The sequence below is a fragment of the Pseudomonas sp. XWY-1 genome, assembly GCF_002953115.1.
Taxonomy (GTDB): Bacteria; Pseudomonadota; Gammaproteobacteria; order Pseudomonadales; family Pseudomonadaceae; genus Aquipseudomonas; species Aquipseudomonas alloputida.
This window is the reverse complement of record NZ_CP026332.1, coordinates 5,350,935-5,581,620: the sequence shown is the minus strand read 5'-3', so window position 1 is coordinate 5,581,620 and position 230,686 is coordinate 5,350,935. Positions and strand designations below refer to the sequence as shown.

Genomic DNA, 230,686 nt, shown 5'->3' with positions numbered 1-230,686 from the left:
GACCGCGCCAGCGGACAGCTGACCACTGCGCGCAAGCAGATCAGCGCCGGGCACTACGATGCCAAGGCTAACGAGGGCCTGGAGTTGACCCCTTACCTGTGGACCCCGGCCACCTGGATGGCGGGCAAGCAGGCGGCGATCCTTACCTACATCGATGAGTGGAAGAAACCGGTGCTGGTGGGCGGCGACACGCCGACCAGCGATGGCTACATGCAGTTCCACGGGGTGGATGTGGGCAAAGGCGGTATCCACCTGTGGATAAACCGCAAGGCCAAGTACATGGACCAGCTCAACGGGATGATTGCCAAGAATGCGGCGGCGCAGGCCAAGGAAGGGTTGCCGGTGACGGCTGACAAGAACTGGGTGATCGTCACGCCGGAGCAGATCCAGTAACGGGAATATCAACCATCGCGGCCCACAATGAGGGTCTGGGCCGCTTTCTGGTCAATGGTCTGCGCCAGCAGGGTCACTTGTTCAATGGCACGTTCACGGATCCTGGCGCCCTCAGGGCCGAGGGTCTGTTCGACCACTAAACTGTGCGCCTGGTTAATCCCAACGAAGCGAAACCATGTGTCGATGAAGGTTTTCTCCAGGCCAAACACCTGGTCGGGTGTCTGTGAGCCGGGCCCGTAGCCCAAACCACGGGTGTAGATGGCAATCGCTCGACGCCCGCCAAGCATGCCGTTCAATCCTTGCTCATCGAAGGTGAACAGCACGTCTTTGTGCGAAATCGCGTCGATCAGGTGCTTGAGCTTGTACGGAATACCGAAATTCCACAGCGGTACGCTGAACACCAAGGTATCCGCCCGGTGGAATCGTTGAGCGAGGGCCGTGATCCGGTCCCATGCAGCTGCCTGTGCGGTTGACAGCGGGGCATCGGCAAGCCCCGCGTACTTCGCCGCGAGCAAGGCGCCATCTACCTCAGGCAGCTCACATTCCCAAGGATTCAAGTGATCGATTTCCACCGCTTTGCGCTCGGCCAATGCCGCCAGGAACACGTCGGTAATCTGAGCGGAAACGGACCGCTCTCCTCTGGGTGAGGCGCAGACATACAAGATACGTTCAACCACGGGGCTTCTCCCAAGTAGTGTTGATAAGCCTTGCCCGGCGCTTGAGCGCCCAGGCGTTCGGTGGTCAGTCTGATTCAGGGCGATTCATTATAGAAATGACGTATGCTCGCGAGATTGAGTGAGATAGGTGATGAATCTGTGTTCGATACTGTGCTTTTGCGGAGCTTGCTTGCCGTTGCCGACACCGGTGGTTTCACCCGCGCTGCGCAGAGGCTGCATCTAACGCAGTCGGCGATCAGCGCTCATATTCGGCGGCTTGAACGCGAAGCCGGACAAAAATTGCTGGAGCGTACGACCCGCTCGGTCAGCCTGACACCCGCAGGCGCTCGGTTGGCAGGCTATGCCCGCACCATCCTGGCGTTGCACGATGATGCCCGCGCAAGCCTTGGGGCAGGTCGGCGGGTGTCAGGCACGGTGTACGTGGGGTTGAGCGAGGAAATGGTGAAAGCCCCGATCATCGACTGCATGCGTCGTTTTTCGGTGGCACATCCCGATGCAGAGGTGTCCCTGACCGTCGGCCTGACTGGGGAGTTGCTCTCGCTCGTCCACTCGGGTGGGCTGGATATCGTATTGGGCAGCCGCTGCAGCGATGAAGAACGTGGCGAGGTGCTTTGGTCCGAACCATTGGTGTGGGCGAGAGGGCCGATTGCGCTGGGCAGCGATGAGGTCACCACGCCTGTGCCCTTGGCGGTATTTTCTGATCAATGCCCTTATCGGGCCGCAGCTATCGAGGCCTTGGTACGCGCCGGGCGGCAATGGCGCATCGTTTGCCAGAGCCCAAGTGTCGGCGGGCTGATGACCGCCGTAAGTGGCGGGCTTGGGGTAACGCCTGTCACGCGATCGTCTGCTCTGGCTGCCGGCCTGGTGGAGGTGTCGACGTTGCCAGCCTTGCCTCAAGCGCAGTTCGTGCTGACGTCGGCGGCGACACCGAAGCGCTCGGCTGCCCTGCTGCTGGCGCAATTACGCCAATGTGTCGCGAAGGGAGAGCTTTGATCCGGCCTTTATCCACAGGCAAAAAAAACCGGCGTACGAGACGCCGGTTGTGCCAATGCCAGAAAAGCCCTTACAGCCCTTCGAGCATTGCCTTGTTACGCACCGCACCCTTGTCGGCACTGGTGGCCAGCAGGGCATAGGCCTTGAGCGCCGTGGTCACCTTGCGTGGACGGACCTCGGCTGGCTTCCAGCCCTTCTTGTCCTGCTCGACACGGCGTTCCGCCAGCTCTTCATCGCTGACCAGCAGGTTGATCGAACGGTTAGGGATGTCGATCAGTACCTTGTCGCCGTCGCGCACCAGGCCGATGGCGCCGCCCGCCGCGGCCTCTGGCGAGGCGTGGCCGATCGACAGGCCCGAGGTACCGCCCGAGAAGCGACCGTCGGTGAGCAGGGCGCAGGCCTTGCCCAGGCCTTTGGACTTGAGGTACGAGGTCGGGTAGAGCATTTCTTGCATGCCCGGGCCGCCTTTCGGGCCTTCGTAGCGGATGATCACGATGTCGCCGGCTTTCACCTCGTCGGCGAGGATGCCGCGCACGGCGCTGTCCTGGCTTTCGAAGATCTTCGCGGTGCCCTCGAACACGTGGATCGATTCGTCGACACCGGCGGTTTTGACCACGCAGCCATCCAGTGCGATGTTGCCGTACAGCACGGCCAGGCCGCCCTCTTGCGAGTAGGCGTGTTCAAAGCTGCGGATACAGCCGTTTTCACGGTCGTCGTCGAGGGTTTCCCAACGGGTCGACTGGCTGAATGCGGTCTGGGTCGGGATACCGGCAGGGCCAGCCTTGAAGAAGGTGTGCACGGCTTCGTCATCGGTCTGGGTGATGTCCCATTTGGCGATGGCTTCTTCCATGCTGCGGCTGTGCACGGTCGGCAGGTCGGTGTGCAGCAGGCCGCCACGGGCCAGCGAACCGAGGATGCTGAAGATGCCGCCGGCGCGGTGGACGTCTTCCATGTGGTACTTCTGGATGTTCGGCGCCACTTTGCACAGCTGCGGCACTTTGCGTGACAGGCGGTCGATGTCGCGCAGGTCGAACGCCACTTCGCCTTCCTGTGCTGCTGCCAGCAGGTGCAGGATGGTGTTGGTCGAACCGCCCATGGCGATGTCCAGCATCATGGCGTTTTCGAACGCTTTGAAGTTGGCGATGCTGCGTGGCAGGACCGACTCGTCATTCTCGCCGTAGTAGCGCTTGCACAGCTCGACGATGGTGCGGCCGGCCGTGAGGAACAGCTGCTCGCGGTCGGAGTGGGTGGCCAGGGTCGAACCGTTGCCCGGCAGGGCCAGGCCCAGGGCTTCGGTCAGGCAGTTCATCGAGTTGGCGGTGAACATGCCGGAGCACGAACCGCAGGTCGGGCAGGCGCTGCGCTCGTATTCGGCGACTTTCTCGTCGGAGGCCGTGGAGTCGGCCGCGATGACCATGGCATCGACCAGGTCCAGGCCGTGGCTGGCCAGCTTGGTCTTGCCGGCTTCCATTGGGCCGCCGGAAACGAAGATCACCGGGATGTTCAGGCGCAGGGCGGCCATCAGCATGCCGGGGGTGATCTTGTCGCAGTTGGAGATACAGACGATGGCGTCGGCGCAGTGCGCATTGACCATGTATTCCACGGCGTCGGCAATGATTTCGCGGCTTGGCAGCGAGTACAGCATGCCGTCGTGGCCCATGGCGATGCCGTCATCGACCGCGATGGTGTTGAATTCCTTGGCCACGCCACCGGCGCGTTCGATTTCGCGAGCCACCAGCTGGCCCAGGTCCTTCAGGTGCACATGGCCCGGGACGAACTGGGTGAACGAGTTGGCGATGGCGATGATCGGTTTCTTGAAGTCTTCGTCCTTCATCCCGGTGGCGCGCCACAGTGCACGAGCGCCGGCCATGTTGCGGCCTTGGGTGGAAGTCTTGGAACGATAATCAGGCATGAAACACTCCTGGCGGCTTAATCAGGTCACAAATAGGGGAGTGAGCTTCTCTTGTCCTTTGCGCCGCAGGCCGGTTGCCACTGGCACGGATGGGGCCAAGACCGCGCGGGATCGCCGCGTGCTTGACCAGAGCTCATAAACCCGCCGGGGATGACTGGCGATGAATAGGCCGATTCTACACCGCTGGCGCGGTGAGGGAATGCAGATGTGGATGGTTGGCGGGGGGATTGCGGCAGGAAAGGGCCGCTGGGCGGCCCTTTTTGGCAGATATCAGCTGTTTGGCAGTAACCGGCAGGTGATGCTTTTGATGTAGCGGGTTTCGGCGATGGCCGGGTGTACCGGGTGATCCGGGCCCTGACCGCCTCGCTCAAGCAGCTGCATGTTGCGGTCCAGGTGGCGGGCACTGGTCAGCAGGATGTTGTTCAGGTCGTCCTCGGGCAGGTGCATCGAGCACGAGGCGCTGACGAGGATGCCGTCTTTGTTCAACATGCGCATGGCCTGTTCGTTCAGGCGGCGGTAGGCCGCTTCGCCGTTTTTCAGGTCCTTCTTGCGCTTGATGAAGGCAGGTGGGTCGGCAATGATCACGTCGAAGCGTTCTTCGGCCGCCTTGAGCTCGCGCAGGGCTTCGAACACGTCGCCTTCGATACAGGTCAGCTTCTCGCTGATGCCGTTCAGTGCAGCGTTACGCTCCACGCCGTCCAGGGCAAAACCCGAGGCATCGACACAGAACACTTCGCTGGCGCCAAAGGCACCGGCCTGTACGCCCCAGCCACCGATATAGCTGAACAGGTCGAGTACACGCTTGCCCTTCACGTACGGTGCCAGGCGGGCGCGGTTCATGCGATGGTCGTAGAACCAGCCCGTCTTCTGGCCTTCGCGCACCGGGGCTTCGAACTTGACGCCGTTCTCTTCCAGCGGCACCCAGTCCGGCACTTCGCCGTAGACGGTCTCGACATAGCGCTGCAGGCCTTCGGCGTCGCGCGCGGCCGAATCGTTCTTGAACAGGATGCCGCTGGGCTTGAGCACCTGCACCAGTGCGGCGATCACGTCATCCTTGTGCGCTTCCATGGTGGCCGAGGCCAACTGCACCACAAGGATATCGAAGAAACGGTCGACCACCAGGCCTGGGAGCAGGTCGGAGTCACCGTAGACCAGGCGGTAGCACGGCTGGTCGAACAGGCGCTCGCGCAGCGACAGGGCGACGTTCAGGCGGTGTACCAGCAGCGACTTGTCCAGCGGCAGCTTGATGTCGCGTGACAGCAGGCGGGCGCAGATCAGGTTGTTCGGACTCAGCGCGACGATGCCCAGCGGCTTGCCGTTGGCTGCCTCGAGAATGGCCTGCTGACCCGCCTGGAAGCCTTGCAAAGGGGTCGCGCTGACATCGACTTCGTTGCTGTAGACCCACAGGTGGCCGGCGCGCAGGCGGCGGTCGGCATTGGCTTTGAGGCGAAGGCTGGGCAGGGACATGACGTCGCTCCGGGAAAAAGAGCGGGATTATAGCGTGTCTGCGGTGCTTTCGCCTTTAGAGGAGTGGTAACCGGGGGCGCTTAGAGGGTTAAAATGCCGCGTCCTAAACGAGTGTGCACGTATGTCCCAAGAACTCAGCGCCGAACAGATCCAGCAAGCCTTGCAAGGCATCACCATCCCGCCTCAACCGCAGATCATGGTCGATCTGCAGTTCGAGCAGTACATGCCTGACCCAGACCTGGAAACCATCGCCAAGCTGATTTCCCAGGACCCGGGCCTCTCTGGCGCCTTGCTGAAACTGGTCAACTCTCCGCACTTCGGCTTGTCGAACAAGATCGGTTCGATCCAGCGTGCGGTGAACCTGCTGGGTAGCCGTTCGATCATCAACCTGATCAACGCCCAGTCGATCAAGGGCGAGATGAGTGACGAGACCATCGTTACCCTCAACCGCTTCTGGGATACCGCCCAGGACGTGGCGATGACCTGCCTGACGCTGGCCAAGCGAACCGGCATTCAGGCGGCGGACGAGGCCTATACCCTTGGCCTCTTCCATGACTGTGGCGTGCCGTTGATGCTCAAGCGCTTCCCCACTTACATGGATGTGCTGGAAGAGGCATACGCCAAGGCCGACGAAGAAACACGCGTGGTCGATACCGAGAACCGCACGTTCAACACCAACCATTCAGTGGTCGGCTACTTCACAGCCAAATCCTGGCGCTTGCCCGAGCACCTCAGTGCGGCCATCGCCAACCACCACAATGCCTTGGCCGTGTTCCGCGACGATACCTCGCGCAATACCCAGAGCCAGCTGAAAAACCTGCTGGCGGTGCTGAAGATGGCCGAGCATATCTGCGCGTCCTACCGTGTGCTGGGCAACCAGGCGGTGGACCACGAATGGAATGTGGTCGGCCCTTTGGTGCTCGATTACATTGGTTTGTCGGAATACGATTTCGAAAACCTCAAGCAGAACATTCGCGAGTTGGGCGGACACTGACACATGCCGGAATTGCCAGAAGTAGAAACCACCCGACGCGGTATTGCGCCACACCTGGAAGGCCAGCGGGTCAGCCGTGTGGTGGTTCGCGACCGGCGGCTGCGCTGGCCGATCCCGGAAGACCTCGATGTGCGCCTGTCGGGGCAGCGCATCGTCAGCGTGGAGCGACGCGCCAAGTACCTGTTGATCAATGCCGAAGTGGGGACGCTGATCAGCCACTTGGGCATGTCGGGCAACCTGCGGCTGGTCGAGCTGGGTTTGCCGGCGGCCAAGCATGAGCATGTCGACATCGAGCTGGAGTCCGGGCTGATGCTGCGCTACACCGACCCACGCCGCTTTGGTGCCATGCTGTGGAGCCTGGACCCTCTGAACCATGAGTTACTGCTGCGCCTGGGGCCTGAGCCGCTGACGGACCTGTTCGATGGTGAACGGCTGTTCCAGCTGTCCCGCGGGCGGTCGATGGCGGTCAAGCCGTTCATCATGGACAACGCGGTAGTGGTGGGGGTGGGCAACATCTACGCCACCGAGGCGCTGTTTGCCGCCGGTATCGACCCACGCCGGGAGGCAGGCGGGATTTCCCGGGCGCGCTACCTGAAACTGGCGATCGAGATCAAACGGGTGCTGGCGGCGGCGATCGAGCAGGGCGGTACCACCCTGCGTGACTTCATCGGTGGCGATGGGCAGCCGGGCTACTTCCAGCAGGAACTGTTTGTGTACGGGCGTGGCGGGCAGCCGTGCAAGGTATGCGGCACTGAGTTGCGCGAAGTGAAGCTGGGGCAGAGGGCGAGCGTGTACTGCCCGCGCTGCCAACGATGAAACGTTCGCTGCGAACCTGTTGAAGCGAAACCTGAATGTTGGCGCGGTAACTGTGGGATCGGGCAAGCCCGCGAAACAGGCGACGCGATGAATGGCACCGGCTACGCCGGTGTTCGCGGGCACGCCCGCTCCCACAGGGACCGTGCAGGGAAGGGCAGTGATCAGCCCTTGCCAGGCATAGGTAAGGGGGCGATCACGCAGATCTCTTCGCCTGAAGCGAAACCTGAATGTTGGCGCGGTAACTGTGGGAGCGGGCAAGCCCGCGAAGCAGGCGACGCGATGAATGGCACCGGCTGCGCCGGTGTTCGCGGGCATGCCCGCTCCCACAGGGACCGTGCAGGGAGGGGCAGTGATCAGCCCTTGCCAGTGATCCGGCGATACTTGGCCATCAGCTGTTCTTCGGTTTCCGGGTGCGCTTCATCCAGCGGGATGCGGTCGACCGGGCAGGCCTGCTGGCACTGCGGCTCATCGTAATGGCCTACGCACTGGCTGCACAGGTAAGGGGCGATCACGCAGATCTCTTCGCCTGAAGCGAAACCTGAATGTTGGCGCGGTAACTGTGGGAGCGGGCAAGCCCGCGAAGCAGGCGACGCGATGAATGGCACCGGCTGCGCCGGTGTTCGCGGGCATGCCCGCTCCCACAGGGACCGTGCAGGGAAGGGCAGTGATCAGCCCTTGCCAGTGATCCGGCGATACTTGGCCATCAGCTGTTCTTCGGTTTCCGGGTGCGCTTCATCCAGCGGGATGCAGTCGACCGGGCAGACCTGCTGGCACTGCGGCTCATCGTAATGGCCTACGCACTGAGTGCACAGGTTAGGGTCGATCACGTAGATCTCTTCGCCTTGGGAGATAGCCTCGTTCGGGCACTCGGGTTCGCAGACGTCGCAATTGATGCAATCGTCGGTGATGATCAGGGACATGGGGACTCCGGCCGGGGCTCACAGCCCGGGCATGTTCAACGCAATGGGCACAATTGTGCCGCATTCGCGCCCGCAGTGCACGCGGGCGCGACAATCAGGCGTCAGGCTTGCTTCTTGAAGCGTTCAGTCAGTGCGTCGGCCACCACTGGGTGGACGAACTTGCTGATATCACCGCCCAGCGCTGCAATCTCCCGGACCAGGGTCGAGGAAATGAACGAATAACGCTCCGACGGCGTCAGGAACAGGCTCTCGACATCAGGGGCCAGTTGCCGGTTCATGTTCGCCAGCTGGAACTCGTACTCGAAGTCGGACACCGCACGCAGGCCACGCAGGAAGACGTTGGCGCCCTGTTCCTTGGCGAAATGCGCCAACAGGGAAGAGAAGCCGATGACTTCGACATTGGGCAGGTGCTTGGTGACCTCACGGGCGAGCTCAACCCGTTGTTCCAGTGGGAACAAGGGGTTTTTCTTGGGGCTGGCCGCCACCGCGATGATCACGTGGTCGAATAGCCGCGAAGCGCGCTCGACCAGATCGCCATGGCCTTTGGTAATGGGGTCGAAAGTACCCGGGTACAACACTCGGTTCATCGCGTCATCCTGGCTGGAGTGCGTTGGGGAGTCGGATGGTAGCGCAGCGACGGCGCCCCGGCCAAGTCATGCGGCCGACTGATGGCACTATAGACAGGGGCCATGTTCGTTGTCATGCGCTGTGTGCCAGGCGGCTGACCAGTGCTTCGCTGAGCCTGGCGCTGATGGCATACACCGACAATTGCGGGTTGGCGCCGATGCTGGTGGGGAACAGTGAACCGTCGTGAATCGACAGGTTTTCCAGCTGGTGATGGCGGCCCAGGCTGTCGCACACCGCGTGGCGCGGGTCTTCGCCGAGGGCGCAGCCGCCCATCACATGGGCGCTGCCCAAGCGCGTGCGGAAGGGCTCCAGGCGCAGTTTGTCGATCATGGTCAGGGCCTGTTCCAGGCTAGAGGCGGCGCTGGCGTCGCTATGCACCGGGGTTACCTGGGTGGCGCCAGCGGCAAACTGAACGTGTGCCATGCTGCGGTAGGCGCGCCGCAAGCCGTCACGCAGGTAGTCGGTGACCGGGTAATCGAGCACAGGTGAACCATCGCTGCGTAGTTCCACGGCCCCGCCCTGGCTTTCGGGGTGAAAACCATCGCGTAGCAGCGCCAGCATCACATGGGTATGGGGCAGTTCGGCCATGCGCTGGGCATTCTCGTGGCCGTGCCCGCCCAGCAGGGTGCTGGCCAGGGCCGGGTGCAGTGGCGGCACTTCCAGCTTGTAGCCAACCGGACCGTCTGCGCCGCCTTGCCACTGGAAATGGTCGCTGTAGATCGACTGCGGGGCGCCATAGTAGGGGTCGATACGCTCGCTGAAGCGTGCCGCACTGAAGTTGACCAGGTGCAGGAAGGTTCGCTTGCCCAGGCGACCATGCGGGTCGGGCGCGGCAGAGCGCAGCAGCAGGGCCGGGCTGTTGATACCGCCACCGGCCAGGAGGTAATGGCGTGCCTGCACGCTGACCTGCCTGCCGGTAGGGTGTATGCCCTGGGCGTCCAGGGCCTGGCATGTCAGGCTCTGAATGCGTTCGCCGTTGTGAGCGAAGCGCTCGGCCCGCGCCAGATACAGCAGTTCGCCGCCTTGCTCGAGGGTGGCAGGTATACGGGTCACCAGCATCGACTGTTTGGCATTCACCGGGCAGCCCATGCCGCAGTAGCCCAGGTTCCAGCAGCCGCGCACATTGCGCGGGATCACCCCCCAGCGGTAACCCAGCTGTTCGCAGCCCCGGCGCAGCACATCGTTGTTGGCATTCGGCGGCAAGGCCCAAGGGCTGATGCCCAGTTCCTGCTCCATGCGCTCGAACCAGGGGCGCAGTTCATCCTCGCCCAAACCGTTCACGCCATGGACCGAGGCCCAGTGCGCCAGGGTTTGCGGCGGGGTACGAAAGCTCGAGGTCCAGTTCACCAGGGTGGTGCCGCCCACGGCGCGGCCCTGCAGGATGGTAATGGCGCCGTCCTTGCTCATGCGCCCCAGCCCTTCCTGGTACAGGCTGGCATAGGCTTCGCTCTCCAGCAGGTGGAAATCGCTGCTGGTCTTCAGGGGGCCTTCTTCGATCAGCAGTACCTTGAAACCGGCAGCGCTGAGCATCTGCGCACTGGTGGCGCCGCCGGCACCACTGCCGATCACGGCAATGTCGGCCTCCAGAAACAGGTCGTGCTCCAGACGCGAGGCGTCGTGGGTGATCCAGCCGCGTTCGAGGCCTTGGCGAAACGGGTCGGGGACAGGCATTGGCGATGCTCTTGTTGTGTTCAGATTTTCGGTGGGCCCGGGTAACCGCAGCCTGCCCAGGATTCGGGGCGTTCGTACCAGGCCATTTGCAGCAGTTGCAGCAACGACGCGTGCCCCATGCGTAGCAGGTTCAGCGAGCTGTCCTGCCAGCGTTGCAGGAACGCCGTGACCTGCGTGGCGCCAGCTTGGCCCCAGCTGCCCCAGACGCCGGTCAGCGGGCCGCGAGTCAGCGGCAGGCTGAGCACGTCGAACAATTGCCGGGTGAGCTTGAGCATTTCCGGCGACAACGCCGCCAGCTTGTTGTCGAGGCTGCGCAACACCGGCGCATCGGTAGCCTGTGTACCGGCCAGGACCACCGGGATCAGCGCACGCAGCAGGGGCAGGTCGTCGTCACGAAGTACCTGATAGCCGGTCGCGGCGGTTTGCACGCTGCACCCCACCAGGCTGGCACCCGCCAGAAAAGCACTGGCGCCGAGGCTGAAACGCAGCAGGTCGCGGCGGTGCATGGTGCGATCCTCAGCGGATGAACAGTTTGTAGACCAGGCGCTGCAAGGCTTTGCCATAAGGTGGGTAAATCAGCCGTGCGGCGTTGAAGCGTTGCTTGGCAAGTACCGCCTTGGCCTTACTGAAGGTGAGGAAGCCGTCATGACCATGGTAGTGGCCCATGCCTGAAGGGCCGATGCCGCCGAAGGGCAGATCGTCCTGGGCAACATGCAGCAAGGTGTCGTTCAGGCACACACCGCCGGAGTGGGTGTGACGCAGCACATGTTCCTGGGTGCGGCGGTCATAGCCAAAGAAGTACAGCGCCAGTGGGCGTGGGCGCTGGTTGATGTAGGCCAAGGCCTGGTCGAGGCCGTCATAAGGCACTAACGGCAATAGCGGGCCGAAGATTTCGTCCTGCATCACCTGCATGCTGTCGTTCACGTCCAGCAGCAAGTGTGGTGGCAGGCGCCGGCCCTGAGGGGCTTCGCCTGGGTACAAGTCGAGTACTTGCGCGCCTTTGGCGCGGGCATCGTCCAGCAGGTGCTGCAAGCGCTGCAACTGGCGCGGGTTGATGATGGCGGTGTAGTCGGGGTTGTCGGCGATGCGCGGGTACAGTCGGTGCACGGCGCGCTGGTAGGCGTCGCTGAAGGCGGGCAGCCGTTCGCGCGGCACCAGTACGTAGTCGGGGGCGACGCAGGTCTGGCCGGCGTTTAGGGTCTTGCCGAAGGCTATGCGCTCGGCGGCGCTGTCCAGCGGCACATCCTCAGAAACAATAGCGGGGGATTTGCCACCCAGCTCCAGGGTGACCGGGGTCAGGTTGTGCGCGGCAGCCTGCATCACCTGGCGGCCCACGCTGGTGGCACCGGTGAACAGCAGGTGGTCGAAGGGCAGGCGGGCGAAGGCCTGGCCCACCTCGACCTCACCGAGCACAACGCTGACCAGGTCTGTGGGGAACACACGCTCGAGCAGTTGCTGCAGGGCCAGGCCCGTCGCGGGCGTGGCCTCGCTAAGCTTGAGCATGACCCGGTTGCCGGCGGCCAGGGCGCAGGTCAACGGGCCGATGGCGAGGAACAACGGGTAGTTCCACGGCACGATGACGCCGACCACGCCCAAGGGTTGATAGCGCACCTGTGCGCTGGCCGGCTGGAACGCCAGGCCGACGCGGCGTCGGCGGGTGCGCATCCAGCCTTGCAAGTGCTTTTCGGCGTGGCGCAGGCCCTGCACTGACGGTAGCAGTTCGGCCAGCAAGGTCTCGTCGGCGCTGCGCCCGGCAAAATCCTGGCTGATGGCTTCGATCAGTTCTGCCTGGCTGCTCAGCAAGGCTTCACGCAGGCTCTTCAGCCACTGGCGCCGCTGCGCCGCTGGTGGCAGCGGGTTACCGGCAAAGGCCAAACGCTGGGCCGCGAACGTCGTCGCGAGGTCGAGGTCGAATTGCACAGGGGGCAAGGCACTGGGCGAGTTCATGGTGATGTCGAGTCCGGGCCGGGGTTGCCTAGAGCCTATACTCTAATTTGTACCATGGTGCGAATTTTTACATGTCGTTCAACGGTGCATTCCATCTGTAATACGCCGTAAGATAAACCTTTGATGAAGGCCCGCAGACTGGGAGCGAGCATGGCCCCGCGCATGAAGACCCGAGAGCGCATCGTGCAGAGCAGCCTGGAGCTGTTCAACCAGCAGGGCGAACGCAGCGTCAGTACCAACCACATTGCCGCGCACATGGAAATCTCGCCCGGCAACCTGTATTACCACTTCCCCAACAAGCAGGCGATCATTGCCCTGTTGTTCAGCCAGTACGAAGCGCTGGTGGACAGTTTTCTGCGCCCGCCGCAGGGCCGCGCGGCAACCGTGGAAGACAAGCGCTTCTACCTCAAGGCCTTGCTGGCGGCGATGTGGAACTACCGCTTCCTGCACCGTGACCTGGAGCATCTGCTGGACAGCGATGCCGAACTGGCCGCCCGTTACCGGCGTTTTTCCGAGCGCTGCCTGCGCCAGGGCCAGGCGATCTACCGCGGCTTCGTCGAGGCTGGCATCCTGGCCATGGTGCCGGCGCAGATCGAGTCACTGACCATCAACGCCTGGATCGTGCTGACATCATGGGTACGTTTTCTCAGCACCACGCGTGAACATTCTGCGCATTTGGGTGAAGAAGCCTTCAAGCGCGGCGTCTATCAGGTGCTGGTGCTGGAGCTCGGTTTCGTCACCGACAATGCCCGTCCTGCCGTGGACGCGCTGTGTCAGGAATTCCATGTACCGTTCAACCAGGCCCTGGAGCATTAGCCCAGGGCTCTCGTGCCATCGATCAGGAGATTGTCATGCCCCTTGCGCAATTGATCACCCCGCAGCAGTTGGCCGAGCGTCTGGGCTCGCCCAAGTTGGTGATCCTCGACTGCCGCTTTGCCCTCGAGGATGTGGACTATGGCCAGCGCAGCTATGCCCTGGGGCATATTGAGGGGGCGCATTTTGCCGACCTGGACCGGGATCTCAGCGGTCCGGTGAGCAAGGGGCGCACCGGGCGCCACCCATTGCCCGATCCGCAGCGGCTGGTCGAGCGCCTGCGAGAGTGGGGCCTGAACAACGACAGCGAGGTGGTGCTGTACGACGACGGCCCCGGTGCCTTTGCCGCCCGCGCCTGGTGGCTGCTGGTCTGGCTGGGCAAGCGCAGCGGTGTGGCGATTCTCGACGGTGGCCTGAAGGCCTGGCACGCAGCGAACCTGCCGTTGAGTCTGGACCCGCCGCCCAAACGTGAGGGCACTTTCAGTGGTGAACCTGACGCGAAGCTGCTGATCGATGCCGACCATCTGGGCAAGCGCCTTGGTAGCACAGACCTGACCTTGATCGATGCGCGTGCCTTGCCGCGTTTTCGCGGTGAAGTGGAGCCGATCGACCCGGTGGCGGGGCATATTCCCGGTGCCCAGTGTGCGGCGTTTACCGACAACCTGGGGGCTGACGGGCGTTTTCTGCCGGCGGATGAGCTAAAGCAGCGTTTTGCCGAAAAGCTGGCTGGACGGGCGCCGGAGCAGTTGGTGTCTTATTGTGGGTCTGGGGTAACCGCTTGCCATAACCTGTTTGCGCTGGCGCTGGCGGGGTACCCGCTGGGCAAGCTGTATGCGGGGTCGTGGAGTGAGTGGATCAACAACCCGCAGCATGCTGTGGCCACCGGCGAGTAAGCAGACCGGGTTGAACCCCCGCGGTGGGTGGCACCGGCAATGCCGGTGTTCGCGGGCATGCCCGCTCCCACAGGGGGCGCGCAGCCTTTACCAATTCGCGGGCTAGCTACCGTCCACCAGCCACTGCGGAATCCGTCGTTCCAGGTAGTACCCCGGATTTCGCAGGCTGCCATCGACAAAGCCCACATGCCCACCGCGGTCATGCAGTTCGAAGCGGGTTTGTGGTGACAGTTCACGGGCCGTCGGCAGGCTGTGGCTGGACACGAACGGGTCATCGCTGGAATGGATGATCAGCGTAGGTGTGCGGTTCTGGCCAAGGAAGAAGTGGCTGGATGAGCGGCGATAGTAGTCGTGCGCATCGCGAAAGCCATTGAGCGGTGCAGTGACTTTACCGTCGAAGTCCCAGAATGTGCGCAAATTGGTGAGTTGGCCCAAGCGTTCCAGTGTCGCCAGCTGTTCATGCTGGCCCTGGGCGTGGAAGTGCCGCTGCTTGAGCTGAACATACGCCAGCATCTCGCGCATGAAATGCGCCTGATACACCTTGGAGAACCCTTGGCCGATACGGTCGGCACAGTGGTCCAAGCGAAAGGGCACCGAAACTGCAGCCGCTGCTTCCAGTTGGCTGGCGACGCCGCTCTCTCCCAGGTATTTCAACAGTACATTGCCTCCCAGCGAATAACCCACTGCATACAGCGGCGCCAGCGGGCGCAGGGCGCGAAGATGACTGACGATTTCCGCCAGGTCTTCGCTGGCGCCGGAATGGTAGCTGCGCGGCAACAGGTTGGGCTCGCCTGAACAACCCCGCCAGTTCACGGCCACACTGGCCCAGCCGCGATCTTGCAGCGCTTGCTGCAAGCCTTTCACGTAGGGCGAGTGAGACGAGCCGGTCAGCCCATGCAGCACAATGACCAGTGGCGCATGGGGTTGGTGCGGGCCATGCCAGTCCAGGTCGATGAAGTCGCCGTCGGCCAGCCACAGCCGCTCCCGGTCACGCTGCAGCTCAGGCAGCTTGCGCCAGAGCGGCCCCCACAGGGTCTGCAGGTGGGGATTGGACAGGCCGATGGCCGGACGGAATGTGGCGTTGTGGCTGGGCATGCTGGGTGGCTCATGATGTGCCCTGCTAGCTTGCCATGAAACAGCGCCACAGTACCTGCGCTATTGGTCGGGGGCTGGCAGCGGCTGTTGCTCAACGCCTGGTCCGACACTGACAAGCACCTTGCGGCTCAGGGCCAGCCGGCGCTGCATGACGGCTCGGACATCTGCCGGGGTAAGTTCGGCAATACGGGCGCTGTACGTGTCGAGATGATCGGCAGGTTGCCGCTGATGGGTTACTTCCGTCAGCAGTGTTGCCAGTTGCCTGTTCTGCGCGATCCCTCGCAGCAACTGCCCTTCCAGCTGTTTGCGTGCCAGTTGCAGCTCCAGCTGGGTGGGCCCTTCGTCGATGAACGCCTGCAGCAGGGTTTCTACCAGTGCCTGCGTGCCCTGCACATGCTGGGGCGCAACCTCCCATTCCACGGTGAACAGGCCGCCTGCACTCAATGGCAATACATGCGTGTGCACGCCGTAGGTCAGGCCGCGTCGTTGGCGCAACTCCACCATCAAGCGCGACTCGAGGCCCTCTCCCAGAACAGCGCTTGCCAAGGCCAGGGCCAGAAACTCCGGATCGTTGGCGGGTACGTTCATTGGCAGTGCCAGCAGGACCGCACTGCTGGCACCAGCCTGTTCGACGGCTATCGTCGCGCTGGGAGCTGATGGGGCCGCCGGTAGTTCAGTGGCCGACCAGCCTTGCGGCAGGGCCTGGCTGATCTGTTGTGAGATGGCTTGGGCTTGTCCAGGCGAAAGGTCGCCTACCACGACCATCTCAAGGTTGCTGGCGCTGTAGGCGCGTTGGTGGAATGCCCGCAAGTCCTCAGGGGTAATGGCCTCGATACCTTGAGCGGTGCTGCCCTGAGGGTTGCCGTAAGGATGCCCGTTGAACAGGTGGCGGAAGACTTCGCTACGTGCTCTGAGGATGGGTAGCCGCTCGCGCGATGCATGGTTTTGCAGCAACTGGCGCTTGATCCTGGTCAGGGCCATTGGATGGAAGACAGGGTGGGCCACGAGGTCGGTGAGCACCGCCAAGGCCGGGTCGAGCAGAGAAGGGGGGCTAAGGCTGCGAAGGCGCAGCGTCGCATGTTCCAGGCGTACTTGTTTTTCCATGACCGCGCCCAGGCGCTCCAGGTGCTCAGCCTGCTGGGCAGCCGTGTAGGCTTGGCTACCCTCATCGAGCATGGAGAGCGTCAAGGCTGCCAGGCCAGGGTACAGAGTGTCCTGCGTGGTGCCTGCCTTGAACCGTAGTATCACGTCAACAATTGGCAGTTCCCGTGCTTCAACGAATTTGACGTCCGTGCCCGCAGTCGTCTTCCACGCTTGAACCTGTGTATGGATGGTTTCGAACTGGTCCAGGTCAAGTCCCTGGGCAGAGAGCAGCCCGCCGTAGAGGTTGTTGGCTCCGGCAGGCTGTTGCAGGGTCGTTGAGTCAGTCATGAGCGCTTTCCTTGTGGTGCGTGAACGTGAAGGCTGCACGGGAATGGGTGAGGAATTCATAGGCAGCCAGGCCTATCTGCTCGGCTGTCACGGTCTCGATGGCCTGTTGTTCTTCCTCGAGCGAAATAACCGGCAAGCCACAGGCGGCCTGTTTACCCATGGTTTGGGCCTGCTCGGCAATGTCGTCCCGTTCGAACAGCAGCCTGGCCAGCAGACGAGCCTTGGCACGTTGCAGGTGTTCCTTGGCTGGCGCCGACTGGCGAAACGCTTCGATCTCCTGCATCAGTCGTTCGGCGGCGGTCTGTGGGGTTACGTGTGGGCTGCAGAACGCGTAAAGGGTCAGCAAGCTGTCACCGCGCTGCCAGGGTTCATAGGTCGCTTTGATGTATTGCAGGATTGGTTCTTCCAGCAGCAGCCTGCGCTGGAGGATGCTGCTGTAGCCGTTGGCAAGCAGATCGGGAAGCAGACGCAGCGCGTAGGCCTGCCTGGCAGACTGCGCGGTACGCTGGCTGGGTAGTTTGAAGCTTATGATCACGCCGTTGTGCAAGCCTGGCAGGCGCAGCGTCTGAAAACGCCGGCCCTGGGAGGAGGGCCCTGTGGGTAAGGGCCGCATCGGCAAGCGATGGGCGGGGATCGCCGCAAAGTGGCGCGTCACCAAGGTTTGTAGTTGTAGCAGGCTGATGTCGCCGGCCACGGCGAGGGTGGCATTGTTGGGGTGGTACCAGGTCTTGTACCAGGTACGCGCTGCGGCTGGAGTGAGGCTCTCCAGATCTGACATGTGGCCAATGACAGGCGTGCCATGGCCACTATTGCCGTAAGCCAGTAAGTCGTGATGCTCCAGCGCCAATGCCCAAGGGTTGTTGTCCACTGCCTCGCGTCGCTCAGCCATGACCACTGCCAGTTCCCGAGCAAAGGGCGTATCGCCGAGGGTGGCACTGGCCATGACATCAGCCATGGCCTCCAGGGCAATTTCCAGGTGGCGGGTTGGCAAGGTGAGCGGAAATACCGTGGCATCCGCATAGGTGAATGCATTCGGGTCGCCGCCCAAGCGGGTCATGAGGGTTGAGTACTGGCCAGGCGCCAGTTTGCTGCTGCCCTCGAACAGTAGATGCTCCAAGGCATGGGACAGGCCGGTGTGGCCTTCAGGTTCGTAGCTGGAGCCTACGTGGTACCACAGCTGCACGCTGACCAGTGGCGCACGGTGGTCTTCACGCAGGCAGACGTGCAGGCCGTTGGCGAGGGTAAAAGAACCTTTCGAGGCTGCCATTAGCGGCGGGGAGGGGTGTTCGGCCATGGTTGAACTGCTCCTTCAGGAAATGAAGGTGCAGCTTCAACCATGGCGCAGGTGGGGTGCGGTAACTAAGTACACCCAACCCGCGGGTAATCAGCCCCGCTGCCAGAGTGCGTAGTGTACCTGGCCGGTCTTCTTCTCGCGGTGCAGGCGCCAGTTGCCCGGCAGCTGCAAGGTCGAGGGTGCCGCTTCGCTTTCGGTGTAGACCCATGCCTGCTCGCCCAGCCACTGATTCTGCTCCAGCATGTTGCAGGTGTTGGCCAGCAGGTCCTGATGGAACGGCGGGTCGAGGAACACGACATCGAACTGCTGCTTGGCCGGGCCTTGCAGGTAGCGCAGGGCGTCGGTTTGCAGGATTTGCCCGCGAGGGCAGCGCAGGATTTCGAGGTTGTTCTTCAGGTTGGCGATGGCCGCAGGGTTGCTGTCCAGCGCCACGGCGTCCTCGGCCCCACGGGACAGGGCTTCGAGCACCAGGGCACCGCTGCCGGTGAAGGCGTCCAGCACGCGGGCGCCCTCGATGTAGGGGGCCAGCCAGTTGAATACGGTTTCCCGCACGCGGTCAGGCGTTGGCCGCAGGCCTTCGCCTTCCGGCACCGCCAGGCGGCGGCTGCGCCATTCGCCGGCGATGATGCGCAGGTGGCCCTGGCCCTTGCTTTGGCCCGCTTGCGGGCGGGCGGGAGGGGTGGATCTTGGCATTAGTGCTCCGGTACCCCGAGCGGTTGCTCGGAGGGCTTGTCAGTGGGTGCTGGCAGCGGTTTTTGTGGCACTTTCGGGCCAACGGTGACGATCACCAGTTTATCGGCTGACAGGTGTTTGTTCATGGCTGCCTTGACCTGTTCGACGGTAAGGGCCTGGGACTGTTGCATGAAGTCCTCAAGCCAGGTCAGCGGCAAGTTGTAGAAGCCGATCGCGCCCAGTTGGCCGACGATACTGGCATTACTGGCGTTGGACAGCGGGAAGCTGCCGGCCAGCTCGCGCTTGGCATCGTCCAGTTCCTGTTGGGTAGGGCCCGTCTTCAGGTAGTCGGCGAGAATGCCTTGCACCAGCTTGAGCGTACCTTCGCTGAGCTCGGCACGGGTTTGCAGGTTGATCATGAACGGGCCGCGTACCTGCATCGGGCTGAATACCGAGTAAACGCCGTAGGTCAGGCCGCGCTTCTCTCTCACCTCGCTCATCAGCCGGGTACCGAAGGCGCCACCGCCAAGGATCTGGTTGCCCATGGACAGGGCTGGCCAGTCCGGGTCCTGGCGGTCGATCCCCAGTTCGGCCAGCATCAGGTGGGTCTGCTTGGACGGGAAGTCGATGTGGGTCAGGCCGGCCTTGGCGTCTGCGGGTTGGGCCGGTGCGGCCAGCGCAGGGCCCTTGGGCAGGCCGGCAGACACCTGTGCGGCGATGGCTTCGGCCTCTGCACGGCTGAGGTCGCCGACCAGGGCAATTACCGCATTGCCGCCGGTATAGGCCTTCGCGTGGAACGCGCGCAGTTGGGCAAGGCTTATGCCCGTGATGCTCTCGGCAGTGCCGTCGCTTGGGTGGGCATAGGGGTGGTCGCCATAGAGCTTGCCGAAAAGGGCCTTGCCGGCGATCTTGCCGGGGTTCTGTTTGTCATATTCGAAGCCAGCCAGCATCTGGTTCTTGATGCGCTTGAGGGCATCCTCGGGGAATGTCGGCTTGCCCGCCACCTCTGTAAACAGTTTGAGGGCCGGTTCGCGCTTGTCCTTGGCACTGAGGCTGCGCAGCGATGCGACGGCCATGTCGCGGTAGGAGCCGTTGCCAAAGTCTGCGCCCAGGCCTTCGAAGCCCTCGGCGATGGCGGTGACGTCCTTGCCGGCCACGCCCTCGTTGAGCATGGCGTTGGTCAGGGCGGCCAGGCCTGGCGTGCCACCATCCTGGCTGCTGCCGGCAGCGAAGGTGACGCGCAGGTCGAACATGGGCAGTTCGCGGGCTTCGACGAACAGCACCCGGGCACCTTCGGCGGTGTTCCAGTGCTGGATGTTCAACTGACGCCGGCTGGGTGCCTTGCCATTCAGTTCGGCCAGCGACTGCAAGGTGTTGGCCGGGCGGGCCGCGCTGCTGTCGGCCTTGGCAGCGTTATCGGCCATGGCCGGAGCGGCCAGCACTACCGCCAGCGCCAGGGCACGAATGCCCGTGGCCAGCAGGGTTGGGCGTGGTGCGCGGCGATCACTCATGGGCGGACTCCTCGGGCAGTACATGGGCAACGCTCAGGCGTTCGCGAGTGAAGTAGGTGCGCGCGGCGTTCTGGATGTCCTGTGGGGCGACGCGCTTGAGCTCGTCCAGTTCGCTGTCGATCAGCTTCCAGGACAGGCCGACGGTTTCCAGCTGGCCGATGGTGGTGGCCTGGCTGCTGATGGAGTCGCGGTCGTAGACCAGGCCGGCGATGACCTGGGCGCGTACGCGTTCCAGCTCTTCTGCGCTGGGCGGCGTGCTCTTGAGTTCGTCAAGCAGCTGCCAGATGCCTTTCTCGACGTCGGCGAGGGTTTTCTGCTTCTGCACATTCGGCGTCGCCGAGATCAGGAACAGGCTGTCGCCGCGGGTGAAGGCGTTGTAGCTGGACGACGCGCCGGCCACCAGTTCCTGGCCACGCTCCAGGCGGGCCGGCATGCGGGCGCTATAGCCACCGTCGAGCAGTGCCGAGATCAGGCGCAGGGCATGCACCGTCCGTGGGTCCTTGGCGGTGGGCAGGCCGGGCACGTTGAAGCCGTAGATCAGGCTTGGCAGCTGGGTGCGTACGTGCAGGGTCAACTGGCGCCAACCTGGTTCAGCCAGCTCCAGAGGCAGCTTGGCTGGCGGCACGGCGCGTTTGGGAATATTGCCGAAATACTTCTGCGCCAGGCCCTTGACCTCGTCGGCGGTGACATCACCGACCACCACCAGGGTGGCGTTGTTGGGGGTGTACCAGGACTCGTACCAGTGGCGCAGTTCCTCGACCTTCATGCGCTCCAGGTCGGCCATCCAGCCAATGGTCGGCGTGTGATAGCCGCTGGCCGGGTAGGCCATGGCGCGGAACAGCTCGAATGCCTTGGCATTGGGCTTGTCGTCGGTGCGCAGGCGGCGTTCTTCCTTGATGACCTCGATTTCGCGGCTGAACTCGTCGGCAGGCAAGCGCAGGCTGGCAAGGCGGTCGGCCTCCAGCTCCAGGGCTACCGGCAGGCGGTCGCGGGCCAGCACTTGGTAATAGGCGGTGTAATCGTCGCTGGTGAAGGCGTTTTCATCGGCGCCGAGGTCACGCAGAATGCGCGAGGCCTCGCCGGGGCCGACCTTGGCGCTGCCCTTGAACATCATGTGTTCCAGCGCATGGGACAAGCCGGTCTGGCCCGGGGTCTCGTAGCTGGAGCCGACCTTGTACCAGATCTGCGAGACCACCACCGGGGCACGATGGTCTTCGCGGACCACGACCTTCAGGCCATTGTCGAGGATGAATTCGTGGGTGGGTTGCACATCGGCGGCGAAGGCCGCGAGCGGCAGGCAGAGCGTGCCGAGCAACAGGCCAGCGGCGCGGCGGGCTAGAGCATTCATACGGTGTTTAACCTGTTCGGCGGCCCGCTGGGTTTAGCGTCGGCGGGCCAGGAGGTGCTAGGATACTGATCCGGTTGCCTGGCGACCATGCCTGTCGCCGTTCTGGCCCACAGGACACTAAGTCAAAACGTTGCGCATGAACCAGCCGGCTTCAAGATAGTCTGTTCTGCGTAGAGAGAATTTCCGATTGGCCATAGCTGGCCTATCGCTACCCTGAGATAGCCGTCTTCCATGTTTGGTTCCAACGACGACAAAAAAGCGCCGGCCGAGGCTGGTGAGAAGAAAGGCCTGTTCAGCTGGTTTCGCAAGAAGCCGCAGCCACCTGCGGGAGCGGGCGTGCCCGCGCATGAGCCCCCCGTTGTCGAGCAGTCTGCAGCCGCTCCGGTCGAGGGATCTGCCGCCGAAGCGCCACAGGCCCCCGAACCCGTTCAGGCCCCTGCTGCCCCACAGCTGGCTGAGCCGCAGCCGGTCGCCGCACCCCCCCGGCCCCCGGTAGTCGAGGCCCCCGTCCCTGAACCGGTTGCGTCGCAGCCGTTGCAGGCGCCTGAGCCAGAGCCGGTCGCATCCCAGCCGCTGGTGGCACCTGCACCGCAGCCGGTTGCGTCCATGCCCTTGCAGGCGGCCCCTGTGGAGTCTGCCCCTGTCGAGGCCGCAGCGCCGGTCAGCAACCTGGTGCTGCCGGTTGCCGAAGAGCCCGTGGCCCTGGTGCCGGACCTGGAGCCGAAGGCGCCGCCCGCAATCCCGGAACGCGCGGCACCAGCCCCTGTTGCTGCACCCGTCGAACAGGCCAAGCCCGGCTTCTTCGCGCGCCTCAAGCAAGGCCTGTCCAAGACCAGTGCCAGCATCGGCGAGGGCATGGCCAGCCTGTTCCTCGGCAAGAAGGTCATCGACGACGACCTGCTCGACGAAATCGAGACGCGCCTGCTGACTGCCGACGTGGGTGTGGAGGCTACCTCGGCCATTGTCCAGAACCTGACCCAGAAGGTCGCGCGCAAGCAGTTGGCCGATGCCGATGCCCTGTACAAATCGTTGCAGGAAGAACTGGCTGCGCTGCTGCGCCCGGTCGAGCAGCCGCTGAACGTACAGGCCCAGAACAAACCCTATGTGATCCTTGTGGTTGGCGTGAACGGCGCCGGCAAGACCACCACCATTGGCAAACTGGCGAAAAAGCTGCAACTGGAAGGCAAGAAGGTCATGCTGGCTGCCGGTGATACCTTCCGCGCAGCCGCGGTCGAGCAGTTGCAGGTGTGGGGCGAGCGTAACCAGATTCCGGTGATCGCCCAGCACACGGGTGCCGACTCTGCTTCGGTAATCTTCGATGCCGTGCAGGCCGCCAAGGCGCGTGGCGTCGACGTGCTGATCGCCGACACTGCCGGCCGCCTGCACACCAAAGACAACCTGATGGAAGAGCTGAAGAAGGTTCGCCGGGTCATCGGCAAGCTCGACGTTGAGGCGCCGCACGAGGTGCTGCTGGTGCTTGACGCCGGTACCGGCCAGAACGCCATCAGTCAGGCCAAGTACTTCAACCAGAGCGTCGAGCTGACCGGCCTGGCCCTGACCAAGCTGGACGGCACTGCCAAGGGCGGGGTGATCTTCGCCCTGGCCAAGCAGTTCAACATCCCGATCCGTTTCATCGGCGTCGGTGAAGGCATCGACGACCTGCGTACCTTCGAAGCCGAGCCGTTCGTCAAGGCTCTGTTCGCCGAGCGAGATTGACCATGATCCGATTCGAGCAGGTTGCCAAGCGCTATCCCAACGGTCATGTGGGTTTGCATGAGCTGAGTTTCCGGGCGCGCCGGGGCGAATTCCTGTTCGTCACCGGCCACTCGGGCGCTGGCAAGAGCACCTTGCTGCGCCTGTTGCTGGCCATGGAGCGCCCGACCAGCGGCAAGCTGATGCTGGCAGGGCAGGACCTGGGCCAGATCAGCAATGCGCAAATCCCGTTCCTGCGCCGGCAAATCGGCGTGGTGTTCCAGAACCACCAGTTGTTGTTCGACCGCACCGTATTCAACAACATTGCCTTGCCGCTGCAGATTCTCGGCCTCTCCAAGGTCGAGATCGCCAAGCGCGTGGACTCGGCGCTGGAGCGCGTGTCGCTGTCCGACAAGGGCGAGCTGTTCCCGGCCGACCTGTCCACCGGGCAGCAGCAGCGGGTGGGTATCGCCCGCGCCATTGTTCACCAGCCAGCTCTGCTGCTGGCCGACGAGCCCACCGGTAACCTCGACCCGCGCCTGGCTGCAGAGATCATGGGCGTGTTCGAGGACATCAACCGCCTGGGCACGACGGTATTGATCGCCAGCCACGACCTGGCGCTGATCGCGCGCATGCGTCACCGCATGCTGACCTTGCAACGCGGCCGCTTGATCGGCGATGGGGAGGCCGGGCAATGAACACAACACGTACGCCGAAGGTTTCCGAGCGGGTCGCACCGAAGCCGGCCGATCCGCAACCTGCGAAGAAAAAGCGCGGTGAAGACGATGATGGCCCGGACTTCCGCACCCTGCTGCATGCCTGGCTGGAAAGCCACCGTGCCAGCTTGGCCGACAGCCTGCGCCGCCTGGGCAAGCAGCCGATCGGCAGCTTCTTCACTTGCCTGGTCATGGCCGTGGCGCTGAGCATGCCGATGGGCCTGTCCTTGTTGCTGAAGAACGTCGAGCAGCTTGGCGGTTCGTGGCAGCGCGCTGCGCAGATTTCGCTGTACCTCAAGCTCGATGCCGGCAGCCGCGATGGCGAAGCGCTGCGCGACGAGATCAAGGGCATGCCTGGCGTGGCGGACGCCCAGTATGTCAGCCGCGAGCAGGCCCTGGAGGAGTTCCAGCAGCAGTCCGGCCTGGGCGAGGCCTTGCGCGAACTGCCAGACAACCCACTGCCGGGTGTGGTGGTGGTAACCCCGACCGAGGTCGACAAGCCGGCCCTGGACGCTTTGCGTCAGCGCCTGGCGGAGCTGCCGCGGGTGGACGTGGCGCAACTGGACCTGGTCTGGGTCGAGCGCCTGGCAGCCATCCTCAAGCTGGGTGACCGCTTCGTCTTCGGCCTGGCCGTGATGCTGATTTCTGCCCTGCTGTTAGTAATCGGTAACACAATTCGTCTACACATTGAAAACCGTCGTATCGAGATCGAAGTGATCAAGCTGGTCGGCGGCACCGACGCATACGTGCGCCGGCCTTTCCTGTACATGGGCGCCCTGTATGGCCTGGGCGCAGGCCTGCTGGCGTGGGGCATCCTGGCGTTTGGCCTGAACTGGCTGAACGAGGCGGTGGTAGGGCTTTCCGGGCTGTATGGCAGTGACTTCGCCCTGGGCGGCGTTCCGGCTTCCGATGGTCTGTCGCTCTTGATCGGAGCAGTGTTGTTGGGGTATATCGGTGCATGGATTGCAGTCGCCCGCCACTTGAACGAGCTGGCGCCGCGATAGTTTTTACGTGCCAGCATTGACATTTCCTTCACTGCGGAACTTGTACCGTCGTTCCAGGTCAATGTTGGCAGCGCCCACAAGGTGCGAGTTTTGTAAGTCGGAGGTTCTTGAATGACCACATCGTTGCAACCTGCCTATGCCCTGGTACCCGGTGCAAACCTGGAAGCCTATGTGCACACGGTCAACAGCATCCCGCTGCTGACGGTCGAGCAGGAGCGTGATCTGGGCGAGCGTCTCTATTATGAGCAGGATGTCGAGGCCGCTCGTCAGATGGTGATGGCCCACCTGCGTTTCGTCGTACATATCGCCCGTAGTTATGCCGGCTACGGGTTGGCCCAGGCTGACCTGATCCAGGAAGGCAACGTCGGCCTGATGAAAGCCGTCAAGCGCTTCAACCCGGAAATGGGCGTGCGCCTGGTGTCGTTCGCCGTGCACTGGATCAAGGCAGAGATCCACGAGTTCATTCTGCGCAACTGGCGCATCGTCAAGGTGGCTACCACCAAGGCTCAGCGCAAGCTGTTCTTCAACCTGCGTAGCCAGAAGAAGCGTCTGGCGTGGCTGAACAACGACGAAGTGCATCGCGTGGCGGAAAGCCTTGGCGTCGAGCCGCGCGAAGTGCGCGAGATGGAAAGCCGCCTCAGTGGCCAGGACATGGCCTTTGACCCGGCAGCGGAAGCTGACGACGACAGCGCCTTCCAGTCGCCTGCGCATTACCTGGAAGACCACCGTTACGATCCGGCGGTGCAGCTTGAGGATGCCGACTGGAGTGACAACTCCACCAGCAACCTGCACGAAGCGCTGCAGGGCCTGGACGAGCGTAGCCGCGACATTCTCTACCAGCGTTGGCTGGCGGAAGAGAAGGCCACGCTGCATGAACTGGCAGACAAGTACAGCGTATCGGCTGAGCGTATTCGCCAGTTGGAGAAGAATGCGATGAACAAGGTCAAGGCCCTGATCGCTGCCTGATCGAGTCTGGGTTGTAAAGAAAAGCCGCTGGCCCTGATGGGGTGAGCGGCTTTTTTGTTTGTGCTGGCTTTGCCGGCCTCTTCGCGGGTAAACCCGCTCCTACAGGGGATGCGGTTGCCCGTAGGCGCGGGTCTGCCCGCGAGGAGGCCGGGGATGCGGTTGCCCGTAGGCGCGGGTCTGCCCGCGAGGAGGCCGGGGATGCGGTTGCCCGTAGGCGCGGGTTTGCCCGCGAGGAGGCCGGGTATGCGGTTGCCCGTAGGAGCGGGTTTACCCGCGAAAGGGTCGGGCCTGCATTCAAAGCTTTCTGGAGGAGTCCAGCTGCATCAGGTAGCTGGGCCCGCCCAGCTGGCTCATCTGCCGGCGAATCCAGCCGGCCCGGCTGGCCACGTAGGCACTCGGTCGGCTGGCACTCCACTTGATTGGGCTTGGCAGCACCGCTGCCAGCTGCGCTGCCTGCTGGCGGCTGAGCCGGCTGGCGTCGACGCCAAAGTGATAACGCGCCGCTGCCTGGGCACCAAACACGCCCTTGCCCCACTCGGCGCTGTTCAAATAGACCTCGAGAATCCGTTCCTTCGACCAGAACAGCTCGATCAGTGCGGTGAACCAGGCCTCCAGCCCCTTGCGAAACCAGCTGCGGCCTGACCACAGAAACAGGTTCTTGGCCACTTGTTGGGTCAGGGTGCTGGCGCCGCGAATGTTGCCGCCACGCTCGTTGTGGGCCAGCGCCGCCTGAATGGCCGGGAGGTCGAAGCCCCAGTGGCTGGCGAACTTCTGGTCCTCGCCAGCAATGACCGCAACCTTGAGCTCATCGGAGATGTTCTCCCATGGCTCCCAGTCGCGCTGCAGGTCGATCGGTTCACCATTCACCCATGACTGTACCTTGCGCTCGACCATCAGCGCCGTGCCGGGCGGTGGTACCCAGCGGAACACCAGCACCAGCACGATGCTGCCGGCAACGAACCAGAGCAGGGCGCGGGAGAGGCGACGGATAAGCGTTGACAGCATGTCGATGGCTTGGCCCTAAGGGTGGAAGGGGCCATTATACAGACCCGATACAAGGAGTCGTCCCATGCTTCGCAGCTTCCTGATGCTTGCCGCCTTTTTTGGCTTTACCGGTGTCGCCCTGGGCGCCTTCGCCGCTCATGGCCTGAAAAACCGGCTGACGGCTGACTACCTGGCAATCTTCCATACCGGCGTGACTTACCAACTGGTCCATGCCTTGGCGATCTTCGGCGTTGCGGTGCTCTCGGCGCACCTGCCCGGGCGCCTGGTCGGGTGGGCTGGCGGCCTGTTTGCGTTGGGCATCGTGCTGTTCTCCGGCAGCCTGTACCTGCTGACCCTCACCGGCCTTGGCAAGCTTGGCATCATCACCCCGATTGGCGGCTTGTGCTTCCTCCTCGGCTGGCTGTGCCTGGGGCTGGCAGCCTGGCGGCTGGGCTGACCGAGTGGTCCACAATCACGACTAATGGCGTGCACCGCCCTTGGGTTGCAGGACGGTTCGGCGCTAGAATGCTGGCCCCAAAGAACAATGGTGGCCGTGCGCATGCGCATTAAATTGAACGGTGAACCTTACGAACTGCCTGCCGGCGAAAGCGTTGCAGCCCTGCTGGCGCGCCTGGAACTGACCGGGCGCCGTGTTGCAGTGGAACTGAACCTGGATATCGTGCCGCGCAGCCAGCACGACAGCACGCTGCTGAATGACGGCGACCAGGTCGAAGTGGTCCACGCCATCGGTGGCGGCTGACAGCAGCCCGGCGGTTCACAAGCAAGCCCTGCAACCTTTTCCCGAGGAACAACGATGAGCAACGTTCGTAGCGACAAGCCCTTCACCCTGGCCGGGCGTACTTTCCAGTCGCGCCTGCTGGTCGGTACCGGCAAGTACCGTGACATGGAAGAAACCCGCCTGGCCACCGAGGCCTCGGGTGCCGAAATCGTCACTGTCGCTGTACGCCGCACCAACCTTGGCCAGAACGCGGGCGAGCCGAACCTGCTCGATGTACTGTCGCCCGACAAGTACACCATCCTGCCGAACACTGCAGGCTGCTTTGACGCGGTGGAAGCGGTACGCACTTGCCGTCTGGCCCGCGAACTGCTCGATGGGCGCAAATCGCACGAGTCCCGGACGCTGGTGAAGCTGGAAGTGCTGGCCGACCAGAAAACCCTGTTCCCCAACGTGATCGAAACCCTCAAGGCAGCCGAAGTGCTGGTCAAGGAAGGTTTCGACGTCATGGTCTACACCAGCGACGACCCGATCATCGCCCGTCAGCTGGCCGAAGTCGGCTGCATCGCGGTCATGCCGCTGGCTGGCCTGATTGGCACCGGTCTGGGTATCTGCAACCCCTACAACCTGCAGATCATCCTGGAAGAATCCAAGGTACCGGTGCTGGTCGATGCCGGTGTGGGTACCGCCTCCGACGCCACCATCGCCATGGAAATGGGCTGTGAGGCGGTGCTGATGAACTCGGCCATCGCCCACGCCCAGCAGCCGGTGCTGATGGCCGAGGCCATGAAACACGCCATTGTCGCGGGTCGCATGGCCTACCTGGCCGGTCGTATGCCGAAGAAACTCTATGCCAGCGCCTCTTCGCCGCTGGATGGTCTGATCAAGTAAGAGCAACTGATGACTGAATCGCACGATACGCCGATCACCCCCGACGGCGAAGCCCGCCCACACCGCCGCATCAAGAGCTTCGTGATGCGTGCCGGGCGCATGACCGAAGGCCAGCAACGCGGCCTGGATCAAGGCGGCCCGCTGTACATCCTGCCACTGGCTGATAGCCCGGTGGACTACGACCAGGTGTTCGGCCGTTCGGCCCCGCGCACCTTGGAGATCGGCTTCGGCATGGGCCATTCCCTGTTGGAAATGGCCGCCGCCGCCCCTGAGCAGGACTTCATCGGTGTGGAAGTGCACCGCCCGGGTGTTGGCGCGCTGCTCAATGGCGTGCTGACCCAGGGGCTGAAAAACCTGCGGGTGTATGACTGCGATGCCATCGAAGTGCTGAACCGCTGCGTGGCGGATAACAGCCTCGATCGGTTGATGCTGTTCTTCCCAGACCCTTGGCACAAGGCGCGTCACCACAAGCGCCGCATTGTCCAGCTGGAGTTCGCCGAGCTGGTACGTCGCAAGCTCAAGCCCGGTGGTGTGTTCCACATGGCCACCGATTGGGAGCCGTATGCCGAGTACATGCTGGAAGTGATGAGCGCAGCTCCTGGCTATCGCAACCGTGCGGCAGACGGCACCTATGTGCCGCGCCCCGAAGAGCGCCCGATCACCAAGTTCGAACGCCGCGGTGAGCGGCTGGGGCATGGGGTGTGGGACTTGAAGTTCGAGAAGGTGGATTGAGCGGCTGATACGGCTTTTCGATGTGCTGATGCCGGCAGGGATGCAGGCGAAAATAACCGCCTTGAGAAGGGCGGTTTTTTTTCGGTAATACACAACACCTCAGGGCATGCCCGCGAAGAAACCAACGCGGTGGATGGCACCGGCTTTGCCGGTGTTCGCGGGCGGCTGCGACGGTGAGCGGCGGGTGGAGATTGGCCAGCAGGGCCGGCCCATTCGCGGGTGAACCCGCTCCTACGGGCGGCCTGTGTACAACCACCGAGGTGTGTCCACCACCAATCAGTGTAGGAGCGGGTTTACCCGCGAATACGGTGGCGGCGGCAACGGTGAACGGCGGGTGGAAATTGGCCAGCAGGGCCGGCCCTTTCGCGGGTAAACCCGCTCCTACGGGCGGCCTGTGTACAACCACCGATGTGTGTCCACCACCAATCTGTGTAGGAGCGGGTTTACCCGCGAATACGGTAGCGGCGGCAACAGTGAACGGCGGGTGGAAATTGGCCAGCAGGGCCGGCCCATTCGCGGGTGAACCCGCTCCTACGGGCGGCCTGTGTACAACCACCGAGGTGTGTCCACCACCGATCTGTGTAGGAGCGGGTTTACCCGCGAATACGGTGGTGGCGGCAACGGTGAACGGCGGGTGGAAATTGGCCAGCAGGGCCGGCCCTTTCGCGGGTAAACCCGCTCCTACAGGCGGCCGCGCAGGTCTTTCAAATGTTGAGCAAGACAGTTGACCCAGGGGCCATTGGCTCAGCCGCGACGATCCGCCACCACGCCAATCAACACCAGCACCACCAGCAACACAGGCGCCAGCGCATAGTTGTTGAACTGGCTCAGGCCTTTCACCACCCATGGCGTGGCATAGATCAGCGCAGCACCGCTGCCGATCATCACCATCAGCGCCATGAACGGCACACGCAGGGCGCCGGCGAGGCCGCCCAGGCGTTGCTCGGCCCAGGCTTTGACATCGGTGCCGAACAGCACCAGCAGGCAGCCTACCAAGGCCAGTGAAATCTCCGACAGGTTGCTGCGGCTCCAGCGGGAAACCGTCGCGAGCAGATCAAGTACCAGATCCATGGGTCATCCTCAGGTCAAGAAATACTGCAGCAGGTCATTGAGGAACAGCTGGCCCCTTGGGGTGGCCACCAGTCGATCCGGTTCGACCTGCAAAAGGCCCTTTTGTTCGGCGGCGCGGCGTGCTTCCTGCAGCTGTGCCAGTGGCAAGCCGGTGCGCTGGGTGAACAGTTCGGCTTCCACGCCATCGGTCAGGCGCAGGGCGTTCATCAGGAACTCGAACGGCAGTTCATCGACTGGCAGCAGCTTCTCGCCGGCCCTGAACGGCTTGGCCAGGTTCAGGTAGTCCTTGGGCAGGCGGGTCTTCCAGGTACGCAGGATGCGCCCGTCGGCAAAGGTGAGCTTGCCGTGAGCGCCAGCGCCAATGCCGATGAAGTCACCGAAGCGCCAGTAGTTGAGGTTGTGCCGGGCGGCGCGGCCTGCCTGGGCGTAGGCCGATACCTCGTACTGGCGGTAGCCGTGCTCGGCCATCAGCGCTTGGCCGGCTTCCTGAATATCCCAGAGGATGTCGTCTTCGGGCAGCTCTGGCGGCTGGTTCCAGAACACCGTGTTCGGCTCCACGGTCAGCTGATACCACGACAGGTGGGTCGGCCCCAGATCGATGGCCTGGCGCAGGTCACCCAGCGCATCGTCCAGCGACTGGTCGGGCAGGCCGTGCATCAGGTCCATGTTGAAATTGTCGAAACCGGCCGCGCGCGCCATGTCGGCGGCCCGCACCGCTTCGTCGCCATTGTGGATGCGCCCCAGTGCCTCCAGCTTGGCAGGCTGGAAGCTCTGCACACCGATCGAAAGACGGTTGATACCGGTCTGCCGGTAGGCCTTGAACTTGTCCTGCTCGAAGGTGCCCGGGTTGGCTTCGAGGGTGATCTCGATGTCTGGCGCGAACGGAATACGTTGCTCTATGCCACGCAGTAGCCGGCCAAGGGCGTTGGCACTGAACAGGCTTGGCGTACCGCCACCGAAGAAGATCGAGCTGATCGGGCGACCTTGTACGGCAGCCAGTTCCTGGTCGAGGTCGTCGAGCAGGGCTGTGACGTAGGCATCTTCCGGTAGTTCAGGCCCGGCTGCGTGGGAGTTGAAGTCGCAATAAGGGCATTTGCGTACGCACCACGGAATGTGGATGTACAGCGCCAGCGGCGGCAGGCTGCTAAAGCCTGCCGCGCCGGGGGGCGACAGCATTTCGATCATGCCAGGCCCAGACGTTTGCGCAGCAGGGCCATGGCACGGGCGCGGTGGCTGAGCTGGTTCTTGTCTGCTGGGGCTAGATCGGCGCTGGAGCAGTTGCGCTCCGGTACCCAGAACAGCGGGTCGTAGCCAAAGCCCTGCTCGCCGCTGGCCTCGAACAGGATGCGCCCGTGCCACAGGCCTTCGCACAGGATCGGCAATGGGTCGTCGGCGTGACGCACCAGCGCCAGAACGCAGACGAACTGTGCACTGCGCTCAGCTTCAGGCACGTCTTTCAAGGCTTCGAGCAGCTTGGCATTGTTTGCCGCGTCACCTTTGCCGTCGGCATAACGCGCCGAGTAGATGCCCGGCGCGCCGCCGAGGAAGTCCACTGCCAGGCCAGAGTCATCGGCCAGGGCCGGCAGGCCGGAAATGCGGGCGGCGTTGCGCGCCTTGAGGATGGCGTTCTCGACGAACGACAGGCCGGTTTCTTCCGGCTCCACCTGGCTGAACTCACCAATCGAGTGCAGTTGCACGGAATGGCCGAGCATGGCCTGGAGTTCCTTCAGTTTGCCGGCATTGTGGCTGGCCAATACGAGTTGCTGGAAATTCATCATTCGCCTGGGAACACTTCCTGGTTGAAGCGGAGAGAGTTGCTGATGCCGCCGGTTTCGATGGTCAGGTCGAAGGTGACGGTTTCTGGTTGTTCGATCTTGAACTGGGCGATGTAGTACACCGCGCCCGGTTCGGTAATCTGCTTGAACGACAGCGGGCTGATGCGCCCGGTCAGGTCTCTGACCTTACCGCTGACCAGTGCTGGGGTGGGCTTGCCGGCCTTGAGCACGGCAATGTTGAGCACGCCCTGGTTCTTGCTGCGCACCAGGCCGGTGGCCGCGGCCACCTCGGGTGTGAGCATGCTCGAGGTGAATGCGCTGTAGTGCACCGTCACGTCGCCAAATACCTCCTTGCGCTCGGGGCGTGCGGCATCGGCAGCCAGTACTGGCAGGGCCAGGCACAGGCTGATCAGGAACAGGGCTAGGCGACGCATGGGGCGATTCCTCCGGTGGGCGTCAGACCGCGAGCTGGTGCTCTTGCAGGCCCGGACTGCTGACGCGGTAGATGCCGATCTCACCTAGAAGATTAGGCCATAGCCGGCCACCCCACCCGTTGCGGTGCAAGTGGTCGACCGCCAGGCGGTCCAGTACCTTGGCTCGGCGTTCGTGCACAAGTTCTTCGAAGTCGGCGAAGGTGCAGAAGTGGATGTTCGGCGTGTTGTACCAGGTATACGGCATGAAGTCCGATACCGGCATGCGGCCTTTGGTCGCCAGGTACCAGCGGCAGCGCCAGTGGCCGAAGTTTGGGAAGGTGATGATGCACTGACGGCCCACCCGCAGCATTTCGTCGAGGATGCGGTCGGGGTATTCCACGGCCTGCAGGGCTTGGGTCATGATCACCACGTCGAAGCTGTTGCTGGCGAAGTTGCCCAGGCCTTTGTCCAGGTCTTGTTCGATGACGTTGACGCCCTTGGCCACGCAGGCGGCGATATTGTCGGCGTCGATTTCCAGGCCATAGCCGGTGACCTGTTTGCGGTCACGCAGCGAGGCCAGCAGTTCGCCGCTACCGCAGCCCAGGTCGAGTACCCGGCTGCCGGCGGGGATCCAGTCGTGGATGATTTCCAGATCGGCTCTCATGCTGTCCTCAGATGGCAATGCGGTTCATGTAGTTCGAGAAACCCTGCATGTAGCGAGGTGTGGGAATCAGGAATGCATCGTGCCCGTAGGGCGAATCGATCTCCAGGTAGCAGACGTTCTTGCGCGCGGCCATCAGCGCGTCGACGATCTCGCGCGAACGGGCCGGAGAGAAGCGCCAGTCGGTGGTGAACGACATGATGCAGTAGTCCGCCGTGACGTGGGCCAGGGTGGCGGCCAGATCACCACCGTGCGTGGCGGCCGGGTCGAAATAGTCCAGTGCCTTGGTCATCAGCAGGTAGGTGTTGGCGTCGAAACGGCCGGAAAACTCCTCGCCCTGATAGCGCAGGTAGCTTTCGACCTGGAACTCGACGCTGTGGAAGTCGTAGTTGAGCTTGTCGCTTTTCAGCTCACGGCCGAATTTTTCACCCATCGAATCATCGGACAGATAGGTAATGTGGCCGACCATGCGCGCCAGCATCAGGCCGCGCTTGGGGATCACGCCCTGGTCCTGGAACGAACCGCCATGGAACTCAGGGTCGGTGAGAATGGCCTGGCGCGCCACCTCATTGAAGGCGATGTTCTGCGCCGACAGCTTGGGCGCCGAGGCAATGTCGACGCAATGACGCACACGCTCGGGGTAGCTGATGGTCCATTGCAGTGCCTGCATGCCGCCAAGGCTTCCGCCGACGACAGCGGCCCATTGCTGGATGCCCAGGCGCTCGCCCAGGCGCACCTGGCTGTGTACCCAGTCCTCTACGGTCAGTACAGGGAAGTCGGCGCCATACGGTTTGCCGGTGGCAGGGTTGACGCTGCTGGGGCCGGTGCTGCCGTTGCAGCCGCCGAGGTTGTTCAGGCTGACCACGAAGAAGCGGTTGGTATCGATCGGCTTGCCGGGGCCGATGCAGCTGTCCCACCAGCCTGGCTTGCGGTCGGTGGCGGCATGGTAGCCAGCGGCATGGTGGTGGCCGGACAGGGCATGGCAGATCAGCACGGCGTTGCTCGCGCTGGCGTTCAGGGTGCCATAGGTCTCGTAGACCAGTTCGTAACTGGCCAGTGAACGGCCACAGGCCAGTGCCAGCGGTTCATCGAACCGGGCGGTTTGCGGTACTACCAGACCGACGGAATCTTCGGGAAAGACAGTTGACATCGACCCTGCTCACGCTTGACGGAGGCGTAAGTCTAAAGAGCGCTACCCCCAGCGGCAAGCAAAGGCTTGCGACTGGGGGCAAGCTGGCGCTGGCGAGCCTCAGATCATTCGCCACAGCTCTTGAGGCATGCCGGCGTAGGCGGCCAGCGGGGGCATGACAAACGACTGGACCACCTGGATCGCCAGGAAGGCGAAGATCGGCGAGATGTCCATGCCGCCCAGGTTTGGCACCAGGCGGCGGAACGGCGCCAGCACCGGCTCGCTGATCTGATAGGCCAGTTCGGCCGCCGGGTTGTGGCTGTTGGGTGCAACCCAGGAAACGATCACCATGACGATCATCGCCACCCAGAAAATCTTCAGGAACAGCGAGGTGATGCCGATGATCGCCCACATCAGCAGGTGCAGGACGTCGCCGAAGGTACCGTAGGTGACCATCAGCACGAAGCCCATCAGCAAGGCCTGGATGACCACCGCCAGCAGTAGCGACGAGGTATCCAGCCCGCCAACGCTAGGGATGATCCGGCGGATCGGCTTGAGCAGCGGTTGGGTGGCACGAACGGCGAACTGGCACAGCGGGTTGTAGAAGTTGGCCTTGACCAGTTGCAGCACGAAGCGCAGCAGGACAATAACCAGGTAAAGGCTGACCAGGGTTTGCACCACGAAAATCGCGGCGCCTGACAGTGCATTCATCTAAGGCTCCTTATTTGCCCAGTTGTTCGGCCAGCTCGGCAGAGCGCGTGGCTGCAGCCTGCAGCGCCTGCTCGACGATGGCTTCGAAGCCGCTGGCCTGGAACGACTTGATCGCCGCTTCCGTGGTGCCGGCGGGCGAAGTGACGCGGCGGCGCAGTTCAGCGGCATCGACGTCGCTTGCAACTGCCATGCGCGCGGCGCCCAGGGCCGTCTGCAAGGTCAGTTGGGAGGCCGTTTCGCGTGGCAGGCCGAGTTTTTCGCCTGCCGCGGTCATGGCCTCGATCAGCAGGAAGAAGTACGCCGGGCCACTGCCGGACACAGCTGTCACGGCGTCCAGTTGCTGTTCCTGCTCCAGCCACAGGGCGGTGCCTACAGCCGACAGCAGTTGTTCGGCCTGCTGACGCTGTTCGCCGGACACTTCAGCGGTGGCGTACAGGCCGCTCACGCCTTGGCGCAGCAATGCCGGGGTGTTGGGCATGCAGCGCACCACCGGGCGAGCGCCCACCCAGCTTTGCAGGCTGGCGCACGTGATGCCGGCGGCGATGGAAACGATCAGCTGGCCATCCTGCAGGTTGGGTTGCAGTGCCTGACATACGGTTTTCATGACTTGTGGCTTGACCGCCAGCACGATGACGTCAGCGCCATCGATGGCCTGGGCGTTGTCCTCGAAGGCTTCAATGCCGTGCTCGGCCTGGATGCGACTGCGGGTCTCGGCGCCCGGGTCGCTGGCGCGGATCTGCGAGGCGTCCAGGCCCTGGGCACGCAGACCACCGATCAGGCTGGCGGCCATGTTGCCGGCGCCGATAAAGGCAATACGTGTCTTGCTCATGTCAGGTCCTTGTGGAAAAGAGTGAGTGAAGCATGGAATCAGGTGTTGCCGTAGTCGCGGGCTCCGAACAGGGCCGTGCCAATCCGTACCCACGTCGCGCCCTGGGCGATGGCCGCTTCCAGGTCGTGGCTCATGCCCATCGACAGGCTGTCCAGGCCAAGCCCCAGGCCTTCCTGCAACTTGCGCAGGCTGGCGAAGGCGGCCTCCTGGGTGGCGCGGTCTTCAGTGGGTTCCGGGATTGCCATCAGCCCGCGCAGGCGCAGGTTGGGCAGTGCGGCTACGGCTTTGGCCAACGCGGGTAGGTCGGCCGGGGTGCAGCCGGATTTACTGTCCTCGCCGCTGACGTTCACCTGCAGGCAGATGTTCAGCGGCGCCAACCCGGCAGGGCGCTGTTCCGACAGGCGTTGGGCAATTTTCAGGCGGTCCACGGAATGCACCCAGTCGAAATGCTCGGCGATGGCTTTGGTCTTGTTCGACTGAATGGGGCCGATGAAGTGCCAGATCAAGGGCAAGTCGCTGAGGGCCTGCTGCTTTGTCAGTGCTTCCTGTAGGTAATTCTCCCCGAAGTCGTGCACACCGGCGGCATGGATCTCGCGGATAGCGCTGGCGGGCTTGGTCTTGCTCACGGCCAGCAACTGGACGCTGGCCGGATCACGCCCGACTGCCTGGGCAGCACTGGCGATACGGGCGGAAATCGCGGAAAGGTTGTCTGCTAGGGTGGACATGGATCGATGCCGGCAGCTGTGGGGTCTGCGGCATTCTACCTGCTTGAAGGCCTTTGGGGAGTCTTATGGATGTGACCGACCTGTTGGCCCGAGCTGTGGATGCGGGGGCTTCAGACCTGCACCTGGCGACGGGCCAGATTCCGATGCTGCGCCTGGATGGCGAGTTGCAGCGTATGGGCTTGCCGCCGTTGAACCAGGGTGCCTTGATCGAGGGCATGGCCAGCGTGCTGGATGACGATCAGCGCCGGCAGTGGGCCCAAGGCGATGAAATGGACCTTGCGCTGGAGTTGCCGGCGCTTGGGCGCTTTCGGCTGAACCTGTTTCGCCAGTTGAATGGCCCGGCGGTTACCTTTCGGCTGATTCCGGGGCGCATTGCGACGGTGAGTGAGCTGGACCTTGCGGATGTGTTTCAAGCTGTTGCGCATTGCCGGGATGGCTTGATCCTCGTGGGCGGGCCGACCGGCAGTGGCAAGTCCAGCACCCTGGCAACGCTGCTCGACCAGCTGAACCGCGAGCGGGCGCTGCACATCATTACCCTGGAAGACCCTGTCGAGATCATCCATGGCAGCCAGCGCAGCCTGGTCAACCAGCGTGAGATGGGGCGCCATAGTCGCGGCTTTGCTCAGGGGCTGCGCAGTGCGCTGCGCCAGGACCCGGACGTGATCATGATCGGCGAGTTGCGCGACCTGGAAACCATTCGCCTGGCCCTGCGCGCGGCGGAAACCGGGCACCTGGTGCTGGCAACCGTGCATGCGCGTTCGGCGACCAGCAGCATCGACAGGTTGGTGGAGGTGTTTGCTGCCGAGGAAAAGCCGTTGGTGCGGGCGATGCTGGCCGAGTCGCTGCGCCTGGTGGTCGCGCAGGTGCTGGTCAGGCGCGTAGGGGGTGGGCGGGTGGCGGCGCGGGAAGTGCTGGTGGCGACGCCGGCGGTGCGTAACCTGGTTCGGGAGGGGCGGTTGGCGCAGTTGTCTTCAGTGATGCAGGGCGGGGCGGCGGAGGGGATGCTGACGATGGAGGGGGCGTTGCGGAGGCTGAGGGAGCGAGGGTTGATCAAAGGCTTGTAGTACCTGCAAAGGCCCTTTCGCGGGCGCGCCCGCTCCCACAGGTATGGCGCTGCCCGCGAGAGCGACGCGCTACCTGTGGGAGCGGGCGTGCCCGCGAAGGGGCCGGTACCGGATAGCGCCGATCAGATTAACGCTTGGCCAGACTCAGCTGCTGCTCTTTCGGCAGCACCCGCTTGGCCACCACGTAGTGCTTCTGCCAGTAAGGCTTGCTCAAGGTGTCGATACTCACCCGCTTGCCACGGCGTGGAGCGTGGATGAAGCGGTCGTTACCCAGGTAGATGGCTACGTGATTGACCCGACGGCTCTTGATGTTGAAGAAGATCAGGTCGCCAGGCTTCAGATCACCCTTGGCCACCTTCACCCCGTGGCCCTGGGCCATGGCATTGGAGGTGCGCGGCAGGTCGACGTCGGCGACGTCGTTGAAGGCGTATTTGACCAGCCCGCTGCAGTCAAAGCCTTTTTTCGGGCTGCTGCCGCCCCAAACATAAGGAGTACCGAGCACATTTACCGCACGGCTCAGCACATCGCTGCTTTGCTTAGGCGACATGGCGGCGACATTCGCACCGCGGCTGCTGGCAGCATTGCTTGGGCGGGCGCGTAGCGCGGTCTGTTTGACTGGTGCGCGTTTTACCGAGGCGTTGGTCGTGTAGCCGGTGAAACCATTGGGAAGACGTTGCTCACGATTGGTGGCGTGGGCGGCCAGGGGCAATAATAGGCAGAGGGTCAGCCATGTCTTGATCAAAGGCGGCATAGATGAAGCTCTTATGAATAGTTATGTGTTGGGCGCGCAACTTTATAACAGCTTTTTGATCAGTTATTGATCCGTTGGTCGATTGCCCAGGTGCCGTATGTCGGCTTGCGACGAGAAAGTCACATTTTTTCTTAGAAAATTTTCGGATAACCCACGGGGGCTATGAATGAACAGTTATCAACAGGGGGTGCCCTTTCACGACACCCACAGCAAAACCATTGGCTACCTGCTGTGGATTTTCGGCTTCACCGGCTCCCATCGTTTCTATTACGGCAAGCCGATTACCGGGACCATCTGGTTCTTCACCTTGGGCTTGCTGGGCATTGGCTGGTTGATCGACCTGTTCCTGATCCCGTCCATGGACCGTGAAGCCGACCTGAGGTTTCAGTCCGGGCGTATCGACTACAACATCGCCTGGATCCTGCTGACCTTCCTGGGGGTGTTTGGCCTGCACCGGCTGTATCAGGGCAAGTGGATCACCGCGATCATCTACTTCTTTACCGGCGGGTTGTTCCTGGTGGGGGTGCTGTATGACTTCTGGACGTTGAACAGCCAGGTGTCCGAAAGGAATGCGGGGCGGGGCTGACGGTAGCGGGGCTGCTTTACAGCCCCTTCACGGGCAATGCTGTCCATATAAAGAAGGCCTTGTCGCACCGCTGCGGCAAGGCCTTCTTCGTTACTGACGGGTCTGCCGCTGTTGCAGCAACAGGTTGCTGAACCCGGCCCCAGCCAGCTGCTTCTGTGCCCCGGTCAACTGCTCGCGGTTGCTGAACGGCCCGACCAGCACGCGGTACCAGGTTTCATCCTTGACCGTGCCCGACTCCACTTTCACGGACTGGCCCAGCAGGATGATCTGTGCCCGTACCTTGTCGGCATCGGCCTGCTTGCGGAACGAGCCGGCCTGAAGGAAGTACTGCGTGGTCGCCGCCGGTTTGATCACGGGTGGTGGCGGTGGCGGGGTCTGGCCGAGCAACGCTGCCTGGGCCCTCGCCGTGTCGATTTTCGCCGCTTCTGCTGGTGTCACCGGGGTTACCGGCTGGGCCGGCACCGGTGGGGTTTTCTCCGGTACGGCTTCCGGCGGCACGATCACCTCAGACTCCGGCAGCAGGGTGTAGAAGTCGTACTTCGGCTTCACCGGCTGTTGCGGGGTGGCTTGCGCGGGCTTGCCGGCTTCGGCCGCTTTCGCCGGTTTCTCCTGCTCGGGCTTGGTGCGCTTGATGTCATCGCCACCGGGTTCGAGCTTCATCAGGAACACGATGAACGCGCCTACGGTCAGGCCGACCGCCAGCCATACCCAGCCGGGGATCGGCTGTTTGGCCGGTGCCGTCTGGCGGCTGGCGCCGCGTTTCGGGGCAGGTTTTTTCTTGGCAGCCAACTTACATGCGCTCCAGGGTTTCCAGGCCGAGCAGTTCCAGACCTTGTTTGAGGGTGCGGCCAGTCAGGGCGGCCAGGCGCAGCCGGCTCTGCTGCTGCGAAGGGGTTTCGGCTGCGAGGATCGGGCAGTTCTCGTAGAAGCTGGAGAACAGGCCGGCCAAGTCGTACAGGTAGCTGCACAGCACGTGCGGCGTGCCTTTTTCGGCGACGTTGTTGAGGATTTCGCCAAACTGCGCCAGGCGCGCGGCCAAGTCCTGCTCGTGGGCAGCTTGCAGCAGGATTTTGCCGTCGACTTCGTCAAAGCCTTTGCCCAGCTTGCGGAACACGCCGGCTACGCGGGTGTAAGCGTACAGCAGGTAAGGCGCGGTGTTGCCTTCGAAGTTGAGCATCAGCTCGAAGTTGAAGCTGTAGTCGCTGGTGCGGTGCTTGGACAGGTCGGCGTATTTCACCGCGCCAATGCCCACCACCTCGCCGATGTGGCGCAGTTCGTCGTCGGCCAGGCTCGGGTTTTTTTCCTTGACCAGCGCGTAGGCGCGCTCCTTGGCCTCGGTGAGCAGGTCGATCAGCTTCACGGTGCCGCCGTCACGGGTCTTGAACGGGCGGCCGTCGGCGCCGTTCATGGTGCCGAAGCCCATGTGCTCCATTTGCATCGGGTGGCCGACGAAGCCAGCGCGGCGGGCCACTTCGAACACCTGATTGAAGTGCAGGGCCTGGCGCTGGTCGACGAAGTACAGTGCGCGGTCAGCCTTCAACACGTTGCTGCGGTAACGCACGGCAGCCAGGTCGGTGGTGGCGTACAGATAGCCGCCGTCAGCCTTCTGCACGATCACCGGCAGGGGGTCGCCGTCGCTGTTCTTGAACTCTTCGAGGAACACGCATTGGGCGCCCTGGTCTTCGACCAGCAGGCCCTTGGCCTTGAGGTCGGCCACCACGTTGGCCAAGTCGTCGTTGTAGGCACTTTCGCCCATCACGTCGGCCATGGTCAGCTTGACGTTGAGCAGCTCGTAGGTCTTCTGGCAGTGCGACAGCGAGATGTCCTTGAAGCGTGTCCAAAGGGCCAGACACTCGGGGTCACCGGCTTGCAGCTTGACCACCAGGCCGCGAGCGCGAGTGGCGAACTCTTCCGATTCATCGAAGCGTTTCTTCGCCGCGCGGTAGAAGTTTTCCAGGTCCGACAGCTCGTCGCTGGTGATCGGGTTTTCCTGCAGGTAGGCCATCAGCATGCCGAACTGGGTACCCCAGTCGCCGACGTGGTTCTGGCGGATGACGTTGTCGCCCAGGAACTCCAGCACGCGCGCAACGCTGTCACCGATGATGGTCGAGCGCAGGTGGCCGACGTGCATTTCCTTGGCCAGGTTGGGTGCCGACATGTCGATCACCACCTTTTGCGCCGGGCCGGCTTTGCGCGCACCCAGGTGGGCGTCGGCCAGGGCGGCATCCAGGCGGTTGGCCAGGGCGTCGGTGTTCTGGAAGAAGTTGAGGAAGCCGGGGCCTGCAATCTCCACCTTGCTGATGTCGGCGCTGGCCGGCAGGGCGTTGATCAGTTTTTCGGCGAGGTCGCGCGGCTTCATGCCGGCCGGCTTGGCCAGCATCATGGCGATGTTGCTGGCGAAGTCGCCGTGGGTCTTGTCCCGGGCGTTTTCCACCTGGATCGCCGGCGACAGCCCTTCAGGCAGCACACCGTCGGTGACGAGTTGGGTGAGGGCTTGCTGGATCAGCTGGCGAATGGTGTCTTTCATGGGGATCTCTTTTCGACCGCAAGCGCGGTGAGCGCCTGGATGCGCAGGTGGAAAAACTGGGCATTATCCGTTGCCGGGAGCAGGTTGCCAACCTTTGGGCGGCAAGCTGGGGGCCACAAGCGGCAAGAAAAAGCGGCATCGCACCCGCCCGGCGCTTGCTTGCGGCTGGCAACTCGCAGCTTGCAGCTCAATACAGGTCTACCGGGTCGACATCCAGCGACCAGCGCACCTGGCGCCCGCTCGGCAACTGCTCCAACACTAGCAACCAGGCGCTGATCAGTCGATGCAACGGCGCCCGGGTATTGGCCTGTATCAACAATTGTGCGCGGAATCGTCCGGCGCGGCGCTCCATGGGCGCCGGTACCGGGCCCAGCAGTTCGATGCCAGGCAGGCGCTGTTCGGCCACCAGGCGCTCGGCGGCGGCACAGGCTTCGTCGAGGAAACCTTCGGCCTGCCCCGGCTTGTGTGCTTCGGCGCGCAGCAAGGCCAGATGCGAGTAGGGCGGCAGCCCGGCGGCTCGGCGTTCGTCCAGGGCCTGTTCGGCGAAGGCGAAGTAGCCTTGCTCGGTTAGCTGGACCAGCAGTGGGTGGTCGGCCAGGTGGGTCTGGATGATGACCTTGCCGGGCTCTTCGGCCCGCCCGGCCCGCCCGGCCACCTGTACGATAAGTTGTGCCATGCGCTCGCTGGCGCGGAAGTCACCGGAAAACAGCCCACCATCGGCATCAAGGATGGCCACCAGGGTCACCCGCGGGAAGTGGTGGCCCTTGGCGAGCATCTGGGTGCCGACGAGGATGCTCGGCTGGCCGCGCTGGATGGTGCTGAACAGGTTGTGCATGGCGTCCTTGCGCGCCGTGCTGTCGCGGTCCACGCGCAGGATCGGGTAATCCGGGAACAGCACCTTCAGGCGCTCTTCGGCGCGCTCGGTACCGGCACCGACCGGGCGCAGGTCGACGTGGTTGCATTGCGGGCACTGTTGCGGCAGGCGTTCGTCATAGCCACAGTGGTGGCAGCGCAGCACGCCGGAGCGCTGGTGCACGGTCATGCGCGCATCGCAGCGTGGGCATTCGGACAGCCAGCCGCAATCGTGGCACAGCAAGGTTGGGGCAAAGCCGCGGCGGTTGAGGAACACCAGCACTTGTTGGCCAGCCTCCAGGGTCTGTCGGATAGCCTGCTGCAGCGGGCCACTGATGCCGCTGTCCAGTGGCAGGCTCTTCACATCAAGGCGCAGCATGCGCGGGGGGCGTGCCCCCCCGGCGCGTTGGTTCATGCGCAGCAGGCGGTAGCGGCCGGTCAGGGCGTTATGCAGGGTTTCCAGCGAGGGTGTGGCGGAGCCGAGCAGGATCGGGATGTTCTCCTGGTGAGCGCGGACCAGCGCCAGGTCGCGGGCGTGGTACCGCAGGCCTTCCTGCTGTTTATAGGAGCCGTCGTGCTCTTCGTCGATGATGATCAGGCCGGGGTTTTTCATCGGCGTGAACAATGCCGAGCGGGTGCCGATGATGATATCGGCCTCGCCGTCCCGTGCCGCCAGCCAGGCATCCAGGCGTTCGCGGTCGTTCACCGCAGAGTGCAGCAGGGCAATGCGCGCGTTGAAGCGTTGCTCGAAGCGGGCCAGGGTTTGCGGGCCGAGGTTGATCTCCGGGATCAGCACCAGCGCCTGCTTGCCGGCTTCCAGGGTTTCGCGGATCAGTTGCAGGTAGACCTCGGTCTTGCCACTGCCGGTGACGCCGGCCAGCAAGAATGCGCCGAAACCGCCAAAACCCTCGCACACGGCGTCGAAGGCTTCGCGTTGCTCTTCGTTGAGCGGAAGTTCCGGCTGTGCCAGCCAGTGCTCATGGCGTAGTGCCGGCAAGTGGCGGCGCGTCTCGATCTGCACCAGATCCTTGGCCAGCAGCAGGTCGAGGCTGTCCTTGTTCAGGTTGAGTTTGGCCAGCAGGCTGTGGGCCACGCCGTGCGGGTGCTGGGCCAGGGTCTTGAGGGCGTCGCGCTGGCGCGGCGCGCGGGCGATGCGCGGGTCTTCCAGGCGGGCGCCAGGGGCTATGTGCCAGAAGCGTTCCTGGCGCATCTCGGCGGCTTCGCCCTGGCGCAGTAGCGTGGGCAGCGCCCAGCTCAGGGTATCGCCCAGGCTGTGCTGGTAGTACTGGGCGGTCCACAGGCACAGCTTGAACAGCGACGCGGGAATGGGGGACACCGGGTCGAGCAGGGCGCTGGCAGGCTTCAGTTTGTCGGCGGGCACTTCGCTCTGCGTGCACACCTCTATCAGCACGCCGATCATTTCGCGGCGGCCAAAGGGCACGCGGATGCGCATGCCAGGGGTCAAGGTCAGGCGCGCCATGCTCGCCGGCGCCTTGTAGTCGAACAGGCGCCGCAGCGGAGAGGGCAGGGCAAGGCGCAGGATGACGTCGGACACGCGGAAAGTCTCGGAGGGCGTTACAAGGACTGGCGAGCCTAGCAGACGACGGTCGGTGCAAGCGACATCTTGCGCTGACGGTGTGCTCTGGTATTATTCGCCGCCTAATTACGTGCGGTATTCAACAATTGGTGTTGGGTGGCGGCACGCAGCTCGAGGAAGTGACCATGAAAGAAGGTATCCACCCGAACTACGAAGTAGTTGCAGTCACCTGCAGCTGCGGTAACAAGTTCGAAACTCGTTCGACCCTGGGCAACGTCCTGTCGATCGACGTTTGCAACCTGTGCCACCCGTTCTACACCGGTAAGCAGAAAGTTCTGGACACCGGTGGTCGCGTACAGAAGTTCGCCGATCGCTTCGGCATGTTCGGTGCCAAGAAGTAATCATGCGCATGGCGAATCCTTCGGGTTTCGCATTGTTGCTGAAGAAGGCGTCCCTTGTGGGCGCCTTTTTTGTGGGCGTTATCTGGCATTTCCCGGTCCTGGCGTTCTGCCCACAGCCGGACAAGCCCCAATGGGTAGCGGTACGACAGGTGGTTGATGGCGACACCTTGCGTCTGGTCGATGGCCGCAGCGTGCGGCTGATCGGTATCAATGCCCCGGAAATGGGTCGCAAGGGGCGTACCAGTGAGCCCTATGCCGAAGCTGCCAGGCGGCGATTGCAGGCCTTGGTCAAGGCCAATGACGATCGCGTCGGGCTGGTGCCTGGTGTTGAAGGTAAAGACAAGTACGGTCGCACACTGGCGCACATCTACAGCCGCAATGGCGACAATCTGGAAGCGCAATTGCTTAGCGAGGGCTTGGGCTACCGCGTGGCTATTGCCCCCAATGTACGTCTCAGCGGTTGTCAGCAGCTTGCCGAACAAGCTGCGCGCCAGGCTGGCGTTGGCCTGTGGCGGCATTCGCCCGTAGTGGCTGCAGGCAATGTCAGGCAGTCAGGTTTCGCTGTTGTGCGTGGTCGTATCGAAGGTATCGAGCGAAATCGTGGTGGGGTCTGGCTGACCCTGGGCAGTACCCTGGTGCTGCAGGTTCCCGCTCGTCTGCAGCGCAACTTCCCCGCCAGCTTCTTCGATAACCTCAAGGGACGCCAGGTCGAAGCGCGCGGGTGGGTGCTGGATCGTTCCCGCAGGGGTGGCCTCAAGCCCGGGCAGCGACGCTGGGTGTTGCCATTGACCGATCCGAGCATGTTGGAGCGCATTTCAGGCTAAAAGATGTAGACATTTCGCTACTGGATTGTACACACTGTTGGTCGTATGCCCCGTGGGTTGTAGCGTAAAGTCGTAGGCTAAAGGCCTTGACACAAGTGACCGGCCAGTCTTGTGGCTCCCCGGCTCTTTGCGTATCCTCGGCGGTCCGTCAGAACAGTAAATAGCGGAATGCCCACCATGTCAGACCTGAAAACCGCCGCTCTCGAATATCACGCTCAACCTCGTCCGGGGAAACTGAGCGTTGAACTCTCCAAGCCCACTGCCACCGCCCGTGACCTCGCCCTGGCCTACAGCCCAGGTGTTGCAGAGCCGGTGCGCGAAATTGGCCGTGATCCAGAGCTGGCTTACAAATACACCGGCAAAGGCAACCTGGTTGCGGTGATTTCCGATGGCACTGCCATCCTCGGTCTGGGTGACCTCGGCCCACTGGCTTCCAAGCCGGTCATGGAAGGCAAGGGTGTTCTGTTCAAGCGTTTCGCCGGTATCGATGTGTTCGACATCGAAGTCGAATCGGAAAGCCCGCAAGCGTTCATCGACACCGTTCGCCGCATTTCGATCACCTTCGGTGGCATCAACCTTGAAGACATCAAGGCACCTGAGTGCTTTGAAATCGAACGTACCCTGATCGAACAGTGCGACATCCCGGTGTTCCACGATGACCAGCACGGTACTGCCATCGTTACTGCCGCTGGCATGATCAACGCCCTGGAAATCGCCGGCAAGAAACTGGAAGAAGCCAAGATCGTCTGCCTGGGCGCCGGCGCTGCTGCCATTTCCTGCATGAAGCTGCTGGTAAGCATGGGTGCGAAGGTCGAGAACATCTTCATGATCGACCGTAGTGGCGTGATCCATGCTGGCCGTGACGACCTGAACCAGTACAAGGCGCAGTTCGCCCACGCGACCGACAAGCGCACCCTGGCCGACGCCCTTGACGGTGCCGACGTGTTCGTAGGTCTGTCTGGCCCGAACCTGCTGAGCCCGGAAGGCCTGAAGTCGATGGCTGCCAACCCGATCGTGTTCGCCTGCTCGAACCCGGACCCGGAAATCTCGCCAGAGCTGGCGCATGCCACTCGCAACGACGTTATCATGGCTACCGGTCGTTCCGACTACCCGAACCAGGTCAACAACGTACTGGGCTTCCCGTTCATCTTCCGTGGTGCTCTGGACGTTCGCGCCAAGCGTATCAACGAAGAAATGAAGATCGCTGCCGCTATCGCCCTGAAAGACCTGGCCAAGCTGCCAGTGCCGAAGGAAGTTTGCGAAGCCTATGGCGTTGAAGGCCTGGAGTTCGGTCGTGAGTACATCATTCCGAAGCCGCTGGATGCACGTTTGATCACCGTCGTTTCCGATGCTGTGGCCAAGGCTGCCATCGAATCCGGCGTGGCTACCCTGCCTTATCCGAAGCACTACCCGCTGACCAGCGTGGATGAAGTGTTCAACGGCTGATTGCAGCAAGCGACATAAAAAAGCCCCGGCTCGCATGAGTCGGGGCTTTTTGTTGGGGCTTGGGAATGTGTCAGGGCTGCAAGGTGTTGGTCAGGGCGCTTGTGGCGCCTATCAGATCGAGCGCCGCGCGGGCGGCGCTAGATTTACGCGCCCACGCAAAACCTGAGTCAGGCGCCCTGCCTTAGAACAGATCCATCGGCGTCGCTTCATCGGCTGGCAGCGGGCTGCCCGGTGCCGCGCCATTGCCCAGCTCGTCCACCGACGGCGGAGAATCTTCGGCTTTGAACAGCTCGAAGTAGGCATTCGGTGTGCTCGGCGATGCCGCGCGTCCGCTGACCGGGTCGACGCGCAAGCTGAGAATGCCCTCCGGCTCTGCCGGGGCATGCGCAGGCTTGTCCTTGAGTGCCGCGCCCATGAAGTTCATCCAGATCGGCAGTGCCGCAGTCCCACCATATTCGCGGCGGCCGAGGGTTTCCGGTTGGTCGAAGCCGACCCAAACGGTAGTCACGTAATCGGCGTTGTAACCGGAGAACCAGGCGTCCTTGGATTCGTTGGTCGTACCCGTCTTGCCCGCCAGGTCGGTGCGGCCCAAGGCCAGCGCCCGGCGGCCGGTGCCGCGCTTGATCACGTCCTGCAGCATGCTGGTGAGGATGTAGGTGGTACGCCCGTCGATGATCTGTTCAGCCACTGCCGGCGCTTGCGATGCCGCGGCCACCTGGCTGAAGGCAGAAGGTGCCTCGCCTGGCATGGCCGCCGTGCTGATTGGCTGCTCGGGTGCGGCCAGGCCCGCCTGGTCTTCGGCACCTTGCGGTACGCGGGCCGGGTTGGCGGTGAACAGTGTCTCGCCGCTGCGGCTCTCGATGCGCTCGATCAGGTACGGGGTGATCTTGTACCCACCGTTGGCAAAGGTGCTCCAGCCGGTGGCGATTTCCATCGGGGTCAGGGTGGCGGTGCCCAGGGCCAGCGACAGGTTGCGCGGCAGGTCCTGCTTGTTGAAGCCGAACTTGGCGATGTAGTCGATGGTGCGGTCCACGCCCATGGCTTGCAGCAGGCGGATCGACACCAGGTTACGTGACTTGTACAGCGCCTCACGCATGCGGATAGGGCCGAGGAAGGTGTTGGTATCGTTCTTCGGTCGCCACACTTTATCCACTGACTCGTCAACGAACACGATCGGCGCATCGTTGACCAGGCTGGAAGCGGTGTAGCCGCTGTCCAGCGCGGCGCTGTAGATGAATGGTTTGAAGCTTGAGCCCGGTTGGCGCTTGGCCTGCACGGCGCGGTTGTAGTTGCTCTGCTCGAACGAGAAACCGCCGACCAGGGCGCGGATGGCGCCGCTGTTCGGGTCGAGGGTGACCAGGGCGCTCTGCGCAACGGGCACCTGGCTGAACTTCAATGTGCCATCGTCAAGGCGTTGCAGGCGCACCAGGTCACCGACCTGGGCCACGTCGGCCGGCGACTGCGGCGAACGGCCCTGGGCGTTGTTGTTGATGAACGGGCGCGCCCATTTCATGGTGTCCCAGGCAACCTGCGCCTCTTGGCCGTCACGGGTCAGCACCTTGAGGCCGGTGTGTTCCACCTGGGTGACAATGGCTGGTTCCAGGCCGCCAAGGGTGCGTTGCTTGCCCAGCTCCTGCAGCCACGCTGCCTGGGTGCGGCCCGGGAAGCGTGCTTCAGGGCCACGGTAGCCGTGGCGCTCATCGTAATCGGAGAGGCCCTTGAGGACGGCCTTGTTGGCCATTTCCTGCATGTCGCTAGGCACGGTGGTCGTGACGCGGAAGCCTTCGGTGTAGGCGTCGCTGCCGTAACGGCCGACCATTTCCGCGCGGGCCATTTCGGCGATGTACGGGGCATTCACCTCAGGCGTCGGCACGTGATAGCTGGCGTTGAGCGGCTCGGCCAGGGCGGCCTCGTAGCTGGCCTGGTCGATCTTGCCCAGCTTGTACATGCGCCCGAGGATCCAGTCGCGGCGCTCTTTGGCGCGCACCGGGTTGGCCAGCGGGTTGAAGCGCGACGGTGCCTTGGGCAGGCCGGCGATCATCGCCATCTGCGCCAGGCTCACGTCACGAATGGACTTGCCGTAGTACACCTGCGCAGCTGCATCGATACCGTAGGCGCGGTTGCCCAGGTAGATCTTGTTCACGTACAGCTCGAGGATTTCGTCCTTGGTCAGCTCACGCTCGATCTGCAGGGCCAGCAGGATTTCGTTGGTCTTGCGTGAGAAGCTGCGCTCGCTGGTAAGGAAGAAGTTCTTCGCCACCTGCATGGTGATGGTGCTGCCGCCGGTCTGGATATGACCGGTTTTCACCAGCTGGGTTGCTGCGCGCATCAGGCTGCTGGGGTCGACGCCGTAGTGGTTGAGGAAATTGTCGTCCTCGGCTGACAGCAGCGCCTGAATGAATTGTGGGGGAATTTCCGCGAAGCGGATCGGCGAGCGGCGCATTTCGCCGAATTCGGCAATCAGCTTGCCATCGCTGCTGTACACCCTGAGGGGGATCTGCAACTGGATGCTTCTGAGGGACTCGACCGAGGGCAGGCTGGGACTAAGATACAGAAACGCACCGCTCACACCGAGTACGAGCGCGCAGATGACTGCGACGGAAGACCACCAGAAGAACTTTAGCAGACGTATCAAGGCTTTTCGGTGTCCAGGTTGGGAGTGGATTGCACGCAGGTCCGGTGGACCAAAAAACGCTGGGCATTATAAGCATTTTTCGCCTTTCCGGGTGACCGGCCAGGCTACTCGTCGACTCGATGGGTAGCCCTGGCCCAGTGTTGCCGCGGGGTTGCGACAGGTGGCTGCGCTTGGCAGCTGTAACAGACAGCAAAGGAGTCGCGATGTTTGGACGCTTCGGCAAGGATGCCGGTTCACTCGTGGGGGTGGAAATTACGCCCGACGCCGTTCGGATCATGCAACTGCAGCAGCGGAATCGAAGCTGCCGTGTGATGGGGTCGGCACAAGAGCTGTTTCAGGCGCCGCTGGCCGATGACTGGGCTCATGCGCCTGGGGTGGTGGTGGCTGCGCTGCAGCGAGCTTACCGGCGCAGCGGCCTCAGGCAACGCCGGGTAGCGCTGGCGCTGCCGGCCAGTCAGGTTATCTGCAAGTTGTGCCATCTGCCGGTGGAGCAGAGCGGGGCGCAGTTGGAGGCACAGCTGCTTGCCGATGCAGAGCGGCTGTTTCCGTTTCCGCTGGAAGACCTGGCCTTGGATTTTCAGGTCATGGGGGCTTCCCATGACCAGCCAGGTTGCTCCGAGGTAATGGTTGCAGCCTGTCGGCAGAGTGCGCTGGCGTCACTCGAAGCCGTCGTCGAGGAGGCGGGCTTGCAGTTGGAAGCCGTCGAGGTCGACAACATTGCCTTGTGCCGCATGTTGCCACAGGGTGGCCTTGAAGGAGCAGCGCTGCTGCGTGTCGAAAACCGCAGCGTAACCCTTCATGACTGGCAGCCGGGCAGGGCGTACCAGCGCTGTGAGCTGCAAACGACTGGCCCGGACATGAACGGGCAATGGCCAGAGCGTCTCCAGGCTTTACTGGTCGGGCAGAGCCGGCCTGCGGGGTTGTGGGTTGCCAGCAGCTCATCGATCAATCCGGGCTGGCTACAAGCCTTGGGCAGCCGGCTGAATGTGCCGTGCACCTACCTGCCTGGGCTGGCAGGGCTGGAACATGTTGATGGGGCGATGCTGCTGGCCTGCGCCTTGGCCTTGGGAGGGCTGCGCCCATGATGCGGCTGAACCTTCTGCCCTGGCGCGAACGGCAGCGTCAGGCGGCGCTGCGGCGCTTTCGAGGCCAGTTGATTGCTGGCGCACTCCTGGCTTTGTGCGCCGTGATGCTGGTCGATCAGCTGGCCCGCCAACGCGGGCAGCAGCAGGTGCTGGCCAATACCCAGCGCCAAGCGACCCTTGATATACAGGATGAGCAGTTGCAGCCACTGGCCGAAGTGCGTGCACAGCATGAAGCGCTACTTGCCCGTGCGGTGGCCCTGGAGGGCCTGCGCGCCCATCAGGGTGTATTGGCCGGTGTCTTCGCCGACCTTGAAGGGGCGTTGCCTGAAGGTGTGCAGCTAGTCGGCCTGAGCCTTGATAGTGGTCGCCTGCAGGTGACAGGGTTGGCTGCGTCCGGTGCTGTGGTGGCGCAGTTCATGCGCGACTTGAACCGCTCGAACGTTTTGCTCGATCTGGAGCTCAAGCGCATCAAGAGCCTGCCGGACGGCGATGAGTTTCTGCTCACCGCTCGCGTTGCGGCGTTCTGGTCGTGAGTCCAGCGCAGATGCTCGCTTGGCTGGCGGTGGTCGAGGGCTCAGGCCGCTTCCGACGGTTGGCGCCAGCGCTGGTGGCTGTGGTGGTGTTCAGCCTGGGCTGCGCGATGCGCCTGCCTGCCCTGTTACAGCAGCAGGCGCGGGAGGATGCCAGGCATGTCGAGTTGAACCAGCTGCAGGCAGCCAATGCAGCGCAGTTGGCCGAACTGGAGCGGCTGAAGGCTTTAGTGGTGATTGCCGAACAGCGGTTGCAAGAGGCGCACTGGTATCTGGCCGCCGGGGAGAGCATGAGCGACCTGCTTGAACGGCTGGCAGTGTCGGGGCATGCACATGGCTTGCTTGTCGAACGCCTCGATGTAGAGGCAGGTGAGCAACAGGCCGGATTCAGCAAGGTACCGCTGGTGGTGCAAGTGGTGGGGCGTTATCCGGCCTTGCGGCTGTGGCTGGACGACTGGTTAGGGCAGGCACGGATTCTGCGCAGCGGTGACATGAGCCTGGCAACCGTTGATCGCCAGCCTGGACTGTTGCGCCTGCAGTTGCGGGTTGATGCCTATCACGCGGCTTCGCCCATGAAGGCACCTGCAATGCTGGCGCACCTGCCGGCAAGGGCCGCAATGGCTGCGCCTGAAGTGGACCCGTTTGCGCCCGCTGCGGCGCGAGTGGCCAGCGCCGGGCTGGTCGGCGTGCCGTTGGCGCAGCTGGAAATGGTCGGCAGCCTGGCGCGCGGGGCGGCACGCGAGGCTCTGCTGATGGCGGCTGGCAAGCTCTATCGCGTACGCCCGGGCGACCGGGTAGGGCGTGATCAGGGGGTAGTGATGCATATAGACCAACGTCAGGTCGAAGTGCGTGAGCGGCTGTTCATGGCGGGGGTATGGCACGAGCGCACGGCGTTCATCACCCTCACCAAGCGCCTGGGCAAGGAGGCCTCGGACCCGAATGAAAACGTGGATGAAATACCTGTTGGCGACCCTGCTGTCGATCCCGCTGGCTTCGGCGACGCCTTACCAGGGTGAACCCCTGTCGCTGAACTTCCAGGATGTTGAGGTGCGTGCGGTGCTGCAGGTGCTGGCTGACTACGCTGGCGTCAACCTGGTCGCCAGTGACGCAGTACAAGGCAGTGTCACTTTGCGTTTGCAGGACGTGCCGTGGGATCAGGCGCTTGACCTGGTGCTGCGCAGCAAGGGCCTGTCCCGGCGCCAGGAGGGCAATGTGCTGTTGGTGGCACCTGCAGCCGAGTTTGCCGCGCAATCAGCAGGCGCCCGGGTGAGTCAGGCGCTGGATGCGCACCTGCAGCCATTACGTCGGGAGCTGCTGCCCATTCACCACGCCAAGGCCGCCGATCTGGCGCAGTTGCTGCTGGCAGGCCTGGAGGGTGACGGCATCCCTCCGGCTAGCTTGAGTGTCGATGAGCGCACCAACACGTTGGTGGTGCATCTGCCCGCTGACCGCCTGGCCGAGATGCGCCAGCTGGTGGCGCAGTTGGATGTGCCGGTGCGCCAGGTAGCGATCGAGGCGCGTATCGTCGAGGCCAACGTCGATTATGAGAAAAGCCTGGGGGTACGCTGGGGTGGGCCGCTGTACGGCGAGAAACTGCGGCCCGGCAAGGAGCTGTTCGTCGACCTCGGTCTGGAGCGTGCCGGCAGCAGTATCGGCCTGGGTTTGTTGCGCGGTGACGTGCTGCTGGACCTGGAGCTCAGTGCCATGGAAAAAAGCGGCAACGGCGAAATCATTTCGCAGCCCAAGGTGGTCACGGCTGACAAGGAAACGGCGAGGATCCTCAAGGGTACCGAGGTGCCTTACCAGGAAACGAGCCAAAGCGGCGCTACCTCGGTATCGTTTCGCGAAGCCTCGCTGTCGCTGGAAGTAACGCCACAGATCACCCCGGACAACAAGGTGATCATGACCGTCAGGGTGACCAAGGACGAGCCGGATTACGTCAATGCCTTGAACAACGTACCGCCGATTCGCAAGAACGAGGTCAATGCCAAGGTTCGTGTGGCTGACGGCGAAACGATCGTGATCGGTGGCGTCTACTCGACTTCGCAAAACAATGTGGTCGACAAGGTGCCATTTTTCGGCGATCTGCCGTATGTTGGGCGGCTGTTTCGACGCGATGCATTACAAGAGAAAAAATCCGAGCTGCTGGTCTTCCTGACTCCGCGTATCATGAGTGACCAGGCGATTGCTGTGAGTCGTTGATTCTGTGCGAAATTTGATACTTGTGGGGCCCATGGGCGCTGGTAAAAGCACCATCGGACGCCTGTTGGCCAAAGAGCTGCGCCTGCTGTTCAAGGATTCCGACAAGGAAATCGAACTGCGATGCGGCGCGAACATCCCGTGGATATTCGACAAGGAAGGCGAGCCGGGTTTCCGTGATCGCGAGCAAGCGATGATTGCCGAGTTGTGCGCGCTCGACGGTGTGGTGCTGGCCACCGGCGGTGGCGCGGTGATGCGCGAAGCCAACCGGCAGGCGCTGCATCAGGGTGGCCGGGTGATCTACCTGCATGCTTCGGTCGAGCAGCAAGTCGGCCGCACCGCGCGCGACCGCAATCGCCCGCTGCTGCGCACGGCCAATCCTGAGGCGACCTTGCGCACCTTGCTGGAAACCCGCGACCCGCTCTACCGCGAGATCGCCGACCTGGTGGTTGAAACCGACGAGCGGCCACCACGCATGGTGGTGATCGATATTCTCGAGCGCTTGCAGCAGTTGCCGCCCCGTTAACCCGGGACTATTCTCGGCCTCCAGCGCCGAGGCGAGGCTCAACGTTACCGCGCAGGTCGCCGGATGGCGCCGCGCCCAAGTACATTGTGGGGATACATGCAGACACTAAAGGTCGACCTGGGCGAGCGTAGCTACCCGATCTACATTGGCGAAGGCCTGCTGGACCAGCCTGAGCTGCTGGCGCCGCACATTGCGGGTCGGCAGGTTGCCATCGTTTCCAACGAGACCGTCGCGCCGCTGTATCTCGAACGCCTGAGCAAGGCCCTTGGTGCCTACTCGGTACTGCCCGTTGTGTTGCCCGATGGTGAAGCCCACAAGAACTGGGAAACATTGCAGCTGATCTTCGATGGCCTGCTGACAGCTCGGCATGATCGTCGTACTACTGTGGTCGCTCTGGGTGGTGGCGTGATTGGTGACATGGCTGGTTTCGCAGCCGCCTGCTACCAGCGCGGTGTCGATTTCATCCAGGTGCCGACTACCCTGCTGTCGCAGGTCGACTCTTCCGTAGGGGGCAAGACCGGCATCAATCATCCCCTGGGCAAGAACATGGTCGGTGCGTTCTATCAGCCCAAGGCGGTGCTGATCGATACCACCAGCCTCAAGACCCTGCCAGCGCGCGAGCTGTCTGCAGGTCTGGCCGAAGTGATCAAGTACGGCCTGATTTGCGACAAGCCGTTCCTCGCCTGGCTCGAAGACAATATGCAGGCACTGCGTGCCCTCGATTCGGCAGCCCTGACCGAGGCCATCCGCCGCTCCTGCGCGGCCAAGGCCGCAGTGGTGGGTGCCGACGAGCGCGAGTCCGGCCTACGGGCCACGCTGAACCTGGGGCATACCTTCGGGCATGCTATCGAAACCCATATGGGCTATGGCGTGTGGCTGCACGGCGAAGCCGTCGCGGCGGGCACAGTGATGGCCCTGGAAATGTCCATGCGCCTTGGCTGGATCGACCAGGCTGAGCGCGATCGTGGAATCCGCCTGTTGCAGGACGCAGGTTTGCCGGTGGTGCCACCACAGGAAATGACCCCGGCGCATTTCATGGAGCACATGGCGGTCGACAAGAAGGTGCTCGACGGTCGTTTGCGTCTGGTGCTGCTGCGCCAGATGGGCGAGGCCGTGGTGACCGACGACTATTCGAAAGAGATTCTCCAGGCCACGCTGTCGGCGGACTACCGCGCGATCGTGGCCCAGCTTTGAGGTTGTGACAGCGCAATGACAAGTTTGCATGCCGATGAGGCCTTTCTCGACCATTACCAGTTGAGCCATGATCCGTTCGCGCCCCGCGTACCTGGCTTCAAGTTCTTCCCGGCCCAGCGCAAGCCCGTGCTTGGCCAACTGCACCACCTGGCGCGCTATAGCCAGCTGATGCTGGTGGTCAGTGGCCCATTGGGCAGCGGCAAGTCGCTGCTGCGCCAGGCCCTGGTGGCCAGCACCAACAAGCAGGCTGTGCAAAGTGTGGTGGTGTCGGCCCGCAGCGCCAGCGATGCCTCCAGTATGCTCGCGCAGGTCGCGCAGGAGCTGGGTGTCGCCCAGCCCGAGGTGCAGGCGATCCTGTCGAAGGTGGTGCAGCTGGCACTGACCGGGCAGGAAGTGTATTTGCTGGTGGACGATGCGGAACAACTCGACGAGTCGGCACTCCAAGCGTTGCTGGAGTTGGCGGCGGGGGTTCCTGAAGGGCGTCCGCACGTGTTTCTGTTCGGTGAGCCATCGCTGATTGCCGGGCTGGATGAGCTCAATGTCGAGGAAGAACGTTTCCACATCATCGAGCTTGCGCCCTACAGTGAAGAAGAAACCCGCGAGTACCTGGAACAGCGCCTGGAAGGTGCTGGTCGGGGCATCGAGGTGTTCAGCCGTGAACAGATCGCCGATATCCATGAAAACTCCGACGGCTGGCCTGGCAACATCAATCAGGTCGCCCGTGACACTTTGATCGAAGCCATGATCGCCAGCCGCTCGACGGCCAAGCGACCAACCATGGGGTTCAAGATGCCTAAAAAACATGTGCTCGCGCTGTCCGCTGTGGTCGTGGTTGCCGTTGCGGCCGCGGTATTGATGCCCAAGAAAGGCGACAAGGCCCCTGCCGAAGCGCCGGCTGCCCAGGCCCAGTTGCCACTGGGCGACGGCAAGCAGGGTGCTGCCATCGAGTTCTCTGGCTCGTCCCAGCCAATGCCGCTGCCACTGGTTGGCCAGTCGCAGCCGGTGATGCGCGAGCCGCTGGCCCAAGCCGCAGGCATGGGCGAGGGTGAAGAGGGAGGCCCGGCTGTCGACACCGCGCTGCAGCCTGGCAACCCGCCACCCACCGTGACCACCATCGCTCCGCCACAAGGTGTGCCGGCTGGCCCGGCGCCTGCGCCTGCCCAGCCCGTGCAGTCGGTTGCGCCTGCGCCCAAGCCTGTTGCAACCCAGCCCGCCAAGCCGGTTGCGCCGGCCAAGCCAGCACCGGCGCCGACCCAGGTCGCCGTGGCCAAGCCGGCTGCCAAAGCTGCCGAAAAACCAGCCGCCGCTGGCGCTGGCAACAGTGGCTGGTATGCCGGACAGAAGCCGGGCAATTATGTGGTGCAGATCCTTGGTACCAGCTCCGAAGCGTCGGCCCAGGCTTACGTCAAGGCCCAGGGTGGCGACTATCGCTACTTCAAGAAAAACCTGCAGGGCAAGCCTCTGTACGTCGTGACTTACGGCAGTTTCGCCAACCGCGACGCAGCGGTTGCGGCAATCAAGAACTTGCCAGCGAAGGTTCAGGCTGGTAAACCTTGGCCACGTACCGTCGGCAGCGTCCAACAAGAGCTGGCCACGGCCCGCTGATACCTTCCGGGCGGCATCACCCCGCCGCCCAGTAGCTAAGCGAATTCTAGCTTTCGACTAGCCTGCTGCGCCCGAGCGCGGCAGGCTTTTCTGTCCCGGACTGCCGGCCACAAGCCCCTAGTTGCAGTCATGGCTGAAACGCTTCAGACTCGAGCCAAGCCGCTATCACGGCGCATGGCGCAAAAACATTCAAAATTGCGACATAAATTTTCAATGGCGAGACATGAAAATTTGTGGGCGTCGCTGTCGCTGTGCAACAATGGTTTTCCATGACCACCGCAAAAAAGCTGGCGTTTGATCGGCGTGGATGGTAAGTGGTTGTTAAAAAAGAGATTTACCTCCGTTGAGAGGTGAACCTGGTGAGAATGTGTCTATGAAAACAGGTCTGTACCATCCCGAAGAATTCAAGGACAACTGTGGTTTTGGCCTGATCGCCCATATGACGGGTGAGCCGAGCCACCACCTTCTGCAAACTGCCATGCAGGCGCTGACATGCATGACCCACCGCGGCGGCATCAATGCCGACGGCAAGACCGGTGACGGTTGCGGTCTGCTCATGCAGAAGCCCGATCAATTCCTGCGTGCCATGGCCCAGGAGCACTTCGCTGTCGAGCTGCCCAAGCAGTACGCCGTCGGCATGGTGTTCTTCAACCAGGACCCGGTCAAAGCCGAAGCTGCCCGCGCCAACATGGACCGCGAGATCCTCGCCGCTGGCCTGAAACTGGTCGGCTGGCGCAAGGTGCCGATCGACACCAGCGTCCTCGGCCGCCTGGCCCTGGAGCGCCTGCCGCAGATCGAGCAGGTGTTCATTGGCGGTGAAGGCCTGAGCGACCAGGAATTCGCCATCAAGCTGTTCAGTGCCCGTCGTCGTTCGTCGGTGGCCAACGCCCACGACGCCGACCACTACATCTGCAGCTTCTCGCACAAGACCATCATCTACAAAGGCCTGATGATGCCGCGCGATCTCGCGGCGTTTTATCCAGACCTGGGTGACGAGCGCCTGCAAACCGCGATCTGCGTGTTCCACCAGCGCTTCTCCACCAACACCCTGCCGAAATGGCCGCTGGCGCAGCCGTTCCGCTTCCTCGCCCACAACGGCGAGATCAACACCATCACCGGCAACCGCAACTGGGCCGTGGCTCGTCGCACCAAGTTCGCCAATGACCAGATCCCGGACCTCGAAGAGCTCGGCCCGCTGGTCAACCGCGTCGGTTCCGACTCGTCCAGCATGGACAACATGCTGGAACTGATGGTCACCGGTGGCATCGACCTGTTCCGCGGCGTGCGCATGCTGGTACCGCCAGCGTGGCAGAACGTCGAGACCATGGACGCCGACCTGCGCGCCTTCTACGAATACAACTCCATGCACATGGAGCCGTGGGATGGCCCGGCCGGTATCGTCATGACCGAAGGCCGCCACGCGGTGTGCCTGCTCGACCGTAACGGTCTGCGCCCGGCGCGCTGGGTGACCACCACCAATGGCTACATCACCATCGCCTCGGAAATCGGCGTATGGGGCTATCAGCCTGAGGAAGTGCTGGCCAAGGGCCGTGTCGGCCCGGGCCAGATCCTTGCCGTGGACACCGAAACCGGCCAGATCCTCGACACCGACGCCATCGACAACCGCCTGAAGTCGCGCCACCCGTACAAGCGCTGGCTGCGTCAGCACGCCACCCGCATCCAGGCGACGCTGACCGACGACCAGGGTGTGGCCAGCTACGACGCTGACCAGCTCAAGCAATACATGAAGATGTTCCAGGTCACCTTCGAAGAGCGTGACCAGGTACTGCGCCCGTTGGGTGAGCAGGGCCAGGAAGCCGTTGGCTCGATGGGTGACGACACGCCGATGGCCGTGCTGTCGCAGCGCGTGCGCTCGCCGTATGACTTCTTCCGCCAGCAGTTCGCTCAGGTAACCAACCCGCCGATCGACCCGCTGCGCGAAGCGATTGTGATGTCGCTGGAAATCTGCCTGGGTGCCGAGCGCAACATCTTCCAGGAGTCCCCGGAGCACGCTTCGCGGGTCATCCTCAGCTCGCCGGTCATCTCGCCCGCCAAGTGGCGTTCGCTGATGAACCTGGAGCGCGAAGGCTTCGACCGCCAGCTGATCGACCTCAACTATGAGCAGGGCGTCGGCCTGGAAGCGGCCATCCGCAACATTGCCGACCAGGCCGAAGAAGCTGTGCGTGGGGGCAAGACCCAGCTGGTGCTGAGCGACCGTTATATCGCCCCGGGCAAGCTGCCGGTGCACGCTTCGCTGGCCGTTGGTGCAGTGCACCACCGCCTGACCGAACAGGGCCTGCGTTGCGACAGCAACATCCTGGTGGAAACCGCTACCGCCCGTGATCCGCATCACTTCGCCGTGCTGCTGGGCTTCGGTGCCTCGGCCGTTTATCCGTACCTGGCGTATGAGGTACTGGCTGATCTGATCCGTACCGGCGAAGTGCTGGGTGACCTGGACGAAGTGTTCAAGTACTACCGCAAAGGTATCTCCAAGGGCCTGCTGAAGATCCTGTCCAAGATGGGTATCTCCACCATCGCCTCGTACCGCGGTGCACAGCTGTTCGAAGCCATCGGCCTGGCCGAGGAAGTGGTCGGCCTGAGCTTCAAGGGCGTGTCCAGCCGCATCAAGGGTGCGCGCTTCGAAGACCTGGAAAACGACCAGAAGCTGCTGGCGGCCGAAGCCTGGAGCGCGCGCAAGCCGATCCAGCAAGGTGGCCTGCTGAAGTTCGTCCACGGTGGCGAATACCACGCCTACAACCCGGACGTGGTCAACACCCTGCAAGCGGCTGTGCAGCAGGGCGACTACGCCAAGTTCAAGGAATACACCACGCTGGTGGACCAGCGCCCGGTGTCGATGATTCGTGACTTGCTCAAGGTGAAAGTGGCCGACCAGCCGCTGGCGCTGGAGCAGATCGAGCCGCTGGAGGCGATTCTCAAGCGTTTCGACTCGGCGGGTATCTCGCTGGGTGCACTGTCGCCGGAAGCCCACGAAGCGCTGGCCGAGGCCATGAACCGCCTGGGCGCACGCTCAAACTCTGGTGAAGGCGGCGAAGACCCGTCGCGCTATGGCACCATCAAGAGCTCGAAGATCAAGCAGGTGGCCACCGGTCGTTTTGGTGTGACCCCGGAGTATCTGGTCAACGCCGAAGTGCTGCAGATCAAGGTTGCCCAGGGCGCCAAGCCGGGTGAGGGCGGCCAGCTGCCAGGCGGAAAGGTCAACGGCCTGATCGCCAAGCTGCGTTATGCGGTACCGGGCGTGACCCTGATCTCGCCACCGCCACACCATGACATTTACTCGATCGAAGATCTGGCCCAGCTGATCTACGACCTCAAGCAGGTCAACCCGCAGGCGCTGGTATCGGTCAAGCTGGTAGCCGAAGCGGGCGTGGGCACCATCGCCGCAGGTGTGGCCAAGGCCTATGCCGACCTGATCACCATCTCCGGTTACGACGGTGGTACCGGTGCTTCGCCGCTGACCTCGATCAAATACGCCGGCGCCCCTTGGGAGCTTGGCCTTGCGGAAACCCACCAGACCCTGCGCGGCAATGACCTGCGTGGCAAGGTACGGGTGCAGACCGACGGCGGCCTGAAAACCGGCCTGGACGTGATCAAGGCGGCCATCCTCGGCGCCGAAAGCTTCGGCTTTGGTACCGCGCCAATGATTGCCCTGGGCTGCAAGTACCTGCGCATCTGCCACCTGAACAACTGCGCCACCGGCGTGGCCACCCAGAACGACAAGCTGCGCAAGGACCACTACATCGGCACCGTCGACATGGTGATCAACTTCTTCACCTTTGTCGCCGAAGAAACTCGCGAGTGGTTGGCCAAGCTGGGCGTGCGCAGCCTTGGCGAGCTGATCGGCCGTACCGACCTGCTCGAAGTGCTGCCAGGTGACACCGAACGCCAGCAATACCTGGACCTGTCGCCGCTGCTGGGCAGCTCGCACATTCCTGCGGACAAACCGCAGTTCTGCGAAGTCGACAAGAACCCGCCGTTCGACCTGGGCGAGTTGGCCGAGAAGATGGTTGATATGGCCATGCCGGCCATCCGCGACCAGGCGGGTGGCGAGTTCAGCCTCGACATCTGCAACTGCGACCGCTCCATTGGTGCGCGTGTGTCGGGCGAAATCGCCCGTCTGCACGGCAACCAGGGCATGGCCGCGGCGCCGATCACCTTCCGCTTCAAGGGCACTGCGGGCCAGAGCTTTGGCGTGTGGAACGCTGGTGGCCTGAACCTGCACCTGGAAGGCGACGCCAACGATTACGTCGGCAAAGGCATGACCGGTGGCAAGGTCACCATCGTGCCGCCAGCCGGCAGCCCGTTCGAAACCCAGCACAGCGCCATCGTCGGCAACACCTGCCTGTACGGTGCCACTGGCGGCAAGTTGTTTGCCGCAGGTACTGCGGGCGAGCGCTTCGCTGTACGTAACTCCGGCGCCCATGCTGTTGTCGAGGGCACTGGCGATCACTGCTGTGAATACATGACCGGCGGCTTTGTCTGCGTTCTGGGCAAGACCGGTTACAACTTCGGTTCTGGCATGACTGGCGGCTTTGCCTACGTGCTCGACATGGACAATAGCTTCGTCGACAAGCTCAACCACGAGCTGGTGGAAATCCAGCGTATCAGTGGCGAAGCGATGGAGGCCTACCGTAGCCACCTGGCGCGTGTCCTTGCCGAGTATGTGGATGAGACCGGCAGCGAGTGGGGGCGTGAGCTCTCGGAGAACCTGGACGACTACGTGCGGCGCTTCTGGCTGGTCAAGCCGAAGGCAGCCAACCTGAAGCAGCTGTTGTCCAGCACCCGTGCCAACCCGCAGTAAAAACAGCTGCAAGTGGCAAGCCTCAAGCTGCACGTAATGGCAGTGAGAGGTTTGCCCGGCTTAAGTGATCGTCTTGCGGCTTGCAGCGTGTAGCTTGCAGCTGCTGTAAAGAGGTTTTGAAAAATGGCTGAACGTCTGAACAACGACTTCCAGTTCATCGAAGTGGGCCGAAAGGACCCGAAAAAAAAGCTGCTGCGCCAGCGCAAGAAGGAGTTCGTGGAAATCTACGAACCGTTCAAGCCGCAGCAGTCCGTGGAGCAGGCGCACCGCTGCCTAGGCTGCGGTAACCCGTATTGCGAGTGGAAGTGCCCGGTACACAACTTCATCCCCAACTGGTTGAAGCTGGTCTCCGAAGGCAACATCCTGGCCGCGGCGGAACTGTCGCACCAGACCAACACCCTGCCGGAAGTATGCGGCCGTGTTTGCCCGCAAGACCGCCTGTGCGAGGGTGCCTGCACCCTGAACGACGGTTTCGGCGCGGTGACCATCGGCTCGGTGGAGAAGTACATCACCGATACCGCCTTCGCCATGGGCTGGCGCCCGGACATGTCCAAGGTCAAGCCCACCGGCAAGCGCGTCGCCATCATCGGCGCCGGCCCGGCTGGCCTGGGCTGCGCCGACGTGCTGGTGCGCGCCGGGGTAACCCCGGTGGTGTTCGACAAAAACCCTGAGATCGGTGGCCTGCTGACCTTCGGTATCCCCGAGTTCAAGCTGGAAAAGACCGTGCTCAGCAACCGCCGCGAAGTGTTCACCGGCATGGGCATCGAGTTCCGCCTGAACACCGAGGTGGGCAAGGACGTGACCATGGAACAGCTGCTCGCCGAGTACGACGCGGTGTTCATGGGCATGGGTACCTACACCTACATGAAGGGCGGCTTCCCCGGCGAGGACCTGCCGGGCGTGCATGACGCACTGGACTTCCTGATCGCCAACGTCAACCGCAACCTGGGCTTCGAGAAGTCGCCGGAAGACTTCGTCGACATGCAGGGCAAGAAAGTGGTGGTGCTGGGCGGTGGTGACACCGCGATGGACTGCAACCGTACCTCGATCCGTCAGGGTGCCAAGGCGGTGACCTGTGCTTATCGTCGTGACGAAGCCAACATGCCGGGTTCGCGCAAAGAGGTTAAGAACGCCAAGGAAGAGGGCGTGAAGTTCCTCTACAACCGTCAGCCCATTGCCATCGTGGGTGAGGACAAGGTCGAAGGCGTCAAAGTGGTCGAGACCCGCCTGGGCGAGCCTGATGCCCGTGGCCGCCGCAGCCCTGAGCCAATCCCGGGCTCCGAAGAGATCCTGCCGGCAGACGCCGTGGTAATCGCCTTCGGCTTCCGCCCGAGCCCGGCACCGTGGTTTGAACAGCATGGCATTCAGCTGGACAGCCAGGGCCGTGTGGTTGCCCCGGAGAAGGGCAAGTTCAAGCACCAGACCAGCAACCCGAAAGTGTTTGCCGGTGGCGACATGGTGCGCGGTTCGGACCTGGTGGTGACTGCGATCTTCGAAGGGCGTACGGCTGCCGAGGGTATCCTGGACTACCTCGAAGTCTGAGGTTCGACCTGTTCGCGGGCATGCCCGCTCCCGCAGGGTTAAGCGCAGAACCCGTGGGGGCAGGCATGCCCGCGAAGCTTTTGTATACAAAAACGCTTGATCTGTGGCATCCAATAGACAAAACACATGGCCATGGCCGTGCCTTTTGCGCTGGTGTCTGAGAAAATGCCCGCACTATTTTTCCGGATGCCGACATGACTGCCCTGAAGAACGATCGTTTCCTGCGTGCACTGCACAAGCAACCCGTAGACGTCACCCCGGTGTGGATGATGCGCCAGGCCGGCCGCTACCTGCCGGAGTACCGCGCCAGCCGCGCCAAGGCCGGTGACTTCATGAGCCTGTGCATGAACCCGCAGTTCGCCTGCGAGGTCACCCTGCAGCCGCTGGACCGCTACCCGCTGGACGCAGCGATCCTGTTCTCGGACATCCTTACCATTCCCGATGCCATGGGCCTGGGCCTGTACTTCGAAACCGGCGAAGGCCCGCGTTTCAAGAAGGTCATCAGCACCCCCGCTGACATCGAAGCGCTGCCAGTCCCGGACCCACAGAAAGACCTCGGCTACGTGATGGATGCGGTCAGCACCATTCGCCGTGAGCTCAATGGCCGTGTGCCGTTGATCGGCTTCTCCGGCAGCCCGTGGACCCTGGCCACCTACATGGTCGAAGGCGGCTCGTCGAAGGACTTCCGCAAGACCAAGGCCATGGCCTACGACAATCCGCAAGCCCTGCACCTGCTGCTGGACAAGCTGGCCCAGTCGGTCACCAGCTACCTTAACGGCCAGATCCTGGCCGGCGCCCAGGCCGTGCAGATCTTCGACACCTGGGGCGGCAACCTGTCGGCGGCGGCCTACCAGGAGTTCTCACTGGCCTACATGCGCAAGATCGTCAGCGGCCTGATCCGCGAGCACGAGGGGCGCAAGGTGCCGGTGATCCTGTTCACCAAGAATGGCGGCTTGTGGCTGGAAAGCATTGCTGAAGCTGGTGCCGACGCGCTGGGCCTGGACTGGACCTGCGAGATCGGCGACGCCCGTCGCCGCGTGGGTGACAAGGTGGCGCTGCAAGGCAACATGGACCCGACCGTGCTGTACGCCAAGCCCGAGGCCATTCGCAAGGAAGTGGCGCGCATCCTGGCCAGCTATGGCCACGGCACTGGCCATGTGTTCAACCTTGGCCACGGCATCACGCCGGAAGTTGACCCGGAACATGCGGGTGCATTCATCAACGCCGTGCACGAACTGTCGGCGCAGTACCACCAGTGACTTGATGCACTGCACAGTAAACCCGGCTTCGATGCCGGGTTTTTTGTACGTTAAGTTTGAATTCAGCGATCGTCGCTAATCTGGTCCCATCGAAACCGAAACAGGACCCGATCCTCATGAAAATCCGTTATCTCGCCCTCATCCTCGCCCCCTTGTTCAGCACTGGCGCATTTGCCGCTGGCTACACCGGCCCTGGCGCCCAGTCGGTAACCACGGTTGCCGCCGCCAACGACGCCGCCGATGACACCCCGGTTGTGCTGCAGGGCTTCGTGACCAAGAAGATCAACAACGACGACAAGTACGAGTTCAAGGACAACACCGGCACCATCACTGTCGAGATCGACGACGAGGACCTGCCGCCGACGCCGTTCAACGACAAGACCAAGGTGAAGCTGACCGGTGAGGTTGAAAAGCACCTGATGAGCCGGGAAGTGGATGTGGATATTGTCGAGATCATCAACTGATCTGATGGCCTCCTCGTGGTCACGCCCGCTCCCACAGGTTGTGGGTGCGGGCGTGACCACGAATGCATCACACCGTTTTGGGTGGCAACTTGCTCAGGTGCAACGCCACCAGCAATGCCACCGCCAACAAGCTGCCAATGAACAGCCCGATCCCGTTCCAGCCCCACTGGTGCCAGAACACCCCGCCCGCCGTACCGGCCACGCTGGAGCCAGCGTAGTAGCAGAACAGGTACAGTGACGACGCCTGCCCCTTGGCCTTCAGCGCCCGGCGGCCGATCCAGCTGCTGGCCACCGAGTGCGCACCAAAGAAGCCGAAGGTGAACACCAGCATGCCCACGATCACCATCACCAGTGGACTGGCCAGCGTCATCAGCAAGCCAACCGCCATTACCACGATACTGGCCCAGAACACCTTGCGCCGGCCCAGTTTGTCCGCCAGGGCGCCGACCTGTGCCGAACTGTAGATACCTGACAGGTAAACCACCGACAGCAAGCCGACCAGCGCCTGGTTCATGTGGTAGGGCTCGGCCAGCAGGCGGTAGCCGATGTAGTTGAACAATGTGACGAAGGCGCCCATCAGCAGGAAGGCTTCAAGGAACAGCCAAGGCAGGCCGGCGTCCTTGAAGTGCATGACAAAGCCGTCCAGCAGGCTGCGTGGGTTCATCGTCTGTGCGCGGAAATTGCGTGACTCCGGCAGCACCTTCCAGAACACCAGCGCGGCCACCAGGGCCAGGCCGCCAATGGTCAGCATCGCCGTGTGCCAGCTGACGAAGTCGATCAATACGCCAGTGATGAGCCGCCCGCTCATGCCGCCAATCGCGTTGCCGCCGATGTACAGGCCCATGGCCAGGCCAATGTGTTGCGGGTGGATCTCTTCGCTCAGGTAGGTCATGGCCACTGCCGCCAGGCCGCTCAGCGACAGGCCGACCAATGCGCGGGTGGCCAGTACCAGCTCCCAGCTGGGCATCACTGCGCTGGCCAAGGTGGACAGGGCGGCGCAGACCAGCGCGAATACCATCACGGGCTTGCGCCCGATGCGGTCAGAAATGGGGCCGGTGATCAGCAGGCCGAACGCCAGCATGGCGGTGGACACCGACAGCACCAGGCTGCTCTGTGCCGCGTTGATGGCAAACTCCCTGGACAGCAGAGGCATCATCGGCTGTACGCAGTACAGCAAGGCGAAGGTGGCGAAACCGCCGCTGAACAAGGCCAGCACGGTTTTCATGAAGGCGGGTGTGCCTTTTTCGATCCACATTTCGGTCAGGATGGCAGGTTTTGGCTCAAGGAGGAGGGGGGCTACTGCAGTTTTCACGGGCGGGTACCTCTGGCGCAATGAAAAAAGCATATAGCTGGCTAACGATTAGATCCAATATATTGTTCGACCTATTTGAGATGTTTGGCGACTTGTTTGGAGCGGATCATGGAACTGCGTCATCTGCGTTACTTCATTGCTGTGGCCGAAGAGCTGCACTTTGGCCGCGCCGCCCAGCAGCTGGGTATTTCCCAGCCGCCCTTGAGTCAGCAGATCCAGGCCCTGGAGCAGGAGTTGGGGGCCCGGTTGTTCGACCGGACCAACCGTCGTGTCGAACTGAGCGAGGCCGGTCGATTGTTCCTCGAGGAAGCGCGCCAGGTATTGGCGCAGGTGGAGAAGGCCGCGGATGTCGCCCGGCGTGCGCAGTTGGGCGAGCTGGGCGAGATGAAAATCGGTTTCACTTCCTCGGCCCCGTTCACCTCGAAAATCCCCAAGGCCATTCACGCCTTCCGTCAGCGCTTTCCGGCGGTGCACCTGAACCTCAAGGAAATGAGCAGCCGTGACGTTGCCGAAGGGGTATTCGACGAGTCCATCGAGGTGGGGTTGATGCGGCCGATGCCGCTGCCGGAGGGGTTGGTGGCCACCGAGTTGTTCCGAGAACCGTTGGTGGCGGTGATCAATGCCTCGCATCCGCTGGCCGAGGGCACTGAGCAAGGCGTCTACATGGCGGCGTTGGCCCCTGAGCCCTTCGTGTTCTTCCCGCGCAGCTATGGCAGCGGTTTGTATGCACAATTGCTGAGCATGGCCCGGCATGCGGGTTTCAGCCCCCATTTTGCGCAAGAGGCAGGGGAAGCGATGACCATCATCGGCCTGGTCTCGGCGGGGCTGGGGGTGTCGGTGCTGCCGGCGTCGTTCCAGCGCATGCGTATAGAAGGTGTGGTGTACCGCACCTTGCTCGATGAAGAGGCGATGTCGGCGGTGTGGCTGGTGCAGCGTGAGCGCGGCCATTCGGTCATGGCCAAGGCATTTGCCGAGTTGTTGACAGGGCAGGTGGTCGGTCAGGCGTGATGCCGGTCAAATGGCACTGGTCATTGCCCCACTGCCGCCACATACTCGGGCATTCGTTGATACACGGAGGTCAATCATGCGGCGCGTGGTGTTCAATCAGAAAGGTGGCGTGGGCAAGTCGAGCATTGCCTGCAACCTGGCGGCGGTCAGTGCCAATGAAGGCTACCGGACCTTGTTGATCGACCTGGATGCCCAGGCGAACTCGACCCAATACCTCACCGGCCTGACCGGCGAGGACATCCCCATGGGCATCGCCGACTTCTTCAAGCAAAGCCTTTCCAGCGGGCCGTTCAGCAAGAAGAACAAGGTCGATATCTACGAAACCCCATTCGACAACCTGCATGTGGTCACCGCCACTGCCGAGCTGGCCGACCTGCAGCCAAAGCTGGAGGCAAAACACAAGATCAACAAGCTGCGCAAGTTGCTCGACGAGCTGGACGAGGATTACGAGCGTATCTACATCGATACCCCGCCGGCGCTTAATTTCTATGCGGTTTCTGCGCTGATCGCTGCCGATCGCGTGCTGATCCCCTTCGACTGCGACAGCTTTTCGCGCCAGGCCCTGTATGGCCTGCTGGCCGAGATCGAAGACCTCAAGGAAGACCACAACGAAGACCTGATGGTCGAAGGCATCGTGGTCAACCAGTTCCAGTCACGTGCCAGCCTGCCGCAGCAGATGCTCGACGAACTGCTGGCCGAAGGGTTGCCGGTGCTGCCGGTGTACTTGGGCAGCTCGGTGAAAATGCGCGAATCGCACCACGCCAGCCTGCCGCTGATTCACCTGGAGCCGCGGCACAAGCTGACTCAGCAGTTTGTCGAGTTGCATTCGCTGCTTGAAGAAAACGCTTAAACCCCTTGGCTACGCAGCCACTCCAGCAGCGACTGGAGTGGAAACGCCCCGGCCTGGCGGCTGATTTCGCGGCCGTTCTTGAACAGCAGCAGGCTGGGGATCGAGCGTATGCCCAGTTGCCCTGCGAGGTTACGGTTGGCTTCGCTGTCGAGCTTGGCCAGGCGGCAGCGGCCAGCAAGCTTCCGGGCGGCCTCTTCGAAGGTGGGGGCGAATGACTTGCACGGGCCGCACCAGTCGGCCCAGATGTCGACCAGCAGCGGCAGGTCGCCTTTGATCTGGCTGGCGTAGCTGGCTTCGGTAAGTTCGAAGGGGGTGCTCAACAGCACATCCTTTTTGCAGCGACCGCATTTCGGCGCATCGCCCAGGCGCTCGGCGGGCAGGCGGTTGAGGCCGTTGCAGTGGGGGCAGGGGATTACCAGTGGGTCGGTCATTTCATCTCCGGTGTTGGGTTCACGGTTTCCTTGTGGGGGCGGGCGTGCCCGCGAACACCGGCGAAGCCGGTGCAATCCATCACGTTGCCTGCTTCGCGGGCACGCCTGCTCCCACAGGATTCGGCGCTAATCAGGAAGAGCAGCTGATTTCCAGGTGCTTGCCCCACTCCGGCGGTCGCTCGGCGTAGGCTTGCATCCCGGGCTGTTCCTCGAAAGGCCTGGCCAGGACTTGGTGCAGCCGTCGAACTTCACTGTAGTCCCCCGCCTCGGCCGCTTCGATGGCTTTCTGCGCCAGGTAGTTGCGCAGCACGTACAGCGGGTTCACCGCATGCATCCGCTCACGGCGGCCTTCGGCATTGCCGGGCTCACGCCCACAGCGGGCCAGGTAGTCTGCGCCCCACGCATCGAAACCGGCGAGGTCGATAAAGTCATCGCGCGCCACCTTCAGCGCCTCGGCCACCGGCTGCTCACCCAGCTTGCGGAAGAACAGGCTGTAGTCCACGCCACCGCGTTGCATGCACTGCAGCAGGCGCTCGACCAGCGCCATATCATCATCTTCGGCGGTGGTCAGCCCCAGGCGCCGGCGCATCAGGTCAAGGTAATGGGCCTGGTACAGCGGCAGGAACAGGCCCAACGCTTCCTTCAGTGGCTCAACTTCGATCACGGTGGTCAGTGCCTGGGCCAGCGCGCTGAGGTTCCAGTGGGCGATGGGCACCTGGTTGGCGTAGCTGTAGCGGCCACGGTCGTCGGAGTGGTTGCAGATGAAGTTGGCGTCGAAGTCATCCAGGAACGCGTAGGGGCCGAAATCGAAGGTGATGCCGAGGATCGACATGTTGTCGGTGTTCATCACGCCGTGGCAGAAGCCATACGCCTGCCAGCGGGCGATCAGTTCGGCATTGCGCTCGACGATGGTGCGGAACATGGCCAGGTAAGGCTGCTCGGCGTCACGGCATTCGGGATAGTGCTGTTCCAGCACATGGTCGATCAACACGCGCTGCTGCTCGGGCTGCTTGGTGTAGTAGAAGTACTCGAAATGGCCGAAACGCACATGGCTCTGCGCCAGACGCGTCAGCATGGCCGCGCTTTCACGGGTTTCGCGCCACACCGGGGTGCTGGAACCGATTACGCACAGTGCCCGGCTGGTAGCGATACCCAGGGCGTGCAGGGCCTCGGAGGCGAGAAACTCGCGAATCGACGAGCGCAGCACGGCGCGGCCGTCACCCATGCGGGAGTAGGGTGTCTGGCCGGCGCCCTTGAGGTGCAGGTCCCAGTGTTCGCCTGCGTCGTTGAGCACTTCGGCCAGTAGCAGGCCACGGCCGTCGCCCAGACGTGGGTTGTACGAGCCGAACTGGTGGCCGGAATAAACCATCGCCCGAGGGTCGGCCTCTTCCCACAGTTTGTGGCCGCTGAACAGCTCGGCGAACACCGGCAGCTCGGCCTGGGCGGGGTCGAGGTCGAGCAAGGCCATGGCCGACTCGCTCGCTACCACCAGGCGCGGGTCTGCGATGGGTTCAGGCAGCACCTGGGTGGAGAACGCATCGCCCAGGCGGGCGAAGCGGTTGTCGAAGGTGAGTTGGTCGAGGGCTTTCACGGGACTGCTCCTTGGAATCGGTGCCAATGGGGCCGCTTGGCGGCCTTTCGCGGGTGAACCCGCTCCCACAGCGGCCAGCGCCCGATGTAGGAGCGGGTTTACCCGCGAACGAGGGCGAAGCCCTCGCAGCCATTTTGCACACAATAAAGTATTCGAGCCTATTCAGGCCGAAGCAGTGCCATCCGGTTTCGGCTGCTCCATCGGAATCAATTGCTGCTTGCTGCCCTTCGCATCCATCAGGAATACCTCTACCTGGCGTACCGAGATCTTGATGTTGTGGGCCTTGAACTCGCGGTTGATGTAGCGGTTGATCTCGTCCAGCGTCGGGTTGCGGTCGCCCAGGTCACGGACGTGCATGCGCAGTTCGTGGTCCAGCGAGCTTTCGCCGAAGTTGAGGAAGTACACGATCGGTTCCGGATCCTTGAGCACACGTGGGTTCTCATGCGCGCCCTTGAGCAGCAGGTCGCGCACCAGGTCGAGGTCTGAGCCATAGTCGATGCCCAGCTTCAGCGTCACCCGGGTGACCGTATCGGTCAGCGACCAGTTGATCAGTTGGCCAGTGATGAAGGTCTTGTTGGGGACGATGATGTCCTTGCGGTCGAAGTCGGTGATGGTGGTGGCACGGATGCGGATCTTGCTTACCGTGCCCGACAGGTTGCCGATGGTGATGGTGTCGCCAATCCGTACCGGGCGCTCGAACAGGATCATGATGCCGGAGATGAAGTTGGCGAAGATTTCCTGCATGCCGAAGCCCAGCCCTACTGACAGCGCAGCCACCAGCCATTGCAGCTTGTCCCAGCTCACCCCCAGGGTCGACAGGGTGCTGACGATGCCGATGCCGACGATGGTGTACGACAACAGCGTGGTGGTGGCGTAGGCACTGCCCTGGGCCAGGTTCAGGCGAGACAGCACCAGTACTTCCAGCAAACCTGGCAAGTTGCCGGCCAGGGCGAAAGTGATGCCGACGATCACCAGCGCGCCGAGCAGGTCGCCGAGGCTGATCGGTACCATGCTGGCGGCGGCGCCGGTGCCGCTGGTGTATTCGTAGAGGACGAAATTGTTGAGGTAGGCGAACACCGAGATCAGGTCGGCCCATACCCAGTACAGGCCGGCGATGAAGCCGCCGAGCAGGGCCAGGCGGATCAGGCGCAGCGACTGCTGGTTGACCTGTTCGATATCCAGCGTTGGCTCTTCGGTGATGACTTCGCCATCCAGCCCTTCCTTGGCTGCCGCACGTTTGGTCAACGCACGCTGGTAGGCCAGGCGTCGTGCAGCCACCGACAGGCCGCGCACGAAGGCAGCCTCGATCACCAGCCAGAACAGCAGCAGGTACAGGGTGTAGATGAGTCGGTCGGTAAGCTTCAGTGCGGTGTAGTAGTAGCCGAAGCACACGGCGACGAACAGGGCGATGGGCAGGGCGGTGAATGCTACTCCCACCGCCCTGCGGAACAGCGAGGTGTCACGGTGCGCCGGGCTGCTGAGCAGCAGGCGGCTGAGCAGCCAGGCCATCAACGCATAGCAGGTCAGCACCACGCCGATGCCCAATACGTCGTCTGCCAATGCCGAAGGCTGGTGCTCGGCCACCGCCACCACGCCGACCAGTGCCAGCACCACGGTGCCCAGGCGGCGAACCCAGCCGCGCAGGAACTCGACCTGTGGTTTGTGCCAGCGGAAGTGGACTTCCGCCACGCCACCGGGTGCGAGGATACGGTAGGCGGTGTAGAACACCAGCCAGGCCTGGGCCAGCTGCCAGAGTGCGGCGCCCAGGTTGGCATTCTGCCCGCGGGCGTCGATCTGCAGGGCGTAGCTGCACAGCGCCAGACCAAGGCTGACCGGCATCGCCAGCAGAATGTTGATTAGGATTGCCTGGGGCGTGTGCCATTGGCTGTCACGGCGGAAGTGGCCGATATCCTGGTGCACTTTGCCTAACCGTTGGTAAAGGTATTTGCGCCGCCACAACAGCGCGCCGATCACCAACAGCAGCGGCAGGAACAGCAACGGGCGCTGGCTCAGGCCATCGGCCAGCTCTTTCAGGCTGGAGCCCCACGGCAGGTTGGCGACCTGGTCGGCCAGGCGCTCCGGCACGTATTGCAGCCAGTCCCAGTCCAGCGGCTTGTTGCTGGGGATCCAGAACATTTGCTCGTCGAGGGTGGTGCGCAGGCTCTGCGCGGTGCCCAGCAGCTGCTTCTGATTGAGCTGCAGGGTGATCGATTCGTTGAGCAGCGCCGACAGCTCGCGGTTCAGCCGCTCCAACAGGTCGCTGCGGGTGATGGCCACTTCCAGCAGGGCCTTGCGCAGCTGCGGGGTCACATCTTCCTGCGGTTGCGCAGCCAGCAGTTTGTCGACGTAGGTGACCGGGCTGCTCATCTGCTCGCGTTGCTGGTTGACTTCGAACTGGTACAGGCGGGTGTCGGCGATCTGGTCGGCCAGGTCGCGGTCGACCTTCAGGTGCGGCAGGGTCTGTTTCTGTTTATAGAGAATCTTCGACAGCAGCAGGCTTCCCTTGAGCACGTTGATCTGCTCGTCAAGCGCCTGGTCGGCCTGGGTCAGGCTGTCGAGCTGCTGCTTGGTGCGCAGGTTCTGCTGGGTCAGTTCGTTAAGGCGATCGGTGCTCTTGAGCAGGTAGTCGGAAAGCTTGAGGTTGATCGCACTTTCAGTGGCCAGCAGGCTGCTGCCGCCGGCCTTCTGAGCCTCGATCGACTGCTGGGTGACGGCTTCCTGGGACTGGGCCAGGCGTTTGGCGTTGATCAGCGTCTGCAGGTCCTGGATTTCCTGCTCCAGGCGGGCAGCGCGCTCGACCAGCAGGTCGTGACGCGCATTGCCGAGGTCTTGCAGCAGGCTGTTGCCGGCCAGTTCCTGGCGGCGCAGCAGGGTCAGCGCGTTGAGCGAGGCCAGCTCGGCGTTGAGCTGGTTGCGCTGGTCGGCATTGATGGCTTTGCCACCGTCCTTGCCGGTTTTGAGGATGTTGTTGATCTGCTGGGTGCGGGTCTGGCTGCTGCTGATCTCGGCCTGGGCGCGCTCGGGGCGGGTTTGCGAGTTGATGATCAGGCTGTTGGCTTCAGACAACGCCTTTTGCAGCTCGCCCTGCTGCGTGTTGCGTTCGCTGAGCATCTGTTCAAGCTGTGGCACGGTGAGGTTGGCGTAGCGCTGTGCCACCGGTTGTGCCCTGGTTTCCTTGAGCTTGGCCAACTCCTTCTGGCTGTCGCTGGTCTCCTTGGGGGCACTGCTCAGCTGCTGCTTGAGTGCAGCCAGTTTCTTTTCGTTGTCTTCCTTGGCAGCAAGCAGGCTCAACGTTTGCTCGAGCACCTGCTGCAGCGCCTTCTGGTCTGCCTCGGGCAGTTTGCGCTCGGCGATCTTGTCGAGGCTGTTCTGGATACTGGCGGTGGTCGGGGCTTCTGCCGCGCTAGCCGCAAAAGAAAGGGACAGGCACAACCCGAGCAGGGCTGTGCGAAGGTACACGCGCAGGGACATAGGCAGACTACTTGTGGATCCGGCTGAAACGAAGTTTAGAGGAACAATCCTGGTCCGGGTCGCGTTCCTTCGGGGAATCTGACGCCTACTTTCTGGATCTTGTTCCCGTCCATGGTTGCCACGGTCCAGATCGTGCCATGCCATTCGACCTGGTCCCCTACTACTGGAGCGCCTCCGACCTTCTGTCGGATGAACTGCGCCAACGGCATTTTCGCGTCGAGGCCATCGAGCTTCAGGCCATACAAGGCTGCCACCGCACCCAGTTCGGCATCGCCTTCGAGCACGAAGTCGCCGAAGAAACGCAGATCCAGGCCACGCTGTGGCGCCTGGCTGAACAACTTGCCGAGGGCCGGCAGGTTGTGTTCGTGGCCGATCACGCAGAGCATGTCGCCAACCTCCAGCACGGTGCTGCCCGACGGGTGCAGCAGTTGCTCACCACGGAACAGCGCGGCAATCCGTGTGCCTTCGGGCATTTTCAGCTCGCGCAGGGCGGCACCGATGCACCACTTTTCGGCGCCCAGGCGGTAGACGAACATTTCCCACTCGCTGGTGATGTGCACCTCAAGGGCGGAGCGGGAGATTGGCGCCGGGTCTGGCGGAACCGTCACTTTCAGCAGCTTGGCCACCCACGGCAGGCTGGTGCCTTGCACCAGCAACGATACCAGCACGATGAAGAAGGCCAGGTTGAAGAACAGCTGGGCGTCTGGCAGGCCCGCCATCAGGGGGAACACCGCCAGAATGATCGGTACCGCGCCGCGCAGGCCGACCCACGAAATGAAGCCCTTTTCGCGGCCATGGAAAGCCTTGAACGGCAGCAGGGCCGCGACCACCGACAGTGGCCGCGCCACCAGGATCATCCACAGCGCCAGGCCCAGTGCCGGCAGGGCGATAGGCAGCAGGTCGTGCGGCGTGACCAGCAACCCCAGCACCAGGAACATACCGATCTGGGCCAGCCAGGCCATGCCGTCGAGCATGTGCAGGATGCCATGGCGGCTACGGATCGGCTTGTTGCCCAGCACCAGGCCGCACAGGTAAACAGCGAGGAAGCCGCTACCATGCAGGGCGTTGGTCAGCGAGAACATTACCAGGCCGCCGGCGACTACCAGAATGGGGTACAGGCCGCCGGCCAGATTGATACGGTTTACCAGTTGCAGCATCAGCCAGCCGCCGCCCAGGCCCAGCAGCGTGCCGATACCGAACTCACGCAGCAAATGGCCCAGCAGGCTCCAGTGCAGGCCGGTCTCGCCGCTGGCGATCATGTCGATCAAGGTGACAGTGAGGAATACCGCCATCGGGTCGTTGCTGCCCGACTCGATCTCGAGGGTAGCGGAAACCCGCTCGTTCAGGCCTTTGCCGCCAAGCAGCGAGAACACTGCAGCGGCGTCGGTGGAGCCGACGATGGCGCCGATCAGCAGGCCCTGGATCAAGCTCAGGTTGAACAGCCAGGCGGCGATCAGGCCGGTGAGGGCGGTGGTGATCATCACCCCGACCGTGGCCAGCGACAGCGCCGGCCACAGCGCCACGCGGAAGCTTGCCACCCGCGTACGCAGGCCACCGTCAAGCAGGATGACGGCCAGTGCCAGGTTGCCCACCAGGTAGGCGGTTGGGTAATTGTTGAAGATGATGCCGCCACCATCGACACCGGCGAGCATGCCGACGGCGAGGATGATGACCAGAATAGGGATACCCAGGCGCGACGACAGCGAGCTGACCAGGATACTTGCACCCACCAGCAATGCGCCGATCAGGAACAGGCTGTTGATGGTGCTTGCATCCAAAGGCAGGTACTCCGAGACAGCGGGGAAGGGGCGTGGTAGCGCATTCAGCAACAGCTAGCAGGTCGCGTGCCAATCGATTCTAACCTGATGCCGGCGCAGGCTGTAAAGCGATACCGCATCGTCGCTGCGGCGTGCAGCTGTAATGGTTCGCCCACTGTAAGGCAGCCAAGGACATGAATGTCAAAGAAACCATTTCTCTCGCCCAGGTGGCCCAGCGCCTGCTCGGGCAATTTCCTGATTTGCACAATCTGGCGCGCCAGGCGGCGGGCCACGTGCTTCGCCGCCAACTGGGGTACTGGCTGGACCCGGACGGGCTCTATTGGCACGAGTTCCAGTCGGCGGCCAGCAGTTCGTCGAGCTTCACCGGCTGGCGCCACAGTGGGCCGCCACTGCGGTCTTTGAGCCTTACCGAACTGGTCATCCAGCGATTCAGCCCGCAGCAGCAGGCCAGTGCTGACGAGTTGAGTGTTTATGGTGGCTTCTACCGGGTGGATGCCAGCCACGCAGTTTACGACGAGCGCAACGAAGTGCGGCTCGACCCTCGGCAAGTACTGACGGCGTTCTGGCAGTTGGATTTTGCAGGGCGCTACACCGAGGCGCTGAGCAAGTTCCGGTCACGGCATGGCGAAGACTATTGTGTCCTGGCCCGTGCCCGCTTCATTGCTGCTGTGGGCCAATCTGCGCTGAGCCAACCTGAGCGCCAGGAACTGATGGCGGTGACGGTCGCTGATGCCGCTCTGCCAAGCACCGTGCAAGGCCTGCGACAGGCCAGGCAGGCGAATGCCCAACCTCAATGGAACGCTCTTGTCATCGGCGGTATCAGCGCCAAGCTGATGTTCTTTCACAAGCTGAAGACTGGCAGGTTGTGCCTCTATATTGCCGATGCGCAGGCTGTGGTGAAGGTATTCGACGATCGCCATGCGTTCCAGATGTGGATGGCTGACCAGGCCACCACGACTGCGGGGCGAGAGCGGCTGGTCAGGCTGTTCGTCGGGGACGGGGTACTGGCGCAGTCACTACGCCCGCGTCTACGCAATTACTTCAAGTTGCTCGCACAGTCGCGAGGCGACACCACGTTTTCAGGACAGGCCATTGAAGGGGACCTGTTCGTTCGTCTGCGCGATTCGGTCATGGATGACCTGACCAGCGACGCCCACGAACGGCTGACCACCAACGCACAGTTGCGCAAGGCCGATTGGCTGTCGGGCTTGCAAGCAGCGAGTTTTATAATTGCGCCGATGGCGCCGCTTGGCTGGCCGGTGATATTGGCATCGCTCGGTCTGGGCACCGCAAGCCTGGCGCTGCACCTGGACAGGGCAATCAATGGCAAGCAGGCCTGGCGCACGGCAGCATGGTGGTCAGTACTGACGGATATCCTGTTCATCCTGCTCGATATAGCCATGATGCGTGCCAGCGAGCTGTTCACTGATGGCCATGTCCCCGCGCGTGTGACTGGTCAGGCGCAAGCCTCCGCTGCCAAGGTCGATTGGGAGCTTTACATGGCGCCGGCGGCAGACGACCTGCTGGCTGTGTCGGATCAGGCGCTGGCCCGCCAGGAAGCCCTGTTGGGCGCGGTTCCGTGGGCTGATCTCGATGCCGTGGGGCCCAATGGCGAGTATCTGGATGCATTCGGTGAACCCTATCCCGTCTACCGCGATGAGCTCGTGTTTGGTTCGCCCGCCATTGCCGAGTACACCAGCTCGCCGGAGCGCTACAACAACCTGTGGCGGGGTATGCCGCTGGAGGGCACTCGCGCCGGGAATATCCAGCGCAGCCATGACCTTGCCCGCGCACTTGGGCAGATTGGCGTCAGTAATCAGGTAAGGCTGTATCGGGCTGCCTCCAGCCTGCGGGGCACGGGTTTTCAGGCAGTTGGTGAGGGTGCCATTGAAGTGGGTGACGTGCTGGTGACAACCGACTTCACGTCATTCACGGAAAACCCCTATGCCCTCTGGGAGGTTTTCAACGACCCGCAGACCCAGGTCAGCGGCAGGGGGGCTTTTGATGAAAATGCGTTGGTGTATGTATTGGAGCCGGGCGAAGACATGCAGGCGACGCCCATCGGGCCCTTTTCAAGGCGACCTGATGAAGCGGAGTCTTTGATGATGCCCGGGCGCTACCTGCAAGTGGAGAAGGTGACGGCCGTTCAAGGGCACAATTATCGCTTTACCGAGGTGTGCCTGAAGGCACTGGCGCAGGCGCCAGGCGGGACGGCCGTGCGTGACATGCGCACAGGCAAGCTGTTCGATCGCCAGGCACTGGCGATGCGGCTGGGCACGGAGGATGATTCGTTGATGCGCACATTCTTTGCGCTACCCGCCTGAGCAAACGTGAAAGGGGCCGCTGCGCGGCCCCTGATCAAGGCCTCAGCCCTGTTTCACTTCACGCATCGGCTTGCCTTTCACTGGTGCATCCCCCGCCACGTAGTACTTGGCGGTGCTGCGCGGCAGTGGCTTGCGACCACGGATCTTGTCCGAAATCTTCTCGGCGATCATGATCGTGGTGGCGTTGAGGTTGCCGGTGATGATCAGCGGCATGATCGAGGCATCGACCACGCGCAGGCCCTTCATGCCGTGCACGCGGCCTTCACCATCGACCACTGCCATGTCATCGGTGCCCATCTTGCACGAGCAGGACGGGTGGAAGGCGGTTTCGGCGTGCTCGCGGATGAACTTGTCCAGCTGCTCGTCGGTTTGCACGTCGGCGCCCGGGCTGATTTCGCGGCCACGGTACGGGTCCAGCGCCGGCTGGGCCATGATTTCACGGGTCAGACGAATGCCGTCACGGAATTCCTGCCAGTCCTGCTCGGTGGACATGTAGTTGAACAGGATGCTCGGGTGCTGGCGTGGGTCTTTCGACTTGACCTGGATGCGGCCACGGGCAGGCGAGCGCATGGAGCCCATGTGCGCCTGGAAGCCATGTTCCTTCACGCCATTGGAGCCGTTGTAGTTAATCGCAACCGGCAGGAAGTGGTACTGGATGTTCGGCCACTTGAACTCCGGACGAGTCCGGATGAAACCCCCGGCCTCGAACTGGTTGCTGGCGCCGATACCGGTGCCATTGAACATCCACTCGGCACCGATCGCCGGCTGGTTCCACCACAGCAGCGACGGGTATAGCGAAACCGGCTGGGTGCAGGCGTACTGCAGGTACAGTTCCAGGTGGTCCTGCAGGTTTTCGCCAACGCCCGGCAGGTCGTGCACAACCGGGATGTCGAGGCTTTCCAGCAGGGCGCGCGGGCCGACGCCGGAGCGCTGCAGCAGTTGCGGCGAGGCGATGGCCCCGGAGCTGACGATCACTTCCTTGCGGGCGCGGGCTTCGACGCGCTCTTCGCTGTCGCCGACCAGGTAGGTCACGCCGATGGCGCGCTTGCCGTCGAACAGAACGCGATCCGTGAGGGCGTGGGTGACGATGGTCAGGTTCGGGCGCTTCTTGGCCTGGTCCAGGTAACCACGGGCAGTGCTGGAGCGGCGGCCGTTCTTGGTCACGGTGCGGTCCATCGGACCGAAGCCTTCCTGCTGGTAACCGTTGAGGTCTTCTGTGCGTGGGTAACCGGCCTGTACGCCGGCTTCGACCATGGCGTGGAACAGCGGGTTGTTGCCGGCTTTCGGCGTGGTCACGCTGACCGGGCCTTCGCCGCCATGGTAGTCGTTCGGGCCGATGTCACGGGTTTCGGCCTTGCGGAAGTACGGCAGGCAGTCCAGGTAGGTCCAGTCTTCCAGGCCTGGCATTTCTGCCCAGCCGTCGAAGTCCATGGCGTTGCCGCGGATGTAGCACATGCCGTTGATCAGCGACGAGCCACCCAGGCCCTTGCCACGGCCACATTCCATGCGGCGGCCGTCCATGTAAGGTTCCGGGTCGGTCTCGTAGGCCCAGTTGTAGCGGCGGCCTTGCAGCGGGAAGGCCAGGGCGGCTGGCATCTGGGTGCGGAAGTCGAAGCGGTAGTCGGGGCCACCGGCTTCCAGCAGCAAGACGGTGACGCCGGCGTCTTCGGTCAGGCGGGTCGCCAGGGTGTTACCGGCCGAGCCGGCACCGACGATGATGTAATCGAATTCTTGGGACATGAAAGTACCCTCGTGTTGGCGGTGATCGGGGAGCGGGAACGCCCGTGCGCGGTGGCACGGGCGGGGCTAGACAGGGTTCAGAAAACCGAGTTGTAGCCGCCCAGCTCGACCTGGACCGACTTGATGCGAGTGTATTGAGCCAGCGAGCTGACGCCGTTTTCACGGCCGACGCCCGACTGCTTGTAGCCACCTACCGGCATTTCGGCCGGCGATTCACCCCAGGCGTTGATCCAGCAGATACCGGCTTCGAGCTTGTGGATGATGCGGTGGGCGCGGGTGATGTCGTTGGTGCAGACGCCGGCGGCCAGGCCGTAGTCGGTGTCGTTGGCACGGCGGATCACTTCTTCTTCGGTTTCGTAGGTGAGGATGCTCATCACCGGGCCGAAGATCTCTTCCTTGACGATGGTCATGTCGTCGGTGCAGTCGGTGAACACGGTCGGGGCAACGAAGGCACCTTTGGCGAAGTCACCGGCAGTCAGACGCTCGCCGCCGCACAGCACGCGGGCACCTTCTTCCTTGCCTTTGGCGATGTAGCCCAGCACGCTTTCCATGTGCTGGAAGCTGACCAGCGGGCCGAAGTTGGTGTTTTCGTCTTCCGGGTTGCCAACGCGGATGCGGGCAACGCGCTCGGCGATCTTGGCTTCGAAGGCCGCCTTCATTTCAGCCGGGATGAACACGCGGGTGCCGTTGGTGCACACCTGGCCCGAGCTGTAGAAGTTGGCCATCATGGCGATGTCAGCGGCCTTGTCCAGGTCGGCGTCGGCACAGATGATCAGTGGCGACTTGCCGCCCAGCTCCATGGTTACTTCCTTCAGCGAAGAGCTGGAGGCGCTGGCCATGACTTTCTTGCCGGTGGTGGTGCCGCCGGTGAAGGACACTTTTTCGATGCGCGGGTGCTCGGTCAGCCAGGTGCCGACTTCGCGGCCGCTGCCGGTCAGAACGTTGAATACGCCGTTTGGCAGGCCGGCTTCGGTGTAGATCTCGGCCAGTTTCAGGGTGGTCAGCGAGGTGACTTCCGACGGTTTGAAGATCATCGCGTTGCCAGCGGCCAGGGCCGGGGCAGATTTCCACAGGGCGATCTGGATCGGGTAGTTCCAGGCACCGATACCCACGGTCACGCCCAGCGGCTCGCGGCGGGTGTAGACGAAGGACGATTCGCGCAGCGGGATCTGCTCGCCTTCGATGGCCGGTACCAGGCCTGCGTAGTATTCCAGCACGTCGGCGCCGGTGACGATGTCGACGTAGCGGGTTTCGGAGTACGACTTGCCGGTGTCCAGGGTTTCCAGCATGGCCAGCTCATCGTTGCGCTCGCGCAGGATGTCGACGGCGCGGCGCAGGATGCGCGAACGCTGCATGGCAGTCATCGCAGCCCAGACTTTCTGGCCACGCTCGGCGCTTTCCACGGCCTTCTCGACGTCAGCCTCGGTAGCACGCTGCACGTGGGCGAGGACTTCGCCGGTGGCCGGGTTGATGGCTTCGAAAGTGGCATCGCTGCCAGCGTCGACGTAAGCGCCATCAATGTAGAGTTTTTGCGTTCCGAAACGGGCCATAGTGTCCTCGCAAGTGCAGTGTGTGGTTTGGCTTGCGCGTCATGCTCCTGCCGGGTTGGCAAGGGCCCTGCGCGCATTGTCAGCAGCCTGGTCGTTTGTGCCCAGGGTGTGCTGCTTGGCCAGTTGTAGTTCCATGTATTCGTAAGCAATCCGTATCGCCTGGTCGGTGTCGAATGCATCACCCGACAGGGCGCCACGCAGCCACAAACCGTCGATCAGGGCTGCCAGGCCGCGGGCTGCCTTGCGCGCATGGTAGAGCGGCAGGGCGCGGCGGAACTGGCAGCACAGGTTGGAATACAAGCGGTGGTCGTTGATCCGCTGCAACCTGTGCAAATCGGGCTGGTGCATGCTGGAAGCCCAGAAGGCCAACCAGGTTTTCATTGCCGGGCCGTTTACCTGGCTGGCATCGAAGTTGCCCTCGATGATCACTTTCAGGTGAGCGCGCGGGCTGTCGTCTTTCAGGGCCTGGCGACGTGCTCTGACGCCTTCGTTGAGCATGCTCATGATGTAACCCATCGTCGCTGCGATCAGGCCGTTCTTGTCCCGAAAGTAGTGACTGATGATGCCGTTCGACACACCGGCCAAACGGGCAATCAGCGCAATGCTGGCGTCCCCCAGTCCGACCTGATCGACCGCCTGCAATGTGGCTTCGATCAACTGCTGGCGCCGGATGGGTTGCATACCGACCTTGGGCATCTTGCTATCTCCTCAGGCCTGCGAGCAGACGACAGGCGGCTGACTCGGCGAAGGCCAGTCTATTTTGTTTTGATTGAACGTTCAATCAATAAAGAATAAGCTCTGCGACAATTTGTGCCATTGACAGTTTTTCAGGCGGTCGAGAAGGCACGGATTGACACCCCAGGAAATCGCGTAACCCCCGGAATACAAGGTGTTGACGGGCATGAGCGATGCGAAATGCAGATTCTGCCGTACGGCCATTGGCCCTGCGACAGGCCCTTGGAGCGGGCGGGGTGACCTGTGACGAATGCGCGCACCTCCGTTGAGGCGTGGCATTTTCAGCAGGCCACCTGTCTGTTTTTGGCAACGTATCGATTCGGGATCACGGTTTCCAGGGTTCTTTTATAACACCTGATGCAGTGGGGATATTCCACCAATTGCTCGGGAAAGACTGATTAGCCTCCACAGCCGCACTGCCCGGAGCATTCGTGCAATGAGTTCTGCCTCACTTACCAAGCCCCCCGCCGAGAGGGTACGGGTCAACCGCGTGGTGTTTTTCACCTCCGCGCTGATGATCCTTGTTCTGACTGCCTTGCTGATCGCTGTACCCGAAACCGCCGGCCAGGTGCTGGGCGTGGCCCAGAAGTGGCTGACGCGCACCTTTGGCTGGTACTACATGCTGGTCATCTGCGGATACCTGCTGTTCGTCGTCTACCTGGCTTTCTCCGACTACGGCAGCCTCAAGCTGGGTGGCAAGGACGACCAGCCTGACTTCAGCTATGGCGCCTGGGCCGGCATGCTGTTCTCGTCCGGTATCGGTATTTCGCTGCTGTACTTCGGCGCCTCCGAGCCCCTGGACCACTACTTCAACCCACCGGAGGGCACCCCGGCCAGCCTCGAGGCCGCGCGCCAGGGCCTGCAGCTGACCTTCCTGCACTGGGGCCTGCACGGCTGGGCGATCTATGCCCTGGTCGGCCTGGCCGTGGGTTACTTTGCCTACCGCCACAACCAGCCGTTGGCACTGCGCTCGGCGCTGTACCCGCTGGTGGGCGAGCGTTGGGTCAAGGGCGCTGCCGGCAACGCCGTCGATATCTTCGGCATGTTCGTCACCCTGCTGGGCCTGGTGACCAACCTGGGCATCGGCGCGATGCAGGTGTCGTCCGGCCTGGAATACCTGTTCGGCATGGACCACAGCAAGACCAACCTGCTGGTGGTGATCCTGGTCATGGCTGGCGTGGCCACCGTGGCAGCGGTATCGGGCGTGGAAAACGGCATCCGCCGCCTGTCCAACCTGAACATCATGCTGTTCAGCGGCCTGTTGATCTTCGTGCTGCTGGGCGGCGAAACCCTGCACCTGCTCAACGGCTTCGTGCAGAACGTCGGCGACTACCTGAACGGCATCGTGCTGAAAACCTTCGACCTTTATGTGTATGAAGGCGAAGCCGGCAAGTCGGAGCGCTGGCTGGGCCTGTGGACCGTGTTCTACTGGGCCTGGTGGATCTCCTGGGGCCCGTTCGTCGGCATGTTCATTGCCCGTATTTCCAAGGGCCGCACCGTGCGCCAACTGGTGATGGGGGTGCTGCTGATCCCGCTGGGCTTCACCCTGGCCTGGCTGTCGATCTTCGGCAACACCGCACTGGACCTGGTGATCAACCAGGGCGCCGTGGAGCTGGGCAAGACTGCGCTGGAACAGCCATCGATGTCGATCTACCAGCTGCTGGAATACTTCCCGGCAGCCAAGATCGTCATTGGTGTGGCAGTGTTCGTCGGGTTCGTGCTGTTCCTCACGCCGGCCGACTCCGGCGCGGTGATGATGGCCAACCTGTCGTGCACAGGCGGCAAGGTCGACGAAGATGCCCCGCACTGGATGGTGGTGTTCTGGTCCGTGGTGATCACCCTGGTGACCATCGGCCTGCTGTTTGCCGGTAACTTCGAAGCCATGCAGACCATGGTCGTGCTGGCGGGCCTGCCGTTCTCGGTGGTGCTGGTGCTGTTCATGTTCGGCCTGTACAAGGCCATGAAGCAGGACGTGGTGATCGAGCAGGAGCGCGCCGAACTGGCCGCCCGCGGCCGTCGCGGCTTTAGCGAGCGCCTGACCCAGCTGGAACTGCAGCCGACCCAGGCCGTGGTGCAGCGCTTCATGGACAAGCAGGTCAGCCCGGCGTTGAAAGAAGCCGCTGCACAGCTGCAGACGCAGGGCTTCGAGGTGGAAACCCGCGTTGGCCAGTCGCGCAACCTGATGGGCTTGCGGGTGATGATGGAAGAAGGCAACCCGTTCGTCTACGAAGTGAGCCTTGACGGCTATATGGCCGCGCCGAGCGAGGCGCCGGTCGAGGGTGAGCCTGAACTGCGCCAGCGCTTCTACCGCGCCGAGGTCTACCTGCATGACGGCAGTCAGGAGTACGACCTGATGGGCTTTGCCCCAGACCAGATCGTGCGTGATGTGCTCGATCAGTTCGAGAGCCATCGCCAGGTGCTTGGCCGCGTCTATAGCTGACAGCCCGGCAGGTCGCCGCATCGCCAGGTGCCGCGGCCTGCCAGCAGCAATATGTAGCACCTGTTTCGATACCATTTCCAGGACGCTTTGTGGTTCATTCCACAACGAGTCCTGGTCATGCCCGCCACTCACGCGCACAACCTCAAACACGCAGTCGCCGCCCAGTTCGCCAGCCGTCCCACGCTCCGCCAGGTCGTAGGCGAACAGGTCATGAAGGTGATCCTGGAGCACTATCCTCTGGTTGGCGTGCATCGCCCTGAAATGACCTCGGCTGCACCGCTGTACCTGATGTCCCTGCAGCCGGATGGTGTCTGGCGCCCTCAGCCGCTGGTGGATGTTGTGCTGCAGGCCCTGCTTGCGGCTAAACCACTGGACCTCGCCCCGGCGGGTGACTACCGCCTTAGCCTGAACCCGCCCCGGCGCTTTTTCGCCATCGAGTCGAGCTTCGAAACGGCTGAGGGCGATTTGATCGAGCCCGCGCGCCTGACCGATGGCCTCAACGCGTTGCTGCCAATGCTGCTTTGGCACTTCCAGCAAGCGCAGATCGACTATTGGAACGGCGACGGCACGATCGACCGGGACCTGTGGTTGCAACAGTTGTTGCGCGCCAACCTGCTCGATGGCCTGAAAGACGAAGCGCTGGACGACGAACAGCGCAAGCTTCTGCGTGACCTGATGATGGGCAACCGCACCGGGCTCGATGTGCAGCTGGTGCGGGTAGCCTTACGTGAGGGCGAAGACACGTTCCGTGAGCTGTTGCCCGGCTTGCTGATTACCGCCTCCAGTGAGGTTCGCGAACTGACACTCTGGTGTTCTCCCGAAGGCCTGGTCCGCAGTTTCGACGCCCAGGCTGCATTCGGCGCGGCGTTGCAAATACAGATGGCTGGACGTTACCGGTTTGATGAGTTGAACTGGCAGGGCCTGACTGTGGAGGGCGACGCTTTCGCCCTGTACAGCGCCTTGCTGCTGGAAATCTTGCTCGAGCGCGTGGCCCGCCTGCGCTGGAGTGCGATCGACAGCGTCGACCAACTGGAGCACTACTGCCACTTGGCCTGCGACCCCGCATCATTTTTCGCCGAGTTCAGTGACCATGGCACCGGTGGGCTGGGCCTGGCGCTTCCCAAGGGCCTGTCGCGAGCCGATACGGATAGCCAGACCGCTTACCTCCAAGCCATGCTCGACTTGTCGCTACTGCAACAGCACAGCCCAGCGCAGGGCATTCAGGACGGTCTGCCGGACTTGCACACCTATGCGGCGACGCGCCTGCGCGAAGCGATGCTGCATGACCACCCGGTAGACGCCAATTATTTTCCTGATGACCTTCTCCTCACGGTCGAGACCTTTGTCAGTGACGGTCACGGGCTGGGCTTCGGCCAGAAGACCGGTGAAAAGACGTTGACCCTGACGCAGCTGGCGATCGGCCGCCTGGATGCCACCGCAGGCGGGGTGGTGACACACATCGCCCACCGGGAAAACCAGCTGATCATGAAGTGGATGACCATTGATTACGTCCGTGAGCTGGTGCAGCGAGTCGATATCGGCGGCAGTTATCCACGGCATGTTCAGTCGATGCTCGATCGCTCGGCGAGCCGCGCCGAACACATCTCGGCATTTGCCATACGCTGGCGTATCACCCTGATGTTCGATGCTGCGCGGGCGCGTGCCGTCAAACGGCTCGACAAATTCGCCTACGGCGCCCTGGCAGAATTCTGCCGTAGCGGCGCGGAAGGGGCAGCCGCTGTGCGGATTGCACCGCTTGCGTTCAAACGCTCACCGACATCAGAGAGGGTCGACGTGGCGCATGGTTTCTACGTGATCGAACTCATCGAGTTGGGTGTTCATCTGTTGTACTGCCCGCTGTACACCGAAAAGGCGCTGATTCAGTACGACAGCGCTCAGGCACTGTTGGATGCGATCAGCCGCCCGGGGGCTTTGCAGGACAACGTGCTGCTGTGGATCGAGCAAGCTCAGCGCGCGGTCTACGACAATGGAGGCTTCCGGGAGCCGCACCTGCCCCAATGGCTGCTCGACCCTTACACCCTCCCGGAGAAACCGCAGCCTGTTCAGTTGGCGCTGCAATTCTGGGCGCGGGACGTGGATCGGCAGATGTTCGAAGCCAAGGGCCGGATGTTGCTGGAGCTGGCGGATCGCAGCGCCATGAGCAACAGCGAGGTGCGTTGGCGACTGGTCACGGCATTTTCCTGGGAGCTGCTGAATGTTGTGTTTCCGGTGTTACCAGGGCCGCTCACCTCGGTTGCCTGGCTCTACATCGGCATGCGCAGCTTGATCAACGATGTGCATGGCCTGGCCAGCTCGCATTTCGACGAGCAAATCCAGGCGATGGTCGATGTGCTGAACAACACCTTGCTGGCGCTGATACACCTGCAGACGCCGAAACTGGCAGCGCCGCCCGTTTCTGGCGACCTGCCGCCAGCGCTGCTACAGGGGCCACCTGCCGGCACTGGGGTCGAGTTGGCGAACCTTTGCGCAGCAACGCGGGAGCCCAGCCCCTCGGTCGACAGCCTGCAGGCCATGGCCAACACCCACCTCGATTTTTCCTGGCGTGGGGCTGGGGGGCTCAATGGTCTGTCAAGTGCCCAGCGCGGCCAGATGCGGGCGTTGGCGGCCAGTGTTTCGCTGGAAGGGCGCGAACCGCAGACGCAGGGCGTGGCCGCGGGGCTGGTACGGATCGGGGATGATTTCTATGTGTCTCTGGACGGTGATGTCTACCGAGTCAGCCTTGATAACGCAGCGTTTCGCATCATTGGTCCGGACGGCACGGTTGGGCCATACCTGATGCGCGACGGCAATGTCTGGCACCTCAATAATTCGCGCTTGCACGGTGGCAATGATCGCTCCGGCGAGTTGGCCCGAGAGCGATTGCGCAAGAAGCTTGGCGGGCCGATTGCCAAGGCTCAGGCCGAGATAGAGCGGCTTATCCTGGCCGCAGAGGCTGCCACGAAGGATTTCAACGCGTTGAGCGAGCAGATTGTCGGTTTGCGTGATCCGGTAAAAAAAGTCGAGGAACGGTTGCAAAAGGCGCCACCCACCGAGCCGGGCGAACGTGCGCAATTCGAGCAGGCTACCGAGTTGTTCAAGCTCAAGTTCCAGCAGTTGCAAGAGCAGACGAGTAAGTTGCGCAACCAGCGCCTGCCCTTGAACGAGAGATTGTTCCTTGATTATCTCGAGGCCGAACGCAACATTACCTACGTGCTTGACAAGTCGAGTGCCTCGACGCACGTCGGCAGCGTGAGAGATCAACGGATACTCTTGGGCCAGGTCCGCAAGAACCTGATCAGCTTTGGCATGTTCTTCATTGATGAGCTGCTGGCCTTGGGTGGGTTCAGGGAATATGACCAACTCACCAATGCGCTCAATGTCGCACCGCCAGAGAAACAGGCCGAGTTGTATGCCAGGTTCCGGACGATGTTGGAGAAGTTGCTTGAAGAGCAGCCCAGGATCATCAATGTCTCCAGCCAGCTGGATCGCCTGTTGGCCATCACCGACATCGACATGCAAGTGCCTTACGTCAATACCACGCTGACCGTTTCGAGCATTATCGAGAGCCGTAAGACGACCACGATCAACATCCGGTTTTTCCAGGCCATGGGCCTGGTCGAGCTGGCCCTGCAGTGGCACAAAGGCACGCCTACCCAGCACTACATGATCTTCCGCCATGCGCTCGCCAGTCAGCGTTTGCGGGTGGCTGCACAAACCCATCATCTGCTGATGTTCTGTGACTTGCCTGTCGCCGAACGAATCGAGGTGCTGCAAAGTGCGTGGGACGAATACCTCGCGGCGATTCTCAACGCCGAACGGATCAAGACACTCGGCAGCAAGCTCATCGATGTCCAGCGCCTTGAGGCGTACAAGCAACAGATGGTGGAACTGAAAACCATAGCCGGTGAGGCGTTGGTCGAGGCCATGCGCGAGCAGGCGGACGGGCAGGTCCGTGGCACACGTCGTGCGGTCTATTCACGAAAGAGCCTGCAGGTGGCCCATACGCGGGCTGGTCAGATAGTCATTGGCAGCGAATCGGTGGTCGACGGGCAGGCTGTGCTGCAAGTTGTAGCGGCTTTCAACAAGAGCGCGCTGCATCGCTTCCAGAAGCAGGGAAACACCTGGGTTGAAGAGGTAGCCGCGGGCGAACCGGAACAGCAGTCGCGGACTTCTACGCCGGAGTCCGAAAGGAACAATCGGGAGCTGGCCGAGGCCATGCTGGCACAGAACGAAAATGTCATCGCTCAAGCCAGAGCCCTGGTTGCCAAGGATGCTGACGATATGGGCCTGATGTCGATGCTGGACGGCCAGATCAACGAAGTGTCCGAGTTGCGTGAACAGCTCAGCGATGCCAACGCAGAGCACGCGCTGCTGGCGGGCATGGACGATGCGCTGATTCAGTTGCGTCAGGCCCGCCGCGACTGTTTGGTAGCGCTTTACAGCAAGACGCGCTATCCAGGTGCCAGAGGGCTGAATTTTCTCCATCAGCAGGGTTTGCTCGCCGTGGAATATGTCGGGCCTCGGCAGGTGGTTTCCGATGGCTATCTGGACGAGTACCGGATCAGCCTGTTGCGTGCTCCCGGTGAGGGTCGAGGTAAACCCTTGTGGGCCGCGCATTTCCATTTTGCCGACTCGCAGGCGGCGCCGACGGCGTTTGGCAAAGGCCATCTCAAGCTGTGGAGCCAGCGCAAAATGGGGTATCGCGAGCAAATGAAGGCGGCGAGCGAGGGGCAGGTACTGAGCATTTATCGGGGTAACCTGACCTACGCACAGGCCAGGGATGTCATTCCGTTCAACCTCTGAACTTTGCCCGGGTGGCCCAGCGGCTGCCCGCGATCAGCAAATGCTAGCGATTGCTGTAACGGCCATGCTTACCGTGTGCAGGCATGGCCTGGTTGCCACGTGTGGCGATCATCTGTTGCAGCGTGACCAGTTCGATACCCAACTGCTTGAGCCGTGGAATCTGACTTTCCAGCACCGCTAGCGTCTGCGGGTAGGGGTGGCCGATCAACACGGCCGAGCCTTGCTTGCGGGCCAGCGTAATACCCTGTTGCAGCTGAGCGTCGATGGCTTCCGGCGTGCGCACGTCATCCAGAAATACATCCCGTGATACATGCGCGACATCGTGTGCTTGAGCCTCGGCCGCGGCGACCGTGGCGGCACTGGTGCGGCTGTCGACAAAGAACAGATGGCGCCGCTGCAGCTCGCCCATCAACCACGCCATGGGTTCACGTTGTGCGGTCATGCGGCTGCCCATGTGGTTGTTGATGCCGGCGGCGTAGGGCACCTTGACCAATGCTGCGTCCAGGCGCCGTGCCAGCTCTTCGATGGCGATGCCCGGGTGCCAGGCATAGGGCCCGGTGGCCGGGTCCATGGGCATGTGCAGGATCACCGTTTTGCCGGCCTTGTGCGCCTGGCGTGCAAAGTCGGTGGCATGCGGGGTGTCGGGCATGATCGCCATGGTCACCGGCCCAGGCAGGGCCAGGGTACGGCTGTCGCGCTCTGGGCTCTGGCCCAGGTCGTCGATGATGATGCTCATGTAGGCCTTGTTGGCCGGTGCCGCTTGCGCGATTCCGGCCATCAGGCAAAACAACAGACACAGCAGAAAACGCATAGGGTGGCTCAGTCGCCCTTGGTGATGTTCAGGCCCTTGAGCAGGCTCAGTGCCTGGCTCAGCTGGAAGTCGTCATCCTGCGGGCGTTCCTTGCGCTTGCTGCTGCCGGTCGGGCGGTCGGCGCCGCCGTTGCCGTTGCCCAGGTGGCCCTGCAGGTCGGCTTCCTTGAAGTTTTCGGTGTCGGCTTCGGCGGTGAGCTTGGCCGGGCGCACCTCGATGTCCGGGACGATGCCCTGGGCCTGGATCGAGCGGCCGTTGGGGGTGTAGTACAGCGCAGTGGTGAGCTTCAGGGCGCGGTCGTTGGCCAGTGGCAGCACGGTCTGCACCGAGCCTTTGCCGAAGCTGTCGGTGCCCATCAGCACGGCGCGCTTCTGGTCCTGCAGGGCGCCGGCGACAATTTCCGATGCCGATGCACTGCCACCGTTGATCAGTACCACCAGCGGCACGCCTGCGCTGGCATCGGCCGGGTCGGCCGAGAAACGCAGCTCGGAGTTGGCGATGCGGCCTTTGGTGTAGACGATCAGACCTTTGGTCAGGAAGTGGTCGGCCACTTCCACTGCCGATTGCAGCACGCCGCCTGGGTTGTTGCGCAGGTCCAGCACCACCCCGCGCAGCTTCTTGCCGTTGTCCTTGCGCAGCTTGGCCAGGGCCTTGCCCACTTCGTCACCGGTCTTGACCTGGAACTGGGTGATACGGATGTAGCCGTAGTCGTTCTCCAGTAGCTGGCTCTTCACGCTCTTGACCTGAATGACTGCACGAGTCAGGTTCACGTCGAACGGGTTGCCGCCGTCGCGCACCAAGGTCAGGGTGATTTTCTCGCCGACCTTGCCGCGCATCTTGTCGACGGCTTCGGTCATGGTCTGGCCGCGGGTCGGGGCGCCGTTGATCTTGACGATCAGGTCACCAGCCTGCACGCCGGCCCGCGAGGCTGGGGTGTCGTCGATTGGCGAGACCACCTTGATGAAGCCGTCTTCCTGGCCTACTTCAATGCCCAGCCCGCCGAACTCGCCGCTGGTGCTTTCCTGCAGCTCCTGGAAGTCCTCAGGGCCGAGGTAGGCCGAATGCGGGTCAAGGTTGCTAAGCATGCCCTTGATGGCGTTTTCCAGCAGGGTCTTGTCGTCTACCGGTTCGACGTAGGCAGCTTTGATGCGGTCCAGGACCTCGGCGAAGGTGCGCAGTTCTTCCAGCGGCAGTGGCGCCTTGGCGGTCACCTCGGTGGCTGGCACTGCAGCGGCCTTGGCCGGCTCTGCGGCGGTGGCCAGGGGCGCGCCGACCGCCAGGGCGATGGACAGGGCCAGTTGGGTGAGACGAGGCGAGTGCAGCATGTCGAACGAACTCCTGATCCTGTAAGCGCTCCCTGGGGAGCATCGGCGCAGCACTCAGGCTGCGCCGTAGAAATTTGACTAGCCCCGGCACCACTGCGAAGGGTCGGTAGGCCGGCCCTGCTGGCGGATAGCGAAATACAAGCCTGCCGCGTCCTGACCACCGCTGTCGCCAACGGTGGAAATGGCTTCACCGGCCTTGACGATATCACCGGCATTCTTGAGCAGGCTCTGGTTGTGGCCGTACAGGCTCAGGTAACCGTTGCCATGGTCGAGAATGACCAGAAGCCCGGCACCGCGCAACCAGTCCGCGAATACCACACGCCCGCCGTGCACGGCACGTACCTGGGTGCCTGGGTTGGCGCTGATCATAACCCCGTCCCACTTGGCACGGGCGTCGCTACCGCGGGCATCACCGAAACGTGCCAGCAATCGACCATTGACTGGCCATGGAAGTTTGCCCCGCGCAGCAGAAAATGCGCCGCCGTAGTTGGCGCCATCGCTGGAAACCATCGGCCCGAGGGTGGTACGGGCCTTTTTCGGCGGTTCCACTGGCTCTGCAGGCTCACGGGCCCGGTCGCGGGCAGCGGCGGCGGCCAGCGCTTCCTGCTGGCGGCGTTTTTCCGCTTCCTGCTGCGCCAGCAGGGCCTTCTTGCGTGCCTCTTCAGCTTCACGCGCCTGGCGGGCGAGGGTTTCCTCGATGGTCTTCAGGACCTTGGCCAGGTCGGCCTGGTCCTGTTCGCGCGCTTGCAGCTTCTGATCGCGGTCCTTCACATCGCTGTTGAGCTTTGCCAGTACCTGCTGGCGCTTGGCGCGCTCGGTTTCCAGGGCCTGGCGACGGCTGTCGAGGTCGGTGCGCTGGGCCAGCAGTTGTTGTTGCTGGCTGGAAATTTCCTGTTCGACGTTGGCCAGTTGGCGCAAGGTCTCGTTGAAGGTGCGCAATTGCTCCAGGCGCGCCTTGCTCAGGTAGTCGTAATAGGTAAGGGTGCGGGCGAATTTCTCGGGGTTCTGCTGGTTGAGCAGCAGCTTGAGGTATTCCTCGCGACCGTTGTTCTGGTAGGCCGAACGGGCCTGAATGGCGATCAGTCGTTGTTGTTCAACGCGGGCGCTCTGGAGTTTTTTTTTCTCGGTATCAAGGCGCTCCAGCTCGCCTTCAGTCTTTTTTAGTTCTTGCTGCAGGGCCTCCACCTGCTTTTCGAGGTTGCCGATGTCGGTTTCGGTGGCTTTGAGGTCTTTTTGCACACCGGCCTTTTCTTCCTGGAGCTTGCTCAGCGTTTTCTTGAGCTCGGCAATGTCCTGGCGGGTGGCATCCAGTTGCTGCTGGGTCTGCGCACGCTCATCGGCGAAGGCCGGGCTGAGCAGGCAAGACAGGGCTAGGAGGATCAGGGCGCGAAGCATGGGGTTTGGCGTACCAAGGATGGAGACTGGCCTAGTATGCCCGCCTGGGCAGGCAAAAAAAACGCCTCGCTGCGGATGCAGGGGGGCGTTTGTCTGGAATTCATGTGCAATTGGGGCTGCAACGCAGCCCCTTTCGACATTCAGGCGTCGACCAGAATCGAGGTACCGGTCATTTCCACCGGCTTTTCCAGCCCCAGCAGCTTCAGCATGGTTGGCGCCACGTCGGCCAGCACGCCGCCCTCGCGCACTTTCACGTTGCGCTTGCCCACGTAGATGAACGGTACCGGCTCGGTCGTGTGCGCGGTGTGCGCCTGGCCGGTGCACTCGTCTTCCATTTGCTCGACGTTGCCGTGGTCAGCGGTGATCAGCGCTTCGCCGCCGACCTTGTCCAGTGCGTCGACAATGCGTCCTACACAGGTATCCAGTGCTTCGACGGCCTTGACCGCTGCCTCGAACACGCCGGTGTGGCCGACCATGTCGCCGTTGGCGTAGTTGACCACGATGACGTCGAAGCGCTGCTGTTCGATGGCTTCGACGATGCGATCGGTCACTTCCGGCGCGCTCATTTCCGGTTGCAGGTCATAGGTGGCGACCTTCGGCGACGGGATCAGGATGCGTTCTTCGCCTTCGAACGGCTCTTCGCGGCCACCCGAGAAGAAGAAGGTGACGTGGGCGTATTTCTCGGTTTCGGCGATGCGCAGCTGGGTCTTGCCGTTTTTCGCCAGGTATTCGCCCAGCACGTTGTTCAGGCTGGACGGGGCAAAGGCTGCTGGTGCCGGGATCTTTGCCGAATACTGGGTCAGGCCGATGTACGCCGCCATCTTCGGCAGGCGCGCACGGGCGAATTCCGTGAAGTCTGGCTCTACGAATGCACGCGACAGCTCGCGAGCACGGTCGGCGCGGAAGTTCATGAAAATCACGGCATCGCCATCTTCGACCTTGACGGCTTCGCCAATGCGCGTGGCCTTGACGAATTCGTCGCTTTCGTCGCGGGCGTAAGCTGCTTCAAGGCCTGCCAGGGCTGTGTCAGCGGTGTACTCGGCAGCGCTGTCGACGATGAGGTTGTAGGCAGCGCTGACGCGGTCCCAGCGGTTGTCGCGGTCCATGGCGTAGTAGCGGCCGATCAGGCTGGCGATACGACCCTTGCCCAGTTTGGCGAAGGTGGCGTCGAGCAGTTCGATGGACGACTGCGCGCTGCGTGGCGGGGTGTCGCGGCCATCGAGGAAGGCGTGCAGGTAGATCTTTTCGGCGCCACGCTGGGCGGCCAGTTCGGCCATGGCCACCAAGTGGTCCTGGTGGCTGTGTACACCACCATCGGACAGCAGGCCCAGGATGTGCACGGCCTTGCCAGCACCGACTGCCTTGTCCACAGCACCGGTCAGTACCGGGTTTTCGAAGAACTCGCCGTCGCGGATGGCCTTGGTCACCCGCGTGAAGTCCTGATACACGACGCGACCTGCGCCGAGGTTCATATGACCGACTTCGGAGTTGCCCATCTGCCCGTCCGGCAGGCCGACATCCATGCCCGAGCCGGAAATGAGGCCATGCGGCTGGGTGGCGCACAGGCGGTCATAGACCGGTTTATTGGCGGCAAAGATGGCGTTGTGTTCGGGGATATCGCTATGGCCGAAGCCATCCAGGATAATCAGGACCAGAGGTTTGGGCGTGCTCGTCATCAATCAAACTCACGGTTGTTCAAAGATGATAAAGACACGCATTTTAGGGCAAATACGCCACCTGCGGCGAATATTCGTCCCACTCCACCGACCGGCGCACCTGTGGTGGCAACATGAAGGTGGTTTTGTGGCCGGCCCGTCGGGCTTTGGTGGCACCAAGGGGCTGTGTATACTGGCCGGCATTTTCAATCGCCTGGAACACCGCTGATGGTTGCTCACCTGATTCAATTCGCGACAGATCACTACATCCTGGTTGCGATCTTCCTCATTCTGCTGGTCCTGCTGCTCATCAATGAAATCCGTCGTGGTGGCCAAAGCCTGACTAACGGCCAACTGACAGCCCTGGTCAATGCCGAGAAGGCCCTGGTGATCGACATTCGCCCGGCCAAGGAATACTCCGCCGGTCATATCGTCGGTGCGGTGAACATCCCGCAGGACAAGCTGGCCAACCGCATGACCGAGCTGGGCAAGCATAAAGAAAAGACCTTGATCGTCGTCGACGCGATGGGCCAGCAGTCCGGCACCATTTGCCGCGAGCTGCTCAAAGCTGGTTACAACGCCGCCAAACTGAGCGGTGGCGTTTCCAGCTGGAAAGCCGATAACCTGCCCCTGGTGAAGTGATATGAAGCCTGTCATCGTCTACTCCAGCGACTACTGCCCCTACTGCATGCGCGCCAAGTACCTGCTCGAGAGCAAGGGCGTGGCCTTCGAGGAAATCAAGGTCGACGGCAAGCCGCAGGTTCGCGCCGAGATGAGTCAGAAAGCCGGCCGCACGTCGGTGCCGCAGATCTGGATCGGCAGCACCCATGTCGGTGGATGCGATGACCTCTATGCCCTGGAGCGCGCGGGCAAGCTCGACGCGTTGCTGGCGGCCTGATTTGCACTGCATTCAAAAACATTAGGATAAGGATCTGACATGACTGACCAACAGACCAACGGCGCTGCTGCAGAAGACAACAGCCCTCAGTTCTCCCTGCAACGCATCTATGTGCGCGACCTGTCGTTCGAGGCCCCGAAAAGCCCGCAGATCTTCCGTCAGACCTGGGAACCGAGCGTTGCCCTGGACCTGAACACCAAGCAGAAATCCCTGGAAGGCGACTTCCACGAGGTCGTGCTGACCCTGTCGGTTACCGTCAAGAACGGTGACGAAGTGGCCTTCATTGCTGAAGTGCAGCAGGCCGGTATCTTCCTGATCGCCAACCTCGATGCGCCTTCGATGAGCCACACCCTGGGTGCGTTCTGCCCGAACATCCTGTTCCCTTATGCCCGTGAGGCCCTGGACAGCCTGGTGACCCGCGGTTCGTTCCCGGCGCTGATGCTGTCGCCGGTCAACTTCGACGCCCTGTACGCGCAAGAAATGCAGCGTATGCAGGAAGCGGGTGAAGCGCCTACTGTGCAGTAATTACTGCTGGTATCAAGAAAGCGCCTCTCGGGGCGCTTTTTTGTTGCCTGTGCGGCCCTCTTCGCGGGTAAACCCGCACCTACAGGGGATCGCGCCGTTCCCTCCACCTGCGTAGGAGCGGGTTTACCCGCGAAGAGGCCCGCACAGGCAACACATCAGCTCCCGGCAAACCCGTTCTGCCGCCACGCCTCATACACCGTCACCGCCACCGTATTGGACAGGTTCAGGCTACGGCACCCCGGCCGCATCGGCAGGCGCAGGCGATGCTCGGCCGGCAGGCTGTCCAGCACCTCGGCCGGCAACCCGCGGCTCTCTGGCCCGAACAGGAAGGCGTCGCCCGGCTGGAAGGCCACTTCGTGGAACGGGTGCGAGCCCTTGGTGGTAAAGGCGAACAACCGTGGGTTGCCAAGGCTTTCCAGGCATCCGGCCAAGCTCTCGTGGCGCTTGAGCGTGGCATACTCGTGGTAGTCCAGCCCTGCGCGGCGCAGGCGCTTGTCATCCAGTTCGAAGCTGATGGGTTCGATCAGGTGCAGGGCGCAGCCGCTGTTGGCGCATAGACGAATGATGTTGCCGGTATTCGGCGGAATTTCTGGTTGAAAAAGGATGACGTGAAACATGCACGGCTCCAAACGTGAAGATGACGGGCATTCTACCCCTGAACCGGACGTGCGTTCGAAGGCCTTCCCACGGGTGATGCTGTCGTTGGCGATCGTCGGCTTGATGGTAGGGCTGATGATCGGTCGCCTGACTACGCCGGACGAGCGTGAACTGCAGCAGGTGCAAGTGATGCAGGATGGCCTGGAGCTGTGGTTCAACGAAGAGCCCAAGCTGCATGGCGAGAACGTGGAAGGGACGGTGGCGTTGCTGTTCCAGGCCCGGGGTAAGGCTCAGCAAGGGCAGCTCAGCCTGCAGGGCAAGCCGGTGAGCTGGCGGGTACAGCACAGCAAGGAAGGTTTGTTGCTGACGGTGGTGGCCGCGCGCCCCCTGCACGGCGAATGGGCCGGTGCAGAGGACGCTGGGCGCTGGCGGGTGCAAGTGAAACTGCACGAATAAAAGAGGGGATATCCCGGCCTGCCTGTACCAGGGTCCCCAAAAGGGGTACTGCGTATAAAGGGGGGATGCCCGGCCTGCCTGTACCGAGGTCCCCAAAAGCGGCGGTGCTGCAAATAAAAGAGGGGTTCACCCGGCCTGCCTGTACCAGGGCCCCCGAAACTGGAGATGTATTGCTTATTGCAGGGGGCGTGCCAGTTTTGCAAAAGCCGTGAATACTGGGCTTTGCGGGTGATTTGGCCGGATTTTGAGGGGATTTGTGCCTTCGAGAGGTGCAGCGGGCACAGGAACGGTGCATTCAGAGGGCTGAAATGGCTGGGGCCGCTTTGCGCCCCATCGCGACACAAGGCCGCTCCCACAGGATCGTGGTAGGAGCGGGTTTACCCGCGAATACGGTGGCGGCGGCAACGGTGAATGGCAGGTGGAGATTGGCCAGCAGGCCCGGCCTCTTCGCGGGTGAACCCGCTCCTACGACGACCGCGATGTGTGTCCATCGCATCAGCCTTGGGGGCAGAGGTGATCCTGTGGGAGCGGCCTTGTGTCGCGATGGGCTGCAAAGCAGCCCCAGCAATCTAGAAGGCTAATTCAGCGCTCAGTGGTCATCACCTTCCTCATCATCCCCACCAGCCACATTCATCCCCAGCTCCTTGATCTTGCGTGTCAGGGTGTTGCGCCCCCAACCCAGCAACAGCGCGGCATCGCGACGGCGGCCGGCGGTGTGCTTGAGTGCCGTCTCGATCATGATCCGCTCAAAGCTCGGCACTGCGCTGTCCAGCAGGCTGGTCTGCCCGCGCGCCAAGGCCTGGTCGGCCCACTGGCGCAGGGCCTGCTCCCAGTTGGTCACCGGCGCGGTATCGTGTGGCAGGTTCAGCAGTTCGGGTGGCAGGTCGCCGATCAGCACTTCGCGGCTGGAGGCCATCACGGTGATCCAGCGGCAGGTGTTCTCCATCTGCCGCACATTGCCAGGCCATGGCAGGTTGCGGATGAACTCTTCGGTTTCCGGCTTGAGGATCTTCGGCTCGACTGCCAGCTCCTGGGCCGCCCGGGCAAGGAAGTGGCGGGCGAGGGCGGGGATATCCTCGCGGCGGTCGGCCAGGCGCGGAATATGGATACGGATCACGTTCAGGCGGTGGAACAAGTCCTCACGGAACTTGCCGGCCTGCACCAGTGACTCCAGGTTCTGGTGGGTGGCGGCGATGATGCGCACGTCGACCTTGACCGGCACATGGCCGCCCACGCGGTAGAACTCGCCATCGGCCAGCACACGCAGCAGGCGGGTCTGGGTGTCGGCAGGCATGTCCCCGATTTCGTCGAGGAACAGCGTGCCACCATCGGCCTGCTCGAAACGGCCGCGACGCAAGTTGGCAGCACCTGTGAAGGCGCCTTTCTCATGGCCGAACAGCTCCGACTCCATCAAGTCCTTGGGGATGGCAGCCATGTTCAGGGCAATGAACGGCGATGCTGCGCGCGGGCTGTGCCGGTGCAGGGCGTGGGCCACCAGTTCTTTGCCGGTGCCGGACTCGCCGTTGATCAGCACGGTGATGTTGGAGTGGCTGAGGCGGCCGATGGCGCGGAATACCTCCTGCATCGCCGGGGCTTCACCAATGATTTCCGGGGTGCGCGCCAGGTTCTGTGGCACATCCAGGCCTTGCTGCTCCTGGGCGTGCTGGTTGGCGCGCTTGACCAGCGATACCGCTTCGTCGACGTCGAATGGCTTGGGCAGGTACTCGAAGGCACCGCCTTGGTACGAGGCCACGGCGCTGTCCAGGTCGGAGTGGGCGGTCATTATGATGACCGGCAGGCGCGGGTGCTGCTCGCGGATCTGCGCCAGCAGGTCGAGGCCGCTGGTGCCAGGCATGCGAATGTCGGAAATGATCACGTCGGGTTGCTGGCGTGCCAGGCGCCCCATGACACCGTCTGCGCTGTCGAAGCTCTGGGTGGTCATGCCTTCCTGTTGCAGGGCTTTTTCCAGGACCCAGCGGATGGAGCGATCATCGTCGACGATCCATACGGTTTCACTTCGGCTCATGAGGCGGTGGCTCCTTGTTCCAGAGGCAGGTAAATCGAGAAGGCGGTATGGCCAGCGTGGCTTTCACACTCGATCAGGCCCTGGTGCTGGCTGATGATGTTCTGGGTAATGGCCAGGCCCAGCCCGGTACCGTCCGGGCGGCCACTGACCATGGGATAGAAGAGGGTTTCCTGCAGTTCCGGCGGGATGCCCGGGCCGTTGTCGATGATCTCTACCCGCGCTACCAGGCGGTGACGCACGTGGCCGATGGTGAACTGGCGCAGGGCGCGGCTGCGCAAGGTGATGCGACCCAGGCGCAGTTCATTCTGCGAGCTGATCGCCTGCATGGCGTTGCGCACGATGTTGAGTACGGCCTGAATCATCTGTTCTCGGTCGATCAGCACGTCCGGCAGGCTTGGGTCGTAATCGCGCACCAAAGTGATGCACCCCTGGCTTTCGGCATCGACCAGGCTGCACACCCGCTCCAGCACTTCGTGAATATTGGTCATGGCCAGCGACGGCAGTTTGTTCGAGCCGAGCATGCGGTCGACCAGGTTACGCAAGCGGTCGGCCTCTTCGATGATCACATTGGTGTAGTCGCGCAGCCCTTCCTCAGGCAGTTCGCGGGCCAGTAGCTGGGCCGCTCCGCGGATGCCGCCAAGGGGGTTCTTGATTTCGTGGGCCAGGCCGCGCACCAGCATCTTGGTGGTTTCCTGCTTGCTCAGTTGGGCCTCTTCCTTGGTGATGCGCAGCAACCGGTCACGCGGGTGCACCTCGAGCAACAGCAGGGTCTGGCCTTGATGCAGTATCGGCGTTACCGCGTAGTCGACGGTGATGGTCTGCCCGGTCAGCGATGTAAGCTGCGCTTCACGCTTGGTGAACGGGTGCGCCTGCTCGACCGCCTGGCGCAGCGAACTGAGCGCCTCGGTCGATTCGGTGAACAGCTCGCTGATGAACTGCCCATGGCTGCGCTGGCCACTGACGGCCAGCAGCATTTCTGCGGCCGGGTTCATGTACTCCAGGCGCAGATCGGCGTTGAGCAGCAACGTGGCGGTGGTCAGGTTGTCCAGAAGCAGACGGTGCTGTGCATCGCTGATGGTCATAAGGCGTCGTTGACCTCGTTTGGCGCTTGCCTGGCACTTGGGGCCAGATCCGGGCGTGCTGTGGATCCGCTGATGCGAGACTCTCTTCCTGCAAAAAATGCAAGAAACAAACCAAGGCTCCGAAAAGAAGCGGAAATAGCTGAGAAAGGCCTGGATTTGCGCTCAATCGGATCAAAATTTGCTGAGCGGGCGCTCCGCGCGACCTGTTTTGGGGTGCATGGCGGAGCGTTCGGCGTTGTTATGCACCAATATAGAGCATTGACGCGTCTAGTGTTTCGGACACAGCTGTGCGGTTGCGCGGACCAGGGCAAGGTGGCGTATCGGGTCATTGGTGCGGGCGTGCAGGGCGTTGGCGAGTTTACGCGCGCAGTCCTCTGGAGGGTGCCGGTCGAAGCGCCCCAACTCGAATAGAAGCGTTGCCTGAAGCTTGTCCAGACGAGGTCGCAGTTGGTCGACCAAATCAAGGACGGCTGCTGATGGCCTCTGCTCTAGCGTGACCCAGCGATCGAGCAAGGTGTACTGCATCAGCTTGTTGGCCTCGATCTGGTCGCTGAAGAAAGCTGCGGCGCGTTCAGGGCTGAGGTCATGGTCGGCGGCCTGCTGGCGCACCAGGGCAAGGACTTCGCGCTCGCGCTCGGGCGCTGCTACGGCAAGGTTGTGTTCCCACTTGTGCAGTGCAACCGAGCTGGCCAGGTCCAGTCGGTACTCGATGTTGGATAGGAGTGGGTTGAATTCAGGCTGGGAGGCTTCAGGAGCGATGCAGCCGATCAAGGCAAACGGCAAGCAAAGTGACGTGATGGCCAGGCGCATGGTGTTCTCCATACAGAGGGAGAATGGATTGTGCGCAGTTGACCAACTGCTGCTTGTAGGGGCGTTCTGATTCGCATGTATGAAAACAAAAACGGCCTCCCGAGGGAGGCCGTTTTGATCATGTCATCGGCGCGAGGCGCCAATCAGATCAGCAGCTGTAGTACAGCTCGTATTCCAGCGGGTGTACGAAGGTACGGACCTTGATTTCTTCTTCGCTCTTCAGCTCGATGAAGGCATCGATGAAGTCGTCGGAGAACACGCCGCCCTTGGTCAGGAACGCACGGCCTTTATCCAGCTCTTCCAGAGCTTCTTTCAGGCTGCCGCACACTTGCGGGATGTTCTTGGCTTCTTCTGGTGGCAGGTCGTACAGGTTCTTGTCGGCCGCGTCGCCTGGGTGGATCTTGTTCTGGATGCCGTCCAGGCCAGCCATCAGCAGGGCCGCGAACGCCAGGTACGGGTTGGCCGATGGGTCCGGGAAGCGTGCTTCGATACGGCGGGCTTTCGGGCTGCCAACGTAAGGAATACGGATCGAGGCGGAACGGTTGCGAGCCGAGTAGGCCAGCATTACCGGGGCTTCGAAGCCTGGGACCAGACGCTTGTACGAGTTGGTCGACGGGTTGGTGAAGCCGTTCAGGGCCTTACCGTGCTTGATGATACCGCCGATGAAGTACAGGGCGGTGTCGGACAGGCCGGCATAGCCTTCACCCGAGAAGGTGTTCTTGCCGTCTTTCCAGATCGACATGTGCACGTGCATGCCCGAGCCGTTGTCGCCATACAGTGGCTTCGGCATGAAGGTGGCGGTACGGCCGTAAGCGTCGGCAACGTTGTGCACGACGTATTTCAGCGCCTGTACTTCGTCAGCCTTCTTCACCAGGGTGTTGAACTTGACGCCGATTTCGTTCTGGCCGGCAGTCGCCACTTCGTGGTGGTGAACTTCAACGGTCTGGCCCATTTCTTCCAGGGCGTTGCACATGGCAGTACGGATTTCGTGGTCGTGGTCGAACGGCGGAACCGGGAAGTAGCCGCCTTTCACGCCTGGACGGTGGCCTTTGTTGCCGCCTTCCACGTCAGCGCCGGTCATCCACGAGCCCTGCTCGGAGAAGATCTTGAACATCGAACCGGAGATGTCCGAGTGGAACTTCACTTCGTCGAAGATGAAGAACTCAGGCTCTGGGCCAGCGAATACGGTATCACCGATGCCGGTGCTCTTCAGGTACTCTTCAGCGCGCTTGGCGATGGCGCGTGGGTCGCGGTCGTAGCCCTGCATGCTCGACGGGTCGACGATGTCGCAGGTGATGATCAGGGTTGGTTCTTCGGTGAACGGGTCCAGAACGGCGGTTTCGTCGACCGGCATCAGGATCATGTCGGAAGCTTCGATACCTTTCCAGCCAGCGATGGAGGAACCGTCGAACATCTTGCCGACTTCGAAGAAGTCTTCGTCCAGCGCATCACGCGACGGCATGGTCACGTGGTGCTGAATGCCTTTGGTGTCCGTGAAACGCAGATCAATCCACTTGACGTCATGATCTTTGATGAGTTGAACCGACTTCGACATGTTGTCCTCCGGATGGTCTAGAGCGCGGTGGGCCGCTGCCCTGGAAAAAGGGTGTTGCCGGGCGCGGATAGTCGGCCAAGCTTACCTGCCTCACAAGGGAGCAAATTGCATGCCAGTGCCCGAAAATGGCGAGGGTGGGATAAAAGGGGGCGTTTGCGGGCATTTGGCGTTGGGTTAGCGGGTGAAAGTGCACTCTTACGATGCGTTTTTTGATCGTGTCGCACCAATAGGGTGCGTGGCGTGTGGTGTGCCAGCTTCTAGGGCCTCTTCGCGGGTAAACCCGCTCCTACGGGCGGGTTTGCCCGCGAAAGGGCCGGAACAGGCGCTGCAAAACCTGGCCTCTGCATTTATCTCAAAGCTTCTGATCAAAAGTTGGTCAAATCCTGAGCAATTTCCGATATAATTCGCGCCCCTCATTTTCGGCAGGCCCTGCGCGCGCTGTTAACCAATGAAACTTATCGTCAAAGTCTTCCCAGAAATCACCATCAAAAGCCGGCCGGTGCGCAAGCGCTTCATCCGCCAGCTTGGCAAGAACATCCGCAACGTGCTCAAGGATCTCGACCCTGAGCTCGCGGTCGATGGTGTCTGGGACAATCTCGAGGTGGTCACCCGCGTCGAAGACGAAAAAGTCCAGCGCGAGATGATCGAACGCCTCACCTGCACCCCGGGTATCACCCACTTCCTGCAGGTAGAGGAATACCCGCTGGGTGACTTCGACGACATCGTCGCCAAGTGCAAGCACCACTTCGGCCACCTGCTGGCCGGCAAGCACTTCGCCGTGCGCTGCAAGCGCGGTGGCCACCATGACTTCACCTCGATGGACGTCGACCGTTACGTCGGCAGCCAGCTGCGCCAGCAGTGTGGCGCCGCCGGGATCGAGCTGAAAAAGCCTGAAGTGCTGGTGCGCATCGAAATCCGCGACCAGCGCCTGTACGTGATCCACAACCAGCACAATGGCATCGGCGGTTATCCGCTGGGTGCCCTGGAGCAGACCCTGGTGCTGATGTCCGGTGGTTTCGACTCCACCGTTGCGGCCTACCAGATGATGCGCCGCGGCCTGATGACCCACTTCTGCTTCTTCAACCTCGGCGGCCGTGCCCACGAGCTGGGCGTGATGGAAGTGGCCCATTACCTGTGGAAAAAGTACGGCAGCAGCCAGCGCGTACTGTTCATCAGCGTGCCGTTCGAAGAAGTGGTTGGCGAGATCCTCAACAAGGTCGACAACAGCTACATGGGCGTGACCCTCAAGCGCATGATGCTGCGCGGCGCCGCCCATATGGCCGACCGTCTGCAGATCGACGCGCTGGTGACCGGCGAAGCGATTTCCCAGGTGTCCAGCCAGACCCTGCCGAACCTGTCGATCATCGACTCGGCCACCGACAAGCTGGTGCTGCGCCCGCTGCTGGCCAGCCACAAGCAGGACATCATCGACCAGGCCACCGAAATCGGCACCGCGGACTTTGCCAAGCACATGCCGGAATACTGCGGCGTGATCTCGGTAAACCCGACCACCCATGCCAAGCGTCACCGCATGGAGCACGAAGAAAAGCAGTTCGACATGGCCGTGCTGGAGCGCGCTCTTGAGCGCGCCAAGTTCATTTCCATCGATCATGTGATCGATGAGCTGGGCAAGGACATCGAAATCGAGGAAGTGGCCGAGGCGCTGCCAGGCCAGATCGTCATCGACATTCGCCACCCCGATGCCCAGGAAGACGAACCTCTGGTACTGGAAGGTATCGAAGTCCAGGCCATGCCGTTCTACGCCATCAACAGCAAGTTCAAGCACCTGGACCCCACGCGCCAGTACTTGCTGTATTGCGACAAGGGTGTGATGAGCCGTTTGCACGCACACCATCTGCTCAGTGAGGGACATGCCAATGTGCGTGTTTATCGTCCGACATAAGACGCCGGGGCTGTATGGCGGCAGTATTCGCCATCGCCCTCCCGACCGCCGGGCCCGCTGAGCCTTAAACGGTACATATTGGCCGCCTACACTGGGCGGCAACCGAATCCTCTGATCGAGATACACTTGTGATCGAAAATCTGCGTAACATCGCCATCATCGCCCACGTTGACCATGGTAAAACCACTCTGGTCGACAAACTCCTGCGTCAGTCCGGCACTCTGGAGCGTAACGAGCTCAATGACGAGCGCGTCATGGACTCCAACGACCAGGAAAAAGAGCGCGGTATTACCATTCTGGCGAAAAACACCGCCATCAACTGGAACGGCTACCACATCAACATCGTCGACACCCCCGGCCACGCCGACTTCGGTGGCGAGGTTGAGCGTGTAATGTCGATGGTCGACTCCGTGCTGCTGCTGGTCGACGCCCAGGACGGCCCGATGCCGCAAACCCGCTTCGTGACCAAGAAGGCTTTCGAAGCCGGCCTGAAGCCAATCGTCGTGATCAACAAGGTTGACCGTCCGGGCGCGCGTCCTGACTGGGTTCTGGACCAGATCTTCGACCTGTTCGACAACCTCGGTGCCACCGACGAACAGCTGGACTTCAAAGTGGTCTACGCCTCGGCCCTGAACGGCATTGCCGGCCTGGACCACACTGCCATGGCCGAAGACATGACCCCGCTGTACCAGTCGATCATCGACAACGTACCAGCACCGTCTGTTGACCGCGACGGCCCGTTCCAGATGCAGATCTCCGCACTGGACTACAACAGCTTCCTCGGCGTGATCGGTGTTGGCCGCATCGCCCGTGGCCGCGTCAAGCCGAACACCCCGGTTGTCGCCATCGACACCAACGGCAAGAAGCGCAACGGCCGTATCCTGAAGCTGATGGGTCACCACGGTCTGCACCGCGTTGACGTCGAAGAAGCCCAGGCTGGCGATATCGTCTGCATCAGCGGTTTCGATGAGCTGTTCATCTCCGACACCCTGTGCGCCCCGGATGCGGTAGAAGCGATGAAGCCGCTGACCGTTGACGAGCCGACCGTTTCGATGACCTTCCAGGTCAACGACTCGCCGTTCTGCGGTAAAGAAGGCAAGTTCGTCACCAGCCGTAACATCAAGGACCGTCTGGACAAGGAGCTGCTGTACAACGTTGCCCTGCGCGTTCAGGAGACCGACTCCCCAGACAAGTTCAAGGTTTCGGGCCGTGGTGAGCTGCACCTGTCGGTGCTGATCGAAACCATGCGTCGTGAAGGCTTCGAAATGGCCGTGGGCCGTCCTGAAGTGATCATCCGCGAAGTCGACGGCGTGAAGCAGGAGCCGTTCGAGAACGTCACCATCGACATCCCTGAAGAATCCCAGGGCAAGGTCATGGAAGAGATGGGTCTGCGTAAAGGCGACCTGACCAACATGGTTCCGGATGGCAAGGGCCGTGTTCGTCTGGAGTACAACATTCCAGCCCGTGGTCTGATCGGTTTCCGTAACCAGTTCCTGACCCTGACCAACGGTGCAGGCATCCTGACCTCGATCTTCGATCGCTACGACACCATGAAGTCGGGCCAGATGTCCGGCCGCCTCAACGGCGTACTGGTTTCGGTCGAGACCGGCAAGGCACTGACCTACTCGCTGGAAACCCTGCAGGCTCGCGGCAAGCTGTTCGTTGAACACGGCCAGGAGATCTACAACGGTCAGATCATTGGCCTGAACAGCCGTGACAACGACCTGGGCGTGAACCCGACCAAAGGCAAGAAGCTCGACAACATGCGTGCTTCGGGCAAAGACGAAGTCATCGCCCTGGTACCGCCAGTTCGCCACACCCTCGAGCAGGCCCTGGAATTCATCCAGGATGACGAGCTGTGCGAAGTGACTCCTAAGTCGATCCGTCTGCGCAAGAAGATCCTGGACGAAGGCGAGCGTACCCGCGCAGCCAAGAAAGCCAAGAACTGAGTTAGCTCAGGCTGAATGAAAACGCCCCCGGTCGAAAGGCCGGGGGCGTTTTAGTTTGTCTGGGTTTTTTGTGCTGGTGGTACCGGCCTCTTCGCGGGTAAACCCGCTCCTACAGGATCCACAAAGGTCAAGACCTGTAGGAGCGGGTTTACCCGCGAAGAGGCCGGTGCAGGCAATAGATCAACGCCCAACCACCTTGGGCTTGTAGGCGCAATACCCCGGCCGCGGCCCGACCTTGGGGTGGTTGCGGCAGGTATCCGGGCGCTTGTCATAAATGGTGCACAGGCGGCTTTTACGATCCAGGTACATGCAGTCGTCGTTGCTCATCCGGGTCAGGGTGAATATCCCCGACTTCTGGTTGAAGCGCTCGATGATGCCTTCTTTTTGCAGGCGTTTGGCCACGTTCTTGGGTGGTTCGTCTTTTTCGAACTCGTCGACCACGCCGATACGGATCAGATCCTTGATCTTCACCTCTACCGGCAGGGTGCAGCAGGTCGAATGGCAGCCGTGGCACATGTGGCTGGCGTAGCGCTGCCAAGTCTCCAGGCGGTCGACTTCGGCGGCGGCGATCAGGGTCGTTTTCATCTTTATAGGGTGGATCACGGTCTTGGGGCGCGCGATGATACCGGAATTGTTCAATTTATGAACAACCTTTTGCCGGAATCGCAGAGTGGGCATGAAAACTGCGAACCGTAACTGTCGCTCCCTGTCGAAGGGTCTAGTCTCATCACTCTCCCTCCGCTTTCGTCAACTTGCCCGAGGATGCCGCATGTCCCAGGAACCCAAAGCACGTGACGCCGAAGTCGCGGATTTTCGTGCCGCTGTACTGAACAAGCTGACCTACGCGGTCGGCAAGGACCCCGAGCATGCCTTCGACCATGACTGGTTCGAAGCCATTGCCCTGGCCGCGCGCGATCATATGGTCGACCACTGGATGGATCACACCCGGCAGGCCTATCGGCGCAGCCAGAAGCGGGTCTACTACCTTTCCCTGGAGTTTCTCATCGGCCGCTTGCTGTATGACAGCCTGAGCAACCTGGGCCTGCTGGACATCGCGCGCGATGCGCTGGAGGGGCTGGATGTGGACCTCGAGCGCATTCGCCTGCTCGAGCCGGACGCCGCGCTGGGCAATGGCGGCCTTGGCCGTCTGGCGGCGTGCTTCATGGAGAGCATGTCTACCTTGGGTATCGCTGCCCATGGTTACGGCATCCGCTACGAGCACGGGCTGTTCCGTCAGGCCGTGGTCGATGGCTGGCAGCAGGAGCAGACCGAAAACTGGCTGGATTTCGGCAACCCCTGGGAGTTCGAGCGCGCCGAGGTGATCTACCCGATCAGCTTTGGCGGCAGTGTCGAAACGGTCCACGATGCAAGCGGTGCCCAGCGCCAGGTATGGTGGCCTGGCGAGACGGTGCGGGCGGTGGCCTACGACACGCCGGTAGTCGGCTGGCGCGGATCCAGCGTCAACACCCTGCGCCTTTGGCGGGCGCGGGCACTGGAAGAGCTCCACCTGGAGCGCTTCAACGCCGGTGATCACTTGGGGGCTGTGGCTGAAGTGGCGCGTGCCGAGAGCATTTCGCGTGTGCTTTACCCGGCCGACAGTACCGAGGCTGGCCAGGAACTGCGCCTTCGCCAAGAGTACTTTTTCGTCTCGGCTTCGCTGCAGGACTTGCTGCGGCGCCACCTGAACATGCACAAGGACCTGCTCAACCTGCCTGATGCAGCGGCCATCCAGCTAAACGACACCCACCCTTCGATTGCGGTGGCGGAGCTGATGCGGTTGCTAGTGGACCAGCACGAAGTGCCTTGGGAAAAGGCCTGGGAGCTGACCGTCGGCACGCTCGCCTACACCAACCACACCCTGTTGCCAGAAGCCCTGGAAACCTGGCCGGTAGCGCTGATGGAGCGCATGTTGCCGCGGCACATGCAGATCATCTACCTGATCAATGCCTACCATATCGATGCGTTGCGGGCCAAAGGCCTGCACGATTTCGACGTGCTGCGCGCGGTTTCGCTGATCGAGGAAGACAACGGCCGACGGGTGCGCATGGGCAACCTGGCGTTTCTTGGCTCGCACAGCGTCAACGGCGTGTCGGCGCTGCACAGCAAGTTGATGAAGAGCACGGTGTTCTCCGAGCTGCACAAGCTCTACCCGAAACGGATCAACAACAAGACCAACGGCATTACCTTCCGCCGCTGGTTGTACCAGTCCAACCCCCAGTTGACCGAGATGCTGGTCGAGGCACTTGGGCCGGAACTCAAGGACGACCCGCAGACGCGGCTGGCGGGCCTGGTGCCGTTCGCCGACAAAGCCGCTTTTCGCAAGCAGTTCGCTGCCCAGCGGCTGCACAGCAAGCGTGCCCTGGCCAGCATCATTCAGGATCGCATCGGCGTCACGGTCAACCCCGAGGCGCTATTCGATGTTCAGGTCAAACGCATTCACGAATACAAGCGCCAGCTGCTCAACCTGCTGCACACCGTTGCACTGTACCAGGCCATACGCAATGACCCTGGCACCAACTGGGTGCCACGGGTGAAGATCTTCGCTGGCAAGGCTGCGGCCAGTTACCACCAGGCCAAATTGATCATCAAACTGGCAAACGACATCGCCCGGGTGGTGAACAACGACCCGACGGTGCGCGGCCTGCTGAAGGTGGTATTCCTGCCCAACTACAACGTCAGCCTGGCCGAGAGCATCATCCCGGCGGCCGACCTTTCCGAGCAGATATCCACCGCAGGTTACGAAGCGTCCGGTACCAGCAACATGAAGTTCGGCCTCAATGGTGCGCTGACCATCGGCACTCTGGATGGCGCCAATGTGGAGATGTGCGAGCAGGTGGGGGCCGACAACATGTTCATCTTCGGCCTGACCGCGCAGCAGGTTGAAACGCGTAAGCGTGCCGGTGACTTTGGTGCCGGCACCGCCATAGCCGCTTCCAGCCGCTTGAGCGATGTGTTGCAGGCTATTCGCAGTGGTGTGTTCTCGCCAGATGACCCCTCTCGTTACACCGGGTTGATCGACGGCCTGATCGCCTACGACCGCTTCCTGCTGTGCGCCGATTTCGATGCCTACTGGGATGCTCAGCGCCGGGTCGAGGATCTGTGGCACACACCGCAGGAGTGGTGGCGCAAGGCGGTGCTCAATACCGCGCGGATGGGCTGGTTCTCGTCGGATCGGACCATTCGCGAGTATGCGACCGAGATCTGGAAGGCGCTGGATTGAGGCAGGCCTGTGCTGGCTTGATCGCGGGTAAACCCGCTCCTGCAGGGCCCTCATAAGCCTGTAGAAGCGGGCGCGCCCGCGAATCGCCCCACAACCAGACCACCGGCCTGGCGAAGGCTGAACTACCGACCTATTGTGCCGTCTGAGAGCCGTGGCGAGTCTCATCACTCGCTAGCCCGTCACTCTCCCTGTAAACTGCGTGGGTTTTTCATCCCCCCAATCCGTTCGGAGCCATACATGTCCCGCGTTACCCTGAGTCGCTATCTGATTGAGCAGACCCGCAGCAACAACACCCCTGCCGATCTGCGCTTCCTGATCGAAGTGGTAGCGCGTGCGTGCAAGGAAATCAGCCACCACGTGTCCAAAGGCGCCCTCGGTGGTGTGCTGGGCAGCATGGGCACTGAAAACGTGCAGGGCGAGGTCCAGAAGAAACTGGACGTGATTTCCAACGATATCCTGCTGGAAGCCAACGAGTGGGGCGGTCACCTGGCTGGCATGGCTTCCGAAGAAATGGACAACGCGTACCAGATCCCGGGCAGGTACCCGAAAGGCGCCTACCTGCTGGTCTTCGACCCGCTGGACGGTTCGTCGAACATCGACGTCAACGTGTCGGTCGGTACCATCTTCTCGGTTCTGCGTTGCCCTAACCAGTACCTGAGCCAGAACGAAAGCCTCAACGAAGAAGCGTTCCTGCAGCCAGGTACCGAGCAGGTTGCTGCCGGTTATGCCATCTACGGCCCGCAGACCATGCTGATCCTGACCCTGGGCAACGGCGTCAAGGGCTTCACCCTGGATCGCGAACTGGGCAGCTTCGTGCTGACCCACGAAAACATCCGCGTACCGGAGACCACCGCCGAGTTCGCCATCAACATGTCCAACCAGCGTCACTGGGAAGCCCCGGTACAGCGCTATGTGGGCGAACTGCTGGCAGGCGAGACCGGCCCGCTGAAGAAGAACTACAACATGCGCTGGATCGCCTCGATGGTGGCCGACGTGCACCGCATCCTGACCCGTGGCGGCCTGTTCATGTACCCACGTGACGCCCGCGAACCAAGCAAGCCGGGCAAGCTGCGCCTGATGTACGAAGCCAACCCGATGTCGTTCATCATCGAACAGGCCGGTGGCGCTTCCACCAACGGTTACGATCGCATCCTCGACATCAAGCCAGAAAGCCTGCACCAGCGCGTGTCGGTGATTCTCGGCTCGAAGGAAGAGGTCGAGCGCGTCACCGCTTACCACAAGGAGTAAGTCATGCTCGCACCTTGGCAGCCGTTGCTGGAATGGTGGTTCGGTTGGGGCACCAGTGCCCAGGCCGTGGCTGACGAGAAGAGCACGCTGTGGTTCGGCAAGCATTACGATGCCGACGCCCATGCGCTGTTTGGCGACCTGGTCGAGCACGCCCTGGCGGGTGGGCTCGAAGAGTGGCAGCAAAGCCCGCAGGGCTGGCTGGGCCTGCTGATTTTGCTCGACCAGCTGCCACGCATGATCTACCGCGACACGCCGCGTGCCTTCGACGGCGACCGGCGTGCCCAGGTAGTCGCCATGCAGGGCCTGCAGAAGGGCTGGGACTACCAGCTGCTGCCGATCCAGCGCGTGTTCGTGCTGCTGGTACTGGAGCATGCCGAAGTGCTGGACTGGCAGAACCTGTGCGTGGAGCGTTATCGAATGCTGCTGGACGAACAGCCCGAGGCCAACCGCCGGCTGTTCGAAGGCTTCCTCGACTATGCCGAGCAGCACCAGCGGGTAATTGCCCGCTTCGGGCGCTTCCCGCACCGCAACCTGGTGCTGGAGCGGCCGAGCACCAGCGAAGAGATGGACTTTTTGCTGGAGCCTGGCTCCCGGTTCTGAGGCCCAGGGGGCCTGCTGCGCAGGCATCGCGACGCAAGGCCGCTCCAACGGGGGCGGCCTTTTTTATTGGGCACATGATTAATGCTTTGTGATTAATCGCACAGTAGTGGCCATCCGACCAATGGTGTAGGGGCATAGGGGGTGGAGTAGGGAACCTGGGAGGGATTTTCACGTCGAAGGTCACTGCAGGCCACTCGCCTGTATCATCTTTCAGGAGTGTCCCCTTCATGTCGTTGCGTTCCCTCGCCCTGTTGTCGCTGTGCGTCGTGCTGACTGCCTGCAGCAAGATCAATCAGGAAAACTATTCCAAGATCAAGGCCGGTATGAACAAGGCCGAGGTCGAGCAGTTGCTCGGCACGCCGACCGAATGTTCTGGCGCGTTGGGCATGAGCAGCTGCACCTGGGGGGACGAGAAGAGCTTCATCAGCGTGCAGTATGCAGCTGACAAAGTGCTGATGTATTCCGGGCAGGGCCTCAAATGAGGCGTGCGTACCTGCTGATGGGCGTATGCCTGGCGTTGCTGCTGGGCGGTTGTGCAGGTTCCGTGCACGACCCGCTGGCGCCGAAAACCGCCGGAAATGTCGACCTCAAGCGCTACCAGGGCAAATGGTACGAGCTGGCGCGCCTGCCCATGCGCTACCAGGAAGGTTGCGAGCAGTCCGAGGCCCATTACAACCTCAAGCCTGATGGCAGTTATGGCGTGCTCAACCGCTGCCGCACCATGGGTGATGAATGGCTTCGCGCTGAAGGGCATGCGAATATCCAGGAGCCGGGGCACACCGACAAGCTGTGGGTCGAGTTCGATAACTGGTTCACCAGGCTGGTGCCAGGCGTGGCGCGGGGTGAGTACTGGATTCTTTATGTGGACGACCACTACCGCACGGCCATCGTCGGCAGCCCGGACCGCAAATACCTTTGGATTCTGTCGCGCACGCCGACACTGCCGGCCTGGGAGCGCGAGAACCTGCTGTCCAGGGCGCGGCAGCAGGGCTATGACACCAGCCGCTTGATCTGGCGGGCGTCCGATCAGCAAATAGTAAAGATGCACTGAGTTTTTTGGGGTTGCGTTGCAACCCTTCGCGGGCAAGCCCGCTCCCACAGGTTCTGCGCTGAACCCTGGGCTGCCCCCAAGACGTTTTGTGGGGCAGTCCACCAACCTGTGGGAGCGGGCTTGCCCGCGAAGGGCTGCAACGCAGCCCCGGTACGCTCAGCCCAAAAGCTGGCGCAACACCTTGGCAAACGCCCGCCCGCTTTCTTCTTCTTGGGCATGCCGCCCCTGGCGCACCACCCATTGCCCGTTCACCATGACATCGCGCACCTGGCGATCGCCACCGGCAAAAAGCCAACGGTTGAGAATGGCATCACCCTCCGCCATGGCGATGTAGGGGTCCTGCCCATCGAGCACCAGCCAGTCGGCACGCTTGCCCACCGCCAACTCGCCGACCGCCTGCCCCAGTGCCTGCGCACCACCGCTCAGCGCCGCGTCATACAGCGTACGCCCGACCATCGGCTGGTCGCCGCGATACAGGCGGTTGCGTCGCTGGTCCCGCAGGCGCTGGCCATATTCCAGCCAGCGCAGCTCCTCCACCACGCTTAACGACACATGGCTGTCCGAACCAATGCCCATGCGCCCGCCCTGTGCCAGGAAATCCACTGCCGGGAAGATCCCATCGCCCAGGTTGGCTTCGGTGGTCAGGCACAACCCGGCCACCGCGCCGCTGCGGGCCATGGCAGTCACTTCGTCCGGTTCGGCATGGGTAGCGTGTACCAGGCACCAGCGGCGGTCCACGTCCACGTGCTCGTACAGCCACTGCAGCGGGCGCAGGCCGCTCCAGGCCAGGCAGTCGTCGACTTCCTTCTGCTGTTCGGCGATGTGGATATGCACTGGGCACTGCCTGTCGCTGGCCGCCAGCACTTCGGCGATCTGCCCAGGCCTCACCGCCCGCAGCGAGTGGAAGCACAGGCCCAGTTGCTGCGCCGGTTGCGCGGCCAGCAGCGGGGCGAGCTGGGCTTGCAGCTGCAGGTACTGTTCAGTGGAGTTGATGAAGCGCCGCTGCCCGTCGTTCGGCGCCTGGCCGCCAAAGCCTGCATGGCTGTACAGCACCGGTAGCAAGGTCAGGCCGATGCCGCTATCGGCCGCAGCCGCGCTGATGCGGAGCGACAGTTCGGCCGGGTCGGCGTAGGGCTTGCCAGCCTGGTCGTGGTGCACGTAATGGAATTCGGCCACCGAGGTGTAGCCGGCCTTGAGCATTTCGATGTACAGCTGGCGGGCGATGACCTGAAGCTGCTCTGGGCTGATCTGCCCTACCAGGCGGTACATCAGGTCTCGCCAGGTCCAGAAACTGTCGTTGGGGTTGCCGGCAACTTCAGCCAGGCCTGCCATGGCGCGCTGGAAGGCATGCGAGTGCAGGTTGGGCATGCCGGGCAGCAGCGGGCCGGCCAGGCGCTCGGCGTCTTCGGCCGAAGCGCCAGGCTCGATGCTGGCCACACGGCCATCACTGGCGACCTCGATACGCACATGGCTGGCCCAACCCGTAGGTAGCAGGGCGCGTTCGGCGAAGTAGGCTGACATCGGTGGAATCCTGTTATTGTTAACTTGTATATACATATACAGGCGTTTGCCTGCCGGGTAAACTGCGGCAAGCTACCGCTCATTTCATTTGCACAAGGATCCATCGCCGTGCCGACACCTCCTGTCTCCGTGCTGGTTGCCCAGATGGGCGAGGGCCCGGCGCCGCTCTACGCCCGGGTCAAACAGATGATCATCCAGCAGATCGACAACGGCAGCTGGCCACCGCATCACCGGGTACCCTCCGAGAGCGAGCTGGTCAACGAGCTGGGCTTCAGCCGCATGACCATCAACCGCGCCCTGCGTGAACTCACCGCCGAAGGCCTGCTGGTGCGCATGCAAGGGGTCGGCACCTTCGTGGCCGAGCCCAAGGGCCGTTCGGCGCTGTTCGAGGTCAACAACATTGCCGACGAAATTGCCGCGCGCGGACACCAGCATAGCTGCCAGGTGATCACGCTTGCCGAAGAAGCGGCCGGCTCCGAACGGGCGCTGGCGCTGGACATGCGTGAAGGTCAGCGCGTGTTCCATTCGCTGATCGTGCATTTCGAGAACGGCGTGCCGGTGCAGATCGAGGACCGTTACGTCAACGCGGCCATTGCGCCCGATTACCTCAAGCAGGATTTCACCCGGCAGACGCCTTACGCCTACCTGTCCCAGGTGGCGCCGCTGACGGAGGGCGAGCACGTGGTCGAGGCAATCCTGGCCGAGCCGGAAGAATGCACCCTGTTGCAGATCGACCGGGGCGAGCCTTGCCTGCTGATTCGTCGTCGCACCTGGTCCGGCCGCCAGCCGGTGACCGCTGCACGGCTGATCCACCCCGGTTCCCGTCATCGCCTGGAAGGACGTTTCAGCAAATGAGTCAGCTGCAGTTGTTGCGTGCGCATGATTACCCGCGCATGCCTTGGAAGAACGGTGGTGGTTTCACCGAAGAGATCACCCGCGACAGTGGCGAGGGCCTGGACGGTTTTGGCTGGCGTCTGTCGATTGCCGATATCGAAGAGTCGGGAGGGTTTTCCACCTTTGCCGGCTACCAGCGGATCATCACCGTGCTGCAGGGCGACGGCATGCGCCTGCTGGTCGACGGCCAGGCCAGCCGGCCATTGCTGGCGTTCGATGCGTTTGCGTTCAGCGGCGAGAGCCAGGTCAGCTGCAAGTTGCTGGGTGGGGCGATCCGCGATTTCAACCTGATCTATGCACCGCAGCGATATCGGGCGCGGTTGCAGTGGCTGGATGGCACCAGCCGGGTGTACAGCTCGGCGTCGACGGTGTTGTTGTTTGCTGCCAGCAGCCTGGTCGAAGTCACTATTGCCGGGCGCGAGACGCAGCGGTTGGGGTTGTTCGACTGCTTGCGGCTGGAAGGCAATGATGAATTGCTGGGGTTGGTTGTGCAGGGGCGGTGCTGCCTGATCGAACTTGATGGGCGCTGAAGGTTCGGCTGTAGATTTTTGGCGCCTGTGAGATCGAGCGCCGCCAGGTGTCCGCCTCGACACATTCTGCGCCTGTGAGATCGAGCGCCGCAGGTGTCCGGCTCGACACATTCTGCGCCTGTGAGATCGAGCGCCGCCCGCGCGGCGCTTCGCGGGTAAACCCGCTCCTACGTTTGTTTCGGGCCAGTGCATCCTGTGCCTGGCGCGCGCGACCGCCTTGTTGGTACGACGCGATATCGAGATGGGCACCAAGGCGTTCGCGCGCAAATCCCACAGGCATAATTGGCCTGAAACAAACGTAGGAGCGGGTTTACCCGCGAAGCGCCGCGCGGGCGGCGCTCGATCTTCGCACCGCCGCAGAACTCAAGCCGGACCGGCGCTCGCTTCACCCCCCAAAAAGTCAAGGTAAGAACGACAAGGTCCGATTATTTTGGTTGTCCATGCTTGTACATACAAGTAAAGGTGTGTTTGTATATTGACCACGACATACCCGCCCGCGGACGACCGCAGAGGACCTTTCCCGTGACCGACAACAACAAATACCGTGACGTTGAAATCCGTGCCCCACGTGGCAACAAGCTGACCGCCAAAAGCTGGCTGACCGAAGCGCCACTGCGCATGCTGATGAACAACCTCGATCCACAGGTCGCGGAAAACCCCAAAGAGCTGGTGGTATACGGCGGTATCGGCCGCGCCGCGCGCAACTGGGCCTGCTACGACAAGATCGTCGAAACCCTGACCCGCCTGGAAGACGACGAAACCCTGCTGGTCCAGTCGGGCAAGCCGGTCGGTGTATTCAAGACCCACAGCAACGCACCGCGCGTGCTGATTGCCAACTCCAACCTGGTGCCACACTGGGCCAACTGGGAACACTTCAACGAACTGGACGCCAAGGGCCTGGCCATGTACGGCCAGATGACCGCCGGCAGCTGGATCTACATCGGCAGCCAGGGCATCGTCCAGGGCACCTATGAAACCTTCGTCGAAGCCGGTCGCCAGCACTACGGCGGCAGCCTGAAAGGCAAGTGGGTACTCACCGCTGGCCTGGGCGGCATGGGCGGCGCCCAGCCACTGGCCGCGACCCTGGCCGGTGCTTGCTCGCTGAACATCGAATGCCAGCAGAGCCGTATCGACTTCCGCCTGGAAACCCGCTACGTCGACGAGCAGGCCACTGACCTCGACGACGCCCTGGCACGCATCGCCAAGTACACCGCCGAAGGCAAGGCCATCTCCATCGCCCTGCACGGCAACGCCGCCGAAATCCTCCCAGAGCTGGTCAAACGTGGCGTGCGCCCGGACATGGTCACCGACCAGACCAGCGCCCACGACCCACTGAACGGCTACCTGCCAGCCGGCTGGACTTGGGAGCAGTACCGCGACCGTGCGCAGACCGAACGGGCTGCAGTGGTCAAGGCCGCCAAGCAGTCGATGGCCGTGCACGTGCAGGCCATGCTGGACTTCCAGAAGCAGGGTATCCCAACCTTCGACTACGGCAACAACATCCGCCAGATGGCCAAGGAAGAGGGCGTGGCCAATGCCTTCGACTTCCCAGGCTTCGTCCCGGCCTACATCCGCCCACTGTTCTGCCGCGGGGTCGGCCCGTTCCGCTGGGCGGCGCTGTCCGGTGAAGCTGAGGACATCTACAAGACCGACGCCAAGGTCAAGGAACTGATCCCCGACGACGCCCACCTGCACCGCTGGCTGGACATGGCCCGCGAGCGCATCAGCTTCCAGGGCCTGCCGGCACGTATCTGCTGGGTGGGGCTGGGCCTTCGCGCCAAGCTGGGCCTGGCTTTCAACGAAATGGTCCGCAGCGGCGAGCTGTCGGCTCCGGTGGTGATCGGCCGTGACCACCTCGACTCCGGCTCGGTATCCAGCCCGAACCGCGAAACCGAGGCCATGCGTGATGGTTCGGACGCTGTTTCCGACTGGCCGCTGCTCAACGCCCTGCTGAACACCGCAGGCGGCGCCACCTGGGTCTCGCTGCACCATGGCGGTGGCGTGGGCATGGGCTTCTCGCAGCACTCGGGCATGGTCATCGTCTGCGACGGTACCGATGAGGCCGCCGAGCGCATCGCCCGGGTACTGACCAACGACCCAGGGACTGGCGTCATGCGTCACGCCGATGCCGGTTATGACATCGCCATCGACTGCGCCAAGGAGCAGGGCCTGGACCTGCCGATGATCACCGGCTGATCACCACGCTTTGGATCGCACCCTGCAAGGGGTGATACTGAACAACAAGAAGGAGCGCGCAGGCACCCACAAGCGGGCCTGCGGCTCCACGCGATTTGGAGTAGTAACGTGACCGAACTCACCCTCAAGCCTGGCACCCTGACCCTGGCCCAGCTGCGCGCGATCCATGCCGCGCCCGTGCGCCTGCAACTGGATGCCAGTGCCGCACCGGCCATCGACGCCAGCGTCGCCTGTGTCGAGCAGATCATTGCCGAAGACCGTACTGCGTACGGCATCAACACGGGTTTCGGCCTGCTGGCCTCGACCCGCATCGCCAGCCATGACCTGGAGAACCTGCAGCGTTCGCTGGTGCTGTCCCACGCCGCCGGTATCGGCGCGCCGCTGGATGACGACCTGGTGCGGTTGATCATGGTGCTGAAGATCAACAGCCTCAGCCGTGGCTTCTCCGGCATCCGCCGCAAAGTCATCGACGCGCTGATTGCCCTGGTTAACGCCGAAGTCTACCCGCACATCCCGCTGAAAGGCTCGGTAGGCGCATCCGGTGACCTTGCCCCGCTAGCGCATATGTCGCTGGTGCTGCTGGGCGAGGGCAAGGCCCGCTACAAGGGCCAGTGGCTGCCGGCCACCGAAGCCTTGGCGATTGCCGGCCTCGAACCGCTGACCCTGGCCGCCAAAGAGGGCCTGGCCCTGCTCAACGGTACCCAGGCCTCCACCGCCTATGCCTTGCGTGGCCTGTTCCAGGCCGAAGACCTGTATGCCGCGGCCATCGCCTGCGGCGGCCTGAGCGTCGAAGCCGCATTGGGCTCGCGTTCGCCCTTCGATGCGCGTGTCCACGAAGTGCGTGGCCAACGCGGCCAGATCGACACCGCGGCCTGCTTCCGCGACCTGCTGGGCGACTCCAGCGAAGTGTCGCTGTCGCACAAGAACTGCGACAAGGTCCAGGACCCGTACTCGCTGCGCTGCCAGCCGCAGGTCATGGGTGCCTGCCTGACCCAGCTGCGCCAGGCCGCCGAGGTGCTGGGCATCGAAGCCAACGCCGTGTCGGACAACCCGCTGGTGTTCGCTGCCGAAGGTGATGTGATCTCCGGCGGCAACTTCCACGCCGAACCGGTGGCCATGGCGGCTGACAACCTGGCCCTGGCCATCGCTGAAATCGGCTCGCTCAGCGAGCGCCGCATCTCGCTGATGATGGACAAGCACATGTCCCAGCTGCCGCCGTTCCTGGTGGAAAACGGTGGGGTCAACTCCGGCTTCATGATCGCCCAGGTCACCGCTGCCGCCCTGGCCAGCGAAAACAAGGCTTTGTCGCACCCACACAGCGTCGACAGCCTGCCAACTTCGGCCAACCAGGAAGACCACGTGTCGATGGCCCCGGCCGCCGGCAAGCGCCTGTGGGAAATGGCCGAAAACACCCGTGGCGTGCTGGCCATCGAATGGCTGGGCGCGTGCCAGGGCCTGGACCTGCGCAAAGGCCTGAAGACTTCGGCCAAGCTGGAGCAAGCGCGCCAGGCGCTGCGCAGCGAGGTGCCGCACTACGACCGTGACCGTTTCTTCGCGCCGGATATTGAAAAGGCCGTGGACCTGTTGGCCAAGGGTAGTCTGACCGGCTTGCTGCCGGCGGGTGTACTGCCAAGCCTGTAACGCCCCTGGGGCCGCTGGGCGGCCCTTCGCGGGCGCGCCCGCTCCCACAGAAGTAGGTGCAAAACACCATCCCCTGTGGGAGCGGGCGTGCCCGCGAAGGGGCTGCGCAGCAGCCCCCTGAATCTCACGACCACAAAAACAATTCAAGGACGTGACATGCAACAAGCTCAAGGTCTCAAGCGCGGGCTAAGTGCCCGCCACATCCGTTTCATGGCCCTCGGCTCCGCCATCGGCACCGGCCTGTTCTACGGCTCTGCCTCGGCCATCCAGATGGCAGGCCCGGCCGTGCTGCTGGCCTACCTGATCGGCGGCGCTGCAGTGTTCATGGTCATGCGCGCCCTTGGCGAAATGGCCGTGCACAACCCGGTGGCCGGCTCCTTCGGCCACTACGCCACCACCTACCTCGGCCCAATGGCCGGTTTCATCCTTGGCTGGACCTACGCTTTCGAGATGGTCATCGTCGCCATCGCCGACGTCACCGCGTTCGGTATCTACATGGGCTTCTGGTTCCCGGAGGTAGCCCGCTGGATCTGGGTGTTGGGCATCGTTTTCCTGATCGGCGGCCTCAACCTGTGCAACGTCAAGGTATTCGGCGAAATGGAATTCTGGCTGTCGCTGCTCAAGGTCGGCGCCATCGTGGCGATGATCCTGGCCGGCCTCGGCATCATGGCCTTCGGTTTCAGCCAGGTGGGTACCGGGCATGCCGTGGGCATGAGCAACCTGTTCGACCATGGCGGCTTCATGCCTAACGGCGTGGGTGGCTTGATCGCGTCGTTTGCCGTGGTGATGTTCGCCTTCGGCGGTATCGAGATCATCGGCGTCACTGCCGGCGAGGCAAAAGACCCGCAGCGCGTCATTCCCAAAGCGATCAACGCGGTGCCAATACGGATCCTGCTGTTCTACGTGCTCACCCTGTTCGTGCTGATGTGCCTGTACCCATGGCCGCAGATCGGTAGCCAGGGCAGCCCGTTCGTGCAGATCTTCAGCAACCTGGGCATTGGCTCTGCCGCTGCCGTGCTGAACGTCGTGGTGATTTCCGCTGCCATCTCTGCCATCAACAGCGACATCTTTGGCGCAGGCCGCATGATGTATGGCCTGGCCCAGCAAGGCCACGCCCCGCGCGGTTTCAGCAAGTTGTCGAAACATGGCGTACCGTGGATGACCGTCGTGGTGATGGGGGCTGCGCTGCTGATCGGCGTATTGCTCAACTACCTGATCCCGGAAAATGTGTTCCTGCTGATTGCCTCGATCGCCACCTTCGCCACGGTGTGGGTGTGGCTGATGATCCTGCTCACCCAGGTAGCCATGCGCCGCAGCATGAGCCGCGAGCAAGTGGCCCAGCTCAAGTTTCCGGTACCGTTCTGGCCATACGGCCCGGCCATGGCCATTGCGTTCATGGTGTTCATCTTTGGCGTGCTCGGCTACTTCCCGGACACTCAGGCGGCATTGATCGTCGGCGTGATCTGGGTGGTGTTCCTGGTGGCGTCCTACCTGCTGTGGTGCAAGCCGCGTGCAGGGCGGGGCCAGCCGGTAGCGGAGCCGGCCGAGCTGCACCGCTAGCAAAGGAGATTGTGCATGAGAACCCTCTGGCAGCATTGCCATGTTGCAACCATGGCCGATGGCCGCTACTCGGCCATCGAGGATGCGGCGATCGTCACCAGCGCCGGGCTGATCGAGTGGATAGGCCCGCGCGCCGAGCTGGCGCCCGTCGAAGCTGACCGCACGGTTGACCTGGGTGGTGCCTGGGTCACTCCCGGGCTGATCGACTGCCACACCCATGCGGTGTTCGGTGGCAACCGCAGCGGCGAGTTCGAGCAGCGCCTGCAGGGCGTGAGCTATGCCGAAATCGCCGCGCAGGGCGGTGGTATCGCGAGTACCGTGCGGGCTACCCGGGCAGCCAGCGAAGACGAACTGTTCGCCAGTGCTCGCCAGCGTGTTCAGGCACTGATGCGCGATGGCGTGACCACCCTTGAGGTCAAGTCCGGCTACGGCCTGGACCTGGCCAATGAGCGCAAGATGCTGCGAGTGGTCCGCCGCCTGGCTGACGAGCTGCCGCTGACGGTGCGTGCCACGTGCCTGGCGGCGCACGCTTTGCCCCCGGAGTACGCGGGTCGGGCCGACAACTACATCGCGCACATCTGTGACGAGATGTTGCCTGCCCTGGCCAGCGAAGGCCTGGTGGATGCCGTGGATGCCTTCTGCGAACACCTCGCGTTCTCGCCGGCCCAGGTCGAGCGGCTGTTCATCAAGGCGCGCGAACTGGGCCTGCCGGTCAAGCTGCATGCCGAACAGCTGTCATCGTTGCACGGCTCGAGCCTGGCCGCGCGTTACCAGGCACTGTCGGCTGACCACCTGGAGTTCATGACAGAGGAAGACGCCGTGGCCATGGCAAACGCCGGCACGGTCGCCGTGCTGCTACCGGGTGCGTTCTACTTCCTGCGTGAAACCCAGCTGCCGCCAATGGATGCATTGCGCCGCCACGGGGTAAAGATTGCCCTGGCCAGCGACCTCAACCCCGGCACCTCACCAGGGTTGTCGCTGCGGTTGATGCTGAACATGGGCTGCACCTGCTTCCGCATGACGCCGGAAGAAGCCCTGGCCGGCGTTACGGTCCACGCTGCCACGGCGCTGGGCCTGGGTGACAGCCACGGCTCGCTGCAAGTGGGCAAGGTGGCCGACTTCGTTGCCTGGCAAATCGAACGCCCCGCCGACCTGGCCTACTGGCTGGGTGGCGACCTGCCCAAGCGCGTAGTGCGCATGGGCCATGAAATCTCCAACTGAGCGAGGCACGATGGACAAGGTACTGAGTTTTCACCAAGGTCGCCTGCCGCTGCTGATCAGCATGCCGCACGCTGGCTTGCGTCTGACCGACGCCGTGCGCGACGGCCTGGTCGACCAGGCGCAAAGCTTGCCGGACACCGACTGGCACATTCCGCAGTTGTACGACTTTGCCCGTGACATGGGCGCCAGCGTGGTGGCCGCAGAGTACTCACGCTTCGTCATCGACCTGAACCGTCCGGACGACGACAAGCCGCTGTACGTCGGCGCCACCACGGGCTTGTACCCGGCGACCTTGTTCGGCGGCGAACCCCTCTTCAAAGACGGGCTGGCGCCGTCTGGCGAAGAGCGCAAACGCTACCTGGAGCAAATCTGGCGCCCTTATCACGCGACCATTCGTCGTGAACTGGATCGCTTGCGTGAGCAGTTTGGCTATGCGCTGCTGTGGGATGCCCATTCGATCCGTTCGCTGATCCCGCACCTGTTCGACGGCAAGTTACCGGACTTCAACCTGGGTACTTTCAACGGCGCCAGTTGCGATCCGGCACTGGCTGAGCGGCTGCAGGGTGTGTGCGCCAAGGTGCAAGGTTACAGCCACGTGCTTAATGGTCGGTTCAAAGGCGGTCACATCACCCGGCATTACGGCGACCCAGCCAACCATATCCATGCTGTGCAGCTGGAGCTGGCGCAAAGCACCTATATGGAGGAAGTCGAGCCGTTTGCCTACCGGGAAGACTTGGCGCAACCGACGCAAGCGGTATTGAGGCAGCTACTGCAAGCGCTGCTGGCCTGGGGCGACGAGCGTTACAAGCGTTGAGTGAAGGCGGCGACGCTATCGGCGTCGCCAGGCGCCGTGGGAGGCCATTGTCGGAAATCTGCGCAAGGGTCAATTCGCGCCGTTCGAACGCGCCAGCAAGGACGGTGCTGAAAGCGCAATTCAGGTTTATGATGGCCCACGGCCGAATAATCCTCACACGGAGTGCGCAATGCAGACCCTCTACCCGCAGATCAAACCCTACGCCAGGCACGATCTGGCCGTGGAAGCGCCGCATGTGCTTTATGTCGACGAAAGCGGCTCGCCGGAAGGTCTGCCCGTGGTGTTCATCCACGGAGGCCCCGGTGCTGGCTGCGACGCCCAGAGCCGCTGCTACTTTGATCCCAACCTGTACCGCATCATCACCTTCGACCAGCGCGGCTGTGGCCGCTCCACGCCCCATGCGAGCCTGGAGAACAACACCACCTGGCACCTGGTCGAAGACCTGGAGCGCATTCGCGAACACCTTGGCATAGACAAGTGGGTGCTGTTTGGTGGCTCTTGGGGCTCGACCCTGGCCCTGGCCTACGCTCAGGCTCACCCAGAACGCGTGCACGGCCTGATCCTGCGCGGCATCTTCCTGTGCCGGCCGCAGGAAATCGAGTGGTTCTACCAGGAAGGCGCCAGCCGCCTGTTCCCCGACTACTGGCAGGACTACATCGCACCGATTCCACCGGAGGAACGCGGCGACCTGGTCAGGGCCTTCCACAAGCGCCTGACCGGTAACGACCAGATCGCCCAGATGCACGCCGCCAAGGCGTGGTCCACCTGGGAAGGCCGTACCGCCACCCTGCGCCCCAACCCGCTGGTGGTCGACCGCTTTTCCGAACCGCAGCGGGCGCTGTCGATCGCCCGCATCGAATGCCACTACTTCATGAACAACGCCTTCCTCGAACCGGACCAGCTGATCCGCGATCTGCCCAAAATCGCCCACCTGCCGGCGGTGATCGTGCATGGTCGCTACGATGTGATCTGCCCCTTGGACAACGCCTGGGCGTTGCACCAGGCCTGGCCGAACAGTGAGTTGAAAGTGATCCGTGACGCCGGTCATGCGGCTTCCGAGCCTGGCATCACCGATGCCTTGGTGCGTGCCGCCGACCAGATGGCCCGGCGCCTGCTCGACCTGCCCCTGGAAGAAGCATGAGGGGCCTGCTGCAGCGCGTGCGCGGTGCGCGGGTTGAAGTGGCGGGGGAGGTGGTCGGCGCCATCGACCAAGGGTTGCTGGTGCTGGTCGCGGTCGAGCCTGAAGATTCCCGTGAACAGGCCGATAAGCTGTTGCACAAGCTGCTGAACTACCGGGTGTTCAGTGACGAGCAGGGCAAGATGAACCTGTCGCTCAAGGATGTCGGGGGTGGCCTGCTACTGGTGTCACAGTTCACCTTGGCGGCCGACACCCGCAATGGCATGCGTCCAAGCTTCTCGACCGCAGCGCCACCGGCCCTCGGCGCCGAGTTGTTCGACTATCTTTTGCAACAGGCAAAAGCTCAGTACGCCGACGTGGCCAGCGGCCGTTTTGGTGCGGATATGCAGGTGCACCTGGTCAATGATGGCCCCGTAACATTTATGTTACAAATATGAGGTCAAAAAACCCTTTGTTCACAGGAAAACAAGGGGTTTTGTACGATAAATAGTTGCTCCAGCCTGATGCGTTGTCACGCAACCTGCTGGATAATCGCGCGCTGCATGGACCTGCGTTCGTAGGTCCGTTTCACTCTGACTCGAGCATTGTCTGGATCCGTTTGGGGAATCATTACGCCCTCTCGGGGTCCGAACAGTGCTCGCCAACCCGGCATTTGTCGCTGGCCGTTGGTTTCATGATCTGTTTTCGGCGAGGGTTGCTCGTGATTGTTAGTCCCCAAAAAGCATCAAGAATCCCCGGCGTCGGGCTACGCAAGGCGCTGATGGCCAGTGTGGCTCTGGTCGGCCTGATGAGCGCGGGCCAGCTGTGGGCATTCAATCTTGACGATGTTGCTGCCAAGGCAAAGGATCTGGCCGGCCAGAAGTACGACGCGCCAAAAAGCAACCTGCCGGCCGTATTCCGCGACATGAAGTTCGCGGACTACCAGAAAATCCGTTTCCTGCAGGAAAAGGCCGAGTGGGCCAAGGACAAGACCCCGTTCAAGCTGTCGTTCTATCATCAGGGCATGCACTTCGACACCCCGGTGAAAATCAACGAGGTCACCGCCACCAAGGTCCGGGAAATCAAGTACGACCCGAACCGCTTCGAGTTCGGTGACGTGCCGCACGACCCGGAAACCACGAAAAACCTCGGTTATGCCGGTTTCCGCGTGCTGTACCCGATCAACAAGGCCGACAAGCAGGACGAGATCATGACCCTGCTTGGCGCCAGCTATTTCCGCGTGGTCGGCAAGGGTCACGTGTACGGCCTGTCTGCCCGTGGCCTGGCCATCGACACCGCCCTGCCGTCGGGCGAAGAATTCCCGCGCTTCACCGAGTTCTGGGTTGAAAAGCCCAAGCCAGCCGACAAGCACCTGGTGATCTACGCGCTGCTGGATTCGCCGCGATCCACCGGCGCCTACAAGCTGACCCTGCGTCCAGGCAACGACACCGTGGTCGACGTGCAATCCCGCGTGTTCCTGCGTGACCATGTCAGCCGCCTGGGCATTGCGCCGCTGACCAGCATGTACCTGTTCGGCCCCAACCAGCCGTCCAAGGTGCTCAACTACCGCCCGGCCCTGCACGACTCCGAAGGCCTGTCGATCCATGCCGGCAACGGCGAGTGGCTGTGGCGCCCGCTGAACAACCCGAAACACCTGGCCGTGAGTAACTTCAGTGTCGAGAACCCGCGTGGTTTCGGCCTGATGCAGCGTCAGCGCGCCTTCAGCGACTACGAAGACCTCGACGACAACTACCAGAAGCGCCCAAGCGCCTGGATCGAGCCGAAGGGTGACTGGGGCAAGGGTAGCGTCGACCTGGTCGAAATCCCGACCGCCGACGAGACCAACGACAATATCGTGGCCTTCTGGAGCCCGGAGAAACTGCCGGAGCCAGGTAAACCGTTCGAGTACGCCTACCGCCTGCACTGGACCATCGACGAGCCGAAGTTCCAGGCCCCTGATCTGGGCTGGGTCAAGCAGACCCTGCGTTCCACCGGTGACGTCAAGCAGTCCAACCTGATCCGCCAGCCAGATGGCAGCGTGGCATTCCTGGTCGACTTCGCCGGCCCGGCGCTTGCCGCCCTGCCGGAAGACACCGCCGTGCGCAGCCAGATCAGCGTGGGCGACAACGCCGAGGTGGTCGAGAACAATCTGCGCTATAACCCTGAGACCAAGGGCTGGCGCCTGACCCTGCGCCTGAAGGTCAAGGAAGCCAACAAGTCGACCGAAATGCGCGCCGCACTGGTGCGTGATGTACCGGTCGAGCCTGCCAAGCCTGCCCAGGACGCCAAGCAGGACAAGGCCGCAGCCAAGCATGCCAAGGCCGAGAAAGCCGTCAAGGCTGAGCAATCTGCCAAGGCCGAACAACCTGCCGCCGATGCGGCGCCCACCAACGGGGCCCCGGCCACCACCGAGCAGGTGCTGACCGAGACCTGGAGCTATCAGTTGCCTGCCGATGAGTAACTCAAGCGCAAGGCCGGAATCGCTTGGCGAGTACCTGGCCCACCTACCACTGAGCGACGAGCAGCGGGCTGAGCTTGCCAGCTGCACCTCGTTCAGTGAGCTACACCAACGCTTGGCGGCCAACCCGGCCGCCAGCTCTGCCGAGGCCGTGCAGGCCTCGGTGGGCCCGCGCCTGACCGTGGGCAGTGCCGCCGAGCTGGAAGAAGCCGAAATGCTCGGCGTCGACGGCAGCGGCCGCCTGTGCCTGAAGATCGCCCCGCCGATCAAGCGCACCAAGGTCGTGCCCGAGCCATGGCGCACCAATGTGCTGATCCGCATGTGGCGACGCATGACCGGCCGCCCCAACGCCCCGCAGCCGCCCAAGCGCGAGCTGCCGCCAGCCCGCTGGCGCACGGTCGGCTCTATCCGCCGTTACATTCTGCTGGCGCTGATGATCGGCCAGACCATCGTCGCTGGCTGGTACATGAAAGGCATCCTGCCGTACCAGGGCTGGTCGTTCGTGGACTTTGACGAAATCGTCAACCAGCCGCTGTGGGACACGGTGGTGCAGGTGTGGCCGTATGCCCTGCAAACTTCCATCCTGATCCTCTTCGGCATCCTGTTCTGCTGGGTGTCGGCGGGCTTCTGGACCGCGCTGATGGGCTTCCTCGAGCTGCTCACCGGGCGCGACAAATACAAAATTTCCGGTAGCAGCGCAGGCAACGAGCCGATCGCGCCCGAGGCGCGTACCGCGCTGGTGATGCCGATCTGCAACGAAGACGTGCCGCGGGTGTTCGCCGGCCTGCGCGCAACGTTCGAGTCGGTGGCCGCCAGCGGTAACCTCGACCGTTTCGACTTCTTTGTGCTCAGCGACACCAACGACACCGACATTGCCGTGGCCGAGCAACAGGCCTGGCTGGATGTGTGCCGCGAAACCAAAGGCTTTGGCCGCATCTTCTACCGCCGCCGTCGGCGCCGTGTGAAGCGCAAGAGCGGCAACCTCGACGACTTCTGCCGTCGCTGGGGTGGCGAGTACAAGTACATGGTCGTGCTCGACGCCGACAGCGTCATGAGCGGCGAGTGCCTGAGCAGCCTGGTGCGCCTGATGGAGGCCAACCCGGACGCCGGCATCATCCAGACCGGGCCGAAAGCCTCGGGCATGGACACACTGTATGCACGCATGCAGCAGTTCGCTACCCGCGTGTACGGCCCACTGTTCACTGCCGGTCTGCACTTCTGGCAGTTGGGTGAGTCGCACTACTGGGGCCACAACGCGATCATCCGCATGAAGCCGTTCATCGAGCACTGCGCCCTGGCGCCGTTGCCGGGCAAGGGCGCGTTCGCCGGTGCCATCCTTTCCCACGACTTCGTCGAAGCTGCGCTGATGCGCCGTGCCGGCTGGGGTGTGTGGATTGCCTACGACTTGCCGGGCAGCTACGAAGAACTGCCGCCAAACCTGCTCGACGAGCTCAAGCGCGACCGCCGCTGGTGCCACGGCAACCTGATGAACTTCCGCCTGTTCCTGGTCAAGGGCATGCACCCGGTTCACCGTGCGGTGTTCCTTACCGGGGTGATGTCTTACCTGTCGGCGCCGCTGTGGTTCCTGTTCCTGGTGCTGTCGACCGCGCTGCTGGCGACCAACACGCTGATGGAGCCGCAGTATTTCATCGAGCCTTACCAGCTTTACCCGCTGTGGCCGCAGTGGCACCCGGAGAAGGCTGTGGCGCTGTTCTCCACCACCATTGTGCTGCTGTTCCTGCCCAAGCTGCTCAGCGTCATCCTGATCTGGGCCAAGGGCGCCGTCGAGTTCGGTGGGCGAGTCAAGGTCACCTTGTCGATGCTGATGGAGATGCTGTTCTCCATGTTGCTGGCACCGGTACGCATGATCTTCCACACCCGCTTCGTGCTGGCCGCGTTCCTCGGCTGGGCTGCGACCTGGAACTCGCCGCAGCGTGACGACGATTCCACGCCGTGGGGCGAAGCGGTGCGCCGGCATGGCCCGCAGACGCTGCTGGGCGTTGCCTGGGCCGCACTGGTGGCGTGGTTGAACCCGAGCTTCCTGTGGTGGCTGGCGCCTATCGTCGGTTCGCTGGTGTTGTCGATCCCGGTATCGGTGATTTCCAGCCGCACCCGCCTGGGCCTGGCGGCCAAGGACGAGAAGCTGTTCCTCATCCCAGAGGAATACGCCACCCCACAAGAGCTGCTGGCTACCGACCAGTACACCCACGAAAACCGCTGGCATGCCCTGCATGATGGCTTCGTGCGGGCCGTGGTCGACCCGCGGCAGAATGCCCTGGCCTGTGCCATGGCCACTGCCCGCCATGGCCAGGCGGCACCGATCGAAGCGTTGCGTGCCGAGCGCGTTGCCAAGGCGATTGAAGTCGGGCCGAAAGGCCTGGACCTCAATACTCGCCTGGCCCTGCTCAGCGACCCGGTGGCACTGAGCCGCCTGCACGAGCAGGTGTGGGCCGAGCACAATGCGGCATGGATCGATGTGTGGCGTGCGTCGATCAACAATGACCCGCATTCGCCGCTGTTGCCGTTGCACCCGGAAAACGCAGGCCAACCGAGCCTCGTCGGCGCCTGATCGGGCCTGTTCGCGGCGGTTCGGCGCCCCGATGAACCCGCTCCTACGGGGCGCCTGGCCGGGGCTCTTCGCGGGTGAACCCGCTCCTACGGGGCGCTGGATCGGGGCTCTTCGCGGGTGAACCCGCTCCTACGGGGCGCTGGATCGGGGCTCTTCGCGGGTGAACCCGCTCCTACGGGGCGCTGGATCGGGGCTCTTCGCGGGTGAACCCGCTCCTACCAGGGATACACATGCCCTTGTAGGAGCGGGTTCACCCGCGAAGCTTTTTGGCCTAGCCCCCTCATTTTGGCCAACAAAGTCCCCCCGCGGCTCTAGGTCCACGGGCCGCCATGCGTTAGCATCCCTCTCCGATACGACGCTTCGGCCAGTACGGCCGTGCCAACACAATAAGATTCGCTACTTTTCTTGCTAGGGGACTTGGTGATGATCAAGAAATACCTTTCGCGACTGCTGGTCGGTGTGACCGCCCTGGTCGCCGTGACCGCGGCCCAGGCGGGCGCCATCGATGACGCGGTCAAGCGTGGCACCCTGCGGGTGGGCATGGACCCGACTTACATGCCGTTCCAGATGACCAACAAGCGTGGCGAGATCATCGGCTTCGAAGTCGATATCCTCAAGGCCATGGCCAAGTCCATGGGCGTGAAGTTCGAGGCCGTGTCCACCGCCTATGACGGCATCATCCCGGCGCTGCTGACCGACAAGTTCGACATGATCGGCAGCGGCATGACCCTGACCCAGGAGCGTAACCTGCGTCTGAACTTCAGCGAACCCTTCATCGTGGTTGGCCAGACCCTGCTGATCCGCAAGGAGCTGGCTGGCGAGATCAAGTCGTACAAGGACCTGAACAACGAGAAGTACCGCCTGACCTCCAAGCTTGGCACCACCGGCGAAATGGTCTCCAAGAAGCTGATCAGCAAAGCCAAGTACCACGGCTACGACAACGAACAGGAAGCCGTCATGGACGTGGTCAACGGCAAGGCCGACGCCTTTGTCTATGACGCGCCGTACAACGTGGTGGCGGTGGATAAAGCCGGTGCCGGCAAGCTGCTGTTCCTCGACGAGCCCTTCACCTACGAGCCGCTGGCCTTCGGCCTGAAGAAAGGCGACTACGACAGCATCAACTTCATCAACAACTTCCTGCACCAGATCAAGCACGACGGGACCTACGATCGTATTCACGACAAGTGGTTCAAGAACAAGGACTGGCTGAAGGAAATGGAATAAGGCTCAGGCCACAAGCCCGGCTTTATGACCCCGACGCGCAGGCAAACCCTGCGCGTTCGCATTTACGGAAGTACCCCACGTGATCAAACACAAGAAAGCCCAGTGGCCTTGGCATGGGTTGACCGCCCTGGTCCTGGTAGGCCTGGCGCTCAGCCTTTACATGGCCACCTCGATGATCTCCTACGAGTGGCGCTGGAACCGCGTACCGCAGTACTTCGCCTACAAGGCCGAGGAAACGCAACGCGCTGCTGGCTACGGCACTGTGCAGGAAATCGTCATTTCCGGTGACAACGCCCGCGTCACGCTGAAGGACGAAAGTGGTGCCGAGCAAGTGCTCGATGTGGACAAGGACAGCCTGCAACTGAGCCGCGGCGACGATGTTGCCGAGGGCGACCAGATCGGGGTAACCCGCCATTGGGCCGCTGGCCCGCTGGCATGGGGCCTGTGGACCACCTTGTGGATCTCGGTGGTGTCCGGGGCGCTGGGCCTGGTGATCGGCCTGTTCGCCGGATTGTGCCGGTTGTCGAACAACCCGACCCTGCGCGACCTGTCGACCGTCTATGTCGAACTGGTGCGCGGCACGCCGCTGCTGGTGCAAATCTTCATCTTCTACTTCTTCATCGGCACCGTGCTCAACCTGTCCCGCGAGTTTGCCGGGGTAGCGGCGCTGGCATTGTTCACTGGTGCTTACGTGGCCGAGATCGTCCGTGCTGGCGTGCAGTCGATCGCCAAGGGCCAGAACGAGGCTGCCCGGTCGCTGGGCCTGAACGCTGGCCAGTCGATGCGCCATGTGATCTTGCCGCAGGCCTTCAAGCGCGTGCTTCCGCCCCTGGCCGGCCAGTTCATCAGCCTGGTCAAGGACACCTCGCTGGTGTCGGTGATCGCCATCACCGAACTGACCAAGAGTGGCCGTGAGGCTATCACCACCTCGTTCTCTACTTTCGAGATCTGGTTCTGCGTGGCAGGCCTGTACCTGCTGATCAACCTGCCGCTGTCGCACATCGCCAGCCGGCTCGAGCGGAGGCTTGCGCAAAGTGATTGAAGTCCGTGACCTGCTGAAAGTCTTCGACACCCGTGGCCAGGTGGTAAGGGCTGTGGATAACGTCACCACTCAGGTCGCCAAGGGCGAAGTGGTGGTCGTGCTCGGCCCGTCGGGGTCGGGCAAGTCGACGTTCCTGCGCTGCCTCAACGGCCTGGAGCATTTCGACCAAGGCCATGTGGCCATCGACGGCCTGCAACTGGCCGACCCCAAGACCGACATCAATGCCTACCGCCGCGAAGTCGGCATGGTGTTCCAGCACTTCAACCTGTTTCCGCACATGACTGTGCTGGAAAACCTGTGCCTGGCGCAGAAGGTGGTGCGCAAGCGCAACAAGGCTGACCGCGAAGCCAAGGCCCGGGCGTTGCTGGAGAAGGTGGGTATTTCGCAGAAGGCCAACGAGTACCCGTCGCGCTTGTCTGGCGGCCAGCAACAGCGGGTGGCGATTGCCCGGGCCCTGGCGATGGACCCGAAAGTGATGCTGTTCGACGAGCCGACCTCGGCGCTCGACCCGGAAATGGTCGGTGAGGTGCTGGACGTGATGAAGACCCTGGCCCAGGAAGGCATGACCATGGTCTGCGTCACCCATGAAATGGGCTTTGCCCGCGAAGTGGCTGACCGGGTGCTGTTCTTCGACCATGGCAAGCTGCTGGAAGATTCCGCGCCAGGCGCGTTCTTTGATTCGCCGAAGGACCCGCGCGCGCAGGCGTTCCTGCGCCAGGTATTGTGAAACTTGGTGGGCGGTAGAGCGTAGCCAACCCCCGAAACTCGCTTTCTGCGGGTTGGCTATTTCACTCATCCGTTGATTTGGAATACAGCTGGCAAATGAATAATTGCGTGGCTTAAGTGATTTTTCTAATTGCTTTTGAAGCTACATGAGGATATTTATTCGTTAGGTAATTTAGACGGCTGCGCGCTGCCTGAATTGCTATTTTGTTCTGTTCAACTCGCCACTTTGCTGCCTCAACTTTCGACGGTGTTTGCTCTAGTTGGAGGCGCTTTGTAGTCAACTGGTCATGCTTGGCTGCAAGCTTCCTCAATCCGGACGCTTTATTGGCGTAACCTGCGTATAAGTAATTTCCCTTGACGCCGTGCTTGCTATTTTCGTATATGACTGTTCCATCCATTTTGCTCATGTCGTCCATGAGCGCTAACATTTCCTCATTTATTTCTTGGAGTCTGGTATCAGTCGTTTGAATGTCTTGCTGTATCTGAGCGTGTTTTCTTTCTTCGTTTCCGACGTTAAACTCTAAATTTTCAGTGCTGTCTATGTGATGTTTCAAATTTTTTGAAGCTTTGACTAGAGACTTTCCAGCTTTCCAATCCTTGTAGCGCGCTATAAGTCCACGGGCATTTCCTGAAGGATCATTATAATTAATCGGGTCTCCCGCAGTATAAGCATATGCATTAAGATTTCCGGCCAAGAATATGCTGGCACGATCGGCAGAAATAAATCGCCTCAGACGGGGGCTGTATCCACGTTCTCCGCGGCCTAACAAGTACACGCCGAAATATTCCAGATACTCTCCGTTGAAGCCTGGTGTTACAGGTAAAGGACCAGTGCCGTAATTTCCATAAGCACAGTATGTCACGCTGTTGATGGCAGAACTCTGGGTCGAAACCAACACGGACTTTGCTCTGTCCAAAGCAATCAGGTTGGTCTCGGTAAAGAGTGACCCCCCTAGCTGGCACAGCGGAGTGCCGGCCGCGTTCATTACTCTTATTGAACTACCAGGCACTCCAATAGATGCGAGCCGATCATGCTCATAAAAGCGTAACTGACGATTAGCCATCAGAAGATTCCCTGTTGAATCATGACCTCAAGGATGCGGGCAGCAAGGTAGCCCCGACAACTGGCAAAAATGCCAGGTTGGTGCGCTCCGGTAATTCTTTATGCCCAAGCCTGGGTTGAACGGTCGAGGGGCTGCAAAGCAGCCCCGCTAACCTCAGATGCTGAACCGCCCAACCATCCCCCGCAATTGCTGCCCCAACTGCTCCAACTCCCCGCTCGAGGCTGCCGTCTGCTCACTGGCCGCACTGGTCTGATCCGAAACATCCCGCACATTGATCACACTTCGGTTGATCTGCTCGGCCACCACGCTCTGTTCCTCACTGGCGGTGGCGATCTGCTGGTTCATGCCCTGAATACTCGACACCGTGTCGGTGATCTGGCTCAGTGCGTGCCCGGCCCTGCGGCTCAGCTCCACGCTCTGTTCGGTCAGGCTCTTGCTACTGTCCAGCAAGCGGGTCACTTCGTCGGTACCGTTGTGCAGGCTGTCGATCAGTTGGCCGATCTCCTCGGTCGCCGTCGACGTGCGCTGGGCCAGGCCACGCACCTCATCGGCCACCACGGCAAAGCCGCGCCCGGCTTCACCGGCCCGTGCCGCTTCGATCGCTGCGTTCAGCGCCAGCAGGTTGGTCTGTTCGGACACCGACTTGATCACATCGAGGATGCTGCCAATCCGTTGGCTCTCGCCTGCCAGGTGCTGCATGGCCGCCAGGCAATGGTCCATCTGCCCGGCCAGTTGTTCGATACGGCCGATGGCTTCGGAGACTACCTGGTCACCCACCTGCGCCTGCTGGTCAGCGTTGGTCGCGGCCAGGGAGGCTTGCTCGGCGTTCTGTGCCACTTCCTGTACGGTGGCGCTCATCTGGTTCATGGCAGTCGCCACCTGGTCGGTTTCCTCGCGCTGCTGATTGATGCGCAGCTTGGTGTCTTCGCTACTGGCCGCCAACTGCGTGGCGGCCTGTGACAGCTGGCCGACACCCTGATCAATGCCGCCGATCAGCTCGCGCAGGCTCAAGGTCATCTCGCGCATGCTGGTTTGCAGCTGGCCCATTTCGTCGCGACGTTGCACGGTGTCGACCTGGCTCAGGTCCCCTTTGGCTATGCGGGCGGCCACAGCCAGCGTCTGGCGCAACGGCTGGGTGATCTGCAAGGTGATCAGCCAAGCCGCCAGAGCCCCTACCACCATTGCCAGTAGCGCCACACTGGTCAGCAGCGACCGGGCGGCCAGGGCCTCACTGTCGCGTTGTTCGACCTTGCGTTTGCCCAGTTCGAGGCTCACTGTTCGCAGCTCATTGCCCATGTTTTCCATGTTGTTCTGCAACTGCTCGACACGTACGGCGGCGCGGCGATACTGATCCAGGCTGGTGCGGTACTTGCTCAGCTCGACACCCGGTTGCTCACTGATGGCGCGTGGCAAGCCCAACGGCGCAAGGCCTTCAAGCAGTTGCGCAAGGCTACTGTCGGCGGCGTCGAGGGCGTTATCACCGACTTTGGCAAAATCCTCGACCGGGACGAAGGTGTAGGCTGGAACCAGGCTTTGCTGGTTGGCACCTTCGACATGCCGGCTGAGGGTGTCCATCAGGCCCAGCACACCACTTTGCTGACTGTCGTCAGGCATTTTCAGCAAGGCCTGGGTCTGCAGTTGGTCAATCGCCTCGCTGAGTGCATGCTCCTGCGACTGCAGGGCTTCGCGCAGGGCTACACGGCTGGCGACGCTGCGCTGCAGTTCGCTGAAGTTGTCGCGCAGGCTCTGCAACAATGCCATTTTTTCTGTCAGCAACTGCCGTGACTCATCGACGTTGCTGCGTTGTTGCAGGGTAGTGAGCATGCTGTTGAGCTGGTCGAGGATATTGCTGATGCGCGCTCTGCTGGCATCGTCGTTGAGCACGCGGTAGGTGATGCGTTCCGCGCGCAGGTCTTTTGTCAGGTCATTGATCAGGCCTATTTCGCTGAGTTGCTGTGAGCGCACGATGGCACCATCCAGGGCACGCCAGCCGCTGATGGTGGTGGCCAGGGTGAGCAGCAGGACCACGGCAAAGCCGAGGGCCAGCTTGGCGGCGACACTGATGTTGCCGAGCTTGCGGTTGAGGGAGCCAAGCATGGGGAATCTCCGAGCGAGTGAGAGAAAGGATGCAGGCGCATGGCTGGCATCACATCTCTGCCCATCGGCAGCGGAGCTGTAGGACTTGACCTGATAATCAAGTAGGAAATTTCGCCGCGAACAGTAGGATATATTTCGTCCTGTGCCGGTCTCTTCGCGGCGGCAATGGTGAACGGCGGGGGGAGATTGGCCAGCAGGCCCGTCCTCTTCGCGGGTAAACCCGCTCCTACGACGGCCTGTGCATGTGTGTAGGAGCGGGTTTACCCGCGAATACGGTGGTGCCGGCAACGGTGAACGGCGGGTGGAGATTGGCCAGCCGGCTTGGCCCATTAGCGGGTTTACCCGCGAAGAGGCCCGACCGGGCGACCGCTAGTTCAGATCACAGCCTGAACCGCCCAACCAACCCTTGCAAATGGGTACCCAACCGCGCCAGTTCCACGCTGGAGCTGGCCGTCTCCTCACTGGCTGCCGAGGTCTGGTCGGAAATATCACGCACATTCATCACGCTGCGGTTGATTTCTTCGGCCACCGCCGTCTGCTCCTCGGCCGCCGTGGCAATCTGCTGGTTCATCGCCTGGATCGACGACACCGTGCGGGTGATGGTTTCCAGCGAGCTGCCGGCGCGGCGGGTCAGCTCGACGCTGCTGTCGGTCAGTTGGCGGCTGTTGTCCATCACGCTGGCCACCCGTTGGGTGCCGCTTTGCAGGCCGGCAATCAACTCTTCGATCTCTTCGGTCGACTGCTGTGTGCGCTGGGCCAAGCTGCGCACTTCGTCGGCAACCACGGCAAAGCCACGCCCGGCCTCACCGGCGCGGGCGGCTTCGATTGCCGCGTTGAGGGCCAGAAGGTTGGTTTGCTGGGCCACCGATTTGATTACGTCGAGTACGCTGCCGATCTTGTCGCTCTCGGTCTTGAGCAGGTTCATCGCTTCGCTGGAGTTGACCACTTCGCTGGCCAGGCGCTCGATCTGTGCCACTGCCTCGCCCACCACGCGATCACCCTCGCGGGCCTGCTGATCGGCCATCAAGGCGGCTTCCGAAGCCTGTTCGGCATTGCGTGCCACTTCGTGCACGGTGGCAGTCATCTGGTTCATCGCAGTCGCCACCTGGTCGGTTTCGACCTTCTGGTTGTTGACCCCCGCGCTGGTCTGTTCTGTCACCGCCGACAGCTCCTCGGCAGCGCTGGCGATCTGCGTGACGCCGTCGCCAATGCCGCCGATCAGTTCACGCAAACCTTGGGTCATGCGATGCATGCTGGCCTGCAATTGGCCCAGTTCGTCGCGGCGTTGCACCTGCAGGCTCTGGGTCAGGTCTCCGCTGGCCACACGCTCTGCGGCGCGCAGTGTTTGGCGCAGCGGGATGATGATTTGCCGGGTAATGGCCCAGGCGGCCAGCAGGCCAAGGGCCAGTGCCAGCACGGTGGCAACCGTGAGCAGTGTTTTGGCCTGCGCGGCAGCGGCATCGCGCACCTCGGTTTGCGAAGCGGTCATCATCTGGCTGGTCTGCAGCAGTACCGTGCCTTGTTCAACCATGCGTTGCAGCGCTTGCTCGCTGGCGAGCTGGGCATTGCCGAACTGGGTCACCGCATCGCGGTAGCCGCCCATGGCTGTGGCGGCATCATCCAGGCTGGCAGCATGTTCGGCTGGCACTTTGGCCGGCAGGGCGCGCAGTTCGGCCAAGGCCTGGTCGATGGCCTTCAGTGCCGTTTGCTGGTAATCGGCATTGCCGCTGTAGGTGTAGCCACGCACCTGGAAACGCGCTTGTTGCAGCAGGGCGCTGACGTCCACCGCGTGCTGGTACTGATTGATGTCAGCGCCTTGCAGCAGGCTACGCTGTACGCGGCCTATCAGATCCACGGCCTTATCGGCGCTGCTACCCAGTACATCACGGCTGGCTTCGCGGCGTTGGTCGGCCTGTTTCAGCTCGTTGAATGCCTGCTGGTAGATGCGCACTGCCTCGCGTTGCTGTTCGAGGCGTTGGCGATCGGCGGGTTGTTCGATCTGGCCAAGCATCAGCTGCACCTGGCGGTCGAGGTTGCTCAGGGCTTTTTCCAGTTCTGCCAGCGAAGCGTCGTCGCGGCGGCGATCATACTGCTGGCGGGCGATGCGCAATTCCTGGGTGTATTGCTGGATGACCGAGATGTTTCCCAGTTTGTCGCCACGGTCGATGATGCTGTCCATGCCGTGCCAGCCGGTCAGGGTAATCGCCAAGGTCAACAGCAGCACCAGGCCGAAACCCAGCCCCAGTTTGCGATTGACGCTCACATTGCCCAGCGATTGGGCTAACCATTGATACATGTTCGACTCCCCGGCGGCTTGGCAGCACAAATAATTGTATTGTTGCCAAGGCCATCGGCCCGGGAGGGGGAATCTTGATGGGCGAAGAAGGGGTGTTTGTGTCAGAAAATACGCGAAAGCAGCGCGGTGACGGCGGTCTCCACCCGCAAGATGCGATCACCCAGCTGTACCGGCGCCAGGCCTGCCTTGCCCAGCAGGTCGACCTCGTAGGGGATCCAGCCACCCTCAGGGCCGATGGCCAGGGTAACGGCTTGTTCTACGGCGCGCGGACAGGCTGGGTAAGGGCCGGGGTGGCCGACCAGGCCTAGGGTGCCGGCGGCGATGGTGGGCAGGCGGTCTTCGACAAAAGGCTTGAAGCGCTTTTCGATGATCACCTCGGGCAGCACGGTGTCACGCGCCTGTTCCAGGCCCAGGATCAGGTTCTCGCGAATGGTGTCGGGCTGAAGAAAGGGCGTTTGCCAGAAGCTTTTCTCGACCTTGTAGCTGTTCAGCAGGATCAGCCGCGGCACGCCCAGCGTGGCCACGGTCTGGAACAGCCGTCGCAGCATTTTGGGCCGAGGCACCGCCAGCACCAGGGTCAGCGGCAGCTTCGCCGGTGGCTGCTGGTCGAAGGCCACTTCAAGTTCGGCTTCGTGCTTTTCCAGGCGCAGCACCGTGGCCTTGCCCATCAGGCCGTTGATACGGCCCACGCGCAGGTTGTCGCCCACTGCCACGCGGTGGATTTCCTGCATATGGGTGAAGCGCCGATCAGCAAGAACGACGCGGTTGGCCGAGACGAAGTCGGCCTCTTCAAGAAGCAACAGGTTCACGGTTGGGTCGCTGGTGGCTGGTCGTTATGGTCGTCGGCGGTTTCGTCGTGGGCGCTGCGCTTGCGGATCAGGCTGCCGCACAGCACGCCGATCTCGAACAGCAGCCACATGGGCACGGCCAGCAGGGTCTGGGAGAAGATGTCCGGTGGGGTGAGGACCATGCCGACCACGAAGCAGCCGATGATCACATACGGGCGGACTTTCTTCAGATACTTCACGTCGACCACGCCGATCCACACCAGCAGCACCACCGCCACCGGGATTTCGAAGGCCACGCCAAAGGCGAAGAACAGCGTCATCACGAAGTCGAGGTAGCTTGCGATGTCGGTCATCATCGCTACGCCTGCCGGGGTGGCAGCGGCGAAGAACTTGAACATCAGCGGGAACACAAGGAAATAGGCAAAGGCCATGCCGGCGTAGAACAGCAGGATGCTCGATACGAGCAGCGGAATGGCAATGCGCTTCTCGTGACGGTACAGCCCGGGGGCGATAAAGCCCCAGATCTGCTGGAGGATGAACGGGATGGCCAGGAACAGCGCCACTATCATGGTCAGCTTGAACGGCGTGAGGAACGGCGAGGCCACATCGGTGGCGATCATCGTTGCATTGGCCGGCAAGTGCTCGCGCAGTGGCGCGGAAACCAGTGTGTAGATCTGCTGGGCGAAGGAGAACAGCCCGGCAAAGATCAGGAAAATGACGGCAACGCAGCGCAGCAGGCGGGTGCGCAGTTCGGTCAGGTGCGAAACCAGCGGCATTGGCTGGTCGTGTTCCGGATTCTCGCTCATGGGGCTCGCGGCGGTTGAGGCGGTTGAGGCGGTTCAGACGGTGCGGCCGGGGCAGCGGGTGCTTCGACCGGCCTGGCTTCGAGCCCGGCAGGTGGCTGCACGCTGGCCGTGGTGACCGGCGGCTGTGCGGGTGGCGTCATTGGGTTGAGGATACGCTTGGCTTCCTCTTCCATCTGCAGGATGTGCTCGTTATGCAGTTGGCGGCGGATGTCGTCGGCGCCTATTTCGCGCTCCACTTCCATCTTGATGCTGTTGAAGCTGCGCTTGAGCCGGCCGATCCACAGCCCTGCCGTGCGCGCGGCACCCGGCAGGCGCTCGGGGCCGAGCACCAGCAGGGCGACCAGGCCGACGAGCAGCAGCTCGCTGAAACTCATGCCGAACATGGGTCAGTCTTTCCGCTGCGGCTCTTGGACCGGGTGGGCCTGGCCTTCGATGGTATGGCCTTGCTGCGGCTGCGCGGTGTTTTGCACCGGTGGCACAGGCTGCGCAGGCGGCGGAGTCTGCTCGGCCGGCTTGGTCTCTTCTTCGTTCATGGCCTTGCGGAAGCCCTTGATCGACTCGCCCAGGTCGCTGCCGAAGTTCTTCAGCTTCTTGGTGCCGAACACCAGGACCACGACGACCAGCAGGACGATCCAGTGTTTCCAGTCAAAGATACCCATTTCGTACTCCTGAAAATTGTGTGTACAGCATATCGATGCGGCAACCCGGCGCCTGTGGGAGCGGGCGTCCCCGATAAAACATCAGGCAGATGGCTGGCGTGCGGCCTTTTCATCATGCCCGGAAAGCCCGAAGCGGCGTTCCAGTTCATCCAGCACGGCTTGCGGATGCTGGCCCAGCGCGCTGAGCATCACCAGGCTATGAAACCACAGGTCGGCGGTTTCGTAGATGACATCGCTGTAATCCTTGCTGATCTGGGCATCCTTGGCCGCAATGATCGTTTCGACCGACTCTTCGCCGAGTTTTTCAAGGATCTTGTTCAGGCCCTTGTGGTACAGGCTGGCCACGTAAGAGCTGTCAGGCGCCGCTTGCTTGCGTTCTTCAAGCACTTCGGCCAGGCGGTTGAGGGTGTCGCTCATGTCAGTGTCCTGCGCTGTAGATATCATCCGGGTCCTTCAGAACCGGGTCGACGATTTTCCACTGGCCGTCTTCAAAGACGCGGTAGAAGCAGCTTTCACGACCGGTATGGCAGGCGATATGGCCCAGTTGCTCGACCATCAGGATGATCACGTCGGCGTCACAGTCCAGGCGCAACTCATGCAGCTTTTGCACATGCCCGGACTCCTCGCCTTTACGCCACAGCTTGCCACGCGAACGCGACCAGTAGATGGCACGCTGCTCGGCGGCGGTCAGGGCCAGCGATTCACGGTTCATCCAGGCCATCATCAGCACGCGTCCGGTCTTGTGGTCCTGGGCGATCGCCGGTACCAGGCCATCGCTGTTCCACTTGATCTCGTCCAGCCAGTCTTTCATCGTCGACTCCAAAGCGGGCCCGCTCCTGTGCCGGGCCCTTTGCGCTAGTGTGCCAGCCACAGGCGCGGCTGGCTATTGGCGCACGATCAGGTAAAGGCCCGCAGCCAGCATCAGCCAGGCGGGCCAGGCGGCCGGGGCGGCCAGGCTGGCGGTTTCGGCAGCGCCTGCGGCCAAGACTGCGCCACCGCCAAGCAGGCCGGCACCCAGCAGGCGCAGCGCCCAGCGGTCGCCCTGGCGGCGTCGTTCCGGCAATTGTGGATCGTGCAGGTGAGGCTGCGACAGGCGTTCGAGCAGGTCGCGGGTCATGCCGGCCAAGTGCGGCAGTTGCTCTACCTGGCTGTGCAGGTTGCCGAATACGGCCTTGGGGCTATAGCGGTCGCGCATCCAGCGTTCGAGGTACGGCTTGGCGGTGCTCCACAGGTCCAGGTCGGGGTACAGCTGACGGCCCAGACCTTCGATGTTGAGCAGGGTTTTCTGCAGCAATACCAGCTGTGGCTGCACTTCCATGTTGAAGCGCCGTGCAGTCTGGAACAGGCGCATCAGTACCTGCCCGAAGGAAATATCTTTTAACGGTTTCTCGAAGATCGGCTCGCACACGGTGCGAATCGCTGCTTCGAACTCGTTGACCTTGGTGTTTGCCGGCACCCAGCCCGAGTCGATGTGCAACTGGGCGACGCGGCGGTAGTCACGCTTGAAGAAGGCAAACAGGTTGCGCGCCAGGTAGTCCTGGTCCTCGGCGGTGAGGCTGCCGACGATGCCGCAGTCGATGGCAATGTACTGCGGGCTCCACGGTTTGACCGTGCTGACGAAGATGTTGCCGGGGTGCATGTCGGCATGGAAGAAGCTGTCGCGGAACACCTGGGTGAAGAACACTTCCACGCCGCGCTCGGCCAGCAGCTTCATGTCGGTGCGCTGGTCGGCCAGGGTGGCCATGTCGGTCACCGGTACGCCGTAGATACGCTCCATCACCAGCACCTTGGGGCGGCACAGGTCCCAGTACACCTGGGGCACGTACATCAGCTCGGAGTCTTCGAAGTTGCGCCGCAGCTGGCTGGCGTTGGCAGCTTCGCGCAGCAGGTCGAGCTCGTCGTAGATGGTTTTTTCGTAGTCGCCGACGATTTCCACCGGGTGCAGGCGACGGGCATCCGCCGAGGCGCGTTCGGCGGCCTTGGCGATCAGGAACAGCCAGGCCAGGTCCTGGGCGATGACCGGCTTCAGGCCCGGGCGCACCACCTTGACCACCACTTCTTCGCCAGTTTTAAGGCGCGCAGCGTGCACCTGGGCCACCGAGGCCGAGGCCAGTGGCTCGACGTCGAAGCGGCTGAACACCTCGCCGACCTTCGCACCGAGCTGTTCCTCGATCAAGGCCACGGCTTGTTTCGGGTCGAACGGTGGCACACGGTCCTGCAACAGCATCAACTCGTCGGCGATGTCGGGGGGCAGGAGATCGCGGCGGGTGGACAGCAGTTGGCCGAACTTGATGAAGATCGGCCCCAGGTCCTGCAGTGCCAGGCGCAGGCGCGCGCCACGGCTGAGTTCGGTGGGCTTGCGTGGCAGCCAGCGCCACGGCATCAACAGGCGCAGGCTGGCCAGCCACCAGGGCAGCAAGGGTTGGTCGAACAGCAGGTCATCGAGGCGGTAGCGGATCACCACACGCTGGATGCGAAAAAGACGTCGGACGGCGAGCAGCTTCATGCGTTATCGCTGGTATCAAGGGATCGGGACAGGCGCCTGAGGCGCGCTTCGAGGCGTTCTGTATCAAGCTTCAAGGCATCGAGCTCGCTGAAGGCGGCTTCGGCCTCGCGCTTGCCGACCAGGGTACGGGATTCTTCGGCCAGGTATTCGGACAGGTTCTGGCTGAACCGTGCTAGGCCTTGGCGAGTCCAGCGAGCGCGCAGGCGGATATGGCCGGCCAGCATTGCCGTGGCGACCGGGCCAAGCCAGCGTTGCAGCTCGTGCTCCCAGTCCAGCTCCAGGTCCTGCAGCACACCGAACAGGTCGAGCAGTACGGCGCTGTCGCCGTGCAGTTCGACCTGCGGGCTGTGCAGCACGGCGGTCTTGTCCTTGGCCAGGGCCAGTTGCGCCAGGCTACCGGCGGGGGCGCGCAGGCTGCAATCGACCTCACCCTGCCAATGGGCGGCGAGCATCAGGCCCTCCTCATCGGGCAGGATGAACACCTGCAGGGCCGGTTGGCGGCAGTCGATCTCGATGACCTTGCCTTCCAGCGCGGCCAGCCGCGGCAGGGCCGTGCTGTCCAGGCGCAGGACGCGGTTCAGGCCATGTTCGACGCTGGCGAGCAGCCCGGCCAGCAACATCAGGGCTTGATCCCCCGGTGCACGGCAACGATGCCGCTGGTCATGTTGTGGTAGGTGACGCGGTCGAAACCGGCCTCGACCATCATGCTCTTCAGGGTTTCCTGGTCCGGGTGCATGCGGATCGACTCGGCGAGGTAACGGTAGCTCTCGGCGTCATTGGTGATCAGCTTGCCAGCCAGCGGCATGAAGGCGAACGAGTAGGCGTCGTAGGCCTTGGACATCAGCTTGTTGGTCGGCTTGGAGAACTCCAGGATCAACAGGCGGCCACCGGGCTTGAGCACGCGCAGCATCGAACGGATGGCGGCGTCCTTGTGGGTGACGTTGCGCAGGCCGAAAGCGATGGTCACGCAGTCGAAGTGGTTGTCCGGGAACGGCAGCTTTTCAGCGTCGGCCTGGACGAACTCGATGTTGCCGGCCACGCCACGGTCAAGCAGGCGGTCACGGCCAACCTTGAGCATCGAATCGTTGATGTCGGCCAGCACCACCTGCCCGGTCGGCCCGACAAGACGCGAGAACTTGGCCGCCAGGTCACCGGTACCGCCGGCGATGTCCAGCACGCGGTTGCCGCTGCGCACGCCCGACAGCTCGATGGTAAAGCGCTTCCACAGGCGGTGCATGCCGCCGGAAAGCACGTCGTTCATCAGGTCGTACTTGGCTGCTACCGAGTGGAACACTTCGGCGACTTTTTTCGCCTTCTGGCTTTCAGGCACGTCCTGGTAGCCGAAATGGGTGGTGGGTTCGGCGTGGTCGCCTTTGCGCTGGTCGTTCATATCGCTTCACCGGAAAAAATTACCGCCATTCTAGGGCGAACGGGCGGATTTGTCTTGGCGGGGTGTGCCAGTCGGCAGGGGCGGGCATAATGCTCATTATGTCTACATCTTCAGGAACGCCCGCATGACCCAGATCAGCGTCGAACGCAAACACTCCCTCGGCCGTGATGCCGCCCGCGCCAAGGCCGAAGCGCTGGTCGACAAGCTCAGCCGTGAGTACGACCTCAAGGCCACCTGGAACGGTGACCGCGTGGACGTTGCGCGCAGTGGCGCCAATGGCAGTGTGCACATTGGCGACGACAGCATCCGTGTCGAATTGAAGCTGGGCATGATGCTGTCGATGATGAGCGGCACCATCAAGGGTGAGATCGAGCGGGCGCTGGACAAGGCCCTGGCCTGAGCCAGAGCCGCTCTCAGATTACTGCGGCGCGTCCGCCGGAAAGGGAATGATGCCAATCACCTGCTCCAGGCGCAGATCGCCGCGGTAGATCGCGATGCGCTCGCGTGCGTCTGCGGCCTGCTCGAGCATGGCCTTTCGGCCCCTTACGCCTGCATCCCAGAATTTGAGGTGGCCCTTGACGAAGTCATGCCCCCTCGCTTCGAGGCTGGGGTAGTGAAAATGCGCCTCCCACAATACCCGCTGTGGCGCTTGCACATCGCGAATCTCGTAGACGTCGAGGTAATCATTGGCGTGACGTAGCTGCCGGCGAATCACGGTCTGCCTGATCCGAATTCGCTTCTGCTCAGCCAGGAAGCGAAGGGCCTTGCCGTCGGGATGGCGGGTGTTCAGATACGCGTCGGTGAGCAGCCGAAGCCTTTCGTGATGGACGCGCTCTACCGCTGCCCGAAGGAGGTCGACCAAGCTGGAATCCAGTGGATTGTTCAGCTCGGTCAGTTGCTGCTGCACTTCGCGCATGTCACCTGCAGGCCATTCCAGAAAGTCGGCCAGGCTGTTGGGCTCATCGGCATAGTGCGCGGCGAAGGCGATTTTCCCATCCACCTCTGCCAGCAGGCGGCTTGCGCGCTGGCGCAGCTGTGCCCGGTCGTGCTGGGCCGGCCGCGCTTGCTCAGGCACGGCATGCCACACCCCGTCGCGTTGCGCGAAACTGCCCGCAGGCTCCTGGTTGAATGCACTGCGCTGGATGGCCCGATTGCCCATTTGGTCGATTTCCACCAGCAGCGGTCGACCTCGGTCAACACGGATGACCCGGCGCCTGATCGTTGCGGGGCGATGGTAGGGCGTTGGCGAGGGGGGGCTGATGCCGCTGTCGAGGTTGGTCAGGTTCGCGCTCAGTTGCTGCTCCGTGATCTGGGTAATGCTGGACAGTTCGCGTATGTATTCGTCCAGCACGTCAGCGACCAGCGCAGGCGAGTCCAGTGTCCTCATGTATTGGGCGCGATCCAGCACGGTACGGTATTTCTGAAGGATATCCTCAAGCAGTTCGGCTTTGACCTGGGCCGTCTCTTCGGTGGCTGCCAGCCCGTCGTGGCTCCATATTGTGCGGCTGAATTCGATGCCGCTGAGCGGCGCGCGCATCGCAAGCAAATGCTCGGCCGTGTCCGCAGAGAGCCGGGTCTTGTCCACGGCGAGGTAGGCCAGGTCACTGAGCAGCTGGGCCCGAATGACCAGTGTCGAATACGTCCTGCGTCGAATGGTCTGGGCGAGTTTCGTGGCTTTATTGGGAAAATCGATCTTGGGGTCCTGCAGTGTTTCCGCCAGGATCCGATCCAGCCGCTGGCTGACGACAAGCAGGCGGCGGCTGGCCTGGCTGGAATCGCGGACCCGTTCGCGATAATCGAGGTATTGCTGAATCTGCTCGGCAGTCTCTGGAACGCGGGGCAGCCCGATGGACTGTGCGCTCAGTGCCTGGTGGTCGACCTGCTCCAGCAAGCGGCGGCACAGCAGCATGTCGTTTTCGATGGCTGCACCGTACCAATTGCCGTATCGGCGTCGGTTCGGGGCTCGGGTGTCGAATTTGCTGAACCGGGGTTCAGCCATCTCCTTGAATACTTCGATGTTTCCATGCAGCAGCGTGCTCTGCCGTTCCAGGTAGAGCGCGGATGCCCTGATTTCCGGCAAATGGCGCAGGCGTTGGGCTTTGAGTGCTTGCCTCTGAACCTGCAATGCTGGCGGCGGTGAAGCGCGCTCATGTGCAGGTAATGCATCGATAGCCAGGCTGTATTCCAGCGCGAGGTCGTCATAAGCCTGCAGTTGTACTTGGCTGCGTTCCATCAGTGGTGCCATCTGATTCAGCGCTTGTTGGTTAGCCGTGGCGGTTGCGCTCAACGTGTCGAACCGCTGGCGGTTTTCCGCGTTGATGGATTGCCTGTTCCTTGGCATGCCGCCAAAGAGGGTCAGATTCAAAGTCCATTGGCCATGCCAGCGCGTCAACCAGGGGCCTTTCTGGCGTTCACGACCAACGATATGGTAGCCGTCCGGGGCGCCATTCCATTGGGACACCCATTCGCTGCTGCTCGGCTCTGGGCCGATGATCTGCATGCCGTTCCAGGTCTCGATGACCTCATAGACGTCATCGCCCAACTTGACGTAGTAACGGCCGGCGATATTGAACAACCCACGCAAACGGCCCTTTATCAGTGGCGCGTGCCCTTCCAGCGACTGCGAGGCTTGCAGCTGGGCCATTGCCTGGCGTTCCTGTACCGACAGGTTGCTCAGGCGCTGCTCGTCATGCCAGCTTTCTACCCGCACGCGCGTAGGCTGCGGCGCCTCGACGGGGGCCTGCCACGGTTTCTCCTGTGGCTGCTCTAGCGCTGGGGCTGGGGATTCTTCCTTCGGTGCAGGGCCTGAAAAACGCAACGTAGCGGCCGCTTCGCTGTTGGCAGGTGGCGTTGCGGGGCGGTGCGCAAGGAGCAAGGCCAGGTTGGTGAGAAGGTCTATGGCGGCGACGATCTTATCGTCACCGCTGCGCTTGATCAGCGCCTCCACGTCTTCCTTGGCCGCCGACAGCGCCACGACCAGCCATAGCAGGGTGGTCATCGGGCCATGCCAAAGTTGGGTGACGGTATTGAAGATCGCCCAGGTAGCCTCCTTCACCAAAGCCCGCACTTCCTGGGCATTGGAGACGCTGTTGCTGGCTGAGGCCAATAACATGGTGTCGATGCGGGCGTTGAACAGGTGGGTGTCCAGATCATCCGTCCAGGCTTGGAACGAGGCCTGAACCGGGCGTCTTAGGCGTTGCAAAAGACTGTCCAGCAGCTCGACCGGCACATTGAGCAGGTGCGTCAGTTTGGTAATGTTCGGGTGCAAGTGCGGGTGCTTGAACCCGTCGTTCTGGTAAATCGGGCGCGCGTCATCGTCGAGCCAGGCCAATACGCTCTCTTGCAGTTCGCCCCTGCTGCGGATTGCGTCCATCAGCAATTCGAGGTTCGGAAATTCCTGCAACGCCCTGTCGGCATAGAATGGGCGGTACAAGACCCAGCTGCCGCTTGCCGGTATTTCGATGATGAACATCCCGTGCGCCACATCGCTTGCCGAAGCGCCAGGCGCGCAAAGGAACGCCAGGGGGGCGATGCGCAGAAGGTCCACGCCATTGTCCATGCCCTGGCAGAACCTGAGCATTGCCTGGCTTGCCGCTTCGCCAAGCTGTCGCTCGATCTTGGCCTTCAGCGTGCTGAACCGAAGGGCGTAACGCCATTCCCTGGCATGCTGGCGGATTCGCTCGGCTCTGCGCGGCTGGGTGTTGACTTGGTCCTTCAGGTAGGAGGGGTAGTGGCCGCCGATGTCGACCTGATGAATCAGGCCCCTGATCTGGTCGATGCTCAGCCAGTCGGTCACAGGCGAGCCGTCCTCGAAGTTCATCCCGCTCATCACCTCGCCAGCCTCCAGCCGCAGGCGTGAAATCGCCAGGTCGGTCAGGGAAACCGAGTACAAGAACAGTGACTGCCCTTGTGTAGCGGCGCCGATGATGGCCTGGGAAATGCGGATGCGCACCTTGTTCGGGTCGTGTACCGCCTTGTCTGGGTAGCTGGTCTGCAGGGTCTCACGCAAGCGGCGAGCGGCGTAATCACGGATATCTTCAACATCGCCCAGCGATGTGCGACCCTTCGACCGACCTTGGTTCGCCGCCAGATCTAGCAGTGCAGTGTGATAGGCGTAGCGGTCATCAGCGCTGGCATTGAGCAGCCATCGCGGTGGGCTGACAGCGGGTGCAGTTCGTTCCTGCGAAGGCAGGTCGAAGAAGTAAGCTGACGGGTCGCTCACCTGGCGCAGTTGTCGCTCCAGTTCGTCGACGGTTGCCAGGCCACCAAGACGCAGGCGTCCGATGTCGTCAAGGATATCGTTCAGCAGCTGCCTGGCCTGGAAGGCGAAAGGGCGTCCGATCACCGGTGTGTGCGCCCAGGACAACGCTTCGAAGCGATAGCGTTGCGCTAGCTGCCGTTGCAGCGCGGTGGCAAAGCTGGGCAGGTCGACATGGCGGTGAACCGAACCGCAGGGTTTGCATTGCAGAACCAGGTTGCGGGTGCCACTTGTGGTGATGAGCAACAGATCCGGTAGGGTGACGGTGCGTGCCTCGCCCTCCGTTCCGAGCGTGACTTGTATCGCCTCGACAGCCAGGCTGTCGAATACCCCGTCGAGCAGTGCGTACATTGCAGCTTTTTCATCATCTGCCAGGCCTTGGCCAGGGAGGTTCTCGAGCAATGCGGCCTTGATGGTGTGTTCCAGCCAGAGCATGCGCGAGACTTGGCTGTCTTCGTCGAGCCCGTTCCAGAAGCCGATCTGGGCTTGCTGGAAGGCGGTTATCAACGCACCAAGCACTGTATCGAAGTCATCGTTGAGCTTCGTCAGGTCAGGGATGATTTCGGGTTGGCGGAGGTTGTCCGGGCCTTGCTGCTGAATTTGAAACACATGGGGTGGGCTGATGCTCAGCTTGTCTGCGGCGCTTAGTTGCACACGTTCCTTGGCCAGAAAATGCCTGAGAAGCTCGTCCGGCAGCCCGCTCTGACGTGGGAGATCACCTGTGCTGGCCGGTGCATGCAAGATGACGAAAGGATCGAGCGATGTGATGTGAGGGTGGTTGCGATGCAACCATGGATACCGGTCGCTGAAAGTCTGGAATGCTTCTTTTGATAAAACGTCCCGCAGGCTGGGTCGTTTGGAGAAACAGGCTGCCACGCTTTGCTTGAACGTCAGCCTGGGTGGGTTTGCTACAGCAGTCATGGCGTCGATGTCCGTGAGGTGAAGCCTGCGACGCTAGCGCTATGGTCAACGGGGCTTGCGGTATATAGATGCGACAACGACGACCTTAGGGTGAGGTTTCTAATTTTCTTCCCTACCTTAATGCTCAAGCCCAGCCTCCATGGGCGGTTTTCCACCACTCATGAGCATGAGGTACACAGCATGGCCAAAGTGATTGTGAAGAAAAAAGACGAAGCCCTGGGCACGCTTGGCGAGGTGCGCGGCTATGCGCGCAAGATCTGGCTGGCCGGTATCGGCGCCTACGCCCGCGTTGGTCAGGAAGGCTCTGACTACTTCAAGGAGCTGGTCAGGGCGGGTGAAGGTGTCGAGACTCGCGGCAAGAAGCGCATCGACAAAGAGCTCGATGCCGCCAACCACCAGCTTGATGAAGTCGGTGAAGAAGTGAGCCGCGTACGCGGCAAGGTAGAAATTCAACTCGACAAGATCGAAAAAGCTTTCGACGCACGGGTCGGTCGCGCCTTGAATCGCCTGGGTATTCCGTCTAAACATGACGTTGAGGCGTTGTCGATCAAGCTTGAACAGTTGCATGAGCTGCTTGAGCGCGTCGCGCACAAACCATAAGGAGAGCAGGATGGCTGGCAAGAAGAACACCGAAAAAGAAGGCAGCTCCTGGGTCGGCGGGATCGAGAAATACTCCCGCAAGATCTGGCTGGCGGGGCTGGGTATCTATTCGAAGATCGACCAGGACGGCCCGAAGCTGTTCGACTCGCTGGTGAAGGATGGCGAGAAGGCCGAGAAGCAGGCGAAAAAGACGGCTGAAGATGTTGCCGAGACTGCCAAGTCTTCGACCACTTCGCGGGTGTCGGGCGTGAAGGACCGTGCGCTGGGCAAGTGGAGCGAACTTGAAGAAGCCTTCGACAAGCGCCTTAACAGCGCCATCTCTCGCCTTGGCGTGCCGAGCCGCAACGAGATCAAGGCACTGCACCAGCAGGTGGACAGCCTGACCAAGCAGATCGAGAAGCTGACCGGTGCTTCGGTTACGCCGATTTCGTCGCGCGCTGCAGCAACCAAGCCGGCTGCAAGCAAGGCTGCGGCCAAGCCACTGGCCAAGGCAGCAGCCAAGCCTGCGGCGAAAACGGCGGCGGCCAAACCTGCTGGCAAAACCGCAGCGGCCAAACCCGCAGCCAAAACCGCAGCGGAAAAACCTGCAGCCAAGCCAGCAGCCAAGCCTGCAGCGGCCAAACCTGCGGCAGCCAAGAAACCTGCGGTGAAGAAAGCTCCAGCCAAACCGGCAGCGGCCAAACCAGCAGCACCAGCTGCCAGCGCTGCGCCTGCAGCGACCACAGCACCGGCAACTGCCGCCACCCCGGCCAGCAGCACGCCGTCGGCACCGACTGGCACCGGTACCCTGATCTGATACTGCGTCGCTTTCTTCGCGGGCTCGCCCGCTCCCACAGGTACAGCGCAGATCCGAACATCAGCGCAGACCCTGTGGGAGCGGGCATGCCCGCGAAGGCCCCACCACGGATCTGCTCGGCCTACCCCTCCAGGTACTTCACTGCCAGCTGCTCCGCCGCCGCCCGGGCCTGGGCCTGCAGATGCGGCGCCACCAGCATCATCACCTGATACACCACGATCCCCACATCCCCCTCGCGCCCCAGCACACGCTGGTAATCCAGCGAGAACATCAGCGTCAGTGTGATCTGCTCAACCAGTTGCCCCAGCGCCTGGGTATCACTCTCTACCAGCCCCTGGCTCTTGAGGCTGGCCAACAGCGCCGCCAGCGTGCGTTTGATTGCATTGATCAGGCTGCGCATGCCTCGGGCGAGCTTGGGCAGGCGACCGGTCAGGTTGGACAGGTCCTGGAACAGGAAGCGGTACTGAGCCATGCGCTCGACGATCAAGTGCAGAAACAGCCAGTAATCCTCTGCGTCCAGCCGCACCTCCAGCGGCGGGTCCAGCAACGGCATCAACGCTTCCTCAAAACGCTCGAACAAGCCCAGTACCAAGGGCTCCTTGCCATGGAAGTGGTAGTACAGGTTGCCTGGGCTGATGCCGAGTTCGTTGGCAATTTCCAGGGTGGATACGTTGGGTTCGCCCTGCTGGTTGAACAACTGCAGGGCGCATTCAAGGATACGGTCGCGGGTTTTCATCCAGTCAGCAGCTCATCGGGTCAGCACGTAGGTGCCTGGCGCGGGGCCTAGCGGTGGGTAAGTGGCGTTGCCCAGTTCAGTGCGGGGCGCCTTGAGCAGGCCGGAGCGGGCGGTGATCCACTCCAGCCACAATGGCCACCAGCTGCCTTCGCTGCGCTTGGCGTCGTGGAACCAGGCGCGTGGGTCGCTGCTCAGCTTGGGGTTGGCCAGGTAGTAGGCCTTGGGGTTGCCTGGCGGGTTGATGATGCTCTGGATATGCCCGCTGTTGGCCAGCACGAAGCGCCGCTCGCCACCCAGCAGCAAGGCCGAGCGGTACACCGCATCCCATGGTGTGATGTGGTCGTTGCTGCCGGCCACGGTAAAGCTGTCGATATTGACCTGCTGCAGGTCGATCGGCGTACCGCACACCTCCAGCCCGGACGCGTAGGTCAAGGGGTTGAGCTTGAAAAACTCCAGCAGGTCGCCATGCAGCGCGGCGGGCAGGCGCGTGCTGTCGGCATTCCAGTACAGGATGTCGAACGCCGGCGGTGTCTTGCCGAGCAGGTAGTTGTTGACCCAGTAATTCCAGATCAGGTCGTTGGGCCGCATCCAGGCGAAGATCCGCGCCACTTCGCCACCGTCCAGCACGCCACGCTGATAGGAGCGTCGCTTGGCCGCTTCGATGGTCTGCTCATCGGCGAACAGGCTGGCCGGGCTTTCGAACTTGCTGTCCAGCAAGCTGACCAGATACGTGGCACTGCGCACCCGGCGCAATTGCTTCTTGGCTTGCAGATGGCCTTGCAGTGCGGCCATGGTCAGGCCGCCGGCACAGGCGCCCATCAGGTTGGGGTCGCGGTTGCCGCTGATACTGCGGCAGGCATTGAGCGCTTCCTCCAGGGCTTGCACGTAGCTGGAAAGGCCCCATTCACGGTGGCGTGGGTCGGGGTTGCGCCAGCTGATCATGAACACCTGCAAGCCGCTTTTGAGCATGTACTGGACGAAGCTGTTGGTGGCGCTGAGGTCGAAGATGTAGAACTTGTTGATCTGAGGCGGTACGACCAGCAGTGGGCGTGCGTGCTGCTTTTCGCTCATCGGCGAGTACTGGATCAGCTCCAGCAGCTCGTTGCGAAATACCACTGCGCCAGGGGTTGCGGCCAGGTTGACGCCCACTTCGAAGGCGCGCTCGTCCACCTGACGCGGCAGCCCATCGTTGTGACGCAGGTCGTCGAGCAGGTGGGCCACGCCGCGCACCAGGCTCTGGCCGCCGGTGTTGAACAGCTCCTTGACCGCCAACGGATTGAGCAGTGAGTTGCTGGGCGCCAGCGCATCGTTGATCAGGTTGAACAGGAAGTGGGCGCGGGCTCGATCATCGTCGTTCAAATGGCTTTCATCGATCCACTGGCGTGTCTGCTTCTGCCAGGCCAGATAGGCCTGCAGGCCGCGGCGATAGAACGGGTTCTGGCTCCAGGTCGGGTCACTGAAGCGTGCGTCACGCGGGTTCGGCTGGTAGGGCGTGTCCCCCAGCATTACCCGCCCCAACTGCCCGCCAAGCGCCAGCAGATGATGCGCGGTATGCAGCGGGTGGCGCAGGCCGTGGCGGCCGACGTTGCGCAGCGTGGAAAGCAGGTCGCGGCCGCGCAGGCCGAGGATGGCGTTCTGCACGTTCATGCGGGTGGCGGGGAGCGTTGTCGATCCTTTGGCCGGTTTGTCTGTCATGGCAACACTCCCTCGTCTGATCCATTTCCCCTGTCAGGCCGCAGCTGTTTCACCCCCCCGAGGCCGGACGGGGATGCATGACCGCACGCTGACGTTCTTCCTGCAGGAACTTCATGATGATCGGGGCGACGGCTTCGGCACGGGTGATCAGGAACAGATGGCCGTCGTCGATAATGTGTAGCTGGGCATTGGGAATCCGCCAGGCCAGCAGGCGCATGTTGATCAGCGGGATCAACGGGTCGTCGTCGCCAGCCAGTACCAGGGTGGGCTGCCGGATCTTGTGCAGCCAGTGGATGCTGGTCCAGCCCAGCCCGGCGAACAGCTGCCAGTAGTAGCCCAGCTTGCCGCCGGAGCGCACCTTGGCGGCATGGTGCATGGCCAGGTCGGGGTCACGTCGGAAGCCGCCGCCATAGATCATCGGCGCAATGCGGATGACATGCGATGGCTGCACGTAACGCCGGGGGCTGGCCATCATCCACAGCACCTTGGGCTTGCCTGGCACCATTACCGCACCGGCAGCGGTGGCGGCCAGCACCAGCTTCTTGCAGCGCTCGGGGTAATCGTGAGCAAACTGCTGGGCCAGGGCGCCGCCCCAGGACACGCCGATGACGTTGACCTGGCCGTAGTCGAGGTAGTCGAGCATCCGCGCGGTCAGCTTGGCCAGCCCAGGGAAGCGGTACGGGTTGCGTGGCGTAGACGAGCCGCCGACCCCGGGCACATCGAAGGCGATGACTTCCAGGTCCGGGTCAAGTGCATCGATGAACGGGAACACCAGCTCGAGGTTGGCGCCGATGCCGTTAAAGATCAGCAACGGCGTCAGGTGCGGCTTGCCGGGGCGAACAGCGGTGCGGATGGACTGGTTGTCCAGCTCGACGGTCCTGAAAATATAGGGTTGCGGCATGCACGTGACTCTTGGGTGAAGTAAACACCGTGGCGCCGTGCAGGCCGCCACGGCGCTGTAACTCAACGCTCGTGAACGTAGGTGCCTGGGGAGGCTTCGCCGGCGGCATAGGTACGGTTGCCCAGGCGGGTCGGTGCCTTTTTCAGCGCGCCGGCACGCTCGCCCAGCCAACTCTGCCAGTGCAACCACCAGGAGTCTGCATGCTTGATGGCATTTTCCTGCCAGGCCACCGGGTCACCCGGGCGATCGGCACCGGTCATGAAACGTGCCTTCGGGTTGCCCGGCGGGTTGAGGATGCTCTGGATATGCCCGCTGTTGGACAGTACGAATTCGATCTTGCCGCCGAACAGATGTGCCGAGCGGTAGCATGACGGCCATGGGGTGATGTGGTCGTTGGTGCCGGCGAGGCTGTAGATGTCGCATTTGACCTGTTTCAGGTCGATCGCGGTGCCGCACACTTCCAGGGCGTCGGGGCGGGTCAGCGGGTTGCTCTTGAACATTTCGATCAGGTCGCCGTGGAAGGCGGCCGGCAGGCGCGTGGTGTCGTTGTTCCAGAACAGGATGTCGAACACGGGGGGCTCATTGCCGAGCAGGTAGTTGTTTACCCAGTAGTTCCAGATCAGGTCGTTGGGGCGCATCCAGGCGAACACCTTGGCCATTTCGCTGCCTTCCAGCACGCCCGCCTGATAGGAGTGGCGCTTGGCGGCCTCCAAGGTCTGCTCGTCGACAAACAAAGCAACCTGGTTGTCCATGGTGGTGTCCAGCACGCTGACCAGCAGGGTCAGGGCGTTGACCTTGTTCTCGCCAATGGCGGCATAGTGGCCCACCAGTGCGGTACAGGTGATGCCACCGGAGCAGGCGCCGAGCATGTTCAGGTCCTTGCTGCCGGTAATCGACAGCACCGCGTCGACGGCTTCTTTCAGCGCATCGATATAGGTGGACAGGCCCCATTCGCGCTGGGCCTTGGTCGGGTTGCGCCAGCTGATGATGAAGGTCTGCTGCTGCGAGCGCAGGCAGAAGCGCGCCAGGCTCTTTTCCGGGCTGAGGTCGAACACGTAGAACTTGTTGATCTGTGGCGGCACCACCAGCAGCGGACGCGCATGCACTTGTTCGGTGATGGGGCTGTACTGGATCAGTTCCAGCACATCGTTGCGGTACACCACCGCGCCTTCGCTGGTGCCCAGGTTCTTGCCCACTTCGAAGGCATCCATGTTCACCTGGCTGGGCATGCCGCCGTTGTTGACCATGTCCTTGGCCAGGTTGGACAGGCCATCGAGCAGGCTCTTGCCGCCGGTTTCGAAGAAGCGTTTGACCGCAGCCGGGTTGGACAGGGTATTGGTCGGCGCCATGGCCTCGGTCATCAGGTTGATGACGAACTGGCCGCGGCTGATGTCCTGGGGGGACAGGTCGCTGCTGCTCACCCAGTCCTGCAGCTCCTTGCGCCAGGCCAGGTAGGTTTGCAGGTAGCGGCGGTACAGCGGGTTGTTGCTCCAGGCCGGGTCATTGAAGCGACGGTCGTCGCTGTCCGGGGCCAGGCTGGATTTGCCCAGCAACACGTTCTTCAGCTCCAGGCCAAAGTGAGCCACATGCTTGGCGCTGTGCAGCGGTTGGCGCACGGCCTGGCGCAGCACGGTGCGTGCCGAGCTCAACAGGTCCTTGCGGCGGATGCCGATGACTGGGTTCAGCCCCAGGGTGTTTTCCGAGGCCTGCCGCTGCAGCTCATCGTTGTTCTTGTTACTCATCTACGACGCTCCGTTGTCCTGAGACGAGTACCGGTTGCTGTGGCGGGTGCACAGCCCTGAGCCCGGTACTGCTACTCGGGTGACCAGTGATAAGGAACAGCGGTGCTGCGTGGGTTCTGCCGACCTGCAAAGTCATGCAGGGAACTTGCCACACCCATTGGTTACCCGACTTTCGTGTAATGCGCAAGACAGCCCTTCACTGGGCTGTCTGCAAGTCATTCAAACAGATGAATTTAGAAAATGCGCTCTAAACCCCGCAGGCCTTGCGCTAGAGCATGAGCTTGACCACAGATTCGGCTGGGTCGCGGGATTTGCCGGCCTTGTGCAACTCGTCGAGGTATTCCGCCCACAGTTGTTCCTGGCGCAGGCACAGTTGCTCAAGGTATTCCCAAGTGAACAAGCCGCTGTCATGGCCGTCGTCGAAGGTCAGTTTCAGTGCATATTGGCCGGCAGGTTCCAGGCCACTGAGGCCAACGTTGATCTTGCCGAACTGCAGGATGGGGTTGCCGTGGCCCTGGACCTCGGCGGAGGGAGAGTGCACGCGCAGGAATTCGGCGGGCAGGTGGTAGACCTCGCCGGGCGCGTAGGTGAGGCTGAGGGTTTTGGAGGCTTTGTGCAGGTTGATGGCGGTAGGCAGGCGGGCCATGGGCAGAATCTCTCGGGAGCTGATGAGGCACAGCTTCCAGCTTATGGGGGAGGGATTCAAGGGCCTCTTCGCGGACAAGCCCGCCCCCGCACGGATCACCACAGACCCAAGGGTTGTGGTGGCGCGTGCAGGAGCGGGCTTGTCCGCGAAACTGTCGAAACCGGTCTTACAGAATGTAACGCGACAGGTCTTCGTTCTGTGCCAGCTCACCCAGGTGGCTGTTCACATACGCCGCGTCGATCTGGATCGGCGCTTCGTCATGGGTGCTGGCCAGGTCGCCCGCACTGAACGACACTTCTTCGAGCAAACGCTCGAGCAGGGTGTGCAGGCGGCGGGCACCGATGTTTTCGGTCTTCTCGTTGACCTGGTAGGCAATCTCGGCCAGGCGCTTGATGCCGTCGGCGAGGAACTCGATGTTCAGGCCTTCGGTCTTCAGCAATGCCTGGTACTGCTCGGTCAGCGACGCGTGCGGCTCCTGCAGGATGCGCTCGAAGTCTTCCGGGGTCAGTGCCTTCAGCTCGACACGAATCGGCAGACGGCCTTGCAGCTCGGGCACCAGGTCGCTCGGCTTGCTCAGGTGGAATGCACCCGAGGCAATGAACAGAATGTGGTCGGTCTTGACCATGCCCAGCTTGGTGTTGACGGTGCAGCCTTCGATCAGCGGCAGCAGGTCGCGCTGTACGCCTTCACGGGACACGTCGGCGCCGCCAACGTTGCCACGCTTGGCAACCTTGTCGATTTCGTCGATGAACACGATACCGTGCTGTTCGACTGCTTCCAGGGCCTTGGCCTTGAGCTCTTCCTCGTTGACCAGGCGGCTCGCTTCTTCATCGCGAACCATCTTCAGCGCTTCCTTCACCTTCAGCTTGCGCGCTTTGCGCTTGCCCTTGCCCATGTTGGCAAACAGGCTCTGCAGCTGGTTGGTCATTTCTTCCATGCCGGGCGGCGCAGCAATTTCGACACCGACGGCATCGGCCACTTCGATCTCGATTTCCTTGTCGTCCAGCTGGCCTTCGCGCAGGCGCTTGCGGAACAGCTGGCGGGTGTTGGAGTCGCTGCTGGTCTGTGCGGCTTCCTCGCTGAAGCTGGTGACGCGTGCCTGGGGCAGCAGGGCGTCGAGGATGCGGTCTTCGGCGGCGTCTTCGGCGCGGTGGCGCACGCGGATGATTTCCTGCTCGCGCAGCATCTTCAGCGCGGCATCGGCCAGGTCACGGATGATCGACTCGACGTCGCGGCCCACGTAGCCCACTTCGGTGAACTTGGTGGCTTCGACCTTGAGGAACGGCGCGTTGGCCAGTTTGGCCAGCCGGCGGGCGATTTCGGTCTTGCCGACGCCGGTAGGGCCGATCATCAGGATGTTCTTGGGGGTGACTTCGGCACGCAGCTCGGCAGGGAGCTGCATGCGCCGCCAGCGGTTGCGCAGGGCAATAGCCACGGCGCGCTTGGCGTCGTCCTGGCCGATGATGTGGCGGTTGAGTTCGTGGACGATCTCGCGGGGGGTCATGGACATGATCAATACGGTCCTTGGGCAGGTGAGTCAGCGTGGAAAAGCCCCTTCACCGGGAAGGGGCGCCAGAACAGCTGAATCAGTCGGCCAGGTCCTGCTCCTCGATGGTCAGGTTGTGGTTGGTGAACACGCAGATGTCGCCGGCGATGTTCAGGGCGGTCTCGGCGATTTCGCGGGCCGAGAGGTCGGTCTTGTTCAGCAGGGCACGGGCTGCGGCCTGGGCATAGGCGCCGCCGGACCCCATGGCGATCAGGCCATCTTCGGGTTCGACCACGTCACCGTTGCCGGTGATGATCAGTGATGCATCCTTGTTGGCCACGGCCAGCATGGCTTCCAGGCGGCTCAGGGAGCGGTCGGTACGCCATTCCTTGGCCAGCTCGACGGCGGCGCGTACCAGGTGACCCTGGTGTTTTTCCAGCTGACCTTCAAAGCGCTCGAACAGGGTGAAGGCGTCGGCAGTGGCGCCGGCGAAGCCCGCGATGACCTGGCCGTGGTACAGGCGGCGCACCTTCTTGGCGTTGCCTTTCATCACGGTGTTGCCGAGGGATACCTGGCCGTCGCCGCCCATGACGACTTTGCCGTTACGGCGGACAGAAACGATTGTGGTCAAGGGGAGAGTCTCCACGCAGCGGGGCGAAAGTGCCTGATGCAGACTCATATGGGGGTGGGGGGAAGGATTTCAACCGGGGGGGATGAATGGTTGGTGCAGGCTAAAGGTTGCAGGTGGTCAATGTGGGAGCGGCCTTGCGTCGCGAAAGGGCCGCGCAGCGGCCCCAGGATCTCGGCATCATGCATAGATTGCTGGGGCCGCTTTGCGGCCCTATCGCGACACAAGGCCGCTCCCACAGGCGTTACTCAGGCCTCGTGGCAGATGTGCCCATCGACCAAGGTATAACGCACCGCGCCCGGCAGGCAGTGGCCGATGAACGGGCAGTTCTCGCCACGGGAGAACCATTGTTCGCCAGCAACGGTGGACGCTTGCGGGTCGAACAGCACCAGGTCGGCCGCGCCACCCACTTTCAGCTCACCGGCCGGCAGGCGCAGGGCGGCAGCCGGGCCGCTGCTCAGGCGGGCCAGCAAGGTTGGCAGGTCGAGCAGGCCGTCCTGCACCAGGGTCATGGCCAGTGGCAGCAGCAACTCGACGCTGCTGATACCCGGCTCGGTGGCGCCGAACGGGGCCAGCTTGGCATCGCGCTCGTGCGGCTGGTGATGGCTGGAGATGGCCTGGATCACCCCCGACTTCACCGCCTCGCGCAACCCGTCACGGTCGGCAGCGGTGCGCAGCGGCGGCTGCACGTGGTACAGGCTGGAGAACTCGCGCAGCGACTCGTCCGTGAGGATCAGCTGGTACAGCGCTACATCGGCGGTTACCGGCAGGCCCAAGGCCTGGGCCTGGGCGATCAGCCGCGCACCACGGGCGCTGGTGATCTGGCTGAAGTGCGCACGCACGCCGCTCTGTTCCACCAGCAGCAGGTTGCGCGCCAGGGCCACGGTTTCGGCGCTCTCCGGGATGCCCGGCAGGCCGAGGAAGCTGGCCATGGCACCTTCGTGGGCCAGGCCGCCCTGGGCCAGATCGCGGTCCTGGGAGTGGAACACCACCGTCAGGTCGAAGGTGGCGGCATACTCCAGGGCGCGGGCCAGGGTACGGTTGTTGGGGATTTCCTTCAGGCCGTTGCCAAACGCTACGCAACCGGTGTCACGCAGGGCCACCAGTTCGGCCAGTTGCTCGCCCTCCAGGCCCTTGGTCAGGGCGCCGACCGGGTAGACCTTGCTGTTGGCGGCTTCGCGGGCGCGGTCAAGGATAAGTTCGGCTACCGCCGAGGTGTCCAGCACCGGCTTGGTCTGTGGCGGGCAGCACAGGCTGGTGACACCGCCGGCAACGGCAGCGCGGGTTTCACTGGCGATGTTGCCTTTGCGGCTGTAACCCGGCTCGCGCAGGGACACGCCCAGGTCAACCAGACCGGGCGCAGCGACCAGGCCATCAGCCTGGATCGTGCGGCTGGCGCTGAAACCGGCCGGTGCGGCGCCGATGGCGACAATGCGGCCGCCGTCCAGGTGCAGGTCGGTGACCTGGTCCAGGCCGCTGTTGGGGTCGATGACCCGGGCGCCGAGAATACTGATGGTCACTGGGCGTTCTCCTGGTCCAATTGACGTTGCGCGTTCTGCCCGCTCATGGCCATGGACAGCACGGCCATGCGCACGGCGATGCCGTAGGTGACCTGGTTGAGGATCACCGAGTGCTTGCCATCGGCAACCGCCGACTCGATTTCCACGCCACGGTTGATCGGGCCCGGGTGCATGACGATGGCGTCAGGCTTGGCCCCGGCCAGGCGCGCGGTCGTCAGGCCGAACAGGCGGTAGAACTCGCCTTCACTGGGCAGCAGGCCACCGGCCATGCGCTCACGCTGCAGGCGCAGCATGATCACCACGTCGACGTCTTTCAGGCCTTCGGCGAGGTCGGTGTAGACCTTTACGCCGTACTGCTCGATACCGATCGGGATCAGGGTTTTCGGCCCGATCACGCGGATGTCCGGGCAACCCAGCGCTTTGAGCGCGAGCATGTCGGAACGGGCCACACGCGAGTGCAGGATGTCGCCGACGATCGCCACGGACAGGTTTTCGAAGCTGCCTTTGTGACGGCGGATGGTGAGCATGTCGAGCATGCCCTGGGTCGGGTGCGCGTGGCGGCCGTCACCGCCGTTGATCACGGCCACTTCCGGGCACACGTGCTCGGCGATGAAGTGCGCGGCGCCGGAGTCGGAGTGGCGTACGACGAACATGTCGGCGGCCATGGCTTCGAGGTTGCGCAGGGTGTCGAACAGGGTTTCGCCCTTGCTGGTCGAGGAGGTCGACACGTTCAGGCTGATCACGTCGGCCGACAGGCGCTGGGCTGCCAGTTCGAAGGTGGTACGGGTACGGGTCGAGTTCTCGAAGAACACGTTGCACACAGTCTTGCCGCGCAGCAACGGGACTTTTTTCACAGCCCGGGCACCGACTTCCAGGAAGGAGTCGGCGGTGTCGAGGATCTCGGTGAGCAGTTCGCGGGGCAAACCGTCAAGCGAGAGGAAGTGGCGCAGCTGGCCCTGATCATTGAGCTGCAGCGGGCGCTTGGCGTCGATTGGCGTCATCGCGGGGGACTCTTAAAGGGCGGAAGCGGAGGCGAGGTCCTGGCGCTCGAGGGCGAGCGGTGCGGGTCCGGTCAATTTTACCCGTTCATGGGCGGCCAGCGACAGGGTGGCGCCGAGCACGTTCGGGCGAATCGGCAGTTCGCCGGCATCCAGGTCCAGCAGGCAGACCAGGGTGACGCTGGCCGGGCGGCCGTAATCGAACAGTTCGTTGAGCGCCGCGCGGATGGTACGACCGCTCATCAGCACGTCATCCACCAGCACCAGGTGCTGGCCCTCGACCTCGAACGGCAACTCGGACGGGCGCACTTGTGGGTGCAGGCCGTTCTGGCTGAAGTCGTCGCGGTAGAACGACACGTCCAGGGTGCCCATTGGGCTGGTGTCGCCCATGGCATCCTGCAGGGCCTGGGCAACCCAGACGCCGCCGGTGCGGATACCGATGTAACGGGGCTCGGTGATTGCCCGGCGCGCCAGGTGGGCACGAAGGTCGACAGCCATCTGCCGGATCAGCTCGGCGGGATTGGGTAGGCTCATTGCGGGCTCCTCGGAAGGGTGCGCCGGGTGGGCCCGGCGGCAAAGATGATCAGGTATTGGCCTCCAGCCAGCCTTGCAGCAACAAGGCGGCGGCAATGGCATCGACCGGGTTGTCGCGGTAGCTGCCACGCTGGCCGCCACGGGCCATGCGCTCGCCTTTGGCCTCGAAGGTGGTCAGGCGCTCGTCGTGCGTGTGCACGGGCAGGTTGAAGCGGCCGTTCAGGCGGCGGGCGAACTTTTCGGCGCGGGCGCTCATTTCGCTGGGTGTGCCGTCCATGTTCAGCGGCAGGCCTACGACAATGGCATCTGGCTTCCATTCGGCAATCAGCTTTTCCACCTGGGCCCAGTCCGGTACGCCGTTCTGCGCCTTCAGGGTGCACAGTTCGCGGGCCTGGCCGGTAATCACCTGGCCGACGGCCACGCCGATCTGTTTGCTGCCATAGTCGAAGCCCAGCAGCAGGCGTAGATCAGCCATCAGGCGTGGCCCGCCTGGCTGGTCAGCAGGTGCAGGTTGATCCCCAGGCTGGCGGCCGCAGCCTCAAGGCGCAGGTCGCTGGCCATGCCGAAGACGATTTCCGGGTCGAACGGGCAGTTCAGCCAGGCGTTGTCGGCCAGTTCCGCTTCCAGTTGGCCCGCTTCCCAACCGGCATAGCCCAGGGTGATCAGGCTCTGTTTCGGGCCCACACCGGCGGCGATAGCCAGCAATATGTCCTGTGACGTGGTCAGCGACAGCCCTTCCAGCGCCACGCTGGCCTGGAAACTGCACTCGCTGCTGTGCAGCACGAAGCCGCGGTCGGTTTGTACCGGGCCACCCTGGTAGATCGGCACCTGCAAGGTGCTGGCCGGCGGCGTTTCGTCCGGGCGCAGTTGCTCGAGGATGTCGGCCAGGCTCAGTTCCTGTGGTCGGTTGACCACCAGGCCCATGGCGCCATGCTCATTGTGCTCGACGATATACGTGAGGGTCTGGGCGAAGTTCGGATCGGCCATGTGCGGCATGGCGATCAGGAACTGGTGCTTGAGGTAGCTGGGTGCGAGGGTTTTCATGGGGGATAGTGTGGCGCCAGGTGGCGAGACTGACAAGGTGGGCTTTGTGTCGCTTTTGCCGGCCCCTTCGCGGGCATGCCCGCTCCCGCCGATACTCCACAGGCTTCAGCGCCGGTGAGCAACCTGTGGGAGCGGGCGCGCCCGCGAAGAGGCCGGCACAGGCAGAAAATCAGTTACTGGACAAACGGTCCCCACGGGCAAAGCGCCAGGTGCGGATGATCTCCAGCCGGTCGAACTCGGCCAGATCCCCGGTAAACGGTGCAAACGGCGCGGCCAGCCGCACGATGCGTTGCGCCGCCTGGTCCAGCACGGGCTGCCCGGATGATTCCAGTACCAGCACCTCGTACAGCGAGCCATCGCGGTTGATCGACACCATCATGCGCAAGTTGCCGTAGATCTGCTGTCGGCGTGCTTCGTCGGGGTAGTTGAGGTTACCCACGCGCTCGACCTTCTTGCGCCACTCTTCCTTGTACCAGGCGCCCTTGTCGCGCATGGTCGACGCGGCGTTCAGGCGATGGATGCGCGGGCGCTTGGCGTACATCTGCTGCTCGTTGGACAGCTCCGCCTCCAGGCTGGCGATCTGGCTGGACAGCTGCGAGCTGTCGAAGTCCGGTGCCGGTGCGGCTGGCTTGGGCTGTGCCTTGCTTTCCTTGGGTTTGGGCTCGACCTTGTGCGGCTTGGGCGCCGTCGTCACCACTGCCGACTTTTTCGGGGGAGGGGGTGGGACCACCTCTGGCCTGGCCGCAGGCGGTGGGGTGATCTTGTTGATCTTGCTGTCCTGGAACGGCGCCAGCTCGGTGGTCTTGGGCACCGCTTTCTTGTCCAGGGTGCCGCTGCCTTGCTGGTTGTCCTGGGCCTGGAAGTCAGCCTTCTCGGGCGGTTTCTCGCTCTTGAAGGTGGCCAGGGTGATGTCCATGGTGTGGCGGATTTCGGCAGGCTTGACCACGGTGAAGCCGACGCCAAGGATCAGCGCCAGGTGCACCAGCGCAGCCAGGAACAGGGTGAAGCCAAGCCGGTCCGCAGGGCGAACACGGGGAGGCAGCAGGTCGGCAGGGACGTCAGCGGGGTGCGTCATCAGGTATCCAGCAACCGCAGGGCGGGGCAGCAGCTCAGTCGAATAGGACCGGCATCATACCCCACTCTACGGCTTTACTTCGCGTTGGCTGTCAGCGTGCCTTTAGCTTGCGATCAATGGCATCCATCAGCTTGCCACCGATATCGGTGTTGTAGGCGGCATCGATTTCGCGGATACAGGTGGGGCTGGTGACGTTGATTTCGGTGAGGTAGTCGCCGATCACGTCCAGGCCAACGAACAGCAGGCCCTTCTCGCGCAGCGTCGGGCCGACCTGGGCGGCGATCCAGCGGTCGCGCTCGGTCAGTGGGCGGGCTTCGCCACGCCCGCCCGCGGCCAGGTTGCCACGGGTTTCGCCGCTGGCCGGAATGCGTGCCAGGCAATAGTCCACTGGCTCGCCATCGATCATCAGGATGCGCTTGTCGCCGTCCTTGATTGCCGGCAGGTAGGCCTGCGCCATGATCTGCTGGGTGCCCAGTGCGGTCAGGGTTTCCAGGATCACCGACAGGTTGGGGTCGCCAGCCCGGTGACGGAAGATCGACGTACCGCCCATGCCATCCAGTGGCTTGAGGATCACGTCGGCATGCTTGGCGGTGAATTCGCGAATGATGTCCGGGCGGCGGCTGACCAGGGTCGGGGTGGTGCATTGCGGGAACAGCGTGGCGAACATCTTCTCGTTGCAGTCGCGCAGGCTTTGCGGGCGGTTTACCACCAGTACGCCGTCGTTCTCGGCTTGTTCCAGCAGGTAAGTGCTGTAGACGAACTCCATGTCGAAGGGCGGGTCCTTGCGCATCAGGATCACGTCCAGCTCGGCCAGCGGGCTGTCCTGCTCCTCGCCCAGTTCGAACCAGCGTTCAGGGTCGGCAAACACCTTCAGCGGGCGCATGCGGGCGCGGGCCTTGCCTTCACCCTGATACAGGTCTTGCTGTTCCATGTAGAACAGGCTCCAGCCGCGTGCCTGGGCGGCCAGCAGCATGGCCAGCGAGCTGTCCTTCTTGTAGGAGATGGACGCGATGGGGTCCATCACAATGCCGAGGCGAACGCTCATGGGGGGTCCTCTTGGCGGCAGGTGGCCGCGGTGGATCGAAAGAAAAGTGGCTCAGGGTGGCGCCGCGAACGCCGACGGTCAAGGGGCGCGGCAGATGGAATGGCCACCCGGAGTATGCTAAAAATGCAGCTGCAAGCCTTGAGCTACAAGCCTCAAGAAAAGAGCATCCATGCGCCGAGCTGCTTTCTTGCAGCTTGCCGCTTGCAACTTGCGGCTTCAATCCTACTGGTAGGCGTCTATGGAACAACCCCTGAAGGTGATGGTGATCGACGATTCCCGCACGATCCGCCGCACCGCGCAGATGTTGCTCGGTGAAGCGGGCTGCGAGGTGATCACCGCCAGCGATGGCTTCGATGCCCTGGCCAAGATCGTCGACCATCAGCCCAGCATCATTTTCGTCGATGTGCTGATGCCACGCCTGGACGGCTACCAGACCTGCGCGGTAATCAAGCACAACAGTGCCTTCAAGGACACCCCGGTTATCCTGCTGTCGTCCCGCGATGGCCTGTTCGACAAGGCCCGCGGCCGGGTGGTCGGTTCCGATCAGTTCCTGACCAAACCGTTCAGCAAGGAAGAACTGCTCGACGCGATCCGCGCCCATGTGCCCGGGTTTGCCGCACCTCAACAACACGCACCCTGACCGAGCCCCGCCATGGCGCGGTCCTACTTTCCTGATGGGGAAACAGCATGGCCCGAGTTCTGATTGTCGACGACTCGCCGACAGAGATGTACAGATTGACCGAATGGCTGGAAAAGCACGGCTACCAGGTGCTCAAGGCCAGCAACGGTGCCGACGGCGTGGCCCTGGCCCGGCAGGACAAGCCCGACGCGGTGCTGATGGACATCGTCATGCCTGGCATGAACGGCTTCCAGGCCACCCGCCAGCTCAGCAAGGACCCGGACACCAGCGCTATTCCAGTGATCGTGGTAACCACCAAGGACCAGGAAACCGACCGTATCTGGGCCACGCGCCAGGGTGCCCGTGACTTCCTGACCAAACCGGTGGAAGAGGAGGCGCTGATCGCCAAGCTCAAAGAAGTACTGGGGGCTTGACCACCCGCCCGCAAGGCGCGTCGCTGACCGCCTTTGAGTTGTTGCTGGACATCGACCGGCGCTGTCGCCTGCTGGTTGCCGACCAGCCGCCGCAGGACAACCGCGTGCAGCAGTGGAGCGGCATTGGCTTTCGCATTGCCGGGCAGTGGTTCGTCGCGCCCATGGGCGAAGTGGCCGAGGTGCTGCGCGAACCGCGCAGTAGCCGCGTCCCCGGCGTGCAGCCGTGGGTGTGCGGGGTGGCCAACCTGCGTGGCCGGCTGTTGCCGGTGATGGACCTGAGCTGCTTTTTCGGCCTTGGCCACGCCGCACCGGGCAAGCAGCGGCGAGTGCTGGTGCTGGATCACGACGACCTGTTCGTCGGTTTGCTGGTCGACGAGGTGCTGGGCCTTCAGCACTTTGCCCTCGACAGCCTGCAGCTGTCGCCGCCGCAGCCGCTGATCCCTGCCGCTGCACGCTTTGTGCAGGGGTATTTTCCGCGTGAACGTAACTGGGCGATCTTCAGCCCCTTTGCCCTGGCCCAGGCGCCGGGCTTTCTCGATGTGGCGTTATAGGACCTGCGAACGTGAACAAGCCTGCCACCCCCGTCACTGCCACCACCGTGAGCCCACGTACCCGCAGCATCGCGCAGATCACCGTGCTGTTCCTGATCCTGATCCTTTCGATCATCTTGCTGTTCGCCAACTTTGCTTACCTGAATACCCAATCCAACTACGACAAGCAGTACATCGGCCATGCCGGCGAGCTGCGCGTGCTGTCGCAGCGTATCGCCAAGAACGCCACCGAGGCGGCCACCGGCAAGGCCCTGGCCTTCAAGCTGCTGTCGGATGCGCGCAATGACTTCGAACGGCGCTGGGGTTACCTGCGCCAGGGTGACAAGTCCACTGGCCTGCCGCCTGCGCCACCTTCGGTGCGTGACGAGATGGAATCGGTACGCCGCGACTGGGAAAACCTGCGCAAGAACACCGACATCATCCTGGCCAGCGAGCAGACCGTGCTGTCGCTGCACCAGGTGGCAGCGACCCTGGCCGAGACCGTGCCGCAGTTGCAGGTGGAATACGAAAAAGTGGTCGAGATCCTGCTGCAGAGCGGTGCCCCGGCCAATCAGGTTGCGGTGGCCCAGCGCCAGCTGTTGCTGGCCGAACGCATCCTTGGCTCGGTCAACACCGTGCTGGCCGGTGACGACAGCGCCGCCCAGGCGGCCGATGCCTTCGGCCGTGACGCCGGGCGCTTTGGCCAGGTGCTGGAGGGCATGCTCGATGGCAATGCGACAATCCAGATAACCCGCGTCGAAGACGCCGATGCGCGTGCGCGGCTGGCCGAAATCGCCGAGTTGTTCCAGTTCGTTGCCGGTTCGGTGGATGAAATCCTCGAAACCTCGCCCGAACTGTTCCGTGTGCGGGAGGCTGCGGGCAACATCTTCAGCCTTTCGCAAACCCTGCTCGACGAAGCGTCGCACCTGGCGAACGGTTTCGAGAACCTGGCTGGCGGGCGCACCCTCGACACCGTTGGCGGCTATGCGCTGGGGCTGCTGGCGCTGGCCTCGATCATCCTCATCGGCCTGGTCATGGTGCGCACCACCAACCGCCAACTGCGCGAGACCGCAGAAAAGAACGAACGCAACCAGCAGGCCATCATGCGCCTGCTCGACGAAATCGAAGAGCTGGCAGATGGCGACCTGACGGTGACCGTATCGGTGACTGAAGACTTTACCGGCGCCATTGCCGACTCGATCAACTATTCCGTGGACCAGTTGCGCGACCTGGTCGCCACCATCAACCACAGTGCAATGCAGGTCGCTGCCGCCGTGCAGGACACGCAGAACACTGCGCGGCAGCTGGCCAAGGCCTCCGAGCACCAGGCTGCACAGATCAGCGAGGCGTCCGAGGCGGTGGGTGACATGGTCGAGTCGATCGATCGGGTTTCGGCGCATGCTTACGAATCGGCCAAGGTGGCCGAGCGTTCGGTTGCCATCGCCAACAAGGGCAACGAGGTGGTGCACAACACCATCAACGGCATGGACAACATTCGCGAGCAGATCCAGGACACCGCCAAGCGGATCAAGCGCCTGGGCGAGTCCTCACAGGAAATCGGCGATATCGTCAGCCTGATCGACGACATTGCCGACCAGACCAACATCCTCGCCCTGAACGCCGCCATCCAGGCCTCGCTGGCCGGTGAGGCCGGGCGTGGGTTTGCCGTGGTTGCCGACGAGGTGCAGCGCCTGGCCGAACGCTCATCGTCTGCCACCCGCCAGATCGAGGCGCTGGTGCGTACCATCCAGGCCGATACCAACGAAGCGGTGATCTCCATGGAGCAGACCACCGCCGAAGTGGTGCGTGGCGCACGCCTGGCCCAGGATGCCGGGGTGGCGCTGGCCGAGATCGAAGGGGTATCGCAGAACCTCGCCGACCTTATCCACAGCATCTCCGACGCTGCCCAGTTGCAGACCTCGTCCGCCGGGCAGATCTCCCACACCATGGCGGTGATCCAGCAGATTACCGCGCAGACCTCCGCCGGCTCCGGTGCCACCGCCGACAGCATCCGCCACTTGGCCCGCATGGCCAGCGAGATGCGCCGTTCGGTGTCCGGTTTCACCCTGCCACCCCCTACCGAGCCGCGTTGAGGAATAGTGACCATGGCTTCTGCAGTAAGCCCCGAGCGTCACGAAACAGTGGCGCTGGCCTGGACCAAGGCCGCCATCCTCGATTGCCTGGGCCAGGCACGGCAGGCGCTGGAGCGCTTTGCCGGCGAGACGGGCGACCTGTCGATGATGGCTTTCGTGGTCGACAACCTGCACCAGGTGCACGGCTGCCTGCGCATGCTCGAACTGCGCGGCGCCACGCGCCTGGCCGAGGAGCTGGAGCTGTTTGCCAAGGCATTGGCCGACGGCCAGGTCAGCCCCCGGGGTGATTGCCTGGGTGCATTGTTCCGCGGCCTGGAGCAGTTGCCCTCGTACCTGGAGCGGTTGCGCGGTGCTCGCCATGACCTGCCACTGGTGATGCTGCCGTTGCTCAACCAGCTGCGCGCCTGCCGGGGGGAGGAACCGCTGGCTCAGGCCAGCCTGATGACCGGCGCCGCCCAACGCTTCGCGGGTGACGATGACCTTGCCAACCTCGACCTGTCGCTGGGCAACTGGCGTGACCAACTGCAGGCCGGGTCGGGGCGCGATGCGCTGCGTTCGGTGGTGACTGCACTGTGCGATGACTTGATGCGCATCAAGGAGCGCCTGGACCAGTTCGGGCGCGGCGACCGTCAGCACCGCGAACAGCTCGATGCGCTGTTGGCGCCGTTGCGCCACGTGGCTGACACCTTGGCGGTACTGGGCTTTCAGCAACCGCGGCGGGTGATCATCGACCAGGTGCTGGCGTTGCAGGCATTGGCTCAGGGCGAGCGGGCGGTGGACGACGCGGTGTTGATGGATGTGGCGGGGGCCCTGCTGTACGTGGAGGCCTCCCTGAACGGCATGGTCGGCCCTTTGGAGGAAAACGGCCAAGGCAGCCTGCCGGGCTCGGACCTGGCCGAAATACGCCAGCTGGTGCTGAATGAATCGCTGAACGTGTTGCAGCAGGCCAAGGATCTGATCGGCGATTACCTGGAGTCCGACTGGCCGCGGCAACGCCTGCAGCCCTTGCCGGGGCTGTTACAGCAGATCCGCGGGGCATTGGCCATGTTGATGCTGCCGGCCGTGGCCGAGCTGTTTGTCGGCTGCGCAAGCTATGTGCAGCGTTGGTTGCAGCACCAGGAGGAAGAGCCGCCGATTGATGAGCTGACGCACTTGGCCGAGGCACTGAGCGCTGCCGAATGCTACCTGCAATGGCGGACGGCAGACCCGCTGGCCGATGGCCAACCCTTTATCGAGATGGCACGGGCCAGCCTGGCGGCGCTGGGTGTGCAGTGCGCGGTGATCGGGGCCAGCCCAGACCAGGACGGCAATGGCGATGGCATCGATGATGAGCTTCGCCAAGTGTTCCTTGACGAGGCGGGCGAACTGCTGCCGGAAATCGAGCGCCACTGGCTGCGCTGGCGTGCCGACAACCAGCAGCGCGAGGCACTGGGCGAAGTGCGTCGCGCGCTGCATACACTCAAAGGCAGCGGCCGCATGGTGCATGCCGAGGCGGTGGCTGAACTGGCCTGGGGCGCCGAGCACCTGCTGAACCGGGTGCTCGAGGGCCGCAGCGTGCTCAGCCCGGAAGGGGTTGTAGCGCTGCAGCAGGTGTTCGTCCACCTGCCTGACCTGCTGGCCGACTTTGCCGCCGGCCAGTTGCCGCAACTGACTGAAATCGAGCAATTGGCCGGGCATCTGCACAGCCTGGCCGAAAACGATGCCCCGGCGGCTGCCGGTGTCGATGGCCTCGATCCGCAGTTGCTGGGTATTTTTCGCAGCGAGGCGCAGGGTCATCTGGCCAGCCTTGAGGTTTATCTGCAAAGCACCGGCGGCCACGACACGCCGGTCAGCGATGACTTGCAGCGTGCCTTGCACACACTCAAAGGCAGTGCCGCCATGGCCGGTGTGATGCCGGTGGCCGAACTGGCCACTGCCTTCGACCGCCTGGCCCGTGAGTACAAGGGCCATCAACTGCCACTGCAAATGGCCGAAATGGAATGGCTGGAGGCTGCGCGGTCGTTGTTCCATCTGGGCTTGGCGCAACTCGATAGCACGCCCCTGGCCGCCATCCCCGGTGCCGCGGAACTGATCGAGCAGGTTGGCCAGGCCGTGGACCGCCGCCTGGCCAGCCTGCATGAAGACCCGCACCATGCCGGCCGCAGCAAGCGTGATCCGCAGTTGGTCGCCAGCTTCCTGGCCCAGGCCATGGACATCTTGCTCGATGCAGAGACGTTGTTGTCGCGCTGGCAGCAACAGCCCGCCCAGCGCGACGCACTGGATAACCTGCTCGACCAGATGACCACCCTGGGGCACGCCGCGCACCTGGCCGACCTGTGGCAGATGGATGACGTGTGCGAGGCGTTGCTGGACCTGTATGGCGCTGTGGAGGAGGGCAGCCTGCCTGCCGATGCCCGCTTCTTCAGCCAGGCGCAGCGGGCCCATGAAGCCTTGCTGGACATGCTGGACGAAGTGGCGGCCGGGCAGGATATTCCACCGCGCCCGGAGCTGGTCGACAGCCTGCGCAACCTGCTGGACCAGGCCTTGGCGCCAGATGCCACCGGCCTGGTGGGCATCGATACGGTCACACCACTGCACCCGGACATGGACCTGTCCGATACCTTGGGGTTGCCACGCCCGCCGTTGCAACCGCAGGTGGCCGAGCCGCTTGCCGAGGAGCCGGAAAGCCCCGGCGAAGAGCTGCTGGAAGTGTTCCTGGAAGAAAGCTCGGACATCGTCGAGAGCGCCGCGGCGGCCCTGGCGCGCTGGCAGGCCGACCCGCGCAGCAGCGTCGAGGTGGACAACCTGATGCGCGACCTGCACACCCTCAAGGGCGTGGCGCGCATGGTCGAAATTACCCCGATCGGCGACCTGGCCCACGAACTGGAGTTCCTCTATGAGCTGTTGGCTGCGGGTAGATTGCCGCCAAGCGCGCCACTGTTCGCACTGCTGCAGAACTGCCACGACCGGCTGGCGCATATGCTTGACGCTGTGCGCCTGGGGCAGCCGCTGCATGCCGCTACAGCGCTGATCGACTACATTCGCAACTTCAGCAGCGCCGCACTGACAGACAGTGCCGCGGGCCAGGGGCCGCCAGAAGCTGCCACCGCCGAAGTACCGGCAGCAGCGCCAGAGCGGGCACCGGGTGACATGGTCAAGGTCGACGCCGAGCTGCTCGACGACCTGGGTAACCTGGCCGGCGAGCACTCGATCATCCGGGGGCGCATCGAGCAGCAGGTCAACGACGCGCAGTTCGCCCTCAACGAGATGGAAACCACACTCGAGCGCATGCGTGATCAGTTGCTGCGTCTGGATGTCGAGACCCAGGGGCGAATCTCCAGCCGGCAGCAGTTCGAAGGCGATGCCTATGACGACTTCGACCCGCTGGAAATGGACCGCCACTCCCAGCTGCAGCAGCTGTCACGGGCCCTCTTCGAGTCTGCCTCGGACCTGCTCGACCTGAAGGAGACCCTGGCTCAGCGCGCTCAGGAGGCCTACAGCCTGCTGCAACAGCAGGCGCGGGTGAACAGCCAGTTGCAGGAGGGCCTGACGGCCACCCTGATGGTGCCGTTCGAGCGCCTGGTGCCGCGCTTGCAGCGCGTGGTGCGGCAGGTGGCCAGCGAGCTGGGCAAGCAGGTGGAACTGGTGGTTGGCAATGCCGAGGGCGAACTGGACCGCAGCGTGCTGGAACGTATGGTGGCGCCGCTGGAGCATATGCTGCGCAACGCCGTTGACCACGGCCTGGAAAGCCGCGCAATGCGCCTGGCCGCCGGCAAGCCGGAGCAGGGCACCATCCATCTGAATTTGCTGCATGAGGGCGCCGATATCGTCATCGAAATGACGGATGATGGTGCCGGCGTGCCCCTGGAGGCGGTGCGGCGCAAGGCCATCAAGCGCGGCCTGCTGGACCCGCAGGCGCAGTTGAGTGACCACGAGATCCTGCAGTTCATCCTGCGGCCAGGCTTTTCCACCGCCGAAAAGATCACCCAGATTTCCGGGCGCGGGCTGGGCATGGATGTGGTGCACGAGGAGGTCAAGCAACTGGGTGGCTCGATGAGTATCGAGTCGGCGCAGGGCAAGGGGGCGCGTTTCCTGATCCGCCTGCCGTTCACCGTGTCGATCAACCGTGCGCTGATGGTGCACCTGGGCGAAGAGCAATACGCCATTCCGCTCAATACCATCGAGGGCATCGTCCGCGTGCCACCTGCCGAGCTTGCGGCGTGCTACCAGCTGGACTCGCCGCGCTATGTCTATGCCGGCCACGAATACGAGCTGCGCTATCTGGGCGAGTTGCTGCAAGGCCTGCCGCGCCCCGCGCTGCTGGGGCAGAGCGTGCCGTTGCCGGTGCTGCTGGTGCATTCCAAGGAGCAGTCGTTCGCCATCCAGGCCGACAGCCTGTCGCCCAGCCGCGAGATCGTGGTGAAAAGCCTGGGGCCGCAGTTTGCCGCGGTTGCCGGGTTATCGGGGGCGACACTGCTGGGCGATGGCCGGGTGGTGCTGATTCTTGACCTGCTGGGCCAGCTGCGCGGCCAGCAGCGACGGCTGGCCCGCTTGCCTGGTGGCGGTAGCCAACGCCAGTTGCTTGGCCCGGCACCGCGCCGTGCCTTGCTGGTGATGGTGGTGGACGATTCGGTAACCGTACGCAAGGTAACCAGCCGCCTGCTGGAGCGCCACGGTATGAGCGTGCTTACGGCCAAGGATGGTGTCGATGCCATGGCCCTGCTGGAAGAGCACCGGCCTGACGTGTTGTTGCTGGACATCGAAATGCCGCGCATGGACGGCTTCGAGGTGGCCACACGCATCCGCCGTGACGCACGGCTGAAAGACTTGCCGATCATCATGATCACCTCGCGCACCGGCCAGAAGCACCGGGACCGCGCCATGGCCATCGGCGTCAACGAATACCTGGGCAAGCCGTACCAGGAATCGCTGCTGTTGCAGAGCATCGCCCATTGGAGCCAGGCCCATGCTTGAACTGATTTCCGGCCAGCGCAGCAGCCTGACCGGGCTGTTGCTGCCGTTGGGCGACCGCACGCTGGTGTTGCCCAACGTGGCGGTGGCCGAGTTGAGCGGTCAGCGTAACCTGGTGTGCCAACACGGCGACCCCGCCTGGCACCTGGGGTGGATCGACTGGCGTCAGCAACGCCTGCCGTTGATCGGTTTCGAGGCCGCATGCGGTGGTGAGACACCGTGCGGGGAGCGGGCTCGCGTGGTGGTGCTCAATGCGTTGGGCGATACCGGTTTGCGCTACCTGGCGCTGTTGCTGCAGGACATTCCGCGCTCGTGCAAGCTCGACAGTCAGCTTAACTACGTGGATGTGGCGCTGGGCAGGTTGGAGCTGGCGGCGGTGCAGGTGGGTGAGCAGGTGGCGCGGGTGCCGGACCTGGTCGCATTGGAAAGGCTGGTGCGTGACGCGGATCTGCAACCTGACCTTGGTTAGGATGTGAGGCGCAGGGCCTCTTCGCGGGTAAACCCGCTCCTACAATGGCTGCGCGCTCCGTTGTAGGAGCGGGTTTACCCGCGAAGGGGTCATCAGCATCACAACAGGAACCCAGCCCACCTCAGGAGGTCTGTGTTTGCATGTATTACGGTGAACGCTTCAACGCCTGGACCCACCTGGTCGGTGCCGTCCTCGCTGCTATTGGTGCCATCTGGCTGATCGTGGCCGCGGGCCTGCAAGGCGACCCGTGGAAGATCGTCAGCTTCTCCATCTACGGCGGCACGCTGCTGTTGCTGTACAGCATTTCCACCCTGTATCACAGCACCCGCGGGCGGGCGAAAGTGATCATGCGCAAGCTCGACCACCTGTCAATCTATCTGCTGATTGCCGGCAGCTACACGCCGTTTTGCCTGGTCAGCCTGCGCGGCCCTTGGGGATGGAGCCTGTTCGGCGTGGTCTGGGGGCTGGCGATCATCGGCATGTTGCAAGAGATCAAGCCGCGCTCCGAGGCGCGGATCCTTTCGATCATCATCTATGCGGTAATGGGCTGGATCGTGCTGGTGGCAGTCAAGCCACTGCTGAACTCGCTGGGCACGGCCGGCTTCGCCTGGCTGGCTGCCGGCGGCGTGTTCTACACCGTCGGCATCATCTTCTTCGCCTTCGACAGCCGCTTCCGCCACTGGCATGGCATCTGGCACCTGTTCGTGATCGCTGGCAGCCTGATGCACTTCGTGGCGGTGTCGTTCTACGTGCGCTAGTTAAAAATCGCCCCACAACTGCTGTGCCACCGACATCGCCACCACCGGCGCGGTCTCGGTGCGCAGCACGCGCGGCCCAAGGCGTGCTGCGTGGAAACCGGCGGCTTTGGCCTGCTCGACCTCGGCTTCGCTAAGGCCGCCTTCGGGGCCGATCACGAAGGCCAGGGTGGCGGGCTTTTCATGGCTGGTGAGCGGCTCGGCCACCGGGTGCAGGACCAGCTTCAGGTCAGCCTTGGTGCTGCTCAACCATTCAGCCAGGGTCACGGGTGGGTGGATGACGGGCAAGGTAGAACGCCCGCATTGTTCACAGGCGCTGATCGCCACTTGGCGCCAGTGGGCCAGGCGCTTGTCGGCGCGCTCATCTTTCAGGCGTACTTCGCAGCGCTCGCTGACGATCGGGGTGATTTCGTTGGCACCAAGCTCGGTGGCCTTCTGGATCGCCCAGTCCATGCGCTCGCCACGGGAAAGGCCCTGGCCCAGGTGCACATGCAGCGGTGAATCGGCCTGGCCGGCAAAGGCCTGGTCAAGGCTGACGCGGACAGTTTTCTTGCCCACCTCGAGCAACTGACCACGGTATTCCTGGCCGCTGCCATCGAACAGCTGCACGGCGTCGCCGGGTGCCATGCGCAGCACGCGGCCAATGTAATGGGCCTGGGCCTCGGGCAGGTCGTGCTCGCCAAGGCTCAGGGGGGCGTCGATGAAGAAGCGGGACAGTCTCATGGGTTTGCTCGGTAAATAGAGAGACGCAGATCCCCTGTGGGAGCGGGCGTGCCCGCGAATCAGGCGCCGCGGTGCCTGGCAAGGGCTTCGCCCTTGTTCGCGGGCTCGCACGCTCCCACAGGAAAAGTGGTGTGGCGAATTGCCGGGCCTAGCCCGGGTCGCGGAAGTCGGGGTGGAAGTTGGCCGGCACTGCGACACTGACGCTGTCGCGGGTGGCGATATCGATGCCTTCGCTGGCCACTTCGGCAAGGAAGTCGATCTGCTCGGGGGTGATCACGTACGGCGGCAGGAAGTACACCACGCTGCCCAGCGGTCGCAGCAGGGCGCCGCGGGTCAGGGCGTGCTCGAACACCTTCAGGCCACGGCGCTCCTGCCAGGGATAGGCAAGCTTGCCTGCCTTGTCTTGCACCATTTCGATGGCCAGGGCCATGCCAGTCTGGCGTATTTCGGCAACGTGAGCATGATCGGCCAGGTGTGCAGTGGCTGTGGCCATGCGCGTGGCCAGGGCCTTGTTGGCCTCGATCACGTTGTCCTGCTCGAAGATATCCAGGGTCGCCAGCGCTGCAGCGCACGCCAGCGGGTTGCCGGTGTAGCTGTGCGAGTGCAGGAATGCGCGCAGTGTCGGGTAATCGTCATAGAACGCCTGATACACCTTGTCGGTGGTCAGGCAGGCGGCCAGCGGCAGGTAGCCGCCGGTGAGGGCCTTGGACAGGCACAGGAAATCCGGGCGGATGCCGGCTTGCTCGCAGGCGAACATCGTGCCGGTACGGCCGAAGCCCACGGCGATCTCATCGTGGATAAGGTGCACGTCGTAACGGTCGCAGGCCTCGCGCAACAGCTTGAGGTACACCGGGTGGTACATGCGCATGCCACCGGCACCCTGGATCAGCGGCTCGACGATCACGGCGCTGATCGAGGCGTGGTGTTCGGCCAGGGTCTGCTCCATGGCCTGGAACATGTTGCGCGAGTGCTCCTCCCAGCTCATGCCCTCCGGGCGCAGGTAGCAGTCAGGGCTTGGCACCTTGAGGGTGTCGAGCAGCAGCGCCTTGTAGGTTTCGGTGAACAGCGGCACATCACCAACCGACATGGCGGCAATGGTTTCGCCGTGGTAGCTGTTGGTCAGGGTGACGAAGCGCTTCTTGTCCGGTTTGCCGATGTTCTGCCAGTAGTGGAAGCTCATTTTCAGCGCCACTTCGATGCACGACGAGCCATTGTCGGCATAGAACACCCGGTCGAGACCGGCCGGGGTCATGGCGACCAGGCGTTCGGACAGCTCGATCACTGGCTGATGACTGAAACCGGCCAGGATCACGTGCTCGAGCTGGTCGACCTGGTCCTTGATGCGCTGGTTGATGCGCGGGTTGGCATGGCCGAACACGTTGACCCACCAGCTGCTCACCGCATCCAGGTAGCGTTTGCCCTCGAAGTCTTCCAGCCACACGCCTTCGCCGCGCTTGATCGGGATCAGCGGCAGCTGCTCGTGGTCTTTCATCTGGGTACAGGGGTGCCACAGGACCTTGAGGTCGCGTTGCATCCACTGATCATTGAGGCCCATGGGCACTTCTCCTGGCTTTGCGGCTTGGTTCGACCGCGTAAGCCTAAGCAATGCCGCAGGGCAGGACAACCGCTGCCGTTCAATGGCGGTGGGTGCCGGTCCATTCGAGCTTGCGGATATGCACGGTGCCGGCGTGCGAGGTGGAGATGGTCAGGCGCCGAAAGGGGCCGTCAATCACCTGGTAGTAGGGGTGTGTAGCGATCGGGCCCGGGCGAGCGTCCCGGAAGCCGCTACCTTCGAGGGTGAGCCAGTAGAAAATGCGGGGGGATGGCGCAACCAGGTCATAGTCGATGTTCTCGGCATCGAACAACATGTGCAGGTCTTCGCCCAGAAAGTCGCTGACTACGTAGTACTCCAGCCGCAGGGACTCGACCTCTTGAGCGAAAGCAATGGAAATTTCGCTGTGTTCGCCAATGACCAGCTCGGTACCGTCCTCGCCCTTGAAGGCTTCGTGAAAGCCGGTCCAGGACGTGCTGCTGGCGTGGAAGCTCAGGCCTGAGGCTGTGCGAAGTGTCTGCCTGTGTAACAGAAGCTGCCGCTCCACTTGGTTGAAGCGCTCCTCGAAGATCATGCGCAGGCCCTCCTGGCGGGCTTTTTGCCATCTTCGCCAGCTTCGCCTACCACCCTGTGACATGGCTACTGGCAAAAATGTCAGTTGCCAAAAGGACTTGATGTCACTGCGCTGGCAGGGTGCTCGGACCTGACGTATTCTTAACGCATCTTCCTGGGGCATTCCTGCCTCTCCCCGTTTCTGTAACCTCTGACTCGGAGTTCGCCGACATGGCTGCTGCTTGGGTGCGCCTGTGCGCGTTGGTATTGATTGGTGTGTCCAGCGGCGCTGCGCTGGCAAAAGACAAGACGCCCACGGCGATTGTCGTGGGGGGTGGCCTGGCAGGCCTGACGGCAGCCTACGAGCTGCAGAACAAAGGCTGGCAGGTGACCCTGCTGGAGGCCAAGGCGGGCATGGGCGGGCGTTCGGGCCTGGCCACCAGCGAGTGGGTCGGCAACGCCAAGGCACAGCCGGTGCTCAACCAGTACCTCGACCGTTTCAAGCTTGAAACACTGTCGGCGCCCGAGTTCGTGCGTACCCCGGGTTACCTGATCGACGGCGAGTACTTCAGCGCCAGCGACCTGGCCACCAAGCAACCGGCCACTGCCGAGGCGCTCAAGCGTTACGAGAAAACCCTCGATGACCTGGCCCGCTCGATCGATGACCCGCTGAACCCGCAGGCAACCAGCACGCTGTTCGCCCTCGACCAGATCAACGTCTCCACCTGGCTGGACAAACTGCAACTGCCGGCCACCGCCCGTCAGTTGATCAATCAGCAGATCCGCACCCGCTACGATGAACCGTCGCGCCTGTCGCTGCTGTACTTCGCCCAGCAGAACCGCGTCTACCGCGGCGTCAGCGACCGCGACCTGCGCGCTGCGCGCCTGCCCGGTGGCAGCCCGGTGCTGGCCCAGGCTTTCGTCAAGCAGCTGAAAACCATCAAGACCAACTCGCCGGTTACCGCCATTGTCCAGGACAAGGATGGTGTCACGGTAAAAGTCGGCAGCGTCGGCTACAAGGCGGATTATCTGGTCATGGCTGTGCCCCTGCGCGCACTGGCCAAGATTCAGATGACCCCTGGCCTGGACAGCCAGCACCTGGCGGCGCTCAAGGGCACCAACTATGGTTGGCGCGACCAGATCATGCTCAAGTTCAAGAAACCCGTTTGGGAAAGCCGTGCACGCATGTCGGGCGAAATCTACAGTAACGCCGGCCTCGGCATGCTGTGGGTCGAGCCGGCGCTCAAGGGTGGTGCCAACGTGGTGATCAACCTGTCCGGCGACAACGCACGCCTGCTGCAGGCCTTTGGTGAAAAGCAGATGGTCGACCAGGTGCTGATCCGTCTGCATGCGTTCTACCCCCAGGCCCGTGGCGCGTTCACTGGTTACGAGGTCAAGCGATACAGCGCGGACGCTGGCACGGGTGGTGCCTACCTGGCCTACGGCCCAGGGCAGATCAGTAAATACTGGCGCCTGTGGGAACGTCCGGTGCAGCGCATGACCTTTGCCGGTGAGCACACGGATGCCCTGTACCCGGGCACCCTGGAAGGCGCCCTGCGCAGTGGCCAGCGTGCGGCCAGCCAGGCACAGGACCTGTTGGCCGGCAAGTCGTTCGACCCGGCCAAGGCGCTGCCGGTTGCGGCGGCGGCAGGTGCGGTGGCCGCCAAGGAGAGCAAGGGCGGGTTCTTCTCCAATATGTTCGGCGGTTCGTCCGACAAGGGCGACAAAGCTGACAAGGCGCCGGCCAAAGCTGAGCCTAAGCAGGCCGAAGAGGCCAAGCAGGACAAGCAGGACAAGCCAGGCTTCTTCAAGCGCCTGTTTGGCGGGGCGCAAGCGCCAGAGGCGAAGGTTGAGCCAATTGCCAAGGCTGAGGAAGTGGCGCCTGCACCTGCGCCCGCTCCACAGGCGGCTCCGGCTCCTGCAGCGCCTGCGCCTGTGGCCAAGGAAACGGCTGCCAAGCCTGCGGCAACCAAAGCCGCTCCCGCCAAGCATGCGCCCGCGCACAAGCCAGCCCACAAGCCTGCCGAGACGAAGAAGGCGACAGCCAAGTCGGAGCCTGCGAAGAAGCCTGTAACCAATACCCAGGCCAAGGCGGGCTGATCGATCGACAGTGCCGGCCTGTTCGCCTGAGGGCCGGCACTGCAACCCCAACTCTCCTACTATCGTTAATGTTTTCTTAATGGTCAGCTAACAGAATAAATATCGGATTCCTCGATAATCCAAAGCAATTTTTTCCGCTTTTCTTCGATACGTTACGCGTTAGTCTGTGCATAGCTTTCACGGGGAAACACGCAACATGCAACTGCGCAATTCACCTTCTCGCTACGGCGTGGTCAGCATCATCCTGCACTGGGGCGTGGCGCTGGCAGTTTTCGGCCTGTTCGGCCTGGGCTTGTGGATGGTCGGCCTGGACTACTACAGCCCTTGGCGCAAAGCTGGCCCGGACTTGCACAAGAGCATCGGCCTGGTGCTGCTGGCGGTGATGCTGCTGCGGGTAGTCTGGCGTTTCATCAGCCCGCCACCACCGGCACCAACCAACCATGGTGCGGTCACACGCCTGGCGGCCACGCTGGGCCACCTGGCCCTGTACCTTGGGCTGTTTGCGGTGATGGTTGCCGGTTACCTGATTTCCACCGCCGACGGCGTCGGCATTCCGGTGTTCGGCCTGTTCGAAGTGCCGGCACTGATCAGCGACCTGCCTGACCAGGCAGATGTGGCGGGTGTGGTTCATTTGTGGCTGGCTTGGGGGCTGGTGATTTTTGCCGTGCTGCATGCCCTTGCCGCGCTCAAGCATCATTTCATCGACCGTGACGCGACCCTGACTCGCATGCTGGGCCGCAAAGCTTGACTCTCAACCTCAATTACACAGGAAGGAACAGGATGTTGAAAAAGACTTTTGCCGCTCTGGCGCTCGGTACCGCTCTGCTCTCTGCTGGCCAGGCCATGGCTGCCGAGTACAAGATCGACAAGGAAGGCCAGCACGCGTTCGTTGACTGGAAAATCAGCCACCTGGGCTACAGCTTCATCCACGGTACTTTCAAGGATTTCGACGGCAGCTTCACCTGGGACAGTGCCAAGCCTGAAGCCAGCAAGATCAGCGTCGACTTGAAAACTGCCAGCCTGTGGTCGAACCACGCCGAGCGTGACAAGCACATCGCCAGCGCCGATTTCCTCGACGTGAAGAAGTACCCGGACGCCAAATTCGTCTCCACCAGCGTCAAGTCGACTGGCGACAAGACGGCTGACGTGACTGGCGACCTGACCATGCACGGTGTCACCAAACCGGTGACGTTCAAGGCTACCTTCAACGGTGAAGGCAAGGACCCATGGGGTGGTGAGCGCGCAGGCTTCAACGCCACCACGACGCTGAACCTGAACGACTTCGGCATCAAAGGCCCAGGTGCTACCTCGCAGACCCTGGACCTGGATATCAGTGTCGAAGGTGTGAAGCAGAAGTAATTTCTGCCAGCTGAAAACCGAGGGGGCCGCTTTGCGGCCCTATCACGACACAAGGCCGCGCCCGCAGAGATCAAGAAATTCTCTGCAGGCGCGGCCTTGTGTCGTGATAGGGCTGCGAAGCAGCCCCCTCGGTACTTCTATCAGCCCTTGCGGGTCAGCAGCGCTGGGCGCTCACCGCGTGGGCGGCTTGGCAGGTCATCCAGTTGCTCAGGCGTCGGGAAACGGTCCAGCTTGGACTCCTTGCGAATGATCACTGGCTGTTTTTCCGGCTGACGCGGGTTGCGCACGGCCGGCTCTTGCCGGGCAGCATCGTCACGCGCTGGGCGACCACGGCCACCGCCGCCATCACGACGGGCACCGCCACCGTTGTTGGCGCGAGGCGGGCGTTTTTCTCCGCCACCACTGCGTGGCTGGCCGCCATTGCGAGCTTGGCCCTGGCCGCCAGCGTTGCTGCGTTGGCCATTGCCTTGCCCCTGACCTTGGCCAGCACCACCCGGGCGGCGGTTGCGGCCCTGGTTCTTGCCTTGGTACGGGCTGACATAGTCGGCGCGGTTACCGAAGTTATCGAGCTCGTCGTCCAGGAATTCTTCCGGGTCGCGGTCTGCCGGCGGCTTCGGAACGCTGTTACTGCTGGCCTGCTGCGGGCGTGGCTTCTTGTCACGCGGCTTGCGCGGTTGCTGCTTGTCGCCGCTCTTTTCCTTGTCGTCCGGCTTGGCCGCAGCTTGCTGCCTGGCTTTGCCTTTGTCCTTGCCTTTGTCCTTGCGGCCGCCGTTGCTGTCTTTAGCACCTTCGCCACGGGCTTGCTGGTTGCGGCCGCCGCGGCCGTTGTTCTGTGGGCGCTCGCGTGCTTCGGGCTTTTCGGCTTCGACCTGGCTGGCGTCGAAGCCCATCAGGTCGCCATCCGCGATGCGCTGCTTGGTCACCCGCTCGATGCTCTTGAGCAGCTTCTCTTCATCTGGCGCGACCAGGGAAATTGCTTCACCCGACCGACCGGCACGGCCGGTACGGCCAATGCGGTGGACGTAGTCCTCCTCGACATTCGGCAGCTCGAAGTTGACAACGTGGGGCAACTGGTCGATGTCCAGGCCGCGGGCAGCGATGTCGGTGGCGACCAGTACGCGCACGCTGTTGGCCTTGAAGTCGGCCAAAGCCTTGGTGCGGGCGTTCTGGCTCTTGTTGCCGTGGATCGCGGCGGCGGTCAGGCCTTGCTTTTCCAGGTACTCGGCCAGGCGGTTGGCGCCATGCTTGGTTCGGGTGAACACCAACACCTGTTCCCAGGCACCCAGGGTAATCAGGTGCGCCAGCAGGGCACGCTTGTGGCTGGCAGGCAGGCGATACACCCGCTGCTCGATACGCTCGACGGTGGTGTTCGGCGGGGTGACCTCGATACGCTCCGGGTTGTGCAGGAGCTTGTCGGCGAGGTCGGTGATGTCCTTGGAGAAGGTGGCCGAGAAGAGCAGGTTCTGGCGTTTGGCCGGCAGGCGGGCGAGGACCTTCTTGACGTCGTGGATGAAGCCCATGTCGAGCATGCGATCGGCTTCATCAAGTACCAGGATTTCCACGTGGGCCAGGTCGACCTTGCCTTGACCGGCCAGGTCGAGCAGGCGGCCTGGGCAGGCGACCAGCACATCAACGCCTTTGGCAATGGCCTGGATCTGCGGGTTCATGCCAACGCCGCCGAAGATGCAGGCGCTGACCAGTGGCAGGTCACGGGCATAGACCTTGAAACTGTCATGCACCTGGGCTGCCAGTTCGCGGGTCGGTGTCAGGACCAGCACGCGAGGCTGGCGTGGGCCGTGGCGCTGCGATTTGTCGGGATGGCCGGCCGGGAACAGGCGCTCGAGAATCGGCAGGGCGAAGCCGCCGGTTTTACCCGTACCTGTCTGTGCGGCAACCATCAGGTCGCGGCCTTGCAACACGGCGGGAATAGCCCGCTGTTGCACGGGGGTCGGCTGGGTGTAGCCCGCAGCCTCGATAGCGCGGACAAGAGCCTCGGAGAGACCGAGGGAAGCAAAGGACATGGGCGATCCTGTTCTCGTGTGGGCTGGGCCCGTTGGGATGTTCTGCCTGGCGCGACGGGCATCGATGAAATGCGATCGCGTCCGGTCCAGCTGGGCTTTCACTGCACATCCGGGAAACGGAGGCTGGACGCGAAGGGGCGTCGGTACCGATCGGGATGCCTGTTGCGAGGCCGAGCGTCCGGGCGTGAGCCGGGCGGGAAGGCCCGAGTATAACAGAGCTATCGCGCTGTGCTGCTTTCCTGCTGCTCAACGGCGTTGAGAATGTTTCCAGTGTCGCTTGTATAACGGTTGCTGATCGCTGCATAGGCCGGCTCCTGCTTGAACCGCTGCAGCTCTTCGGCAAAGGCCACGGCCAGTGCCTCGCGCCCAGGCTTGCGCACCAGGCCCAAATACTGCGCCTGGCGGCTGACTACCAGCGGCAGTTCTTCGACTTGCTGTTGCAGGCCGAGCTGGCGGAGCAGGTAATGCCCGACCCTGCGGTCGGTGATCGCCAGGTCGATACGGCCCAGCACCAGCTTGCCGAAGTTGGCTTCGTGGGTGGGTGCGGCTTCGCGCTTGAAGTGCGGGGCCTCGGTGAACGCTTTACCGTAGGCGTAGCCGGGTGATGTGCCGACGGTGAGGCCGGCGAGGTCGTCCAGGTGGGTGACGGTATGGCGGCGCGTGCGGCTTTGGAACAGGACGAATTCGACCTCCGACATGGGTTCGGAGCCGTACACCATGTAGGGTTGGCGCGCCTCCGTCTGGAAAATGTCGAGAATGCCATCGGCCAGGCCCTGCTCAGCCATCGCCAAGCAGCGCTTCCAAGGCAGGAATTGCCACTCCACCTCGACGCCGAGGCGTGCGAAGACCTGGCTGGCGACTTCGTAGTCGATGCCGCGCGGTTGGCCGTTGTGCTGAAACACATAAGGTGCCCAGTCGTCGGTTACCAGGCGCAAGCGTTCGCCCAGAGCCAACGGGCTCAGGCAAACGAGCAGCAGGATCCAGAACAGACGGGCGATATGTGGCATGGCCGGAGATTACGCGCTCGGCCGGTGTACGGTAAAGGCATGCACGATCGATGTGGGAGCGGGCGTGCCCGCGAACACCGGCGAAGCCGGTGCCAACGATCGGGTTGCTCTCTTCGCGGGCACGCCCGCTCCCACAAGACCGCGCAAGGCAATGAGTTTTGCGGGCACATCAGGCTTGAGTGGTTCGCAGCAGATGCGCCTCGATATCCTTGCGCCGCTCGCCCAGCGATAGCCGTAGCCCCGGATGGCGCAGGCACTGACGCAGCCGCTCGGGCTCCACGTGGCCGTAGCGGTCATTGAGGTTTTCCAGGGCCTTGTCCCACCAGGCGGACGCACAGGCGCGGTCGAACTCATTGGGGTAGGGGTAGCAGCCATAGAGCAATTCGCGGGCGAACTGGCGCTCGTGACTGGGCAGGGTCAGGCTCAACGCCTTGTAACCCAGGCGGTGCAGAGTGGGTGGCCGCGGCAGTTGGTCGTTGACCAGCGCAACGTCGGCCAAGGCCGAGGGGCTGAGTGGGTCGTGCTCGTGCTTGCGCAGCCAGGCCTGGATCTTGGCGCGGAACTGCGCCTTCCGGCTCCAGTAGTGATGGATGACATCGGTACACTCGGCCAGCTCCAGGTTGCGGTAGGCCGCTACTGCCAGGCAGAACTCCTCGAGGGTATAGGCCTCCCGAGCCAAGGGGTAGAATTCGTCCATCATGGCGATGGAGCGGTCCAGGGTGTCGCAGTTCTCGGCAGTGAGGCCGATAACGCCGGAATTGACGAGCGGCATCTGGCAGTCGGCCAGTCCCCGGGACTCGAGAATGGCCAGCAGGTTCTTGTACAACAGGCACTTCTGGTCAGCGCCGTAGCGCGTGCCGATGGCGTTGCACAGCAGGCGGTTGGGCGCCACGCGGGCGAACAGATGCAACGGCGAAGTGCGGAAGAAGGTGTCGGTGTCGATCAGCACTGCCAGCGGGTGTTGCTGCAGTACCTGGCGCAACAGCACATGCTTGCTGCGAAAGTGATAACCGTGCGGGGCATTCCATGCCTGGCGCGTGGCCTCGTCCAGCAGGTGGACGGTGACGGGCAGCCTGGCGTAGGGCTGCGCATTGTCGGTGTAGACCTGGATGTCCATGGCCTCGCCGGCTGCGCTGCCTAGCTGGGCGAGGGCGCTGACGATGCTGAAGCAGGCTTCCTGATGGTAGGTTGCCGGGCCAAAAGCCAGGTAAACAAGCTGTGGGCGCGAAGGTTGGGTGTGCTGCATGGCAGGCAAGACCTGTTTAACCCGAAAATGAATAAGGCTTTAGTCTATGACCAAAGCCTTAATCATTTCTTAAGCAGACTTTGCCAAAAGATTTCAGCGCGGCAGCTTCAGGTTGTTCCAGATCGCCAGGCTCGGTTCAGCCTGGTTCAAGGTATAGAAGTGCAGGCCCGGCGCGCCGCCTTGCAACAGCTGTTCGCACATGCGGGTAATCACTTCTTCGCCGAACGCCTGGATGCTGGCGGTGTCGTCGGCATAGGCTTCCAGCTGCTTGCGGATCCAGCGCGGGATCTCGGCGCCACAGGCATCGGAGAAGCGGGCCAGCTTGCTGTAGTTGGTGATCGGCATGATGCCCGGTACCACCGGAATGTCCACGCCCAGCTTCTGTGCACGCTCGACGAAGTAGAAGTAGCTGTCGGCGTTGAAGAAGTACTGGGTGATGGCGCTGTCGGCACCGGCCTTGACCTTGTGCACAAAGTTGGCCAGATCCGCCTCGAAGTTGCGCGCCTGCGGGTGCATTTCCGGGTAGGCAGCCACTTCCAGGTGGAAGTGATCAGCGGTTTCCTGGCGGATGAACTCGACCAGGTCACTGGCATAGCGCAGTTCACCACTGGCCATGCCCATGCCCGACGGCAGGTCACCACGCAGAGCGACAATGCGTTTGATGCCGGCTGCCTTGTACTCGGCCAGCAGGGCACGCAATTCGGCCTTGGTGTCGCCCACGCACGACAGGTGCGGCGCGGCAGGTATCTTCACTTCGCTTTCCAGCTGCAGCACGGTGTTGAGCGTGCGGTCGCGGGTCGAGCCACCGGCACCGTAGGTGCAGGAGAAGAAGTCCGGGTTATAGGTGGCCAGCTGGCGGGCGACGCCCATCAGCTTTTCGTGACCGGCATCGGTCTTGGTCGGGAAGAACTCGAAACTGTAGCGGCGTTCTTGTGACATCAGGCGTTCCTCTGGCAACAAGCGTCTGGCGGCAAGCTGCAAGTAAAAGCCAGATCGGTGATGGCCGGTCTGGCTTGGGCGTCGTTCAAGATCTGTGTTTCCGGAGCTGCAAGTGGCAACGGCACGGTATGCCTTTGCCTGCCACTTGCAGCTTCAAGCTTGCCGCTTAGTAGCGGTAGGCGTGCGGCTTGAACGGGCCTTCGACGGTCACGCCGATGTAGTCGGCTTGCTGCTTGGTCAGCTGGGTGACCACGCCGCCGAAGCCGCGGACCATTTCCAGGGCCACTTCTTCGTCGAGTTTCTTCGGCAGCACTTCAACGGTCAGGCGCTCGGCTTTCTTTTCGGCCGGCAGGTCAGCGAACTTCTGCTCGAACAGGAAGATCTGTGCCAGAACCTGGTTGGCGAACGAGCCGTCCATGATGCGGCTTGGGTGGCCAGTGGCGTTGCCCAGGTTGACCAGGCGGCCTTCGGCCAGCAGGATCAGGTAGTCATCGTTCTGCGGGTCGAAGCTGCCAGCGCCGGTACGGTGGATCTTGTGAACCTGCGGCTTGACCTCTTCCCAGGCCCAGTTCTTGCGCATGAAGGCGGTGTCGATCTCGTTGTCGAAGTGGCCGATGTTGCAGACTACGGCACGCTTTTTCAGGGCCTTGAGCATGTTGGCGTCGCAGACATTGACGTTACCGGTGGTGGTCACGATCAGGTCGATCTTGCCCAGCAGGGCCTTGTCGATGCTGGCTTCGGTGCCGTCGTTGATACCGTCGATGAACGGCGAGACCAGCTCGAAGCCGTCCATGCAGGCCTGCATGGCGCAGATCGGGTCAATTTCGGAGACCTTGACGATCATGCCTTCCTGACGCAGGGACTGGGCCGAGCCCTTGCCCACGTCACCGTAGCCGATCACCAGGGCCTGCTTGCCCGACAGCAGGTGGTCGGTACCACGCTTGATGGCATCGTTCAGGCTGTGACGGCAGCCGTACTTGTTGTCGTTCTTGCTCTTGGTGACCGAGTCGTTGACGTTGATCGCCGGGACTTTCAGCTCGCCCTTGGCCAGCATGTCCAGCAGGCGGTGTACGCCGGTGGTGGTCTCTTCGGTCACGCCGTGCACGCGGTCCAGTACCTGCGGGTACTTCTTGTGCAGCAGTTCGGTCAGGTCACCACCGTCGTCGAGGATCATGTTGGCGTCCCATGGCTGGCCATCTTTCAGGATGGTCTGCTCCAGGCACCACTCGTACTCTTCTTCGGTTTCACCTTTCCAGGCGAAAACCGGGATACCGGCGGCGGCGATCGAGGCGGCGGCCTGGTCTTGAGTCGAGAAGATGTTGCAGGACGACCAGCGCACTTCGGCACCCAAGGCAACCAGGGTTTCGATCAGCACGGCGGTCTGGATGGTCATGTGGATGCAGCCCAGGATCTTCGCACCCTTGAGCGGTTGCTCGGCCAGGTACTTGCGACGCAGGCCCATCAGCGCAGGCATTTCCGATTCGGCAATGATGGTTTCGCGACGGCCCCAGGCGGCCAGGGAGATGTCGGCGACTTTGTAATCGGTAAAACCAGCAGGCATGTTTGCAGCGCTCATGAGAGCCTCCATTCGTAATGTGCGAATGGGCGCCGTTGTGCGTTAAGCGCTCGCGGGAGCGAGCAACGCCCCATCCGAGCCTGACAGGCCTAGCCTGCTGCAGCGCCCCTCGGACAGGTGGCGGGCATGGCTCCGCTGTGGGCAACCATGTAAAACGGCGCAGATTATAGCTGCCCCCGCCGGCTTGCCCAAGGTTTTCCGTCGATTAATCGCGACGATAGTCGATGTTCAATGGAGCGAAGGCAGCCGCTCTGCCATCATTGCTACACGTTAGCCAAGCAGGTCAGGAGTACAGATGAACTTTCACACCCGCAAGTGGGTTAAACCCGAAGACCTCAACCCCAATGGCACCCTGTTCGGTGGCAGCCTGTTGCGCTGGATCGATGAAGAGGCGGCGATCTACGCCATCGTCCAGTTGGGCAACCAGCGTGTGGTGACCAAGTACATGTCGGAAATCAACTTCGTCAGTGCTTCGCGTCAGGGTGACATCATCGAGCTGGGCATCACCGCTACCGCGTTCGGCCGCACCTCGATCACCCTCAAGTGCGAAGTGCGTAACAAGATCACCCGCAAGAGCATTCTGACTGTCGACAAGATGGTGTTCGTCAACCTGGGCGAGGATGGCTTGCCGGCAGCCCATGGGCGCACCGAGATCAAGTACGTGCAGGACCAGTTCCCGGATTCGGCAGTCGAATAGACCCTGGTTGCCTGTGCCGGCCTCTTCGCGGGTGAACCCGCTCCTACAGGGGGACGCGCCCCCGTAGGAGCGGGTTTACCCGCGAATGGGCCGCAAAGCGGCCCCGGCATTCTCAAGGCTGGGCGCTGACCTTGCGCACCACCCGCCCAATGCTCAACCCCTGCACCAGAATCGACGACAACACCACGATGTAGGTGATCGACAGCAGCAGGTCCCGTTCCTCGCCCAGCGGTAGCGACAGTGCAAGTGCCACCGACACGCCACCGCGCAGGCCACCCCAGGTCAGCACCCGCACCGTGCCTTTGGGCACCGGGCGCCAGCGCCGCAGCAACACGATCGCCGGGGCCACCGTCAACAGGCGCGACAGCAGCACTGCCAGCGCCAGCACGCCGCCGGCCGCCAGGTGCATCCAGTTGAACGGCAGCAGCAACAGCTCCAGGCCGATCAATGCGAACAGCAGGGCATTGAGCATGTCGTCGATCAGCTCCCAGAAACCGTCCATGTAACGGCGGGTCATGTCATTCATCGCCAGGTTGCGCCCCAGGTTGCCGATGATCAGGCCTGCCACCACCATGGCGATCGGTGCCGACACATGCAGCTCGTAGCACATCGCCGAACCACCGATTACCAGCGCCAGGGTCAGCATGACCTCTACCTGGTACTGCTCGACGCTCTTGATCATGCGGTAGGTGGCGTAGCCGATCAGGCCACCGAACACCACACCGCCAATGGCCTCGCGGGCGAACAGGATCGCCGTGTCGGCCATGCTCGGTGTTTCACCCAGCTGGATGATGCCCAGCAACACGGTGAATACCACGACTGCCGTGCCGTCGTTGAACAGTGACTCGCCGACGATGGTGGTTTTAAGCGGTTTGGGCGCATTGGCAGTACGCAGCGCGCCAAGCACTGCAATCGGGTCGGTCGGTGAGATCAGTGCACCGAACAGCAGGCAGTAGATCAGGGGCACCTGCCAGCCGAACAGGGCAAACACCCAATGTGACAGGTAGCCGATGACCACGGTGGCAATCAGCACGCCCAAGGTAGCCAGCAGGCCGATCGGCCAGCGGTAGCTGCGCAAGTCGCTGAGGTTGACGTGCAGGGCGCCGGCAAACAGCAGGAACGCCAGCATCCAGTGCATGAGCAGATCGTTGAAGTCGATCTGGTTCATCAGCCCTTCGACGCGCTCTTCCAGGCCAGGGAAGCCGACAAGGCTCAGGCCTTGCAATATCAGGGAAAACAACAGCGCCGTAACCATCACGCCGATAGCGGGGGGCAGGCCGATGAAGCGGTAATTGACATAGGTAAGAAGGGTGGTGAGGCAAATAAACGCGGCAACTAATTCAAGCATCCCGAATCCTGTAACAGTGGCTTCCAAGTCGTTACCCGAGTGACTCGGGCAGTTCTTTGATGACCTGGCACGGGGTTCGGGGCACAGGGTTTGACCGAATTAGTCCAAATCGTTCCCGTGACAGTCTGCACTGGTTACCCTGTGGGAGCGGGCGTGCCCGCGAACACCGGCAAAGCCGGTGCCATACACCGAGTTGCATTCTTCGCGGGCATGCCCGCTCCCACAAAGCCCCCCTGAACGCTATATATTCACAGCCATGAAAAGCCATAAGGATAAGAAGGCGTGTTGGCAACATCTCTGGTGCTGGTTGCCGCCCTGCTGCATGCAACCTGGAATACCTTGATCAAATTCAGTGGCGAGCGCTTGCTGGTAATTGCCAGCATGGACACGGTAGCGCTGGCCTTCGCGGTGCTGGCGGTGCCCTTCGTCGATGTTCCGCCTGCTGAAATCTGGCCCTGGTTGGTAGCCTCGGCACTGGCTGAGCAGTTGTACCGCTATCTGCTGATCAAGGCCTACCGCGTGGGCGACCTGGGGCTGGTCTATCCTCTGATGCGCGGGCTGTCACCGCTGGTGGTGCTGGGGCTGACCCTGGCCTTTGCTGGGGAATCGCTGAGCCAGCAGCAGATCATCGGTATCCTGTTGATCCCCTGTGGCATGGCCTGCCTGTTGTGGCAGGGCGGCGGGGGTGACCGGCTGCCATGGTCGATGCTGCCGGTAGTTGCCTTGATTGGCCTGTGCATTGGTTGCTACACCTGGTTCGACGGCCAGGCCGTGCGCCTGTGGGGCAAGCCGTGGGATTACCTGGTCTGGCTGACCCTGCTCAGCGCCTGGCAATTCCCGTTGTTGGCGGGCGTAGCGCGGCGGGCGCCATTCGTACTGTTCTGGCGAACCCAATGGCGCCTTGGGTTGGCGGTAGGGTTCTGCGTATTGTTCAGCTATGCCCTGGTGCTGTGGGCCATGCACCTGGGGTCAGTGGCCGAAGCGGCGGCACTGCGGGAGTTGAGCGTGATCCTGGTGGTGCTGCTGGGTATGCGCTACCTCAAAGAACCTTTTGGCGGGCCGAGACTCCTAGCTTGCGGGCTGGTGTTGGCCGGCATGCTGGTAATGAAGCTTTGAACTGAAGACTGAACAAGGAGTCCTGTCCATGACTGTTGCCCTGTGGTGCATCCTGATTGCGCTGCTGTTGAACCCGCTTTGTGCCTTGATCGCCAAGGCGAGCAGTGGCCGCTTCGGCCTCAAGGACAATCACGATCCGCGAGCCTTCCTCGATACCTTGTCGGGCCTGCCGCGGCGTGCCCATGCAGCGCAGCAGAATGGCTACGAAGCGTTTCCGGCATTTGCTGCGGCGGTGCTTGTGGCGGATATCGTGGGCAATGCAGAGCAGGTGACCCAGGATGTGCTGGGGGTGATGTATATCACCAGCCGCTTGCTTTACATCATCTGCTACCTGGCCGACTGGGCTGCCTTGCGGTCGCTGGTGTGGTTTGCCAGCCTGGCACTGATCGTGTCGTTCTTCGTGGTTTCCATCTGAAACCGAGTGGTCTTCTTCGCGGGCTTGCCCGCTCCCACAGGTACACCACAGTATTCAAGGGCTGTGGTGTACCTGTGGGAGCGGGCAAGCCCGCGAAGAATCCATCGCCGATCAAGGTACCTTAGGTACCTCAGGTAGCGGCTGGCCTTTAGGCCAGAGCATCCAGATCTGCCCCTGCTGTTTCATGTTCCCGGCCAGTTCGCCGGCTTCCGGCCCGGTGCCCCAGAACAGGTCGGCACGCACTTCGCCGGTAATCGCCCCGCCGGTGTCCTGCGCGCCAACCGGTCGTACCACCGGCGTGCCGTCCGGGCGTGTGGTAGACAGCCACAACAAGCTGCCCAGGGGAATCACCTTGCGGTCGATGGCCACGCTGTAGCCGGCGGTAAGCGGTACGTTCAGCGAGCCGCGCGGGCCTTCGTTGCTGTCCGGGCGGGTGCTGAAGAATACGTAGCTGGGGTTGCTGGCCAGCAGCTCTGGTACGCGCTGCGGGTTGGCCTGGGCCCAGGCATGAATGGCGCCCATGCTCACTTCTTCTTTTTTCAGCTGACCTTGCTCCACCAGCCAGCGGCCGATCGGCCGATAGGGGTGGCCGTTCTGGTCGGCGTAGCCCAGGCGCAGTTGACGGCCGTCCTCCAGTTGCACCCGGCCAGAACCCTGGATCTGCAGGAATTGCAGGTCCATCGGGTCGGTCAGCCAGGCCAGCACCGGTGCCTTGACGCCGTTACGGTTGATGACTTCGGCCGTGTCGTAGGGCTTGAGCACCCGACCCTCCAGGCGGCCGCGCAGGCGTTTGCCCTTCAGTTCGGGGTACACGCTGGCCAGGTCGACCACGATCATGTCATCAGGGATGCCGTAGACCGCCACATGGTTGGTTGCCGATTGGCTCAGGCTGCCTGGGTAGACCGGCTCGTAGTAGCCGGTAATCAGGCCGTTGGCATTGTTCTCTGCAGAGCGCAGGCCGTACACCTGCAGGTTCTGTTCAAGGAAGGTTCGCACTTGGGCGGCGCTGGCTGTGGCGCTGCCGGCCGCTTCGCAGGTGGCGGCCCACACCGGGTCGCGCTTGAGTTTTTCGCAGCCGTTGCGCCATGCATAAAAGCCTGCCAGCAGGTCTTCATCGCTGACGGCCGGCAAGTCTTTCCAAGTGGCCGGGGCATAGGTGGCGACAGCGTGGGGCTCGGGCTTGGCGCTCTCGCCGCCGTTGCAGCCGGCCAGCAAAGCCAGCACCGGCAGTGTCCAGGCCAGGTGGCGCAGGGCAGATTTCATGTGTGCATTCCTGTCATGAGCGAACATGAAGGTTCGCCCCTGTCTTTTATGTGGCTATTGGTGTTTGGCCCAGGGGCAGCGATACTGGCCGCCCATTTGCGTAGGCCGAAGTGAGCGTGATGTTTAAGCGATTGACCGTTGTTCTGCTGGCAGCACTTGCCCTGGGAGGGGCTCTGACGGGTTGTGACCGGGTTGACCCGAACTCGCCGCTGGGCAAACGCAAGGTGATCTTCAAGGACATGCTCAAGACCAGCGAGGACCTCGGCGGCATGCTGCGTGGCCGGTTGCCGTTCGACGGGGTGAAGTTTGCCGACGGCGCGCTGAAGCTGGACAGCCTGTCGCATCAGCCGTGGCAGCATTTTCCACAGGTGCGCGATGGTGGTGACAGCGCCGCCCGTGCCGAAGTGTGGGAGCGCCAGGCGCGGTTCCATGACCTGGCCCGGCAGCTTGAGGGCGTCACCGGCGAACTGGTCGATGTCACCCGCAACCAGCCACTGGATGCTGCGCAATTGAAGGCACCGATGGACAAGGTCGAGGCTGCGTGCAAGGCCTGTCATAGCGAATTTCGTAATCATTGAATGGCTGTGCTGTTTGCGCAAACCTTCGAGGCGTGTACAAATTCCACAAAGACCAGGCTTGCCGGCCAGATGCCTTAGCGGTCGAGAGCGTCGACCGCTTCCTGCAGCTCTTTACGCGACTCGGCCAGCTTGTCCTTGCGTTTGTTGATCTTCTCGGCGTCGCCTTTCTTCTCTGCCTTCTTCAAGTCCTTTTCCCGCTGCGCCACTTCGTGACGCGCATCGAGCACCTTCTGCTCACGTTCCTTGCGCAGGCTGGCGTCGGTGCAGTTGTCCACACCGCGCAGGGCTTCCTCCAGCCCTGCAACCTGGTCGCTGTTGCCGTGGTCACGGGCAATTTTCAGCTGGTTTTCGATGGCGCTGCGCTTGGCGGCGCAACCGGTCAGGCCGGCATCCGGCTGGGCAGCCTGAGCAGTGCCCGCGGCCAGGCCCAGTGTTGCGAGCAGGAAAAGAGTCGAAATACGTTTCATGAAAAGCCTCCCTAACGGGGCGGGGCAGCAAAAGTTGGGGGAAATCCTGCCTTGGTTTTGCCCATTTAGAAACCCTTGGTGAGGTTTTCTGCCGGAGTCTCGGGTTTTTCCTACGCACTATTTGGTAAAAAATCATTGCTCAATGCGCTGGGGTGGGGTCCGGAAACCTTCTATGCCGGCTTCGGCCAACTGTGCGGCAATGGCTTGCACCTCGGATGCCGCGAAAAATTCCACAAGTTGGCGCGAGCGTTTTGCGCCGATGCCGGGCACGGTTTGCCATTGCCCGGCACTGCGTGAAGCCAGCGCCTGCCAGTCGCCAGTCAGTGGCAAATGCTTGCCAATGGGCACGCCAAGGGCGCGCAGCCACTGATCGAATGGGCGTGAGCGGGCTTCGTCGAAACTGCCCATCAGGTGTGCCGCAGTGAGCCTGCTGATACCGGGGGCCTGCTGCAGGCGCTCGGCATCGAGCTGCAGCCAGTCGGTCATGGACGTTACCAAGCCAGCTTCGACCAGCCGACGCCATGTGCCCGGCCCGGTGCGTGGCAAGGCCAGGCCCTGTTTACCGCCAAGCCAGGTGAGTCGGGCAATGAACTGCTCATCACAGCCCTCGCTGGCTTGCCAGCAGCTGTGGGCATGATGCTGGTCGGGTGCTGGTGCGGTTATCGGTTGGCGCTCTACAGCGCGGTGCACGACGTGTTCGAGCCGCGGAATGGTCAGCCCGGCAAGGCTGATGGCCACCTGATCGCCAGGGCGAATATCCAGGCGTTGCCAGCGCGCCAGCGACCCAAGGCTGACTTGGCTAATGCGCCGGTCATCGAGGGTAACGGGTTGCAGGTGAAGAACGGGCGTGACCCTGCCAGTGCGGCCGACCCGAAAGCGCACGTCGCGTACTTCGGCCAAGGCTTGTGCATAGGGGTACTTCCAGGCCGCGATCCAGTATGGCGCCTTGGCCTGCCAGCGCTCGGCAGGTGGCCGACTGCCCTGGCGCAGGATCACACCGTCGGTGGCGAAGGGCAGAGCAGAGCGATACCAGTGCTCGCGCCAGTGTGCTGCATCCTCCAGCGTGTCGATGGCGATGCTGTAAAGCTGGCTGTCCGGAAAACCCAGTCGTGCCAGCTGGGCGAGGCGTTCGGCCTGTTGCTCGGGGCCGTGCGGCCAGCCCCACACGAACAGGCCGATAGCGTTGCCTTGTGCGCCAGTCAGTTGCTTGCGTGCGAGCAGCCCTGCCACGGTACCCCGGGCGTTGGCGCTGCCTGCCTTGGCTTGCACATGTTCGTCCAGGCGCAGATACAGCTCACCTTGCAAGTGCAGGTCGACCGCCTCGGGCAACTGCCGTGTGACAGCGCCGAGCTGTGGGATGTGTCGGCTCCAGTCATGGCCGTGTACACCGTCCCCCCGGCTGGTCAGCTGTACCAATCGGCCCTGTTGGTAAGTGAGGGAAACGGCTACGCCGTCGACCTTGGGCTGTACCCACACGCCGGTCTTGCCGGCCATCCATCGCGCCACGGCCTGGCGGTCTGCCAGCTTGTCGACGCCGGTATGCGGCACGGGGTGGGGGACCGGGCCGCGAGCGCTGGCCAGGGGGGAGGGGCTGGTGCCAACCGCGAAGCACTGCTGCAGGTGGTTCAGGCGCTCGCGGCTCTGGTCGTACAGTTCGTCGGCCACCAGGGCTATGCCCTGCCGATGGTAGTGCTCGTCCCATCGGGCAAGCGTGGCGCGCAGTTGCGCAACTTCGGCCTTGGCCTGTTGCGGGTTCCAGTGTGGGCATGAGGCAGCCCTGGCCAATGGGGTGTTCAGCACAAATAGCAGGGCGAACAACAACAGGTACGGCATGGCCTGGCATCCTTGCATGGCGGGGAAGCGCTTAGCGTAGGCGGGTGGCGGGGCGGGCGGTGCGTGCAGTTGTCAGGTGATATTTCGCTGGTGTTCGTCTCCAATCCCGAGGCGGAGCAAAAAACGAGCGCGGCGCTCGATCTCACGGGCGATGGACATGCCGTGACAGGCACAAAAAAGCCCCTGCCGATCGCTCGGCAGGGGCTTTCGTCTGGCGCTGCAGGAAGCTCTTACAGGCCGGCAGCGTCACGCAGCGACTGGGCGCGGTCGGTGCGCTCCCAGGTGAAGGTGGTGAAGGTGTCGTCGCCGACAGTCTTCTGCTGCGGGGTGCGGCCGAAGTGGCCGTAGGCAGCGGTTTCCTGATACATCGGGTGCAGCAGGTCGAGCATGGTGGTGATGGCGTATGGACGCAGGTCGAAGCACTCACGCACCAGCTGGATGATCTTGTCGTCGGAGACCTTGCCGGTACCGAAGGTGTTGATCGAGATGGAGGTCGGCTGGGCCACGCCAATGGCGTACGACACCTGGATCTCGCAACGCTCGGCCAAACCGGCGGCGACGATGTTCTTGGCCACGTAGCGGCCGGCGTAGGCGGCGGAGCGGTCGACCTTAGACGGATCCTTGCCGGAGAACGCGCCACCCCCGTGGCGGGCCATGCCGCCGTAGGAGTCGACGATGATCTTGCGGCCGGTCAGGCCGCAGTCACCCACCGGGCCACCGATGATGAAGTTGCCGGTCGGGTTGATGTGGTACTGGGTGCCTTTGTGCAGCAGTTCGGCCGGCAGGGTGTGCTTGACGATCAGCTCCATCACGGCTTCTTGCAAGTCTTTCTGCGAAACCTCCGGATTGTGCTGGGTCGACAGCACCACGGCGTCGATACCGACCACTTTGCCGTTCTCGTAGCGGCAGGTGACCTGCGACTTGGCATCCGGGCGCAGCCATGGCAGCAGGCCGGACTTGCGCGCCTCGGCCTGGCGTTCTACCAGACGGTGCGAGAAGCAGATCGGTGCAGGCATCAGGACTTCGGTTTCGTTGCTGGCATAGCCGAACATCAGGCCTTGGTCACCGGCGCCCTGGTCTTCCGGCTTGGAGCGGTCCACGCCCTGGGCGATGTCTACCGACTGTTTGCCGATGATGTTCATCACGGCGCAGGTGGCGCCGTCGAAGCCGACGTCGGAGCTGTTGTAGCCGATGTCGATGATGACTTTGCGCACCAGGTCTTCCAGGTCGACCCAGGCCGAAGTGGTGACTTCGCCGGCGATGATGGCGACACCGGTCTTGACCAGGGTTTCGCAGGCTACGCGGGCGTATTTGTCCTGAGCGATGATGGCATCAAGGACTGCGTCCGAAATCTGGTCGGCGATCTTGTCCGGATGCCCTTCGGACACGGACTCGGAGGTGAAAAGGGAGTATTCGCTCATCTCGAAGGTTCCTGAAATTTACCGATGGTGTATGTCGCCAGCCGTCCGCTGAAAATGGCGGACCTGGATCTGGAAACCGTTACGCAAGCCCACGTACAGGCTGTCCGCATGGGCCAGCCCGGCAGCGTTGGCCCAGCGCGCCAGGTCGTCCTGTTCGAAGCCCAGCCAGAGGTCGCCGCAGGCTTCGCGCGCCCACCCCTGGTCATGGCTGCACAGTTCGGTGACCAGCAGGCTGCCGCCTGCCTTCACCCGTTTGGCCAGCTGGCGCAAGGCCAGGGCCGGGTCGCTGAAATGGTGCAGCACCATGTTCAGCACAACGCAGTCGGCGGCCACATCCGTTGCACCCAGTGCATCGGCCAACTGCAGGTTCACGTTGTCGAGCCCTTCGCGCTGGCACACCTGGCGCGCAAGCTCGAGCATGGTAGGGCTGTTGTCCAGGGCGGTGACCTGGGCGAAGCGCCGGGCCAGGTCGGGCAGGAAGCCACCGTCGCCGGGGCCGACTTCCAGCGCGCTGGCGGCCGGGTCGAAATGCAGTTTGTCGAGCAGCGCCAGCAGGCTGTCGCGGTACTGCGGAAGGCCGGCGATCAGGTCCTGCTGGGCACGGAACTTCTCTTCCACGCGCAGGAAGAAGTCCTGGCTGGTGGCCGCCCGGCGCTGCTGGACATGGGCTATGCGCGCCTGCACATCGGGCGGCAGGGCCAGGTCGTCGACTTCTTCGAGCAGCGCCGCGTGCAGCCGGCCACCCAGGCGCAGGCCATCGGGCAGGGCACGGCGGTAGAAGATGGCGTTGCCTTCGCGGCGGGTTGCCACGAGGTCGGCCTGAGCCAGCACCTTGAGGTGATGGCTCATGCCCGACTGGCCGATGTCGAAGATCTGCGCCAGCTCCAGCACGCCGAACGAGTCATTGGCCAAGGCGCGCAATACGTTCAGGCGCAGCGCATCGCCACTGGCTTTGCACAGGGCTGCCAATGTTTCGCGTTGCTCGGGGATCGATTGCGCACGCAGATTCATGGGGCGGCAGTCTAGACAGGCATCGATGCCCTAGCAAGGCCAATATCAAAAAGTTTTGATATTGGCGATGAGCTGCAAGCCGAAAGCCTCAAGTTACACGCTTTGGGGCACCCCGAGTCGCGCTCTGCTTCTTCAGTTGCGGCTTAAAGCTGGCGCCTGGCGCTTAAATGTTTGCCCCAAGCGCCCCCAGTGGGCGAAAATGGCCGCCTTTTTCGTGACACCACCTATTCAAGCCCCCTAGGAGATCAGCGATGCCCAGCCGTCGTGAACGTGCCAACGCCATTCGTGCCCTCAGCATGGATGCCGTGCAAAAGGCCAACAGCGGCCACCCAGGTGCCCCCATGGGCATGGCGGATATCGCCGAAGTGCTTTGGCGCGACTACCTGAAGCACAACCCGAGCAACCCGAGCTTCGCCGACCGTGACCGCTTCGTGCTGTCCAACGGCCACGGTTCGATGCTGATCTACTCGCTGCTGCACCTGACCGGCTACGACGTCACCATCGATGACATCAAAGGCTTCCGCCAACTGCACAGCCGCACCCCGGGCCACCCGGAATACGGCTACACCCCAGGTGTGGAAACCACCACCGGCCCGCTCGGCCAAGGTATCGCCAACGCCGTGGGCTTCGCCCTGGCCGAAAAAGTGCTGGCTGCCCAGTTCAACCGTGACGGCCACAATATCGTCGACCACAACACCTATGTGTTCCTCGGCGACGGCTGCATGATGGAAGGCATCTCCCATGAAGTCGCCTCGCTGGCCGGCACCCTGGGCCTGAACAAGCTGATCGCCTTCTACGATGACAATGGCATCTCCATCGACGGCGAAGTGCACGGCTGGTTCACCGACAACACCCCGGCGCGCTTCGAAGCCTACAACTGGCAGGTGATCCGCAACGTCGACGGCCATGACGCCGAAGAAATCAAGATGGCCATCGAGACCGCCCGCAAGAGCGATCGCCCGACCCTGATCTGCTGCAAGACCATCATTGGTTTTGGCTCGCCGAACAAGCAGGGCAAGGAAGATTGCCACGGTGCACCGCTGGGCAACGACGAAATCGCCTTGGCCCGTAAAGAACTGAACTGGAACCACGGCCCGTTCGAAATCCCTGCCGACATTTATGCCGAGTGGGATGCCAAGGCCGCTGGCGCCAAGGCCGAAGCCGAGTGGAACCAGCGCTTCGAGGCCTACGCCAAGGCCTACCCGGAGCTGGCTGCCGAGTTCAAGCGCCGTGCCAGCGGCGAGCTGCCGGCCGACTTCAGCGAAAAGGCCCAGGCCTACATCAACGAAGTGGCTGCCAAAGGCGAAACCATCGCCAGCCGCAAGGCCAGCCAGAACGCCCTGAACGCCTTCGGCCCGCTGCTGCCGGAGTTCCTCGGCGGCTCGGCTGACCTGGCCGGCTCCAACCTGACCCTGTGGAAAGGTTGCAAGGGCGTCGAAGCCAATGACGCCAGCGGCAACTACGTGTTCTACGGCGTGCGCGAGTTCGGCATGACCGCCATCATGAACGGCGTTGCCCTGCACGGTGGCCTGGTGCCTTACGGCGCGACCTTCCTGATGTTCATGGAATACGCCCGCAACGCCGTGCGCATGTCGGCCCTGATGAAGCAGCGCGTGATCCACGTGTACACCCACGACTCCATCGGTCTGGGCGAAGACGGCCCGACGCACCAGCCGATCGAGCAGCTGACCAGCCTGCGCAGCACCCCGAACCTGGACACCTGGCGCCCGGCCGACGCGGTGGAATCCGCCGTGTCCTGGAAAAACGCCCTGGAGCGCAAGGACGGCCCATCGGCGCTGATCTTCTCGCGCCAGAACCTGCAGCACCAGGACCGCGATGCCCAGCAGATCGCCGACATCAGCCGCGGTGGCTATGTGCTCAAGGACTGCTCCGGCGAGCCTGAACTGATTCTGATCGCCACCGGTTCCGAAGTGGGCCTGGCTGTTCAGGCCTTCGACAAGCTGACCGAGCAAGGCCGCAAGGTGCGCGTGGTTTCCATGCCGTGCACCAGCGTGTTCGATGCCCAGGACGCTGCCTACAAGCAGTCCGTGCTGCCGCTGGAAGTCGGTGCGCGCATCGCCATCGAAGCTGCCCACGCCGACTTCTGGTACAAGTACGTCGGCCTGGAAGGTCGTATCATCGGCATGACCACCTACGGTGAGTCGGCGCCGGCTTCGGCATTGTTCGAAGAGTTTGGCTTCACCCTGGAGAACATCCTCGGTACTGCCGAAGAGCTGCTGGAAGACTGATTTAAAGATCTGCGGGCGGTGTCGCCTTCATTCGCGGGCAAGCCCGCTCCCACAGAGGTTGCATGAAACCCTGTGGGAGCGGGCTTGCCCGCGAATGCCACACCGCAAATTCCGCAGGCTGACGACAATTGAACTGTCTCGTGAGCCCCGAATGCCCCACCGTCCCTACAAAGTTGCACTCAACGGTTATGGCCGTATCGGCCGCTGTGTCCTGCGCGCGCTGTTCGAGCGGGGGGCAAAGGCCGGTTTCGAGATCGTTGCGCTGAACGATCTGGCCGATCAGGCCAGCCTCGAATACCTGACACGCTTCGACTCCACCCACGGGCGTTTTCCCGGCGAGGTCAAGGTCGACGGCGACTGTCTGCACATCAATGGCGACTGCGTGAAGGTAATGCGCAGTGCCACCCCCGAAGGCATCGACTGGGCTGCGCTGGGCATCGACCTGGTTCTGGAGTGTTCCGGTGCCTATAACACCCGTGCCGATGGCCAGCGTTTCCTCGAAGCCGGTGCGCCAAGGGTGCTGTTCTCGCAGCCCATGGCCAGCGAGGCTGACGTTGACGCCACGGTGGTCTACGGCATCAACCAGGCCTGCCTAACCGGCAGCGAGCGCCTGGTGTCCAACGCCTCGTGCACCACCAACTGCGGCGTGCCGCTGCTGCGTGTGCTGGACCAGGCGTTCGGCATCGAATACGTGCAGATCACCACCATCCACTCGGCGATGAACGACCAGCCGGTGATCGATGCCTATCATCACGAAGACCTGCGCCGCACGCGTTCGGCCTTCCAGTCGGTGATCCCCGTGTCCACTGGCCTGGCGCGTGGCATCGAGCGCCTGCTTCCGGAACTTGCCGGGCGAATCCAGGCCAAAGCGGTACGTGTACCGACCGTCAACGTCTCGTGCCTGGACATCACCCTGCAGACCGCCCGCGACACCAGTGCGGCCGAAGTCAACCGAGTGCTGCGCGAGGCCGCGCTGGAAGGCCCGCTTAAAGGCTTGCTGGCCTACACCGAGCTGCCGCACGCCAGCTGTGATTTCAACCATGACCCGCATTCGGCGATCGTCGATGCCAGCCAGACGCGTGTTTCCGGGCCTCGCCTGGTAAACCTGCTGGCCTGGTTCGACAACGAATGGGGTTTTGCCAACCGTATGCTCGACGTTGCCGAACACTTTCTGCACGTCGTTCACCCAACCCGCAACAAACAGCCCTGAAGGACTGCATTCATGACCGTGTTGAAGATGACCGACCTCGACCTGCAAGGTAAGCGCGTACTGATCCGCGAAGACCTCAACGTGCCTGTGAAGGACGGTGTGGTAGCCAGCGACGCGCGTATCCTGGCAGCGCTGCCGACCATCAAGCTGGCCCTGGAGAAGGGCGCAGCGGTAATGGTCTGCTCGCACCTGGGCCGCCCGACCGAAGGCGAATTCTCTGCCGAGAACAGCCTCAAGCCGGTCGCCGATTACCTGAGCAAGGCCCTGGGCCGCGACGTGCCGCTGGTTGCCGACTACCTGGACGGTGTCGCGGTACAGGCCGGTGAACTGGTGCTGTTCGAGAACGTGCGCTTCAACAAAGGCGAGAAAAAGAACGCCGACGAGCTGGCGCAGAAGTACGCAGCCCTGTGCGACGTATTCGTCATGGACGCTTTCGGCACCGCACACCGCGCCGAAGGCTCGACCCATGGCGTCGCCAAGTTCGCCAAGGTGGCCGCTGCCGGCCCACTGCTGGCAGCCGAACTGGATGCCCTGGGCAAGGCCCTGAAAGCCCCGGCCAAGCCAATGGCGGCCATCGTTGCCGGCTCCAAGGTTTCCACCAAACTGGACGTGCTGAACAGCCTGAGCAGTGTTTGCGACCAGCTGATCGTCGGTGGCGGTATTGCCAACACCTTCCTGGCCGCTGCTGGCCACCCGGTGGGCAAGTCGCTGTACGAGCCTGACCTGGTGGACACCGCCAAGGCCATTGCCGCCAAGGTCAGCGTACCGCTGCCAGTCGACGTGGTGGTTGCCAAGGAGTTCGCCGAGACCGCCGAAGCCACCGTCAAGGCCATCGCCGACGTAGCTGCCGACGACATGATCCTGGACATCGGCCCGCAAACCGCGGCCAACTTCGCCGAGCTGCTGAAATCGTCGAAAACCATTCTGTGGAACGGCCCGGTTGGCGTGTTCGAATTCGATCAGTTCGGTAACGGCACCAAGGTACTGGCCAAGGCCATCGCCGACAGCGCCGCGTTTTCCATCGCCGGTGGCGGTGACACCCTGGCAGCCATCGACAAATATGGCGTCAGCAAGGAAATCTCCTACATTTCTACCGGTGGTGGCGCCTTCCTCGAGTTCGTCGAGGGCAAGGTCCTGCCAGCTGTGGCAATCCTGGAAGAGCGGGCCAAGGCCTGATGACGTCGGCGCTTGGCAAAGGGAGTGGCCTGGTGGTCAAACAATTGCCTGTGATGATGCTGGCTGGTCTGCTGAGCGCTTGCGCGGGCAGCCCGGCCTCGGATACCGACCCGGCGCAGTCGCACAAGGGCGGTTGCTACCAGTCCGAATGGCAGGCCGAGACTGTGCCGGTCATCGGCAAGCGCGTGGGCCCGGAAGGCCTGGAAAAGTACGACGAAGACCACCAGCGCAAGGCGCCGGGTTGCCCTTGATCGGGTAATAGGCAACCTGAACGTTGATTTGTGGTCTTGAAGAAGGGGCCGCTGTGCGGCCCTTCGCGGGCTCGCCCGCTCCCACAGAGACCGTACTGTACCTGTGGGAGCGGGCGAGCCCGCGAAGGGCTGCACAGCAGCCCCAAATCGAGGAAACTGAATGAAAGCGCTTTTGGCCGTGACGGCCCTGGCGACACTGGCAGGATGCTCACTGCTGCAGCCGACGCAACCGGCCCCGGCAGACAACTGGACCCGTTGGGTCTGCGACACCCAGGCTGAGGTGCTTTGGCGCTTCGCCGATGCGCAACGTGACCAGGTTGACGTGCGCCTTGGCGGCGGCGACCAGGTCTATCGGCTCAAGGCTGAACCGGGTGCCTCGGGTGCGCTGTACAGCGATGGCATGCTGGCCTTCCACACCAAGGGCGAAGAAGGCCTGGTGTACTGGGTGGCAACCAACGATCTGATTGGGCGGGGCTGCAAGGCACCGTGACTGGCCGGGCCGCGAGGGTGGCCCACACTACTTGAACAGCAACCGCCCCTGCGGCAGGCTTGCACGAAACAAACGACGCTTGTCGGGAGAGAGATACACAATGGCACTCATTAGCATGCGCCAGATGCTGGACCACGCCGCCGAGTTCGGCTACGGCGTACCAGCTTTCAACGTCAACAACCTCGAGCAGATGCGCGCCATCATGGAAGCGGCCGACAAGACCGACTCCCCCGTGATCGTCCAGGCTTCGGCCGGTGCCCGCAAATACGCTGGTGCGCCTTTCCTGCGCCACCTGATCCTGGCTGCCATCGAAGAGTTCCCGCACATTCCGGTGTGCATGCACCAGGACCACGGTACCAGCCCTGACGTCTGCCAGCGCTCGATCCAGCTGGGCTTCAGCTCGGTCATGATGGACGGCTCGCTGGGTGAAGACGGCAAGACCCCGACCGACTACGAGTACAACGTCCGCGTTACCCAGCAGACCGTTGCCATGGCTCACGCCTGCGGCGTTTCGGTTGAAGGCGAGCTGGGCTGCCTGGGTTCGCTGGAAACCGGCATGGCCGGTGAAGAAGACGGGATCGGCGCCGAAGGCGTGCTGGATCACAGCCAGATGCTGACCGACCCGGAAGAAGCCGCCGACTTCGTCAAGAAGACCCAGGTCGACGCCCTGGCGATCGCCATTGGTACCAGCCACGGTGCCTACAAGTTCACCAAGCCACCAACCGGTGACGTGCTGGCCATCGATCGCATCAAGGAAATCCACAAGCGCATCCCCAACACCCACCTGGTGATGCACGGTTCGTCCTCGGTACCGCAAGAGTGGCTGGCGATCATCAACCAGTACGGCGGCGACATCAAAGAAACCTACGGTGTACCGGTCGAAGAAATCGTTGAAGGCATCAAGCACGGCGTGCGCAAGGTCAACATCGATACCGACCTGCGTCTGGCCTCTACCGGTGCCATGCGCCGCCTGATGGCGCAGAACCCGAGCGAGTTCGACCCGCGCAAGTTCTTCGGTGAAACCATCAAGGCCATGCGCGACGTGTGCATCGCGCGTTACGAAGCCTTCGGCACCGCCGGCAATGCCTCGAAGATCAAGCCGATCTCTCTGGAAGGTATGTACCAGCGCTACCTGAAAGGTGAACTGGCCGCCAAGGTCAACTGATCGACAGGTAACCCTGAAAAACCCGCAGCGATGCGGGTTTTTTTATGGGTGATGGAAACCTGTACATAATTCCGGCAGACCGACCGTTAGTCGGCTACCGTACAGTTTGACCATTGATAGCGTTCTGATTGCATTGCGTGTTGCAGCCTCAGGTCTAGAGTACTAATGGATCCAACCGTATTTTGAAGTCGGTCACATAACAGAGAAGCAGCATGGATGGCGCTCACCCTCAACAGCAGCAGCCACTGGATGGCAGCTCAGTTCTTCTGGTGGTAGACGACTACCCCGAGAACCTCATCAGCATGCGGGCCTTGCTGGCCCGGCAGGATTGGCAAGTATTGACGGCAAGCTCTGGGATAGAAGCCTTGAGCGCGTTGCTTGAGTACGAAGTCGACCTGGTGTTGATGGATGTACAGATGCCGGAAATGGACGGCTTTGAAGTCGCCCGGCTGATGCGCGGCAATCAGCGTACCCGACTGACCCCGATCATTTTCCTCACCGCCAACGAACAGTCCGACGCGGCCGTGCTCAAAGGCTACGCCAGCGGCGCCGTGGACTACATGTTCAAACCGTTCGACCCGCAAATACTCAAGCCCAAAGTCCAGGCGCTGCTCGACCAGCAGCGCAACCGGCGCATGCTGCAGCAGCTCAGTCGCGAACTGGAGGCGGCCAGGGCATTCAATGCGTCCATCCTGGAGAATGCCGCCGAAGGCATTCTGGTGGTTGATGCCCATGGCATCATCAGTTTTGCCAATCCGGCCATTTCCCGTTTGCTGGCGGCACCGGTGCAACAACTGCAGGGCACTCCATTGCTCGACGTTGTGCAACTGACCAGTACCAGCCTGTGGCGCGAGTCGGACTTCTACAAGGCCTACCAGGGGCGGCAGATCTACCGCGTACACGATGCCCAACTGCGTACCCAAGGCGGTGAGCTTGTGCCGGTGGCGCTGTCCTGTGCGCCGTTGCCGGCCGATCAACAGGCCATGGTGGTGACCGTGCTGGACATGTCGGCAGTGCGTAACTTGCACCAGCAGCTGGAATACCAGGCCATTACTGACCCGCTCACCGGCCTGCTCAACCGCCGTGGTTTCTACCAGGCGGCTGAAGGTGCACTGTTGCGCAACGAGCGCTCTGACAAGGCGCAGGCGCTGATGTACATGGACCTGGATGGCTTCAAGCGCATCAACGACTCGCTCGGCCACGACGCGGGCGACCGGGTGTTGCGCTGGGTGGCCGAGCAGCTCAAGGACTGCCTGGGCAGTGAGGCCTTGCTGGCGCGTATGGGCGGTGATGAGTTCACTGCACTGTTTGACAGCTTGCCCTACCCGGAGCAGGCCGGGCGTTTTGCCGAACGGTTGCTCGAACGTGTTTCCATCAGCCATGAGGTAGACGGGCTCGATGTGTGCCTTGGGGTCAGCATCGGCATTGCCACCTACCCGGACTGTGGCGCCAATGTCGAAGGCCTGCTGCGTTCGGCCGATGCTGCGATGTACGCCGCCAAGCAAGCGGGGCGTCAGCAATACCGCTTCTACGACCAGGAACTCAACGGACGGGCGCGCTCGCGATTGATGCTCGAGGACAGCGTGCGCACGGCCATCGAGCAGCAGGACTTTACCTTGGTGTACCAGCCACAGGTCGCCTTCCACGATGGTCGCCTGCGTGGTTTCGAGGCCTTGCTGCGCTGGCAGCACCCCAGCGTTGGCGATGTGCCGCCGGGGCTGTTCATCCCGTTGCTGGAAGAAGCGCGTCTGATCAACCGCCTGGCCAGCTGGATCTACCGCCAGGGGGCCGCCCAGCGGCAGGCCTGGTACGACCGGTTTCCGCCGGACCTTGTGCTCGGCATCAGCCTGAGCCGCGCGCAGTTCGTCATGCCTGGCCTGGTCGAAGAACTGCGACGGGTCATCCAGCTTTACCAGCTTGTCCCGACTCAGTTGGAGGTGGAAGTGGCGGAAACGTCGCTGATGTATAACATCGACGCGGCCGTCAAACAGATACACCGCTTGCGTGAGCTGGGCGTGAGGGTGGCCCTGGATGACTTCGGTGCGGGTGACTGTTCGTTGCGCATGCTGCGCGACCTGCCTATCGACACACTCAAGCTCGACCGTCATCTGGTGGCACGTCTGCCCGATTCGGCGGTAGATGCTGCGTTGGTTCGCAGCGTGATCGGCCTGTGCGCCGACTACCGTATCACGGTGATCGCCGAGGGGGTGGAGACCCCGGCGCAGGCAGCCTGGCTCAAGGCCAATGGCTGCGAATACGTTCAGGGTTTCCTGGTGGCTTATCCGATGACCGCGACTGACGCTAGCGGCTTCCCGGCAATTTTCTCCTGGCCAGGGCCGTGATTGGCTAGAATCGGCATTCGTTACGCCGAATACAGCGCCATGACCGTACTACGTTACTTGCAAGCCTACCCCCCGCACCTGCAGGAGCAGGTGCGGCAGATGATCGACAGCGACCGCCTGGGTGAATACCTGCAGCGCCGTTACCCTGACCGCCATGACGTGCAAAACGACAAGGCGCTGTATGGCTATGCCCAGGATCTGCGCCAACAGTACCTGCGAAGTGCGCCAAACCTGGACAAGGTGCTGTTCGACAGCCGCCTCGATCTGACGCATCGGGCCCTGGGCTTGAACACGGCGGTGTCGCGGGTGCAGGGCGGCAAGCTCAAGGCGAAGAAGGAAATCCGCATTGCCTCGCTGTTCAAGGAGGCCGCGCCACAGTTCTTGCGCATGATTGTTGTGCACGAGTTGGCGCACCTGCGCGAGCGAGATCACAACAAGGCGTTCTACCAGCTCTGCCAGCACATGGAGCCGGACTATCATCAACTGGAATTCGACCTGCGCGTCTACCTGACCTACCGGGAGCTGCCGGGCAACCTCTAAGGAACATGCAGCATGGAAGTGAGCAAGACCAAGAGCAGCTTCTACCGCCGCCTGTACGTGGCCTGGCTGATCGATAGCCAGACCGCGACCAGCGTGCCCGCCCTGATGGAGGCCACCGGCATGCCCCGTCGCACAGCTCAGGACACTATCGCCGCGCTGGCCGACCTGGACATCGTCTGCGAGTTCGAACAGCAGGAAGGCGCACGCAACCACGCCGGGCATTATCGCATTCATGACTGGGGGGCGATCGACAAGCAGTGGATCATCCGTCACTTGCGGCAGATCCGCGAAGTGCTGGGTTACCCCTGATGTGCAAAGCCCGCACAGGGTGGGCTCATCCCTTGCGCATTCCAATGGACGCGATGCCGTTCTCCGAAGACTCCTCGCTCACCACCGCAAACCCATGGCGGGCATAAAACGCCTGTAAATGCGCCGGAGCCGACAGATAAACCGGCACCCCCGGCCAACAATGCTCCGCCGCTTCCAGCCCCTTGAGCAGCAAGCTTTCGTCGAGCTGCAAACCTCGCGCCTGCGGTGATGTCACCACTCGTCCGATCACCACATCCCCACCTTGTGACTGCGGATCCAGCAGGCGCAGGTAGGCCACCAGCTTGTCTTCCTGCCAGGCCATGAGGTGCAAGGTATCGCCAGTCAGGTCCTGACCATCGACTTCCTGGTAGGCGTGGCGCTGCTCCACCACGAGCACTTCAGTGCGTAGCTGCAAAATGGCATAGAGCTGCTCCTTGCCGAGATCGGTGTGGTGCTTGCAGAGCCAGTCGATTGACATGGGCACGAACTCCTTGGATGAGGCTCGATCATCGCATGCTGCACGTGCTTCGGCCAAAATAGAGGCTAAATGACACTATTGGCCGCTGCCCTCGGCAAGCGCTTTGTGTAATCTCACTGGCAGTGTTGCCCTCCATTGCGAAAGGACGTGAGCATGCGGCCACTGCTTTGTGTTCTGGGATTGCTGACAACGATGCTGGCAACACCTGCCCCGGGTCACGACAAGCTACGCCTGGTGGCTGACAACTGGCCACCGTTCACCGATGCCAAGATGCCGGGCGGCGGCCTTGCGACCAGCATCGTTACCACCGCACTGGCCCGTGCCGGCTACGCCAGCGGCTATGAAGAGGTGCCGTGGGCGCGGGCGTTGCTGGGGGTAGGTGAAGGGCGCTACGACGTGCTGATCAATGCCTGGTACAACGACTCGCGCGCCAATATCGGGCAATTCTCCAGCGCCTACCTGAGTAATCGTATTCGCCTGCTGCAACGTAAGGGCGAGGCGTTCAGCTACACGCGTCTGTCTGACCTTTATGCCTACAGCATTGCGGTAGTGCGTGATTACGCCTATTCACCGGAATTCGACGGGGATCCGCGTCTGAACAAAGTGCCGGTGCGCAACTTTTCTTCTGCGGTACGCATGTTGGCGGCAGGGCGGGTAAGCCTGGCGGTGGAAGACGAGTACGTGGCCCGCTACAACCTGCAGCGCGAGCCGCAGGAAGTGCGTGACAGGGTGATGCTGGTGGATCCGCCGCTGGGGGAGAACACCCTGCATGTCCTGGTCAGCCTGAAGCACCCGGAGCACAAGCGGATCGTCGAGCGCTTCGAGCAGGCGATAGCGGCGATGAAGGCCGATGGCAGCTATGCCCGGCTGCTGCGTCAGTATGGCTTTTGAGCACAGGCAATAAAACGATCAGGCCGGGGCATTTTCCTTGATCAGGTGTGCCGCCAGGGTCCGCAATGGCCCCAGCTGCCGGCATATCAACGCCAACTGCGTCTGCACCAACCGCTGATGCTCATCCAGATCTTCCGGCATCTGCTCCAGGGCATTGGCCAGCGCCTCTTCGGCATCACTGTGAATCGCCACCGGCAGCCGTGCGGCCAGGCCGTTGGCAATCTCGTCCAGGCTGCTGGCCAGGCTTTGCCCGGCGCCTTCGATCAACTGCTCCTGCACCTCCGCCGGCAACGCCGTGTCGCGGTGCGCGCCTAACCCCGAGAGGTAGCTGAGCAAGGTGTGCGACAGCACCAGGAAGCGAAAGCCAACGTCGGCCTCCTTACGGAAATGCCCCGGCTCCATCAGCATGTTGGCCAAGGTGGTGGACAGCGCCGCGTCAGCGTTGTGGGCATTGCGCCGGGCCAGGCGGTAGGCCAGGTCGTCGCGCTTGCCGTGGGCATACTGCTGCATGATCTGGCGCAGGTACACGCTGGCGCAGGCCAGGGTATTGGCCAGCGCCTTGTTCAGCCGTCGGCCCTGCCAGTCGGGCAGGAACAGGAACACCGCTAGGATGGCAATCAGGCTGCCCACCAGGGTATCGAACAGGCGTGGCAGGAACAGGCCGTAGCCATCGCCGATCTGGTTGAAGCAGAACAGCACCATCAGGGTGATCGCCGCAGTGGCCAGGGTGTAGCGGGTGGTGCGGTTGACGAAGAACACCACCCCGGCAACCACGGCGAACAACGACTGGATGACCGGGTTGGGGAACAGGTCGAACAAGGCCCAGCCCACGGTCAGGCCAACGGCAGTGCCGAAGATTCGCTGCACCAGCTTGCGCCGCGTGGCCCCGTAGTTGGGCTGGCAGACGAACAGCGTGGTGAGGATGATCCAGTAGCCCTGGGTCGGGTGAATCAGGTGCACCATGCCATAGCCGATCGACAACGCCAGCGGCAGGCGCAAGGCATGGCGGAACAACAGCGAAGTCGGTGTGAGCTGAGTGCGCAGGCGCGTCCACACGTCCTTCAGCGAGTGTGGCGAGCGGTCGAGCAGGCTGCTGTCGCTGGCGTCGGCCAGGCTATCCGGGTTGCTGGCGGCACTGAGCAGGCGGTCCAGTGTTGCCAGGTTGGCAGCCAGCGCCCGCAGCGACCGCAGCAGGCCGCGCCAGGCCGGGTTGCTCTGGATGCGCAGGTGTTCGAGCGAAGCGTTGAGGTCCTCGAGGGCTTCTGGATAACCGCTGGCCAGCACGAACGGTTGGCGCAGGCGGATCGAGCGGGCCAGTTCCTGGCAGGATGAACCCTGCTTACGCAACAGGCGCTGGCAGCGGAACATGACGTCGCTGTGGAAAAACGCCTCGGTCAGTGCGTTGTAGGGGTAGTGCGAGGCACTGACACGCTCGTGGATATCCTGGGCCAGGAAGTACAGCTTGAGGTAGCGGCTTACCTTCGAGTTTGGCTGGCTGTTGCCCACCCGGTGCAGGATGATTTCCTTGGCTGCATTCAGCGCGGCCACCACCTTGCCGTTCTGCTGGGCCAGTTCCAGGCGCCGTGCCTCGACGTCGAGCGTGCGGACCGGTTCAAACAGGCTGGCCTTGAGCTTGAGGTAGCTGCCCAGCTCGAAGAACAGTCTGGCCAGGCTCTGCTGTACCGGCTGGTTGGAAAACAGCGCCTGCCACAGCACCGACAACAACCCGTACCAGGCCGCACCTGCCACCAGCAGCAGCGGTTCGTGCCAGAAGTCGGTGACCTGGCCGCCGCGCTGGTCCACCCCGATCATGGTGTAGACCGAAGTGATCAAGGTGGCCGAAGCGATGGCGCCGTAGCGCTCGCCCAACGCCCCGAGCATGGTCAGGCCAAAGGCAGCCAGGGCCAGGGCAATGACGAAGATCCAGGGGTAGGGGAACAGCAACTCGACTGCCAGTGCAGCGATGGCGAAGCACACCAGGGTAACGGCCAGGGCGCTGAGGCGGCCCTGCCAGCTGTCGTCGGTTTCGGCCAGGGCGCTGGCGATGATGCCGAGGAACAGCGGAATCAGCAGGGCCATCTCGTTCTGGTACCAGCACAGGGCCAGGCTGCCGGTGAGGGCAATGGTGACCCGGATGCTGTAGCTGAACTTGTCTTGGCCCCACAGGCGACGCAGTGACTGACGGAACGAGCTCGATGACATGATGGCCTGCCAGGCGGTGATCAGAAGAATACCTTTCAGGGCCGGTTATTGGGGCCGCTTTGCGCCCCTTCGCGGGCACGCCCGCTCCCACACGTACGACACACGGCCCTGTGGGAGCGGGCGCGCCCGCGAAGGGGCGCGCAGCGGCCCCAATAACGGCGCCAAGCACGGGCCAGCAAGAAGCGTTCCGTGCTGCTGAAAGGATTCTACTCTACACGAACTGCGCGGCGGCGTTCGCCGATGCCCAAGCCCACTGGAAGTTGAAACCGCCCAGGTGGCCGGTGACATCCAGCACTTCGCCGATGAAGTACAAGCCGGGGCTTTTCAGCGATTCCATGGTCTTGGACGACACCTCGCGGGTATCCACGCCGCCCAGGGTCACTTCGGCGGTACGGTAGCCTTCGGTGCCGGCCGGTACAACTTGCCAGTTCGCCAGCTTTTCGGCGATTTGCGCCAGTTCCGCCGGGGTGTACTGCTTCATTGGCTTCGACTCGAACCACTGCTCGGCCAGCAAGTTGGCCAGCTTGCGGGTGAACACCTCGCCCAGCACGGTCTTCAGTTCGGCGTTGGCGCGTTCGGCCTGCATCTGTTGCAGCCAGGAAAGCGCATCGCGGTCGGGCAACAGGTTGATCTCGACCGTGTCACCGGCTTCCCAGAACGATGAGATCTGCAAGATTGCCGGGCCGCTCAGGCCGCGGTGCGTGAACAGCAGGTTTTCGCGGAAGCTGGTGCCATTGCAGCTGGCGGTGCAGTCCAGCGAGGTGCCGGACAACTCGGTGCACATCGCCTTGAGTTGGGGCTCGGTGATGGTGAATGGCACCAGCCCGGCGCGGGTTGGCAGCAGGGTGTGGCCGAACTGGCGGGCCACCTGGTAGCCGAAACCGGTGGCGCCCAGGGTCGGGATCGACAGGCCGCCGGTGGCGATGACCAGCGACTGGCAGGCGAACTGGCCGCCGCTGGTCTGCAGCAGGTAGCCGCTTTCGGTCTTCTCGATCTGTTCGATGCTGGTGTGCATGCGAATCTCGGCACCGGCCTCGTCGCACTCGGCCAGCAGCATGTCGAGGATGTCGCTGGCCTTGTTGTCACAGAACAGCTGGCCGAGCTTCTTCTCGTGGTACGCCACGCCGTGCTTGCACACCAGCTCGATGAAGTCCCACTGGGTGTAGCGGGCCAGGGCCGACTTGCAGAAGTGCGCGTTGTGCGAAAGGAAGTTGGCCGGCTCGGTGTACAGGTTGGTGAAGTTGCAACGCCCGCCGCCGGACATGAGGATTTTCTTGCCTGGCTTGTTGGCGTGGTCGAGCAGCAGCACCCGGCGGCCGCGACGGGCGCTGAGCTGGGCGCACATCAGGCCGGCGGCGCCGGCGCCAAGGATGATCACGTCGGTGGAGTGCACGGTATGAACCTTCAGATTTGAAATGCTGAACCCTGTGGGAACGGGTTCACCCGCGAATGCGACGATGCATTTACTGCCGCGTTCGCGGGTAAACCCGCTCCTACAGGGGGCTTTGCCTGGCTTTAGATAATGCGGACTTTCAGGGCGCGACCCTTGATCTTGCCGCTGTTCAGCCGCTGCATGGCCTGCTTGGCCAGCGCCCGCTCCACGGCCACAAACGCCTGGAAGTCGAAGATGGCGATCTTGCCCACTTGCTTGCCCGGGATGCCGGCATCACCGGTCAGGGCCCCCAGGATGTCGCCAGGGCGCAGCTTGTCCTTGCGGCCAGCGGCAATGCACAGTGTGGTCATCACCGGCAGCAGGGGCTCGCCGCCTTTGTTTTTCAGGCTGTCCAGCTGGTCCCAGCGCAGCGGGCTCTTCTGCAGCGCTTCGATGGCCTGGGCGCGGTGGCCTTCGGCCGGTGCCACCAGGCTGACCGCAACGCCTTTCTCGCCGGCGCGGCCGGTACGGCCCACGCGGTGCACGTGGATTTCGGCATCACGCGCCAGCTCCACGTTGATGACCATGTCCAGGCCATCGATGTCCAGGCCGCGCGCGGCCACGTCGGTAGCCACCAGCACCGAGCTGCTGCGGTTGGCGAACATGGTCAGCACCTGGTCACGGTCGCGCTGCTCCAGGTCGCCGTGCAGGGCCTGGGCGACGATGCCCTTGGCGGTCAGGTGGGCAACCACGTCTTCGCATTGCTGCTTGGTGAAGCAGAACGCTACGCACGACTGCGGGCGGTAGTGGCCGAGCACGCGGGTGACGGCTTCCAGGCGTTGCTGCGGGTCAATCTCGATGAAACGCTGCTCGATCTGGTTGTCGGTGTGCAGGCTTTCGACCTTGACCTGCTGCGGGTTGCGCATGAAGTCGGCGGCCAGTTGCTTGATGCCGGCCGGGTAGGTGGCCGAGAACAGCAGGGTCTGGCGGCGCGATGGGGTCTTGCCGATGATGCTGGCGATGGCGTCGAAGAAGCCCATGTCGAGCATGCGGTCGGCTTCGTCCAGCACCAGGGTGTTCAACCCGTCCAGGACCAGGGTGCCTTTGTCCAGGTGCTGCTGGATGCGCCCTGGGGTGCCGACGATGATGTGCGCGCCGTGCTCCAGCGAAGCGATCTGTGGGCCCAGCGAAACGCCGCCGCACAGGGTCAGGATCTTGATGTTGTCCTCGGCACGGGCCAGGCGGCGCAGCTCCTTGGCCACCTGGTCGGCGAGTTCGCGGGTAGGGCAGAGCACCAACGCCTGGCAGCCGAAGTAGCGCGGGTTGATCGGGTTGAGCAGGCCGATGCCGAAGGCGGCAGTCTTGCCGCTACCGGTCTTGGCCTGGGCGATCAGGTCCTGGCCTTTGAGGATGACAGGCAGGCTCTGGGCCTGGATCGGCGTCATCGAGGCATAGCCGAGGGCCTCCAGGTTGGCCAGCATGGCAGTGGACAGCGGCAAGGTGGCAAAGGCGGTGGATTCGGTGGTCACGAGGCGGGCCTGCGGTGCGAAGCGAAAAATGCCGCATAGTCTACCAGCCTCGTGGCCATTCGCCCTACGACTCCATGTGTTGTTCCGGACGACGGGCACGCCTTCCGTCCGTCGGCGCCAGCTGCAGGAAGATCGCCGCTGCCAGCATGGCCATTACACCGATGGTGACGAAGGTCAGCTGGAACGCGCCCAGGGTGGTTTCCACGCCTTCGGCGCTGCCTGCCGCAGTAAAGCCGCCCAACAGTGCGCCGGCGCAGGCCACACCCAGGCTCAGCGACAGTTGCGCGACCACCGACAGCAGGCTGTTACCGCTGCTGGCGCTGGCGTCGTCGAGATCGATGAGCGTCACTGTGTTCATCGCAGTGAACTGCATGGAGTTCACTGCGCCCAGAAGGCCAAGTTGCACCAACAGCAGCCAATAAGGGGTCTGCTCGTCCACCAGGCCCAGGCTTGCCAGCAGGATGCCCAGCAGCAAGGTATTACCGGTGAGGATGATGCGATAGCCGAACCGTTCGATCAGCGGTCGGGCAATGGACTTGGCCAGCATGGCCGCCGCCGCCAGCGGGATCATGCTCATGCCTGCCTGGGCGGGTGAGTAGCCCAGCGCGACCTGCAGCAGCAACGGCACCAGGAACGGCAGCGCGCCGCTGCCCAGGCGGGCGAACAGGTTGCCGAGGATGCCGATGGCGAAAGTACGCACGCGGAACAGGCTTGGCGAGAACAGCGGCTCCGGGTCGCGCCCGGCGCGCAGCCAGTACGCGGCCAGGCAGGCCATGCCGGCGAACAGCAGCAACATTACCCGCAAGTGCGGCAGGTGCAGCTCGCCCAGGCCTTCCATGGCAATGGTGATCAGTACCATGGCTGCGCCGAACAGCAGGAAACCAGGGCCGTCGAAGGTGGTGCGCTCGGCGCCGCGCAAGTCCGGGATGAACTTCCATACGGCAATGCAGCCAAGCAGGCCGACTGGCAGGTTGAGCAGGAAGATCCAGTGCCAGCTGAGGATCTCCACCAGCCAGCCACCGACCGTTGGGCCCAGCAATGGCCCGAGCAGGCCGGGGATGGTGATGAAACTCATGATCCGCACCAGCTCGCTGCGTGGGTAGGCGCGCAGCACCACCAGCCGCCCGACCGGCAGCATCAGCGCACCGCCCAGGCCCTGCACCACGCGGGCGAAGATCAGGAAGCCAAGGCTGTTGGCTGCAGCGCACAGCAGCGAGCCAAAGCTGAACAGCAAGATGGCGCTGAAGAAGATGCGCTTGGTGCCGAATCGGTCGGCGATCCAGCCTGAGGCAGGGATCAGCAGGGCCACGGTGAGCATGTAGGCAATGATCACACCCTGCATGCGCAAGGGGTCTTCGGCCAACGAGCGGGCCATGGCCGGCAGTGCGGTGTTGAGGATGGTGCCGTCCAGGGACTGCATGAAGAAGGCGATGGCCACCACCCAAGGGATCCAGCGGGCGGTGACGGGGTCCAGCGGGGTGCGTTCGGGCATGACGTCCTCGTTTGTCAGTGCCGGCCCTTTCGCGGCTAAAGCCGCTCCTACAAGGGTTACGCGTTCCTTGTAGGAGCGGCTTTAGCCGCGAAAGGGCCGGCAAGTCCAGTCACAATGTCAGGGTCAGGCCTTTGACCAGTGCCCCGGGCAAATGACTCGACCCGGTACTGCGCTGTCCATAAGTACTGGTCGACAGGATCATCTCGCGCTCCTGGGTCAGGTCCTCCAGCTGGCTGCCCAGCAAGGTGTACAGGCTGTCATCGAAGCGCATGGTACTCACCGGCCCCTGGATCTGCCCGTCTTCTACCCAGAAAGTGGCGAAGCGGGTCAGCCCGGTCATGCGCGCCGCTGGCAGGTCCGAGTAGTTCAGGTACCACAGGTTGCTGATGTACAGCCCGGTGCCAAGCCGCTGCAGGATTTGCTCGGTGGGCAAACTACCCGGCGCCAGGCTGAGCGCGCAAGGCGACTCGTAGCTGTCGGCGCCATTGGCCAGCAGCCCGAATTCGGCCGCACTGCGCGCACTGATCAACCGCTGCCGGGCCTCACCTTGCTGGATCAGCGGCACATCCAGGCGCGGCGCACCTTCATCGGAAAATGCCGGGCTAAGCGAGCCGCTGACCTGCTCGGTAAAACTGACCAGCGGGCTAAGCCGTGCATCGCCGTTGTACAGGCGCTGCAGAGCGCTGTTGCCAGTGGCCAGGGCCTGTGCGGAAAAGCCGCCCCAGCACAACATGCCGGCGACTTCGTCCATGGCCGCAGGTGCAAGGTAGGCGCGGTAGGTGCCGGGCTTGAGGGTAACTGCCGGGCGGCCGAGGAAACCCAACTGCTCTCGTGCTTGGCGCAGGCGTGCGGTGAAGTCGTCGGCACTCCAGGCCTGGCCGGCATAGTTGGCCTTCACTGCCTGGCCATTATCGTGGAACAGGCTCCAGTCGACGTTGAAACTGTTGGCCTGGTGCCAGCCGAAGGCGCCGAACGAGCTGGCGAAGCCGCGGCAGACCGGGCCGGCGGCGTAGATGCCGACCAGGTCCAGGTCACCTGCTTCACGCTCGAGCAGGGCCAGTACTTCGTTCAGTGCGGGCAGGGGGTGTTCCTGCAGGCTATGGCTGTGCCAGGCGTTTTCGTCCAGGCGCAGGTAAGGGTCGAGTGCCAGCAGCGGCAAGGTCTGGCGCAGCTGCTCGAGCGCAACGTTCAGGCGCTGGCGATCCAGTTGCACGTCGCCACTCAAGGTCACCTGCTGTTCCGCCTGGCGCCCATCGCGCACCAGCCGCAGTTGCGCGATGGCCTGGCTCACTTCGCCGGCCTGGCGCACCTTGGCATGGTTGAAACGCACGAACTGCGATTGCTCGGCACTGTAACCGAGGGTGAACTGCTCGCCCGCCTGAAGGGCGGTGCGCACCTCCCCGACCAGGGTTTCGAAAGCCTGTTTCATCACGCGTCTCCTCCGAATACATCGATCTGGCGGAACACACAGGCAGGCGAGGCGTGGCCGACCCGCACCACCTGATTGGGTTCGCCCTTGCCACAGTTGGGCGTGCCCAGCACCTGGAAGGTACTGTGGTCGCCAACCGCCGACAGGTTGCGCCAGAACTGCGCGGAGATGCCGCGGTAGTTGGGGTTCTTGACGACGCCCTTGAGCTCGCCATTTTCAATCAACTGGCCCCATTCGCAGCCGAACTGGAACTTGTTGCGCGCATCGTCGATGGACCAGGAACGGTTGGTACGCATCAGGATGCCGTGCTCGATGCCTCCGATCAGTTGCTCGAAAGACTGGTCGCCCGGCTCGATGTTGAGGTTGGCCATGCGGTCGATCGGCGCGCGGTTCCAGCCGCAGGCACGGCTGTTGGCTACGCCGTCCAGGCCAGAGCGGAACTGCGACAGCGCGCCACCCAGCGGGCGCAGCAGCAGGCCGTCGCGTATCAGGAACGCTTTGCTGGCCGGGGTGCCGTCGTCGTCATGACTGTAGCTGGCCAGCTCTTCGCCAATGGTCGGGTCGAAGGTCACGTTCAGCAGGCTGGAACCGTACTGCAGGTGGCCGAAGTCGCTGGCTTTGACGAAGCTGGTGCCGGCGTAGTTGCGCTCGTCGCCGAGAATGCGGTCCATCTCCAGCGGGTGGCCGATGGATTCGTGAATCTGCAGCATCATCTGGTCCGGCATCAACAGCAGGTCGCGCGGGCCACTGGGGGTGTTCGGTGCCAGCAGCAGTTGCAGTGCTTCGTCGGCCACCCGGCTGGCCGCGCCGACCAGGCCGCAGCGCTCGATGATCTCGAAACCACCCTGTTGGCCGAAGTTGTCGCGGCCCAGGCTGCGGCTTTGGCTGTCCTGGCCGTCGCTGGCGGTCACCCCCAGGCCCGGGAACAGGAAGCGCTGGGCATGGCGCAGTTCGGCGCCGGCCGAGTTCAGGTAGGTTTGCTCGACCAGGCTCAGCCCCAGGCTGGCCTGCCAGTCCACCAAGCGGCTGTCCTTGGGCACGCTGGCCGATTCGGCGGCGAGCAGGCCAAGGCAGTCGGCGAGGCTGGGCACGGGTTGGTCGAAGTTGGGCGAAACATGGTCGTGGCGTGCGCTGGTCACGGCTTGTTCGCGCAGGTCCAGCAGGCTGTGCCGGGCGATCTGCCGCGCCAGCGCCTCGGCTTGCTCAAGGGCGCGCTGCAGGCCAGCCTGGGACAGGTCGGCGGTGGCAGCGTAGGCCTCCACGCCATTGACCCGCACGGTGAGCATGGCGCCCTCATCCTGGTTGAAGAAGGGTGGTTCGGCGACGTTGCGGCGAACCGAAAGCGCCTGGTGCGACTGTTTCACATGGCGCAGGGAAAACAACTCGGCCGTACTGCGCAGCGCAGCAAAGCGCTGGCGCAGCAGGGCGCTGGAATCGAACATGCGGATGCCTCCGTGTACACGGTGGCTCCCCCTAGAACCACCCGTCTTGCATGCCGAGGCAGGTATCGTCGTGTGCCTCGAGCAATGCCAGCTCATTATGGCAGCCCGGTACTTCCCAGGTCAGGAAATAACGCGCAGCTTGCAGCTTGCCGAGGTAGAAGTCGCGATCAGCAGCCGTTCCCTTGAGCATGCCAAGCTCTGCGTGAACCGCCTGTTCCAGCCAGCGCCAGCCGATCACGCAGTGGCCGAAGGCCTTGAGGTACAAGGCAGAGTTGGCCAGGGCACCAGCGACTTTGCCTTGGGCCAGGTCGCCGAGCAGGGCCAGGGTTACGCCTTGCAGGCGGTTGGCCAGTTGCTCCAACGGCTGACGCAGTGGGTCAAGGTTCGGGTGATGGCTGGCGCGCTCGCAGGTGGCGGCGATCAGGCGGATCAATTGCTTGAGGCCGGCACCATTGTGCTGTGCCAGCTTGCGGCCGAGCAGATCGAGCGACTGGATACCCTCCGTGCCTTCGTGGATCGGGTTCAGGCGATTGTCACGGTAGTACTGCTCCACCGGGTATTCGCGGGTGTAGCCGTGGCCGCCAAGAATCTGGATCGCCAGTTCGTTGGCTTTGAGGCAGAACGCCGAGGGCCAGGATTTGACGATCGGGGTCAGCAGGTCGAGCAGGTCCTGCGCCGGTTTGCGGGCGTTTTCGTCAGGGGCCGTATGGGTGTCGTCGAACAGGCGCGCGGCGTACAGGCCCAGATCAAAGGCGCCTTCTACGTAGGCCTTCTGCGCCAGAAGCATGCGCTTCACATCCGTGTGCTCGATGATCGGCACCGCCGGGCTGTGTGGGTCCTTGTTGTCTGGCAGCCGGCCCTGCGGCCGCTGGCGAGCGTATTCCAGGGAGTAAAGGTAGCCGGCGTAACCCAGCATCACCGCGCCCATGCCTACGCCTATCCGCGCCTCGTTCATCATCTGGAACATGCAGGCCAGGCCTTGGTGCGGCTGGCCGACCAGATAGCCGACGCACTGGCCATTGTCGCCGAAGTTCAGCGCGGTCGAGGTGGTGCCGCGCCAGCCCATCTTGTGGAACAGCCCGGCCAGCAGCACATCGTTGCGCGGGCCACGGCTGCCGTCCGGGTTTACGTGGTACTTGGGCACGATGAACAGCGAGATGCCTTTGACCCCGGGCGGGGCGTCCGGAAGCTTGGCCAGCACCATGTGCACGATGTTTTCCGACAGTTCGTGGTCGCCGCCGGAAATGAAGATCTTGTTGCCTTTGAGCCGGTAGCTGCCGTCGCCTGCTGGTTCGGCGCGGGTACGGATGTCGGCCAGCGACGAGCCGGCGTGGGGTTCGGTCAGCGCCATGGTGCCGAAGTAGCGGCCGTCGATCATCGGTTGCAGGAACAGGCGCTTCTGTTCATCGGAGCCGAAGCTCTCGATCAGGTTGGCCGCGCCCATGGTCAGGAACGGGTAGGCCGTGGTGCCGGCGTTGGCGGCCTGGAAGTGGGCGAAGCAGGCTTGCGAGACCAGGCTGGGCAGTTGCATGCCGCCGACCTCGAAGTCCCGGTTGGCGTTGAGGAAGCCGGCTTCGAGGAAGGCATCGACGGCGGGCTTCACTTCGGGGATCAGCTCGGCGCGGCCGTCCACGTAGCGCGGTTCGTTTTCGTCGGCCTTGCGGTTGTGCGGGGCGAAATACTTTTCGGCGATGGTGCGGGCGGTGGTCAGTGCCGCATCGAAGGTTTCACGGCTGTGCTCGGCGAAGCGCGGGCGCTGGGTCAGGGCTTCGGCGTCAAGGACTTCGTAGAGCTCGAAGGCGAGGTTGCGGGGGCTGAGCAAGGTCTCGGGCATGGTGGCGGTCCTGAGGCGGGATGCTGCGAGTGTAGGAGCGTGGTGAGACTGGGGACAGGTTAATAGGTTTGCGTGATATGGGTTGAGAACGCCGGGAAGCCTGCCGGTTATTGGTGAAACCAACGCAAGGTCAGGTCGTGTAATGCCTGCTCGGGACAATATAGAGACGTTTCCCACAATCCCGATCGGAAATGGACTGCTGCGGATCGAATGTCAGTTGGCCTTGAATGTGCGTTTTGGTGTTCACAAGGAAACGTTTCAGATGAGTGATGCCCACCCCGCTGACTTGGCTGAGGCCGACGGCAACCAGGTTCCCTTCTTCGTAGTCTCACCCATGAAATTTGGTGTAATGACTTTCTTTACCTTGGGCTTCTACTGGGTTTATTGCTTCTATCAAAGTTGGAGTCTGCATAGAGAGAAAACGGGAGAGCGCGTAAGTCCGCTCTGGCGAAGCGCTTTTGCAGTGTTCTTCATCTATCCATTATTGAGAAGGGCAAATGACCATATTCGCGACTCAGGTAAAACCTATCCGTGGTCCATCCTGGGGCTCACGCTGGGCTATTACGGTTTTTGCGTTGTCTGGGTGGCTGCCGGCGTCGTGTTGGAAGGCCAGCTGTGGCCGGCCTATTTTGCGGGCATAGCCGTTCAGGCAGCTTGGCTGATCATTCTGGTGTTCATGCAGAAGGGCATCAATTTCAGTGCGGGTGACAAAGAAGGGAAGGCCAACAGCCGGTTGACGCTGGCAAATTGGCTTTGGATGCTGTTGGGTATTGGGCTTATGGCAGCACAGCTGTCTGCTTTGATTGCGCTTTCACCAATGGTTTGAGCAACTTTTGGCCGGAGCTCTGTCTGAGGGGAGCTCCGGATAGTCCCCGATCCACCCCGCGCTTTCACTTGCCTTGAAGACAATACGATACTGGGGTAGAAGCCTGCTGCAAGGCTTTTTTGATATGCCTGTCTAGGCTGGTCCTTTTCGCGGGTAAACCGTACAGCGGCCTGTGTCCAACCCCCGATGTGTGTCCACCAACGATCTGTGTAGGAGCGGGTTTACCCGCGAATACGGTGGTGGCGGCAACGGTGAATGGCGGGTGGTAATTGGCCAGCAGGGCCGGCCCTTTCGCGGGTGAACCCGCTCCTACACGACGGCCTGTGCATGTGTATAGGGGCGGGTTTACCCGCGAAAGGACCGGCCCAGGCAGCCGAGAATTTCCAGGGGATAAACGGTAACAACAGAAGACACCCAAGTCACCGTTGGCATGGCTCACGTTCTGGTGAGCACCTGTTAGTCCAGCCCCTGCTTCAGGACATTCACGCATAAAAAAGGAGAGCCGAGGCTCTCCTTCTTCTTCAACAACCCTCAGCCATTAGCCAATGGTCATCAGGCTGGCGTTACCACCCGCCGCTGCAGTGTTCACGCTCACCGCGCGCTCGATGACCAGGCGCTCCAGCGCAATCTGGTGATCCCCGCTGGACAGCCCGTGCACCCCAACGATCGCCCCGGCACGCTTGGCCACCTGCTGGCATACGCCGCGCAGCTGGTCCGAGTCGCCATGGTGGATCACGGCGTCGAACGCCACTTCATCCTTGTTCCAGTCCGCGACCAGCTTCACCTTGGCCTGCAGCTCACGCGGCAGGCGGGCGCGCAGGGCCTTGCCCGGCTCACCGTCAACCCACACCGCCGAGCTGCCAACGGCCAGTACCGCGGCGAACTGCGCCAGCAGGTCGGTTTCGTTGTCTGCCAGGCACAGCACGTGCTCACGCGGCAGAATGGTGTAGCTGTTGCGCTCGCCGGTCGGGCCTGGCAGCAGGCGAGCGATGCCGCTCTGCGACTGGCTGGCGAACTGGCTGCACAGCGCGGCCAGGTCGGCCAGCTGGTTGCTCTCGGCCCAGGCCTTCAGGCCGTGCAGCGGCTTGATCAGCTGTTCGTGCAGGGTGCGGTCCGGCTTGCCTTCGCCGTCCTGCTGCTGGAAGTGGCGGCCAATGGCATCGGCCGGGCGGGTCGACAGCAGGCGGTAGAGGTACAGCGGGCCGCCGGCTTTCGGGCCGGTGCCAGACAGGCCTTCACCACCGAACGGCTGCACGCCCACCACTGCACCCACAATGTTGCGGTTGACGTACATGTTGCCGGCGTTGGCGGTTTCCACCACTTTGGCGATGGTCTCGTCGATACGGGTGTGCACGCCGAGGGTCAGGCCGTAGCCGGAGTTGTTGATCTGCTCGATCAGCTGGTCCAGATTGCGGCGGTTGTAGCGCACCACGTGCAGTACGGGGCCGAAGATTTCGCGCTTCAGCTCGTCGAAGCTGTCCAGCTCGATCAGGGTTGGCATGACGAAGGTGCCGCGCTTGATCTCGGCAGCATCGGCAATGGCGACCTGATAGACCGGGCGGCCTTTCTCGCGCATGCCCTGGATGTGCTTCTCGATGCCGGCCTTGGCTTCGGCATCGATCACCGGGCCGATGTCCACGGCCAGGCGGTCCGGGCAGCCCAGGCGGCTTTCAGCCATGGCGCCCTTGAGCATTTCGATCACGCGGTCGGCGGAGTCTTCCTGCAGGCACAGCACACGCAGGGCCGAGCAACGCTGGCCGGCACTGTCGAAGGCCGAGGACACCACGTCGATCACGACCTGTTCGGTCAGTGCCGAGGAGTCGACGATCATCGCGTTCTGGCCGCCGGTTTCGGCGATCAGCGGGATCGGGCGGCCCTGGTTGTCCAGGCGGCCAGCGACGTTGCGCTGCAGCAGGCGGGCCACTTCAGTGGAGCCGGTGAACATCACGCCTTTGACGCGCTCGTCTCCGACCAGGCCGGCACCGACGGTTTCACCGCGGCCCGGCAGCAGCTGCAGCACGCCTTCTGGGATGCCCGCTTCCAGCAGCAGGCGCACGGCCTGGGCGGCGATCAGCGGGGTTTGCTCGGCAGGCTTGGCCAGTACCGGGTTGCCGGCAGCCAGGGCTGCGGCCACCTGGCCGGTGAAGATCGCCAGCGGGAAGTTCCACGGGCTGATGCACACCACAGGGCCCAGCGGGCGGTGGGCGTCGTTGCTGAAGTCGTTACGTGCCTGCACCGCGTAGTAGCGCAGGAAGTCCACGGCTTCACGCACTTCGGCGATGGCGTTGGCGAAGGTCTTGCCGGCCTCGCGGATGAGCAGGCCCATCAGCGGCTGGATCTCGGCCTCCATCAGGTCGGCGGTGCGCTCCAGAATGGCAGCACGCTCGGCTGGCGGGGTGGCCTGCCAGATCGGCGCGGCGTTCAGTGCGCACTGGATGGCGTTGTCCACGTCGGCAACGGTGGCCTCCTGCACATGGCCGACGACGTCGCGGTGGTCAGCCGGGTTCAGCACCGGTGCGGCAGCGCTCTCGCTGGCGGCGCAGGCCAGCAGCGGGGCAGCCTTCCAGTCGTTGTGAGCGGTGGCCAGCATGGCGCAGGACAGCGATGCCAGGCGGTGTTCGTTGGCCATGTCGATGCCGGCCGAGTTGGCCCTTTCAGTGCCATACAGATCGCGCGGCAGGGGAATGCGTGGGTGCGGCAGGCCGATACTGCCTTCCTGGGTACCCATGCGCTCGATGCTGGCCACCGGGTCGGCGACCAGTTCCTGGATGGAAATCGAGTGGTCGGCGATGCGGTTGACGAACGAGGTGTTAGCGCCGTTCTCCAGCAGGCGGCGCACCAGGTAGGCCAGCAGCGTTTCATGGGTGCCGACCGGTGCATACACGCGGCACGGGCGGTTCAGCTTGCCATCGGCAATCTTGCCGACCACTTGCTCGTACAGCGGCTCGCCCATGCCGTGCAGGCACTGGAACTCGTACTGGCCCGGGTAATAGTTCTGCCCGGCAATGTGGTAGATGGCCGACAGGGTGTGGGCGTTGTGGGTGGCGAACTGCGGGTAGATGGCTTCTGGCACGGCCAGCAGCTTGCGGGCGCAGGCGACGTAGGACACGTCGGTGTACACCTTGCGGGTATAGACCGGGTAGCCTTCCAGGCCTTCGACCTGGGCACGCTTGATCTCGCTGTCCCAGTAGGCGCCTTTTACCAGGCGGATCATCAGGCGGTGGCGGCTGCGCTTGGCCAGATCGATGACGTAGTCGATCACGTACGGGCAGCGCTTCTGGTAGGCCTGGATAACGAAGCCGATGCCGTTCCAGCCAGCCAGGGATGGCTCGAAGCACAGGCGTTCGAGCAGGTCCAGCGAAAGCTCCAGGCGGTCGGCTTCTTCGGCGTCGATGTTAAGGCCGATGTCGTACTGCTTGGCCAGCAGGGTCAGCGACAGCAGGCGCGGGTACAGCTCTTCCATCACGCGCTCGTACTGGGCCCGGCTGTAGCGCGGGTGCAGTGCCGACAGCTTGATCGAGATACCTGGGCCTTCATAGATGCCACGGCCATGCGAGGCCTTGCCGATCGAGTGGATGGCCTGCTCGTAGGACGCCAGGTACTTCTGCGCGTCGTGTTCGGTCAGTGCGGCTTCGCCGAGCATGTCGTAGGAGTAGCGGAAGCCTTTGGACTCGAAACGGCTGGCATTGGCCAGTGCTTCGGCAATGGTCTCGCCGGTGACGAACTGCTCACCCATCAGGCGCATGGCCATGTCGACGCCCTTGCGGATCATCGGTTCGCCGCTCTTGCCGATGATGCGGGTGAGCGAGGAGGTGAGGCCGGTTTCGTTATGGGTGCTGACCAGCTTGCCGGTCAGCAGCAGCCCCCAGGTGGCGGCGTTGACGAACAGCGACGGGCTGTTGCCCAGGTGCGGCTGCCAGTTGCCGGTGCTGATCTTGTCGCGGATCAGCGCATCGCGGGTGCCTTTGTCGGGGATACGCAGCAGGGCTTCGGCCAGGCACATCAGCGCCACGCCTTCCTGAGACGACAGCGAGAATTCCTGCAGCAGACCCTGAACGACACCGGCACGGCCGCCGGCGCTTTTCTGATTGCGCAGTTTTTCGGCAATGCTTGCGGCCAGCTTGTTGGTGGCGTCGGCCAGCGGCGCGCTCAGGCGCGCCTGCTCCAGCAGCATCGGCACCACTTCCTGCTCGGGGCGGCGGTAGGCGGCGGTGATCGCCGAGCGCAGTACCGACTGCGGCAAGATGCTCTCGGCAAATTCGAGGAAGCACTGGTGGCTGTGGTCGGCCTGGACTTCACCGGCATCGTCGGCCGGGTTGCTGGCATGACCGTTGAGTTCGGTCAGGGTGGCACCACCCTCGAGCTTCTCCAGGTAATTGAAGATCGCTTGCTTGATCAACCAGTGAGGCGTGCGGTCGATGGACTGCGCAGCTGCTTTGAGTCGCTCACGGGTCGGGTCGTCGAGTTTGACCCCAAGGGTGGTAGTCGCCATTTCTTATCCTCGTTATTGCCACGGTTGTGGCCTAAGCTGGCATCAAGAGTAGCTGTAGGACAATTCGGGTGCAACTAGGTGCAACCTGAATTTTTTGTGTAGAAGGTGCAACTCGTCCGATAGCCATTCCCATACCCTGAAAAGGGGCGTTTTGGGTGTGTTTTATTCTGAAAAACCGGTTTTTTACTCCCGAAAGGAGCAAAAAATGGGCTTTGTCGGAAAATGCACTGGCAGGTGCAACTTGCAAAAGAAAAATGGTTGCACCTTCTTTGCGTTGTTGCATAGCATTCGCCGCCTGGGTGCAACCGCCATCGCTGTGGTTGCGCATGATAAAAACAAACGCCAGGGCACACGCATGGGCAATCCACTAACGATCACCTTCGTGATCTACATCGCAGCAATGGTGCTGATCGGCTTCGCCGCCTATCGCGCTACCAAAAACCTTTCCGATTACATTCTGGGCGGTCGCAGCTTGGGTAGCGTGGTCACCGCGCTGTCTGCCGGTGCCTCCGACATGAGTGGCTGGCTGCTGATGGGCCTGCCTGGTGCCATCTACTTTGCGGGCCTGTCTGAGGTCTGGATCGCCATCGGTCTGACGGTTGGTGCCTACCTGAACTGGCTGTTCGTGGCCGGACGGCTGCGCGTGCAGACCGAGCACAACGGTGACGCGCTGACCCTGCCGGACTATTTCTCCAGCCGTTTCGAAGACAAGAGCGGCCTGCTGCGCATCATTTCCGCCATCGTCATCCTGGTGTTCTTCACCATCTACTGTGCCTCCGGCATCGTGGCCGGTGCCCGTCTGTTCGAGAGCACCTTCGGCATGTCGTACGAAACCGCGCTGTGGGCTGGTGCAGCGGCGACCATCGCCTACACATTCATCGGTGGTTTCCTGGCTGTGAGCTGGACCGATACCGTGCAGGCCACACTGATGATCTTCGCGCTCATCCTCACCCCGGTGTTCGTGCTGATCGCCACCGGTGGCTTCGATCAGACCTTCGCCGCTATCGAGGCGGTGAACCCGGCGAACTTCGACATGCTCAAGGGTGCCACCTTCATCGGCATCATCTCGCTGATGGGCTGGGGTCTGGGTTACTTCGGCCAGCCGCATATCCTGGCGCGCTTCATGGCCGCTGATTCGGTGAAGTCGATCGCCAAGGCGCGCCGCATTTCCATGACCTGGATGATCCTGTGCCTGGCGGGTACCTGTGCCGTTGGCTTCTTCGGCATTGCCTACTTCTCGGCCCATCCTGAGCTGGCAGGCCCGGTTAGCGAGAACCACGAACGTGTGTTCATCGAGCTGGCCAAGATCCTGTTCAACCCATGGATTGCGGGTGTCCTGCTGTCGGCCATCCTGGCCGCAGTCATGAGTACCCTGAGCTGCCAACTGCTGGTGTGCTCCAGTGCCCTGACCGAAGACTTCTACAAAGCCTTCCTGCGCAAGAATGCTTCGCAGGTCGAACTGGTGTGGGTCGGCCGTCTGATGGTGCTGGCCGTGGCCCTGATCGCCATCGCCATGGCATCCAACCCGGAAAACCGCGTGCTGGGCCTGGTGGCCTATGCCTGGGCTGGCTTCGGTGCCGCCTTCGGCCCGGTGGTGCTGATTTCGGTGCTGTGGAAAGGCATGACCCGTAACGGTGCGCTGGCCGGTATCGTGGTGGGTGCGCTGACGGTGATCCTGTGGAAGAACTTCGACACCCTCGGGTTGTACGAAATCATCCCGGGCTTCCTGTTCGCCAGCATCGCCATTGTTCTGGTGAGCAAGCTGGGCAGCCCTTCGCAGGCGATGGTCAAGCGCTTCGAAGCTGCTGATGCGGCGTATCACGCCGACAAGTAACACCCGTTGAATTGACGGCGCCTGCTTTGCGGGTGCCGCCAATCAGCAGCCAGGCCTGACTCCGCCTGCAAGGCAAGGTAAACTTGCCGCCTTCGCAGGAGTTGCCATGAACTATCGTCACGCCTTCCACGCCGGCAACCACGCCGACGTCCTCAAACACATCGTGCTGACCCGCCTCATTGCCCTGATGTCGCGCAAGGAGCAGCCGTTCGCCTATATCGATACCCACGCAGGGCTCGGCCTGTACGATCTGCAGGGCGATCAGGCAAGCCGTACCGGCGAGTACCTGGAAGGCGTAGCCCGCCTGTGGAATCGCGATGATCTGCCGGCCATGGCCGACGACTACCTGCGCATCATCAAGCGCCTGAATGCCGATGGCGAGCTGCGCTACTACCCAGGGTCGCCCGAACTGGCCCGTCGCCTGATGCGCCAGCAGGACCGCGCCCTGCTCAACGAGAAGCACCCCGAAGACGGGCCGCTCCTCAAGGAAAACATGAAAAAAGACCCGCGCGTGACCGTGCACCTGGGTGAAGGCTGGCATGTGCCGCGGGCCTTGCTGCCGGTGCAGGAAAAGCGCGCGATCATGCTGATCGACCCGCCGTTCGAGCAGGCCGATGAGCTCAAGCGCTGCACCACGGCCATGAAAGAGGCGATCGGCCGCATGCGCCAGACCGTTGCGGCCATCTGGTACCCGATCAAGGACCAGCGCTCGCTGACCCGCTACTACCAGGACCTGACAAGCACCGGCGCGCCAAAGCTGCTGCGGGTCGAGCTGTATGTGCATCACCAGGACAGCCCGCAGGGCCTGAATGGTTCGGGCCTGGCCATCGCCAACCCACCATGGGGGCTGGAGGATGAACTTAAGGAGCTGCTGCCATGGCTGGCCAAAGAGCTGGCACAGACCGCCGGTAGTTACCGCATGGACTGGCTGATCGCCGAATAAACCTGTAGGCGCGGGTTTACCCGCGAACACCGGCAACGCCGGTGCCATCCACCGCATTGCCTGCTTCGCGGGTGAGCCCGCTCCTACAAGGGGGCGGTGTGCCTCCAATGTTTGCGTTATAATCCCGCCCTTTAGCCGCCATCCGCCCAAGAGGCCGCTGGCGCATTTTTACCGAATGAAGAGGCTAATCCCTTGGCATTGACGATTCTTGGCCTGTCCGGCGCCCTTAGCCATGACCCTTCCGCGGCCCTGTACATTGACGGCAAGCTGATTGCCGCCGCCGAAGAAGAGCGCTTCGTGCGTGACAAGCATGCGAAGAACCGCATGCCCTACGAGTCGGCGAAGTTCTGCCTGGAACAGGCAGGCATCAAGCCGTCCGACGTCGACGTGGTAGCCATCCCGTTCGCCCCGATCAGCCTGTTCGGCAAGGCGCGGTGGCACTATGCCAAGCGCTATTGGTACGCCCCGGATCGTGCACTCGATGCCATCCTGATGGGCAACCGTCGCTACAAGCGCTATCGCAAGAAGATCGTCTGGTGCCTGGAGCAACTGGGCTTCGACCCGAAAAAGGTCAAGATCGAGCCGGTCGAGCACCACCTGGCCCACGCTTCCAGTGCTTATCATTGCTCGGGTTTCAAGGAAAAAACCGCAATCCTTGGCATTGACGGCAAGGGCGAGTACGCCACCACCTTCTTTGGTTACGGCGAAAACGGCAAGATCCACAAGATCAAGGAATTCTTCGACCCGGACTCGCTGGGTGGCCTTTACGGTGCCATTACCGAGTTCCTGGGCTTCGAAATGCTCGATGGCGAGTTCAAGGTCATGGGCATGGCGCCGTATGGCGACGCCAGCAAGTATGATTTCTCGCGTCTGGCCAGCTTCGAAAACGGCGAGTTGGTCATCAACACCGAGTACGCCAACGTTATCGGCCTGCGCCGCTATAAAGAGAAGGGCAAGGGCTTCTACTTCTCGCCAAAGCTGATCGAATGGCTGGGCCCCAAGCGCGAAGGCGACATCGCCGACGAGCCGTACATCCATTACGCCGCCAGCATGCAGGCGCTGTTCGAGAAACTGGCGCTGCAAATGATCGACCATTACCTGGGCGACACCCTGCGTGAAACCGGCAAGCTGGCCTTCGCCGGCGGCTGTGCGCTGAACGTCAAGCTCAACCAGAAGATCATCGCCCGTCCGGACGTGAAAGAGCTGTTCGTCCAGCCGGCCTCCGGCGACGCCGGGACTGCTGTTGGCGCCGCTGCCTATGTTTCCCACGCCCGTGGCGTTCCGGTCGAGAAGATGGAGCACGTCTACCTCGGCCCGTCGTACTCCAACGAAGACGTGATCGCCGCCTGCGCCCGTCACCCGAACCAGCCGAAGTGGCGCAAACTCGAGAACATGCCGCAGCAGATCGCCCAGATCATGGTCGATGGCAACCCGGTAGCCTGGTTCCAGGGCCGCATGGAGTTCGGGCCGCGTGCCTTGGGTGGCCGATCGATCATCGGTTGCCCAAGCGTGGAAGGCGTGGCTGACCGCATCAACCACCAGATCAAGTTCCGTGAACGCTGGAGACCTTTCTGCCCGTCGATGCTCGACACTGTCGCCCCGCAGATGATCAAGGTCGACCATCCCGCGCCGTTCATGACCTTCACCTTCGAAGTCGCTGAAGAGTGGAAAACCCGCGTGCCGGAAGTGGTGCACGAGGACGGCACTTCGCGTGCCCAGGTGCTCAAGCGCGAGTACAACCCGCGCTACTACGACATGATGAAGGCACTGGAAGACCTGACTGGCAACGGCGTGTCGCTGAACACCTCGCTGAACCGTCGTGGTGAACCGATGATCTGCTCGCCGACCGATGCCCTGAACATGTTCTTCGGCTCGGACCTGCAGTACCTGATCATGGAAGACATCCTGGTTGTGAAGGACGGCGCGGCCCCGTATGACCAGCCGCTCTGAACCGCGCATCCTGCAGTTCTGCCATGGCTATGACGGGCCGTTCCTGGACTGCGCCCGTCAGTACGCCAGCCTGTTTCAGGGGCGTGGGTACCAGGTGACCACGGTGTTCCTCACCGGCGCCGCCGATGCGCAGGTGGCGGCTGGCTGTGCGTCGGACGAGGTGCTGTTCCTTGAGTTCAGTTCCAAGGCCGTGCGTGGCCTGAAACTCGGCGCCATCCGCGCATTGCGGCGCATTGCGGCCGAGCGCAATTTCGCTTTCTGCATCGCCCATCGCTTCAAGCCGATCTACGTTGCCCTGCTGGGGACCGGCCTGCCGGTGATTGGTGTGCACCATGCCTTTGGCGACTACCAGCGCAAAGGCCGCCGCTTGTTCGCGAACCTGTTCAGCAAGCGTCTGAGCCTGTTGGGTGTTTCGGACGCGGTACGTGACGATATGCGCCGTTGCTTGCCGCAGTGGCCGGCCGAACGCATCCAGACCCTGTACAACCGCATCGACATCGACGCCTTGCAAGCAGCCCTGGTGCCGCGCGCTGACGCACGCCAGGCCTTGGGCCTGGATCCTCAGGCGTGGATCGTCGGCAATGTCGGGCGCCTGCACCCGGACAAGGACCAGGCCACCCTGTTGCGCGGTTTTGCCCAGGCACTGCCGGGGCTACCTGCTGGCGCCCGCCTGGCGATCCTCGGCAAGGGGCGTCTGGAGGCCAGGCTCAAGGCGTTGGCTGCCGAGCTTGGCATTGCCGGGCAAGTCGACTTTCTTGGCCAGGTACCGGATGCGCGCCGTTACTTCCAGGCGTTCGACGTGTTTGCTTTGAGTTCCGATCACGAGCCGTTCGGCATGGTCCTGCTCGAAGCGATGGTTGCCGGTGTGCCGGTGTTGGCCACGGCCTGTGGCGGTGCTCGCGAAGTGGTCGAGGGCGTTGGCGTGCTGTTCCCGTTGGGCGACGCCGCGCAGCTGGCCCAGGGCCTGCAGCACATGGCCGTACTGGACGCTGGGCAGCGCCAGGCCTGTGCCAGGCACATGCTGCAGCGCCTCGGTGAGCGTTTCTCTGACCAGGCGGTGCGCGAGGCCTTCTGGCAACTCCCACAGGTGCGCGCGTTGGTGGGGCAGGCCTGATGCTCAATCGTATCCAGGCCTTCCGCGAACGCGGTTGGCAAGCTATCGATGCCAAGGCTTATGCCCAGGCGTGGACGCGTTTTGGCGGCAGTGTCGCCACCCATCCGCTGGTGGTCGAGCAACTGGCGGACCTGGCACAGATCCCGGTGCGTTACCTGGGCTGGTACCAGGCTGGCGAGCTGCAAGCCGCCATCCCGGCCTGGGGGCGTCACCTGGCGCTGTCCAAGGACGTGCTGAAGCGTGCTGGCAAGAAGGCCCTGTTCGACCTCGGTAATGCCGAGATCATTCTGCCGGCGGCGTCTGATGCCGCTGCGCCGTTGCGCCATACAATGCGTTACCTGTCCGAACTGAACCAGGGCCGCTTCAGCGGCCTCAAGGCGCAGAAGGAGCAGTTGGCCATGGCCCGGGCGCCTGAAGACCTGTCGAAGAAGTTCCGCTACAACCAGCGCCGTGAACTGCGCCTGCTGGAAGAGGCGGGTGGCGTGGTACGCCCGATCAGCGACTTCAGTGCCCAGGAAATCGCCAGCATGTACTGCGACCTGTTCCTGCGCCGCTGGGGGTTCCCGGCTACCGGTGCTGAACGTATGGCCGATGTGCTGGAGCGCCTGCGTGAGCTGCTGATCGGCTCGGTGTTGCTGCTGGACGGTAAGCCGATTGCCATCCAGCTGGTGTACCGCGTCGAAGCGCCGGAGTGGATCAGCGTCGAGTACATCAATGGCGGCGTCGACCCTGAAACCAAGGCCTTCAGCCCAGGTAGCGTGCTGAGCTTCCTCAATACCCAGGCCGCCTGGGAAGACGCCCGGTCACGCAACAA

Annotated in this window: 191 protein-coding genes, 5 pseudogenes and 1 riboswitch (2 of these 197 only partly in view); of the genes and pseudogenes, 94 read left to right on the top strand and 102 right to left on the bottom strand. The window is 62.8% G+C overall.

Annotation, left to right across the window (positions count from 1 at the left end; translation table 11 throughout):
• Nucleotides 1–393, top strand: the end of a protein-coding gene (locus PRJ_RS26050) for a phosphorylcholine phosphatase (protein WP_104962740.1). It extends 663 nt beyond the left edge of the window; the window shows 393 of its 1,056 coding nt (coding positions 664–1,056); the start codon falls outside the window, past its left edge; it ends in the stop codon at nt 391–393.
• An 8-nt stretch (nt 394–401) separates the two neighbouring features.
• Here PRJ_RS26050 and PRJ_RS26045 read toward each other — a convergent pair whose 3' ends face one another.
• On the bottom strand, nt 402–1,070 hold the full coding sequence (locus tag PRJ_RS26045) for an FMN-dependent NADH-azoreductase (RefSeq protein ID WP_104962739.1): 669 nt from the start codon (nt 1,068–1,070) through the stop codon (nt 402–404).
• Nucleotides 1,071–1,172: 102 nt separating this feature from the next.
• Here PRJ_RS26045 and PRJ_RS26040 point away from each other — a divergent pair, with 102 nt between their 5' ends.
• Nucleotides 1,173–2,063: a LysR family transcriptional regulator gene (locus tag PRJ_RS26040; protein WP_218115555.1), complete on the top strand. Its 891-nt coding sequence runs from the start codon at nt 1,173–1,175 to the stop codon at nt 2,061–2,063.
• Nucleotides 2,064–2,133: 70 nt separating this feature from the next.
• Here the strand turns inward: PRJ_RS26040 and ilvD are convergent, their stop codons facing one another.
• Together ilvD and PRJ_RS26030 are read right to left on the bottom strand one after the other, a co-directional pair.
• Nucleotides 2,134–3,975: a dihydroxy-acid dehydratase gene (gene ilvD / locus PRJ_RS26035; protein WP_003249056.1), complete on the bottom strand. Its 1,842-nt coding sequence runs from the start codon at nt 3,973–3,975 to the stop codon at nt 2,134–2,136.
• Nucleotides 3,976–4,245: 270 nt separating this feature from the next.
• Nucleotides 4,246–5,442 (bottom strand): class I SAM-dependent rRNA methyltransferase, encoded by a 1,197-nt coding sequence (locus PRJ_RS26030; RefSeq protein ID WP_004575470.1) that lies wholly within the window; start codon nt 5,440–5,442, stop codon nt 4,246–4,248.
• A gap of 175 nt (nt 5,443–5,617) precedes the next feature.
• On the opposite strand from PRJ_RS26030, the gene PRJ_RS26025 reads away from it, so the two are divergent.
• On the top strand, nt 5,618–6,436 hold the full coding sequence (locus tag PRJ_RS26025) for an HDOD domain-containing protein (RefSeq protein WP_177429916.1): 819 nt from the start codon (nt 5,618–5,620) through the stop codon (nt 6,434–6,436).
• Nucleotides 6,437–6,439: 3 nt separating this feature from the next.
• A complete protein-coding gene (gene mutM, locus PRJ_RS26020) occupies nt 6,440–7,252 on the top strand; it encodes a bifunctional DNA-formamidopyrimidine glycosylase/DNA-(apurinic or apyrimidinic site) lyase (RefSeq protein WP_010955661.1) in 813 nt (270 codons plus the stop codon).
• 353 nt (nt 7,253–7,605) lie between these two features.
• On the opposite strand, the pseudogene PRJ_RS26010 reads toward mutM, so the two are convergent.
• The 6 genes and pseudogenes from PRJ_RS26010 to PRJ_RS25985 all read right to left on the bottom strand — a co-directional run.
• Nucleotides 7,606–7,782 (bottom strand): annotated as a pseudogene (locus PRJ_RS26010) (ferredoxin); the annotation flags it as partial.
• A gap of 138 nt (nt 7,783–7,920) precedes the next feature.
• Nucleotides 7,921–8,172 carry a YfhL family 4Fe-4S dicluster ferredoxin gene (locus PRJ_RS26005; RefSeq protein WP_003249063.1) on the bottom strand — a complete coding sequence of 84 codons (252 nt, stop codon included), beginning with the start codon at nt 8,170–8,172 and terminating at the stop codon, nt 7,921–7,923.
• A 101-nt stretch (nt 8,173–8,273) separates the two neighbouring features.
• Nucleotides 8,274–8,759 carry a pantetheine-phosphate adenylyltransferase gene (gene coaD / locus PRJ_RS26000; protein WP_010955660.1) on the bottom strand — a complete coding sequence of 162 codons (486 nt, stop codon included), beginning with the start codon at nt 8,757–8,759 and terminating at the stop codon, nt 8,274–8,276.
• Nucleotides 8,760–8,871: 112 nt separating this feature from the next.
• Nucleotides 8,872–10,470, bottom strand: a complete 1,599-nt coding sequence (locus PRJ_RS25995; protein ID WP_104962736.1) for a GMC family oxidoreductase — start codon at nt 10,468–10,470, stop codon at nt 8,872–8,874.
• A 20-nt stretch (nt 10,471–10,490) separates the two neighbouring features.
• Complete coding sequence (locus PRJ_RS25990) at nt 10,491–10,976, bottom strand: hypothetical protein (protein WP_020192220.1); 486 nt, start codon at nt 10,974–10,976, stop codon at nt 10,491–10,493.
• A 10-nt stretch (nt 10,977–10,986) separates the two neighbouring features.
• Nucleotides 10,987–12,417 carry a coniferyl aldehyde dehydrogenase gene (locus PRJ_RS25985; protein ID WP_104962735.1) on the bottom strand — a complete coding sequence of 477 codons (1,431 nt, stop codon included), beginning with the start codon at nt 12,415–12,417 and terminating at the stop codon, nt 10,987–10,989.
• A 150-nt stretch (nt 12,418–12,567) separates the two neighbouring features.
• On the opposite strand from PRJ_RS25985, the gene PRJ_RS25980 reads away from it, so the two are divergent.
• Nucleotides 12,568–13,233, top strand: coding sequence for a TetR/AcrR family transcriptional regulator (locus tag PRJ_RS25980; protein ID WP_104962734.1), 666 nt, complete (start codon nt 12,568–12,570; stop codon nt 13,231–13,233).
• A gap of 35 nt (nt 13,234–13,268) precedes the next feature.
• A complete protein-coding gene (locus tag PRJ_RS25975; RefSeq protein WP_104962733.1) occupies nt 13,269–14,123 on the top strand; it encodes a sulfurtransferase in 855 nt (284 codons plus the stop codon).
• Between the two features lie 102 nt (nt 14,124–14,225).
• Here the strand turns inward: PRJ_RS25975 and PRJ_RS25970 are convergent, their stop codons facing one another.
• The 6 genes from PRJ_RS25970 to PRJ_RS25945 all read right to left on the bottom strand — a co-directional run bounded on the left by PRJ_RS25970 (nt 14,226) and on the right by PRJ_RS25945 (nt 21,474).
• Nucleotides 14,226–15,218 carry a hydrolase gene (locus PRJ_RS25970; protein ID WP_104962732.1) on the bottom strand — a complete coding sequence of 331 codons (993 nt, stop codon included), beginning with the start codon at nt 15,216–15,218 and terminating at the stop codon, nt 14,226–14,228.
• Between the two features lie 60 nt (nt 15,219–15,278).
• The gene (locus PRJ_RS25965; protein ID WP_104962731.1) at nt 15,279–16,649 is read right to left on the bottom strand and encodes a pitrilysin family protein; all 1,371 of its coding nucleotides are present in this window, start codon (nt 16,647–16,649) and stop codon (nt 15,279–15,281) included.
• The gene (locus PRJ_RS25960; RefSeq protein ID WP_104962730.1) at nt 16,642–17,943 is read right to left on the bottom strand and encodes a pitrilysin family protein; all 1,302 of its coding nucleotides are present in this window, start codon (nt 17,941–17,943) and stop codon (nt 16,642–16,644) included. The genes PRJ_RS25965 and PRJ_RS25960 overlap by 8 nt, the downstream gene beginning before the upstream one ends.
• A gap of 90 nt (nt 17,944–18,033) precedes the next feature.
• Nucleotides 18,034–18,636 carry a 16S rRNA (guanine(966)-N(2))-methyltransferase RsmD gene (gene rsmD, locus PRJ_RS25955; RefSeq protein ID WP_010955651.1) on the bottom strand — a complete coding sequence of 201 codons (603 nt, stop codon included), beginning with the start codon at nt 18,634–18,636 and terminating at the stop codon, nt 18,034–18,036.
• On the bottom strand, nt 18,636–20,126 hold the full coding sequence (locus PRJ_RS25950; protein WP_104962729.1) for a pitrilysin family protein: 1,491 nt from the start codon (nt 20,124–20,126) through the stop codon (nt 18,636–18,638). The genes rsmD and PRJ_RS25950 overlap by 1 nt, the downstream gene beginning before the upstream one ends.
• Nucleotides 20,119–21,474, bottom strand: coding sequence for a pitrilysin family protein (locus PRJ_RS25945; protein WP_104962728.1), 1,356 nt, complete (start codon nt 21,472–21,474; stop codon nt 20,119–20,121). Before PRJ_RS25945 ends, PRJ_RS25950 begins: the two co-directional genes overlap by 8 nt.
• Before the next feature lie 231 nt (nt 21,475–21,705).
• Between PRJ_RS25945 and ftsY the strand changes: the two genes are divergently transcribed.
• From ftsY to rpoH, 4 genes are all read left to right on the top strand, one after another.
• Nucleotides 21,706–23,190: a signal recognition particle-docking protein FtsY gene (gene ftsY / locus PRJ_RS25935; RefSeq protein ID WP_104962727.1), complete on the top strand. Its 1,485-nt coding sequence runs from the start codon at nt 21,706–21,708 to the stop codon at nt 23,188–23,190.
• 2 nt (nt 23,191–23,192) lie between these two features.
• The gene (gene ftsE / locus PRJ_RS25930; protein ID WP_003249079.1) at nt 23,193–23,864 is read left to right on the top strand and encodes a cell division ATP-binding protein FtsE; all 672 of its coding nucleotides are present in this window, start codon (nt 23,193–23,195) and stop codon (nt 23,862–23,864) included.
• Nucleotides 23,861–24,886 (top strand): permease-like cell division protein FtsX, encoded by a 1,026-nt coding sequence (gene ftsX, locus PRJ_RS25925; protein ID WP_003249081.1) that lies wholly within the window; start codon nt 23,861–23,863, stop codon nt 24,884–24,886. The genes ftsE and ftsX overlap by 4 nt, the downstream gene beginning before the upstream one ends.
• 111 nt (nt 24,887–24,997) lie before the next feature.
• Complete coding sequence (gene rpoH, locus PRJ_RS25920) at nt 24,998–25,852, top strand: RNA polymerase sigma factor RpoH (protein WP_003249083.1); 855 nt, start codon at nt 24,998–25,000, stop codon at nt 25,850–25,852.
• Nucleotides 25,853–26,146: 294 nt separating this feature from the next.
• Here rpoH and mtgA read toward each other — a convergent pair.
• Nucleotides 26,147–26,892 (bottom strand): annotated as a pseudogene (mtgA, locus tag PRJ_RS25915) (monofunctional biosynthetic peptidoglycan transglycosylase).
• Between the two features lie 29 nt (nt 26,893–26,921).
• Here mtgA and PRJ_RS25910 point away from each other — a divergent pair.
• From PRJ_RS25910 to trmB, 4 genes are all read left to right on the top strand, one after another.
• A complete protein-coding gene (locus PRJ_RS25910; RefSeq protein WP_104962726.1) occupies nt 26,922–27,293 on the top strand; it encodes a DUF423 domain-containing protein in 372 nt (123 codons plus the stop codon).
• Between the two features lie 102 nt (nt 27,294–27,395).
• Nucleotides 27,396–27,596, top strand: coding sequence for a sulfur carrier protein ThiS (gene thiS, locus PRJ_RS25905; protein ID WP_003249090.1), 201 nt, complete (start codon nt 27,396–27,398; stop codon nt 27,594–27,596).
• Nucleotides 27,597–27,650: 54 nt separating this feature from the next.
• On the top strand, nt 27,651–28,463 hold the full coding sequence (locus PRJ_RS25900) for a thiazole synthase (RefSeq protein ID WP_003249091.1): 813 nt from the start codon (nt 27,651–27,653) through the stop codon (nt 28,461–28,463).
• A gap of 9 nt (nt 28,464–28,472) precedes the next feature.
• Nucleotides 28,473–29,195: a tRNA (guanosine(46)-N7)-methyltransferase TrmB gene (gene trmB, locus PRJ_RS25895; RefSeq protein WP_004575478.1), complete on the top strand. Its 723-nt coding sequence runs from the start codon at nt 28,473–28,475 to the stop codon at nt 29,193–29,195.
• Nucleotides 29,196–29,939: 744 nt separating this feature from the next.
• On the opposite strand, the gene PRJ_RS25880 is transcribed toward trmB, so the two are convergent.
• The 9 genes from PRJ_RS25880 to PRJ_RS25840 form a co-directional block, all read right to left on the bottom strand.
• On the bottom strand, nt 29,940–30,266 hold the full coding sequence (locus PRJ_RS25880) for a DUF3392 domain-containing protein (protein WP_003249095.1): 327 nt from the start codon (nt 30,264–30,266) through the stop codon (nt 29,940–29,942).
• A 9-nt stretch (nt 30,267–30,275) separates the two neighbouring features.
• The gene (gene hemW / locus PRJ_RS25875) at nt 30,276–31,451 is read right to left on the bottom strand and encodes a radical SAM family heme chaperone HemW (protein ID WP_104962723.1); all 1,176 of its coding nucleotides are present in this window, start codon (nt 31,449–31,451) and stop codon (nt 30,276–30,278) included.
• The gene (gene rdgB / locus PRJ_RS25870) at nt 31,448–32,044 is read right to left on the bottom strand and encodes an RdgB/HAM1 family non-canonical purine NTP pyrophosphatase (RefSeq protein ID WP_003249101.1); all 597 of its coding nucleotides are present in this window, start codon (nt 32,042–32,044) and stop codon (nt 31,448–31,450) included. The genes hemW and rdgB overlap by 4 nt, the downstream gene beginning before the upstream one ends.
• The gene (locus PRJ_RS25865) at nt 32,041–32,475 is read right to left on the bottom strand and encodes a DUF4426 domain-containing protein (protein ID WP_104962722.1); all 435 of its coding nucleotides are present in this window, start codon (nt 32,473–32,475) and stop codon (nt 32,041–32,043) included. The genes rdgB and PRJ_RS25865 overlap by 4 nt, the downstream gene beginning before the upstream one ends.
• A gap of 22 nt (nt 32,476–32,497) precedes the next feature.
• Nucleotides 32,498–33,118, bottom strand: coding sequence for a methionine biosynthesis protein MetW (gene metW / locus PRJ_RS25860; protein WP_003249106.1), 621 nt, complete (start codon nt 33,116–33,118; stop codon nt 32,498–32,500).
• A 7-nt stretch (nt 33,119–33,125) separates the two neighbouring features.
• Complete coding sequence (locus PRJ_RS25855) at nt 33,126–34,265, bottom strand: homoserine O-acetyltransferase (RefSeq protein ID WP_010955639.1); 1,140 nt, start codon at nt 34,263–34,265, stop codon at nt 33,126–33,128.
• A gap of 99 nt (nt 34,266–34,364) precedes the next feature.
• Entirely contained in the window at nt 34,365–34,955 is a 591-nt protein-coding gene (locus tag PRJ_RS25850) for a YggT family protein (protein ID WP_003249110.1), read from the bottom strand.
• Between the two features lie 10 nt (nt 34,956–34,965).
• Nucleotides 34,966–35,784, bottom strand: coding sequence for a pyrroline-5-carboxylate reductase (gene proC / locus PRJ_RS25845; RefSeq protein WP_004575483.1), 819 nt, complete (start codon nt 35,782–35,784; stop codon nt 34,966–34,968).
• A 38-nt stretch (nt 35,785–35,822) separates the two neighbouring features.
• Nucleotides 35,823–36,509, bottom strand: a complete 687-nt coding sequence (locus PRJ_RS25840) for a YggS family pyridoxal phosphate-dependent enzyme (RefSeq protein WP_104962721.1) — start codon at nt 36,507–36,509, stop codon at nt 35,823–35,825.
• A gap of 65 nt (nt 36,510–36,574) precedes the next feature.
• On the opposite strand from PRJ_RS25840, the gene PRJ_RS25835 reads away from it, so the two are divergent.
• Nucleotides 36,575–37,573, top strand: a complete 999-nt coding sequence (locus tag PRJ_RS25835) for a type IV pilus twitching motility protein PilT (protein WP_104962720.1) — start codon at nt 36,575–36,577, stop codon at nt 37,571–37,573.
• Nucleotides 37,574–37,700: 127 nt separating this feature from the next.
• On the opposite strand, the gene PRJ_RS25825 is transcribed toward PRJ_RS25835, so the two are convergent.
• Nucleotides 37,701–38,324 (bottom strand): C40 family peptidase, encoded by a 624-nt coding sequence (locus PRJ_RS25825; protein ID WP_104962719.1) that lies wholly within the window; start codon nt 38,322–38,324, stop codon nt 37,701–37,703.
• Nucleotides 38,325–38,490: 166 nt separating this feature from the next.
• Here PRJ_RS25825 and PRJ_RS25820 point away from each other — a divergent pair, with 166 nt between their 5' ends.
• On the top strand, nt 38,491–38,910 hold the full coding sequence (locus PRJ_RS25820; protein WP_010955634.1) for a TM2 domain-containing protein: 420 nt from the start codon (nt 38,491–38,493) through the stop codon (nt 38,908–38,910).
• Between the two features lie 90 nt (nt 38,911–39,000).
• On the opposite strand, the gene PRJ_RS25815 is transcribed toward PRJ_RS25820, so the two are convergent.
• The 3 genes from PRJ_RS25815 to PRJ_RS25805 all read right to left on the bottom strand — a co-directional run bounded on the left by PRJ_RS25815 (nt 39,001) and on the right by PRJ_RS25805 (nt 43,844).
• The gene (locus tag PRJ_RS25815; protein WP_014859104.1) at nt 39,001–39,699 is read right to left on the bottom strand and encodes an SPOR domain-containing protein; all 699 of its coding nucleotides are present in this window, start codon (nt 39,697–39,699) and stop codon (nt 39,001–39,003) included.
• Nucleotide 39,700: 1 nt separating this feature from the next.
• Entirely contained in the window at nt 39,701–41,437 is a 1,737-nt protein-coding gene (gene argS / locus PRJ_RS25810) for an arginine--tRNA ligase (RefSeq protein WP_104962718.1), read from the bottom strand.
• Nucleotides 41,438–41,624: 187 nt separating this feature from the next.
• Complete coding sequence (locus tag PRJ_RS25805) at nt 41,625–43,844, bottom strand: primosomal protein N' (protein ID WP_104962717.1); 2,220 nt, start codon at nt 43,842–43,844, stop codon at nt 41,625–41,627.
• A gap of 167 nt (nt 43,845–44,011) precedes the next feature.
• On the opposite strand from PRJ_RS25805, the gene rpmE reads away from it, so the two are divergent.
• From rpmE to PRJ_RS25790, 3 genes are all read left to right on the top strand, one after another.
• The gene (rpmE, locus tag PRJ_RS25800) at nt 44,012–44,227 is read left to right on the top strand and encodes a 50S ribosomal protein L31 (RefSeq protein WP_003249127.1); all 216 of its coding nucleotides are present in this window, start codon (nt 44,012–44,014) and stop codon (nt 44,225–44,227) included.
• A 2-nt stretch (nt 44,228–44,229) separates the two neighbouring features.
• Nucleotides 44,230–45,051, top strand: a complete 822-nt coding sequence (locus PRJ_RS25795; RefSeq protein ID WP_064491030.1) for a thermonuclease family protein — start codon at nt 44,230–44,232, stop codon at nt 45,049–45,051.
• A 177-nt stretch (nt 45,052–45,228) separates the two neighbouring features.
• Nucleotides 45,229–46,497: a malic enzyme-like NAD(P)-binding protein gene (locus PRJ_RS25790; RefSeq protein WP_004575488.1), complete on the top strand. Its 1,269-nt coding sequence runs from the start codon at nt 45,229–45,231 to the stop codon at nt 46,495–46,497.
• A gap of 181 nt (nt 46,498–46,678) precedes the next feature.
• Here PRJ_RS25790 and PRJ_RS25785 read toward each other — a convergent pair whose 3' ends face one another.
• Nucleotides 46,679–49,129 carry a penicillin-binding protein 1A gene (locus PRJ_RS25785; protein ID WP_371928154.1) on the bottom strand — a complete coding sequence of 817 codons (2,451 nt, stop codon included), beginning with the start codon at nt 49,127–49,129 and terminating at the stop codon, nt 46,679–46,681.
• 206 nt (nt 49,130–49,335) lie between these two features.
• On the opposite strand from PRJ_RS25785, the gene pilM reads away from it, so the two are divergent.
• The 11 genes from pilM to PRJ_RS25730 all read left to right on the top strand — a co-directional run bounded on the left by pilM (nt 49,336) and on the right by PRJ_RS25730 (nt 64,355).
• Nucleotides 49,336–50,217 (top strand): type IV pilus biogenesis protein PilM, encoded by an 882-nt coding sequence (gene pilM, locus PRJ_RS25780; protein WP_104962716.1) that lies wholly within the window; start codon nt 49,336–49,338, stop codon nt 50,215–50,217.
• On the top strand, nt 50,214–50,750 hold the full coding sequence (locus PRJ_RS25775) for a PilN domain-containing protein (protein WP_104962715.1): 537 nt from the start codon (nt 50,214–50,216) through the stop codon (nt 50,748–50,750). Before pilM ends, PRJ_RS25775 begins: the two co-directional genes overlap by 4 nt.
• A gap of 11 nt (nt 50,751–50,761) precedes the next feature.
• On the top strand, nt 50,762–51,763 hold the full coding sequence (locus tag PRJ_RS25770; protein ID WP_104962714.1) for a pilus assembly protein PilP: 1,002 nt from the start codon (nt 50,762–50,764) through the stop codon (nt 51,761–51,763).
• Nucleotides 51,687–52,949 (top strand): type IV pilus secretin PilQ, encoded by a 1,263-nt coding sequence (locus tag PRJ_RS25765; protein WP_104962713.1) that lies wholly within the window; start codon nt 51,687–51,689, stop codon nt 52,947–52,949. Before PRJ_RS25770 ends, PRJ_RS25765 begins: the two co-directional genes overlap by 77 nt.
• 4 nt (nt 52,950–52,953) lie before the next feature.
• Entirely contained in the window at nt 52,954–53,472 is a 519-nt protein-coding gene (aroK, locus tag PRJ_RS25760) for a shikimate kinase AroK (protein ID WP_010955625.1), read from the top strand.
• Nucleotides 53,473–53,568: 96 nt separating this feature from the next.
• Nucleotides 53,569–54,666, top strand: a complete 1,098-nt coding sequence (gene aroB, locus PRJ_RS25755) for a 3-dehydroquinate synthase (protein ID WP_010955624.1) — start codon at nt 53,569–53,571, stop codon at nt 54,664–54,666.
• A 15-nt stretch (nt 54,667–54,681) separates the two neighbouring features.
• A complete protein-coding gene (locus PRJ_RS25750; RefSeq protein WP_020191281.1) occupies nt 54,682–56,271 on the top strand; it encodes an SPOR domain-containing protein in 1,590 nt (529 codons plus the stop codon).
• Between the two features lie 373 nt (nt 56,272–56,644).
• On the top strand, nt 56,645–61,090 hold the full coding sequence (gltB, locus tag PRJ_RS25745) for a glutamate synthase large subunit (protein WP_020191280.1): 4,446 nt from the start codon (nt 56,645–56,647) through the stop codon (nt 61,088–61,090).
• Between the two features lie 123 nt (nt 61,091–61,213).
• The gene (locus PRJ_RS25740; protein ID WP_003249156.1) at nt 61,214–62,632 is read left to right on the top strand and encodes an FAD-dependent oxidoreductase; all 1,419 of its coding nucleotides are present in this window, start codon (nt 61,214–61,216) and stop codon (nt 62,630–62,632) included.
• 194 nt (nt 62,633–62,826) lie between these two features.
• Entirely contained in the window at nt 62,827–63,891 is a 1,065-nt protein-coding gene (gene hemE, locus PRJ_RS25735; RefSeq protein ID WP_104962712.1) for a uroporphyrinogen decarboxylase, read from the top strand.
• A 116-nt stretch (nt 63,892–64,007) separates the two neighbouring features.
• Entirely contained in the window at nt 64,008–64,355 is a 348-nt protein-coding gene (locus tag PRJ_RS25730) for a YgiW/YdeI family stress tolerance OB fold protein (protein WP_014859120.1), read from the top strand.
• Between the two features lie 67 nt (nt 64,356–64,422).
• Here PRJ_RS25730 and PRJ_RS25725 read toward each other — a convergent pair whose 3' ends face one another.
• Nucleotides 64,423–65,610, bottom strand: coding sequence for an MFS transporter (locus PRJ_RS25725; RefSeq protein WP_223843617.1), 1,188 nt, complete (start codon nt 65,608–65,610; stop codon nt 64,423–64,425).
• Between the two features lie 165 nt (nt 65,611–65,775).
• Here PRJ_RS25725 and PRJ_RS25720 point away from each other — a divergent pair, with 165 nt between their 5' ends.
• Both PRJ_RS25720 and PRJ_RS25715 read left to right on the top strand, forming a co-directional pair.
• On the top strand, nt 65,776–66,675 hold the full coding sequence (locus tag PRJ_RS25720; RefSeq protein ID WP_104962711.1) for a LysR family transcriptional regulator: 900 nt from the start codon (nt 65,776–65,778) through the stop codon (nt 66,673–66,675).
• Nucleotides 66,676–66,751: 76 nt separating this feature from the next.
• On the top strand, nt 66,752–67,525 hold the full coding sequence (locus PRJ_RS25715) for a ParA family protein (RefSeq protein ID WP_049274624.1): 774 nt from the start codon (nt 66,752–66,754) through the stop codon (nt 67,523–67,525).
• Here the strand turns inward: PRJ_RS25715 and trxC are convergent.
• The 4 genes from trxC to PRJ_RS25690 form a co-directional block, all read right to left on the bottom strand.
• Nucleotides 67,522–67,956 (bottom strand): thioredoxin TrxC, encoded by a 435-nt coding sequence (gene trxC / locus PRJ_RS25710; RefSeq protein ID WP_010955616.1) that lies wholly within the window; start codon nt 67,954–67,956, stop codon nt 67,522–67,524. The two genes, PRJ_RS25715 and trxC, sit on opposite strands and share 4 nt — an antisense overlap.
• Nucleotides 67,957–68,086: 130 nt before the next feature.
• Nucleotides 68,087–69,547: a protein adenylyltransferase SelO gene (gene selO, locus PRJ_RS25700; protein WP_104962710.1), complete on the bottom strand. Its 1,461-nt coding sequence runs from the start codon at nt 69,545–69,547 to the stop codon at nt 68,087–68,089.
• 162 nt (nt 69,548–69,709) lie between these two features.
• A complete protein-coding gene (mscK, locus tag PRJ_RS25695; RefSeq protein WP_104962709.1) occupies nt 69,710–73,018 on the bottom strand; it encodes a mechanosensitive channel MscK in 3,309 nt (1,102 codons plus the stop codon).
• Nucleotides 73,019–73,053: 35 nt separating this feature from the next.
• A complete protein-coding gene (locus tag PRJ_RS25690) occupies nt 73,054–74,796 on the bottom strand; it encodes a potassium/proton antiporter (protein ID WP_010955613.1) in 1,743 nt (580 codons plus the stop codon).
• A gap of 173 nt (nt 74,797–74,969) precedes the next feature.
• Between PRJ_RS25690 and PRJ_RS25685 the strand changes: the two genes are divergently transcribed.
• Nucleotides 74,970–77,120, top strand: coding sequence for a dermonecrotic toxin domain-containing protein (locus tag PRJ_RS25685; protein ID WP_104962708.1), 2,151 nt, complete (start codon nt 74,970–74,972; stop codon nt 77,118–77,120).
• 42 nt (nt 77,121–77,162) lie between these two features.
• Here PRJ_RS25685 and betA read toward each other — a convergent pair whose 3' ends face one another.
• The 3 genes from betA to betI form a co-directional block, all read right to left on the bottom strand.
• On the bottom strand, nt 77,163–78,860 hold the full coding sequence (gene betA, locus PRJ_RS25680) for a choline dehydrogenase (RefSeq protein WP_014859114.1): 1,698 nt from the start codon (nt 78,858–78,860) through the stop codon (nt 77,163–77,165).
• A 77-nt stretch (nt 78,861–78,937) separates the two neighbouring features.
• The gene (gene betB / locus PRJ_RS25675; protein ID WP_003249182.1) at nt 78,938–80,410 is read right to left on the bottom strand and encodes a betaine-aldehyde dehydrogenase; all 1,473 of its coding nucleotides are present in this window, start codon (nt 80,408–80,410) and stop codon (nt 78,938–78,940) included.
• A gap of 39 nt (nt 80,411–80,449) precedes the next feature.
• Entirely contained in the window at nt 80,450–81,106 is a 657-nt protein-coding gene (gene betI / locus PRJ_RS25670; RefSeq protein ID WP_014859113.1) for a transcriptional regulator BetI, read from the bottom strand.
• A gap of 532 nt (nt 81,107–81,638) precedes the next feature.
• On the opposite strand from betI, the pseudogene PRJ_RS25665 reads away from it, so the two are divergent.
• The 3 genes and pseudogenes from PRJ_RS25665 to PRJ_RS25660 all read left to right on the top strand — a co-directional run bounded on the left by PRJ_RS25665 (nt 81,639) and on the right by PRJ_RS25660 (nt 88,388).
• A pseudogene (locus PRJ_RS25665) lies at nt 81,639–83,173 on the top strand (BCCT family transporter).
• A complete protein-coding gene (locus PRJ_RS30130) occupies nt 83,121–83,585 on the top strand; it encodes a hypothetical protein (RefSeq protein ID WP_172830944.1) in 465 nt (154 codons plus the stop codon). Before PRJ_RS25665 ends, PRJ_RS30130 begins: the two are co-directional and overlap by 53 nt.
• A gap of 117 nt (nt 83,586–83,702) precedes the next feature.
• Complete coding sequence (locus tag PRJ_RS25660) at nt 83,703–88,388, top strand: dermonecrotic toxin domain-containing protein (RefSeq protein WP_104962707.1); 4,686 nt, start codon at nt 83,703–83,705, stop codon at nt 88,386–88,388.
• Between the two features lie 43 nt (nt 88,389–88,431).
• Here PRJ_RS25660 and PRJ_RS25655 read toward each other — a convergent pair whose 3' ends face one another.
• The 4 genes from PRJ_RS25655 to gpmI form a co-directional block, all read right to left on the bottom strand.
• Nucleotides 88,432–89,199: a divergent polysaccharide deacetylase family protein gene (locus PRJ_RS25655; protein ID WP_064491016.1), complete on the bottom strand. Its 768-nt coding sequence runs from the start codon at nt 89,197–89,199 to the stop codon at nt 88,432–88,434.
• An 8-nt stretch (nt 89,200–89,207) separates the two neighbouring features.
• The gene (locus tag PRJ_RS25650) at nt 89,208–90,524 is read right to left on the bottom strand and encodes a S41 family peptidase (protein WP_004576741.1); all 1,317 of its coding nucleotides are present in this window, start codon (nt 90,522–90,524) and stop codon (nt 89,208–89,210) included.
• Between the two features lie 78 nt (nt 90,525–90,602).
• A complete protein-coding gene (locus PRJ_RS25645; RefSeq protein ID WP_014592693.1) occupies nt 90,603–91,919 on the bottom strand; it encodes a murein hydrolase activator EnvC in 1,317 nt (438 codons plus the stop codon).
• A 140-nt stretch (nt 91,920–92,059) separates the two neighbouring features.
• Entirely contained in the window at nt 92,060–93,595 is a 1,536-nt protein-coding gene (gene gpmI / locus PRJ_RS25640; protein WP_010955606.1) for a 2,3-bisphosphoglycerate-independent phosphoglycerate mutase, read from the bottom strand.
• Between the two features lie 207 nt (nt 93,596–93,802).
• Here gpmI and PRJ_RS25635 point away from each other — a divergent pair, with 207 nt between their 5' ends.
• Genes PRJ_RS25635 through secB form a run of 3 tightly spaced genes read left to right on the top strand, consistent with a single transcriptional unit; the run spans nt 93,803 to nt 94,997 of the window.
• Nucleotides 93,803–94,216, top strand: a complete 414-nt coding sequence (locus tag PRJ_RS25635) for a rhodanese-like domain-containing protein (protein WP_010955605.1) — start codon at nt 93,803–93,805, stop codon at nt 94,214–94,216.
• A gap of 1 nt (nt 94,217) precedes the next feature.
• Nucleotides 94,218–94,472, top strand: coding sequence for a glutaredoxin 3 (gene grxC, locus PRJ_RS25630; RefSeq protein WP_003249204.1), 255 nt, complete (start codon nt 94,218–94,220; stop codon nt 94,470–94,472).
• A 39-nt stretch (nt 94,473–94,511) separates the two neighbouring features.
• Nucleotides 94,512–94,997, top strand: a complete 486-nt coding sequence (gene secB / locus PRJ_RS25625) for a protein-export chaperone SecB (protein ID WP_003249206.1) — start codon at nt 94,512–94,514, stop codon at nt 94,995–94,997.
• A gap of 155 nt (nt 94,998–95,152) precedes the next feature.
• On the opposite strand, the gene trmL is transcribed toward secB, so the two are convergent.
• Entirely contained in the window at nt 95,153–95,614 is a 462-nt protein-coding gene (gene trmL, locus PRJ_RS25620; protein ID WP_003249209.1) for a tRNA (uridine(34)/cytosine(34)/5-carboxymethylaminomethyluridine(34)-2'-O)-methyltransferase TrmL, read from the bottom strand.
• Here trmL and PRJ_RS25615 point away from each other — a divergent pair.
• A complete protein-coding gene (locus PRJ_RS25615; RefSeq protein ID WP_104962706.1) occupies nt 95,613–96,050 on the top strand; it encodes a hypothetical protein in 438 nt (145 codons plus the stop codon). The genes trmL and PRJ_RS25615 overlap by 2 nt on opposite strands.
• A 589-nt stretch (nt 96,051–96,639) precedes the next feature.
• Here the strand turns inward: PRJ_RS25615 and ntrC are convergent.
• From ntrC to glnA, 4 genes are all read right to left on the bottom strand, one after another.
• Nucleotides 96,640–98,076 (bottom strand): nitrogen regulation protein NR(I), encoded by a 1,437-nt coding sequence (gene ntrC, locus PRJ_RS25610; RefSeq protein WP_104962705.1) that lies wholly within the window; start codon nt 98,074–98,076, stop codon nt 96,640–96,642.
• Complete coding sequence (glnL, locus tag PRJ_RS25605) at nt 98,073–99,158, bottom strand: nitrogen regulation protein NR(II) (RefSeq protein ID WP_104962704.1); 1,086 nt, start codon at nt 99,156–99,158, stop codon at nt 98,073–98,075. Before glnL ends, ntrC begins: the two co-directional genes overlap by 4 nt.
• 267 nt (nt 99,159–99,425) lie before the next feature.
• Nucleotides 99,426–99,968, bottom strand: coding sequence for a gamma subclass chorismate mutase AroQ (gene aroQ, locus PRJ_RS25600; RefSeq protein ID WP_104962703.1), 543 nt, complete (start codon nt 99,966–99,968; stop codon nt 99,426–99,428).
• A 148-nt stretch (nt 99,969–100,116) separates the two neighbouring features.
• Nucleotides 100,117–101,523, bottom strand: a complete 1,407-nt coding sequence (gene glnA, locus PRJ_RS25595; protein ID WP_003249219.1) for a type I glutamate--ammonia ligase — start codon at nt 101,521–101,523, stop codon at nt 100,117–100,119.
• A 448-nt stretch (nt 101,524–101,971) separates the two neighbouring features.
• Here glnA and thiI point away from each other — a divergent pair, with 448 nt between their 5' ends.
• Both thiI and typA read left to right on the top strand, forming a co-directional pair.
• Nucleotides 101,972–103,426, top strand: a complete 1,455-nt coding sequence (thiI, locus tag PRJ_RS25590; RefSeq protein ID WP_003249221.1) for a tRNA uracil 4-sulfurtransferase ThiI — start codon at nt 101,972–101,974, stop codon at nt 103,424–103,426.
• A gap of 128 nt (nt 103,427–103,554) precedes the next feature.
• Nucleotides 103,555–105,375, top strand: coding sequence for a translational GTPase TypA (gene typA, locus PRJ_RS25585; RefSeq protein WP_003249222.1), 1,821 nt, complete (start codon nt 103,555–103,557; stop codon nt 105,373–105,375).
• 180 nt (nt 105,376–105,555) lie between these two features.
• Here the strand turns inward: typA and PRJ_RS25580 are convergent, their stop codons facing one another.
• Nucleotides 105,556–105,960, bottom strand: a complete 405-nt coding sequence (locus PRJ_RS25580) for a YkgJ family cysteine cluster protein (RefSeq protein WP_049870388.1) — start codon at nt 105,958–105,960, stop codon at nt 105,556–105,558.
• A 184-nt stretch (nt 105,961–106,144) separates the two neighbouring features.
• On the opposite strand from PRJ_RS25580, the gene PRJ_RS25575 reads away from it, so the two are divergent.
• From PRJ_RS25575 to PRJ_RS25555, 5 genes are all read left to right on the top strand, one after another.
• Nucleotides 106,145–108,595 (top strand): glycogen/starch/alpha-glucan phosphorylase, encoded by a 2,451-nt coding sequence (locus PRJ_RS25575; RefSeq protein WP_104962702.1) that lies wholly within the window; start codon nt 106,145–106,147, stop codon nt 108,593–108,595.
• A 237-nt stretch (nt 108,596–108,832) separates the two neighbouring features.
• Complete coding sequence (locus tag PRJ_RS25570; protein WP_010955595.1) at nt 108,833–109,843, top strand: class 1 fructose-bisphosphatase; 1,011 nt, start codon at nt 108,833–108,835, stop codon at nt 109,841–109,843.
• A 3-nt stretch (nt 109,844–109,846) separates the two neighbouring features.
• Nucleotides 109,847–110,443 carry a DUF924 family protein gene (locus PRJ_RS25565; RefSeq protein ID WP_020190971.1) on the top strand — a complete coding sequence of 199 codons (597 nt, stop codon included), beginning with the start codon at nt 109,847–109,849 and terminating at the stop codon, nt 110,441–110,443.
• A gap of 227 nt (nt 110,444–110,670) precedes the next feature.
• Nucleotides 110,671–110,925 (top strand): outer membrane protein assembly factor BamE, encoded by a 255-nt coding sequence (gene bamE, locus PRJ_RS25560; RefSeq protein WP_003249234.1) that lies wholly within the window; start codon nt 110,671–110,673, stop codon nt 110,923–110,925.
• Entirely contained in the window at nt 110,922–111,494 is a 573-nt protein-coding gene (locus PRJ_RS25555; protein ID WP_020190972.1) for a lipocalin family protein, read from the top strand. Before bamE ends, PRJ_RS25555 begins: the two co-directional genes overlap by 4 nt.
• Before the next feature lie 156 nt (nt 111,495–111,650).
• Here the strand turns inward: PRJ_RS25555 and PRJ_RS25550 are convergent, their stop codons facing one another.
• Nucleotides 111,651–113,015 carry a formimidoylglutamate deiminase gene (locus tag PRJ_RS25550; RefSeq protein ID WP_104962701.1) on the bottom strand — a complete coding sequence of 455 codons (1,365 nt, stop codon included), beginning with the start codon at nt 113,013–113,015 and terminating at the stop codon, nt 111,651–111,653.
• Nucleotides 113,016–113,159: 144 nt separating this feature from the next.
• Between PRJ_RS25550 and hutC the strand changes: the two genes are divergently transcribed.
• From hutC to PRJ_RS25470, 14 genes are all read left to right on the top strand, one after another.
• Nucleotides 113,160–113,870 (top strand): histidine utilization repressor, encoded by a 711-nt coding sequence (gene hutC, locus PRJ_RS25545; RefSeq protein WP_172830964.1) that lies wholly within the window; start codon nt 113,160–113,162, stop codon nt 113,868–113,870.
• Nucleotides 113,867–114,439, top strand: a complete 573-nt coding sequence (locus PRJ_RS25540) for a HutD family protein (protein WP_104962700.1) — start codon at nt 113,867–113,869, stop codon at nt 114,437–114,439. The genes hutC and PRJ_RS25540 overlap by 4 nt, the downstream gene beginning before the upstream one ends.
• A gap of 522 nt (nt 114,440–114,961) precedes the next feature.
• On the top strand, nt 114,962–116,635 hold the full coding sequence (gene hutU / locus PRJ_RS25525; protein WP_104962698.1) for a urocanate hydratase: 1,674 nt from the start codon (nt 114,962–114,964) through the stop codon (nt 116,633–116,635).
• 108 nt (nt 116,636–116,743) lie between these two features.
• Entirely contained in the window at nt 116,744–118,276 is a 1,533-nt protein-coding gene (gene hutH, locus PRJ_RS25520) for a histidine ammonia-lyase (protein ID WP_010955589.1), read from the top strand.
• 156 nt (nt 118,277–118,432) lie between these two features.
• Nucleotides 118,433–119,836: an amino acid permease gene (locus PRJ_RS25515; RefSeq protein WP_028697521.1), complete on the top strand. Its 1,404-nt coding sequence runs from the start codon at nt 118,433–118,435 to the stop codon at nt 119,834–119,836.
• Nucleotides 119,837–119,851: 15 nt separating this feature from the next.
• A complete protein-coding gene (hutI, locus tag PRJ_RS25510) occupies nt 119,852–121,057 on the top strand; it encodes an imidazolonepropionase (protein ID WP_104962697.1) in 1,206 nt (401 codons plus the stop codon).
• Nucleotides 121,058–121,067: 10 nt separating this feature from the next.
• Nucleotides 121,068–121,871, top strand: a complete 804-nt coding sequence (hutG, locus tag PRJ_RS25505) for an N-formylglutamate deformylase (RefSeq protein WP_104962696.1) — start codon at nt 121,068–121,070, stop codon at nt 121,869–121,871.
• 169 nt (nt 121,872–122,040) lie between these two features.
• Nucleotides 122,041–123,012: a prolyl aminopeptidase gene (gene pip, locus PRJ_RS25500; RefSeq protein WP_003249260.1), complete on the top strand. Its 972-nt coding sequence runs from the start codon at nt 122,041–122,043 to the stop codon at nt 123,010–123,012.
• Nucleotides 123,009–123,446 (top strand): D-aminoacyl-tRNA deacylase, encoded by a 438-nt coding sequence (gene dtd / locus PRJ_RS25495; RefSeq protein WP_003249262.1) that lies wholly within the window; start codon nt 123,009–123,011, stop codon nt 123,444–123,446. Before pip ends, dtd begins: the two co-directional genes overlap by 4 nt.
• A gap of 263 nt (nt 123,447–123,709) precedes the next feature.
• Nucleotides 123,710–125,449 (top strand): glucan biosynthesis protein G, encoded by a 1,740-nt coding sequence (locus PRJ_RS25490; protein WP_218276212.1) that lies wholly within the window; start codon nt 123,710–123,712, stop codon nt 125,447–125,449.
• Nucleotides 125,442–128,015: a glucans biosynthesis glucosyltransferase MdoH gene (gene mdoH / locus PRJ_RS25485; RefSeq protein WP_104962694.1), complete on the top strand. Its 2,574-nt coding sequence runs from the start codon at nt 125,442–125,444 to the stop codon at nt 128,013–128,015. Before PRJ_RS25490 ends, mdoH begins: the two co-directional genes overlap by 8 nt.
• A gap of 426 nt (nt 128,016–128,441) precedes the next feature.
• On the top strand, nt 128,442–129,239 hold the full coding sequence (locus PRJ_RS25480; RefSeq protein ID WP_026031986.1) for a transporter substrate-binding domain-containing protein: 798 nt from the start codon (nt 128,442–128,444) through the stop codon (nt 129,237–129,239).
• Between the two features lie 79 nt (nt 129,240–129,318).
• Nucleotides 129,319–130,281, top strand: coding sequence for an amino acid ABC transporter permease (locus tag PRJ_RS25475; protein ID WP_010955582.1), 963 nt, complete (start codon nt 129,319–129,321; stop codon nt 130,279–130,281).
• Nucleotides 130,274–131,008, top strand: a complete 735-nt coding sequence (locus PRJ_RS25470) for an amino acid ABC transporter ATP-binding protein (protein WP_064491104.1) — start codon at nt 130,274–130,276, stop codon at nt 131,006–131,008. Before PRJ_RS25475 ends, PRJ_RS25470 begins: the two co-directional genes overlap by 8 nt.
• A 112-nt stretch (nt 131,009–131,120) precedes the next feature.
• Here PRJ_RS25470 and PRJ_RS25465 read toward each other — a convergent pair whose 3' ends face one another.
• The 14 genes and pseudogenes from PRJ_RS25465 to ubiE all read right to left on the bottom strand — a co-directional run bounded on the left by PRJ_RS25465 (nt 131,121) and on the right by ubiE (nt 142,613).
• Nucleotides 131,121–132,071, bottom strand: coding sequence for an RHS repeat-associated core domain-containing protein (locus tag PRJ_RS25465; RefSeq protein WP_104962693.1), 951 nt, complete (start codon nt 132,069–132,071; stop codon nt 131,121–131,123).
• 153 nt (nt 132,072–132,224) lie between these two features.
• Nucleotides 132,225–132,929: a methyl-accepting chemotaxis protein gene (locus PRJ_RS30795; RefSeq protein ID WP_371321098.1), complete on the bottom strand. Its 705-nt coding sequence runs from the start codon at nt 132,927–132,929 to the stop codon at nt 132,225–132,227.
• A 150-nt stretch (nt 132,930–133,079) separates the two neighbouring features.
• A pseudogene (locus PRJ_RS30790) lies at nt 133,080–134,168 on the bottom strand (methyl-accepting chemotaxis protein); the annotation flags it as partial.
• Between the two features lie 379 nt (nt 134,169–134,547).
• Nucleotides 134,548–135,261 carry a methyl-accepting chemotaxis protein gene (locus PRJ_RS30785; protein ID WP_371928153.1) on the bottom strand — a complete coding sequence of 238 codons (714 nt, stop codon included), beginning with the start codon at nt 135,259–135,261 and terminating at the stop codon, nt 134,548–134,550.
• Between the two features lie 141 nt (nt 135,262–135,402).
• Nucleotides 135,403–136,347: pseudogene (locus PRJ_RS30780) on the bottom strand (methyl-accepting chemotaxis protein); the annotation flags it as partial.
• A gap of 218 nt (nt 136,348–136,565) precedes the next feature.
• Entirely contained in the window at nt 136,566–137,273 is a 708-nt protein-coding gene (locus PRJ_RS25450; RefSeq protein WP_020192065.1) for a 16S rRNA (uracil(1498)-N(3))-methyltransferase, read from the bottom strand.
• Nucleotides 137,270–138,058 carry a twin-arginine translocase subunit TatC gene (tatC, locus tag PRJ_RS25445; RefSeq protein ID WP_104962691.1) on the bottom strand — a complete coding sequence of 263 codons (789 nt, stop codon included), beginning with the start codon at nt 138,056–138,058 and terminating at the stop codon, nt 137,270–137,272. The genes PRJ_RS25450 and tatC overlap by 4 nt, the downstream gene beginning before the upstream one ends.
• Complete coding sequence (gene tatB, locus PRJ_RS25440) at nt 138,055–138,441, bottom strand: Sec-independent protein translocase protein TatB (protein ID WP_104962690.1); 387 nt, start codon at nt 138,439–138,441, stop codon at nt 138,055–138,057. Before tatB ends, tatC begins: the two co-directional genes overlap by 4 nt.
• 3 nt (nt 138,442–138,444) lie before the next feature.
• On the bottom strand, nt 138,445–138,717 hold the full coding sequence (locus PRJ_RS25435) for a twin-arginine translocase TatA/TatE family subunit (protein ID WP_010955575.1): 273 nt from the start codon (nt 138,715–138,717) through the stop codon (nt 138,445–138,447).
• An 81-nt stretch (nt 138,718–138,798) separates the two neighbouring features.
• Entirely contained in the window at nt 138,799–139,134 is a 336-nt protein-coding gene (locus tag PRJ_RS25430; protein ID WP_003249283.1) for a phosphoribosyl-ATP diphosphatase, read from the bottom strand.
• A 1-nt stretch (nt 139,135) separates the two neighbouring features.
• Entirely contained in the window at nt 139,136–139,528 is a 393-nt protein-coding gene (gene hisI, locus PRJ_RS25425; protein WP_104962689.1) for a phosphoribosyl-AMP cyclohydrolase, read from the bottom strand.
• A 72-nt stretch (nt 139,529–139,600) separates the two neighbouring features.
• A complete protein-coding gene (gene ubiB / locus PRJ_RS25420; RefSeq protein ID WP_104886965.1) occupies nt 139,601–141,223 on the bottom strand; it encodes a ubiquinone biosynthesis regulatory protein kinase UbiB in 1,623 nt (540 codons plus the stop codon).
• The gene (locus PRJ_RS25415; RefSeq protein WP_104886966.1) at nt 141,220–141,843 is read right to left on the bottom strand and encodes an SCP2 domain-containing protein; all 624 of its coding nucleotides are present in this window, start codon (nt 141,841–141,843) and stop codon (nt 141,220–141,222) included. The genes ubiB and PRJ_RS25415 overlap by 4 nt, the downstream gene beginning before the upstream one ends.
• A complete protein-coding gene (gene ubiE / locus PRJ_RS25410) occupies nt 141,843–142,613 on the bottom strand; it encodes a bifunctional demethylmenaquinone methyltransferase/2-methoxy-6-polyprenyl-1,4-benzoquinol methylase UbiE (protein ID WP_004576729.1) in 771 nt (256 codons plus the stop codon). The genes PRJ_RS25415 and ubiE overlap by 1 nt, the downstream gene beginning before the upstream one ends.
• A gap of 124 nt (nt 142,614–142,737) precedes the next feature.
• On the opposite strand from ubiE, the gene PRJ_RS25405 reads away from it, so the two are divergent.
• Nucleotides 142,738–143,013: a polyhydroxyalkanoic acid system family protein gene (locus tag PRJ_RS25405; RefSeq protein ID WP_003249289.1), complete on the top strand. Its 276-nt coding sequence runs from the start codon at nt 142,738–142,740 to the stop codon at nt 143,011–143,013.
• 18 nt (nt 143,014–143,031) lie between these two features.
• Here the strand turns inward: PRJ_RS25405 and PRJ_RS25400 are convergent, their stop codons facing one another.
• On the bottom strand, nt 143,032–147,525 hold the full coding sequence (locus PRJ_RS25400) for a hypothetical protein (protein ID WP_371928130.1): 4,494 nt from the start codon (nt 147,523–147,525) through the stop codon (nt 143,032–143,034).
• 447 nt (nt 147,526–147,972) lie between these two features.
• Between PRJ_RS25400 and PRJ_RS25395 the strand changes: the two genes are divergently transcribed.
• On the top strand, nt 147,973–148,392 hold the full coding sequence (locus tag PRJ_RS25395; protein WP_014592667.1) for a phasin family protein: 420 nt from the start codon (nt 147,973–147,975) through the stop codon (nt 148,390–148,392).
• A 10-nt stretch (nt 148,393–148,402) separates the two neighbouring features.
• Nucleotides 148,403–149,188: a phasin family protein gene (locus PRJ_RS25390; RefSeq protein WP_010955570.1), complete on the top strand. Its 786-nt coding sequence runs from the start codon at nt 148,403–148,405 to the stop codon at nt 149,186–149,188.
• Between the two features lie 121 nt (nt 149,189–149,309).
• Here the strand turns inward: PRJ_RS25390 and PRJ_RS25380 are convergent, their stop codons facing one another.
• The 14 genes from PRJ_RS25380 to gshB form a co-directional block, all read right to left on the bottom strand.
• Nucleotides 149,310–149,924 (bottom strand): TetR/AcrR family transcriptional regulator, encoded by a 615-nt coding sequence (locus PRJ_RS25380; RefSeq protein WP_010955569.1) that lies wholly within the window; start codon nt 149,922–149,924, stop codon nt 149,310–149,312.
• 12 nt (nt 149,925–149,936) lie between these two features.
• Nucleotides 149,937–151,619: a class II poly(R)-hydroxyalkanoic acid synthase gene (phaC, locus tag PRJ_RS25375; RefSeq protein ID WP_104962687.1), complete on the bottom strand. Its 1,683-nt coding sequence runs from the start codon at nt 151,617–151,619 to the stop codon at nt 149,937–149,939.
• A 49-nt stretch (nt 151,620–151,668) separates the two neighbouring features.
• Complete coding sequence (gene phaZ / locus PRJ_RS25370) at nt 151,669–152,520, bottom strand: poly(3-hydroxyalkanoate) depolymerase (RefSeq protein WP_010955567.1); 852 nt, start codon at nt 152,518–152,520, stop codon at nt 151,669–151,671.
• A gap of 62 nt (nt 152,521–152,582) precedes the next feature.
• On the bottom strand, nt 152,583–154,262 hold the full coding sequence (gene phaC / locus PRJ_RS25365) for a class II poly(R)-hydroxyalkanoic acid synthase (RefSeq protein ID WP_010955566.1): 1,680 nt from the start codon (nt 154,260–154,262) through the stop codon (nt 152,583–152,585).
• A gap of 268 nt (nt 154,263–154,530) precedes the next feature.
• Complete coding sequence (locus PRJ_RS25360) at nt 154,531–154,908, bottom strand: gamma-butyrobetaine hydroxylase-like domain-containing protein (protein WP_003249306.1); 378 nt, start codon at nt 154,906–154,908, stop codon at nt 154,531–154,533.
• A 166-nt stretch (nt 154,909–155,074) separates the two neighbouring features.
• Nucleotides 155,075–156,418, bottom strand: a complete 1,344-nt coding sequence (hslU, locus tag PRJ_RS25355; protein WP_003249308.1) for an ATP-dependent protease ATPase subunit HslU — start codon at nt 156,416–156,418, stop codon at nt 155,075–155,077.
• A 76-nt stretch (nt 156,419–156,494) separates the two neighbouring features.
• Entirely contained in the window at nt 156,495–157,025 is a 531-nt protein-coding gene (gene hslV, locus PRJ_RS25350; RefSeq protein WP_003249309.1) for an ATP-dependent protease subunit HslV, read from the bottom strand.
• Between the two features lie 245 nt (nt 157,026–157,270).
• A complete protein-coding gene (locus tag PRJ_RS25345) occupies nt 157,271–158,542 on the bottom strand; it encodes a dihydroorotase (RefSeq protein WP_010955564.1) in 1,272 nt (423 codons plus the stop codon).
• A complete protein-coding gene (locus PRJ_RS25340) occupies nt 158,539–159,543 on the bottom strand; it encodes an aspartate carbamoyltransferase catalytic subunit (RefSeq protein ID WP_003249311.1) in 1,005 nt (334 codons plus the stop codon). Before PRJ_RS25340 ends, PRJ_RS25345 begins: the two co-directional genes overlap by 4 nt.
• A 12-nt stretch (nt 159,544–159,555) precedes the next feature.
• Complete coding sequence (pyrR, locus tag PRJ_RS25335) at nt 159,556–160,074, bottom strand: bifunctional pyr operon transcriptional regulator/uracil phosphoribosyltransferase PyrR (protein ID WP_020191541.1); 519 nt, start codon at nt 160,072–160,074, stop codon at nt 159,556–159,558.
• Between the two features lie 49 nt (nt 160,075–160,123).
• Entirely contained in the window at nt 160,124–160,549 is a 426-nt protein-coding gene (ruvX, locus tag PRJ_RS25330; protein WP_010955563.1) for a Holliday junction resolvase RuvX, read from the bottom strand.
• Nucleotides 160,549–161,118 (bottom strand): YqgE/AlgH family protein, encoded by a 570-nt coding sequence (locus tag PRJ_RS25325; RefSeq protein WP_003249318.1) that lies wholly within the window; start codon nt 161,116–161,118, stop codon nt 160,549–160,551. Before PRJ_RS25325 ends, ruvX begins: the two co-directional genes overlap by 1 nt.
• Nucleotides 161,119–161,287: 169 nt before the next feature.
• On the bottom strand, nt 161,288–162,193 hold the full coding sequence (locus tag PRJ_RS25320) for an energy transducer TonB (protein ID WP_014592660.1): 906 nt from the start codon (nt 162,191–162,193) through the stop codon (nt 161,288–161,290).
• A gap of 91 nt (nt 162,194–162,284) precedes the next feature.
• Nucleotides 162,285–163,238: a glutathione synthase gene (gene gshB, locus PRJ_RS25315; protein WP_104962686.1), complete on the bottom strand. Its 954-nt coding sequence runs from the start codon at nt 163,236–163,238 to the stop codon at nt 162,285–162,287.
• A gap of 238 nt (nt 163,239–163,476) precedes the next feature.
• Here gshB and PRJ_RS25310 point away from each other — a divergent pair, with 238 nt between their 5' ends.
• From PRJ_RS25310 to PRJ_RS25280, 7 genes are all read left to right on the top strand, one after another.
• A complete protein-coding gene (locus PRJ_RS25310; protein WP_010955560.1) occupies nt 163,477–163,878 on the top strand; it encodes a PleD family two-component system response regulator in 402 nt (133 codons plus the stop codon).
• A gap of 47 nt (nt 163,879–163,925) precedes the next feature.
• Nucleotides 163,926–164,291, top strand: a complete 366-nt coding sequence (gene pilH, locus PRJ_RS25305) for a twitching motility response regulator PilH (protein ID WP_003249327.1) — start codon at nt 163,926–163,928, stop codon at nt 164,289–164,291.
• Nucleotides 164,288–164,842 (top strand): chemotaxis protein CheW, encoded by a 555-nt coding sequence (locus tag PRJ_RS25300; RefSeq protein ID WP_010955559.1) that lies wholly within the window; start codon nt 164,288–164,290, stop codon nt 164,840–164,842. Before pilH ends, PRJ_RS25300 begins: the two co-directional genes overlap by 4 nt.
• A 47-nt stretch (nt 164,843–164,889) precedes the next feature.
• Complete coding sequence (locus tag PRJ_RS25295; RefSeq protein WP_256597971.1) at nt 164,890–166,914, top strand: methyl-accepting chemotaxis protein; 2,025 nt, start codon at nt 164,890–164,892, stop codon at nt 166,912–166,914.
• 12 nt (nt 166,915–166,926) lie between these two features.
• Nucleotides 166,927–171,867: an Hpt domain-containing protein gene (locus tag PRJ_RS25290; RefSeq protein ID WP_104962684.1), complete on the top strand. Its 4,941-nt coding sequence runs from the start codon at nt 166,927–166,929 to the stop codon at nt 171,865–171,867.
• Nucleotides 171,860–172,333: a chemotaxis protein CheW gene (locus PRJ_RS25285; protein WP_003249336.1), complete on the top strand. Its 474-nt coding sequence runs from the start codon at nt 171,860–171,862 to the stop codon at nt 172,331–172,333. The genes PRJ_RS25290 and PRJ_RS25285 overlap by 8 nt, the downstream gene beginning before the upstream one ends.
• 140 nt (nt 172,334–172,473) lie before the next feature.
• A complete protein-coding gene (locus PRJ_RS25280; RefSeq protein WP_014754668.1) occupies nt 172,474–173,091 on the top strand; it encodes a hemolysin III family protein in 618 nt (205 codons plus the stop codon).
• Here the strand turns inward: PRJ_RS25280 and PRJ_RS25275 are convergent, their stop codons facing one another.
• The 3 genes from PRJ_RS25275 to PRJ_RS25265 form a co-directional block, all read right to left on the bottom strand.
• Nucleotides 173,092–173,811, bottom strand: coding sequence for a 16S rRNA (uracil(1498)-N(3))-methyltransferase (locus PRJ_RS25275; protein WP_104962683.1), 720 nt, complete (start codon nt 173,809–173,811; stop codon nt 173,092–173,094).
• A gap of 148 nt (nt 173,812–173,959) precedes the next feature.
• Nucleotides 173,960–175,366 (bottom strand): adenosylmethionine--8-amino-7-oxononanoate transaminase, encoded by a 1,407-nt coding sequence (locus PRJ_RS25270; RefSeq protein ID WP_010955554.1) that lies wholly within the window; start codon nt 175,364–175,366, stop codon nt 173,960–173,962.
• 79 nt (nt 175,367–175,445) lie between these two features.
• Nucleotides 175,446–175,937, bottom strand: a complete 492-nt coding sequence (locus PRJ_RS25265) for a hypothetical protein (RefSeq protein ID WP_104962682.1) — start codon at nt 175,935–175,937, stop codon at nt 175,446–175,448.
• Between the two features lie 209 nt (nt 175,938–176,146).
• On the opposite strand from PRJ_RS25265, the gene PRJ_RS25260 reads away from it, so the two are divergent.
• From PRJ_RS25260 to PRJ_RS25250, 3 genes are all read left to right on the top strand, one after another.
• Nucleotides 176,147–178,015, top strand: coding sequence for a flavin monoamine oxidase family protein (locus tag PRJ_RS25260; protein WP_104962681.1), 1,869 nt, complete (start codon nt 176,147–176,149; stop codon nt 178,013–178,015).
• 196 nt (nt 178,016–178,211) lie between these two features.
• A complete protein-coding gene (locus PRJ_RS25255) occupies nt 178,212–178,763 on the top strand; it encodes a cytochrome b (RefSeq protein WP_104962680.1) in 552 nt (183 codons plus the stop codon).
• A gap of 32 nt (nt 178,764–178,795) precedes the next feature.
• Nucleotides 178,796–179,374, top strand: coding sequence for a YceI family protein (locus PRJ_RS25250; protein WP_020191536.1), 579 nt, complete (start codon nt 178,796–178,798; stop codon nt 179,372–179,374).
• 140 nt (nt 179,375–179,514) lie between these two features.
• On the opposite strand, the gene PRJ_RS25245 is transcribed toward PRJ_RS25250, so the two are convergent.
• From PRJ_RS25245 to ahcY, 5 genes are all read right to left on the bottom strand, one after another.
• A complete protein-coding gene (locus PRJ_RS25245) occupies nt 179,515–181,395 on the bottom strand; it encodes a DEAD/DEAH box helicase (RefSeq protein ID WP_020191535.1) in 1,881 nt (626 codons plus the stop codon).
• A 218-nt stretch (nt 181,396–181,613) separates the two neighbouring features.
• A complete protein-coding gene (locus PRJ_RS25240; protein WP_104962679.1) occupies nt 181,614–182,402 on the bottom strand; it encodes an ABC transporter substrate-binding protein in 789 nt (262 codons plus the stop codon).
• 169 nt (nt 182,403–182,571) lie between these two features.
• Nucleotides 182,572–183,648 (bottom strand): hypothetical protein, encoded by a 1,077-nt coding sequence (locus PRJ_RS25230; RefSeq protein ID WP_104962678.1) that lies wholly within the window; start codon nt 183,646–183,648, stop codon nt 182,572–182,574.
• Between the two features lie 93 nt (nt 183,649–183,741).
• A complete protein-coding gene (gene metF / locus PRJ_RS25225) occupies nt 183,742–184,587 on the bottom strand; it encodes a methylenetetrahydrofolate reductase [NAD(P)H] (RefSeq protein ID WP_003249357.1) in 846 nt (281 codons plus the stop codon).
• A gap of 166 nt (nt 184,588–184,753) precedes the next feature.
• Complete coding sequence (gene ahcY / locus PRJ_RS25220; RefSeq protein ID WP_021783768.1) at nt 184,754–186,163, bottom strand: adenosylhomocysteinase; 1,410 nt, start codon at nt 186,161–186,163, stop codon at nt 184,754–184,756.
• 20 nt (nt 186,164–186,183) lie between these two features.
• Nucleotides 186,184–186,280, bottom strand: a riboswitch (S-adenosyl-L-homocysteine riboswitch).
• 178 nt (nt 186,281–186,458) lie between these two features.
• Here ahcY and PRJ_RS25215 point away from each other — a divergent pair.
• The gene (locus PRJ_RS25215; protein ID WP_003249362.1) at nt 186,459–186,860 is read left to right on the top strand and encodes an acyl-CoA thioesterase; all 402 of its coding nucleotides are present in this window, start codon (nt 186,459–186,461) and stop codon (nt 186,858–186,860) included.
• A 112-nt stretch (nt 186,861–186,972) separates the two neighbouring features.
• Here PRJ_RS25215 and PRJ_RS25210 read toward each other — a convergent pair whose 3' ends face one another.
• A complete protein-coding gene (locus PRJ_RS25210) occupies nt 186,973–188,208 on the bottom strand; it encodes a sodium:proton antiporter (RefSeq protein ID WP_104962677.1) in 1,236 nt (411 codons plus the stop codon).
• A 282-nt stretch (nt 188,209–188,490) separates the two neighbouring features.
• Here PRJ_RS25210 and PRJ_RS25205 point away from each other — a divergent pair, with 282 nt between their 5' ends.
• Together PRJ_RS25205 and PRJ_RS25200 are read left to right on the top strand one after the other, a co-directional pair.
• Nucleotides 188,491–189,324 (top strand): DMT family transporter, encoded by an 834-nt coding sequence (locus tag PRJ_RS25205; protein WP_020191826.1) that lies wholly within the window; start codon nt 188,491–188,493, stop codon nt 189,322–189,324.
• A 28-nt stretch (nt 189,325–189,352) separates the two neighbouring features.
• The gene (locus PRJ_RS25200) at nt 189,353–189,739 is read left to right on the top strand and encodes an MAPEG family protein (RefSeq protein WP_010955544.1); all 387 of its coding nucleotides are present in this window, start codon (nt 189,353–189,355) and stop codon (nt 189,737–189,739) included.
• 111 nt (nt 189,740–189,850) lie between these two features.
• Here the strand turns inward: PRJ_RS25200 and PRJ_RS25195 are convergent, their stop codons facing one another.
• Nucleotides 189,851–191,002, bottom strand: a complete 1,152-nt coding sequence (locus tag PRJ_RS25195) for a murein transglycosylase A (protein WP_020191825.1) — start codon at nt 191,000–191,002, stop codon at nt 189,851–189,853.
• 119 nt (nt 191,003–191,121) lie between these two features.
• On the opposite strand from PRJ_RS25195, the gene PRJ_RS25190 reads away from it, so the two are divergent.
• Nucleotides 191,122–191,580, top strand: coding sequence for a cytochrome c (locus PRJ_RS25190; protein ID WP_064492989.1), 459 nt, complete (start codon nt 191,122–191,124; stop codon nt 191,578–191,580).
• Nucleotides 191,581–191,654: 74 nt separating this feature from the next.
• Here the strand turns inward: PRJ_RS25190 and PRJ_RS25185 are convergent, their stop codons facing one another.
• From PRJ_RS25185 to PRJ_RS25170, 4 genes are all read right to left on the bottom strand, one after another.
• Entirely contained in the window at nt 191,655–192,047 is a 393-nt protein-coding gene (locus tag PRJ_RS25185; protein ID WP_020191823.1) for a DUF1090 domain-containing protein, read from the bottom strand.
• 132 nt (nt 192,048–192,179) lie between these two features.
• The gene (gene ligB / locus PRJ_RS25180) at nt 192,180–193,880 is read right to left on the bottom strand and encodes an NAD-dependent DNA ligase LigB (RefSeq protein ID WP_104962676.1); all 1,701 of its coding nucleotides are present in this window, start codon (nt 193,878–193,880) and stop codon (nt 192,180–192,182) included.
• Nucleotides 193,881–194,110: 230 nt separating this feature from the next.
• Entirely contained in the window at nt 194,111–195,301 is a 1,191-nt protein-coding gene (metK, locus tag PRJ_RS25175; RefSeq protein WP_003249375.1) for a methionine adenosyltransferase, read from the bottom strand.
• Nucleotides 195,302–195,319: 18 nt separating this feature from the next.
• A complete protein-coding gene (locus PRJ_RS25170) occupies nt 195,320–196,312 on the bottom strand; it encodes a metalloregulator ArsR/SmtB family transcription factor (protein ID WP_003249377.1) in 993 nt (330 codons plus the stop codon).
• A 251-nt stretch (nt 196,313–196,563) separates the two neighbouring features.
• Between PRJ_RS25170 and tkt the strand changes: the two genes are divergently transcribed.
• The 9 genes from tkt (at nt 196,564) to PRJ_RS25125 (ending at nt 206,044) form a co-directional block, all read left to right on the top strand.
• A complete protein-coding gene (gene tkt, locus PRJ_RS25165) occupies nt 196,564–198,561 on the top strand; it encodes a transketolase (protein WP_104962675.1) in 1,998 nt (665 codons plus the stop codon).
• A gap of 151 nt (nt 198,562–198,712) precedes the next feature.
• The gene (gene epd, locus PRJ_RS25160) at nt 198,713–199,771 is read left to right on the top strand and encodes an erythrose-4-phosphate dehydrogenase (protein ID WP_020193574.1); all 1,059 of its coding nucleotides are present in this window, start codon (nt 198,713–198,715) and stop codon (nt 199,769–199,771) included.
• A 12-nt stretch (nt 199,772–199,783) separates the two neighbouring features.
• On the top strand, nt 199,784–200,947 hold the full coding sequence (locus tag PRJ_RS25155) for a phosphoglycerate kinase (protein WP_003249382.1): 1,164 nt from the start codon (nt 199,784–199,786) through the stop codon (nt 200,945–200,947).
• Nucleotides 200,947–201,198 carry a hypothetical protein gene (locus tag PRJ_RS25150; protein WP_019437228.1) on the top strand — a complete coding sequence of 84 codons (252 nt, stop codon included), beginning with the start codon at nt 200,947–200,949 and terminating at the stop codon, nt 201,196–201,198. The genes PRJ_RS25155 and PRJ_RS25150 overlap by 1 nt, the downstream gene beginning before the upstream one ends.
• Before the next feature lie 160 nt (nt 201,199–201,358).
• Nucleotides 201,359–201,688 (top strand): MliC family protein, encoded by a 330-nt coding sequence (locus PRJ_RS25145; RefSeq protein WP_003249387.1) that lies wholly within the window; start codon nt 201,359–201,361, stop codon nt 201,686–201,688.
• A gap of 100 nt (nt 201,689–201,788) precedes the next feature.
• Nucleotides 201,789–202,853, top strand: a complete 1,065-nt coding sequence (gene fba, locus PRJ_RS25140) for a class II fructose-bisphosphate aldolase (protein WP_010955535.1) — start codon at nt 201,789–201,791, stop codon at nt 202,851–202,853.
• Between the two features lie 212 nt (nt 202,854–203,065).
• On the top strand, nt 203,066–205,195 hold the full coding sequence (locus tag PRJ_RS25135) for a bifunctional diguanylate cyclase/phosphodiesterase (protein WP_104962674.1): 2,130 nt from the start codon (nt 203,066–203,068) through the stop codon (nt 205,193–205,195).
• Nucleotides 205,196–205,234: 39 nt separating this feature from the next.
• Nucleotides 205,235–205,735 (top strand): M48 family metallopeptidase, encoded by a 501-nt coding sequence (locus PRJ_RS25130; protein ID WP_054889349.1) that lies wholly within the window; start codon nt 205,235–205,237, stop codon nt 205,733–205,735.
• Between the two features lie 12 nt (nt 205,736–205,747).
• The gene (locus PRJ_RS25125) at nt 205,748–206,044 is read left to right on the top strand and encodes a helix-turn-helix domain-containing protein (RefSeq protein ID WP_003249396.1); all 297 of its coding nucleotides are present in this window, start codon (nt 205,748–205,750) and stop codon (nt 206,042–206,044) included.
• A 25-nt stretch (nt 206,045–206,069) separates the two neighbouring features.
• On the opposite strand, the gene PRJ_RS25120 is transcribed toward PRJ_RS25125, so the two are convergent.
• The gene (locus PRJ_RS25120; RefSeq protein ID WP_104962673.1) at nt 206,070–206,522 is read right to left on the bottom strand and encodes a GNAT family N-acetyltransferase; all 453 of its coding nucleotides are present in this window, start codon (nt 206,520–206,522) and stop codon (nt 206,070–206,072) included.
• Between the two features lie 153 nt (nt 206,523–206,675).
• Between PRJ_RS25120 and PRJ_RS25115 the strand changes: the two genes are divergently transcribed.
• Nucleotides 206,676–207,413, top strand: a complete 738-nt coding sequence (locus tag PRJ_RS25115; protein WP_020192742.1) for an ABC transporter substrate-binding protein — start codon at nt 206,676–206,678, stop codon at nt 207,411–207,413.
• Nucleotides 207,414–207,431: 18 nt separating this feature from the next.
• Here the strand turns inward: PRJ_RS25115 and yccS are convergent, their stop codons facing one another.
• The 7 genes from yccS to PRJ_RS25080 all read right to left on the bottom strand — a co-directional run bounded on the left by yccS (nt 207,432) and on the right by PRJ_RS25080 (nt 218,713).
• Nucleotides 207,432–209,615, bottom strand: a complete 2,184-nt coding sequence (gene yccS, locus PRJ_RS25110) for a YccS family putative transporter (protein ID WP_104962672.1) — start codon at nt 209,613–209,615, stop codon at nt 207,432–207,434.
• Nucleotides 209,616–209,826: 211 nt separating this feature from the next.
• A complete protein-coding gene (locus tag PRJ_RS25105; protein ID WP_020190675.1) occupies nt 209,827–211,008 on the bottom strand; it encodes an NAD(P)/FAD-dependent oxidoreductase in 1,182 nt (393 codons plus the stop codon).
• A 122-nt stretch (nt 211,009–211,130) separates the two neighbouring features.
• Nucleotides 211,131–212,468 (bottom strand): ATP-dependent RNA helicase DbpA, encoded by a 1,338-nt coding sequence (gene dbpA / locus PRJ_RS25100; protein ID WP_230065385.1) that lies wholly within the window; start codon nt 212,466–212,468, stop codon nt 211,131–211,133.
• A gap of 112 nt (nt 212,469–212,580) precedes the next feature.
• A complete protein-coding gene (mdtD, locus tag PRJ_RS25095) occupies nt 212,581–214,008 on the bottom strand; it encodes a multidrug transporter subunit MdtD (protein WP_003249408.1) in 1,428 nt (475 codons plus the stop codon).
• Nucleotides 214,009–214,117: 109 nt separating this feature from the next.
• Nucleotides 214,118–215,437, bottom strand: coding sequence for a TldD/PmbA family protein (locus PRJ_RS25090; protein ID WP_104962671.1), 1,320 nt, complete (start codon nt 215,435–215,437; stop codon nt 214,118–214,120).
• Complete coding sequence (locus tag PRJ_RS25085; protein ID WP_104962670.1) at nt 215,437–216,879, bottom strand: TldD/PmbA family protein; 1,443 nt, start codon at nt 216,877–216,879, stop codon at nt 215,437–215,439. Before PRJ_RS25085 ends, PRJ_RS25090 begins: the two co-directional genes overlap by 1 nt.
• A gap of 31 nt (nt 216,880–216,910) precedes the next feature.
• Entirely contained in the window at nt 216,911–218,713 is a 1,803-nt protein-coding gene (locus PRJ_RS25080; RefSeq protein WP_104962669.1) for an acyl-CoA dehydrogenase, read from the bottom strand.
• A gap of 142 nt (nt 218,714–218,855) precedes the next feature.
• Between PRJ_RS25080 and PRJ_RS25075 the strand changes: the two genes are divergently transcribed.
• Nucleotides 218,856–219,539, top strand: a complete 684-nt coding sequence (locus PRJ_RS25075) for a hypothetical protein (RefSeq protein WP_104962668.1) — start codon at nt 218,856–218,858, stop codon at nt 219,537–219,539.
• A 538-nt stretch (nt 219,540–220,077) separates the two neighbouring features.
• On the opposite strand, the gene putA is transcribed toward PRJ_RS25075, so the two are convergent.
• Together putA and PRJ_RS29885 are read right to left on the bottom strand one after the other, a co-directional pair.
• Nucleotides 220,078–224,031 carry a trifunctional transcriptional regulator/proline dehydrogenase/L-glutamate gamma-semialdehyde dehydrogenase gene (putA, locus tag PRJ_RS25065; protein ID WP_104962666.1) on the bottom strand — a complete coding sequence of 1,318 codons (3,954 nt, stop codon included), beginning with the start codon at nt 224,029–224,031 and terminating at the stop codon, nt 220,078–220,080.
• A 31-nt stretch (nt 224,032–224,062) separates the two neighbouring features.
• A complete protein-coding gene (locus PRJ_RS29885; protein ID WP_129932022.1) occupies nt 224,063–224,359 on the bottom strand; it encodes a hypothetical protein in 297 nt (98 codons plus the stop codon).
• Nucleotides 224,360–224,386: 27 nt separating this feature from the next.
• Here PRJ_RS29885 and putP point away from each other — a divergent pair, with 27 nt between their 5' ends.
• The 5 genes from putP to PRJ_RS25040 form a co-directional block, all read left to right on the top strand.
• Nucleotides 224,387–225,865 (top strand): sodium/proline symporter PutP, encoded by a 1,479-nt coding sequence (gene putP, locus PRJ_RS25060; protein WP_104962923.1) that lies wholly within the window; start codon nt 224,387–224,389, stop codon nt 225,863–225,865.
• 106 nt (nt 225,866–225,971) lie between these two features.
• Complete coding sequence (locus PRJ_RS25055) at nt 225,972–226,808, top strand: 23S rRNA (adenine(2030)-N(6))-methyltransferase RlmJ (protein WP_010955521.1); 837 nt, start codon at nt 225,972–225,974, stop codon at nt 226,806–226,808.
• A 192-nt stretch (nt 226,809–227,000) separates the two neighbouring features.
• Nucleotides 227,001–228,758 (top strand): carbamoyltransferase, encoded by a 1,758-nt coding sequence (locus PRJ_RS25050; RefSeq protein WP_003249431.1) that lies wholly within the window; start codon nt 227,001–227,003, stop codon nt 228,756–228,758.
• Complete coding sequence (locus tag PRJ_RS25045) at nt 228,742–229,872, top strand: glycosyltransferase (RefSeq protein ID WP_104962665.1); 1,131 nt, start codon at nt 228,742–228,744, stop codon at nt 229,870–229,872. The genes PRJ_RS25050 and PRJ_RS25045 overlap by 17 nt, the downstream gene beginning before the upstream one ends.
• Nucleotides 229,872–230,686, top strand: the 5' portion of a protein-coding gene (locus PRJ_RS25040; protein WP_104962664.1) for an antimicrobial resistance protein Mig-14. Its footprint extends 82 nt past the window's final position; the window shows 815 of its 897 coding nt (coding positions 1–815); its start codon is at nt 229,872–229,874; its stop codon lies off the right edge, out of view. The genes PRJ_RS25045 and PRJ_RS25040 overlap by 1 nt, the downstream gene beginning before the upstream one ends.

Bases quoted from the DNA above. Each gene is read 5' to 3' on its own strand.
- gshB (WP_104962686.1), bottom strand. From the start codon at position 163,238: ATGAGCGTTCGCCTCGGCATTGTGATGGACCCCATCGCGTCCATCTCC.
- PRJ_RS25865 (WP_104962722.1), bottom strand. From the start codon at position 32,475: ATGCGTCGCCTAGCCCTGTTCCTGATCAGCCTGTGCCTGGCCCTGCCA.
- PRJ_RS25820 (WP_010955634.1), top strand. From the start codon at position 38,491: ATGAACAGTTATCAACAGGGGGTGCCCTTTCACGACACCCACAGCAAA.
- PRJ_RS25245 (WP_020191535.1), bottom strand. From the start codon at position 181,395: ATGTCCTTTGCTTCCCTCGGTCTCTCCGAGGCTCTTGTCCGCGCTATC.
- PRJ_RS25900 (WP_003249091.1), top strand. From the start codon at position 27,651: ATGAGCAACGTTCGTAGCGACAAGCCCTTCACCCTGGCCGGGCGTACT.
- ligB (WP_104962676.1), bottom strand. From the start codon at position 193,880: ATGCCGTACCTGTTGTTGTTCGCCCTGCTATTTGTGCTGAACACCCCA.
- mscK (WP_104962709.1), bottom strand. From the start codon at position 73,018: ATGTCCCTGCGCGTGTACCTTCGCACAGCCCTGCTCGGGTTGTGCCTG.
- glnL (WP_104962704.1), bottom strand. From the start codon at position 99,158: ATGACCATCAGCGATGCACAGCACCGTCTGCTTCTGGACAACCTGACC.
- PRJ_RS25185 (WP_020191823.1), bottom strand. From the start codon at position 192,047: ATGAAACGTATTTCGACTCTTTTCCTGCTCGCAACACTGGGCCTGGCC.
- PRJ_RS25210 (WP_104962677.1), bottom strand. From the start codon at position 188,208: ATGCTTGAATTAGTTGCCGCGTTTATTTGCCTCACCACCCTTCTTACC.
- PRJ_RS25145 (WP_003249387.1), top strand. From the start codon at position 201,359: ATGAAAGCGCTTTTGGCCGTGACGGCCCTGGCGACACTGGCAGGATGC.
- gpmI (WP_010955606.1), bottom strand. From the start codon at position 93,595: ATGACGAGCACGCCCAAACCTCTGGTCCTGATTATCCTGGATGGCTTC.
- ahcY (WP_021783768.1), bottom strand. From the start codon at position 186,163: ATGAGCGCTGCAAACATGCCTGCTGGTTTTACCGATTACAAAGTCGCC.
- metK (WP_003249375.1), bottom strand. From the start codon at position 195,301: ATGAGCGAATACTCCCTTTTCACCTCCGAGTCCGTGTCCGAAGGGCAT.
- coaD (WP_010955660.1), bottom strand. From the start codon at position 8,759: ATGAACCGAGTGTTGTACCCGGGTACTTTCGACCCCATTACCAAAGGC.
- PRJ_RS25765 (WP_104962713.1), top strand. From the start codon at position 51,687: ATGAAAACGTGGATGAAATACCTGTTGGCGACCCTGCTGTCGATCCCG.
- hslU (WP_003249308.1), bottom strand. From the start codon at position 156,418: ATGTCCATGACCCCCCGCGAGATCGTCCACGAACTCAACCGCCACATC.
- PRJ_RS25130 (WP_054889349.1), top strand. From the start codon at position 205,235: ATGACCGTACTACGTTACTTGCAAGCCTACCCCCCGCACCTGCAGGAG.
- betI (WP_014859113.1), bottom strand. From the start codon at position 81,106: ATGCCCAAGGTCGGTATGCAACCCATCCGGCGCCAGCAGTTGATCGAA.
- bamE (WP_003249234.1), top strand. From the start codon at position 110,671: ATGTCGTTGCGTTCCCTCGCCCTGTTGTCGCTGTGCGTCGTGCTGACT.
- hisI (WP_104962689.1), bottom strand. From the start codon at position 139,528: ATGAAAGACTGGCTGGACGAGATCAAGTGGAACAGCGATGGCCTGGTA.
- PRJ_RS25415 (WP_104886966.1), bottom strand. From the start codon at position 141,843: ATGTTGCTGGCCGGGCTGCTCGCCAGCGTCGAACATGGCCTGAACCGC.
- trxC (WP_010955616.1), bottom strand. From the start codon at position 67,956: ATGACCGACCCACTGGTAATCCCCTGCCCCCACTGCAACGGCCTCAAC.
- PRJ_RS25190 (WP_064492989.1), top strand. From the start codon at position 191,122: ATGTTTAAGCGATTGACCGTTGTTCTGCTGGCAGCACTTGCCCTGGGA.
- ubiB (WP_104886965.1), bottom strand. From the start codon at position 141,223: ATGAAGCTGCTCGCCGTCCGACGTCTTTTTCGCATCCAGCGTGTGGTG.
- PRJ_RS25045 (WP_104962665.1), top strand. From the start codon at position 228,742: ATGACCAGCCGCTCTGAACCGCGCATCCTGCAGTTCTGCCATGGCTAT.
- PRJ_RS26005 (WP_003249063.1), bottom strand. From the start codon at position 8,172: ATGTCCCTGATCATCACCGACGATTGCATCAATTGCGACGTCTGCGAA.
- PRJ_RS25725 (WP_223843617.1), bottom strand. From the start codon at position 65,610: ATGTGGATCGAAAAAGGCACACCCGCCTTCATGAAAACCGTGCTGGCC.
- PRJ_RS25115 (WP_020192742.1), top strand. From the start codon at position 206,676: ATGCGGCCACTGCTTTGTGTTCTGGGATTGCTGACAACGATGCTGGCA.
- argS (WP_104962718.1), bottom strand. From the start codon at position 41,437: ATGAAAGACACCATTCGCCAGCTGATCCAGCAAGCCCTCACCCAACTC.
- PRJ_RS25285 (WP_003249336.1), top strand. From the start codon at position 171,860: ATGCTTGAACTGATTTCCGGCCAGCGCAGCAGCCTGACCGGGCTGTTG.
- PRJ_RS25960 (WP_104962730.1), bottom strand. From the start codon at position 17,943: ATGGCCGAACACCCCTCCCCGCCGCTAATGGCAGCCTCGAAAGGTTCT.
- PRJ_RS25965 (WP_104962731.1), bottom strand. From the start codon at position 16,649: ATGACTGACTCAACGACCCTGCAACAGCCTGCCGGAGCCAACAACCTC.
- fba (WP_010955535.1), top strand. From the start codon at position 201,789: ATGGCACTCATTAGCATGCGCCAGATGCTGGACCACGCCGCCGAGTTC.
- secB (WP_003249206.1), top strand. From the start codon at position 94,512: ATGACTGACCAACAGACCAACGGCGCTGCTGCAGAAGACAACAGCCCT.
- hemW (WP_104962723.1), bottom strand. From the start codon at position 31,451: ATGATCGAAATGCTGTCGCCCCCCGGCGCGGCAGGCTTTAGCAGCCTG.
- hemE (WP_104962712.1), top strand. From the start codon at position 62,827: ATGACTGCCCTGAAGAACGATCGTTTCCTGCGTGCACTGCACAAGCAA.
- PRJ_RS25200 (WP_010955544.1), top strand. From the start codon at position 189,353: ATGACTGTTGCCCTGTGGTGCATCCTGATTGCGCTGCTGTTGAACCCG.
- PRJ_RS30795 (WP_371321098.1), bottom strand. From the start codon at position 132,929: ATGAGCGCCACCGTACAGGAAGTGGCACAGAACGCCGAGCAAGCCTCC.
- PRJ_RS25290 (WP_104962684.1), top strand. From the start codon at position 166,927: ATGGCTTCTGCAGTAAGCCCCGAGCGTCACGAAACAGTGGCGCTGGCC.
- grxC (WP_003249204.1), top strand. From the start codon at position 94,218: ATGAAGCCTGTCATCGTCTACTCCAGCGACTACTGCCCCTACTGCATG.
- PRJ_RS25265 (WP_104962682.1), bottom strand. From the start codon at position 175,937: ATGATCTTCGAGGAGCGCTTCAACCAAGTGGAGCGGCAGCTTCTGTTA.
- PRJ_RS26040 (WP_218115555.1), top strand. From the start codon at position 1,173: ATGCTCGCGAGATTGAGTGAGATAGGTGATGAATCTGTGTTCGATACT.
- PRJ_RS25465 (WP_104962693.1), bottom strand. From the start codon at position 132,071: ATGGCTAATCGTCAGTTACGCTTTTATGAGCATGATCGGCTCGCATCT.
- pyrR (WP_020191541.1), bottom strand. From the start codon at position 160,074: ATGAGCCTACCCAATCCCGCCGAGCTGATCCGGCAGATGGCTGTCGAC.
- phaZ (WP_010955567.1), bottom strand. From the start codon at position 152,520: ATGCCGCAACCCTATATTTTCAGGACCGTCGAGCTGGACAACCAGTCC.
- PRJ_RS25360 (WP_003249306.1), bottom strand. From the start codon at position 154,908: ATGGCCCGCCTGCCTACCGCCATCAACCTGCACAAAGCCTCCAAAACC.
- PRJ_RS25730 (WP_014859120.1), top strand. From the start codon at position 64,008: ATGAAAATCCGTTATCTCGCCCTCATCCTCGCCCCCTTGTTCAGCACT.
- thiS (WP_003249090.1), top strand. From the start codon at position 27,396: ATGCGCATTAAATTGAACGGTGAACCTTACGAACTGCCTGCCGGCGAA.
- hutI (WP_104962697.1), top strand. From the start codon at position 119,852: ATGAGAACCCTCTGGCAGCATTGCCATGTTGCAACCATGGCCGATGGC.
- PRJ_RS25790 (WP_004575488.1), top strand. From the start codon at position 45,229: ATGTCAGACCTGAAAACCGCCGCTCTCGAATATCACGCTCAACCTCGT.
- PRJ_RS25635 (WP_010955605.1), top strand. From the start codon at position 93,803: ATGGTTGCTCACCTGATTCAATTCGCGACAGATCACTACATCCTGGTT.
- mdtD (WP_003249408.1), bottom strand. From the start codon at position 214,008: ATGCCCGAACGCACCCCGCTGGACCCCGTCACCGCCCGCTGGATCCCT.
- PRJ_RS25615 (WP_104962706.1), top strand. From the start codon at position 95,613: ATGCACGGCTCCAAACGTGAAGATGACGGGCATTCTACCCCTGAACCG.
- PRJ_RS25855 (WP_010955639.1), bottom strand. From the start codon at position 34,265: ATGTCAACTGTCTTTCCCGAAGATTCCGTCGGTCTGGTAGTACCGCAA.
- ubiE (WP_004576729.1), bottom strand. From the start codon at position 142,613: ATGAACGACCAGCGCAAAGGCGACCACGCCGAACCCACCACCCATTTC.
- ntrC (WP_104962705.1), bottom strand. From the start codon at position 98,076: ATGAGCCGAAGTGAAACCGTATGGATCGTCGACGATGATCGCTCCATC.
- PRJ_RS25280 (WP_014754668.1), top strand. From the start codon at position 172,474: ATGTATTACGGTGAACGCTTCAACGCCTGGACCCACCTGGTCGGTGCC.
- PRJ_RS25380 (WP_010955569.1), bottom strand. From the start codon at position 149,924: ATGAAAACCCGCGACCGTATCCTTGAATGCGCCCTGCAGTTGTTCAAC.
- trmL (WP_003249209.1), bottom strand. From the start codon at position 95,614: ATGTTTCACGTCATCCTTTTTCAACCAGAAATTCCGCCGAATACCGGC.
- PRJ_RS25990 (WP_020192220.1), bottom strand. From the start codon at position 10,976: ATGCACCGCCGCGACCTGCTGCGTTTCAGCCTCGGCGCCAGTGCTTTT.
- PRJ_RS25685 (WP_104962708.1), top strand. From the start codon at position 74,970: ATGAATGTCAAAGAAACCATTTCTCTCGCCCAGGTGGCCCAGCGCCTG.
- mdoH (WP_104962694.1), top strand. From the start codon at position 125,442: ATGAGTAACTCAAGCGCAAGGCCGGAATCGCTTGGCGAGTACCTGGCC.
- PRJ_RS25540 (WP_104962700.1), top strand. From the start codon at position 113,867: ATGAGTCAGCTGCAGTTGTTGCGTGCGCATGATTACCCGCGCATGCCT.
- PRJ_RS25310 (WP_010955560.1), top strand. From the start codon at position 163,477: ATGGAACAACCCCTGAAGGTGATGGTGATCGACGATTCCCGCACGATC.
- tkt (WP_104962675.1), top strand. From the start codon at position 196,564: ATGCCCAGCCGTCGTGAACGTGCCAACGCCATTCGTGCCCTCAGCATG.
- aroB (WP_010955624.1), top strand. From the start codon at position 53,569: ATGCAGACACTAAAGGTCGACCTGGGCGAGCGTAGCTACCCGATCTAC.
- PRJ_RS25985 (WP_104962735.1), bottom strand. From the start codon at position 12,417: ATGAACTCGCCCAGTGCCTTGCCCCCTGTGCAATTCGACCTCGACCTC.
- phaC (WP_104962687.1), bottom strand. From the start codon at position 151,619: ATGACAGACAAACCGGCCAAAGGATCGACAACGCTCCCCGCCACCCGC.
- PRJ_RS25395 (WP_014592667.1), top strand. From the start codon at position 147,973: ATGGCCAAAGTGATTGTGAAGAAAAAAGACGAAGCCCTGGGCACGCTT.
- mutM (WP_010955661.1), top strand. From the start codon at position 6,440: ATGCCGGAATTGCCAGAAGTAGAAACCACCCGACGCGGTATTGCGCCA.
- putP (WP_104962923.1), top strand. From the start codon at position 224,387: ATGGGCAATCCACTAACGATCACCTTCGTGATCTACATCGCAGCAATG.
- yccS (WP_104962672.1), bottom strand. From the start codon at position 209,615: ATGTCATCGAGCTCGTTCCGTCAGTCACTGCGTCGCCTGTGGGGCCAA.
- PRJ_RS25970 (WP_104962732.1), bottom strand. From the start codon at position 15,218: ATGCCCAGCCACAACGCCACATTCCGTCCGGCCATCGGCCTGTCCAAT.
- PRJ_RS25835 (WP_104962720.1), top strand. From the start codon at position 36,575: ATGGATGTGACCGACCTGTTGGCCCGAGCTGTGGATGCGGGGGCTTCA.
- PRJ_RS25645 (WP_014592693.1), bottom strand. From the start codon at position 91,919: ATGCTTCGCGCCCTGATCCTCCTAGCCCTGTCTTGCCTGCTCAGCCCG.
- ruvX (WP_010955563.1), bottom strand. From the start codon at position 160,549: ATGGCTGATCTACGCCTGCTGCTGGGCTTCGACTATGGCAGCAAACAG.
- PRJ_RS25230 (WP_104962678.1), bottom strand. From the start codon at position 183,648: ATGCAGCACACCCAACCTTCGCGCCCACAGCTTGTTTACCTGGCTTTT.
- PRJ_RS25980 (WP_104962734.1), top strand. From the start codon at position 12,568: ATGGCCCCGCGCATGAAGACCCGAGAGCGCATCGTGCAGAGCAGCCTG.
- gltB (WP_020191280.1), top strand. From the start codon at position 56,645: ATGAAAACAGGTCTGTACCATCCCGAAGAATTCAAGGACAACTGTGGT.
- hutG (WP_104962696.1), top strand. From the start codon at position 121,068: ATGGACAAGGTACTGAGTTTTCACCAAGGTCGCCTGCCGCTGCTGATC.
- rpmE (WP_003249127.1), top strand. From the start codon at position 44,012: ATGAAAGAAGGTATCCACCCGAACTACGAAGTAGTTGCAGTCACCTGC.
- epd (WP_020193574.1), top strand. From the start codon at position 198,713: ATGCCCCACCGTCCCTACAAAGTTGCACTCAACGGTTATGGCCGTATC.
- PRJ_RS25195 (WP_020191825.1), bottom strand. From the start codon at position 191,002: ATGAAATCTGCCCTGCGCCACCTGGCCTGGACACTGCCGGTGCTGGCT.
- PRJ_RS25660 (WP_104962707.1), top strand. From the start codon at position 83,703: ATGCCCGCCACTCACGCGCACAACCTCAAACACGCAGTCGCCGCCCAG.
- hutC (WP_172830964.1), top strand. From the start codon at position 113,160: ATGGGCGAGGGCCCGGCGCCGCTCTACGCCCGGGTCAAACAGATGATC.
- PRJ_RS25435 (WP_010955575.1), bottom strand. From the start codon at position 138,717: ATGGGTATCTTTGACTGGAAACACTGGATCGTCCTGCTGGTCGTCGTG.
- PRJ_RS25775 (WP_104962715.1), top strand. From the start codon at position 50,214: ATGATGCGGCTGAACCTTCTGCCCTGGCGCGAACGGCAGCGTCAGGCG.
- rdgB (WP_003249101.1), bottom strand. From the start codon at position 32,044: ATGATGAATTTCCAGCAACTCGTATTGGCCAGCCACAATGCCGGCAAA.
- betB (WP_003249182.1), bottom strand. From the start codon at position 80,410: ATGGCCCGTTTCGGAACGCAAAAACTCTACATTGATGGCGCTTACGTC.
- phaC (WP_010955566.1), bottom strand. From the start codon at position 154,262: ATGAGTAACAAGAACAACGATGAGCTGCAGCGGCAGGCCTCGGAAAAC.
- ftsY (WP_104962727.1), top strand. From the start codon at position 21,706: ATGTTTGGTTCCAACGACGACAAAAAAGCGCCGGCCGAGGCTGGTGAG.
- PRJ_RS25975 (WP_104962733.1), top strand. From the start codon at position 13,269: ATGCCCCTTGCGCAATTGATCACCCCGCAGCAGTTGGCCGAGCGTCTG.
- PRJ_RS25405 (WP_003249289.1), top strand. From the start codon at position 142,738: ATGACCCAGATCAGCGTCGAACGCAAACACTCCCTCGGCCGTGATGCC.
- PRJ_RS25945 (WP_104962728.1), bottom strand. From the start codon at position 21,474: ATGAATGCTCTAGCCCGCCGCGCCGCTGGCCTGTTGCTCGGCACGCTC.
- PRJ_RS29885 (WP_129932022.1), bottom strand. From the start codon at position 224,359: ATGCGCAACCACAGCGATGGCGGTTGCACCCAGGCGGCGAATGCTATG.
- PRJ_RS25250 (WP_020191536.1), top strand. From the start codon at position 178,796: ATGTTGAAAAAGACTTTTGCCGCTCTGGCGCTCGGTACCGCTCTGCTC.
- metF (WP_003249357.1), bottom strand. From the start codon at position 184,587: ATGTCACAAGAACGCCGCTACAGTTTCGAGTTCTTCCCGACCAAGACC.
- PRJ_RS25275 (WP_104962683.1), bottom strand. From the start codon at position 173,811: ATGAGACTGTCCCGCTTCTTCATCGACGCCCCCCTGAGCCTTGGCGAG.
- PRJ_RS25075 (WP_104962668.1), top strand. From the start codon at position 218,856: ATGCCTGCTCGGGACAATATAGAGACGTTTCCCACAATCCCGATCGGA.
- aroQ (WP_104962703.1), bottom strand. From the start codon at position 99,968: ATGCGCCTGGCCATCACGTCACTTTGCTTGCCGTTTGCCTTGATCGGC.
- pilM (WP_104962716.1), top strand. From the start codon at position 49,336: ATGTTTGGACGCTTCGGCAAGGATGCCGGTTCACTCGTGGGGGTGGAA.
- PRJ_RS25650 (WP_004576741.1), bottom strand. From the start codon at position 90,524: ATGCTGCACTCGCCTCGTCTCACCCAACTGGCCCTGTCCATCGCCCTG.
- PRJ_RS25430 (WP_003249283.1), bottom strand. From the start codon at position 139,134: ATGAGCGACACCCTCAACCGCCTGGCCGAAGTGCTTGAAGAACGCAAG.
- PRJ_RS25880 (WP_003249095.1), bottom strand. From the start codon at position 30,266: ATGGATCTGGTACTTGATCTGCTCGCGACGGTTTCCCGCTGGAGCCGC.
- ftsE (WP_003249079.1), top strand. From the start codon at position 23,193: ATGATCCGATTCGAGCAGGTTGCCAAGCGCTATCCCAACGGTCATGTG.
- PRJ_RS25550 (WP_104962701.1), bottom strand. From the start codon at position 113,015: ATGTCAGCCTACTTCGCCGAACGCGCCCTGCTACCTACGGGTTGGGCC.
- PRJ_RS25950 (WP_104962729.1), bottom strand. From the start codon at position 20,126: ATGAGTGATCGCCGCGCACCACGCCCAACCCTGCTGGCCACGGGCATT.
- betA (WP_014859114.1), bottom strand. From the start codon at position 78,860: ATGTCCCAAGAATTCGATTACATCATCGTCGGTGCCGGCTCGGCCGGT.
- putA (WP_104962666.1), bottom strand. From the start codon at position 224,031: ATGGCGACTACCACCCTTGGGGTCAAACTCGACGACCCGACCCGTGAG.
- PRJ_RS25850 (WP_003249110.1), bottom strand. From the start codon at position 34,955: ATGAATGCACTGTCAGGCGCCGCGATTTTCGTGGTGCAAACCCTGGTC.
- PRJ_RS25570 (WP_010955595.1), top strand. From the start codon at position 108,833: ATGTCCCGCGTTACCCTGAGTCGCTATCTGATTGAGCAGACCCGCAGC.
- PRJ_RS25515 (WP_028697521.1), top strand. From the start codon at position 118,433: ATGCAACAAGCTCAAGGTCTCAAGCGCGGGCTAAGTGCCCGCCACATC.
- PRJ_RS25260 (WP_104962681.1), top strand. From the start codon at position 176,147: ATGGCTGCTGCTTGGGTGCGCCTGTGCGCGTTGGTATTGATTGGTGTG.
- pilH (WP_003249327.1), top strand. From the start codon at position 163,926: ATGGCCCGAGTTCTGATTGTCGACGACTCGCCGACAGAGATGTACAGA.
- trmB (WP_004575478.1), top strand. From the start codon at position 28,473: ATGACTGAATCGCACGATACGCCGATCACCCCCGACGGCGAAGCCCGC.
- PRJ_RS25740 (WP_003249156.1), top strand. From the start codon at position 61,214: ATGGCTGAACGTCTGAACAACGACTTCCAGTTCATCGAAGTGGGCCGA.
- PRJ_RS25080 (WP_104962669.1), bottom strand. From the start codon at position 218,713: ATGCCCGAGACCTTGCTCAGCCCCCGCAACCTCGCCTTCGAGCTCTAC.
- PRJ_RS25555 (WP_020190972.1), top strand. From the start codon at position 110,922: ATGAGGCGTGCGTACCTGCTGATGGGCGTATGCCTGGCGTTGCTGCTG.
- PRJ_RS25795 (WP_064491030.1), top strand. From the start codon at position 44,230: ATGCGCATGGCGAATCCTTCGGGTTTCGCATTGTTGCTGAAGAAGGCG.
- metW (WP_003249106.1), bottom strand. From the start codon at position 33,118: ATGAGAGCCGATCTGGAAATCATCCACGACTGGATCCCCGCCGGCAGC.
- PRJ_RS25125 (WP_003249396.1), top strand. From the start codon at position 205,748: ATGGAAGTGAGCAAGACCAAGAGCAGCTTCTACCGCCGCCTGTACGTG.
- thiI (WP_003249221.1), top strand. From the start codon at position 101,972: ATGAAACTTATCGTCAAAGTCTTCCCAGAAATCACCATCAAAAGCCGG.
- PRJ_RS25565 (WP_020190971.1), top strand. From the start codon at position 109,847: ATGCTCGCACCTTGGCAGCCGTTGCTGGAATGGTGGTTCGGTTGGGGC.
- rsmD (WP_010955651.1), bottom strand. From the start codon at position 18,636: ATGCCAAGATCCACCCCTCCCGCCCGCCCGCAAGCGGGCCAAAGCAAG.
- PRJ_RS25120 (WP_104962673.1), bottom strand. From the start codon at position 206,522: ATGTCAATCGACTGGCTCTGCAAGCACCACACCGATCTCGGCAAGGAG.
- PRJ_RS25750 (WP_020191281.1), top strand. From the start codon at position 54,682: ATGACAAGTTTGCATGCCGATGAGGCCTTTCTCGACCATTACCAGTTG.
- PRJ_RS30785 (WP_371928153.1), bottom strand. From the start codon at position 135,261: ATGAACCAGATGACTGCCACCGTGCACGAAGTGGCACGCAATGCCGAA.
- PRJ_RS25320 (WP_014592660.1), bottom strand. From the start codon at position 162,193: ATGACGCACCCCGCTGACGTCCCTGCCGACCTGCTGCCTCCCCGTGTT.
- PRJ_RS25240 (WP_104962679.1), bottom strand. From the start codon at position 182,402: ATGCCACATATCGCCCGTCTGTTCTGGATCCTGCTGCTCGTTTGCCTG.
- pip (WP_003249260.1), top strand. From the start codon at position 122,041: ATGCAGACCCTCTACCCGCAGATCAAACCCTACGCCAGGCACGATCTG.
- PRJ_RS25325 (WP_003249318.1), bottom strand. From the start codon at position 161,118: ATGAAAACCCTCGCACCCAGCTACCTCAAGCACCAGTTCCTGATCGCC.
- ftsX (WP_003249081.1), top strand. From the start codon at position 23,861: ATGAACACAACACGTACGCCGAAGGTTTCCGAGCGGGTCGCACCGAAG.
- ilvD (WP_003249056.1), bottom strand. From the start codon at position 3,975: ATGCCTGATTATCGTTCCAAGACTTCCACCCAAGGCCGCAACATGGCC.
- PRJ_RS26030 (WP_004575470.1), bottom strand. From the start codon at position 5,442: ATGTCCCTGCCCAGCCTTCGCCTCAAAGCCAATGCCGACCGCCGCCTG.
- PRJ_RS25155 (WP_003249382.1), top strand. From the start codon at position 199,784: ATGACCGTGTTGAAGATGACCGACCTCGACCTGCAAGGTAAGCGCGTA.
- PRJ_RS25085 (WP_104962670.1), bottom strand. From the start codon at position 216,879: ATGTTCGATTCCAGCGCCCTGCTGCGCCAGCGCTTTGCTGCGCTGCGC.
- tatC (WP_104962691.1), bottom strand. From the start codon at position 138,058: ATGAGCGAGAATCCGGAACACGACCAGCCAATGCCGCTGGTTTCGCAC.
- rpoH (WP_003249083.1), top strand. From the start codon at position 24,998: ATGACCACATCGTTGCAACCTGCCTATGCCCTGGTACCCGGTGCAAAC.
- PRJ_RS25340 (WP_003249311.1), bottom strand. From the start codon at position 159,543: ATGACGCCAATCGACGCCAAGCGCCCGCTGCAGCTCAATGATCAGGGC.
- glnA (WP_003249219.1), bottom strand. From the start codon at position 101,523: ATGTCGAAGTCGGTTCAACTCATCAAAGATCATGACGTCAAGTGGATT.
- PRJ_RS25150 (WP_019437228.1), top strand. From the start codon at position 200,947: ATGACGTCGGCGCTTGGCAAAGGGAGTGGCCTGGTGGTCAAACAATTG.
- PRJ_RS25090 (WP_104962671.1), bottom strand. From the start codon at position 215,437: ATGAAACAGGCTTTCGAAACCCTGGTCGGGGAGGTGCGCACCGCCCTT.
- proC (WP_004575483.1), bottom strand. From the start codon at position 35,784: ATGAGCAAGACACGTATTGCCTTTATCGGCGCCGGCAACATGGCCGCC.
- PRJ_RS25910 (WP_104962726.1), top strand. From the start codon at position 26,922: ATGCTTCGCAGCTTCCTGATGCTTGCCGCCTTTTTTGGCTTTACCGGT.
- PRJ_RS25580 (WP_049870388.1), bottom strand. From the start codon at position 105,960: ATGAAAACGACCCTGATCGCCGCCGCCGAAGTCGACCGCCTGGAGACT.
- PRJ_RS25390 (WP_010955570.1), top strand. From the start codon at position 148,403: ATGGCTGGCAAGAAGAACACCGAAAAAGAAGGCAGCTCCTGGGTCGGC.
- dbpA (WP_230065385.1), bottom strand. From the start codon at position 212,468: ATGCTGGCCAACCTGGAGGCCCTCGGCTATGCCTCGATGACGCCGATC.
- PRJ_RS25170 (WP_003249377.1), bottom strand. From the start codon at position 196,312: ATGAATCTGCGTGCGCAATCGATCCCCGAGCAACGCGAAACATTGGCA.
- PRJ_RS25770 (WP_104962714.1), top strand. From the start codon at position 50,762: ATGCTCGCTTGGCTGGCGGTGGTCGAGGGCTCAGGCCGCTTCCGACGG.
- PRJ_RS25825 (WP_104962719.1), bottom strand. From the start codon at position 38,324: ATGCCGCCTTTGATCAAGACATGGCTGACCCTCTGCCTATTATTGCCC.
- tatB (WP_104962690.1), bottom strand. From the start codon at position 138,441: ATGTTCGGCATGAGTTTCAGCGAGCTGCTGCTCGTCGGCCTGGTCGCC.
- PRJ_RS25995 (WP_104962736.1), bottom strand. From the start codon at position 10,470: ATGCCTGTCCCCGACCCGTTTCGCCAAGGCCTCGAACGCGGCTGGATC.
- PRJ_RS25215 (WP_003249362.1), top strand. From the start codon at position 186,459: ATGAACTTTCACACCCGCAAGTGGGTTAAACCCGAAGACCTCAACCCC.
- PRJ_RS25135 (WP_104962674.1), top strand. From the start codon at position 203,066: ATGGATGGCGCTCACCCTCAACAGCAGCAGCCACTGGATGGCAGCTCA.
- PRJ_RS25655 (WP_064491016.1), bottom strand. From the start codon at position 89,199: ATGCGTTTTCTGCTGTGTCTGTTGTTTTGCCTGATGGCCGGAATCGCG.
- PRJ_RS25270 (WP_010955554.1), bottom strand. From the start codon at position 175,366: ATGGGCCTCAATGATCAGTGGATGCAACGCGACCTCAAGGTCCTGTGG.
- PRJ_RS25840 (WP_104962721.1), bottom strand. From the start codon at position 36,509: ATGTCCACCCTAGCAGACAACCTTTCCGCGATTTCCGCCCGTATCGCC.
- PRJ_RS25720 (WP_104962711.1), top strand. From the start codon at position 65,776: ATGGAACTGCGTCATCTGCGTTACTTCATTGCTGTGGCCGAAGAGCTG.
- dtd (WP_003249262.1), top strand. From the start codon at position 123,009: ATGAGGGGCCTGCTGCAGCGCGTGCGCGGTGCGCGGGTTGAAGTGGCG.
- PRJ_RS25055 (WP_010955521.1), top strand. From the start codon at position 225,972: ATGAACTATCGTCACGCCTTCCACGCCGGCAACCACGCCGACGTCCTC.
- PRJ_RS25575 (WP_104962702.1), top strand. From the start codon at position 106,145: ATGTCCCAGGAACCCAAAGCACGTGACGCCGAAGTCGCGGATTTTCGT.
- PRJ_RS25715 (WP_049274624.1), top strand. From the start codon at position 66,752: ATGCGGCGCGTGGTGTTCAATCAGAAAGGTGGCGTGGGCAAGTCGAGC.
- PRJ_RS25255 (WP_104962680.1), top strand. From the start codon at position 178,212: ATGCAACTGCGCAATTCACCTTCTCGCTACGGCGTGGTCAGCATCATC.